At 45.9% G+C, this 230,686-nt stretch carries 190 protein-coding genes, 3 tRNA genes, 1 other RNA gene, 3 pseudogenes and 1 CRISPR repeat array (2 of these 198 only partly in view); of the genes and pseudogenes, 120 read left to right on the forward strand and 77 right to left on the reverse strand.

Features of this window, described 5'->3' with window-relative positions; genetic code table 11:
* The 9 genes from frr to EYB58_RS13380 form a co-directional block, all read left to right on the forward strand.
* Positions 1-72, forward strand: the end of a protein-coding gene (gene frr, locus EYB58_RS13340) for a ribosome recycling factor (protein ID WP_111958809.1). It extends 486 nt beyond the left edge of the window; the window shows 72 of its 558 coding nt (coding positions 487-558); the start codon falls outside the window, past its left edge; its stop codon occupies positions 70-72.
* Positions 62-805 (forward strand): isoprenyl transferase, encoded by a 744-nt coding sequence (locus tag EYB58_RS13345; protein WP_242637355.1) that lies wholly within the window; start codon positions 62-64, stop codon positions 803-805. The genes frr and EYB58_RS13345 overlap by 11 nt, the downstream gene beginning before the upstream one ends.
* Positions 802-1,620, forward strand: a complete 819-nt coding sequence (locus tag EYB58_RS13350; RefSeq protein ID WP_242637356.1) for a phosphatidate cytidylyltransferase — start codon at positions 802-804, stop codon at positions 1,618-1,620. Before EYB58_RS13345 ends, EYB58_RS13350 begins: the two co-directional genes overlap by 4 nt.
* Positions 1,617-2,780 carry a 1-deoxy-D-xylulose-5-phosphate reductoisomerase gene (locus EYB58_RS13355; protein ID WP_111958813.1) on the forward strand — a complete coding sequence of 388 codons (1,164 nt, stop codon included), beginning with the start codon at positions 1,617-1,619 and terminating at the stop codon, positions 2,778-2,780. The genes EYB58_RS13350 and EYB58_RS13355 overlap by 4 nt, the downstream gene beginning before the upstream one ends.
* A gap of 100 nt (positions 2,781-2,880) precedes the next feature.
* Positions 2,881-3,963: an RIP metalloprotease RseP gene (gene rseP / locus EYB58_RS13360; RefSeq protein WP_111958815.1), complete on the forward strand. Its 1,083-nt coding sequence runs from the start codon at positions 2,881-2,883 to the stop codon at positions 3,961-3,963.
* Positions 3,960-6,962, forward strand: coding sequence for an AIR synthase-related protein (locus EYB58_RS13365; protein WP_111958817.1), 3,003 nt, complete (start codon positions 3,960-3,962; stop codon positions 6,960-6,962). The genes rseP and EYB58_RS13365 overlap by 4 nt, the downstream gene beginning before the upstream one ends.
* Complete coding sequence (locus EYB58_RS13370; protein ID WP_111958819.1) at positions 6,959-7,786, forward strand: phosphoribosylformylglycinamidine synthase subunit PurQ; 828 nt, start codon at positions 6,959-6,961, stop codon at positions 7,784-7,786. Before EYB58_RS13365 ends, EYB58_RS13370 begins: the two co-directional genes overlap by 4 nt.
* A gap of 10 nt (positions 7,787-7,796) precedes the next feature.
* Complete coding sequence (locus tag EYB58_RS13375) at positions 7,797-8,492, forward strand: DUF554 domain-containing protein (RefSeq protein ID WP_111958821.1); 696 nt, start codon at positions 7,797-7,799, stop codon at positions 8,490-8,492.
* Positions 8,493-8,496: 4 nt separating this feature from the next.
* The gene (locus tag EYB58_RS13380; RefSeq protein ID WP_111958823.1) at positions 8,497-9,159 is read left to right on the forward strand and encodes an endonuclease III domain-containing protein; all 663 of its coding nucleotides are present in this window, start codon (positions 8,497-8,499) and stop codon (positions 9,157-9,159) included.
* Between the two features lie 68 nt (positions 9,160-9,227).
* Here the strand turns inward: EYB58_RS13380 and EYB58_RS13385 are convergent, their stop codons facing one another.
* A complete protein-coding gene (locus tag EYB58_RS13385) occupies positions 9,228-10,139 on the reverse strand; it encodes a proline dehydrogenase family protein (RefSeq protein ID WP_111958825.1) in 912 nt (303 codons plus the stop codon).
* 195 nt (positions 10,140-10,334) lie between these two features.
* On the opposite strand from EYB58_RS13385, the gene EYB58_RS13390 reads away from it, so the two are divergent.
* The 4 genes from EYB58_RS13390 to EYB58_RS13405 are packed head-to-tail and all read left to right on the forward strand — an operon-like array spanning position 10,335 to position 15,361.
* On the forward strand, positions 10,335-10,667 hold the full coding sequence (locus EYB58_RS13390; RefSeq protein WP_111958827.1) for a hypothetical protein: 333 nt from the start codon (positions 10,335-10,337) through the stop codon (positions 10,665-10,667).
* A gap of 19 nt (positions 10,668-10,686) precedes the next feature.
* Complete coding sequence (locus EYB58_RS13395; protein ID WP_111958829.1) at positions 10,687-12,339, forward strand: ribonuclease J; 1,653 nt, start codon at positions 10,687-10,689, stop codon at positions 12,337-12,339.
* Entirely contained in the window at positions 12,336-14,729 is a 2,394-nt protein-coding gene (locus tag EYB58_RS13400) for a DNA translocase FtsK (protein ID WP_111958831.1), read from the forward strand. The genes EYB58_RS13395 and EYB58_RS13400 overlap by 4 nt, the downstream gene beginning before the upstream one ends.
* Positions 14,726-15,361 carry a class I SAM-dependent methyltransferase gene (locus tag EYB58_RS13405; RefSeq protein WP_111958833.1) on the forward strand — a complete coding sequence of 212 codons (636 nt, stop codon included), beginning with the start codon at positions 14,726-14,728 and terminating at the stop codon, positions 15,359-15,361. The genes EYB58_RS13400 and EYB58_RS13405 overlap by 4 nt, the downstream gene beginning before the upstream one ends.
* On the opposite strand, the gene EYB58_RS13410 is transcribed toward EYB58_RS13405, so the two are convergent.
* The 4 genes from EYB58_RS13410 to EYB58_RS13425 form a co-directional block, all read right to left on the reverse strand.
* The gene (locus EYB58_RS13410) at positions 15,358-16,395 is read right to left on the reverse strand and encodes a ChaN family lipoprotein (RefSeq protein WP_242637357.1); all 1,038 of its coding nucleotides are present in this window, start codon (positions 16,393-16,395) and stop codon (positions 15,358-15,360) included. The genes EYB58_RS13405 and EYB58_RS13410 overlap by 4 nt on opposite strands.
* A 35-nt stretch (positions 16,396-16,430) precedes the next feature.
* Positions 16,431-17,219, reverse strand: coding sequence for a TIGR00266 family protein (locus EYB58_RS13415; protein WP_111958837.1), 789 nt, complete (start codon positions 17,217-17,219; stop codon positions 16,431-16,433).
* Between the two features lie 313 nt (positions 17,220-17,532).
* Positions 17,533-17,624, reverse strand: a tRNA-Ser gene (locus EYB58_RS13420).
* 13 nt (positions 17,625-17,637) lie between these two features.
* Positions 17,638-17,725 (reverse strand) — tRNA-Ser (locus EYB58_RS13425).
* Positions 17,726-17,875: 150 nt separating this feature from the next.
* On the opposite strand from EYB58_RS13425, the gene EYB58_RS13430 reads away from it, so the two are divergent.
* The 9 genes from EYB58_RS13430 to EYB58_RS13470 all read left to right on the forward strand — a co-directional run bounded on the left by EYB58_RS13430 (position 17,876) and on the right by EYB58_RS13470 (position 27,729).
* The gene (locus EYB58_RS13430; protein WP_111958839.1) at positions 17,876-18,328 is read left to right on the forward strand and encodes a hypothetical protein; all 453 of its coding nucleotides are present in this window, start codon (positions 17,876-17,878) and stop codon (positions 18,326-18,328) included.
* Positions 18,329-18,334: 6 nt separating this feature from the next.
* Positions 18,335-20,020, forward strand: coding sequence for an arginine--tRNA ligase (argS, locus tag EYB58_RS13435; RefSeq protein WP_111958841.1), 1,686 nt, complete (start codon positions 18,335-18,337; stop codon positions 20,018-20,020).
* A gap of 59 nt (positions 20,021-20,079) precedes the next feature.
* Positions 20,080-20,838 carry an SPOR domain-containing protein gene (locus EYB58_RS13440; protein WP_111958843.1) on the forward strand — a complete coding sequence of 253 codons (759 nt, stop codon included), beginning with the start codon at positions 20,080-20,082 and terminating at the stop codon, positions 20,836-20,838.
* A gap of 2 nt (positions 20,839-20,840) precedes the next feature.
* A complete protein-coding gene (gene gatC / locus EYB58_RS13445; RefSeq protein ID WP_111958845.1) occupies positions 20,841-21,128 on the forward strand; it encodes an Asp-tRNA(Asn)/Glu-tRNA(Gln) amidotransferase subunit GatC in 288 nt (95 codons plus the stop codon).
* A 30-nt stretch (positions 21,129-21,158) separates the two neighbouring features.
* A complete protein-coding gene (gatA, locus tag EYB58_RS13450) occupies positions 21,159-22,631 on the forward strand; it encodes an Asp-tRNA(Asn)/Glu-tRNA(Gln) amidotransferase subunit GatA (protein WP_111958847.1) in 1,473 nt (490 codons plus the stop codon).
* A 24-nt stretch (positions 22,632-22,655) separates the two neighbouring features.
* Positions 22,656-22,847 carry a hypothetical protein gene (locus tag EYB58_RS13455; RefSeq protein WP_111958849.1) on the forward strand — a complete coding sequence of 64 codons (192 nt, stop codon included), beginning with the start codon at positions 22,656-22,658 and terminating at the stop codon, positions 22,845-22,847.
* On the forward strand, positions 22,844-24,775 hold the full coding sequence (gene mutL, locus EYB58_RS13460) for a DNA mismatch repair endonuclease MutL (RefSeq protein ID WP_111958851.1): 1,932 nt from the start codon (positions 22,844-22,846) through the stop codon (positions 24,773-24,775). The genes EYB58_RS13455 and mutL overlap by 4 nt, the downstream gene beginning before the upstream one ends.
* A 72-nt stretch (positions 24,776-24,847) precedes the next feature.
* Positions 24,848-26,488: an FG-GAP-like repeat-containing protein gene (locus EYB58_RS13465; protein WP_111958853.1), complete on the forward strand. Its 1,641-nt coding sequence runs from the start codon at positions 24,848-24,850 to the stop codon at positions 26,486-26,488.
* A 137-nt stretch (positions 26,489-26,625) separates the two neighbouring features.
* Complete coding sequence (locus EYB58_RS13470; protein WP_111958855.1) at positions 26,626-27,729, forward strand: porin; 1,104 nt, start codon at positions 26,626-26,628, stop codon at positions 27,727-27,729.
* A 376-nt stretch (positions 27,730-28,105) separates the two neighbouring features.
* On the opposite strand, the pseudogene EYB58_RS13475 reads toward EYB58_RS13470, so the two are convergent.
* Positions 28,106-28,375, reverse strand: a pseudogene (locus EYB58_RS13475) (transposase domain-containing protein); the annotation flags it as partial.
* A gap of 124 nt (positions 28,376-28,499) precedes the next feature.
* Here EYB58_RS13475 and EYB58_RS24750 point away from each other — a divergent pair.
* Positions 28,500-28,629 (forward strand): annotated as a pseudogene (locus EYB58_RS24750) (IS1595 family transposase); the annotation flags it as partial.
* A 386-nt stretch (positions 28,630-29,015) separates the two neighbouring features.
* Here the strand turns inward: EYB58_RS24750 and EYB58_RS13480 are convergent.
* Positions 29,016-29,219 (reverse strand): flagellin, encoded by a 204-nt coding sequence (locus tag EYB58_RS13480; RefSeq protein ID WP_242637358.1) that lies wholly within the window; start codon positions 29,217-29,219, stop codon positions 29,016-29,018.
* 399 nt (positions 29,220-29,618) lie between these two features.
* Here EYB58_RS13480 and pseB point away from each other — a divergent pair, with 399 nt between their 5' ends.
* The 11 genes from pseB (at position 29,619) to EYB58_RS13535 (ending at position 41,111) form a co-directional block, all read left to right on the forward strand.
* The gene (gene pseB, locus EYB58_RS13485) at positions 29,619-30,632 is read left to right on the forward strand and encodes a UDP-N-acetylglucosamine 4,6-dehydratase (inverting) (protein ID WP_111958859.1); all 1,014 of its coding nucleotides are present in this window, start codon (positions 29,619-29,621) and stop codon (positions 30,630-30,632) included.
* Between the two features lie 3 nt (positions 30,633-30,635).
* Positions 30,636-31,796 (forward strand): UDP-4-amino-4,6-dideoxy-N-acetyl-beta-L-altrosamine transaminase, encoded by a 1,161-nt coding sequence (gene pseC / locus EYB58_RS13490; protein WP_111958861.1) that lies wholly within the window; start codon positions 30,636-30,638, stop codon positions 31,794-31,796.
* The gene (pseF, locus tag EYB58_RS13495; RefSeq protein WP_111958863.1) at positions 31,793-32,488 is read left to right on the forward strand and encodes a pseudaminic acid cytidylyltransferase; all 696 of its coding nucleotides are present in this window, start codon (positions 31,793-31,795) and stop codon (positions 32,486-32,488) included. The genes pseC and pseF overlap by 4 nt, the downstream gene beginning before the upstream one ends.
* 203 nt (positions 32,489-32,691) lie before the next feature.
* A complete protein-coding gene (locus EYB58_RS13500; RefSeq protein WP_111958865.1) occupies positions 32,692-33,318 on the forward strand; it encodes a pseudaminic acid biosynthesis-associated methylase in 627 nt (208 codons plus the stop codon).
* Positions 33,315-34,436: a UDP-2,4-diacetamido-2,4,6-trideoxy-beta-L-altropyranose hydrolase gene (gene pseG / locus EYB58_RS13505; RefSeq protein ID WP_111958867.1), complete on the forward strand. Its 1,122-nt coding sequence runs from the start codon at positions 33,315-33,317 to the stop codon at positions 34,434-34,436. Before EYB58_RS13500 ends, pseG begins: the two co-directional genes overlap by 4 nt.
* Positions 34,433-35,077, forward strand: a complete 645-nt coding sequence (locus tag EYB58_RS13510; protein WP_111958869.1) for a formyltransferase family protein — start codon at positions 34,433-34,435, stop codon at positions 35,075-35,077. The genes pseG and EYB58_RS13510 overlap by 4 nt, the downstream gene beginning before the upstream one ends.
* A 1-nt stretch (position 35,078) precedes the next feature.
* Positions 35,079-36,122 (forward strand): pseudaminic acid synthase, encoded by a 1,044-nt coding sequence (gene pseI, locus EYB58_RS13515; protein ID WP_111958871.1) that lies wholly within the window; start codon positions 35,079-35,081, stop codon positions 36,120-36,122.
* A 249-nt stretch (positions 36,123-36,371) separates the two neighbouring features.
* Positions 36,372-37,733: an IS1380 family transposase gene (locus EYB58_RS13520; protein WP_111960849.1), complete on the forward strand. Its 1,362-nt coding sequence runs from the start codon at positions 36,372-36,374 to the stop codon at positions 37,731-37,733.
* A 272-nt stretch (positions 37,734-38,005) separates the two neighbouring features.
* The gene (locus tag EYB58_RS13525; RefSeq protein ID WP_111956187.1) at positions 38,006-39,136 is read left to right on the forward strand and encodes a sulfotransferase family protein; all 1,131 of its coding nucleotides are present in this window, start codon (positions 38,006-38,008) and stop codon (positions 39,134-39,136) included.
* Positions 39,078-40,406, forward strand: a complete 1,329-nt coding sequence (locus tag EYB58_RS13530; RefSeq protein WP_111956189.1) for a DUF4910 domain-containing protein — start codon at positions 39,078-39,080, stop codon at positions 40,404-40,406. Before EYB58_RS13525 ends, EYB58_RS13530 begins: the two co-directional genes overlap by 59 nt.
* Before the next feature lie 30 nt (positions 40,407-40,436).
* Positions 40,437-41,111 carry an LbetaH domain-containing protein gene (locus EYB58_RS13535; protein WP_163354261.1) on the forward strand — a complete coding sequence of 225 codons (675 nt, stop codon included), beginning with the start codon at positions 40,437-40,439 and terminating at the stop codon, positions 41,109-41,111.
* Positions 41,112-41,300: 189 nt separating this feature from the next.
* Here the strand turns inward: EYB58_RS13535 and EYB58_RS13540 are convergent, their stop codons facing one another.
* The 6 genes from EYB58_RS13540 to tadA form a co-directional block, all read right to left on the reverse strand.
* On the reverse strand, positions 41,301-44,237 hold the full coding sequence (locus EYB58_RS13540) for a 6-hydroxymethylpterin diphosphokinase MptE-like protein (protein ID WP_163354263.1): 2,937 nt from the start codon (positions 44,235-44,237) through the stop codon (positions 41,301-41,303).
* A gap of 599 nt (positions 44,238-44,836) precedes the next feature.
* Entirely contained in the window at positions 44,837-47,245 is a 2,409-nt protein-coding gene (locus tag EYB58_RS13545; protein WP_111956195.1) for a flagellin N-terminal helical domain-containing protein, read from the reverse strand.
* A gap of 623 nt (positions 47,246-47,868) precedes the next feature.
* Positions 47,869-48,834 carry a helix-turn-helix domain-containing protein gene (locus EYB58_RS13550; RefSeq protein ID WP_111956197.1) on the reverse strand — a complete coding sequence of 322 codons (966 nt, stop codon included), beginning with the start codon at positions 48,832-48,834 and terminating at the stop codon, positions 47,869-47,871.
* Between the two features lie 71 nt (positions 48,835-48,905).
* Positions 48,906-48,982, reverse strand: a tRNA-Pro gene (locus EYB58_RS13555).
* Positions 48,983-49,028: 46 nt separating this feature from the next.
* Positions 49,029-50,315 (reverse strand): adenylosuccinate synthase, encoded by a 1,287-nt coding sequence (locus EYB58_RS13560; RefSeq protein WP_111956198.1) that lies wholly within the window; start codon positions 50,313-50,315, stop codon positions 49,029-49,031.
* Positions 50,278-50,769: a tRNA adenosine(34) deaminase TadA gene (tadA, locus tag EYB58_RS13565; protein ID WP_111956200.1), complete on the reverse strand. Its 492-nt coding sequence runs from the start codon at positions 50,767-50,769 to the stop codon at positions 50,278-50,280. The genes EYB58_RS13560 and tadA overlap by 38 nt, the downstream gene beginning before the upstream one ends.
* 181 nt (positions 50,770-50,950) lie before the next feature.
* Between tadA and hemL the strand changes: the two genes are divergently transcribed.
* From hemL to EYB58_RS23230, 13 genes are all read left to right on the forward strand, one after another.
* Entirely contained in the window at positions 50,951-52,237 is a 1,287-nt protein-coding gene (gene hemL, locus EYB58_RS13570; RefSeq protein WP_111956202.1) for a glutamate-1-semialdehyde 2,1-aminomutase, read from the forward strand.
* Positions 52,237-53,670, forward strand: coding sequence for a UDP-N-acetylmuramate:L-alanyl-gamma-D-glutamyl-meso-diaminopimelate ligase (mpl, locus tag EYB58_RS13575; RefSeq protein ID WP_111956204.1), 1,434 nt, complete (start codon positions 52,237-52,239; stop codon positions 53,668-53,670). Before hemL ends, mpl begins: the two co-directional genes overlap by 1 nt.
* The gene (locus EYB58_RS13580) at positions 53,667-53,867 is read left to right on the forward strand and encodes a hypothetical protein (protein ID WP_111956206.1); all 201 of its coding nucleotides are present in this window, start codon (positions 53,667-53,669) and stop codon (positions 53,865-53,867) included. The genes mpl and EYB58_RS13580 overlap by 4 nt, the downstream gene beginning before the upstream one ends.
* Before the next feature lie 3 nt (positions 53,868-53,870).
* The gene (locus EYB58_RS13585) at positions 53,871-54,302 is read left to right on the forward strand and encodes a bacteriohemerythrin (protein ID WP_111956208.1); all 432 of its coding nucleotides are present in this window, start codon (positions 53,871-53,873) and stop codon (positions 54,300-54,302) included.
* 136 nt (positions 54,303-54,438) lie between these two features.
* The gene (locus EYB58_RS13590; RefSeq protein ID WP_111956210.1) at positions 54,439-54,720 is read left to right on the forward strand and encodes a hypothetical protein; all 282 of its coding nucleotides are present in this window, start codon (positions 54,439-54,441) and stop codon (positions 54,718-54,720) included.
* A gap of 446 nt (positions 54,721-55,166) precedes the next feature.
* Positions 55,167-56,900, forward strand: a complete 1,734-nt coding sequence (gene recD / locus EYB58_RS13595) for an exodeoxyribonuclease V subunit alpha (RefSeq protein ID WP_111956212.1) — start codon at positions 55,167-55,169, stop codon at positions 56,898-56,900.
* Between the two features lie 139 nt (positions 56,901-57,039).
* Positions 57,040-58,410, forward strand: coding sequence for a cytochrome c biogenesis protein ResB (gene resB / locus EYB58_RS13600; protein ID WP_111956214.1), 1,371 nt, complete (start codon positions 57,040-57,042; stop codon positions 58,408-58,410).
* Positions 58,407-59,240, forward strand: coding sequence for a c-type cytochrome biogenesis protein CcsB (ccsB, locus tag EYB58_RS13605; RefSeq protein ID WP_111956216.1), 834 nt, complete (start codon positions 58,407-58,409; stop codon positions 59,238-59,240). The genes resB and ccsB overlap by 4 nt, the downstream gene beginning before the upstream one ends.
* 459 nt (positions 59,241-59,699) lie before the next feature.
* Positions 59,700-60,371: a menaquinone reductase multiheme cytochrome c subunit QrcA gene (gene qrcA / locus EYB58_RS13610; RefSeq protein ID WP_111956220.1), complete on the forward strand. Its 672-nt coding sequence runs from the start codon at positions 59,700-59,702 to the stop codon at positions 60,369-60,371.
* 44 nt (positions 60,372-60,415) lie between these two features.
* On the forward strand, positions 60,416-62,536 hold the full coding sequence (gene qrcB, locus EYB58_RS13615) for a menaquinone reductase molybdopterin-binding-like subunit QrcB (protein WP_111956222.1): 2,121 nt from the start codon (positions 60,416-60,418) through the stop codon (positions 62,534-62,536).
* 31 nt (positions 62,537-62,567) lie between these two features.
* Positions 62,568-63,425 (forward strand): menaquinone reductase iron-sulfur cluster-binding subunit QrcC, encoded by an 858-nt coding sequence (qrcC, locus tag EYB58_RS13620; RefSeq protein WP_111956224.1) that lies wholly within the window; start codon positions 62,568-62,570, stop codon positions 63,423-63,425.
* A gap of 31 nt (positions 63,426-63,456) precedes the next feature.
* On the forward strand, positions 63,457-64,713 hold the full coding sequence (gene qrcD, locus EYB58_RS13625) for a menaquinone reductase integral membrane subunit QrcD (RefSeq protein ID WP_111956226.1): 1,257 nt from the start codon (positions 63,457-63,459) through the stop codon (positions 64,711-64,713).
* A gap of 14 nt (positions 64,714-64,727) precedes the next feature.
* Positions 64,728-64,886 (forward strand): hypothetical protein, encoded by a 159-nt coding sequence (locus EYB58_RS23230; protein ID WP_165477771.1) that lies wholly within the window; start codon positions 64,728-64,730, stop codon positions 64,884-64,886.
* A gap of 129 nt (positions 64,887-65,015) precedes the next feature.
* On the opposite strand, the gene fliD is transcribed toward EYB58_RS23230, so the two are convergent.
* Positions 65,016-67,058 carry a flagellar filament capping protein FliD gene (fliD, locus tag EYB58_RS13630; RefSeq protein ID WP_111956228.1) on the reverse strand — a complete coding sequence of 681 codons (2,043 nt, stop codon included), beginning with the start codon at positions 67,056-67,058 and terminating at the stop codon, positions 65,016-65,018.
* Positions 67,059-67,657: 599 nt separating this feature from the next.
* Here fliD and EYB58_RS13635 point away from each other — a divergent pair.
* The 5 genes from EYB58_RS13635 (at position 67,658) to flgL (ending at position 77,916) form a co-directional block, all read left to right on the forward strand.
* Complete coding sequence (locus tag EYB58_RS13635; RefSeq protein ID WP_111956230.1) at positions 67,658-68,773, forward strand: FlgD immunoglobulin-like domain containing protein; 1,116 nt, start codon at positions 67,658-67,660, stop codon at positions 68,771-68,773.
* A gap of 72 nt (positions 68,774-68,845) precedes the next feature.
* Positions 68,846-71,641 (forward strand): flagellar hook-basal body complex protein, encoded by a 2,796-nt coding sequence (locus EYB58_RS13640; RefSeq protein ID WP_111956232.1) that lies wholly within the window; start codon positions 68,846-68,848, stop codon positions 71,639-71,641.
* A gap of 16 nt (positions 71,642-71,657) precedes the next feature.
* Entirely contained in the window at positions 71,658-72,134 is a 477-nt protein-coding gene (locus tag EYB58_RS13645; RefSeq protein ID WP_111956234.1) for a hypothetical protein, read from the forward strand.
* Positions 72,131-75,904, forward strand: a complete 3,774-nt coding sequence (flgK, locus tag EYB58_RS13650) for a flagellar hook-associated protein FlgK (protein ID WP_111956236.1) — start codon at positions 72,131-72,133, stop codon at positions 75,902-75,904. The genes EYB58_RS13645 and flgK overlap by 4 nt, the downstream gene beginning before the upstream one ends.
* Before the next feature lie 62 nt (positions 75,905-75,966).
* Entirely contained in the window at positions 75,967-77,916 is a 1,950-nt protein-coding gene (gene flgL / locus EYB58_RS13655) for a flagellar hook-associated protein FlgL (protein WP_111956238.1), read from the forward strand.
* Between the two features lie 5 nt (positions 77,917-77,921).
* Here flgL and EYB58_RS13660 read toward each other — a convergent pair whose 3' ends face one another.
* The gene (locus EYB58_RS13660; RefSeq protein WP_111956240.1) at positions 77,922-78,560 is read right to left on the reverse strand and encodes a hypothetical protein; all 639 of its coding nucleotides are present in this window, start codon (positions 78,558-78,560) and stop codon (positions 77,922-77,924) included.
* Positions 78,561-78,572: 12 nt separating this feature from the next.
* Complete coding sequence (gatB, locus tag EYB58_RS13665; RefSeq protein ID WP_111956343.1) at positions 78,573-79,997, reverse strand: Asp-tRNA(Asn)/Glu-tRNA(Gln) amidotransferase subunit GatB; 1,425 nt, start codon at positions 79,995-79,997, stop codon at positions 78,573-78,575.
* Between the two features lie 141 nt (positions 79,998-80,138).
* Between gatB and EYB58_RS13670 the strand changes: the two genes are divergently transcribed.
* The 6 genes from EYB58_RS13670 to amrB all read left to right on the forward strand — a co-directional run bounded on the left by EYB58_RS13670 (position 80,139) and on the right by amrB (position 84,643).
* Complete coding sequence (locus EYB58_RS13670; RefSeq protein WP_111956242.1) at positions 80,139-80,330, forward strand: DUF2065 domain-containing protein; 192 nt, start codon at positions 80,139-80,141, stop codon at positions 80,328-80,330.
* Positions 80,330-81,421: a tRNA preQ1(34) S-adenosylmethionine ribosyltransferase-isomerase QueA gene (gene queA, locus EYB58_RS13675; protein WP_111956244.1), complete on the forward strand. Its 1,092-nt coding sequence runs from the start codon at positions 80,330-80,332 to the stop codon at positions 81,419-81,421. Before EYB58_RS13670 ends, queA begins: the two co-directional genes overlap by 1 nt.
* A gap of 101 nt (positions 81,422-81,522) precedes the next feature.
* On the forward strand, positions 81,523-82,653 hold the full coding sequence (gene tgt / locus EYB58_RS13680) for a tRNA guanosine(34) transglycosylase Tgt (protein ID WP_111956246.1): 1,131 nt from the start codon (positions 81,523-81,525) through the stop codon (positions 82,651-82,653).
* 2 nt (positions 82,654-82,655) lie between these two features.
* Positions 82,656-83,006 carry a hydrogenase maturation nickel metallochaperone HypA gene (hypA, locus tag EYB58_RS13685; RefSeq protein WP_111956248.1) on the forward strand — a complete coding sequence of 117 codons (351 nt, stop codon included), beginning with the start codon at positions 82,656-82,658 and terminating at the stop codon, positions 83,004-83,006.
* Between the two features lie 37 nt (positions 83,007-83,043).
* Positions 83,044-83,709 (forward strand): hydrogenase nickel incorporation protein HypB, encoded by a 666-nt coding sequence (gene hypB, locus EYB58_RS13690; protein ID WP_111956250.1) that lies wholly within the window; start codon positions 83,044-83,046, stop codon positions 83,707-83,709.
* 49 nt (positions 83,710-83,758) lie between these two features.
* Positions 83,759-84,643 carry an AmmeMemoRadiSam system protein B gene (gene amrB / locus EYB58_RS13695; protein WP_111956252.1) on the forward strand — a complete coding sequence of 295 codons (885 nt, stop codon included), beginning with the start codon at positions 83,759-83,761 and terminating at the stop codon, positions 84,641-84,643.
* Between the two features lie 126 nt (positions 84,644-84,769).
* Here the strand turns inward: amrB and EYB58_RS13700 are convergent, their stop codons facing one another.
* From EYB58_RS13700 to EYB58_RS24455, 3 genes are all read right to left on the reverse strand, one after another.
* The gene (locus tag EYB58_RS13700; RefSeq protein ID WP_111956254.1) at positions 84,770-85,891 is read right to left on the reverse strand and encodes an NAD(P)/FAD-dependent oxidoreductase; all 1,122 of its coding nucleotides are present in this window, start codon (positions 85,889-85,891) and stop codon (positions 84,770-84,772) included.
* The gene (locus tag EYB58_RS13705) at positions 85,891-86,739 is read right to left on the reverse strand and encodes a rhodanese-like domain-containing protein (RefSeq protein ID WP_111956256.1); all 849 of its coding nucleotides are present in this window, start codon (positions 86,737-86,739) and stop codon (positions 85,891-85,893) included. The genes EYB58_RS13700 and EYB58_RS13705 overlap by 1 nt, the downstream gene beginning before the upstream one ends.
* A gap of 74 nt (positions 86,740-86,813) precedes the next feature.
* Entirely contained in the window at positions 86,814-86,912 is a 99-nt protein-coding gene (locus EYB58_RS24455) for a rubredoxin (protein ID WP_111956345.1), read from the reverse strand.
* A 221-nt stretch (positions 86,913-87,133) separates the two neighbouring features.
* Between EYB58_RS24455 and EYB58_RS13715 the strand changes: the two genes are divergently transcribed.
* Positions 87,134-87,901: a sugar phosphate isomerase/epimerase family protein gene (locus EYB58_RS13715; protein WP_111956258.1), complete on the forward strand. Its 768-nt coding sequence runs from the start codon at positions 87,134-87,136 to the stop codon at positions 87,899-87,901.
* Positions 87,902-88,237: 336 nt separating this feature from the next.
* Here the strand turns inward: EYB58_RS13715 and gltX are convergent, their stop codons facing one another.
* Positions 88,238-89,641, reverse strand: a complete 1,404-nt coding sequence (gene gltX, locus EYB58_RS13725; protein WP_111956262.1) for a glutamate--tRNA ligase — start codon at positions 89,639-89,641, stop codon at positions 88,238-88,240.
* Between the two features lie 371 nt (positions 89,642-90,012).
* On the opposite strand from gltX, the gene rpmF reads away from it, so the two are divergent.
* From rpmF to sat, 17 genes are all read left to right on the forward strand, one after another.
* On the forward strand, positions 90,013-90,201 hold the full coding sequence (gene rpmF, locus EYB58_RS13730; protein WP_111956264.1) for a 50S ribosomal protein L32: 189 nt from the start codon (positions 90,013-90,015) through the stop codon (positions 90,199-90,201).
* Between the two features lie 32 nt (positions 90,202-90,233).
* Entirely contained in the window at positions 90,234-90,467 is a 234-nt protein-coding gene (gene acpP / locus EYB58_RS13735; protein WP_111956266.1) for an acyl carrier protein, read from the forward strand.
* Between the two features lie 24 nt (positions 90,468-90,491).
* Complete coding sequence (rpiB, locus tag EYB58_RS13740; RefSeq protein ID WP_111956268.1) at positions 90,492-90,938, forward strand: ribose 5-phosphate isomerase B; 447 nt, start codon at positions 90,492-90,494, stop codon at positions 90,936-90,938.
* A gap of 149 nt (positions 90,939-91,087) precedes the next feature.
* Positions 91,088-92,335: a serine hydroxymethyltransferase gene (gene glyA / locus EYB58_RS13745; protein ID WP_111956269.1), complete on the forward strand. Its 1,248-nt coding sequence runs from the start codon at positions 91,088-91,090 to the stop codon at positions 92,333-92,335.
* Positions 92,335-92,817, forward strand: a complete 483-nt coding sequence (locus EYB58_RS13750; protein WP_111956271.1) for a deoxycytidylate deaminase — start codon at positions 92,335-92,337, stop codon at positions 92,815-92,817. Before glyA ends, EYB58_RS13750 begins: the two co-directional genes overlap by 1 nt.
* Positions 92,810-92,944, forward strand: coding sequence for a hypothetical protein (locus EYB58_RS24460; RefSeq protein WP_278186211.1), 135 nt, complete (start codon positions 92,810-92,812; stop codon positions 92,942-92,944). The genes EYB58_RS13750 and EYB58_RS24460 overlap by 8 nt, the downstream gene beginning before the upstream one ends.
* A gap of 68 nt (positions 92,945-93,012) precedes the next feature.
* Positions 93,013-93,522: a transcriptional regulator NrdR gene (gene nrdR, locus EYB58_RS13755; RefSeq protein ID WP_111956273.1), complete on the forward strand. Its 510-nt coding sequence runs from the start codon at positions 93,013-93,015 to the stop codon at positions 93,520-93,522.
* On the forward strand, positions 93,515-94,654 hold the full coding sequence (ribD, locus tag EYB58_RS13760) for a bifunctional diaminohydroxyphosphoribosylaminopyrimidine deaminase/5-amino-6-(5-phosphoribosylamino)uracil reductase RibD (protein WP_111956275.1): 1,140 nt from the start codon (positions 93,515-93,517) through the stop codon (positions 94,652-94,654). The genes nrdR and ribD overlap by 8 nt, the downstream gene beginning before the upstream one ends.
* 18 nt (positions 94,655-94,672) lie before the next feature.
* Positions 94,673-95,350 (forward strand): riboflavin synthase, encoded by a 678-nt coding sequence (locus tag EYB58_RS13765; RefSeq protein WP_111956277.1) that lies wholly within the window; start codon positions 94,673-94,675, stop codon positions 95,348-95,350.
* A gap of 11 nt (positions 95,351-95,361) precedes the next feature.
* Positions 95,362-96,567 (forward strand): bifunctional 3,4-dihydroxy-2-butanone-4-phosphate synthase/GTP cyclohydrolase II, encoded by a 1,206-nt coding sequence (locus tag EYB58_RS13770; RefSeq protein WP_111956279.1) that lies wholly within the window; start codon positions 95,362-95,364, stop codon positions 96,565-96,567.
* 11 nt (positions 96,568-96,578) lie between these two features.
* Entirely contained in the window at positions 96,579-97,046 is a 468-nt protein-coding gene (gene ribH, locus EYB58_RS13775; RefSeq protein ID WP_111956281.1) for a 6,7-dimethyl-8-ribityllumazine synthase, read from the forward strand.
* A 3-nt stretch (positions 97,047-97,049) separates the two neighbouring features.
* Positions 97,050-97,463: a transcription antitermination factor NusB gene (nusB, locus tag EYB58_RS13780; RefSeq protein ID WP_111956283.1), complete on the forward strand. Its 414-nt coding sequence runs from the start codon at positions 97,050-97,052 to the stop codon at positions 97,461-97,463.
* 202 nt (positions 97,464-97,665) lie between these two features.
* On the forward strand, positions 97,666-98,286 hold the full coding sequence (locus EYB58_RS13785) for an MBL fold metallo-hydrolase (protein WP_111956285.1): 621 nt from the start codon (positions 97,666-97,668) through the stop codon (positions 98,284-98,286).
* 318 nt (positions 98,287-98,604) lie between these two features.
* A complete protein-coding gene (locus EYB58_RS13790; RefSeq protein ID WP_163354265.1) occupies positions 98,605-98,769 on the forward strand; it encodes a chorismate-binding protein in 165 nt (54 codons plus the stop codon).
* Between the two features lie 182 nt (positions 98,770-98,951).
* Positions 98,952-99,656 carry a DUF1573 domain-containing protein gene (locus EYB58_RS24465; protein ID WP_268815256.1) on the forward strand — a complete coding sequence of 235 codons (705 nt, stop codon included), beginning with the start codon at positions 98,952-98,954 and terminating at the stop codon, positions 99,654-99,656.
* A 48-nt stretch (positions 99,657-99,704) separates the two neighbouring features.
* Complete coding sequence (locus tag EYB58_RS13800; protein WP_111956293.1) at positions 99,705-100,346, forward strand: HAD family hydrolase; 642 nt, start codon at positions 99,705-99,707, stop codon at positions 100,344-100,346.
* 120 nt (positions 100,347-100,466) lie between these two features.
* A complete protein-coding gene (sat, locus tag EYB58_RS13805) occupies positions 100,467-101,744 on the forward strand; it encodes a sulfate adenylyltransferase (RefSeq protein WP_111956295.1) in 1,278 nt (425 codons plus the stop codon).
* Between the two features lie 778 nt (positions 101,745-102,522).
* Here the strand turns inward: sat and EYB58_RS13810 are convergent.
* The 11 genes from EYB58_RS13810 to ffh form a co-directional block, all read right to left on the reverse strand.
* On the reverse strand, positions 102,523-104,799 hold the full coding sequence (locus EYB58_RS13810; protein ID WP_111956297.1) for an inorganic phosphate transporter: 2,277 nt from the start codon (positions 104,797-104,799) through the stop codon (positions 102,523-102,525).
* A gap of 225 nt (positions 104,800-105,024) precedes the next feature.
* Complete coding sequence (gene rsmI / locus EYB58_RS13815; protein WP_111956299.1) at positions 105,025-105,864, reverse strand: 16S rRNA (cytidine(1402)-2'-O)-methyltransferase; 840 nt, start codon at positions 105,862-105,864, stop codon at positions 105,025-105,027.
* A gap of 2 nt (positions 105,865-105,866) precedes the next feature.
* A complete protein-coding gene (locus tag EYB58_RS13820) occupies positions 105,867-106,241 on the reverse strand; it encodes a YraN family protein (protein WP_111956301.1) in 375 nt (124 codons plus the stop codon).
* A complete protein-coding gene (locus EYB58_RS13825; RefSeq protein WP_242637359.1) occupies positions 106,238-106,864 on the reverse strand; it encodes a ribonuclease HII in 627 nt (208 codons plus the stop codon). The genes EYB58_RS13820 and EYB58_RS13825 overlap by 4 nt, the downstream gene beginning before the upstream one ends.
* The gene (rplS, locus tag EYB58_RS13830; protein WP_111956303.1) at positions 106,857-107,210 is read right to left on the reverse strand and encodes a 50S ribosomal protein L19; all 354 of its coding nucleotides are present in this window, start codon (positions 107,208-107,210) and stop codon (positions 106,857-106,859) included. Before rplS ends, EYB58_RS13825 begins: the two co-directional genes overlap by 8 nt.
* A 116-nt stretch (positions 107,211-107,326) precedes the next feature.
* A complete protein-coding gene (locus EYB58_RS13835) occupies positions 107,327-107,965 on the reverse strand; it encodes an RNA methyltransferase (protein WP_111956305.1) in 639 nt (212 codons plus the stop codon).
* Positions 107,962-108,714, reverse strand: coding sequence for a tRNA (guanosine(37)-N1)-methyltransferase TrmD (gene trmD, locus EYB58_RS13840; RefSeq protein ID WP_111956349.1), 753 nt, complete (start codon positions 108,712-108,714; stop codon positions 107,962-107,964). Before trmD ends, EYB58_RS13835 begins: the two co-directional genes overlap by 4 nt.
* 8 nt (positions 108,715-108,722) lie before the next feature.
* On the reverse strand, positions 108,723-109,265 hold the full coding sequence (gene rimM, locus EYB58_RS13845) for a ribosome maturation factor RimM (protein WP_111956307.1): 543 nt from the start codon (positions 109,263-109,265) through the stop codon (positions 108,723-108,725).
* Between the two features lie 4 nt (positions 109,266-109,269).
* A complete protein-coding gene (locus EYB58_RS13850) occupies positions 109,270-109,500 on the reverse strand; it encodes a KH domain-containing protein (protein WP_020586850.1) in 231 nt (76 codons plus the stop codon).
* Positions 109,501-109,582: 82 nt separating this feature from the next.
* Positions 109,583-109,837, reverse strand: a complete 255-nt coding sequence (rpsP, locus tag EYB58_RS13855; protein ID WP_111956309.1) for a 30S ribosomal protein S16 — start codon at positions 109,835-109,837, stop codon at positions 109,583-109,585.
* A gap of 16 nt (positions 109,838-109,853) precedes the next feature.
* Positions 109,854-111,179, reverse strand: coding sequence for a signal recognition particle protein (gene ffh / locus EYB58_RS13860; RefSeq protein ID WP_111956311.1), 1,326 nt, complete (start codon positions 111,177-111,179; stop codon positions 109,854-109,856).
* Positions 111,180-111,280: 101 nt separating this feature from the next.
* On the opposite strand from ffh, the gene rlmN reads away from it, so the two are divergent.
* Positions 111,281-112,339 carry a dual-specificity RNA methyltransferase RlmN gene (gene rlmN / locus EYB58_RS13865; protein ID WP_111956313.1) on the forward strand — a complete coding sequence of 353 codons (1,059 nt, stop codon included), beginning with the start codon at positions 111,281-111,283 and terminating at the stop codon, positions 112,337-112,339.
* A 138-nt stretch (positions 112,340-112,477) separates the two neighbouring features.
* On the opposite strand, the gene EYB58_RS13870 is transcribed toward rlmN, so the two are convergent.
* Positions 112,478-113,488 (reverse strand): tRNA 4-thiouridine(8) synthase ThiI, encoded by a 1,011-nt coding sequence (locus EYB58_RS13870; RefSeq protein ID WP_111956315.1) that lies wholly within the window; start codon positions 113,486-113,488, stop codon positions 112,478-112,480.
* 37 nt (positions 113,489-113,525) lie between these two features.
* On the opposite strand from EYB58_RS13870, the gene nth reads away from it, so the two are divergent.
* Both nth and cfa read left to right on the forward strand, forming a co-directional pair.
* Positions 113,526-114,152: an endonuclease III gene (gene nth, locus EYB58_RS13875; protein WP_341273360.1), complete on the forward strand. Its 627-nt coding sequence runs from the start codon at positions 113,526-113,528 to the stop codon at positions 114,150-114,152.
* Positions 114,153-114,380: 228 nt separating this feature from the next.
* Complete coding sequence (gene cfa / locus EYB58_RS13880; RefSeq protein ID WP_111956319.1) at positions 114,381-115,523, forward strand: cyclopropane fatty acyl phospholipid synthase; 1,143 nt, start codon at positions 114,381-114,383, stop codon at positions 115,521-115,523.
* Between the two features lie 14 nt (positions 115,524-115,537).
* On the opposite strand, the gene EYB58_RS13885 is transcribed toward cfa, so the two are convergent.
* Genes EYB58_RS13885 through EYB58_RS13910 form a run of 6 tightly spaced genes read right to left on the reverse strand, consistent with a single transcriptional unit; the run spans position 115,538 to position 121,327 of the window.
* On the reverse strand, positions 115,538-116,785 hold the full coding sequence (locus EYB58_RS13885) for a phenylacetate--CoA ligase family protein (protein ID WP_111956321.1): 1,248 nt from the start codon (positions 116,783-116,785) through the stop codon (positions 115,538-115,540).
* Positions 116,785-117,531, reverse strand: a complete 747-nt coding sequence (locus tag EYB58_RS13890) for an ABC transporter ATP-binding protein (protein ID WP_111956323.1) — start codon at positions 117,529-117,531, stop codon at positions 116,785-116,787. The genes EYB58_RS13885 and EYB58_RS13890 overlap by 1 nt, the downstream gene beginning before the upstream one ends.
* An 11-nt stretch (positions 117,532-117,542) precedes the next feature.
* The gene (locus EYB58_RS13895) at positions 117,543-118,337 is read right to left on the reverse strand and encodes an ABC transporter ATP-binding protein (RefSeq protein WP_111956325.1); all 795 of its coding nucleotides are present in this window, start codon (positions 118,335-118,337) and stop codon (positions 117,543-117,545) included.
* Entirely contained in the window at positions 118,334-119,290 is a 957-nt protein-coding gene (locus EYB58_RS13900) for a branched-chain amino acid ABC transporter permease (protein WP_111956327.1), read from the reverse strand. Before EYB58_RS13900 ends, EYB58_RS13895 begins: the two co-directional genes overlap by 4 nt.
* A gap of 3 nt (positions 119,291-119,293) precedes the next feature.
* Positions 119,294-120,169 (reverse strand): branched-chain amino acid ABC transporter permease, encoded by an 876-nt coding sequence (locus EYB58_RS13905; protein WP_111956329.1) that lies wholly within the window; start codon positions 120,167-120,169, stop codon positions 119,294-119,296.
* 12 nt (positions 120,170-120,181) lie between these two features.
* Positions 120,182-121,327, reverse strand: coding sequence for an ABC transporter substrate-binding protein (locus tag EYB58_RS13910; protein WP_111956331.1), 1,146 nt, complete (start codon positions 121,325-121,327; stop codon positions 120,182-120,184).
* 718 nt (positions 121,328-122,045) lie between these two features.
* Here EYB58_RS13910 and EYB58_RS25005 point away from each other — a divergent pair.
* The 5 genes from EYB58_RS25005 to EYB58_RS13935 all read left to right on the forward strand — a co-directional run bounded on the left by EYB58_RS25005 (position 122,046) and on the right by EYB58_RS13935 (position 129,316).
* Positions 122,046-124,307 carry an NADP-dependent malic enzyme gene (locus EYB58_RS25005; protein ID WP_111956335.1) on the forward strand — a complete coding sequence of 754 codons (2,262 nt, stop codon included), beginning with the start codon at positions 122,046-122,048 and terminating at the stop codon, positions 124,305-124,307.
* Positions 124,308-125,065: 758 nt separating this feature from the next.
* Complete coding sequence (locus tag EYB58_RS13920; RefSeq protein WP_111956337.1) at positions 125,066-125,707, forward strand: succinate dehydrogenase cytochrome b subunit; 642 nt, start codon at positions 125,066-125,068, stop codon at positions 125,705-125,707.
* Between the two features lie 29 nt (positions 125,708-125,736).
* On the forward strand, positions 125,737-127,650 hold the full coding sequence (locus EYB58_RS13925) for a fumarate reductase/succinate dehydrogenase flavoprotein subunit (RefSeq protein WP_111956339.1): 1,914 nt from the start codon (positions 125,737-125,739) through the stop codon (positions 127,648-127,650).
* Entirely contained in the window at positions 127,650-128,417 is a 768-nt protein-coding gene (locus EYB58_RS13930; RefSeq protein ID WP_111956341.1) for a succinate dehydrogenase/fumarate reductase iron-sulfur subunit, read from the forward strand. Before EYB58_RS13925 ends, EYB58_RS13930 begins: the two co-directional genes overlap by 1 nt.
* A gap of 71 nt (positions 128,418-128,488) precedes the next feature.
* The gene (locus EYB58_RS13935) at positions 128,489-129,316 is read left to right on the forward strand and encodes a hypothetical protein (RefSeq protein WP_242637360.1); all 828 of its coding nucleotides are present in this window, start codon (positions 128,489-128,491) and stop codon (positions 129,314-129,316) included.
* Between the two features lie 33 nt (positions 129,317-129,349).
* On the opposite strand, the gene EYB58_RS13940 is transcribed toward EYB58_RS13935, so the two are convergent.
* Positions 129,350-131,239 (reverse strand): DUF294 nucleotidyltransferase-like domain-containing protein, encoded by a 1,890-nt coding sequence (locus tag EYB58_RS13940; RefSeq protein WP_131072071.1) that lies wholly within the window; start codon positions 131,237-131,239, stop codon positions 129,350-129,352.
* A 362-nt stretch (positions 131,240-131,601) separates the two neighbouring features.
* Between EYB58_RS13940 and EYB58_RS13945 the strand changes: the two genes are divergently transcribed.
* From EYB58_RS13945 to EYB58_RS13960, 4 genes are all read left to right on the forward strand, one after another.
* Positions 131,602-133,050: a dynamin family protein gene (locus EYB58_RS13945; RefSeq protein ID WP_111953425.1), complete on the forward strand. Its 1,449-nt coding sequence runs from the start codon at positions 131,602-131,604 to the stop codon at positions 133,048-133,050.
* A 279-nt stretch (positions 133,051-133,329) separates the two neighbouring features.
* Complete coding sequence (locus EYB58_RS24765) at positions 133,330-133,536, forward strand: SelB domain-containing protein (RefSeq protein WP_207309049.1); 207 nt, start codon at positions 133,330-133,332, stop codon at positions 133,534-133,536.
* Positions 133,494-134,699 (forward strand): DUF2333 family protein, encoded by a 1,206-nt coding sequence (locus tag EYB58_RS13955; protein ID WP_111953421.1) that lies wholly within the window; start codon positions 133,494-133,496, stop codon positions 134,697-134,699. The genes EYB58_RS24765 and EYB58_RS13955 overlap by 43 nt, the downstream gene beginning before the upstream one ends.
* 485 nt (positions 134,700-135,184) lie before the next feature.
* Complete coding sequence (locus EYB58_RS13960; RefSeq protein ID WP_111953419.1) at positions 135,185-137,677, forward strand: DUF294 nucleotidyltransferase-like domain-containing protein; 2,493 nt, start codon at positions 135,185-135,187, stop codon at positions 137,675-137,677.
* A 160-nt stretch (positions 137,678-137,837) separates the two neighbouring features.
* Here the strand turns inward: EYB58_RS13960 and EYB58_RS13965 are convergent, their stop codons facing one another.
* A complete protein-coding gene (locus EYB58_RS13965) occupies positions 137,838-140,426 on the reverse strand; it encodes a DUF294 nucleotidyltransferase-like domain-containing protein (protein ID WP_111953417.1) in 2,589 nt (862 codons plus the stop codon).
* Positions 140,427-140,799: 373 nt separating this feature from the next.
* Here EYB58_RS13965 and EYB58_RS13970 point away from each other — a divergent pair, with 373 nt between their 5' ends.
* The gene (locus tag EYB58_RS13970; protein WP_111953415.1) at positions 140,800-141,285 is read left to right on the forward strand and encodes a universal stress protein; all 486 of its coding nucleotides are present in this window, start codon (positions 140,800-140,802) and stop codon (positions 141,283-141,285) included.
* A gap of 290 nt (positions 141,286-141,575) precedes the next feature.
* Here EYB58_RS13970 and EYB58_RS13975 read toward each other — a convergent pair whose 3' ends face one another.
* Positions 141,576-143,030 carry a DUF3360 family protein gene (locus tag EYB58_RS13975; RefSeq protein WP_111953413.1) on the reverse strand — a complete coding sequence of 485 codons (1,455 nt, stop codon included), beginning with the start codon at positions 143,028-143,030 and terminating at the stop codon, positions 141,576-141,578.
* 530 nt (positions 143,031-143,560) lie between these two features.
* On the opposite strand from EYB58_RS13975, the gene EYB58_RS13980 reads away from it, so the two are divergent.
* The 4 genes from EYB58_RS13980 (at position 143,561) to satP (ending at position 150,225) form a co-directional block, all read left to right on the forward strand.
* The gene (locus EYB58_RS13980) at positions 143,561-146,056 is read left to right on the forward strand and encodes a DUF294 nucleotidyltransferase-like domain-containing protein (protein WP_111953411.1); all 2,496 of its coding nucleotides are present in this window, start codon (positions 143,561-143,563) and stop codon (positions 146,054-146,056) included.
* Positions 146,057-146,761: 705 nt separating this feature from the next.
* A complete protein-coding gene (locus EYB58_RS13985) occupies positions 146,762-146,980 on the forward strand; it encodes a hypothetical protein (protein ID WP_131072072.1) in 219 nt (72 codons plus the stop codon).
* A 405-nt stretch (positions 146,981-147,385) separates the two neighbouring features.
* Complete coding sequence (locus EYB58_RS13990) at positions 147,386-148,816, forward strand: sigma-54 interaction domain-containing protein (protein WP_111953437.1); 1,431 nt, start codon at positions 147,386-147,388, stop codon at positions 148,814-148,816.
* A gap of 851 nt (positions 148,817-149,667) precedes the next feature.
* Positions 149,668-150,225: an acetate uptake transporter gene (satP, locus tag EYB58_RS13995; protein WP_111953407.1), complete on the forward strand. Its 558-nt coding sequence runs from the start codon at positions 149,668-149,670 to the stop codon at positions 150,223-150,225.
* A 753-nt stretch (positions 150,226-150,978) separates the two neighbouring features.
* Here the strand turns inward: satP and EYB58_RS14000 are convergent.
* Together EYB58_RS14000 and EYB58_RS14005 are read right to left on the reverse strand one after the other, a co-directional pair.
* Positions 150,979-152,904, reverse strand: a complete 1,926-nt coding sequence (locus EYB58_RS14000; RefSeq protein WP_111953405.1) for a solute symporter family protein — start codon at positions 152,902-152,904, stop codon at positions 150,979-150,981.
* Entirely contained in the window at positions 152,901-153,185 is a 285-nt protein-coding gene (locus tag EYB58_RS14005) for a DUF485 domain-containing protein (RefSeq protein WP_111953403.1), read from the reverse strand. Before EYB58_RS14005 ends, EYB58_RS14000 begins: the two co-directional genes overlap by 4 nt.
* Positions 153,186-154,031: 846 nt before the next feature.
* Here EYB58_RS14005 and EYB58_RS14010 point away from each other — a divergent pair.
* The 5 genes from EYB58_RS14010 to EYB58_RS14030 all read left to right on the forward strand — a co-directional run bounded on the left by EYB58_RS14010 (position 154,032) and on the right by EYB58_RS14030 (position 158,383).
* Positions 154,032-154,388: a hypothetical protein gene (locus EYB58_RS14010; RefSeq protein ID WP_111953401.1), complete on the forward strand. Its 357-nt coding sequence runs from the start codon at positions 154,032-154,034 to the stop codon at positions 154,386-154,388.
* A 92-nt stretch (positions 154,389-154,480) separates the two neighbouring features.
* Entirely contained in the window at positions 154,481-155,389 is a 909-nt protein-coding gene (locus tag EYB58_RS14015; RefSeq protein WP_111953399.1) for an AEC family transporter, read from the forward strand.
* A gap of 7 nt (positions 155,390-155,396) precedes the next feature.
* Positions 155,397-155,582, forward strand: a complete 186-nt coding sequence (locus EYB58_RS14020; protein WP_111953397.1) for a TRAP transporter large permease subunit — start codon at positions 155,397-155,399, stop codon at positions 155,580-155,582.
* 141 nt (positions 155,583-155,723) lie between these two features.
* Positions 155,724-157,133: an FAD-binding oxidoreductase gene (locus EYB58_RS14025; RefSeq protein WP_111953395.1), complete on the forward strand. Its 1,410-nt coding sequence runs from the start codon at positions 155,724-155,726 to the stop codon at positions 157,131-157,133.
* A complete protein-coding gene (locus tag EYB58_RS14030; protein WP_111953393.1) occupies positions 157,130-158,383 on the forward strand; it encodes a (Fe-S)-binding protein in 1,254 nt (417 codons plus the stop codon). The genes EYB58_RS14025 and EYB58_RS14030 overlap by 4 nt, the downstream gene beginning before the upstream one ends.
* Before the next feature lie 95 nt (positions 158,384-158,478).
* Here EYB58_RS14030 and EYB58_RS14035 read toward each other — a convergent pair whose 3' ends face one another.
* The 4 genes from EYB58_RS14035 to betB form a co-directional block, all read right to left on the reverse strand.
* On the reverse strand, positions 158,479-159,435 hold the full coding sequence (locus EYB58_RS14035; RefSeq protein WP_111953391.1) for an ABC transporter substrate-binding protein: 957 nt from the start codon (positions 159,433-159,435) through the stop codon (positions 158,479-158,481).
* Positions 159,436-159,500: 65 nt separating this feature from the next.
* Positions 159,501-161,174 carry a choline dehydrogenase gene (betA, locus tag EYB58_RS14040; protein ID WP_111953389.1) on the reverse strand — a complete coding sequence of 558 codons (1,674 nt, stop codon included), beginning with the start codon at positions 161,172-161,174 and terminating at the stop codon, positions 159,501-159,503.
* Positions 161,175-161,177: 3 nt separating this feature from the next.
* Positions 161,178-161,978, reverse strand: a complete 801-nt coding sequence (locus EYB58_RS24480) for a FadR/GntR family transcriptional regulator (protein ID WP_111953387.1) — start codon at positions 161,976-161,978, stop codon at positions 161,178-161,180.
* Between the two features lie 448 nt (positions 161,979-162,426).
* Entirely contained in the window at positions 162,427-163,893 is a 1,467-nt protein-coding gene (gene betB, locus EYB58_RS14050; RefSeq protein ID WP_111953385.1) for a betaine-aldehyde dehydrogenase, read from the reverse strand.
* Positions 163,894-164,161: 268 nt separating this feature from the next.
* Between betB and EYB58_RS14055 the strand changes: the two genes are divergently transcribed.
* Entirely contained in the window at positions 164,162-166,621 is a 2,460-nt protein-coding gene (locus EYB58_RS14055) for a PAS domain S-box protein (RefSeq protein ID WP_111953383.1), read from the forward strand.
* A 267-nt stretch (positions 166,622-166,888) separates the two neighbouring features.
* A CRISPR array of direct repeats spans positions 166,889-167,514; the repeat unit is 33 nt; unit sequence GTTTCAATCCACGCCCCCGCATGGGGGGCGACA.
* 224 nt (positions 167,515-167,738) lie between these two features.
* On the opposite strand, the gene cas2 is transcribed toward EYB58_RS14055, so the two are convergent.
* Genes cas2 through EYB58_RS23515 form a run of 9 tightly spaced genes read right to left on the reverse strand, consistent with a single transcriptional unit; the run spans position 167,739 to position 176,565 of the window.
* On the reverse strand, positions 167,739-168,026 hold the full coding sequence (gene cas2, locus EYB58_RS14060; protein WP_111953381.1) for a CRISPR-associated endonuclease Cas2: 288 nt from the start codon (positions 168,024-168,026) through the stop codon (positions 167,739-167,741).
* Between the two features lie 14 nt (positions 168,027-168,040).
* Positions 168,041-169,072 (reverse strand): type I-C CRISPR-associated endonuclease Cas1c, encoded by a 1,032-nt coding sequence (cas1c, locus tag EYB58_RS14065; protein ID WP_111953379.1) that lies wholly within the window; start codon positions 169,070-169,072, stop codon positions 168,041-168,043.
* Complete coding sequence (gene cas4, locus EYB58_RS14070) at positions 169,069-169,719, reverse strand: CRISPR-associated protein Cas4 (protein ID WP_111953377.1); 651 nt, start codon at positions 169,717-169,719, stop codon at positions 169,069-169,071. Before cas4 ends, cas1c begins: the two co-directional genes overlap by 4 nt.
* On the reverse strand, positions 169,719-170,534 hold the full coding sequence (locus EYB58_RS14075) for a Fic family protein (RefSeq protein WP_111953435.1): 816 nt from the start codon (positions 170,532-170,534) through the stop codon (positions 169,719-169,721). Before EYB58_RS14075 ends, cas4 begins: the two co-directional genes overlap by 1 nt.
* A 16-nt stretch (positions 170,535-170,550) precedes the next feature.
* On the reverse strand, positions 170,551-171,402 hold the full coding sequence (gene cas7c / locus EYB58_RS14080; RefSeq protein WP_111953375.1) for a type I-C CRISPR-associated protein Cas7/Csd2: 852 nt from the start codon (positions 171,400-171,402) through the stop codon (positions 170,551-170,553).
* A gap of 14 nt (positions 171,403-171,416) precedes the next feature.
* On the reverse strand, positions 171,417-173,408 hold the full coding sequence (gene cas8c / locus EYB58_RS14085; protein WP_111953373.1) for a type I-C CRISPR-associated protein Cas8c/Csd1: 1,992 nt from the start codon (positions 173,406-173,408) through the stop codon (positions 171,417-171,419).
* Positions 173,405-174,109 carry a type I-C CRISPR-associated protein Cas5c gene (gene cas5c / locus EYB58_RS14090; RefSeq protein WP_111953371.1) on the reverse strand — a complete coding sequence of 235 codons (705 nt, stop codon included), beginning with the start codon at positions 174,107-174,109 and terminating at the stop codon, positions 173,405-173,407. The genes cas8c and cas5c overlap by 4 nt, the downstream gene beginning before the upstream one ends.
* A gap of 12 nt (positions 174,110-174,121) precedes the next feature.
* Positions 174,122-175,801 carry a CRISPR-associated helicase Cas3' gene (gene cas3, locus EYB58_RS14095; protein WP_242637361.1) on the reverse strand — a complete coding sequence of 560 codons (1,680 nt, stop codon included), beginning with the start codon at positions 175,799-175,801 and terminating at the stop codon, positions 174,122-174,124.
* 32 nt (positions 175,802-175,833) lie between these two features.
* The gene (locus EYB58_RS23515; protein ID WP_207309051.1) at positions 175,834-176,565 is read right to left on the reverse strand and encodes a CRISPR-associated endonuclease Cas3''; all 732 of its coding nucleotides are present in this window, start codon (positions 176,563-176,565) and stop codon (positions 175,834-175,836) included.
* Positions 176,566-177,480: 915 nt separating this feature from the next.
* Here EYB58_RS23515 and EYB58_RS14100 point away from each other — a divergent pair.
* From EYB58_RS14100 to EYB58_RS14125, 6 genes are all read left to right on the forward strand, one after another.
* A complete protein-coding gene (locus EYB58_RS14100) occupies positions 177,481-181,269 on the forward strand; it encodes a translocation/assembly module TamB domain-containing protein (RefSeq protein ID WP_111953367.1) in 3,789 nt (1,262 codons plus the stop codon).
* Positions 181,270-181,271: 2 nt separating this feature from the next.
* Positions 181,272-184,052 (forward strand): outer membrane protein assembly factor BamA, encoded by a 2,781-nt coding sequence (gene bamA / locus EYB58_RS14105; RefSeq protein WP_111953365.1) that lies wholly within the window; start codon positions 181,272-181,274, stop codon positions 184,050-184,052.
* A gap of 217 nt (positions 184,053-184,269) precedes the next feature.
* On the forward strand, positions 184,270-184,665 hold the full coding sequence (locus tag EYB58_RS14110; RefSeq protein ID WP_111953363.1) for a universal stress protein: 396 nt from the start codon (positions 184,270-184,272) through the stop codon (positions 184,663-184,665).
* A 51-nt stretch (positions 184,666-184,716) separates the two neighbouring features.
* On the forward strand, positions 184,717-185,652 hold the full coding sequence (locus EYB58_RS14115) for a glutamate--tRNA ligase family protein (RefSeq protein ID WP_111953361.1): 936 nt from the start codon (positions 184,717-184,719) through the stop codon (positions 185,650-185,652).
* A 160-nt stretch (positions 185,653-185,812) separates the two neighbouring features.
* Positions 185,813-186,241 carry a PilZ domain-containing protein gene (locus tag EYB58_RS14120; RefSeq protein ID WP_111953359.1) on the forward strand — a complete coding sequence of 143 codons (429 nt, stop codon included), beginning with the start codon at positions 185,813-185,815 and terminating at the stop codon, positions 186,239-186,241.
* A gap of 726 nt (positions 186,242-186,967) precedes the next feature.
* Positions 186,968-189,481 carry a heavy metal translocating P-type ATPase gene (locus EYB58_RS14125; protein WP_111953357.1) on the forward strand — a complete coding sequence of 838 codons (2,514 nt, stop codon included), beginning with the start codon at positions 186,968-186,970 and terminating at the stop codon, positions 189,479-189,481.
* Here EYB58_RS14125 and topA read toward each other — a convergent pair.
* From topA to parE, 11 genes are all read right to left on the reverse strand, one after another.
* A complete protein-coding gene (gene topA, locus EYB58_RS14130; protein ID WP_111953355.1) occupies positions 189,478-191,775 on the reverse strand; it encodes a type I DNA topoisomerase in 2,298 nt (765 codons plus the stop codon). The genes EYB58_RS14125 and topA overlap by 4 nt on opposite strands.
* A gap of 2 nt (positions 191,776-191,777) precedes the next feature.
* Entirely contained in the window at positions 191,778-192,896 is a 1,119-nt protein-coding gene (dprA, locus tag EYB58_RS14135) for a DNA-processing protein DprA (RefSeq protein WP_111953353.1), read from the reverse strand.
* Positions 192,897-192,904: 8 nt separating this feature from the next.
* Positions 192,905-193,630 (reverse strand): tol-pal system protein YbgF, encoded by a 726-nt coding sequence (gene ybgF / locus EYB58_RS14140; RefSeq protein ID WP_170299727.1) that lies wholly within the window; start codon positions 193,628-193,630, stop codon positions 192,905-192,907.
* Between the two features lie 11 nt (positions 193,631-193,641).
* Positions 193,642-194,679, reverse strand: coding sequence for a protein translocase subunit SecF (gene secF / locus EYB58_RS14145; RefSeq protein WP_111953349.1), 1,038 nt, complete (start codon positions 194,677-194,679; stop codon positions 193,642-193,644).
* Positions 194,680-194,692: 13 nt separating this feature from the next.
* A complete protein-coding gene (secD, locus tag EYB58_RS14150; protein WP_111953347.1) occupies positions 194,693-196,264 on the reverse strand; it encodes a protein translocase subunit SecD in 1,572 nt (523 codons plus the stop codon).
* A gap of 24 nt (positions 196,265-196,288) precedes the next feature.
* Positions 196,289-196,636 (reverse strand): preprotein translocase subunit YajC, encoded by a 348-nt coding sequence (gene yajC / locus EYB58_RS14155; RefSeq protein WP_111953345.1) that lies wholly within the window; start codon positions 196,634-196,636, stop codon positions 196,289-196,291.
* Between the two features lie 189 nt (positions 196,637-196,825).
* Positions 196,826-197,629 carry a hypothetical protein gene (locus EYB58_RS14160; protein WP_111953343.1) on the reverse strand — a complete coding sequence of 268 codons (804 nt, stop codon included), beginning with the start codon at positions 197,627-197,629 and terminating at the stop codon, positions 196,826-196,828.
* Positions 197,630-197,713: 84 nt separating this feature from the next.
* Positions 197,714-199,171, reverse strand: a complete 1,458-nt coding sequence (locus tag EYB58_RS14165) for an Rne/Rng family ribonuclease (protein ID WP_111953341.1) — start codon at positions 199,169-199,171, stop codon at positions 197,714-197,716.
* A 117-nt stretch (positions 199,172-199,288) separates the two neighbouring features.
* Positions 199,289-200,680, reverse strand: coding sequence for a membrane-bound lytic murein transglycosylase MltF (mltF, locus tag EYB58_RS14170; protein WP_111953339.1), 1,392 nt, complete (start codon positions 200,678-200,680; stop codon positions 199,289-199,291).
* Positions 200,680-202,962 (reverse strand): DNA topoisomerase IV subunit A, encoded by a 2,283-nt coding sequence (gene parC, locus EYB58_RS14175; RefSeq protein WP_111953337.1) that lies wholly within the window; start codon positions 202,960-202,962, stop codon positions 200,680-200,682. Before parC ends, mltF begins: the two co-directional genes overlap by 1 nt.
* A gap of 5 nt (positions 202,963-202,967) precedes the next feature.
* Positions 202,968-205,007 (reverse strand): DNA topoisomerase IV subunit B, encoded by a 2,040-nt coding sequence (gene parE / locus EYB58_RS14180; RefSeq protein WP_111953335.1) that lies wholly within the window; start codon positions 205,005-205,007, stop codon positions 202,968-202,970.
* 159 nt (positions 205,008-205,166) lie between these two features.
* Here parE and EYB58_RS14185 point away from each other — a divergent pair, with 159 nt between their 5' ends.
* Positions 205,167-209,042, forward strand: coding sequence for a class I adenylate cyclase (locus EYB58_RS14185; RefSeq protein ID WP_111953333.1), 3,876 nt, complete (start codon positions 205,167-205,169; stop codon positions 209,040-209,042).
* Between the two features lie 178 nt (positions 209,043-209,220).
* Here EYB58_RS14185 and EYB58_RS14190 read toward each other — a convergent pair whose 3' ends face one another.
* A complete protein-coding gene (locus EYB58_RS14190; protein WP_111953331.1) occupies positions 209,221-209,886 on the reverse strand; it encodes an LOG family protein in 666 nt (221 codons plus the stop codon).
* A gap of 188 nt (positions 209,887-210,074) precedes the next feature.
* On the opposite strand from EYB58_RS14190, the gene EYB58_RS14195 reads away from it, so the two are divergent.
* The 4 genes from EYB58_RS14195 to ssrA all read left to right on the forward strand — a co-directional run bounded on the left by EYB58_RS14195 (position 210,075) and on the right by ssrA (position 213,016).
* Positions 210,075-210,365, forward strand: a complete 291-nt coding sequence (locus tag EYB58_RS14195) for an HPr family phosphocarrier protein (protein ID WP_242637363.1) — start codon at positions 210,075-210,077, stop codon at positions 210,363-210,365.
* Complete coding sequence (gene ptsP / locus EYB58_RS14200) at positions 210,352-212,127, forward strand: phosphoenolpyruvate--protein phosphotransferase (protein WP_111953327.1); 1,776 nt, start codon at positions 210,352-210,354, stop codon at positions 212,125-212,127. Before EYB58_RS14195 ends, ptsP begins: the two co-directional genes overlap by 14 nt.
* 3 nt (positions 212,128-212,130) lie before the next feature.
* Positions 212,131-212,592, forward strand: coding sequence for an SsrA-binding protein SmpB (smpB, locus tag EYB58_RS14205; protein WP_111953325.1), 462 nt, complete (start codon positions 212,131-212,133; stop codon positions 212,590-212,592).
* A gap of 69 nt (positions 212,593-212,661) precedes the next feature.
* Positions 212,662-213,016: a transfer-messenger RNA gene (gene ssrA, locus EYB58_RS14210) on the forward strand.
* Positions 213,017-213,221: 205 nt separating this feature from the next.
* Here the strand turns inward: ssrA and EYB58_RS24575 are convergent.
* Both EYB58_RS24575 and EYB58_RS24580 read right to left on the reverse strand, forming a co-directional pair.
* A complete protein-coding gene (locus EYB58_RS24575) occupies positions 213,222-213,563 on the reverse strand; it encodes a Uma2 family endonuclease (protein ID WP_341273394.1) in 342 nt (113 codons plus the stop codon).
* 75 nt (positions 213,564-213,638) lie between these two features.
* Positions 213,639-213,803: a hypothetical protein gene (locus EYB58_RS24580; protein WP_306464074.1), complete on the reverse strand. Its 165-nt coding sequence runs from the start codon at positions 213,801-213,803 to the stop codon at positions 213,639-213,641.
* Between the two features lie 381 nt (positions 213,804-214,184).
* Between EYB58_RS24580 and EYB58_RS24770 the strand changes: the two genes are divergently transcribed.
* Positions 214,185-214,310 (forward strand): PLDc N-terminal domain-containing protein, encoded by a 126-nt coding sequence (locus tag EYB58_RS24770; RefSeq protein WP_242637365.1) that lies wholly within the window; start codon positions 214,185-214,187, stop codon positions 214,308-214,310.
* 40 nt (positions 214,311-214,350) lie between these two features.
* Here EYB58_RS24770 and EYB58_RS14230 read toward each other — a convergent pair whose 3' ends face one another.
* The 5 genes and pseudogenes from EYB58_RS14230 to EYB58_RS25010 all read right to left on the reverse strand — a co-directional run bounded on the left by EYB58_RS14230 (position 214,351) and on the right by EYB58_RS25010 (position 218,086).
* Positions 214,351-215,556, reverse strand: a complete 1,206-nt coding sequence (locus EYB58_RS14230) for a YihY/virulence factor BrkB family protein (RefSeq protein WP_111953323.1) — start codon at positions 215,554-215,556, stop codon at positions 214,351-214,353.
* A 112-nt stretch (positions 215,557-215,668) separates the two neighbouring features.
* Positions 215,669-216,148: a DUF4112 domain-containing protein gene (locus EYB58_RS14235; protein ID WP_111953321.1), complete on the reverse strand. Its 480-nt coding sequence runs from the start codon at positions 216,146-216,148 to the stop codon at positions 215,669-215,671.
* 55 nt (positions 216,149-216,203) lie between these two features.
* Entirely contained in the window at positions 216,204-216,614 is a 411-nt protein-coding gene (locus tag EYB58_RS14240) for a sll1863 family stress response protein (RefSeq protein ID WP_131072073.1), read from the reverse strand.
* Positions 216,615-216,967: 353 nt separating this feature from the next.
* Positions 216,968-217,255, reverse strand: a complete 288-nt coding sequence (locus EYB58_RS14245) for a sll1863 family stress response protein (RefSeq protein WP_111953317.1) — start codon at positions 217,253-217,255, stop codon at positions 216,968-216,970.
* Positions 217,252-218,086 (reverse strand): annotated as a pseudogene (locus EYB58_RS25010) (P-type ATPase actuator domain-containing protein). Before EYB58_RS25010 ends, EYB58_RS14245 begins: the two are co-directional and overlap by 4 nt.
* A 240-nt stretch (positions 218,087-218,326) precedes the next feature.
* Between EYB58_RS25010 and EYB58_RS14260 the strand changes: the two are divergent.
* The 8 genes from EYB58_RS14260 (at position 218,327) to EYB58_RS23240 (ending at position 226,484) form a co-directional block, all read left to right on the forward strand.
* Complete coding sequence (locus EYB58_RS14260; RefSeq protein ID WP_163354269.1) at positions 218,327-218,629, forward strand: trehalose-phosphatase; 303 nt, start codon at positions 218,327-218,329, stop codon at positions 218,627-218,629.
* 355 nt (positions 218,630-218,984) lie between these two features.
* On the forward strand, positions 218,985-219,293 hold the full coding sequence (locus tag EYB58_RS23235) for a hypothetical protein (protein ID WP_163354271.1): 309 nt from the start codon (positions 218,985-218,987) through the stop codon (positions 219,291-219,293).
* 430 nt (positions 219,294-219,723) lie between these two features.
* Complete coding sequence (locus tag EYB58_RS14270) at positions 219,724-221,376, forward strand: ABC1 kinase family protein (protein WP_111953307.1); 1,653 nt, start codon at positions 219,724-219,726, stop codon at positions 221,374-221,376.
* A gap of 76 nt (positions 221,377-221,452) precedes the next feature.
* The gene (locus EYB58_RS14275; RefSeq protein ID WP_242637367.1) at positions 221,453-222,907 is read left to right on the forward strand and encodes a dihydrolipoyl dehydrogenase family protein; all 1,455 of its coding nucleotides are present in this window, start codon (positions 221,453-221,455) and stop codon (positions 222,905-222,907) included.
* Positions 222,908-223,059: 152 nt separating this feature from the next.
* Entirely contained in the window at positions 223,060-223,506 is a 447-nt protein-coding gene (locus EYB58_RS14280) for an MgtC/SapB family protein (protein ID WP_111953305.1), read from the forward strand.
* A 59-nt stretch (positions 223,507-223,565) separates the two neighbouring features.
* Positions 223,566-224,249 carry a hypothetical protein gene (locus tag EYB58_RS24485; protein ID WP_207309052.1) on the forward strand — a complete coding sequence of 228 codons (684 nt, stop codon included), beginning with the start codon at positions 223,566-223,568 and terminating at the stop codon, positions 224,247-224,249.
* Positions 224,242-225,906 (forward strand): amino acid permease, encoded by a 1,665-nt coding sequence (locus EYB58_RS14285; protein ID WP_207309053.1) that lies wholly within the window; start codon positions 224,242-224,244, stop codon positions 225,904-225,906. Before EYB58_RS24485 ends, EYB58_RS14285 begins: the two co-directional genes overlap by 8 nt.
* Positions 225,907-226,334: 428 nt before the next feature.
* Complete coding sequence (locus EYB58_RS23240; RefSeq protein WP_163354273.1) at positions 226,335-226,484, forward strand: hypothetical protein; 150 nt, start codon at positions 226,335-226,337, stop codon at positions 226,482-226,484.
* Between the two features lie 46 nt (positions 226,485-226,530).
* Here the strand turns inward: EYB58_RS23240 and EYB58_RS14290 are convergent, their stop codons facing one another.
* Both EYB58_RS14290 and EYB58_RS24775 read right to left on the reverse strand, forming a co-directional pair.
* Complete coding sequence (locus EYB58_RS14290) at positions 226,531-227,793, reverse strand: DUF2254 domain-containing protein (protein WP_111953301.1); 1,263 nt, start codon at positions 227,791-227,793, stop codon at positions 226,531-226,533.
* A gap of 255 nt (positions 227,794-228,048) precedes the next feature.
* The gene (locus EYB58_RS24775; RefSeq protein ID WP_111953299.1) at positions 228,049-228,219 is read right to left on the reverse strand and encodes a transposase family protein; all 171 of its coding nucleotides are present in this window, start codon (positions 228,217-228,219) and stop codon (positions 228,049-228,051) included.
* Positions 228,220-228,944: 725 nt separating this feature from the next.
* Here EYB58_RS24775 and EYB58_RS14300 point away from each other — a divergent pair.
* Positions 228,945-230,686: the 5' portion of a PAS domain S-box protein gene (locus tag EYB58_RS14300; RefSeq protein ID WP_163354275.1), read on the forward strand. It continues 1,045 nt past the right edge of the window; only the first 1,742 of its 2,787 coding nucleotides appear in the window; the start codon lies at positions 228,945-228,947; its stop codon lies beyond the right edge, outside the window.

The raw sequence follows: 230,686 nt of genomic DNA on the forward strand, positions 1-230,686 counted from the left end.
TTCACCGACGATTCCATCAAGAAACTGGATGACATTTTTGCCGCCAAGGAAAAAGAGATCCTTGAAGTCTGATCCTAAAATTCAGATGCCTGACGGACTGAATTTTGACCTGCTTCCCGCCCATGTGGCATTCATCATGGACGGGAACGGCCGCTGGGCAAAGAAACGGCTGATGAACCGGGTTAAAGGTCATGAACAGGGGGCGCAAACCGTTGAAGAAGTTGTCATGGCTTGCAGGGAACTGGGTATTGATGTGCTCACCTTGTATGCATTTTCCACAGAAAATTGGGCAAGGCCTAAGGAAGAAGTCAAAGCCTTGATGCATCTGCTTAAACGTTTTCTTAAGAACAAAACCGAAGAACTCCGAAGAAAGAATATTCGGCTAAATATTCTGGGTCAGATTGAACGGCTTCCCGACGATGTACGAAAGCAAGCCGAGCAGGCCATGGCCGCCACAGAAAAGAATTCAGCCATGATTCTTAATCTGGCCTTAAGCTACGGAGCACGTGAAGAAATTACCATGGCGGTTCAACGGATTGCCGCCAAAGTGAGGTCTGGAGCTCTTGAGCTCGAAGGCATTACGGATAAAACGGTTTCTGATCACCTCTATACTGCCGGCATGCCGGATCCGGACCTGATTGTCCGTACGTCTGCAGAGTTTAGGCTTTCCAATTTTTTGATGTGGCAGGCCGCATATTCCGAACTGGTTTTTACACCAACGCTCTGGCCTGATTTTACGAAGCAGGAGTTTTATCGGATTTTAATTGATTACCAGCAACGGGATCGGCGTTTCGGAAAGGTATGATGCAGCATTTCAAACGATGGCTCACGGCGTTAATTCTTATCCCATTTTTGCTCTGGGCCATTATCAAAGGGTCTATACTGTTGTTTGCCGTCCTGGTATCCATAGTTTCTATTTTTGCCATACATGAATATTTTGATATCATCTGTGCCAACGATACCGGACCAATCTCCCAAACCACTCGGGTCATCACCTATGCGGCCTGTATGGTATTGGTCATGGGGGCATGCCTTGGGTCCTGGCCGGTTCTTTTTTTTATTCTTGCCCTTGATATGATGGCCCTTTGCGTGTTTGTATTGGCTCGTTTTTCTGCCCTCCCCCATATCTTTGACCTGGTGGCCCGACAAGTACTCGGCGTTGTCTATATCCCTTTGTCTCTGGCTCTTTTGGTTTTTATTCGGAACACGGAAGGCGGGGCTTTGTGGGTGATTTGGTTGCTCATTGTTTGTTTTGCCAACGATACCGGTGCGCTATATGTGGGAACGTTTAAGGGGGAACATAAACTTGCGCCTAACATCAGTCCCAACAAAACCATTGAAGGGGCTGTGGGGGGGCTGGTGATATCTGTGACGGCCGGGCTTGTGTTTAATCTGGTTTTTTTCCAGGATGTATCCCTTGCTTTACTTTGTATCCCCTGCGCTTTGTGCGTTGCCGTTGCAGGGCAGATCGGTGACCTTTTTGAGTCTGCCATGAAACGGGTTGGGCACATCAAAGATTCGGGAAAAATTTTGCCGGGGCACGGCGGCATGCTGGATCGAATTGACGGTGTGCTTCTGGCTATCCCGGTATTTTATTTTTTTACGGTATTTGTTCTGTGAAATCGCTCACCATACTGGGCGCCACAGGTTCCATCGGCACATCAGCCCTTAGGGTGGTGGGCATGCACCCGGATAAGTTCAGCATCAAATGTCTGACCTGTGCCTCGAACATTGATCTTCTGGCAGCGCAGATAAAACAGTTTAAGCCGGCGATGGTAGCAGTGCTGGACGAACAGGGCGCCGACCGTTTGGCAAAAATGCTTTCAGGCCGGTTCTGCCCCGAAATCCTGTGGGGTGAATCCGGTTTTATTGCCGCAGCCCAATGGGCCGATTCGGATATGGTGCTTGCCGCCATGGTGGGTGCCGCAGGCCTTGCCCCGGCCCTTGCCGCCATTGACGCCGGTAAGCAACTGGCCCTTGCCAACAAGGAAACCCTGGTCATGGCCGGTGACATCGTTATGGCACGGGCACGTGAAAAAGGGGTGGACATTCTGCCTGTGGATTCCGAGCACTGCGCCATTTTTCAATGTCTACAGGGTAACCGGAACCGCGATCTTAAAAAGATTTTCCTTACGGCCTCGGGGGGGCCTTTCAGGAATCTGTCCCATGACCGGTTTAAGCTGATTACACCCGCCCAGGCTCTGGATCATCCCACCTGGAACATGGGTGCTAAAATATCTATTGATTCGGCGACCCTCATGAACAAGGCCTTGGAGGTCATTGAAGCGGTCCGGCTTTTTGATGTCAGTGTTGAGCAGATCCAGGTGTTAATTCACCCCCAGAGCATTGTTCATTCCATGGTGGGGTTCAAAGACGGCGGTGTTATGGCGCAATTGGGAGAACCGGACATGATGCATGCCATTGCCTATGCCTTTTCCTATCCGGAGCGCATGGATATTAATTTGAATTTTCCTGATTTTAGTGCCATGGAAGGGCTAACCTTTGATGCCCCAGATACAAACCGTTTCCCATCCCTTGGGTTTGCCTGTGAAGCCTGTCGCAGGGGCGGGACCCTGCCGGCTGTTATGAATGCGGCCAACGAAATTGCCGTTGATGCCTTTCTTAAAGAACGCATCGGCTTTCCGGATATTTTCACCTTGGTCCGTGAGATCATGGGTGCCCATACCTGCATTGACAATCCTGAGCTTTCAGGTATTATTGAAGCCGATCGTTGGGCCAGGGAGAAGGCACAATTCCTGATCCAAAATCTTAGTGTTTGAACGCAAAGTCACCCCATCTGCGCCTTGCATATGGGCAACTTTTTGTCCAAACATAGGGTTTCAGTCAGGCACTATGTAAAAAAAAATTAGGAAAATCGATATGGGATATTCCCTTTTTGCATTTATCATTGTTATTGGCGTATTGGTTTTTGTCCATGAACTGGGTCATTTTCTCGTCGCCCGGGCCTGCGGTGTGGGGGTTGAGGTCTTTTCCCTGGGGTTTGGGCCAAAAATTTTTAAAATTAAACGGGGAATGACCGACTATTGTATCTCCGCCATTCCTTTGGGCGGATACGTTAAAATGACCGGAGAGGAACCTGGCGCTGCCCAGGCCCTGGATGAAAAAGATCGTCATCTCTCCTTTACCCACAAAAGCGTGGGACAAAGGGCGCTGATCGCCGCTGCCGGTCCGGCATTTAATTTTTTTCTGGCCATTGTAATTTTTTACCTTTTATATCAAACCAGCGGCGTGTACATGGGATTGCCCCAAGTGGGCCAGGTGGTGGATGATTCTGCGGCCATGGCTGCAGGCATTAAAAACGGGGATGTCATCAAGGAGATTGACAGCACTCCTGTTCAGTCTTTTGAAGACATTTCCCGGATTGTGTCAAAAAGTGACGGCAAGCCCCTGGCCATTCTTGTGGAACGAGAAGGTGAGGTGCATTCCTTTACAATTACACCCCGGACCCAAGAGGGGAAGAACCTGTTCGGGGAGACCGTGAATCGGTTCGTGATTGGTATTATCGGCACCGGCGAAACCTTTAACCATCCTTTAAACCCAGTTGAAGCCGCGATCCGTGCTGTATTCGATACCTATGGGATGGTAAAATTGACGATTTTGTCCGTGGTGAAAATGTTCACCGGGGCCGTGTCTGCCGACAATCTGGGCGGTCCTATCATGATTGCCAAGATGGCCGGGGACCAAGCCAAAGCCGGTTTTGAAAATTTTGTATGGTTTATCGCGCTCATCTCTGTAAATCTTGGAATCATCAATTTGTTCCCCATTCCGGTTCTAGATGGGGGGCATCTTTTGTTTTTAAGCATTGAGGCGGTTAAAGGTAGCCCTGTCAGTACCCGGGTGCGCGAGAAAATGGTTCAGTTCGGGGCAGCTGTGCTGATGACTTTAATGATTTTTGTCTTTTATAATGACATAGTCAAATTATTCAACGGTGGATTACAATGATTTCCAACATCGAAATCACGTTAAAGCAGGATTTAAGGGATGCCGAAGGCCAGGCCCTGGTGAAAAAGGCCAATGCCTATTTCGGTATTAAAATGGATGATGCCCGCTGCATCAATATTGTGACCGTGGAGTCTGATTTGGGTCAAAACGAACTGGAAACCATACGCCGGGAGGTGTTTACCAACCCTGTTATTCAGGACTCCAGTCTTTCCCCTATAGATATTGATTTTCATTTCTGCATCTGGGTGGGATTTCGGCCTGGGGTAAAGGACAATGCCGGGGCCACCGCTGTGGAAGCGGTCAGGGATCTTCTTAAAAAAGATTTTTTGCCCGGTGAAAATATTTATACATCGAAACGGTACTGCCTCATCGGAGCTGATTTGACCCGGGAAGATGCTGAAAAGGTCGCCGGGCGGATTTTGTCCAATGGTATTATTCAGCAGTACAAAGTATTTGGCAAAGAGGAATGGGACAAAAAGATTGGGGCGGATGTAAAGCCGGCCAAGGTTATTTTAAATCATACGCCCGGCTTTGACACCATGGATATTGATACCGATGAGGTCCTTGCCAAAATTTCCGATCAGCGCAGTCTGGCACTCAATCCCAGGGATATTCCTGTGATCCGGGAGTATTTTTTGGATACAACGGTCCTGGCCGAGCGGGCGCAAATGGGGTTGTCAAAGCCCACGGATGTGGAACTTGAATATATTTCCCAATCCCGGTCCGACCATTGCTGCCACAACACCTTTAACGGCATTTTCCGGTATACGGACACGCAAACCGGTGAAACCAAGGTGGAAGATTCGCTTTTTCAAACCTATATTAAAGCACCCACCCTCGCTCTGAAAGAGACCAAAGACTGGGTAGTCTCCGTGTTGTGGGACAATGCCGGTGTGGGGTCTTTTGATGATGAGAATAACTATGTTATCACCGGGGAAACCCATAACTCGCCTTCCAACATGGAAGCCTACGGCGGTTCCATCACAGGGATTGTGGGCGTTTATCGTGATCCCATGGGTACAGGCCTTGGTTCCAAGCTGTTCATGGGCAGTTTTGGATTCTGCGTGGGTGATATCAATTATAACGGTCCGTTAAAGCCCCCTCTTCACCCCCGGCGTCTGCTTGATGGGGTTATTGAAGGTGTCAAGGACGGGGGGAATAAAAGCGGGGTGCCGACGACCTTTGGCCAGACCCTGTTTGATCCGGGTTACATGGGCAAATCCCTGGTTTTTGTAACCGCTTTGGGGATTATGCCCAAAACCGTGAATGGTAAGCCAAGCCATGAAAAAACCACCTCCCCGGGCGAGCTGATCATCATGAGCGGCGGCCGTGTGGGCAAAGACGGTATCCACGGGGTAACGGCCTCTTCCAAAAGTTTTTCCGAGAATACCCCGGCCGGACATGTCCAGATCGGCGATCCCTATACCCAGAAAAAAATGCATGATTTTTTGCTGATATGCCGGGATGAAGGCTTGATCACCTTTATTACGGATAATGGTGGCGGTGGATTATCCTCTTCCGTGGGCGAATCGGCCATGCTTTCCAACGGGTGTGAGGTCTGGCTGGATAAGGTACCCTTGAAATACGAGGGCCTGGACATGTGGGAAATCTGGATTTCCGAATCCCAGGAGCGCATGACCATTGCCGTCAAGCCTGAAAATTTGGATCGGTTCATGGCGTTGTCTGATCTCCATGAGGTGGAATCCACGGTCATCGGCAAATATACGGATTCGGGCAAACTGCATATCAAGTACAAAGACCGGACCTGTGCGTATGTGGATATGGATCTTCTTGACAAAGGGTTTCCGGCCTGGGAATTTGACGCGGTCTGGATGCCACCGGCCGGACGCGGATTGACAGAGCCGGTGATTTCCACACCAACCAATTTTAATGATCTGCTTGAACAGATGCTGGCCAGGCCCAATATCTGTGGCAAAGAATGGATCATCCGCCAGTACGACCACGAGGTCCAGGGCGGATCCGTGATCAAACCCCTGGTGGGAATTCACCGAAACATCCCTACGGATGCATCGGTGACCCGGCCTGTGCTTACCAGTGAACGCGGGCTTGCCTTTTCCCAGAGTATTCTGCCCTGGTACTCAAAAATTGATGCGTATCATATGATGGCTTGCACCATTGATGAGGCAGTTCGTCGTCTCATTGCCGTGGGTGGTTCTTTGGACCACATCGGCGGCGTGGACAATTTCTGCTGGCCGGATATCGGATATGACAACCTGTCCAATCCGGACGGAAAATTCAAGGCAGCCCAGCTTGTCCGGGCCTGCCGGGCCTTGAAAGATGCCTGCATGGCCTATGGGATTCCATTGCTCTCCGGCAAGGACTCCATGTATGTGGACGGCCATCTGGAAGGGGCATTTGGTGAGCGTATCAAAGTGTCAGCCCTGGAGACGGTTCAGTTCTCCGCCGTATCCCTGGTTTCCGATGTCAGCCGGTGTGTGACCCTGGAATCCAAAACCGCAGGTGATTCTTTATATGTGGTGGGCAGTACCGGGGATGAATTGGGTGCATCGGAGTATTACGATATGTTTGATAAAACCGGTCTCAATGTGCCCCAGGTTGAGTTTTCAAAGTTTAAAACCTTGTACAAGGCCATTGAAAAAGCCATTAACACTGAACTGGTTGCTTCCTGCCATGCCGTGGGACGCGGAGGGTTGGGCATTCACCTTAGCCTTGTGGCAATGGCCGGCGGACTTGGGCTTGACATTGATCTGGCTGGGTTGCCCCTGACAGATGATCTGCCGCTTTCCAGTGAAAAAGCCTTATTTTCCGAGTCTGCTGGTCGGTTTATCGTCACCGTGGATCCGGATAAAAAACAAACCTTTGAAAAATTGTGTAAGGGACTGCCCTGTGCGTGTCTGGGCATGGTCACCGATAGTCATGACCGGCTAAAGATTGCATCAGACGGTAACTCTGTGGCAGATTTGCCGATTGTAACCCTTGATTCAGCATTCAACAAGACCTTTGGAGATAAAATATGAGCGGCGCAAGCGCTGTAAACGCGCTGATACTGACGGGATTTGGCCTGAATTGTGATAATGAAACCGCCTTTGCCTTTGAACAGGCAGGAGCCTGTGCACACCGGGTGCATATTAACTCTCTGATCCGCGGCGATGTCCGATTGGCGGATTTTCAGATTCTTGCATTTGGTGGCGGCTTTTCCTGGGGGGACGACCATGGGGCCGGGGTGATCCAGGCTCTGAAATTGAAGAATAATATCGGCAAAGACCTACTGGCTTTCGTGGATGCCGGCAAACTGGTCATCGGTATCTGCAACGGGTTCCAGGCCCTTGTGAATTTAGGCCTTTTGCCCGGACTGGACCGGGATTATACTCGCAGGTCCGTGGCCATTACTTATAATGATTGCGGCAATTTCAGGGATCAGTGGGTCCGGCTTGTGCCCGATGCAGACAGCCCCTGTGTGTTCACAAAAGGGTTAGGAGTCTCGGACTATCCGGTACGCCATGGCGAAGGAAAGGTGGTTGCCGACCCTGAAGTAATTGAACGCCTTGTTGCCAACCGCCAGGTGGTGTTCCGGTATGCAGATGCAAATGGCGCGCCTGCAAACGGCGTCTTTCCGGCCAATCCCAATGGGGCCGTGGATGATATCGCAGGGATCTGTGATCCCACAGGCCGAATATTCGGTTTGATGCCCCATCCCGAAGGCTACAATCATTTTGCTAACCATCCGGATTGGCCCAGGCAGAAAGCTGCAGCAAGGCGCCAGGGAAAATCTATAGAAGAGACCATCACTACCGGGATCCGGCTGTTTGAGAACGGCGTGAATTATATCAAAAGCCTTTAATATCTTAATTATGCTGGGAACTATTGTAAATACCCTTGCCATTCTGGTGGGTACAACCATTGGCATGCTGTGTCGAAACGGTATTCCTGAAAAGTACAATATCACCGTTCTCCAGGCCATTGCCCTGTCCGTCATTCTCATCGGACTGAAAAGTGCCTTGGGCTGCCCGGATATTCTGGTGATCATCATCAGCCTTGCCGTTGGTGCCATTATCGGTGAGTTTTTAGCCATTGAAGCGCATCTGAAAAACCTTGGGGATTTTCTGGAAAAAAAACTCACGGATCCAAACACCTCAACCCCTTCCATGTCCACGGCCTTTGTTACGGCGTCCCTTTTATTCTGCGTTGGCTCCATGGCCATTGTGGGCTCCCTTGAAAGCGGGCTTGCAGGCAACCATGACACCTTGTTTGCCAAATCCTTTTTAGATGGTGTCACTTCTATTATCCTGACCGCATCTTTAGGGATCGGGGTGGGGCTTTCCGCCGGGGCTGTTCTGGTTTACCAGGGCGCCATAACCCTTGCCGCGGGATTCATAAAACCCTATCTGATTCCTTCGGTGGTCAGCCAGATGTCCGGGGCAGGGGGGCTGCTCATCGCAGCCATTGGATTGAACATGCTCCGGGAAAAAAAGATTGCCGTGGGTAACATGCTGCCGGCCATATTTCTTCCGTTGATCTATTATTTTGCCACAACCCTGGTCAAGTAATGTTATGGCCATTGATATTGCCTTTTTTCTTGGGACGCTAAGTCAGGAAGTTGAAACCTATCAGGTGCCGGTGGTGGATCTGATTGCCGTCCAGACCCGGTCTGCCTTTAAAGTGCTTGTGGCCACGATTTTGTCCGCAAGAACCAAGGATGAGGTGACGGCGGTTGCCGCACAGCGGCTGCTGGAATTGGCCCCGGACCCTGAAGCATTGCGGGCGCTTTCCACTTCTCAGATTCAGAAACTGATTTTTCCCGTGGGATTTTATAAATCCAAAGCCCGATATTTATCAAAATTGCCCGAAGCTCTGGACACCTTCCAGGGACAAGTACCCGATGAGATTGACGCCCTGGTAACGCTTCCGGGGGTAGGGCGTAAAACCGCCAATCTGGTCAGGGCGGTGGCTTTTGACAAGGATGCCATCTGTGTGGACACCCATGTACACCGGATTATGAATATCTGGGGGTATGTGAAAACAAAAACCCCCCTTGATACGGAAAAAGCATTAAGAAAAAAGTTGCCAAAAAAATTCTGGAAAGAAGTGAACCGAATTCTGGTTACCTTTGGCCAGGGCACCTGTCGTCCGGTTGGGCCCCATTGTTACCGATGCGTGCTTGAAGAATACTGTCTTAAAAAAGGGGTGAAGCCGGCAAAACCGCCTAAAAATTAATGAAACCACAATCTGATGGCCCTGCAGGTAAAAAAGAGCCGGTAAGGGCGAGCTTGGCCGGACAGTAGTTATTCCTTATAAAATAACGCCTTAATAATGTGCTTGACCATGGCTGGATTCTCTTTGAGCCTGCGGGTTGAATAACCAAACCATTGTTCTCCAAACGGTACGTAAACCCGCATCCTGTGGCCGTTTTTTACAAGCTCCCGCCGTTTTTTGGGCGTTACGCCGTAGAGCATCTGAAATTCATAGTGTTCTTTTGGTACCTGATATTTGTCGATCAGGTGAAGTGCTCCCTGTATCAGAGGCGTGTCATGGGTTGCAATGGCTGCATCTATCTTGTTTTTCAACATGAATTCAAGGTCTTTAAGAAAGTGGTCATTAATTTCATGGTAATCCTTATATGCAATGTCTGCCGGTTCCACATAGATTCCCTTGACCAGTCTGAAGTTCAACGCTGCATCATCACGACGCAAATCCAGCATGGATTCAAGATCGTTTAGGGTGCGTTTCAGATAAGCCTGGAGCACCAGGCCTATGTTTTGGGGAAATTCCCGTTTGAGCCTGCGGAAAATATCAATGGAATCATCCACACAGGGAGAGTTTTCCATGTCAATGCGGATAAAATTGCCATGGGATGCCGCCTCGGCCGTAAGTTCCCGTATGTATTCAAAACAGATTTTTTTATCGATCAAAAGACCGAACATGGTAGGTTTCAGGGAGTAGTTGGCGTTAATTCCTGCCGCTTCAATGGTGCGGATAAGGGTAAGGTACGCATACCGGTTTTTTGCTGCCTGGGACATGGTTTTGATAAATTCGCCAAGAATGTCCAGGGTCACCATAATATTCTCCCGGTTGAGGGCCTTTGACGCGTTTATGGCGTCCTGACTGGTTTCGCCTGCGATATAGCTTTTTGAAAACTGCCAGATTAATTTGGGCGGGAAATAGGGCAGGGTTCGGCTGATTATTTTATGTAACATATTGTTCTCCTGCTATTTTATTTATGGTTTAACCATTAAACTTTATTCATAGTTCGTTTTGCAACCATTTTAAGGAAAAAGAATGGAACGGGAACATCATTATTTAGGCCCGGGAACCTGCCTGAAAATTAGGCCTTGCCCAAGGCGTTAAGTTCAGGTTGCATAGTTCAAGGCTTTTGTGTTAATTTATTGGGCATGAAACAGTATGTTATAGACGGCTTTACGCTTAAGGATTATACAGCTTTAAAACAGTATTTTGACACGTATCTTGAGGCTGCCACCGTGGGCGGGATTTATTGGCTTGAGCTGGATCCCGATATTTTGACAAAAATCCAGGCAGCTCATAAGGCCTGCGGTCCCCACGTGTTTGCCCTGATGCTGGAAGAGAATGCCTTGTCCTGTGAGTTGTTGGTAAGAATTAAAACCAATATCCGGTGTGATTGTATGGGCTATGCCACGGTTGAGCAGCGTAACTGGCTGGTTGACTGGGCAGACGCCGTTCTTGAAAAGCTGTCCATTTGTATTTGATCGAGTCAGGATAATCTAAATGCTTAAACTCATACCCCTTGGGGGACTTGGCGAAATAGGCCTGAATATGATGGTGGTGGAGTATGATAACGTCATTTTTATTATTGACGCGGGCATCATGTTCCCTGAAGACCATATGCTGGGCGTTGATATTGTTATTCCGGCCATGGATTATCTTCGGGAAAATGTGGATAAAATTCAAGCTATTATTCTAACCCATGCCCATGAAGACCACATTGGGGCCTTGCCCTATCTGTTGCGCGAAATCCGCCTGCCGGTATACGGCACCGCCTTTACTCTGGAGATTGTGCGCAACAAGCTCATTGAATTTGATCTTAATACCCATGTTGATCTCAATCTGGTCAACCCGGGGGAGGTGCTGACCATTGAACCCTTTGACATAGAGTTTATACGAGTCAGCCATTCTACCATTGACGGTGTGGGTATGGCCATCACAACGCCTGAAGGAGTGGTGGTTCACACCGGGGATTTTCGAATCAGCCACTCCGCCGACATCATGAAGAATACCGATATCTCAAGTTTTGCCCGGTTTGGAGAAAAGGGCGTGATGGCACTGCTTTCCGATTCCACCAATGTGGAAGTAGAGGGCTATGCCATGTCTGAACAGGAGGTTGCAAAAAATTTGGGAGAACTGGTTGAAGCCTCTCCCGGACGGGTGATTGTTGCACTTTTTGCTTCCAATGTATTTCGTATCCAGCAAATAATTGATATTGCCAGACACAACAACCGCCGGGTCATATTCAATGGCCGCAGCATGGAGCAGATTACGGATGTGGCCATGCGTTTAGGCTATCTTGAGTGTCCTACGGGGTTGGTGGTGGATATTAAACAGATTCATAAGTTTGAAGACCATGAAGTGGTGATTATCACCACGGGTAGCCAGGGTGAGCCCATGTCTGCCCTGACCCGCATGGCTTCAGGCGTTCACAAGCACATCAATGTCCGCAAAGGGGATACCGTACTTTTATCAAGTAAGCATATCCCGGGTAATGAAAAAGCTATTGCCAGCATTATTAATAAGCTTTACCGAAGGGGCGCTGAAGTGGTCTATTCCAAGATCGCCCGCATTCATGCGTCTGGCCATGCCCACCAGGAAGAGCTTAAGATGATGATCAATCTGACAAAACCTGAATATTTTATCCCTATACATGGTGAATACCGGCATCTTGTGGTGCATGCAAGGCTTGCCGAAAAACTGGGTATGCCCCGCAGTAACGTGATAGTGGCTGAAAACGGACAGGTCATTGCCTTTGACGGGGAAAACGGGGGCAGGATTGAGGAACGAGTACAGACCGGCCGGATTCTTGTGGACGGAAAAGGCATCGGCGATGTGGGCCGTTCCGTGCTCAAAGAACGCCGCGAACTGTCCGAAGGCGGCCTTGTGGTGGTGACCATGATCATTGATGAGGAGACAGGGGTGGTGCTGTACGGACCGGAATTGATTTCCAAAGGGTTTGTATTTGATTCCGCCACAGGCTACCTTGTGGATGATGCCCAGTGTGTAATCCTGGAGATTGTTGAAGAGATTGAAGCCGGGATTGATTCGAGGGTAGAACTGATTCGAAAAAAATTGCAGCGGGCGCTTAAACAGTATTTTGCCTTTGCCATAAACCGCAGACCTTTGATTGTACCCATTATTATTGAAGTATGAAAAAAGAACTGTTCGGCATCTTTTTAATCTTTCTGATTATTCTGACATCGGTAAGCCTTTTTTCATACCATGCTGTCGATCCATGTGTGGGCAATCATTTTTTTACTTTTCCTGACCAAGTGAACAATTTATTCGGCCTGATCGGTGCACATGTTGCCGGACTGTTTATATTTTTGTTCGGTATTGGTGCCCTGTGGGTGCCGTTGATTCTTTGTCTTTTTGGTCTTTGGCTGATCAGAAAAAAACCCCGGAGCGTCATCTGGTTGACCATGGCAGGCGGATTGATCCTGATGATCACCACGGGTAGTTTTTTTTTCCTGTTCAATGAAACCTATGCGTTTTCCGACACCACGATTGTCGCCGGCGGAAAAATAGGGGGCTGGCTTGCAGGGGTTTTGCTTAAATATGCCAATATCACCGGTTGTGTCATCTTCTTATGTTTTTTTGTGCTGCTGGGTATTATGCTGGTTACCGGCATCTCCTTAAACGCGATGCTTAAGGTCGTCTGGGCCTGGCTGGTCCGGTTTTCCCGGATAATTGCACAGGATATGTCCGAGGGTGCAGGATTTTTAAAACAGACCCTGGAAAACAAAAGGCAGGAGAAAAAAGCAGCCGGGCTTGCCCGGGTTGATAAGCTAAAAGCCTTGATCGTCCTGCCAAGGTTCAATGGAAAAAATAATGGGGATGATGTTGAACCGGATATGGGCACGCCCGATTTTTCTTCTGCGCTGGAAACAACCGGGACTGTGATCAAAGAAAATATTGATGACCCCCGACCCCGACCCCGGAATGTCTCTTTTTCTAAAAAAAAATCCGAGCCCGAAAAATCAATGGGTCCCACCATTGTCGCGGTTGAAACCGATGATAAAGAGTATGTGGCAGATCCCATAATAAAAGATATCCGGGAAACGCCCGATTTTGTTCTGCCCGGTTTGTCTTTTCTGGACGAGAAACAAAAAGTCCGCAAGCAAATCGACACGAATGAACTCCAGAACAAGGCAAGTATCTTGAAAAAAAAGTTGGAGGATTTCAATGTCAAGGGGGAGGTGGTGGAAATTCTTCCCGGGCCTGTTATCACCACATTTGAGTATCGTCCGGCGCCCGGCATCAAATTGTCAAAGATCGTAGGACTCTCCGATGACCTTGCCCTTGCCCTTGCCGCTATTTCAATTCGTATTGTGGCGCCTATTCCAGGTCGGGATGTGGTGGGTATTGAGATTCCCAATGAAGAGCGAGAACTTGTAAATTTACGGGAAATGATTGGGTCCAAGGAGTTTGTCCAGTCCAAATCTTTACTGACGCTTGGTCTTGGAAAAGATCTTCTTGGTCAGCCCGTGGCCACAAAAATGGATAAAATGCCCCATCTGCTCATTGCCGGTGCCACAGGGACGGGTAAAAGTGTGGGCTTAAATTCCATGATCATCAGTTTATTGTACAAGGCCACCCCTGATGAGGTCAAGCTGATCATGATTGACCCCAAACGTATTGAACTCTCCGTGTATAATGATATCCCCCATCTAATTACCCCTGTGGTCACGGATATGAAAAAAGCCACCAATGCGCTTTTCTGGGCTGTTCGGGAAATGGAGCGCCGGTACGAGCTGCTGGAATTGTCTGGCCTGAGAAATATCGCACAGTTCAATGAGATGGTTGACGAACGGCTCCGGGATCTTGCACCGGACACCTCGCCCGAGGATATTGTGCTTCCCGGTGGGCTGCCCCTGGAGCGCCTGCCTTTTATTGTGGTGATTGTGGACGAACTCGGGGATCTGATGATGGTGGCCTCCAAGGACGTGGAATATGCTTTGACACGCCTGGCCCAGATGGCCCGGGCCGCGGGTATCCATTTAATCATCGCCACCCAGCGTCCGTCCGCTGACGTGCTCACCGGCACAATTAAAGCGAATTTTCCCACCCGGTTATCTTTTCAGACCTCTTCAAAAATTGACGGCAGGATTATCATTGACCAGGGGGGACCAGAGAGCCTGCTTGGCAACGGAGACATGCTGTTTTGCCCGCCCGGCACAGGAAAGCTCATGCGTATTCAGGGCGCCTTTATTTCCGAAAAAGAGATTTCCCGGATCACCTCTTTTCTTAAAGATCAGCGTCAGCCCAATTACAATGAAGAGGTGACCCAGGGAGACGACGACGGCCAGGAAAAAGTGTTTGACGAATCTGAATATGATGAAAAATATGATGAGGCCGTGGCTCTGATTACCAAAGACCGTCAGGCCTCCATCTCCTATGTCCAGCGTCGGTTGCGAATCGGTTACAACCGGGCTGCCCGGCTCATAGAGATGATGGAACATGAGGGCATTGTCGGACCCCAGATCGGTTCCAAACCCCGGGAAATATTTGTGAAAAGTTATGATGAGGAAAAGATCTCATGACCCAGCCGCTTGATTTTGAATTTTTAAATACCATCAAGGGGTTTATGGATGATGATGAGGCCCTTCGTTTATATGATCTTTCCCTGACTGCCTCCAGGATCGGTCCGGTGCTTGAAATCGGCTCTTATTGCGGGCGGTCCGCTGCTATTATCGGGCCTGCCTGTAAACAGAACGGCGGCATTTTATTTTCCGTAGATCATCATGCTGGCTCCGAAGAACAGCAGCCGGGTGAAGAATATTTTGACCCGGACCTCTACGATGAGAAAACTTCAAGCGTCAATACCTTTCCGTTGTTTCGTTTAACGCTTTCCCGGGCAGGTTTAGAAAACACGGTGGTGCCCATCGTTTGTACCTCAAAAACAGCAGGCCGCATGTGGAAGACACCGCTTTCCATGGTGTTCATTGACGGCGGGCACTCCTTTGAAGCGGCACATACGGATTTTTTGACCTGGGCGCCCCATATTATTCCAGGGGGCTTTTTGGTCATCCATGATATATTTTTTAATCCCGAAGAAGGGGGGCAGCCCCCGCGTCAGATCTACGAAGAGGCCCTGGCAACCGGGAATTATGAAGCGCTTGAGATAACCAAAACATTAGGCGTATTGCGGGTGAAAGATTTAAAGAGTCCCTAAAGTAAATCTGATGGCTTTACCTTTTTTTTGCGGGTTTTCATTTTTTTTAATACCGCTTTAAATTTTTCACACGGGTCGTCATAGGATACCCGCTGGGTGAACCACAGGAAATCTGCAGGGGGAACCGGATCAAATCCTTCAAGGGACAGAGGGGCTAAATAATGCGACAGGTCCGCGGGTTCTCTTTCTATTTCCGTTATGGCCAGATTTGTCTGGGTGACGTTCGGTTTCAGATGATGTACCCGGTCCAAGACACCTAACCCATACTCGGTATGTCCTGTCCCTATTATGATAACAACAGGTCCTGTTTTTCGATCTGCTTTATCACGGTCTTGGGTTTGCACGGCATTGAACAGTTCAACCACGGACAGAGCCATCCGGTCATTGCGCGCCATCCAGGTGTCATATAATCGCTCTGTCATCCGGCCATGATCCATGCCGCAATGGACCGAGACAAAAACCGATTTCATGTACGATTCATAGGCTGTATTTGAAAGTTTTGTGGAAAACAGCTGCTGCAATTCAATGGGGGACAGACCGTCAAGGCCTTTGCGGGTAATCCGGCGCTTCTGGGTGGCGGACAGATCAAGACCTGCGGCAGGAAAGTCATTATCCGCCGCAAGCCTTATAAGATTCCAGTAATAGCCCCACATGGTGTCGGATTGGTTTTCCCAGCCCAGTTTTTCCCTGATTCGTTGCTCAACGGCTTTTTCCATCTTGGGTGAATGCGCTTTTTTCCCGGCATCCACCAGGTTGAGCAGCAATGGGGTATCCTGGTATGAAAAAAATTCAAACCCAAGGATTGGCGCGTACCCCCGGTCAATGAGGGCCTGGATAACCCGGTGCTGGATGGCATGGTGCATGGGATTATCATGCTTTTCGGATAGATAAATTATATCGCTGTGGATAAGCGTATCCATAAGGCCGGCGAAGTGGATGGGTTTCCCGGTGTCCCCTTTGACCAGGGTTCCGATTAACGGATCATCGCGCATGATAATTTTGGACGTTGTGGCACAACCGATAGATAAGCACACTACGCACCCTATTAAAAAATAAATCAGACGTTGCATTAATTTCCGTCCAGCAGGCGTCCAATGCCGCCTAAAACAGATCCTTCACCTTTAGATGAGCCCCCGGCACTTGGCGCATGGCTGATGATGCGGTCTGCCAGACGGGAGAACGGCAGACTTTGCAGATAAACGCTGCCTTGCCCTTCCAGTGTAGCCAGAAATAAACCTTCGCCGCCGAAAAACATGGATTTAAGGCCGCCTGCCCGCTGTATGTCATATTTGATTCCTTGGGAAAAGGCCACAATGCAACCGGTATCCACCATCAGCCTTTCGCCGTTCAGTTCTTTTTTAACGATGGTGCCGCCGGCATGAACAAACGCCATACCGTCACCTTCCAGGCGCTGGAGAATAAAACCTTCGCCACCGAAAAAACCGGCCCCAAGTTTTTGGTTAAAGGTGATGGAAACTTTTGTGCCAAGGGCTGCGCATAAAAATGCATCTTTCTGGCAGATCAGTTGTCCGCCGATGGCGGCCATGTTAATAGGAATAATTTTTCCGGGATAGGGTGCGGAAAAGGCCACTCTTTTTTTGTCATGGGCCTGGTTGGTAAAATGGGTGAGAAACAGGCCTTCACCGGTGATCGCCCGTTTGCCTGCACTAAAGAGCTTACCCATAAGCCCTTTGTCTGCTTCAGAGCCGTCCCCCATTTTTGCCTCAAATTCGATGCCCTGCTCCATCCAGTTCATGGCCCCGGCCTCGGCAATCACGGTTTCGCCAGGATCCAGTTCCACCTCAACAGCCTGCATGTCATCCCCGAAAATTTCGTAATCCACTTCATGGCATTGCATCGTTTACCCCCTTTGACATATTTTGTTGTGGGCACGCTGACGAACGTTCAAGGCGGCCCATGGCCGTTTTATATGAAAGTTCCAATAAGCTACTGAATTACTTTCATGCTTTGTTGTGGGTTGAGCCTCGGTATTGATAGACCACGTCAGCCCATGGCTGTTATAATGAAAAATTCACCTTTTTGGGCGGACATATCAAAATTTTTAATATACAGCGCAGTATATCAGATTTTTTATATGTTTTTCCATTAAAAAGTCATCTAAAAATAAATGGGGTCACAGTAAAATTTAATTTTACTGTGACCCCATTTATTGGCGGAGAAGGAGAGATTCGAACTCTCGGTACAAGTTTCCCCATACACTCGCTTAGCAGGCGAGCACCTTCAGCCACTCGGTCACTTCTCCACAAATTGTTTTTTGGCGGAGGAGGTAGGATTCGAACCCACGAGGCTTTGACACCTAACGGTTTTCAAGACCGCCGCCTTCAGCCGCTCGGCCACTCCTCCGAAATCAACCCGAGTAATATAACATCCCATCGCGGGTGGGTCAATTAAAAAAATATGTTTAATGCCGGGACAGATTTAAATTATTGACACGGGAATTGGTTGGGCTATATTAAGAAGTTTCAAGTTAATGGATGATAACAGGAGAATCCAATGAAACAGAAAATCAGGTTTGAAAAAAATATCAAGGACAATATACTGACTGTTCTTGAATCTGCCGAGGTGGATCCCGGTGTAGTTTTGCTTTTGCATGAAGAAGACTATGACCTTGACGCCATCAGTGCAGCGTGCAAAGAGGGGCTTGATGCATTTCTTGCCGTATTTCGCCGTCGCAGTTTTTTCCCTACCCGGGATTTGTCCGAAAAATTATTTGAAAATGCCGTTGGATTTTTTGCCGATCCTGAATCGGATAAAATGGTGATCGATTTTAATGATATTGACACATTGCCCGGGGAAGAGGATTTTACCCTTGAAGATGATGATGTAGAACTGGATAAACTATTAGATGAAGATGGGGACACCAAGGAAGACGAGATGAAAGAAATTGATTCCGAGGACGATACCCCTAAATTCACCCCTGAAGATACCTCTGAACACGAGAATTAATTTTTTATGAAAACAAAAATTAGAACCATGGTCCTGGATGCAGCCCGTACTTCCTTCGAAAAGGGTTTACTGCCTTCGAACCAGGTGCCGGAATTTGAGGTTGAAACCCCTAAACATGAAGGCCAGGGCGATTTTTCAGCCAATTTTGCCATGGTGTCGGCAAAATTGCAGAAGATGGCCCCGGCAAAAATTGCCAAAAGTCTTGTTGAGGTCATGTCCGATAGTGCCCACACCCCTTTGGGTTCGGTACTGGAAAAAATAGAGGTGGCAGGACCCGGATTCATCAATTTCTTTTTATCCCCCGGGGCCTGGCACCCAGTGGTGGACCAAGTGCTGAACCAGGACACAACCTTTGGCGCTTCAGACATGGGCCGTGGGGCACGTGTCCAAGTTGAATTTGTATCGGCCAATCCCACGGGTCCCCTTCACGTGGGGCACGGCCGGGGGGCTGCTGTGGGGGATGCCGTCGGCAATATCCTCTCCTTTGCAGGCTTTGAGGTCCAAAAGGAATATTATATCAATGACTCCGGCCGCCAGATCAGAACCCTTGGCACATCGGTGTGGCTGCGCCTGCAACAGATGCAGGGAAAAACTGTGGATTTTCCCCAGGACTGCTACCAGGGCGATTATATCCGCGACATTGCCCAAGAGGTGCTTGATGCCCAGGGAAAAGACCTTGCTGATACCGATGAAAAACAGGGTATTGAGATCTGTGCACGATTTGCCGCCGGTAAAATTTTAGCCGGTATCCGGTCTGATTTAGATGATTTCGGTGTCCGGTTTGACAATTGGTTCAGCGAGCAAAGCCTTTATGACTCAGGCCGGGTCCAGGCAGCCATTGAAACCTTTAAAGAAAAAGATCTGATTTACCAAAAAGACGGAGCCCTTTGGTTTCGCACGGAAAAATTTGGGGATGAAAAGGACCGGGTGGTGGTGCGCAACAACGGACTGACCACTTATTTTGCATCGGACATCGCCTACCATGATGAAAAATACGAGCGCGGGTTTGACCGTGTCATTGATGTCTGGGGGGCGGATCACCATGGCTATATCAAGCGTATTGATGCGGCAGTGGTGGCCACGGGACGAAAGAGCGAACAATTTGATGTGATTCTGGTTCAGCTGGTCAATTTACTGCGGGATGGGAAACCCGTGCAGATGTCCACCCGGGCAGGAGAGTTTGTGACGCTTAAGGATATTGTGGACGAGGTGGGCAAGGATGCCGCGCGGTTCATGTTTTTAAGCCGCAGTTATGATTCAGGTCTTGAGTTTGATCTTGAACTGGCTAAAAAGAAGAGTGCTGATAATCCTGTCTATTATGTGCAGTACGTGCATGCCCGGATTACCGGGATTTTAAACAAGGCAAAGGATGAAGGCCTCATTGACCAGACAGATTTCAAAGTCGGTATGAATCTTGAAAAACTTGTGACCGAAGAGGAACTCAATCTGATCAAGCAGGTTGCAGGTTTCCGGGAACAGGTGGAAAAAAGTGCGGCAGCCCTTCACCCCCATGTTATTTTTACCTATTTGATGACCCTTGCATCGGCTTTTCATGCCTATTACAATCAGCATAAGGTTATCATGGACGACAAGCCGCTTTGCCTGGCCAGGCTTTCCCTGGTTCTGGCGGTTAAAAAAGTGATCCGTAACGGGTTGGGGCTTTTAGGGGTGTCTGCCCCTGAAAGAATGTAGGAGGGTTTAATATTCGTGGTGTTGGGACATATGGCCGGTATTTTTTAATCGGAATCTGGATGTTTGGTCTTGGACTGTTTGTGGGCAGAGGATCAAGCCCGGTACTGTTTGAAACCCGGCCTTTCCAGGAGTACCTTGGTCGAATGCTCAGTGAACTTTCTGCCAAATTTCCTGAAAAGGGAAAAGTAGATCTTAAATTTTATGATGTCCTTGATGAACCGGTGTACTCTCCGGTTAAAGGAACAGCAGATGATTCCGGGGAAATTACCCCGGGGCCGGAAACCGGGGAAAAAACTTCGATGAATCCGGCACCGTACAATTCCCAGGCTGAAGATATCCCTGTCAAGCGCAGTAGAAAACTGGCCACCTGGAATAAGGCTGGTCAGGGTTATGACAATGCTACTGCCCCGGCACCGCCAGCTAAAAAGAGTGCTTCGGTAAAAACATATAAAAAAGCCGCTGAAAAACAAACCGTGACCCAATCTGCCCCCAAGGTTTTAAAGTCAAAAACCCAAGCAGGTAAAAAAACAGATGCGGTACCCCAAAAAACTAAACCGGATACCGGGAAAGCACCGGCACCTGCCCATGGTGGATACACCATTCAGGTTGCGTCATATAAAAATTTAAATGATGCTCTGGCCCAGATGGTTCTTTTAAATAAAAAGGGGATTACCGCCTATCGGGCCAGTGTGAAGATCGACGGAAAGACCTGGTACCGGGTCCGAACCGGCTCTTTTGCCAATTATGAAGCGGCCAGGACCGGTCTGGTAAAGCTTGCCGGTTCAGGTGTTAACGGCATGGTCATCAAAAAGGAATAAAAATGAAAATATCACAGCAGGAAGTGGAAAAAATGGCCCATCTGGCCCGGCTGGATGTGGATGATGAACTTAAGAAAACCCTGGCAGGACAGCTCAGTGATATACTTGATTATATTGATGCCCTCAAGGACGTGGATGTTGAGGGGGTGATACCGGCATCCGGGGCGGCATTTATGAACAATGTGCTCAGGGAAGACGAGGAAAAACCGTCCCCGGGTCCGGATGTAACCTTGGCGAATGCACCGGAACGTGACCAGGACTTCTATGTGGTGCCAAGAGTGGTGAAGTAGTTCAAATAGACAAGAGCGTAAGGAAATAAAATGAATCTGCATACCCTGACCATTGCCCAGGCCCAGGCCCTTCTGGCCAAAAAGGAAATATCTTCTGTTGAACTGACAAGGGCTTTTCTTGACCGTATTGAAAAATATGACAACACTATTTCAGCTTTTATTACTGTTGACCCAGAACTTGCCCTGGAACAGGCTGAACAGGCGGACCGGATTATTGCCAAAGGGGAGAACCAGGCATTTACCGGGATTCCCGTGGCCCTGAAAGATGTTTTATGTACAAAGGGGGTGAAAACCACCTGTGCATCTAAAATTCTTGAAAATTTTGTGCCCCAATACGATGCCACGGTGGTGGAGAAGTTTAAAGCACAGGATGCCGTGCTCATCGGCAAGACCAATATGGATGAATTCGCCATGGGCTCTTCCACCGAGAATTCAGCTTTTTTTGCCACCCGAAATCCCTGGAACACCGACCATGTACCCGGCGGCTCATCCGGCGGATCTGCCGCTGCCGTAGCGGCTCGGTTCTGCGCCGGGGCCGTGGGCACGGACACCGGCGGTTCCATCCGTCAACCCGCCTCCCATTGCGGCGTGGTGGGTCTGAAACCCACCTATGGCCGGGTGTCACGGTTTGGTGTGGTGGCCTATGCGTCATCCCTGGACCAGGTGGGGCCCATTACCCGGGACGTGGCCGACGCGGCCATGATGCTCAATCTCATGGGCGGTCATGATCCCAAAGATTCCACCAGTGCACCTGAACAGATGCCCGATTTTACAAAGGGTATTGACATGTTTAAAGAGCAGGGTCTTTCCGGAATGACCGCAGGCATCCCCAAGGAATTTTTAACGCTTGAAGGCATTGATCCCGAAGTCAAAACAATGTTCGAAAGTGCTCGCAAAACCCTGGAAGGGATAGGCGTTACAATTAAAGAGATCTCACTGCCCCATACCAATTATGTGGTGGCTGCCTACTATATCATTGCCCCCTGTGAAGCCAGTGCCAACCTGGCCCGGTTCGACGGGGTAAGATACGGGGTCAGGGATATGGAATCCGACGATCTCATTGAGATGTACAAGAGAACCAAGTCCAAAGGATTTGGACTCGAAGTCCAGCGCCGGATTATTATCGGCACGTATTCTTTGTCTTCGGGGTATTATGATGCCTATTATGGCCGTGCCTCCCAGGTGCGGGCCCTGATCATGGATGACTTTAAACGGGCCTTTGAAGAATGCGACATTATTTTGTCTCCTGTGGCACCGACGCCTGCCTTTAAAATTGGTGAGAAGGTGGCAGATCCCTTGACCATGTATTTAAGCGATATTTTTACCCTGTCCTGTAATATGGCAGGTATCCCCGGGATTTCAGTGCCTGCAGGTATTTCTTCCACCGGGCTCCCCATGGGGCTTCAGATGATGTCCCGGCATTTTGATGAAATATCCCTGATCCGGGCGGGATATGGATTTGAACAGGCTGTTGGCAAAGATATTGAATTGCCCGAATTGTAAATTAATTATATAAGGAAGGTTAACATGTCCACTGTCATCCCCCAGGGCAATGCCCTGAAAAACGCCATCGCGTGGGTGTCTGAAAAAAGAAAAGCCCAGCCGGACCTGAATGTGAAAAAACTGGCGAATGAAGCCTGTCTGCAGTTTGATTTAAGTCCTAAAGACAGCGAATTTCTGCTGCGGTTTGTAAAGGAAAACTCGAATACGCCTTTATGAGCAGAATACGCATTCTTCCTGATCTCCTGTCCAACCAGATCGCGGCCGGTGAAGTGGTACAGCGGCCGGTTTCCGTGGTTAAGGAACTGGTGGAAAACGCCATGGATGCCGGGGCTGACAGGATTATTGTGGAGATTGAAAACGGCGGGAAAACCTTAATCCGTGTTTCGGACAACGGGTGCGGGCTTTCCCGGGATGAGGCGGTGCTGGCACTGGAGCGGTATGCCACATCCAAGATCTACACAAAGGAAGACCTGTTTTCCATTTCAACGTTTGGGTTCAGAGGCGAGGCCCTACCATCCATTGCATCTGTATCAAAATTCAGTTTTGTGTCCCGTACAGCGGATAACGCCATCGGTACCCGGGTGGATATGAATGGCGGCAAGCTTTCCGGTGTAACTGATACCGGCGCGCCTGTGGGCACTATGGTGGAAGTCAGGCGGTTGTTTTTCAACACCCCAGCTCGAAGAAAATTTTTAAAAAGCGAAAATACGGAGGCTGGACATATTGCCGATGCCTTAGCCGGTCTTGCCATGGGAAATCCCGGAGTGGGATTTCGCCTTGTGGTCAACCGCAGATCCGTCAAGAGCTATCCGCCAGGTCAGAGCCTTTTTCAGCGGGCCCAGATGGTGTTGGGTAAAGAGGTGGCGGATCAACTGTACGAAATGCAGTGGCCAAAAATGGATGAAGACGGTGACAGCGGCCTGCCGGAATTATGTATCCGCGGGGTGTGTGCTAATCCCGGTGTTACCCGCAGTACAGCCAACCGGATTTTTCTGTTCGTTAACCGGCGCCTTGTGTATGACAGAGGGTTGGTTGCTGCCATGTTCCAGGGGTACCGGGGCCGGATCATGAAGGGGCGGTATCCTGTGGGGGCGGTGTGTGTGGAGCTGCCTTGTGACCAGGTGGACGTAAACGTGCATCCGACTAAACGCGAAATTAAATTTATTACCCCCGGCCCCGTATACCAAGCCTTATCCATTGCCGTGGCAAACGCCTTGTCCCGTGGTCAGGATGATAAACTATCCTATGCCAGAGCCGTTATGCCTCAGAAGAAGGATTCCCCAATGCCCGTCCAGGCTGCACTGAAATCCGCATCCCTATCAGAACAAAGATTGACGCCAGACTTGTTTGAAAGCGCTTCTACCCTGCAGTCGTCAACTGTGTATGACTCTTTTGATTCACCTGCTGAATCCTTTCAGGCGGCTGAAGCCCGTGAAAAGTCCTGGACCCCGGTACCGGAAACAAAACTGTCCGACCAGGCCCCTGTGGCTGGCCATGAACCTCAAACGTCAGATCAGGGTATTACAGCGCCCCTTTCGGAGCCTGAACCTTTTCAGGCAACTCAGTCAGGATTTAGGGTGGTCGGTCAGGTGCTCAATATTTATATTGTGGTGGAAAAGCAGAACCATCTGATACTGGTGGACCAGCATGCCGCCCATGAGCGCATTGTCTTTGAGCAGCTTTTAAACCGCTATAAGCATATGGATGTCCAGAGCCAGTCCCTGGTGGTTCCCGAGGTTCTGGAACTGAGCCATAAGGAGGCGTTGGTCCTTGACTCAATTATGGCGGATTTGGCCGACTTGGGTATTAAAGTTGAACCCTTTGGCGGGACATCATTTGTAATAAAAGCCGTGCCTGTGCTGGTGGAGGAAAAGCAGGTGGGGCCCATGGTGGTGGAAATGGTGGAGAAAATCAGCCATGCCAATGGCACGGGCCTTAAAAATGACTGGCTTGAAGATGCCCTGGCCACGATGGCCTGCCACCGGTCTGTGCGGGGCGGACAGTCCATGTCTCTAAAGGAAATGACAGCGCTTGTGGCACAGTTGTTTACCTGTGAAAATCCCATGCACTGCCCCCATGGCCGTCCGGTCTTTGTGTCCTTTGATGCCCGCAGTCTTGAAAAGCTGTTCAAAAGACTTGTATGAGACCGGGGGATGGGATATAAAAATTAAAAATTTGGGTTTAGTTTAATCTGATTAGAAATATAAGGAAAATACATGCGAAAATCCATACAAACATTTTTTACTTTCAAAACAGTGGTTGCTGTTTTGACCTTTTTTGCGTTCTGGGCAACAGCCGGTACGGGGTTGTGCAGTGACGCAAAAACCGTGGCGGTCTTCCCCTTTGAAATGAATGCGTCCCAGGATCTTGGTTTCCTGCAGAATGGATTGTTTTCAATGCTTTCCTCAAGGCTTTCTGATGCCGGGAAAGTAGATGTTCTGGACCGGGAAACCGTTGACAAAGTCCTGGCCGGGGCAAAGGCAAGCGGGCTTGTTAAAGGCGCTTTCAATGAGGGGGTTGCCCGGGATTTAGGTGCGCAGATGGGTGTGGATTACGTCCTTTTTGGCAGCCTTACCCATTATGGGGAAAGCATCAGTTTGGATGCGGCCATGGTGGATGTTTCAGGGAAAAAAGAGACCCTTGCTTTTTTCGAGCAAAGTAATGCCATGGGCGATGTTATTCCCTTGGTGAACTCCTTTGCCGGTGATATCAACATGAAGGTGTTCAACCGCAATATAGATAACAAAATGTATGCCCGGCCCCAGCAACAGAATCCGACCCTTGGGGGGCTGCAGTCCGCCGGCGGTACCGGCCTCTACGGTGGCGGCATGATGGCCATGCAGGCAAGTCAGGGATTTACTACCCATCTTAAGATGGATGACGTGATCCGGGCCATGGCCACCGGTGACCTGAATAAAGACGACCGTCTTCAGGTTGTTACGGCAACGGATTCTTCACTTCAGATATACCATCTTGAGGGTAATATGCTCACTGAAGAAACCCACCTGGATTACCCATCCTATTTAAGAATTATCGGGCTGGATGTGGCGGATATTAACGGCAACGGATATCCGGAGATTTTTGTCACGGCCATGACCATAAACAGGGAAACCCTTTCTTCTTTTGTGGTGGAATATAACGGCTCATCCTATACAACGCTCCAGGACGGCCTGTCTTACTATTTCCGTGTGATTGATTCTCTGGATGGCAATCCCGTGCTTTATGCCCAGGATAAAGGCCGGGGCCCATATGCCGGAAAAATTTACATCATGACTCCGGCCAATGATACTTACCAGGAGGAAAAAGCCATCCGTGTGCCCAAAGGCACATCTTTGCTTGCCCTGAACAGGGGACCGGTCCGGGAGGACAGTGGTATTGAATTTTTAAGCATCAATCAGCATCATCACCTGGTGCTCATCAATGATGCCGGCTCAAATGAATGGGAGAGTACGGAAAAATACGGGAAGACCAACAATTATTGGCTTACAGGGGCCCGGGGCGCGGACAACACTTTCCGGGATCGGGAATACTTTAATCCCAGAATTAAATTTCACCCCGCGGGAGAGGATCAAAAAGAAAAAGTTTTTCTGATCACAAATAATGAAATTGGCGGCGGAACCCTGGGCCGGATTAAACGGTTCAAGGAGGGGCGTGTTGAAGTCATGTCCTGGAACGGTATCGCCCTTGCACCGGTATTTCAGACCGTGCCTTTGCAGGGTTGGGTCTCTGATTTTGATATTGCCGATATAGATAATGACGGGATAGAAGAACTGGTTATTTCCGTTGTGACCCGGTCCAAAATAGCCATCCTTGCCAAGGATAGAACCTCGAACATTATTTCTTATAAATTGAAATAATGCATGGAATTTAAAAAAAAACAATTGACAAACGCATTAAAAGAGCATTAAAAGTAGAAACTAATTTGGTATTCTGTTTTTAAAAGGAAGGCAGGATACTAATATTCAGGCAGTAAATAAATTAAAAGGAGAAAAAGATGAAAAAAATTATCGTAGCTATTGCAGCGCTTGCGCTGATGGCAAGTTCTGCGTATGCAGCAGAATGGAATTTTTACGGGGAAGCCATGGTTTATACAGGCTGGGTCGACTCTGATCCTGTTGATGACAGTACCGTAGGCGAAACAATCGGTAATTTCATTGATGACTTCGGCGATGACCTCCAGTATGATGAAGGTCTATATACTATTGCAAAGATTGGCGCCTATGTTAAAGTTTCTGATGAACTATCCGGTCGTTTTGAGTATCAGGTAAAAGACGGAGATGTAGTTCTTGAACATCTCTATGGTGCGTGGAATTTTGGTTCCGGTATCCTGACAGTTGGTCACACTGATACCCCTATCAATGTTGCGTATTCTGAGCAGCTTACCAGCAATGGGACTTATGAGGATCTTGGCCTCGGCGGATTCGGTGATTTCGATAACGGTCAAAATGCTGAAATCATGCTGACCTTCGGTGGGTTCTCCATTGCTGTTATTAATCCTGAAAGATCTGCCTGGACCTGGAATACAGACGAAACTTCCTATGAGGTAGAAGATGGTGACTATACCAATACCCAAGCTGTCATTCCCATGATTGCTGCTTGTTACAAAGCAACTTTTGATATGGGTGAAGCTCAAATTGCTGGCGGTTATAACACCTTTGAAATTGATGATAGTGAAGATATTGATGCCTATGGTGTTGCCCTTGGTGCACAGTTGAACTTTGGTGCATTGGGTATGTTTGTGACTGGTGTATGGGGCCAGAATATTGCTAATCTGGGTACTGAAACTGCTAGTCAATACACCGGCTACGCTATTTATGACGGTGTGGATGTTAACGATTGTGAATCCATGGGTGGTACCATTGGTGTAACTTATGCCGTTAATGACATGCTCGCCCTTGAAGCCGGTTATGGTTATATCCATGGCGAATTTGATGAAGGTGACCTTTCTAGTAGTATTGCTCAGTCCTACTACCTGCAGGCCGCCATTACCCTGGCTCCGGGTGTCACAGTTACTCCTGAAGTCGGCATGGTTGACCATAGAGAAGCAGGTACGACCGAAGATCTTTACTTCGGCGCTGCCTGGGCAATCGCATTCTAAGTTAAACAGACGTAATACATATAAAACTGCCTGAATTATAACGGGTTGCAGATTTCAAAATCTGCAACCCGTTTTTTTGTTTGTAAGAAACGGGTCGAACTCATTCCTGAAATAAAAATAAAGCATCAGTCCCTGGGATTTCCCATTTCGACCAAATTATTTTATGGTATTCCTGCCTCTATAAATGTTGAGATAGGTAATCTGTCCATCCAAAGGGCCAGGCTAAGGGAATCGGGATGGGGCTGTCTGTCGATCATGGCAGACAACACCCGACAACCAAGCGGGAACAACACAGTGACAACCGCTCAGATATCAAGGACCGTAGAGTAAATAAGTTGGGCAGAAATAAGGTAAGCGGTGTATGAACCACACCTTTTTAAGCCTGGCGGGGAGTTGTATAGTTGGATTCCAGCAAACTTTTATCCACGTTTTGTGGCATCAAAGCTTTAAATTCGTTTTTCGTCATGGCTTCCGGTAAATATTCAAAAATAAATTTGAGGTACCAATAAGGTTCAAGTCCATTGGCCTTGGCGGTTTCAATTAGGCTGTAAATGCAGGCACTGACCCTGGCGCCTTCGGATGTACACGAAAAGACCCCATTTTTCTTACCGACCACAAAGGGTCTTATGGCATTTTCAACCACATTCGGATTGGAGTCGATCAAGCTAAATATCAAGTTCTTGATAGATGATGTACAATGCTATGAAACAGTTCGTGAGCTAGGTTGGGCAAAAATACGTGAGTGTCCGTTTTGTTATTCCATACTCTGAAACTGGATTCGCCCACATCGGGGCATCTCACAGGAGAAACTTCCTTTTTTACCTCGGATTTTTCGAGTTCGTTCATAATGTTGGTAAACGAGGGAGATTTCTGCTTCATTCACTTAGGACCGCAGATTAAGGAATGGGAGCGAAATAATTTAACCTGGGAGCGCGGGCGTCTCGCCCGCATTGTTACTGCAGGCGGGACGCCTGCGCTCCCGGATATAACAAAATGGGTAAGTTATTTAAAACCCATTCCTAAATAACTTGAACGAAACAACTTGCCTTTTGGCCCATCTACTTCGTTGCATCAAAGGCCCAATAGGCATGCTATTCGACCTTTAATGCGCCTTGTAAATGAACCAAAATTCGGCGTTATTTCTGCCCAACTTATTTAATCTGCGGTCCTTATTGAAGTGATGATCAAGTAAACCCCAAAACGCGGCATGAGCCAAAAGAAAAAAGATCTGCCGGCAAAGGTGCTTTTCCTTTGCCGGCAGATCTATGCTTATGCTGCTTTTAAAATTACTGGAGCAGACTGGTCAGGTTTGAAGATGCGGCATTTGCCTGGCTCAGGGCATAGGAACCTGTCTGGGCCAGCAGAGACAGTTTTGCAAAATTAGCTGTTTCCTCTGCAAAATCGACATCTCGGATGGTAGATTCGGAGGCCGTTACATTGGTTTTGGTCACCGAAAGGTTAGAGATGGTGGATGTCAGCTGGTTCTCCACGAAATCCAGCGAACTTCTTGTGGCATCCAGGTCCGCCAGCGTTGCGTCTGCAATGGCGATGGCAATTTTGCATCCTCCTGTGTCATGACATTGAGATTTGCCAGGGTCAGGCCATTCCGGTCAGACAGTGCTATGGTAAGGGTTTGCGATTTGTGATATTTGGAGTATTATCAATAATTTTAGAATAGTATGAATAATCATAAAAATAAGACCCCAAAATGCGACAAGAGCTTTAAAATAATAACCTGATTGTGTGTGGGGGGCTCTAATATTTCATTACGATTACGGAGTCAAAAAGGTGTTTCTTTTTTAATTTATGATTTCTTGCTGAACAGCCGAATAGTATAATATGAACTGATAAAACCAATGAAAATTTGTAAATTTAGATGGGAAAATATAGTGTTTAACGACAAATCGATTTTAATTACAGGCGGGACAGGATCCTTTGGCAAATCATTTGTTAAAACCATCCTGACCCATTATCCGAATGTTAAACGACTGGTCGTCTACTCGCGGGATGAGCTTAAGCAATTTGAAATGTCCCAGATGTTTTCAAGCGACCAATATCCCAGTATCCGTTATTTCATCGGCGATATCAGGGATAGAGACCGGTTACGCCGGGGCCTGGAGGGCATCGACACCGTGATTCATGCTGCTGCCCTCAAACAGGTGCCGGCTGCGGAATACAATCCGTTTGAGTGCATCAAAACAAATATTCTCGGTGCACAGAATCTGATTGAAGCCTGCCTGGATACAAACAGTATCCGCAACGTGATCGCCCTTTCGACAGATAAAGCTGCTGCGCCCATCAATCTTTACGGGGCAACCAAACTGTGTTCGGACAAATTGTTTGTGGCAGCCAACAATATAAAAGGACAACGGGACATTCGGTTTTCAGTCGTCCGGTATGGCAATGTCATGGGTTCCCGGGGGTCTGTGGTTCCTTTTTTTCTTAAAAAACGTCCCACCGGTATTCTGCCCATCACTGACCCGCACATGACCCGCTTTAACATCAGTTTGCAGGATGGGGTCGATATGGTGATGTGGACCATCAAAAATTCCCGGGGCGGAGAAGTCTTTGTTCCTAAGATTGCTTCCTATAAAATCACCGATCTTGCCATGGCGATCGGCCCGGAATGCGAACACCCAATCGTGGGCATCCGGCCCGGAGAAAAAATTCATGAAGAGATGATCACGGACAGTGACAGTTTCAACACAGTGGACCTGGGCAGATATTATGCCATCCTGCCCACCACGGGCAAACAGAATGCCCAGCATTATTGTGATCATAACGGCTGCAAACTGGTGCCCCCGGGATTTGCCTACAACAGCGGCACCAATCCGGATTTCTTAACAGTGGAACAGCTGCGGGAGTTGATCCGGCAGGATGTGGATCCTAATTTTGAGGTGTAGGCAATGATCCCTTATGGCAGGCAGCATATCACCCAGGCGGACATTGACGCGGTTGTCGATGTCCTGCAATCTGATTTTCTCACCCAGGGTCCGAAAGTACCGGCATTTGAGCGGGCCGTTGCGGACAGGATTGGGGCAAAATATGCAGTGGCTGTTAATGCTGGAACCAGTGCCCTGCATGTGGCATGCCTGGCCCTGGGGCTCGGCCCGGGGGACATTTTGTGGACTTCACCCATCACCTTTGTGGCCTCTGCCAATTGCGCCCTTTACTGCGGTGCCAGAGTGGACTTTGTGGACATTGATCCACACACCTACACTATGTGCCCCAAAGCCCTTGAAAAAAAGCTGGAGCAGGCAAAAAAGGAAAACCGCCTTCCCAAAATCGTTGTCCCGGTGCATCTGTGCGGACAGTCCTGCAACATGAAAGCCATCTTTGATCTGTCCCAAAAATATGGATTTAAAATTATTGAAGATGCCTGCCATGCCCTGGGCGCTGAATACAAAGGATCGCCCGTCGGCAATTGCCGATACAGCGACATCACAGTATTCAGCTTTCACCCTGTGAAAATCATCACCACCGGCGAAGGGGGTATGAATACCACCAACGATGCAGATCTGGCCTCGCACATGAGCCGGCTGTGCAGTCACGGCATTACCCGGGACCCGGATCTTATGACCCACCCACCGGACGGCTCCTGGTATTATCAGCAGATTGATCTCGGGTTTAACTATCGCATGACCGATATCCAGGCAGCGTTAGGACTTAGTCAACTTGAAAAACTAGATAAATTTATCGCCAGACGCCGAGCAATAGCCAAACGATATAACCAGCTTTTGGAAAAATTTCCGGTAATCACGCCCTGGCAGGACCCGGATGGGGTTTCTGCCTGGCATCTTTATGTAATCCGCCTGCAGCTGGACAAAATACGTCAAACCCATCAACAGGTGTTTGTGGCTTTAAGAGAAAAAGGAATCGGTGTTAATCTGCATTATATTCCTGTTTATCAGCAACCTTATTATAAACAAATGAATTTTCATTCTGGCCTTTGTCCACAGGCAGAGCAATATTATTCAGAAGCCATAAGTATCCCCATATATCCAGATCTAACTGAGATGCAACAAAATAAAATTGTAACAGAATTGCAACAAACGTTAAAATTATGAATATAGCTATTATTCCGGCCAGAGGCGGTTCAAAGCGAATCCCCCATAAAAATATTAGAATGTTTTGCGGACGACCAATGATTGCATATGCTATTACAGCAGCAAAAGAATCCGGCCTTTTTAAACACGTTGTCGTTTCTACAGATAATGAGAAAATTGCACGAATTGCCAGAGAATGGGGCGCAGTAATACCTTTTGTCCGACCGTCCGAACTGGCAAACGACTATACACCGACAGCTCCGGTTATCGTTCATGCAATTGAAGCTTGCAGAATTATGGGATGGTCCTTTGAAAATGTTTGCTGTATCTATCCAGGAGTGCCGTTTATTTGTAATGATGATTTGAAAGATGCATTAAATCTTCTGTTAAAAAGTGAATCGGAGTTCTGTTTTCCCGTTACTGAATTCCCATCTGCTGTCCAAAGAGCGCTCATCCGCTTGGAAGATGGGAAAATGAAGCCTCTTTACCCTCAATTTGAAACCACAAGGACTCAAGATCTTCAACCGGCCTATCATGATGCAGGGCAATTCTATTGGGGGAATACAGAAGCTTGGGAAAAAAACATAAAAATACATAGCAATGGTATCGGATATGTAATTCCAAACTGGCGTGTTATAGACATTGACACACCAGCAGATTGGAAGCGAGCTGAGATGCTTTTTAATAGCTGTTATCAGTCTGATTTAGGTTAAATATTTGTAAACGGGTGCAATCCAATAGTTTAGATTTGATATTTTTTGGCAACATAACAGACAAACCATAAAATCCAGGTTCTATAAAATCAGGAGGTTATGAATGTCACATTTTGACTTTTTATGCAGAATACCCGTGATTAGGCCAAAATCTAAACTATTTGATTGCACCCTTTGTAAACTTTTAAATGATGGAGCATCAAATGTCTTTTAAAACTGAACAAGAAAAATCTTGGGCAGGGGAGTTCGGCACACAGTATATTAAAAGTCATGCATTGCTCTCGTCCAATCTATATTTTTTTCCAGGGCGTTACCGTTCAGCACACGGTGTGAAAACATGTATAAAATTCGGTGCCAACATTGGTATGAATCTTAAGGCGTTAAAGTTATTGTTTCCTGAACAGGAAAAATATGGCATTGAAATAAATTCAGATGCGGTAGGTGAATTGGTTAAAAATATCCCGCCCAATCATGTGTGTCACAGTTCAATACTGGATTTCCCGCCTCCCAACACACATAAAATGATATGGGATTTGGCGCTGATAAAGGGTGTGTTGATACATATCAATCCAGACGAATTGAATTTAGTGTATGACAAATTGGTAACTGCGTGTGAAAAATACCTGCTCGTGGCAGAATATTTCAACCCGACACCTGTCGCTATTCCTTATCGTGGTCATGTGGATCGTCTTTTTAAACGTGAATTTGCTGGTGAAATTATGGATCGTTATCCGTGTATGAAACTCCTGGACTATGGTTTTGTCTACCGAAGAGATCCTCATTTTCCACAAGATGATATCAGTTGGTTTCTCATGGAGAAGCGTTTATGAGCCATGCTGTAAAAATAGTCTTCCGTACTGACGCATCCCTTCAGATCGGCACTGGTCATGTCATGCGTTGCCTGACGCTGGCAGAAGCCTTGAAGAAGGAAGGTGCTCAATGCCATTTTATCAGCCGGGAACATCCGGGAAATCTGTTTGATCAAATTAAACAACAAGGATTCATTGTAAAAGCTCTTCCGGCCACTACCAAAGAGATGTTTTTTGATGATTCAAATAACGCGGTTCATTCTGAATATGCTTCGTGGCTTGGCACATCCTGGACAACCGATGCAGAACAGACAAAAAGCAGTATAGGAAATACAGTTTATGATTGGCTGATTGTTGACCACTATGCGTTGGATGAAAAATGGGAAAAGGAACTGCGACCAAAGTGCCGCAATATAATGGTAATCGATGATCTGGCTGACAGGTCCCATGACTGTGATTTGTTGCTCGATCAAAATTTAGGCCGTGATCAAAATCATTATAACCAGATTGTACCTAAAAACTGCACTGTTTTGACTGGCCCCCATTATGCACTGTTGCGCCCTGAATTTGCCGCACTTCGCGATTATAGTTTGCGTCGTCGTGTCAACCCGAAATTTAAACATCTGATGATTTCAATGGGGGGTGTAGATCAGATCAACGCCACAGGGAAGATTCTTGAAGCAATAAAAGAGTGTGAACTCCCCAATTATTTGCGTATCACTGTTGTGATGGGACTCAATGCGCCCTGGCTGTTACAGGTCAAATCCCTTGCAGAGCAGCTGCCGCAGTCTACGGAAGTTATGGTCAACGTACAGAACATGGCGCAGCTGATGACTGACAGCGATCTGGCCATAGGAGCTGCCGGTAGTACCTCCTGGGAAAGGTGCTGTTTGGGTTTGCCTTCAATCATCGTTATTTTAGCCGAGAATCAACAGTTTATTGCAAACAGTTTACAGTCAGCCGGGGCCGCAAAAACATTTTCTATCAATGATGATGTAAATGCTTTAGGCAAAATAATAAAAAAAATGATTGGCAATACTAATGAGGCTCCCAAAATGAGTGCGGTAGCTGCTTCAATTACCGATGGCAATGGTATCAATAAAATTACTACAAAATTACAGGCTATGACACATATATGAAAATTTCTTTACTTTGCAGTGATCCAAATCATCCGGTAAATGCTTATCTGTTACGATGGATTGAACGTAATGAAGCAACTCATGCCATAAGTCTTGTCCGATCAAAAAAATATCTATCGGGGGGTGATATACTTTTTTTAGTTTCGTGTTCGGAAATCATTGGTCCCATAGAGAGAAAAAAATATCGGTCTACTCTGGTTTTGCATGCTAGCAAATTACCACATGGACGCGGTTGGAGTCCACATATATGGCAAATAATTGGTGGCGCAAAAGAAATTACACTGAGTCTTTTAGAAGCTGAAAATGCTGTTGATACCGGACGAATATGGCATCAGGTAACACTTTCTGTCCCCAAACATGCGCTATGGGATGAAATAAACGAGCAGCTTTTTAATGCAGAAATTTCCTCAATAGACTTTGCTGTTAAACATTTCGAAAAGATAAATCCTGTTGAGCAAAATAAAAATATTGAACCATCATACTTTCCAAAACGAAAACCTATTGACAGTAAAATCGATCCTAAAAAGAGTATATTAAGTCAGTTTGATCTTATCCGAGTTTGTGATCCAAATAGATTTCCAGCATATTTTGAACTTCACGGGCACAAATATAAACTTCAATTGGAAAAAATCAGAGATTAAAATGATCACCATTAACAATCGAAAAATAGGACCTTCCGAAAAACCCTTTATCATCGCTGAAATGTCCGGCAACCACAACCAATCCCTTGATCGGGCACTTGAAATTGTAGAGGCGGCAGCCAAGGCCGGAGTCCATGGGCTGAAAATCCAGACATACACGCCGGACACCATGACGTTGGATCTGAATGAGGGAGAGTTTCTCATCAGTGATTCCGACAGTCTGTGGGCAGGGAAATCCTTATATGAGCTGTATGGCGAGGCCTATACCCCCTGGGAATGGCACAAGCCCATTTTCGACCGTACCCGGGAATTGGGCATTATCCCATTCAGCACACCGTTTGATGACACGGCCGTCGATTTTCTGGAAGACCTGAATGTGCCATGCTACAAAATCGCCTCGTTTGAAAATACGGATCTGCCGCTGATCCGGCGCGTTGCCGCAACCGGTAACCCATTGATCATTTCCACAGGCATGGCCACCATAGCGGAACTCGATGAAACGGTCCGTTCCGCCCGTGAGGCCGGCTGCAAGGATCTGATTCTGCTCAAATGTACCAGCACCTACCCGGCCACGGCCGACAATACCAACATTCTGACCATTCCCCATATGCGGGAACTGTTCGACTGTGAAGTAGGATTGTCCGATCATACCATGGGTGTCGGGGTATCCGTCGCAAGCATTGCTATGGGTGCTTCTGTTATCGAAAAACACTTTACCCTCAATCGGGCTGATGGCGGTGTAGACAGCGCTTTTTCAATGGAACCCCAAGAAATGGCCCAGTTGGTAACTGAAACCGAACGTGCCTGGCAGGCTCTGGGAAAGATAACTTACGGCACTACGCAGGCCGAAGAAAAATCACGGATTTTTCGCCGCTCTCTTTATATAACACAGGATATGAAGGCCGGAAATATTTTGACAAGAGAAAATGTCCGTGCCATCCGGCCAGGGCATGGATTGCCTCCAAAGTATCTGGATGTGGTGGTGGGGAAGCGAGTGTGCCGGAATGTTAAACGAGGAACACCGGTAAGTTGGGGATTGTTTTGATTGAAGAGGCACCATGTTTTTCCAAAGATATTAAGACAAGAAATGGACTGAAAACTTTCCTTTTCATGTCTACATTCTTACGTTTCCCCCCTTATGTTAAGATATTTATCGCCTCAAAGAAACACTTGTATTAATATAAACCTGAGTTAGCGGCATAAAGATTGCTTTTTTGAATATAACACATTGAAATTTTAATATAAAATTAATATAATGGCATTAAAAAAACATTCACTTCGGAGGTGAAGACCGATGCCGACCACTATCAATGTAAAACATGGAAATGAAAACCTTGTCAGTCAAAGCGGATTGCTCCCTGTAGGTGCATTGCTTAAGTCCATTAATTTTGCTGAGCGCTTCAAAAATTTACCGGATGTACATTGTGTTGATCCTAATATTTCTCATGGAGAGATCCTTTCGTCCATGTTAGGACTTATTTGTGTTGGTAAGCCAGACTACATCGCTATTGAAATTTTCAGGCAGGATCCATTTTTTTTTACCCAAGCTATGGGAATCAGCAATTGTCCTTCCCAATCAACCTTGCGTGAACGTATTGACCTGATCGGGGAATCTGCCAATGAACTTATCAAGGAAGCTTCAGTTGAAATGATTCGAGGCAAAGCACCCGCCATTTCACCAGTTCAGACGAGTGTCGGCAATTATATTCCCTTAGACCTGGATGTCAGCCCCTTTGACAATTCAAAAACGAAAAAAGAGGGGGTTTCCAGGACATACAAAGGTTGTGATGGATATGCACCGATGTTCGGATATCTGGGAACTGAAGGATATTTAATCAATGTGGAGCTTAGAAAAGGCAGTCAGCATTGTCAAAAAAACACCCCGGCATTCATTCAAGAAATATTGAAATTAACCAGGCAGATCACCCAAGAACCTCTTCTTATGCGTCTTGATTCAGGAAATGACAGTCAGGATAATTTTGAAATAATAAAAAAATACGAAGGTGTTGATGTCTTGGTTAAGCGCAATTTACGTAAAGAATCTTTGGATGGCTGGTTTATCCTGGCTCAGAATACTGAAAACGTTAAATTGATTCGCTGTAAACACAAAAGTGTGTGGGTCGGGCAAACAACTGTTGACCCCAAAGGGCATGCATTGCCACGTCCGATTGTCTTCAAAGTGACTGAACGATATGAAGAAAAAGGAGAACCCCTGCTTTTTCCCAAAATCGAAGTAGAGACCTATTGGATTACCATAACCGGGCTGAGCCCCCAAGAGGTCATTAATTTATACCATGATCATGGAACCAGTGAACAATTTCACTCAGAAATTAAAAGTGATATTGGGTTAGAACGGTTCCCCAGCTGCCATTTTAGCAGCAACAGCCTGATTCTCCATCTCGCTCTTTTGGCGTACAACACCCTTAGAATCATAGGCCAAATTAGTCTTGAGGAACAGGATGAGAACAATCTTCCGGTCAACCGTAGAAAAACAGTCTCACGAAGGAGGTTAAGAACAGTCATGCAGGACTTAATGTATATGGCCGGCCGTTTAATTTATAGTGGCAGGCGGTGGAGCATTTCATTTGGTAAGATTAACCCATTCGCCCAATTGGCTGAGAACGTATTGCACCGATTACGTTGTTCTCCCGGATAAGCGCATTATTGGGTGAAAACTTGGGCTGGAAAAGTTATGCGCAGAGCGCTAATGGTGAACTATTCCTATCTGGCGTGATTTGAGCATGGGAATTGAGTATAGTTCAGTAAAAAAACGGATTAGCTAGGATTGCCAGCCAATAAACCATCAAATATGATCTTAGGTCAGGGTTTGCAGAGGCCAAACCTCAGCAGATTTTTATGTATCAGAGGGCAAAGGCTGATTAGGCAAATTTTATGCCGGGAATTCAGGATAAATTTAAAGGCTGATTTATGGAAAACTATTGTTTTATTTCATCAATGTTTCGTTCCGGAAGCACAATGCTTGCGAGAATGCTTAATACGCATAAAAATGTGGCCTGTGCAAGTGATCCGATGCGCCCTATTTTCAATAGCTTTCGATATGATTTAGCTAAAAATAATTATAAAAATGCACATAAAAGATTTGATCCTTTAGATGATTATTTTTTACAATCCTTTGATTTATTCCAGCAAATACTGAAGGGTACATTTGATGTTAAACCAGGCATTGATCATAGAAGATTATTTGAGGTAATACAAAATAGGGCAATGGCATTTTCAGGCAACTGGGCAGAGCAGATAGAGGTGAATGATTTCAATTCATACAGTGAGTATATTAAATATTTTACAAACCAGATAGATAAAATTTATGGCGAAAATAAAAATAATTCTTACGTAATATTTAAAGAAGTTTGGGCATTAGAATTTTTTCCGGCTCTGAAAAAACTTTTCCCAAATATAAAATGTATTGCAATGGTAAGAGACCCTCGAGATATAGTTGCATCAAAAAATGCAACGGGATTGTCTTATCCCTATTTTTTTATGGGTAGGCAGTGGAGAAAACTAGCATTTTTATCATCCTATCTGAATCATTTATACAAAGATGATTTTTATGTTATTAAATATGAAGATTTGGTCAGTCAGTCAGATCAATACGTAAAAAATCTATGTGCTTTTTTAGGAATTGAATTCGAACAGAACCTTTTGGACACAACTCAATATAAGGATGGCTCAGGTAATCCATGGTTCCAGAACACATCTTATGGTACAAATGTTCCTCAATATATAAATTCCAAATCAATTGGCAAATGGAAAAGTCAACTTAATGATTTAGATGTTAGATCTATTGAACTCATTTGTAATGATTGGATGCAGCATTTTGACTATCAATTATCCAACAGCCGAAATGATTTATTATCTATGGGGGTAGACGATTTTCGAATTTTTAATAACAATGAGTTGGCAACGTGGATTCGGCCTTTTGCTTTTGACCGTGATAGGGAATGGCTTTCCAATCAAATGCTAATAGAAAAAATGAGATCTTATGAAAAACGGTGTTTTTCTGATGATGAAAATTTCCGTTTGCAAATTAAGTGGTGGTAAAATGAGCTTAGCCTATACAATAATATCCGATCTTTGGCGTTTACCAAGACATTTTGCATCTAGTGGGTATGATGAAGCTGTGGCCTATTTAAAAAAGATACTACCATTCCGTGAAATTAAATTTACTTCAGAGGATGAATGTAACGGCTGGATCATCCCGCCTAAATGGGAGGTCTTACAAGCTCTCATAATTAAAGATAACAAAATTATCTTAGATGGGATGAAACACCCTTTATCTGTTGTGAGTCATTCTCTTTCTTTTGAAGGAAACGTTGATCTTAAGACATTAAAACAACATCTGCACTACGATAACCGTTATAATGATGCCATCCCTTATCACTTCCGCTATTCATATCGTCCATGGGATAGAGATTGGGGTTTTTGTGTAACTAAAAACTTTTATGAAAGCCTGGAAGATGGAATCTATTCAATAAAAATCAAAACACTTGAAGATGAGCCTGAATTAAAAATAATTGATTATAGAATTCAAGGTGAATCAGATTATGAATTTTTGTTTGTAGCTCATTTAGATCATCCAGGAATGGCGAATGATGACTTAAGTGGATGTGCTGTAGGCTGTGAATTGATGAATGAACTTTCAAAACAAAAAACAAAATTTTCATATAGACTTATTTTAGTGCAAGAGATTATAGGCTCCCAATTATACTTGGAAAAAATTTTTAAAAACAATATTATTGGTGGTGTATTTCTTGAAATGCTTGGAGTAAATATTAATTTATCGATGCAAAGTTCATATGCTGAGACTTCGAGCATGGACTATTTTTTGAAAAAAGCATTAAAAGAATATAATTGTGAGAATATTTTGGAATTTAAAAGTATTATCGGAAATGATGAACTCGTATTTGAATCTTATGGCATCCCAATGCCTTCTCTTATCAGATTCCCATACCCTGAATATCACTGCGACAAAGACAATATTGATATTATCGAGCAAAGCAAATTATCAGAAGCAATAGCAATTTTACTAAAGATGGTAGAATTTATTGAAGATGATATAGTTATAAATAAAAAGTTCAAAGGTGTTATGTGCCTGTCAAATCCGAATTGTAATTTATATGTTGATTCCGGGCAACCAGCATTTGGGAAAAATGACGACAACATACAAATGAGAAGGGTTATGGATTATCTTTCAATTATGCCTGAAACTGAATTTTTATCTATCCTTTGTCATAAATTTAAAATAAATAAAAATGTTGTTTATGAATATCTTAAAAAGTGGGCAGACCATCATTTAATAGAAATGATTTAATCGCTAACATTAGAAATGGATCATAAGACTATGATACTGGATCTAAATGAAAAAGAGTTGACGGATTTGATGGTCAAACAACTTCGAGCATTATTGTGTTTCAATGAATCTACGGAACTAATGGATTTAAAGAAGGCAATTCAACTAGCAATAGATAAAATAGCGTATTTGATACCAAGGTGTAAAAATAAGTACTATTTTAAAAATGGTGCTCCATACTTTACACCATTTCATTCGGGGCAAAATACAATTTTTTGTTACTTTGTATCGCATATCCTTTATGTTAATTTAGGGAATGAAAATTTAGCAGAAAGAATTTTCTACTTAAACAAAATCCTTAATGGGATTAACATATATTATACGACAAAACTCCCTGATATTTTTTATTTGGACCATGCCGTTGGAACTGTCATAGGTAAGGCCGATTTTTCAGATTATTTTCAATTCAGGCAAAACGTCACTGTTGGAAATAATTTTAACAAATATCCTCGATTTGGAAGGAATGTTCATCTTTGGTCGGGTGCTACAGTTATCGGAGATTGTAATATCGGCAACAATGTTATTATTTCTGCCAGAACATACCTTAAAGATCAGGACATACCTGATAATAGTATTGTATTTGGAAAGTATCCTGAAATTACTATTAAAGGAAAAGATGAAGATTATTTTTTAAATAATAATTATTTTAATATGGATATAAAGTAAATTGAATGAGTCGATTTCATGAACTCCATGAGAATACACGAAAGACTTCTGGTCTCTTTTAAAAAACTGATTTCGTTCATATCAGGGTATCTCACAAAAAACATTTAACGGGTAAATACATGTGGACAGAATAAATAGCATAGCCAAACAACATGATTCAATCGTTATTTTCAAACGGTTGCCCTGACTTTAACCGGCAGCCAGTTTTTTAAACTGCCTATATGCTTCAAGGGCAGCCTCAAGATTATCAAGATTTTTATAGCAGTCACCGATTTTTTTTAGAGCTCCAACCTGTTCAGGCAAAGCCAGAAAATATCGTTCATACGCCATGATGGCACCATTGTAATCTTTTTGAGCCTGAAGAATATCGCCGATATTATCCCAGTACACGGCATAATTCTTATCTAAATCCACCGCTTTTTTCAGGGTTTCCAGACCGGAGTTAAAATCACCAAGGGCAAAATAGGTATCGGTTATAGAAATATATAGACCTGGCTCGTCAGGCAAATCGGTTAGAGCTTTTTGAAAACTATCCAACGCTTTTTGATACTCTTTCTCCTCTATTAAAAGATCGCCGTAGACGTGATAAAAATTTGCGACAGCAAATTTGTCCATGGAATTTTGGAACTCTTTTTCATTGATTTCGGTTCCAACCAGGTTCTCAAAAATTTGCCTGTTTGTTTCTATTTTTTCTTTATCCTGGGTCTCAAGGCTTTGCCTTGCTGTCTGCATATCATATTCAACCACCTTTCTAAAAAATGCCTTAAGATTTTTATGATATGAACAACATTTCAAGCCCCTTAATAAAAGATTTCTCATTCTGTTCGAATAAGCATCTGAAGGAATAGTTTTGCCCTCTGGAACAGCTTTCTTAAAATAGAAATCAGCTATTTCATAACCTTTATCAAAAATCCTCTCTTTATAAGAGCTATCCAAGGTTAATGCTGACTTAAAATAATTATTAGCCTTTTCATATTCACTACGAAACAATGCGATAACACCCAGGTAAAAATTTATTTCCGCAAATTCATCCAGACCAGAGCTATACCTAACCAATAATTTTTCTAAAAGCACATAATCTTCTGACTGATAATAAATTCTTGTCAATTCAAGAATATCCTGCACCTCAGCCTTTATGGGGGCCTCTAACTGGGGGTTCACCGGAAAAGGATTTTTATTGTTCGTTTTGGCAGCTGCCCCTGTTTTGCCCTGGCTGTTTGGGTTGTTTCGTTCTATTTTGGCCAATAGAGCCTTTTCATTGTTGTGATAAACTATCAGTTCATTCAGCTGTTTTTTAAACTTGGTTAGATTCTTTATTCTAAGTTTATTTACCCTGTCAGTTCTGACCACGCTCTTTGAGAGCCATTCCAAATATTTTTCAGGCTCTTTTTCAAGGGTTTCAATTTCTTTTTTTTCCCTCTCATCCTCTCTCATGCCATCCATGGTCATATCATCAAAAATCGACCATAGCTGGTTTTTATCAGCTCGATTGTGACACGAATCCAGATCAACTATTTTTTTTTGCAGTTTCAAGGGAAGCTTTGATAGGGAGGTCAATCGTTTCCCATTGCCTTTTAATTTATCCACATCCCTTAGAACTGATACGGATAGCCGGTCTGCCTTGTCTATTATTTTTTCAAGATTTTTTAATTTGTTAAGGGTGGTTCGCATGGATTTTTCAAGATTAGTTTTCTTTGGCTTAACCTCTTCATCAACAACCACAGGATTTTTGCAGAACCTTTCTATGGCAGAGGCAAGCGTAATGTTTTCAGTACCCTCTATAACCGCACCGCCTTCCGTGGCATTTATGAATTTACCTTTTGCCCCTTCAATCATCTCCTCAAAGGCAAGCTTATAAGAAAAAAATACCCTTGTCGTGGGGACATCAGGACCATTTACCCCCTTTACCCACAAAATATTCCGCCCATCCTTGAGCATGGTATCCATGGATTCTTTATTTGTTAATACCACATTTGAGGAGTGATCCTTGTTTTCAGAAAATGCCAGGTCCTGCCCTACAAAGATGACAGGATCACACCCCATGACCTTTGCAGATATAAAATTCAGGTGGGCAACTGTTCCGGCTGCCCCCACTGCCAGTTCCCCTCCTAGGGAAGTGTTGATCCAGCTTTCAAGAGCATGGTGACCAAATGCCCAGAAGATGTTTTTTGCTGGAAAAACTTTGGGTACAACCGGGGTAACCCAGGAGGTGCAGATAAGATTGATATCTCTGCTCAGGGGATTAGCTGCCACGCCTGCAATTTTTTCATATGTAAGCTCCTGATAGTCAATGGCGGTTACAAAATCAGGCTTTATTCCCCGGGCAAGGAGAGACGGCAGCGCAGCGTCCACAGATATGATGACAGCTTTACCCACAGCCCTGGAGATCTCATCGATATTCTTGTCAAGGGATGGGCCGGCCGCAACTATCAAGGCAGGAATCCCCTTGAATTTATAGGAAAGCTCCTCCAGCAGGTTATCATGGTGAATCGATGTCAGATGTTTTATTCTGTTTTCGAAAAATTGCTGGCCGTGTATCGTCTTGGTTGAACCCTCCATGTTGCAATCGCTGGCATAATTAAAAACAGAGGCGGCTAATTGTTCATAGGCGTTGTTTGCCTGGAAACAGGCGGTAAGTTTGTAGGTGTGAATATCTTCAAGCATTAACCCCCGGTTTGCGGGTTTGAGTATATCCGACACATCACCCGGATCACCAAGGGAGAGAATAACACGATTGTCGGTAAGAAGGTCTGAGAGGTCCAGATGATTCAAGCCGCAAAGAAAGAATTCGATATTCAGCTCAAATATAATAATGTGCTTGATCTTTTTCAGCCTTCGTACGATTTCAAGGGCTGAATATCCAAGCCCTAATCCCAGAATTATCATAACCCCTGTTGATTCCTCTCCAATCCTGGAAAGAAAAGAATCACACTCTCTGCCCGGCTTATCTGCATCATGGAAATATATGGATAGATTTTCAGACAAGTTTAATTTTAAATTAGGCTTGTCACTGTTTTTAAAAACAAGCTCTGCCTGATTTGGCATATCTTGGGCCCCGGAAATTTTTTCCCATTCACCAGGATGCTTTTTTTTCAAAAAGGCCATATTGCTTTCAAAAATTTCCATTAATCCAATCTCCATATGATTTAATCTATATAAAAGTCACGGGGTAACCTGGTTTATCCATACATAGGCCCGACTCACAACGAAACATGGCGGTAATTCAAGAGCTTATTGGGACTTTTGTATAAATGAAATTTTTGCCCACAGAAGGCTTGCATAATTAACGCTTTTGCTATTCGTATCGACACAAGAGGATGTTATCTAAAGCATGAAACTTGATACTCAATGATCAAGTTTTTGTTAATTTGCCCAATTTCCGCCTTGAATTTGAACAAATTTTCTAAAAACTTGATGATCGAGTGATAAAAAATTCAGCCTCCAAAAGAACATAACCACATTTATGCAAAAACAGGCCCAACAACTTGATCATTGAGTATCCTTAATTTAGGAACAGGTCTTAAAGAACTTGCCCCTTTTGTTATATCCGGGAGCGCGGGCGTCCCGCCCGCATGTCCGCAAGTATTGTAAAGATGCAGGCGAGACGCCCGCGCTCCCAGGTTAAGTTATTTCGGACTCATTCCTTAATATTCCATGGATAAAAAAATCTGCCGACAAAGGAATTTTTCCTTTGCCGGCAGGTTAGGTTATGCTGCTTTCAGAAATTACTGGAGCAGGCTGGTTAGGTTTGAAGATGCGGCGTTTGCCTGGCTCAGGGCATAGGAGCCTGTCTGGGCCAGCAGAGACAGCTTGGCAAAATTGGCTGTTTCCTCTGCAAAATCGACATCTCGAATGGTGGACTCGGAGGCCGTCACATTGGTTTTGGTCACCGAAAGGTTAGAGATGGTGGATGACAGCTGGTTTTCCACGGAACCCAGGGAACTTCTTGTGGCATCCAGGTCCGCCAGCGCAGCCTCGGCAATGGTTATGGCAATTTCAGCATCCTCCTGGGTCAATACGCTGATGTCAGCCAGGGTCAGACTTTCTTGGTCGGATAGGGATATCGCCTCGCTGATGCTTTCTCCGCCGAATATTACCTCACTTCCCGCTTCAAGCGTACTTCCTTCTCCAATCGTTAATTTTTCTGTAAGCTCAAAATCGTCGCCGGTGGCAAATGTCAGGGCTTCTGTAATGGTCGTTCCTGCTTTTATTTCCGTACCTGCGATTTTCATATCCTGGTTAATTGTGGTCCCTGCGGCAAGGATTGTACCGCTTGCAACTATACTTCCGGCTTCCAGGGTCAGGGATTCCCCTGCCGATACAACCGTCTGGACAGTTTCTATGGCAGTGCTGCCTAAATCAGACCCCTCAGCAATTATACTTGCTGCCTCCAAGGTTGAATTTGCACCTAAAAGTGTTTCTTCCGCGGTGGACCCAATAGCGTTGGTTGTTGTGAAGTCGCCTATGGTTGATCCTGCTGTAAGGATAGACGTATCTGCGATAGTGGACCCGGCCTTCAGGGTCATGTCTTGCTCAACTGTGAAGCCTGATATGAGAATGTGGTCTGTCACTAATTCGGTGCCTCTAGATAGTGTTGAGCCTCCTGCAAGCGTTGATTCGGCTGAAAGCGTCATATCTGTGTTAAGCGTCAGACCACCAGAGTCAACTATAACGTTGTATTCTAACGCTTCGCCAGCCTGAAAGGTTTCTGACCCCACCGTCGTCGTGTTATTGAAGACAGTTCCTTGCCCAAGGATTGTCCCTGCCAAAAGTGTTGACCCTGAACCAATTTTCATGTCATCATCTATTGTTACATCGGTTGTATCGAGGGTTATATCTCCGCCAATAACTGTCCCGGCTGCTAAGATCGAACCACTTATCAGTTTAGAATCAACAGTAAGCTCATAGTCATTTGAAGTGTTTGAGATACCACTGGACACTGTCAAGTCACCACCAATAACGGTTCCTGCAGAAAGTATGGAGCCTGATGCAATCGTTGACCCTGCTGCCAAAGTGACATCTTCATTATTGCTGTACGTAGCACCAGAATTGACTGTAATGTCCATGTCCAGACCCGCTACACTGGTTCCTGTAATATTGAACTGACTGGAACCTTCCTGGGTCAGGGTAATGTAGCCAATGGTAGACAAATCATCCGCTGTCACATTTTTGCCGAAAACGCCGTTCAGCTCCCCGGTAACATCGAGAACACGACCGTCATCAGACGTTATGGTAATGGCCCCGTTGTCATTAATGGCGGCGGAAACCCCTGTCTGGGTAGTCTTATCATTAATGGCCGTGACAAGAGAGGCATCAGCGTCATTGGCTTTGACATTGATGGCACCGATCGTTACGCCGTTGATGGCAAAGTCGGAATTGGTTGTGCCTTCCTGAATAGCTCCCTCAGTGGTGGTTTCTACAACAGCATTGGCAGATACGCCGGTAAGGGAAGACGCACTGTTAATTTCATCAGCCAGAGCGCCAAGTCCGTTTTCTTCCTGGTTATTGGCTTCAATGGTAAGGCTTTCCAGTTGAATATCTTCGCCAGTGATGGCTGAATTGATGGTTAACTGAATTTCGCCGCCGTCTTCATCATCCATTTCAAAAGTGGCCGTGGAAATATGACCAATGGAATCGGATTCCGTATCTCCGATATTGATGGAAGCGGTTTCATTGGCAGAGGCACCGGTATGGATGATCTTGTTGGTGTAACTGCCGTTGAGAAGCTGTATGCCGTTGTAGGATGTTGTGGTGGCAATGCTGTCCAGCTCTTCCATCAGTTTATCAATATCTTGCTGGATGGCTGTCCGGGTTGTCGAGGTCTGGGTGTCGGATGCCGCCTGGATGGCTTTGGTTTTAATGGTATTAACGATGCTCACAGACTCTTCAAGGGCGCCGTCTGCGGTCTGTACAATGGAAACACCGTCATTGGCGTTCCGGATGCCTTGGCCAATACCGTCTGCCTGTGCCGATAGAGAATCGGCAATGGTCAGACCGGATGCATCGTCCGCCGCTGAGTTGATTCTCAAACCTGTGGAAAGACGGGTCAGGGATGTTGTCATGTTATTGTCGTTGGCAACCATGTTTCTGTGCGCGGTGAGTGCGGCAACGTTGGTATTAATACTTAAACTCATGTTATTTCCTCCGTGAATTTGGGTATGTAAGTGCCGGCGTCATTGCCGGTCACTTGGGGCATTCGTCAGATCCGTCTGATGAATGGTTAAAAGGTTTGTGGCGGGAGCCAGCCGCCTGGATTAATCCGTTGTTCTGGTATGTTATCGTGATAAAAAAAGGAAAACTTTAATCTACAACGATAACGGAACATGGGAAGTGATGAAGGTATTACATGGTTAAAAATATATATCCTATTGATTTGTTAGAAAATATTTAATTATTTTTGGAACTAATCAATTGATATTTTTATAGTGATAAAGCTTTAATACTAAGGAATGAGTCCGAAATAACTTAACCTGGGAGCGCGGTCGTCTCGCCTGCATCTTTACAATACTTGCGGACATGCAGGCGGGACGCCCGCGCTCCCGGAGACAGCAAAATGGGCAAGTTATTTAAGACCCGTTCCTAAGCTGAACCACGGAAAACACGGAAGGACACGGAAATGAGTTTGATCTTTGAATAAGAGAGTTCTGTGATTCGTAGTGCTGGCTGCGGGCTCCTGGAAGCAGTTTATGCAGTCACCTAAAAGTACAGATTGAGCGCTTTGCGCTCTAACTTTCAGTGCTTTCCGTGTCTTCCGTGGTTATAAACAGGAGGTATTGACCGATGCCATGGGCTGATGGTTGAAACTGTTTGGAAAATGGGTGTAATGCGCTTCCATGGCCTGGTAGGGTGTCTTCTGTTTTAAAAAGCTAAGGGGTAATTCAAAGTTGTAATGGTGTATCTGTTTTTCCAGTGCTTCGTTCGTTCCCCAGGTGGTTGCATCTTTTTTAAGATCAGATTGGTAGACGATTTTTTCCATCTGCAGGTTTAATTCGCTTATGATATCCGTAACTAGATTATCCATGTGAAAGAATGAAAGGCCACATGTTTTGCATAACTGTTCAATGGTTCTGTCAGGGGCGCTACCGGAATTTTTTATGTCTATATCTTTTAACTCTGTGTTTTCGGTACAAAGCCTTACCGGATCATTATAAATAACGCCTAAAACCTTTAAAGGAAAACTCTGGATATGATCTGAAAGAAATGTGTTCGCCATGGTGGTGTACTGGGCATGAAAGGTCCTGAACGAGCAGTCAAGAAGAGTTTGCAGCACCACTGGCGGTTCATTTTTCTGAAAAGACGGTAGATGAAAACAATTGTAATATAAATAGGTGCCTGTGTAATCTTTAAGGTTAAATGGAACAGATCGCTTAAGTTTTGTCATTCTGGATATTTGATATCGCCTGAGGCATCTGTTGAGGCCTGCCCTGGAACATTTGATCTTAAAAAAAGAGTCGGAAATTTGAAGCAGATCATCCAGGCCTGCCCTGAATGCCATCCGGCAGATAACGATTTTAATCTCTTCAATGGGCGATAGAACGGTTTTTATCCGCTTAGGTGTATGCGACCGGTCATGTACATCCGTGCGGTTTTGCCACCTGCGTATCGTGGTTTTACTGACGCCGATTTTTTTTGCTAAACTGGCAACGGACAATTGGGGATTGTTTTGGATATATGCACGCTGGGCAGGCGTCGTTGTGGCATTTTTATGAAGACGTATTTTCATGGAAATACTTCAATAGCTTTTTTGAGGATCGAAATTTGTAAAAAAAGCTTTTATTCGGCTTGTCTTTTGTATGGTCGGGATGAGAGGAATTGAACCTCCGACCCCCTCGTCCCGAACGAGGTGCTCTACCAGGCTGAGCCACATCCCGACGCATAAGACGTCATTTAATAAACCAGAATTAAGAGAATGTCAATTTAGAAAATATTTTCTTTGATAATGGTGGCCTCACGTCCCGGTCCTACGGACACAATTTTAATTTTGACTTCTGACAATTCTTCGATCCGTGCAAGGTAGGCCTTGGCTTTTTCAGGCAGAGCCTCAAACTTGGTTATGCCAGATGTCGGCGCTTTCCAGCCGGGGTGTGTTTCATAAACAGGCGTACATTTTGTCAGAACATCAATTTGGGCAGGGAAATCTGCCATGACATTGCCCGAATATTCATATCCTGTACATATTTTAATCTCATCCAGGTCATCCAGAACATCAAGCTTGGTGATGGCCAGGCCGGTCAGGCTGTTCAAGCGGGCGGCATTTTTTAATACGACCATATCCAGCCATCCACAGCGCCGTTTGCGCCCGGTGGTGGCGCCAAATTCAGCCCCGGTTTTTTGGATTTTCTCACCCGTTTCATCAAACAGTTCCGTTGGAAAGGGGCCTGCGCCCACCCGGGTGGTGTATGCCTTCACAATGCCGATGATTTCATTGAGCTGACCAGGTCCAACGCCACTGCCGCTTGCCGCGTTGGCTGAAACCGTTGTGGAAGAGGTCACAAATGGGTAGGTGCCGTGCTCAATGTCAAGGTGCGTGCCCTGGGCGCCTTCAAATAAAATTTGCACACCCTTCCGGATGCCCTGGTCAAGGGATACGGAAACATCACAAATATAGGGGAGAAGCCGGGCCCGGATCGTTTCAAACTGATCAATAACAAGGGCCGGGTCCATGGGATCGGTTTTGAAATAGTGTTTCAGGTAAAAATTTTTTTCCGCCATGACAGTTTGAACTTTTTCCTTGAATAGATCAAAGTCAAGAAGATCACAGAATCGGATACCCACGCGGGTTGCCTTATCTTCATAGCAGGGGCCGATCCCGCGACCGGTGGTGCCGATTTTGTCCTTTCCTTTTTTTACTTCCCGGGCTTTGTCGATCTCCTGGTGATAGGGCATGATGAGATGGGCACGGTTACTGATTCCCAGCATGTTTGGGGATACATCAATATTATTGCTCGCCAGATAATCAAGTTCATCCAGCAATACAAACGGGTCAACCACCACACCGTTACCGATAAAGCATTTTTTCTGCTGCAGTATGCCGGATGGGATCAGGTGGCTGATAATTTCTTTTCCATCGACCACCATGGTGTGCCCTGCATTGTTCCCACCCTGAAATCTGACCACATAATCAGCGTGTTCGCTGAGCAGATCGACAATCTTTCCTTTTCCTTCATCACCCCACTGGGTTCCCACAACAACTGTGTTTGTCACGGTTTCTCCTTTTAGACTCAAAAAAGCTTTTAATAATCCGTCTTGTCTGTTTTTCACATATTCCCTGAATAATTTCAGGGTGATGGTTTAATCGTAAATCCGACCCCATTTGATAAAGGGAGACCGCAGCCCCCCATTTGGGATCCAGCGCACCAAAGACGATCCGCTGGATTCTGGCATGGATTATTGCCCCCATGCACATGATGCATGGTTCTATGGTTACATAAAGTGTTGTCTTGGGCAGGCGATAGTTATTCATGAACCTGCAGGCCGAACGAATGGCCTTGATTTCAGCATGGCTTGTGGGGTCGTTTTCAGATATCGGACAGTTATATCCCTGTCCGATTACCGTACCGGTCGGGTCCACCACAATGGCCCCAACGGGTACCTCGTCATGTTTTTGGGCTTTTTTTGCCTCATCCAAGGCAAGCATCATGTAATATTCATCGTCCATAATCCAACCCTGACTTATATAAGTCTTTTTCCATCAGGTCAAATGTTATGGACACTATTTTATATGCCGGGCAAAAATCAAAGCGGTTGACCCCTTTCAACTCAGTTTGGTATATTCCATTTTTTAAGATTAATTAATGGTAACTGTGAGACTTCCTGTAAATATATAATAAGGATTCAATATGGAACGTACTAAATCAGCCGCTTTATTTTCATCGGCCAGAAATTTGATACCGGGCGGGGTTAATTCTCCGGTAAGGGCCTGCGGTTCGGTGGGCGGAGAACCCATTTTCATTGAAAAAGGAGACGGCGCCAGGATTTTTGATGCTGACGGCAACGCTTATATCGATTATGTCCTGTCCTGGGGGCCGCTAATTCTTGGTCACCGCCCAACGCCTGTGATCGACGCTTTGAAAAAAGTATTGGATTCAGGCACAAGTTTTGGTGCGCCGACAGCACGTGAAAATGAACTGGCCCAGCTTGTTGTGGATTCAGTGGCGTCCGTGGATATGATCAGAATGGTTAACTCCGGCACCGAAGCAACCATGAGTGCCATCCGTCTGGCAAGGGGCGTGACGGGCCGGGACCTTATTGTCAAGTTTGACGGATGTTACCATGGTCATGCAGATACCCTGCTTGTGGCTGCGGGGTCCGGTGTTGCCACCCTAAACATCCCGGGAAGCCCGGGGGTCCCTGCTGATGTGATCCGCAATACATTATCTTTGCCATACAACGACATTGAAGGTTTTGAGCGGCTTATGGCTGAAAAAGGCAAGGAGATCGCCTGTGTGATTGTTGAGCCTGTGGCAGGCAATATGGGCATGGTAGCTCCTGATCCGCTGTTTTTAAAGGCAGTCCGCCGGGAGACTGCAACCCATGGAACCCTGCTGATTTTTGATGAAGTCATGACCGGATTCCGGGTTGGGGGAAGGGCGTGCGCCCAGGGTTATTTTGATATTGATCCGGATTTGACTTGTTTTGGTAAAGTTATCGGTGGCGGACTGCCCGTGGGTGCATATGGCGGAAAACGTGAAATAATGGCGCAGATTGCCCCTGGAGGATCTATTTACCAGGCCGGGACTTTGTCAGGCAATCCCCTGGCCATGGCCGCAGGGGTCGCTACTTTAAAAGAGTTAGAAAATGATCAGCTTTACGCTGACATGAACCGGCGGGCAGATATGCTGATCAACGGTCTCCAGGCCGCCGCCGATGACGCAGGGATTCCTTTTTCTGCCGGGCATTTCGGCTCTATGGCCGGGTTCTTTTTTACCGGTAAAAAGGTGCGCAATTTCAATGATGCCAAAACCTGTGATCTGGACCGGTTTGCAAAATTTTACCGGGGCATGCTGGCCAAAGGTATCTATTTTGCGCCATCGCAGTTTGAGGCTTGTTTTATCTCTGCTGCTCACACGGACGAAGATATCGAAATCACCCTGGACGCCGCACGGCAGGTCATGGCAGAGATTTAATGGCTGACTCGATTAAGCGGATTCATCTGGTCGCAGCCTGTGGTACCGGCATGGGCACGTTGGCCTGTATTCTTAAAGAAATGGGTTATATTGTCACTGGATCAGACCGGAATGTCTATCCGCCCATGAGCGATTTTCTTGAAGATAACGGGATTACGCTATTTTCCGGATTCTCTCCAACCAATATCAGTGACGATCCAAACCGGGCTCCGGACCTTGTGATTATCGGCAATGCCGTGACACGGGATAACCCGGAAGCGGTTGCCGTAATGGAAAGGGGGCTTGACTATATGTCCATGCCCCAGGCTGTGAACCGTTTCATTGCCAATGACAAGAAGATTATTCTTGTTACCGGTACCCACGGTAAAACAACCACCTCTGCCATCATGGCCCATTTGTTGGAAACAGCAGGGCTTTGCCCCTCATTTATGATCGGAGGGATTTTAAAGGATTATAACTCCTCATTTAAAATAGGTGACGGAGAATACATGGTGATAGAGGGGGATGAGTATGATACGGCTTTCTTTGATAAGGGGCCAAAATTCATGCATTATGATCCTTTTATAACCATTATGACGGGTATTGAATTTGACCATGCAGATATTTTTGACGACCTGGATCATATTTGCCGGACTTTTGATGCCCTGGTTTCAAAGATCAAAGATCAGAGCCGTATTATTGCCTGCAAGGAAAACGGTAATCTGATGCAGGTACTCAAACAGGCGGATGTTGTAGACCTTCAGACTTACGGCAGCAACGCCATATGGCAGGTGCATGATCATCGTCTGAGCAGTGAGTCGGATCCCGGCACGGGGCGTTTGCACACCCTTGCCCGCATCACAGGACCTGGTACGGATATTAATATACAAACGGATCTGCCTGGACGGCACAATCTTCTCAATGCAACGGCCTGTATTGCCACAGCCCGCAGTCTGGGGATTAAGGCGGCTGATATTGTCCGTGGGCTTTCAACCTTTAGCGGTGTTAAAAGACGTCAGGAAATAAGGGGGCAGGTTGCCGGTATCACGGTGATGGATGATTTTGCCCATCATCCGACAGCTGTTAAGGAGACCATTGCCGCAGTCAAACCGTTTTATCCCCAGGGTCGTCTGGTCGCCGTGTTTGAGCCAAGAACCAATACCAGCATGAGAAATATTTTTCAAGAGACCTATCCTGCATGTTTTGATCTGGCAGATATTACGTGTATCTGCTCTCCCGGGGTTAAAAAGAATATTCCTGAAAAAGAGCGGTTTTCACCTGAACGTCTGACCGAAGATATCTGTAAAAGGGGCAGGTCTGCCCACCATTTCCGTGACCCTGGCCAGGTGATTGACTTTCTTGCCTTGGAACTTAGACCCAACGATGTTGTTCTCGTCATGTCCAATGGCGGGTTTGAAAATATTCATCAGCGGATTTTGGAGCGGTTGGGGTGACAAACATTGCAATCAGAATTGTTGGCATCGGACTGCTGCACTCATTTTTGTACGGCTATCTGGTGCCTTTTGTCATTTACCCGCGGTTCGGCCGGCATGGAATTACCTTTGCCGTAGTAGTTGCCATACTGATATCCATCGGTATCATGGCCACCTTGTGGCTGGGGAAAAATAAAAAAGAGAACAAAGGAGAGTGACCCATGACTAATATTATTGAATGGGACGAAAAATATAGTGTGAATGTGCCTGAACTGGATGAATGCCGCAAACAGCTTATGGATATGTTTAATACCCTCATTGAAATGAAAGCAAATAAGGGCGACGCAAAGAATGTGGCTAATTTGGTTACCGAGATCAATGACTTCAGCAAGATTTTTTTTTCAAAGGAGGAAAAAATTCTTGGCCGGAACGGGTACCCGGATCTTGTCACACATTCAAAGGCCCATCGTCGGTTTATCAAAAATGCCATCGGCCTTCGTCGTGAAATCGCAGAAGATGTTGATAATCTATCAATTGAGGATATTGTGGAATTGCGAGGCTTGCTTGTCACACATTTTGAATCCGTAGACACACTGTTTATTCCGTTTTTGAGAATCCACAAATATGTGGATGAATGTGAAAATAAAAAATAAGCCGTAGAAGCCAAATACGGGGGCTTTGGTTAGGCACTGATTATATCCTATTAAAGAAATATAAATTCGTTGCCGATATCTGTATTTGAGTAGTTAGGAATGATTTTAAAAAGAAAAATAAAAAGATAGATAAGTTATGAATGCAGAAAATAAAATACTACCGGTTACAAATAAGATTATAAATACTGGAGACAGATCAGGAGGCTTTGGCGGTGGATACCGGCCCAATGTTTCAAATCGCAAAAAAGACAGGCGCAAGACGCCGTATGACCGCAGGAAAAGCGTCAGAGACGGTGTGATTGTCACGTTGTCCTTTAAAAAGGATCGAAGGAAAGCCCATGATCGCCGTCTTTCGGCATCGGTCAGGTCCGTACCCAAGGATGATTCCAAAGGATCCATTCATGATATCATTGCGTAATTGAGTCCGAAGTTTTATAACAGCCATGGGCCGACTTGGTCTATCAGCATCCAGGCTCAGCCCACAACGAAACAAGAAAGTAATTCAAGAATTTATTGAGGCTTTCTTATAAAATAATTTTAAAATTTTTTATAAATCCGCTTCTTACGGGGCGGATTTTATATTATACCAACAAAGATATGTCATTGAATTTAGGCCATGATCGGAATAAAACATTCCAAAATATGGTTTAGAATTTCCGTTCGTATTCAAGACGTGGCAATGGGAGCATATTAAATATATGTACCCATTGACACAACGAAGAAGACGGATGAAAGGCAAACCATATGGAAGGTTTTATTTTGAACTTGGGCCCTTACCTGACAGTCATAATAATACCGTCAAAGAGACAGAGAGGCCGGCGACCTCTCACATACTTTTTTGATCCCCCTTGGTAAAATAAGCGTATGAGTGATTTTTCCTTCAAGGATCTTGACGTTCTCCATGAATCGGGGATTTTTTCCCATCTGGACTACTATTTTTCCACAACCATGGCTAATATCTTTAAAGATTCAGGACCGTTGGAAATTATTTCCGCAGCATTGACCTGCAGGGCACTTTCCAAAGGCTGCATCTGTCTGAATCTTACAAGTGTGGCCGGGACCGTTCTGAAATCGTCCGAGGGCAAAGAACTTATCCAGCTTCCGGAACTCGAATGCTGGTGCAATATCCTTGAAAATTCTGCCATGGTGGGCACGCAAGTTTCAAATTGCGGGAAAAAAGAAAATGATATGGCGTCCTGCATTGGTAACTATCCCTTGATCCTTGACCGTGACAACGATCTTTATCTTTCCAGGTACTACGATTTTCAATGCCGGCTCTCAGAAAACATCAGGGCACGGATTAAACGGCAGATTCCCGGACCTGATGATGCGTTTGTGGCGCATAGGCCGGCGTCTTATTTTGACAGCCAGGATACCAACAAAACTTTTGGGCAGCTGCAGGCCGTCAAAAAGGCCCTTTGTTCCGGTTTTATAGTGGTGTCCGGTGGACCGGGTACCGGAAAAACTTATATTACGGATATAATACAGACACTTTTGAGTACCTGGGCCAATGAAAATGACCTGGCGCCTCCTACAGTGATGTGTCTTGCACCCACGGGCAAGGCCGCCGCCAGATTGAAAAACGGGGCGACCATTCACAGTGCGCTTAAACCGGTGAAAAACGGAACAGGGTTCAGGTACAATGAAGCCAATCCCCTGGCCGCAGACCTGGTGATTGTTGATGAAGCATCCATGATTGACATGGCGCTTATGACAAGACTTCTTGAAGCCATCCGCCCTGATGCACGCATTGTCATGCTTGGTGATATGAATCAACTTTCTCCTGTTCAGGCCGGTGCCGTGTTTTTTGACCTGTGTCATGCAGATGTTTTATCCGATTTTCGGGTTTTTCTGGATGTTAATTTCAGGTCCGGGGGAAAAGTTGGCATTGAAAAGCTTGCAAAGGCCGTTAATGTCAGTGATGCGGATACTGTGGCAGATATCCTTAAGGCAGACTATCCTGATCTTGTCTTTGTGGATACCGCCGAAGAAAAGGAGGGATATCAGGCTCGCCTTGAATCCAGTATCCTGGAAGGGTACAAGTCGCTTTGGGATGCAGTATCTATAGAGCAGGCAATGGCTGCCATTGATGACTTTCGTGTGCTGTGCGCCCACAATTTAGGACACAGTGGAACATTACAAATTAATCATCTATGTGAAAAAATATTACGATCTAAAGAGAAAGATGGTATAAATCGGCCTGTTTTTAAAATGCTTTTGATGGTCCGGCGCAATGATTACAAAAGGTTGCTGTTTAACGGTGATACCTGTGTGGTCATTGAAGAAAATGGGATGTCCACGGCCTGGTTTGACGAAAAACAATCAGGTACCAGGCATTTCAGGTTATCTGATCTGCCCGAATGTGAACCCGGGTTTGCCGTGACCGTCCATAAAAGCCAGGGATCGGAATTTGACACTGTGTTGATTATTATCCCTGAACAGATATCACCGGTTGTTACCCGGCAGTTGCTTTATACGGGTATCACACGGTCCCGGAAAAAAGTGATTATTTTCGGCAGCATGCCCATGATCCGGCAGGCCGTACAGACCTCGGTTGAACGTAGATCCAACCTGCAGGCCTTACTGGATGGGGAATAGACCTGGAATAACGGTGGGTCGATATGTTGACTGATATGGGTCGGTCTGGGAAGTGCGCCGGGTATGGCATACAACATAACATGAAAGCAGCTTGAAGCAGCCTTGGGGCTTTCGTATAAATTTTAGTGAAAGAATTGTTTTGAAACAAAAAGACAGCTTTGCCGATCAGATATGGATGTTTTTTGCCTCGGTGAAACTCACTGTTTATACCCTGGTGCTTTTAGCCGGAACCTCCATTATTGGGACTGTGATTTTGCAGAACGCACGTCCCGAAGCCTATATCAGGCTTTACGGCCAAGGGGTGTACAATATGATCCAGGTGCTTGATTTGGACAGGATGTATCAGGCCTGGTGGTTCCTGCTGCTCATGGTGGTATTATGCGTTAATATTGTTGTCTGTTCCATTGACCGGCTTTCGGCGACCTGGAAAATCATTTTCCCTAAAAATATTTCAGTCAATCCCAGGCGGTTTGAAAAAGCTAAAAATAGGCAGCAGTTTGACAGTCACCTTTCAATGGACCGCGTTGCGCGCCAGGCCAGACAGGTACTTGCCGGCCGGGCCGGCAAAGTGATTGAAAAGACAGAGGACGCGGGTCTGCTTTTGTATGCGGAAAAAGGCCGGTGGTCCCGTCTTGGGGTTTACGTGGTTCATGCAAGTGTGCTGATGCTGCTTGCTGGTGCCCTGATCGGGTCTGCCTTGGGATTTAAGGCCAACTTGCGTCTGGACGAGGGGCAAACTGCAGATACCGTGTTTGATAGCCATACACGGTTGCCCATAAAGCTGCCGTTCACGGTCCGGTGCAATGATTTTCAGGTTAAATTTTACGATACGGGGGCGCCGGATGAATTTAAATCCAGTTTGACCATCCTCGAAAACAACCAGGAAAGTTTTACGGAAAATATTTTGGTCAACCATCCGTTAAGGTATAAGGGTATCAATATCTTCCAGGCTTCCTACGGTGCAACCGCACCTGATGAAGCCGTGTTTGAAATCATTGACAGTGAAATCGGGGCAATTGAGACACACACCATAAAAAACGGCGGAGTTGTGTCACTGCCGGCTGGTGCCGGTAATTTTACATTTGAGGGGTTTGTGCCCCATTATGACTTCAACGGTCATGACCTTGGTGAGGCGTTTATCGGGCGCCTTGATACAACCGATGGCCGGAATGTTCAAATTGTTTTGCCCACCAAGTTTCCCACTTTTGATAAAATGCGTAAGGGCAGATTCACAATTGAGGTCAAATCCTGGGACCAGGCCTATTATACCGGACTTCAGGTAACAAAGGACCCGGGTGTTCCCTTTGTGTACACAGGCTTTCTTCTTATGATCATCGGCTGCTGGGTCACTTTTTTTGTTTCCCATCAGTCCGTGTGTATCGGCCTTGAACAAGCTGGATCCGGCAGTACCCGGGTGTGGGTCGCCGGCCGGGCCAACCGTAATGTCCAGAGTACCAATTTGACCGTCAAAAAACTTGTAAAGGAATTAAAGGACGTATCAGGCAAATGAATTCATCCCTGCTTTTATCGGCTGCAACATTTATCTATGCATTGGCATCGGTATTTTATATCGGATCTTTTTCGTTTAAAAAACAAGCGGTTGCCCGGTTTGGATTCTGGGTAATTGTTATCGGGCTCGTGGCCAATACCGGCGGGATTTTACTGCGCTGGATGGAGTCCTACCATATGGGATACGGGCATGCACCCTTTTCCAATATGTATGAGTCCCTGGTTTTTTTTTCATGGACTGCCGCGGCCCTCTATGTGTTTGTGGAATTTAAATACAAGGAAAGCATCATCGGCGTATTTGTCTCTCCCTTGATCTTTCTGGGTATTGCCTATGCCAGTTTTGATCCGTCTATCACGTCAAAAATCATGCCGTTGATCCCCGCACTTAAGTCCAACTGGCTGATTGCCCATGTAATTACCTGTTTTCTAGGGTATGCAGGCTTTGCCCTTGCCTTTGGGTTCAGTTTTATGTATTTCATCAAACCCAAAGATCCCGGGACAAAACGTTTGTTTGCAAAACTGCCGGACTGGGATACCATTGATGAACTGACCTACCAGATGATTGTTTTCGGGTTTCTTTTTCTGACCATCGGTATCATCACAGGTTCTGTCTGGGCCAATTCCGCCTGGGGCAAATACTGGTCCTGGGATCCTAAAGAAACCTGGTCTTTGATTACCTGGTTTATTTACGCCATTTTCCTGCATCTGCGGCTGATACGCGGGTGGTACGGGAAAAATCTTGCCCTTGTTTCCATCATCGGATTTATAGGGGTTTTGTTCACCTATTTCGGCGTAAATTTCCTTTTATCCGGGCTTCATAGTTACGGCTAAGGGATTCGGAAAAAATAGTTATCATAGATTTTGCGCTGAATTTTTATTCGTATTCAAAGCATAGCTCCGGACGCATACTCAAATATGTGTCCGGAGTTTTTTTTTAAAATTTTTACTATAGAAAATTACTCTATCTGCCTCCATCAAAATTTTTACGAAAAATTACATTTTGTCCGGTTATTCTTTTTAACGCCTTATATGATTGTATAAAAGATGCAAATAACCAAAGAAAATAATTTTGAATCCGTTTTTGTTCAGGCCGTTCCGGGGCAAGGGTTTCCCAATTAAACTTGACAAGGGAAACATATATTAATATAGAATGACCGAATTTGTATTTTCCGGACGTATTGCAGAAAATTGGCATGGCAAATGCTGTTCTGCGCAAAATATTGGCCTGGGGTTTATCCTCTGGCCGCAAAGGTATGGTAACATCAACATTTTAACATTGATGGAGTTTTCATGAGTGAACTAGAAAACAAAGCAAACGATGATCCTGGGGGGGGTGCTCACCACGGCATCAACAATGGTCCAGAAGATGACAAGGGGTTAGGCCTTGGCGTCATCTTTTTTATGGGGGCATTTCTGGTATGCTTCCTGTCGGGCTGGCTGCTGTTTCCAAAATTGCTTTATTCAAAAAAGGAGCAGCCTTTTAATTTCGATCACAGCCTTCATGTCGAAGAAATAGGTGATTGTGAAACTTGCCATTTTCTCAGAGAAGACGGTACATTCTCCGGAATTCCGGGCCTGGAATCCTGTATGGAATGCCATACGGATGAACCCATGGGAGAAACCGACGACGAAGCCGTGTTTGCAGAGGAGTATGTGGCCCAAGGAAAAGAAGTGCCCTGGCTGATTTATGCCAAACAGCCTGATTGCGTGTATTTTTCCCATGCAGCTCATATCGTTGCAGGCGGCATGGATTGTAAAACCTGTCATGGTCACATTGGAGAGACCTCATCTTCGCGGCCCTATGAGGAAAATAGAATTACCGGCTACAGCCGTGATATTTGGGGCAAAAATATCTGGGGGATCAAAAAGAATTCCTGGGATCGTATGAAGATGGATGACTGTGCGGATTGCCACCTGGAAGAAATGGGTCATAAAGGCTACTGCTTCCAGTGCCACAAGTAAGATACCTCAAGGACAAAAATTTCAAAGTTTATAAAGGATGACTTATGAAAATTGACAGACGAAGCTTCTTGGGATTGGGACTTGGCGCGGCGGCCGGCATCGCGCTTTCCCCTGTGGGTGTCAAGCTGACAGATGATTCTTCCATCTGGACCCAGAATTGGCCCTGGACCCCTGTCCCTGAAGACGGAGAAATAACCTATGACCGGTCCGTGTGCAGCCTGTGTCCAGGTGCCTGCGGTATCAGCGTCAGAAAAATAAACGGACGGCCTGTTAAAATTGAAGGCCTTGACGATCACCCCATTAATAACGGTGGTGCCTGTCTACACGGCATTGCCGGTCTGCAGTATCTTTATGATCCTGCGAGGATAAAAACCCCGTTAAAGAAAAACGGGAATAAATTTGAAAAAATTTCCTGGGATGAGGCCATCTCACTTGTGGCCGGGAAATTGGGTGAAATCCGTGAAAGCGGTACACCTGAATCCCTGGGGCTGATTTCCGGTGCCGACAACGGTTCCATGGCCCAGCTTTTTAGGCGGTTTATGGATGCGTTCGGCTCTCCCAATACGTATACCATGCCAAGCCTCGAATCCAATCTGGCGCTGACCGCTGCCGCCCTTCACAGCGCAGATCGAAGCCTTGGATTTGATATTGATCATTCCGATTTCATTTTAAGTTTCGGTGCGGCAATTATTGAGGGCTGGGGGTCACCTGTTGCCTGTATCCAGGCCAATGCGTCAAGGCATGAGCGCAAGGCCAAGCTTGTACAGGTTGATTACAGACTGTCCAATACGGCCAATGCCGCCGATAAAATCATTGCCGTGAAACCCGGCACTGAAGCAGATCTGGCCTTGGGTCTTTGTGCGGTACTGCTTGCAAAGACTAAGATTGCAAAGGATTCGCTTTCCGGGGACGTAAACAAGTTGGCTTTCTCTGCTATGTTGGAGAAAGAGTATACATCGGACAAGGTAGAGGCGATCACCGGTGTCAAAGCTGCGGATGTTGAGGCCCTTGCCATGGCGTTCATCAAGGCCAAAGCACCTGTGGCCGTGCCGGGAAAGGGCAGGGGAGATGTGGGGCAAAGCCTTCGTGAATTCGCCGCAGTCCAGGCCCTTAATGCCCTGGCAGGACGTCTGAATAAAGAAGGTGGTGTGTTTGTCATGTGGCCGGCCGGTTATTTAAAATTTCCCGAAAATGTAATGGACGATACTGCTGAACAGGGCGCAGGAAAGGCTAAACTTGCCGGTTCCGTTACTGAGTTGGTTGACAAGCTTGAAAAGGATGGCGGCCTTTCGGCCCTGTTTATTTATAATGCCAATCCCTGTTATGCTTTGAACAATACTGAAAAAGTCAAGGCCGCCATGGATAAGGTTGGATTCAAGGTCAGCTTCAGTTCTTTCATGGATGAAACAGCCCTTAAGTCTGATGTGATTTTGCCTGCATCCATTTTCCTTGAACGCCTCGAAGATGTCGTTTCCGGTGCCGGCCTTGCCAAAACAGTCGTGGGACTGTGTCGGCCCATGGTTAAGCCCGTATTTGACACTAAACATCCTGGCGATACACTGATCCTTCTTGCCCAGGCTATGGGCGACAGCATTGCTGAAGGTTTTTCCTGGGACTCCTATGAGGCGTGCCTTGAAGAAGTGACGGGCGACATTTGGGATACCCTGTCCGACGACGGGTATGTCGTCATTGATGACAAGCCGCCTGTGGGGACCCCTGTAACGGATTTTACTTTCCTTTCCTCCGCTCCCAAAATTGACGTTCCCATGGGTGAAGGCGATTTCACCCTGGTACCTGTTGATAAGATGCGGCTTGCCGGCGGTTCAATGATTTCTTCTCCTTTTGCTGTTAAAACCGTTTCCGATACGGTTCTTTCAGGCAAATACAGTGTTGTTGAAATTAATCCGGCCACTGCAGGCGCCTTGAAAGACGGTGATGTTGCTGTCCTTAAAACCGCCATGGGAACGGTAAAGGTGAAAATCGGCCTTAATGAAGGTATTATGGCCGGCGTGATCGGTATGCCAAGGGGACTTGGACATACCTTCAACAATCCTTACGTGGCCGGTAAAGGTGTCAATGTCAATGATCTGATCGGCCCGGTCATCGAGCCTGGTTCAGGACTGGATGCTGCCTTTGGAATTAAAGCCACCCTTTCCAAGGCGTAAACTGTTTACGAAATCATTTTAAGAGGTTCTGATGATAGAAAATAAAAAAGTCCATAAGTTCGGAATGGTTATTGATCTGGACAAATGCACGGGATGCGGTGCCTGCATGGTCTCGTGCATGTCCGAGAATAACGTTCCGTTTAAGGAGGATGAATCCAACAAAAAGGACAGCATCACCTGGATGCGGGTGTACAAACTGACCAATGGAAAGTCCTTCCCGGAAACTGAGATAGTTTACCTGCCCCGTCCCTGCCAGCACTGCGGCGGAATCGGTGACCATGGTCATTCTCCCTGCGTATCCGTATGCCCTGCCACTGCAACCGACTACGGTTATGATACAGGTATTGTCAGCCAGATTTATACCCGTTGCTTTGGCTGCCGGTACTGCATGGGGGCATGCCCGTACCATGCCAGATACTTTAACTGGTGGGATCCAAAATGGCCCGAGGGAATGGAAAAATACTTAAGCCCTAATGTGTCTCCGCGTATGCGCGGGGTGGTTGAAAAATGCTCCTTTTGCTACCACAGGTATCAGTTGGCCCGGGAACAGGCCATTGTCGAAGACCGTGAAATAGAAGAGATGGAGTATCAGACCGCCTGCACCACCGCGTGCCCGGCAGGCGCCATTGTGTTTGGTGACCTGAATAACCCGGCTCACAAGGTCCATCAGATCGTTAAACCCGATCCCCATCCTGACCCCATGAATCACAAGGTTGTGGGTAAATCCAGAAACCCGAAAGTTTTCAGGCTGCTTGAACGTCTTGGCACTAACCCCAAGGTGTATTACATGTCTGAGCGGGAATGGGTCAGAAAGGCCGGGGACAACTACCTTAAAGGTGAGTGGGAAAATGTTAAAACCCATCATGGGGCGTCTTCATCCCATGGTTAACTTGCATAAAACTATTTAGGAGTAATTAGATATGGATGATGCATTAATACCCGAAGGCGCCAAACGGTGTGCATTCCCGATATTCATGATTGGCATTATCATCGTGGGTGCTGTACTGCTTTGGGGCGTTTATGCCATGTTTCTGTGCTGGTTTAAAGGCCTGAATCAGACCAACATGAACGATTACTACGGATTTGCCCTGTGGATCTGGGCTGATCTGGCTGTCATTGCGGTTGGTGGCGGTGCTTTTTTCACAGGTCTTTTGAAATATATTTTCAAGGTTGATGATCTGAAAAATATTATCAACTTTGCCGTGATCATTGGCTTTATCTGCTACAGCTCAGCCTTGCTGATCCTGGCCATTGATATTGGGCAGCCGCTGCGCGGCTGGTTTATTTTCTGGCATGCCAATGTGCATTCCATGCTTACAGAGGTGGCCTTTTGTCTGTCCTGCTATTTTGCAGTACTGACCATTGAATTTATTCCCAATATCCTGGAAAATCGCCAGGTCAACAAAGTGCCGTTTTTTCACCACCTGGCGCACAACATGCACGGGGTGATGGCCGTATTTGCCGCCACCGGCGCTTTTTTAAGTTTTTTCCACCAGGGGTCCCTGGGTGGTGTGGCCGGCGTTATGTTTGGCCGTCCTTTTGCCTACCGCGAAGGCCTTTTAATCTGGCCCTGGACCTTTTTCCTGTTTACCTGGTCTGCCGCAGCATTTGGTCCCTGCTTCACCTTGCTGGTGACCAAGATTACGGAAATGATCACCGGTAAAAAGTTGGTGGGAGATAAAACCGTCAATCTGCTGGCAAAAATTTCCGGGTGGATGATTACCACCTATATTATTGCCAAGATCATTGATACCATTTACTGGGCGTTCGTAACCGCACCTTCCATGGGCTTTAAACTGGGCCATTTTTACAGCAACAACGGGTTCTACGGATACTGGATTCTTATTACCGAAGTGATTCTGTGCGGTGTTGTTCCGGGGCTGCTTTTGATTAATAAAAGCACCCGGGAAAATCCTGCCACCCGAACCATTGCCATCATTCTGGGCGTGATTGGTGTATGTCTGAACCGGTGGGTTATGGTGCTTCAGATCATGGCTGTGCCTGTGCTGTCCTTTGACACCTGGGCATTGTATATACCAAGCTGGCAGGAAGTGGCGACCACCATTTTACCTGTTGCTTACGGAATTATCCTGATCGCCGTTGCATACCGGTATCTGCCGGTATTTCCCCAGGAATTGGAACTTAACGAATCTGCCGACACGGCAGCTCAAAACTAATAAAGGAGGTTATAATGTTTCCCTTTTGTTTTGAATGGGCCTGGGACATCGGCCATTCAATTTTCTTTGGTGGATTCTGGTATGCCATTTCCATTTTAGGGGTAGGCATGACCTATTGCTTTCTTAAGGCGGCCTATGACACGGTCAATGATAAAGGTGATTCCCATCACTGAATAGGTTAATTAAGCAGAAACTTAAAAAGGCGGACTTTTAACTTAATTTAAAGATAAAAAGTCCGCCTTTTTTATGGGTTCAGCGGGGTGTTGATAGAATAGTCAGCCGATGGCCATTAAAGCCGATTTTTATTCATCACTTGTGGACATCATGGTGTCAATGTAGCTTTGTATATTGGCAATTTCTGAAAGATAAGAGTCCAGTTCCGTGTATTCTAATGCCATCCTTTCATATTTTTTTTCAATACGTTCCATATCCTCTTGATAATCTTCTCCCAGCCGACTCACCTTATCTTCAATGGTATCCATTTCATCTTGAAGATATCCACCGGACAAGGCATAGCTGCCAAAGGAGTCATTGAGTATATCCCCCAGTCCTTCTTCATCATCCGTACCCCTAAGCAAAGCAACGACCTCATCATAACTGTTGCTTAATATTTCATTCAGGGCGTCTTCGTCCAGGGTAAGGCTGCCGTCATTACTAATTTCAATACCAATGTCCAATAGGTTGGTGATAGATCCATTTGTATCCACAGTGCTTGTAATCAGATCCTGAAGGGTCTGCTCTAGCGTTCTAACGGTAGAGCTTTGGGCCAGAGTGCCCCAGCTTTCTTCCTCTTCGTTGTAATCATCATTCTCATCAATTTCAGTCAGCAGCGTGTTGTAGGTGTCAACAAGGGACGTTAATTCAGTTACAATGTCTTCGGTGTCATTTTCTACGGTAATGGTAGATGAACCCGTGGAGTAAAGTTTCAGGGCCACGCCATCGATAATGTCATTAATTCCTGTATTATCCTGGCGCTGGTAAGTGATGCCGTCAACGGTGAGCATGGCATTGAGCGAGGCATCCATTGGTGTTATAGTTTGGGACTCTGTGAATCCCAGGATGGCAGTTGCTGTACTGTTTGCATTTTCCCAGTCAAGGGTCACACTTTCAAGGGTTCCGGCCTCGGAAATTGACATTAAGCCTGTATCAGAGTCAATTTCCACCCGGTAATCTGAATTGTTTCCATCCTCTTTGGATGCATTTTCCAATGCTTTTTCAACCGCTTCGGCAAGTTCTTCTGGGGTTCCGTAATCCCCTGCATCAATATCTGCAGTTAATGAAACGGCTTCTCCGTCTTCATTCACCTCTTCAAAAGCAATGGTATTATTGGTGTCATCTATGGTTACGGCCGTTTCAAAGGAAATGGCGTTATCCCCGATCATGGCGTACCCTTCACCATTTGATTCGCTTAGACCTAAGCCATTCGGCTGATTCAAAATGGTGATTCTGCTGTCTTCTCCGGTATCATCGGCTTCCAAAACCAGCTGATAGGGGTTGTCTCCTGTGCCGGTATAAATGACCGTTGCCGTTACGCCGGGATTGTCTTCAGCTTCGTTAATACGTTCTGCTAAGTTTTCAAGGGAGATTTCTGCCGGTACTGAGAGGGTAAAAATTTCACCATCACCTACGGTGAATGAGAGCTCTTCTTTGGGTGCCGTGAATGAGGTAACCCCGTCCGATCCTTCGACGTTCACACGGCCATCTTCTCCTGTAACGCTGGTAGCGGAATCAATTTGAAGATGTATGCCGTCTTCATCTTCGTAGGTACTAGCTGTTACATATTGACTTATGGTTGCGTCATCATTGATGGCGGAAAGCAGACCCTCAACACTCATGCCCCCTGCGGTGCCGGTGATGGTAAATGTTAGCGGATCATCTTCGTTCCCGTAACTGATCGTCAGTGTCTCACCCTCTTCAAGAACCGTATTCGTCACGGTGCTGTAACTATCGCTGGATTGCTGGGTGGTGGGCACATAGACGGTGGCCGATTCAGATGCAAACCCATCTGACATGTATGAACTGGCAGATGCAAGACGGGAGGTGGCAACGTTGTGACTGCCGGTCTGTGTTCCGTCAAGTACCGTCGCCGTTGCTATGTCATCGTTAGATGAAGTTACGCTTCGGTAAAGATAGGTGGAAGATAAGGAGAGGTTCAACGCACTGGACTTCATGGACAGAAGCTCACTTTGAACTGAAGACAGAGCTTCCTCTTCAGCCTGCAGTTCTTCGATCTCATCCAGCGTCATTCCTGCAATGGTTTCATCCGCTTCCCGCTGGGTGTCTAACAGGCTTTGAAGATCAAGGTCAGACCCAAGTCCAAGTGAGGTGATGGTACCGGTTGCCATGATTTTTCTCCTTAAAAATATTATCAGCCATTGACAGGCAAATTCTTCCGCGTATTGAATCTCGTATCGCCCTTAGCGTATATATCCTTTAGATAACAAAATATCGTTTTAAATATATATCATACAATTAATTTTATATAATTATCTGTTTTTATTAATAATATTATCTTTTTTTTAGTACTAATAATATGATATTTTTTTAGTAAAATATTATCTGACTATTCGCTGTGCCCTTGTTCGTCATCTGAATTAGACTATTGGGATAGGTAAAAAATGCCACGTGTAAAATACAGAATGCAAACGGTTTAATATTTTCTGTGGGGATAAATATAAATTTTTATATCATTAGATTGTTTTCGAATATTGCTGTTATTTATCTTGTATCGTTTATTTAAAGTTAATTATTTAAGAACTAATCATATGAGTTATTTTAATATATCCGGCTGTATTTTTTAAGCGTAGGCCTTTTAGGCACTTTTCTTGGTTTAGTTAAGATCAAGGACAAGACCAGAGAAAGATCAGGATAAGTGACTTTAGCACTTTAAAACACCGAATCCATCATTAAAAGAATTTAATAATAACAGCCAGAGGAGGCAGTCATGTCTGATAGTTCGATACTTTCATCAATGGTTAACAGCTATGAGGCTTATGATGCTGAGACGACCTCAACAAGTGACACCGGTTCGGCAACTTCATTGGGCAACGAAGAATTTTTAACGCTTTTAGTGGCCCAGCTTGAAAATCAAAATCCCCTCGATCCGGCAGATACGGAACAGTTCACAGATCAGTTGGCCCAGTTTTCTCAGGTTGAACAGTTGATTAATATTAATGACAAACTTGATGAAATGGCAGGGGATGTTGAGGATTCCGAAAACGATATTGATGCCAATTCATTTGTAGGACTGACAGTAACCGCGACCGTGACTTCAATGACCATTGATAGCGGATCTGTAACTCCCGGTTTTTACGAGGTTGATGAACCTGCTGAGGTCATGGTGTATGTGTATGACTCCGATGGTACCAAGGTGGCCACGCTGTCCCAGGGTGAAGTTGAGGCCGGATCCTATCTCATCTCCTGGGATGGCACGGATGATGCTGGTAACAGTCTGGATGACGGTGAATATTCTTACGTGGTTATGGCCAATTCCGGGGACGGCTACAAAGAGGTAAAATCCTATCTGTCCGGAAACGTGGATGCGGTATCATACCAGGACGGTAAAGGATACCTGGTGATCAACGGCGTACTGGTGGATCCGGATGATGTTACCACCGTAACGCCTTCTTCGGCTTCGCCTTCCGGTGATTCGACTTCCGTTCTTGAATATCTTGGCACCACGGTCTCTTCCAGTTATCCAATTGTTCAGGTGGAAAACGGCGAGGTCCAGGGAGATGCACTAGGCTTTAGTCTGACAGCCGCATCCGATGTCAGAGTGACAATTTATAATGCTGATGATGAAGAAGTTGAGACCATTGAAATCTCAGCTGATGATACAACCACCGGAGAAAATGAGGTCACCTGGGACGGGCTGACAAGCAGCGGTCACGTGAGCTCCGACGGACTTTATTACTACAAGGTTACAGCGGATACAGGAAGAACCTCCATCGCTATTTCCGGAGATGTGAGTGCTATCACTTCCGTGGACGGTACCCAATACCTTGAAATTGGAGATACCGGACGTCTGGTATCTGTATCAAGCATAACCGCTGTTGAATAAAAACAGGCAGACGTACAAATTTTACCGGATCTACTCAATGAATAAAACTTTATCCATGCTAAGGAGGCCCCCATGTCATTAACCAGTTCCCTTTATGCCGGCACCAGCGGGTTAGGCAACACAGGCAATGCACTTCAGGTCACAAGTAATAATATATCAAATATCAATACACTTGGATTTAAAAAAGGAACCGCTACCTTTGCCGATACCCTTTACCAGACCATCGGCACCAATGCCGGTGCTTCCCAGGTGGGGCTTGGTATGAACGTTGACAATGTTGCCCAGGTGTTTACCGATGGCTCCCTTGAAACCACAAGTAATGCAACGGACCTTGCCATTGGCGGGGATGGTTTCTTTGTTGTTTCCGAATTAGGATCTGAGGAAACTTTTTATACAAGGGCCGGTAATTTCTCATTTGATCAAGACGGCGCGCTTGTCACTTCCGAAGGGTATATTGTCCAGGGGTGGTATGTTGAAGGCGATACTGGAGAGGAATACGGGGCCGTTACCGACCTGATATTGACCGAGTTTACAAGCCCGCCGGATGATACGGAGGAAATTACGGTAATTACCAATCTGGATTCCGATGCCGAGTCTATGGCCACGGTTTTGTCCAATCTGTTTGAATATGATGAGGAAGACGGCACTACGGTGGATTCGGATGGTTATGAATACCAGACTGTGGTCACGGTTTATGATTCCCTGGGTTCTTCCCATGAAGTTACTATTTACTACGATAAGAAATCCGATACCGATTGGGAATACATTATTGCCACGGATCCCGATGAAGATAATCGTGCCCTTGTGGCAGATACGGACGCTGCAGGACTTCTGGCAAGGGGCACCATTTCCTTTTCCGAAAGTTCTGGTGAAATCGTTACCATGACCATGGAAGAACTCACCGGGTTGATTGGCAACGTGGTCTCATCTGGAAACAATGCCGTGGACGACGTGCATTTTGAAATTGAAGATTCCGAGGTCATTCAGTTGGATGGTTACGGCATTTCAATGACATATGACGGTGAAAACTGGGTCCTTGATGAAACTAACTTGCCGACCGCATATGAAGACGCAGAGATTATCTATTCTGATGCGAATACCGTTTATTTGGTGCTTGATCCTGAATCCAGCGGTGGAGACGAAGAGGCGGATGTAAAAATTTCCCTGGATGAATATGCCATGTCCGGGGATACTCTCACCTTTGATGTTAATGATCCCACGGAACTGCATGTTCAGGATATTGAAAATGCAGTTTACGTGGGCGATGTCTACAACAATACTACGGTGTCCATTAACGACCCCAGTGTGATGACAACAGATGCTGAAGACCTTTCCATTATCTGGAACCCGTACACTGAAACCTGGTCCTGGAATAATCCGGACGGTGCTACAGCCGATCCCGATCCGACACTGATCTCTGAAGTGAGCTTTGAATTGGACTCGGCTATAATAGATACGGAGACTTTAGTTGACAAGGGAATCTCTTACTCGGAGAAGGATGTAAGTGCGATGTCCATGGTGGCCGATGTCAGTTTGTATTGGGACGGGTCGGCATGGGACTGGAACGAGGACTTAAAAGAGACTGATCTTCAAGATGGGCTATCCTACGATGAGGAGTACTTCGGTAGTTTGGAAGTGAGCGACATAACATCCGGTAGTGAGGGTGCCGGAATCCTGGCTACCGTCTATACCGTTACATATGATCCTACGGCTACTCCTACCTGGACCGGTGAATCGGATTCCACTTCCACTCAAAGCATAGACGTCGAGGAGTCGACTGATGGTTCGGTGCTGACGCTAACCATCTACGATGATCCTTCAAGCGATCCATCTACCATAGAAATTACCTTGGATGACGATACAACACTGTCCACTACAGACTCTGAATCTTTCAGCTTTACTATTGTTCCAACACCCCCTGCCGAATATGCAAATGCGAAAATTTCCACTCCCACCACCAGTACTTACAATATTGAGATTAACTTCAACGAGGAGGACGATTTCGACGATGCCGAAGTTACCATAGACGTAGACGCCCATCTCGCATCAGGAGTCCTGGTAGACGGTGATAAGCTTACTTTTAAGGTGGACCCTGATACCCCGCCGTCAGAATACAGCGATGCAACCCTTTCAGGCGACGCCACATATTGTTCCATCGACCTTGATGGGTCCGGCAATGAGGATGATAAGGAAGACATTGTCTTCACGTTTGACGAAGAGCTTAAATCCGGCACAGACACCGATCCTTTGGAAGACAGAAGTGTTATTACCTTTGATATTGAAGGCTCCACTTCATGGCGCACAGTGACATCCGACGAGGCGGAAGATACAGGATATCTCCAGTTTACGGCTGATTTTCTCGGCGGCGAGTTCGGCGCAACAGAAATGGACATCTCATTTAATATCGGGTCAAAATTTGACGGCAACAACTGGGTTAATGATTCATTATCCTCCACCCAGTACGCCACTTCTTCTTCCACCACATACCAGGATGCAGACGGTTATGCATCAGGGGATCTCACCGGGATTGGAGTGGAATCCGACGGCCTTGTCTCCGGTAGCTATTCAAATGGCCAGGAGATCGCCTTGTTCAAAGTTGCGTTGGCAGACTTTAACAATGTAAACGGCCTTGAAAATGAGGGTGGCAATCTTTATTCAGCCACAACGGAAAGCGGGGCAGCCATCACCAATAAACCCGGGGAAAACGGCCTTGGCACCTTGTCATCCTATGCTCTTGAGATGTCCAACGTGGATATTTCCGAGGAATTTGTTGACATGATTACCCTGCAGACTGCTTATGAAGCCAATGCTAAAATTATTACTACCGTGGATGAGATGATGACCACGGTCATAGGCATGAAACGATAGCAAAGAGGGTGGCATCATGATACTTCCCCGGGTTAAGGCAGACGTGGAAACCGATTCTGTGGCGGTTCTTGAACGGAAAATGGTCAGGATCAGGGCTTTGCATAAGCAATTGAGTCACATCCTGGAGACTGAATATGTGTCCGGTATGGCCTATGATTCGAAATCTTTGAAAAAGCTTATTTTAAGAAAACGTAACTGTGTTAACCGGTTTGAGCATCTTGTACGTGCCATGGGGGAGCAACTGGGCATGATGACAGGGCGGGAAATGTCTTCCACCATGTCAAGAAGCCTTGTCGATCGGGTAAAAATGATTCAGGGGTTAACCCCAAAGCAGGAAGAGGTATTGTTTGGGCTTGCAAATGATCTGGAACAAAGACATCGGGAATTGATGAAGGCCGCCTCCCGCAATGGTTTATTGTTTAAAAGCGTGCTGGGTCGGCTGTCTGTTACATCCAAGTATGTTAACCACAGGAATATGGGGAGGACCCCATGAGTAGCCTTAATGCCATACTAAACACTGCGTCCAATGCCGTCACGGCTTATCAGGCGGCCATCAGTGTGACGGGCCAGAATATTGCTAACGCGGATAATGATGATTACAGCATTCAGTCTGTAGAGTTATCCACCACATCCACGGTGAATTCGCGTGGAAATATTTATGGTACAGGGGTGACTGTTGCTTCGGTCACCCGGTCCGTAAACCAGCTTCTTGAAAATACGTTGACTTCTGAATTATCCAACCAGGCTGCCCTGGAAGAAGCACAGGTTTATATGTCTTCCATTGAAGATCTGTTTTCCGAAGACAGTGATGATAGTCTGAATACCCTTTTGGATGCCTACTGGTCTGCCTGGGAGGATTTGAGTAACAATCCGTCCGGTGAAACCGAACAAAACGCCGTATATGATGCCGGCCTTGCACTTACCGACCGTATCAATGCCATTGAAGATGCCCTGTCTGATTTGACCGGCGACTTGAACGGGGAAATATCTTCCGCCGTTACCGAAGTGAACAGCATTTCCGAGCAGATAGCAGCGTTAAATCTGGCCATCGTCACCGCCGAAAGTACGGGCGGGAATGCCAATGACCTTGCGGATGAACGAAACGCCCTGGTGGACGATCTTGGAAAACGCATTGATATTGATATCACCGTGAAAGAGGACGGCTCCTACCTGATCCTCACCAACGGCTTGCCGCTGGCGGAGGATGGCATTTCATATGATTTAAGCATAAAACAGGGAAGTGTATACTGGACCGGTAAATCCGGAAATGCCTATGACATTACCGATGATATCTCCGGCGGTGCCATTGCCGGATGGCTTGAGGTCAGGGATGTGGTGATTCCGGAAACCCAGGCGGAATTTGATGAACTTGCCACCAACCTGATCTGGACCCTGAACTATCAGCATTCCCAGGGGGCAGGGCAGACCTATTTCTCCGGCTCCCTTGAAGGGACTTACGAGGCTGGCAAGAGTGGAACATTTGATAGTCTGTACTATGGAGATGAAATTGACTACACCAAGGATTTTTCCATGGTGATCCAGGATGCCACGGACACTACCTCAGAATATCAGACCGCGACCGTTGATATGGCTATTTCTACATCTGAGATTTCAAATATTACCGGGACCGGAGAGGATGACAGCACCTATGAGCTCACGGTTATTGATGAGGGAATCTTAGGGGATAAAACCGTGGTACAGTCCAGCGGATTGTCTCTGGGCGGTGCTTCATCCAGTGCATCAGGCATTGACGATGCCCTGGATGCGGCATTGGCTGAACAGACCCTGACCATTACCAATGGTTCCGATACCCAGACCCTGGAAATTTCAGACAGAGGGGTCGATGCCACCCGGTCTGCCGCCGACATTGCCAAAGAGCTTTCAAATATAGATGGCATAGCTGCCTATGCATCTACGACATCTGCCTATTTTAACTTTGCTGTTATGTCGGCAGGCGACGGGGATGTCGTTGAATTTACACTGTCTGTTGACGGGGTGATAGCGGATGTCAGTTTTAGTCGGGATGTTTCTGAAGATATTAACGAACAGCTTGAAGATGCACTTAAAGTTGCGGTGGAAACCATCAATGAGGTCAACCAGAACACGGATCTGGCTGTGGACGGCACGTCTATTGAAAGTGCGTCCGGTGCTACCATCGGGATCTACGAATTTAATGCTAATACCGGAGATCGACTATCCGTTTCTCTGGATTCCAGTGATTCGGAAATTCAATTTTTGACTGACAACCCTGCAACAGATGATGCCGTGGTAATAACCGGTTCCGTAACCATTGTCATGGATCCGAGTATGGAAATATCTTCCGATTCCAAGGATCCCGATACCGGTCTTTTCGGCGACAGCGGAGAGTCAGGCTCTGGTTTCAGTATGATTACCTTGGGTGGCACCGACGGATATACAGGATTTGATGATACGGAAAAAATTGAATTTGAACTGGACGGTTACCCTATTTTATGTACTGTTGATGACTCGTTGGGCACCTCGGATGCCGATAGAGCTCTGCAGTTATACACGTCACTTTCTTCTGGTTTGTCCCCGGATAAATATACGGTCATCAAAAACGGTACCTCTGTGACCATAGTGAAAATAGATGAAAATGATCAAGATGCCATTGAAATTACAAATTTCAGGGAGAATGGAGACGAAAATGCGGTATTGAGCGTGTCCACAGGTACCGGATTCGGCAGTGAATCGCCTGAAAATGACACGCTAATTTCCGACTCCGATCCAACAAATACAAGAAAATCAACGACAGCTGCCACGTTTGGTAGTCCTGCCACCATTTACTGGGAAATTTTGGACAGCAGTGGCAATTCCACCGGCGAGGACGGATATGTTGAAATTGATGAATCCGGCGTGGTGGAGATAACCGAAGACGGGAAGACAACGTTAAGTTTTGATATTTCCCAGGGCAGTCTTGTTGCCGGAAATACCCTGCGGATCAATACCGATGCCGATGGTCAAGCTGATATTCTCCGGGGTTCGGTTACAGGAAAGGCTGCAAGTGTCGATGATACTTATGAGTTTACCGTGATTTCCGGCGGTACCCTGCCGGACAACGAAGAGGGTCTTGTGATCGAATGGAAGTCTGAAACCGATTCAGGCACCATTGAACTGGAAGGCAATGAGGATGAAAAATCCCAGATCATTGTGGAAGTGGACGGCATGACCATAGCCTTTGACAGCGGCACCCTTGTGAACGGCGATGTCTTTTATGTCACCACGGATGATAATGGAAAAGCTGTGGCCGATGCCGACGGCAATACCCTGCAGACCCTTTCGGACTGGCACTGGACCCTTGACTCCTTTGCCGATGAGTTTAACCGCAGCGCAGGCGGTGTGACCGCTTCGGTCACTAAAAATGATACGATTTTATTTGATACCACTGATAACTATTGCGCCATTGAAAATGTAACCTGTTCGGGCAGTAACAACATTGACGAAGCAAATTTCGAAATCACGGTGTTAAACTACAGCGCTTTGGAAATTGAGGCTGCAGGCCTTGAATTTGTGCGTGATTCGAGCGGCACCTGGAGTATTGACAACGACCCCACCGGTATCACCACTATTATTCCGGAAGGCGGCGATGATGACGGGTTTCAGATTGATCTGGATGGAGACGGTATCGGAGATATTGAAATTACTTTTGACCAGTCTGTTTCAGGTGAAGGGTATATCCGCATGGATTTGGAATCCAAGGACGCAGAGGATCTGTCCTACGCCTTTGCAGGCAATGAAGACGGGGACAGCGGTTTTGCTGCGGCTCTTGGGTTGAATACTTTTTTTACCGGTACGGGCGCATCAAACATCAGTGTCAATGGCGTGGTGTCCTACACTGACCTGCTGGCATCAGGCATCGTGGATACCCAAACCGGAGCGCTTGCCTCCAGCGACAATACCAATGCCCTGGCCATGGCTGACACCCGCTACGACAGTGTTGATATGAAAGCGTATACATATACCAGGGGAGAGGGTGTTACGGTCACGGTAGCCACCACCTCGCTGGATGATTACCAGGCCTCCCTGGTCTCGACCATCGGGTCCACAGCGTCCGGTATTAATTCTGCTTTAGAGTATTCCGAAACCCTGGTGTACCAGCTTACCGAGCATCGGGATTCAACATCAGCCGTGTCCCTGGATGAAGAGATGATTAATTTGACAGCCCAGCAGCAGGCCTATCTTGCAGCAGCTAAATTGCTGACAATGGTGCAGGAAATGTTTGATGCTTTGCTTGCAACACGTTGATTTTTGAAAGATTTAATATTTGAGGATCAATTTAATAACACCGATCCTATAGGAGGTCTGCCATGAGAGTCTCAACCATAAGTATATACAAACAGGCCACATATCAGCTTGGACGGCTTACCTCTGATTTGAACGAGGCCAATGAGGTCGTATCCACCAATCTGAAAATTAGTTCCGCATCCGATGATCCATCGGGTATGAAACAAGTGCTGACTATCAATTCCGACCTGGCGGCATTGGACCAGTATCAGGTCAATGTGGATCAGGCCCAGAATATACTTACCACGGCGGAAACCGCCCTTGACGCCATGGCTGATCAGTTGTCTGAAATGAAGCTTTTGGCCTCGTCTTTGGCCAATGCCTCGGCCTCTTACCAGGAGCGCTCTGACGCTGCAGATAGCATGCAGGTTTACCTTGATAGCCTTATGGACCTTGCCAATACAGACGCCTATGGCGGATATGTGTTCGGCGGAGATGATAACCAGACAACGCCTTTTACCTATGATGATGACGACAATCCCACCCGAGTAACTTACAACGGCAGCAGTGACGCTGTAAACATCAGTATTTCTCAGAATACCACCGTCTCTTTGGACTGTTGCGGCAGTGATATGTTTTATGAAGATGAGATCATCGTGGATACCACGAACAACCAGATCGTCTTTACAGAAGATGTCGATAAGGGAGAAGATAATATTCTCACCATTGAAACGACAATTACCAGCGGTACCTACAGCAAAGAAGAACTTGCCGGTGTTGTGGCGCAGACATTGAGCAAAGCGTCCGAAGAATATGGATACGGTGTTGTTTATGAAGTGGAATATGATGAAGATAGCAACGCCTTTTCCATTGGGACAGACGGCGCTGATACCACCACCACTGCAACCTTTCAGAATATTGAGACCGAAACCGTCAGAGTTGCCAACTTTGAATCCCTGAGCCAGGATTTCGATGACGTTGAAATTCAAATTATAAACGATTCCGCCCTGACCGAATATACGCCGGATGATGGCTTGGAACCCTTGACGTTGACCTATACCGGAGACGGCACCTGGAAGGTCTCCAATGACCCCGGTTACGGACTTAATGCGGAAATTGGGGCAACCGACGATACCATAGAAATTGATGTGAATGATGACGGTGAGTCTGATATTATTATTGATCTGAATGAGTTCCCGGAAGAAGGCACCAGCATCTCCTTTGACATTACCGAAGGGTATGAAAATACAAGTATCCTGACGGATCTTGGGTTTGATGCTCAAACCGTAACGCTTTCACCGGTATCCAGTGATACGCCTGTGGCCGGGGCAGTTACGGTGGCGCCAGGGGAAAACAATACCATTGATTTTACAGAAACCACAGTGGATAAAGAGATCAGCGTACAGCTGACAGCCACCATCGACGCCGGTCCTTACGCAGATTCTGAATCCTATGCCGAGGCCGTGGAAGAGGCGCTTGAAACCGCATCAGCTGAAAACGGAAACCGGGTTAACTACTCGGTTGAATATGATGAAAACAACAAAAAATTTACCATCAGCGAGGATATTGATACCGGTCGCCGGCTTGAATCCTTTACATTGCTTTTCTCATCCGGTACCAATACCGATTCCAGTGCCTCATTTAATCTTGGTTTTGGAGATCAAGATGTTTCATCCGGACCTGTGGAAGGAAAAGAGGCGACCTGGAGTATCTGGGATACGGTTTTGGATTTCAAAGAAGCACTGGATAGTGATGATGTGGACGGCATTCAGCGGGCAATGACCCGGCTGGAAAATCATTATGAAAGTCTCACCTCAAGCATGTCAACTGTGGGCTCAATTTACAACAGTACCACCATCACCGAAGCCACTATTTCGGATTCGGATTTAACATTGGTCTCCCAGCGCTCCACGGTCCGGGATGCAGATACCGTGGAGGCCATTATGAATCTTAAATCTGCCCAGACTGTTTATGAAGCGGCTTTGAGTTCGACATCTTCTGTCATGGGGCTAAGTCTGGTGGATTACATGTAACCGTTTTAGAACAGATATTTCCAGACTTTCCAGCCAACCTTTTCTTCGCGTTGCCATCCCGTCGGCATCTGCATGAGTTTCTCCGGATTCTGATTTTTTAACGCATTAAGTTGTTTCTGCTTTTCTTGTTCCATCTGTTCCCAGGTGACGGTTGTACGATGAAACACCTTATGGTTTATGGCAGCGGCAATGCGGTCCATTTTTTTGATCAGGTCGTCACTGTTCTTGGATTGTTCAAAAAAAGCCATGTACTGTTTTTCAGTGGTGTCAAAGACCTTGGCATCAATGCTGAAAGCATCTGCAAGGCTGGTAATGGTGCCGTAGAGCACATATCTTGATCCGGTTTTTGCGGCAACCGCATGGATCAGTTTACTACCGGAAAATTCTTTTAATCCGGCCTCAAGGGCCGCTATTTTTTTGGGCGGCACAACAACGACTTTTTCAGGCCAGGTGAGCCTGGAATAGAGCATGGTTGAGATGCCTTTTTTAAGGTAATTCAGATTCTTATTCTTATCGGCATTAATGGCAAAGGAAAGAACTGCAAGGGTTTCAGGTGGATTGGCAAAGGCCATATATGGAAAGATCAATCCGCCGAGGATGAAAACGGACAAAATCGCTTTAATAAACGTATGCGGTTTCTTCATTTGTTTTTCCCTTTACAGTTTTGATTTGAGCATGGGCGTGACCACTTTGGGGTCTGCCTTTCCCCGGGTCTTTTTCATGACCTGCCCCATGAAAAAGCTGAATAGCTTGGTTTTTCCATCACCATAGGCTTTAGCCTCTTCGGGGTTTTCCTTAATAATTTCATCCACCATTGCTTCAAGTTCGCCTTGGTCGGATACCTGTTCAAGACCTTTTTCTTTGACTATGGATTCGGGATCTTTGTTGGTTTCAACCATCTCCTCGAAAACCGTTTTGGCGGCATTGGCATTAATTCGGGAGGATTCCAGAAGTCCAAGAAGTTTTGAAAAACCATGGGCGCTAACAGGTGATTCACTGATTTCAATGCCCTTGGTATTGAGCATGCCCATGAGCGTGGTCATGGTCCAGTTAGCGGCCTGCTTGATGTTTTTAAGCGGCTTAATGGTCTCCTCAAAAAAATTGGCCATGTCCAGGCTGGCTGTTAAAACACCTGCATCATATTCAGACAGGCTGTATTCCTGGATAAACCGCTGCTTTTTTGCATCGGGCAGTTCCGGCATGGTGCTGCTGACTTCCTCGATCCAGGCATCGTCCACAATCAGCGGTACAAGGTCGGGATCCGGGAAATATCTGTAATCGTGGGCTTCTTCCTTGCCCCGCATGGATGCGCTACGGTTTTTGGTAGGATCCCACAGACGGGTTTGCTGGATGACCTGTCCACCCTCTTCAAGTACATAGGTCTGACGCTGGATTTCGTACAGGATGGCTTTTTCCACATTTTTAAAAGAGTTCAGATTTTTAAGCTCGGTGCGGGTGCCGAATTCTTTCTGCCCCACGGGTCGCAGGGAGACGTTGGCGTCACATCTGAATGAGCCTTGTTCCATGTTTCCGTCGCACACATCAATGTACTTTAAAATGGCGTGCAGTTTTCTCAGGTATGCACCTGCTTGGGCTGCCGTGCGAAGGTCAGGTTCACTGACAATTTCAATAAGGGGAATCCCTGTTCGGTTGAGGTCCACCATGCTTTTTCCCCGCAAGGGATCGTGGATCAGCTTTCCGGCATCTTCCTCCATGTGAATGCGGGTGATGCCGACGCGTATTTCCTTTTCATCGGCTTCAATATCCAGAAAACCGTGTTCGGCAATGGGTTTGGCAAACTGGGAGATCTGGTACCCCTTGGGAAGATCCGGGTAGAAATAGTTTTTTCTGTCAAATCGGCTTTCCCTGTTGATGGTGCAGTTGGTGGCAAGGGCGGCCTTGATTGCAAAGGTAACGGCTTTTTTATTCAGTACCGGTAAAACCCCTGGCATGCCTGTGCATACCGGGCAGGTATTGGCGTTGGGGGCCTTGCCAAAGGCGGTTGAGCAGTTGCAGAAAATTTTAGTCTTAGTTTTGAGCTGGGCGTGGACCTCTAGTCCGATAACAGGTTCAAATGCCATGTGATGTTCGCTTCCTTTGGGTGCCCGGCGCATGAAGGCACCCATGCCCGGGGTTGAGTTCTTACCAGCCTTCCTTTATAACCTTGATATTTTTAATTATCAAGGGTACTCCTAATAAAAGGGGAAAAGGAAATTATTTCAATGAAATTTTTTTTCTGTGTGATGGGCATGGTCATGATTGTGGAAGGGCTGCCCTATTTCATCTCGCCGCATAAAATGCGGGAGATGGTAATGATGATCCTGCAAATACCCGAAGGCACCTTGAGGCGGTTTGGCTTCTTTATGATGCTGGCGGGCCTGGCGTTGGTATACCTTGCCATGGAGATCGGCTGATGTACAATTTGTCTGATTACTGCTATAATTTGCCCGATTCCTTGATTGCCCAAGCACCCTGTGAACACAGAAGTTTGTCCCGGCTCATGTACCTGGATCGGAAGAACCACGGCATCAGCCATCGCAGGTTTTTTGATATTGCGGATTTGCTGCGCCCCGGAGACCTGCTGGTGGTCAATGACACCCGGGTGGTGCCGGCGCGGCTTTTAGGGCATAAGCCTACGGGGGGGCGCGTAGAGGTCCTCATTATTGATTATGCTGCCGGCATGAAACATCTGGCCGAGACAGGTTCGTTTCAGTGTGATTGTCTGATCAGGGCCTCACGCAGACCGGAACCGGGCACGGTGCTTGATCTGGGTCAGGATATCAAGGCCACTGTGATGGAACATCGGGACCGAATTTCTGTGGTCTCTTTTGGCGGAGGTCATCATTTTTTATCCCAATTGAAAAAAACAGGTAAAATGCCCCTGCCGCCCTATATAAAACGGAATCAGAATCCGGGACCGGGGGAAGGCATACCGGCGCATATGGATGAGCACAGAGACCGGCACGATTACCAAACGGTTTATGCAAACGCCGAGGGTGCTGTGGCTGCGCCCACGGCCGGGCTTCATTTTACAAAAGAGCTGCTTGCAACCCTTTCTGAAAAGGGCGTGGACGTGGCCCGGATTACCCTGCATGTGGGGTATGGCACCTTTGTACCGGTGCGGGTAAAGGATATCCGGGACCATCAGATTCATTCGGAATATTTTATTATAGATGACCAGACTGCTGAAACGATTAACCGGGCCCGTAGCGATGGGCGCAGGGTTATTGCCGTGGGCACCACGTCCGTGCGGACCCTGGAGTTTTGTACAAACGAGAGGGGCCGTATTTCGGCCGGTCAGGGCCGGTGCGATCTGTTTATCTATCCAGGCTACCGGTTCAAATGCGTGGATGCCATGATTACCAATTTCCATCTGCCTGAATCCACCCTGCTCATGCTGATTTCCGCCTTTTATGACCGGGAACGGATTCTGGATGCCTACAAGGTTGCCGTGGCTGAGAAGTATCGGTTTTTCAGTTATGGTGATGCCATGTTTATTGAGTGACAGCCACGGGCTGACCTGGTTTCGCTGTGGTTCAGTTCACAACAAAAGTAGAAAGATCTGTGTAGGTTACACAGATCTTCATTATAGAGAAAATAGTAAAGATGCTTACATTCGACCTGATAAAAGATAATAGTAAAAGCGGTAACGGCCGGGACCGCTCCCGCCTGGGGCGGATCACCACGGATCACGGGATTATTGAAACACCCATTTTCATGCCCGTGGGTACAGTGGGATCGGTGAAGGCCGTGTCAAAGGAAGATCTGGAACATTGCGGGGCTCAGATTATTCTTGGTAATACCTATCATTTATACTTAAGACCCGGCTGCGAAGTTATTGAAGCCATGAAAGGGCTTCATGCCTTTACAGCCTGGGATAAGCCCATGCTCACCGACTCCGGGGGGTTCCAGTTTTTCTCTTTGGCAAAACTGGCCAAGTTCACCGATGAGGGGGTGCATTTTCAATCCCATATTGACGGTTCCAGGCACTTTTTTTCCCCGGAACGGGCCGTTGAAATCCAGATGATTTTAGGATCGGATATCATGATGTCCCTGGACTGGTGCCAGGGGCATCCGGCTACGGATCAGCAGGTGGCTGAGGCCTTGAATAAGACCACGGCCTGGGCGAAAAGAGGGTTTGATTTCTGGCAGGAAAACGGCGCGGTTAATAACCTGTTTGGCATTGTCCAGGGCGGAATGATTAAAGAACTTCGCTCTTTATCCGCCGAACAGCTGACTGCCATTAATTTTCCCGGCTTTGCCATTGGCGGTCTTTCCGTGGGAGAACCCACCGAAGTGATGTATGAGATGGCCGACCACACCCTGCCGCTTCTGCCGTCACAAAAGCCACGGTACATTATGGGGGTGGGCACGCCTGAGAACCTTGTGACCCTGGTGGGCATGGGGTGCGATATGTTCGACTGCGTGATGCCCTCCAGAAATGCCAGAAACGGCCAGCTTTTTACCCATACCGGTACCGTTAATATTCCCAATGCCAAATATAAAACAGACGAGCGCCCCATTGATGAAACCTGCGGGTGTTATACTTGTCGCAATTACTCCCGGGCCTATCTGCGCCATCTCTATAAATCCCGGGAACTTTTGTCCTATCGTCTGAACACCATTCATAATCTTTATTATTATCTTGATCTTATGGCTAAAATGCGTCATGCAATAAAGGAAGACAGATTCCCCGAATTTCAACAGCAATTTTTTAAAATGAGGCAGGATCAGTAAGTATGCATGAGATGGGTATTGCCCAGCAACTGGTAACCATCGCCCTGGATGCCATCCCCGATGACATTGAAAATCCCAGGGTGGAAAAATTGAATTTAAGGATCGGCAAACTGGCTGCCGTGGTGGAGCACAGCCTCTCCTTTTGCCTGGAGGTCATCTCTAAGGACACCCCTCTTGAAGGCGCTGAACTGGTCATCGACGCGGTGCCGGTATGCCTGCGTTGTGAAAGCTGTGAACATGAATGGCAGACCGACACCCCTGCCTTTGGGTGCCCTGCGTGCAAAGATGGCCAGGTGACCATGATTTCCGGACGGGAGATTGAGATCTCATCCATAGAACTGGCCGACGATTAGACGATTGAGAAACAATAAAAAAATTGAGAGATAGTTTATGGAGATAAATATACAAAAACGGGTACTGGAAAAAAACGAATCGGATGCAGATCGGAACAGAGCCTTTTTTAAAGAGAAACAGGTGTTTGTTCTGAACATGATGTCCTCGCCGGGATCCGGCAAGACCGAAACCCTGTGCCGGACCCTGGAACAGCTGATGCCCGATATCCGGGTGGGGGTGATCGTGGGCGATATCTGCACCACCAATGATGCGGACCGACTTTCCGTAACAGGTGCCAAAGTGACCCAGATCAACACGGACCAGTTCGGGGGAGACTGCCATCTGGCAGCCCACCTCATTGAATCATCGGCCAGATCCCTGGGATGTGATGACTTGGATCTGCTCATCGTGGAAAACATCGGCAACCTGGTGTGCCCTGCGGAATTCGATATTGGCGAGGATGCAAGGGCTGTGGTTTTAAGTGTCACCGAAGGCGAGGACAAGCCCTTAAAATACCCGCTCATGTTCCAGGTGGCGGATGCTGCCATTTTAAATAAAATAGATCTGTTGCCCTATCTGGATTTTGATGCGGCCCTGGCTGTGGAAAATATGGGTAAGGTGCATCCGGGCATGCCGGTATTTGAACTTTCCGCCAAGACCCGGGAAGGCATGGAACCATGGCTTTCATGGCTGCGCACCAAGGTTAAGGAAAAACTGGGATAATTGTGCCGGTTAATCCGGTAGGATGGTTTTTTAAAGTTTGGAGGTAATTATGGGGGTAAAGAAAATGGCCCTTGCCGGCTCCTGGTACCCGGGATCCGCTGACCAGTGTCGATCTGCCATTAAACGGTTTAGTGATGATCTAGAAATCGAAGAGAATACAAAAATTCTGAATAATCCTGTGGGGGGGATTGTGCCCCATGCCGGCTGGGTTTATTCCGGGAAACTGGCCTGCCGGGTCTTTTCAGCGCTGGCCCATGGCAACCGGGTTGTGGATACCATTATTCTTTTCGGGGTTCACATGCATGCCACGTCCCCGGCCCTTGTTCTGGATTGTACCGCCGTTGATACCCCTTTGGGAACCATTGAGATTGACCGGGAACTTACAGATGCCCTGGTGCGGCGGGCCGGGACGGAAGGTGTCAACCTGGAACAATTAGGGCCCAACCGCTTCCCTGAAGAAAATACCCTGGAACTGCAATATCCATTTATTAAATATTTTTTCCCCCACGCCCGGATTGTGGTGTGCGCCGTTCCGCCCTCGGATGCGGCGCACGCATTGGGCGTGGCCGCAGTTGAGGCCGCAAAAAAGCTGGGTCGCTCCCTGGCTGTGGTAGGGTCCACAGACATGACCCATTACGGCCCGCGGTTCGGATTTGAAGCGGCAGGTTCAGGTAAAGTTGCATTTGATTGGGTGTCAAAGGAGAATGATGCGGCTGCAATTGAAGCGTTAACAGCCATGGATGAAAATCAGATTATTTACCAGGGATTGACACACCATAACATGTGCTGTGCCGGGGCGGCCTGTGCGGCTGCCGCTGCTGCAAAAACAATGGGCGCAGTCAAAGGTGTCTGCCTTGACTACGCCTCAAGCTTTGATCCGTTACAGCCCACTGCCGATTTTGTGGGGTATTGCAGCATGATTTTTTGCCGTTAGAGCCTTGGGAAACATTTTTGTAAACGGCATTTGATTATCAGACCCCCAAGACGTCGTCACGCTTATTTTTTATGTTTTTAATAAAAGCCCCTTGCAGAAATGTTTTATCTGCAAGAGCCTTCCACTTTAAAGAATTTTTTCTATGGCCTGAAATTTTTTCATGAATTTTTTGTCAATATAGTTTTTGATCCAGAATGCCGGTTGCCCACTGAATACGAGCCCTCTTTTTTTCAAAACACCTTGGTTTCCACCCAGGTTAAAAATTAACAGGTACTCCGGTCCTGGATCAAACATCTGCAGCGGATTTCCTTCAAGCCGGGCCAACAGGTTGTTCAGCAGCACCGGGTTTTGCCGGACCGCATATACGCCCACCTTGTCTAACGGTTGATCTTCAAAATAGATACAGTCCCCGCCACCGAAGATATCCAGATACTTCACGCTTTGCAGATATCTGTTTACCAGCAGGCCATTATCCGGACCAACCGGCAGGCCGGATGTTTCAAACAATTTTGACGGTTTCACGCCGGAGGCAAGAAAAGTAAAATCAGTGGAGCGCAATTCGCCTGAATTCATGAGAATGGATTCGGTCGTTACTTTTTTTACATACCCGTTTTCAAAAATCCGGATCCCCCTTTTTCCAAGAATACGGGTTACACGGCCCCGGATACGTTCAGGAAACCTGGCCATAAACCGGTTGCCGGCAAGGATATTTATTTGAGGCATATTCTGCTTTGTCCGGTTCGCCAATTGCCATATGTTCCCTGCCACTTCTGCCGAGGAAGGGCCGCCGCCGACTATGGTCACCACCGCCTTTTTACGTTCAAAAAGGAGCTTGAGCTTTTCTGCCGCTTCCATAAGCTTTTCGATGGGCTTGACCGGATAAATATTTTCCGCATTTTCAGGTACATCCTGCATAGAGACATAGGATCCTGCATTCACGGAAAGCACATCATAGGCCAAACTGTTGCCACCGGCGGTATGAACCGTTTTTGCCGCCGGATCAATCCGGGTCGCATAATCCTTTACGAAAAGACCGCCCTGTTTGCAGACAACATCGCGGGTGGCGAAACGAATGTCCGAAGGGGTGTACGTCCCGCCCAGCATGCCCGGTCCCATGCCGGAATAATAGTGGTGGAAAGACGGACCGATCACAGAAACCGTATATCCCTTTTCAACAAATCCGGCGATGTTCTCAAGTGCCGTCATGTGGGCATGTCCGCCGCCGATTAGAACCAGGTTCTTTTTCATTAATCTGTTCCCTTTAACGTATCCAATAATTTACCCAGGCTTTCCAGGTGGGCTTTTTCTTCATTGGCTATTTTTTGAACAATCTGTCTTGAGTCAGGGTTGTCTATTCTCAATGTGACACGCTGGTAAAGATCCAGAGCCTGTGCTTCAATGGACATGGCAAGCGAGATCACATCCGTTTCTACCTCCAGGTCCGGGCTGAACAGTTCAAGATACTGTTCCGTCGAAAGACCGCCCTCCAGGGATTTTACTTCCACCATGGCTTGAAAGTCTTCCTGGGATATCTTATTCTTTTCCCCACTGATATCCAGATACGCCTGAAAAATGGACTTTTGATGATTCAACTCGATTTCAGCAAGTTTTGCAAACAGGTTTTTCACCTTTTTGTTGGTTGTCTGCCGGCCCAGGGTCAGATAAAATTCTCTCAAGCCCTGTTCCAGGGAGTAGGCAACCTTGAGCACTTCTGCCGGTTCTTCTTTTCCAGAGAAGAGTTCTACTCCCAGATCCTGAGGCCCTACGGCGATTTCCGACTCCCATGACTTTATACCGCCGGAAACATTAATTACCTTTTTAAAGTCCTCGCCCGCCAGCATCTGGGCAGCAATCCGGCTGCGCCCGCCTACCGCACAGTACACCAGGGTTGGCTTGTCCGGGTCGAGTTCCCCCAGCCGGTCTGAAAGTTCGGGCAGAGGGATCAGGACTGCTCCCGGAATATGGCTCCTCTCATATTCAGCGGGTTGACGGACATCAAGGATGGTGGCTTCCTCGCTCGGATGTGTAGAAAGGAACGCCTTTGTCTGCGCGGTATCCATTGATTTGGCGGGCGTAAAAAACTGCAGCCATTTCATTTGTGAACCTCCTGAATTACTATTTATTGAACCAGATTTTCAGCCAAGCAGCCTGGGGACCGCAGATTTTTTGTTTACTCCGATAGCGGACACCGCCAGTGATCAGGAAGACCCCTAAACTTTGTCCCTTTGGGGCTTTTTCCTTTCCGGTTTCCCTTATCCGGATTGTAAATATATTCTCAATTATTACATATCCAGTTCACCATAGTAAGGCCTCTTTGTCTGAACAGGTTAATTTTTAATTTTAAGATATCGCAATTTACCCATACAACAGGCATGAACATCCCAGGCCAATCTGCTTGCACAGGGACGCAAAATCCGTTAACCTTCATGAATACTTGTGGTAGGACGTAAAGCTGTCAGACGGCAACCATCTCAATGCAAGGATGTCACCATGAAGATCGGTGTAATGAACAACCCGTCAAAATCGGTTTACGAAGAAGCCGAGCAATGCGGCAAAGCCGGTTTTGAGTTCCTGGATCTAACCCTCGAAGGCCCCAAGGCCTCAGATGTGGATACCCAACGACTTAAAGCCATTCTGGATACCCACGAACTTGGTATCACCGGGCATACCGATCCCTGCCTTCCCTATGCATACCCAGTGCCTGGGATCAGGGATGCCTGCTTAAAGGAACTTGAGCGGTGCGCACGGATATTTTCCCGTTTAGGTGCAAAGGTGATGAACATCCACCCCTGCTATGTTTGCCCGCCTGCCATGAGAGATCAATTGGTCTCATTCCAGATAGAGGCGTTGCAGCCCATTGTTGAAATGGCCGCATCCTATGGGCTTACCCTGGTGTTTGAAAACTATAAAGCGCCCTTTGACCGGGTGTCTATTTTTAAAGAACTGATCTCCCGGGTACCTGGCCTAAAGCTGCATCTGGACTTTGGACATACCAACTTCGGCAAGGATGGCCATGAGATCTTCTGCAAAGAGCTCGGGGAGCACCTTGTGCATGTCCATTTTTCCGACAACCGGTCAAGAAACGACGACCACCTGCCGTTAGGCGTAGGCACCGTAGACTGGCAACAGGCGGTGGATTCGTTAAAATCGATTTCATACGACAATACCATCACCCTGGAAATTTTCTGCAATGACCCACAGATGCAGGTCACCTATCTGGACCTGAGCCGAAATATGGTACGCAGATTGTGGGATTAATCTTCCAACTGGCATCCATGGTGGATTTGTTCTGATGTAATTCATGTCCAGAAAAACGTTATTCTTCAAAAAAGGTAGGGGGTGATCAGAGATTTAAAGTCATATTTTGAATTTGTGCCAAAGGTATTTAAAATCGTGGAGATCACTTTGCTTTTCCAAGGAACCTCTTTCATGCCTGGATTATGGCATGCCAATGTGGCTTGAACGGTTGCGGCTGCGGCAAAAAAGGGCGCAGTCAAAGGCATCTGCTTTGACTACGCCTCAAGTGTTGATCCGTTACAGTCCACTGCCGATTTTGTGGGGTATTGCAGCTTGATTTTCAGCGCTTAGTTTTTATTAGCCCTGGGCTGCACAAAATTGTGCCGCCTTTCTGATGCGCTGGATGGTTTTTTCTTTTCCAAGGGCGATAAACATTTCAAATATGCCGGGGCTCACTGTTGTACCGGTGACCGCCACCCGCAGGGGCTGGGCAATTTTTCCAAATCCGAGTCCTGTTTCTTCCATGATCTGTTTAAATACCCCTTCCTGGGATCCCTGGCTAAAGTCCCCAAGACCTTCAAAGGCATCGGCGCATTTGTTTAAAAGCTCCGCTGTTTCGGGCTTAAGAAATTTGTTGGCCGCCTTTTTTTCAAACTCGATTTTTTCTTTGTAATAAAAAGCCGCGCCCTGGGCCATCTCCACAAGGGTTTTGCTTCTGGGTTGAAGCGTTTCAATCACCCCCTGGGTAAAGGCATCATTTTGGGCGTCAATGCCAAGGTCCGCCAGGTGGGGCACAAGGTCGTCCCCTAATTCTTCGGGTTTCTTTTTCTGGATGTGTTTGGCGTTCAGGGCATACAGCTTATCCATGTCAAACATGCCTGCAGAGCGGCCAAGATGTTTGAGATCAAATTTTTCAATAAGCTCGTGACGTTCAAAAAACTCCTGGTCACCATGGGACCATCCCAGTCTGACCAGGTAGTTGAGCAGCGCATCGGCCAGAAATCCCATCTTTCTATATTCACCCACGGACATGGCACCATGACGCTTGCTCAGCCGCGCCTTATCTGACCCCAGCACCATGGGAACATGGCCGAATACCGGTAAGGGCGCACCTAATGCCTGGTAAATCAGAATCTGTTTGGGGGTGTTCACCAGATGGTCATCCCCCCGAATAATGGTGTTGATGCCCATGGTGATGTCATCCACCACCACCGCAAGGTTGTACATGGCCACACCTGAACTCCTCTGGATGATAAAATCATCAATTTCAGCATTCTGGAAGGCGGTGCTGCCCTTGACGATGTCGTCCACGATGGTGACGCCTGTATCCGGGGTTTTTAACCGCACCACGGTGTTATTCGCTTTTTTAAGCCCGCGGTTCCGACATTTGCCATTATACATGGGTTTAAGCCCCTTGGCCTTGGCCTCTTCGCGCATGGCATTAACTTCTTCGGGTGTGCAGTCGCAATAGTAGGCATGTCCCTGTTCAACCAGGCGGTCAATGTGTTCATTATACATATCATAACGCTGGGTCTGAAAATAGGGACCGTCATCCCAATCAATTCCCAGCCATTTCATGGATTCGAGAATAGCGTCCACAGACTCCTTTGTGGACCGGGCTTCATCAGTGTCTTCTATGCGTAGCACAAACTGCCCTGCGTTTTTTCTGGCCCAGAGCCAGTTGAAAAGTGCAGTCCTGGCACCTCCGATATGCAGGTAACCGGTAGGTGAGGGCGGAAAGCGTGTAATTATTGTATCCATTTTGATCTCCAAAAGTTAAACTTCACGAACAACAGGCGGTACAGATTTTTTTTGGCCTGTACCGCCCGAATTCGTATAACAGCCATGGGCTGATTTCGGCTATCAACACCTATATTCAACCCACAACAAAACATGAAAGCAACTTAACAACTTAATTGAAACTTTCATATAAAATCGACGATTTATCTATCATAATTGCGGGGTCTAAAGCAATACGACCGGTCTACAAAATCCGATTTGATTCATTTCGTGTATTCTTTCAAAGGATTCTGTGGTTGACTTCAAATAAAAAATAGGGTAGTTAGATATGTTTTAAATTTTGGCAGGTATTAAATAAAAACCAAATAAAATAATGTAGTTAGGAGATAGTCATGGCCGTACCTAAACAGAAGAGTTCCAAAGCAAGAGGAAGAAAAAGACGTACCCATTATAAGACCAGTGCCCCCACTATAACGATATGCCCCGAGTGTCAGGAGCCCAAACTGCCCCATACTGCATGTCCTGAATGTGGAACCTACAAAGGTAGGGATGTAAAACCGGACATGGAGGTAGATGAATAGCTTTGCCGGAAAACACTTCAAGGAGTCAGAACATGACCATTGAAACCAAAGTAAGAAAAATTATTGCTGAAAAGATTCCCGGCATTGATGTTGAGGATGTGGTTCCCCAGGCTTCTCTCATCGAAGACCTTGGTGCAGATTCTCTGACCATCGTAGAGCTTATCATGTCAATGGAAGAGGTTTTTGAAATTGAAATTGATGATGATCAGGCTGAAAAATTGTCGACCGTCCAGGATATTTATGATTTCATTGCATCAAAATCATAAACAAATATAAGGGTCCGGGTAGATATGGATAAGGATAAACGAATCATCATCGGCAGTGACCATGCCGCGTTTGAATTAAAGGAAAAGATCAAGGATCTGCTCGTTGGCCTTGACTATGAGGTTGAGGATGCGGGCACCTACAGCACGACTTCGGTAAATTATGCCGATTTTGGCAAAAAGGTTGCCAAGGCAGTTTCCGACGGTACATTCGACCGAGGTATCCTTTTATGCGGTACCGGTATTGGTATGTCCATGCAGGCCAACCGATTCAAAGGCGTACGGGCTGCCCTATGTTCGGATATTTTTTCCGTAAGGATGAGCCGGCAGCACAATGATGCCAATATTTTGGTCATGGGTGGTCGTGTGATCGGTGACATTCTTGCCTTTGAACTGGTCAGGGAGTGGCTTGACACTCCCTTTGAAGGCGGTCGCCATCTGGACCGTATCCTTTCCCTGGATGAAGTTGGGTAAAATCGGTTAAGAATAGATGAGAATATCGGCCGACATATTTTAAACAGGTTGCATCATGCTTGTTATTTCCCCTTTAATAAAAGTCTAATTACTTGAAATAGAAATAAAAAGGGCTGTGTTGTCAAACTATGCCAACGCGCGATTGAATTATGCAAAATATACAATTTATCAAATCTTGTGATCCTGAAATTGCCTCAGTTATTGATAGTGAATACAGTCGGCAGGAGTACGGGCTGAATCTCATCGCTTCGGAAAATACGGTGAGCCGGGCAGTCATGGAAGCCCAAGGCTCCATCATGACCAATAAATATGCTGAAGGATATCCGGGAAAACGTTATTATGGCGGGTGCCAGTACATGGATCAGGCGGAAAATCTGGCTATTGAACGGGTAAAAAAGCTGTTTGGTGTGGAATTTGCTAATGTTCAGCCCCATTCCGGATCCCAGGCGAATATGGCGGCTTACCTTGCCGTGCTCTCGCCAGGGGACGGGATCCTGGCCATGGATCTTTCCCATGGCGGTCATTTAACCCACGGCGCAGGGGTGAGCTTTTCCGGTCGTTTGTTCAATTTTTCCCATTATGGTTTAAATCCGGAAACCGAGACCATTGATTTGAATCAGGTTGAAGACTTGGCCCGGGCAAATAAGCCTAAAATGATTGTGGCAGGAGCTTCCGCCTACCCTAGAACCATTGATTTTAAGGGCTTTTCTGAAATTGCCAAAGCTTGCGGCGCGCTTTTTTTGGTGGATATGGCCCATATTGCAGGACTTGTCGCTGCAGGTGTACATCCCACGCCTGTGGGATACGCAGATATTATCACCTCCACCACCCATAAAACCCTTCGCGGTCCCAGGGGCGGACTGATTCTCTCCAGCGCCGAGCTGGGCAAAAAAATCAATTCCCAGATTTTTCCCGGTATCCAGGGCGGTCCTTTGATGCATGTTATTACGGCCAAGGCCGTGGCCTTTAAAGAGGCATTGTTGCCCGAGTTTACTGAATATCAGAAACAGGTGATAAAAAATGCCGCCGTTCTGGCAAAGGTACTCATGGAAAGGGGCTACAAACTGGTGTCCAATGGTACGGACAATCACATGGTCCTGGTGGACTTTTCCGGGCGGGATATCACCGGAAAAGATGCTGAAGATCGTTTGGGCAGGGCGAATATTACAGTGAATAAAAATACCGTACCCAATGAAAAACGAAGCCCCTTTGTTACCTCTGGTGTGCGGATTGGCGTGCCGTTGATCACTTCCCGGGGAATGAATGAGGATGCCGTGGGCGCTGTAGCCGGATTTATTTGCGATGTGCTGGATGACGAGGCCAATGTTCCTAGTGTTGCCGTCAAGGTTAAAGAACTGTGCACCCAGTATCCTTTATATGAAAATGCTGCCAGCTGATGGACCCTGTTCCCCCAGATTCCGTAAATGCCGTTGGTGATGGCCGTCCCTCTTGGAACGAATATTTCATGGCCATCACAGACCTTGTGGCCTCCAGGGCCACCTGTCTTCGGCGAAAAGTGGGTGCCGTGCTGGTTAAGGATAAACGCATTTTATGCTCGGGTTATAACGGCGCGCCTTCCCAAATTCCCCATTGCATTCAAACCGGTTGCCTGCGGGAACAGCTCAAGGTACCTTCCGGGGAAAAACACGAGCTTTGCCGGGGCGTTCATGCTGAACAGAATGTGATCATCCAGGCGGCCTACCACGGAATAGCTGTTGCCGGTGCCACACTTTACTGCACCACCCAGCCTTGTTCCATTTGCGCCAAGATGATTATTAACGCCGGGATTAAAAAAGTATATTTCAAGGAGGGATACGACGATCCCCTCTCTTTGGAAATGTTTGCCCAGGCCGGGGTGGAATTGATCCAACTTGATTGATAAAAGAAAAGAACGGTTTTCCATCGTTCATACAATAGTGCCTGCACAAAAAATTGTGTTTGGACGTAAAGTTGCCCAGGTGCAAGGCGCAGAAAAATTTGTAACCGGAGCAACCTTATGGTTGTGAGGATTGCAAATCTTTTTTGCAACGTCGCAGATGGGTCACTTTACGTTCAAACACCATAAGAGGCTGATATGAAGTGCCCTTATTGTGGTAACCCAAATACCCGAGTGGTGGATTCACGGCCGGGCAAAATTGAGTTCGAGGTCCGGCGCAGAAGAGAGTGCCAGGCGTGTGACCAGCGTTTCACCACCTATGAACGCGTGGAACAGGTCCCTGTCATGATCGTTAAAAAAGACAATCGCCGAGAGGAGTTTGACAGGGAAAAAGTGATGCGTGGCATTCAAAAAGCCTGTGAAAAACGGGCCATCAGCGTCAACCAGATTGAGCAGATTGTGGATGAGATTGAACGGGACCTGCAGGAAGGCCGGGACCGGGAAGTGTCTGCCAAAGCGGTGGGCGAGAAAATTATCAATGCACTCAAGGATCTGGATGATGTGGCTTATGTCCGGTTCGCTTCCGTGTATCGGGAGTTCAAGGATGTGACGGATTTTATCCAGGAACTTGAAAGTCTGATTCATAAGGAGCATCGATCCACAGATGCCGAGCCGGGTATGGAAGGCCCTGTCAAGACTGATGAGTGACTCGGATTATATGGCAAGGGCTTTGGAGCTTGCAGCCCGGGGCAAAGGATATACCTCTCCCAATCCCTGTGTCGGTGCCGTGGTGGTGAAAAACGGTCAGATTATTGGCCAGGGTTTTCATCCCAAAGCAGGAGGTCCCCATGCAGAGGTGGTGGCCATTGATGATGCCGCAGTAAGAAATCCTGAAAAGTTAGTCGATTCCACCATCTACGTAACCCTTGAACCTTGCAACCATTTTGGAAAAACCCCCCCATGCACCCATAAAATTCTTAAGGCAGGTATTTCACGAGTTGTGGTGGCCTGCGAAGATCCCAATCCCAATGTTGCGGGGGGCGGAATTGACTTTTTGAGGGAAAAAGGCCTTGAGGTTGTATCAGGGCTTATGGAACAAGAGGCCTTGACCTTGATCGAAGACTTTGTCTGGAATGTTCAGAACGACAAAACGCCCTTTGTCACCTTGAAATGTGCTGCCACCCTTGATGGATATATTGCCACCAGGACTGGGGATTCCCAGTGGATCACCTCTCGCGCATCCCGAAAATTCGGCCACGTATTGCGTCATCAAAATGATGCTATTCTTATCGGTTCCGGCACCCTGCATGGGGATGACCCGTCCTTAACCGCCAGAATTGATGAGAAACAGGCTCTCGATCCTGCCCGGATAATTCTGGATACCCGTTTGAGTATTCAAGAAAATGCCAAGGTTGTGGTTCAAGAATCAAGCGCCCCTACCATCATTGTTACCGGTCCAGGCTGTGATCCAGGAAAAATTCAGCGCTTCAAAGACAAGGGTGTACAGGTTCTTGAATGCCGAGTCGTGGAAAATTTGCTTGATTTAAATGACCTGATGATTAAGTTGAGAAAACTGTCCATCACAAGTCTTCTCATTGAAGGCGGGGGGCGTGTGGCAGCATCGGCTCTGGCCGCAGGGATTGTTAACAAGATCTGCTATTTTCTTGCCCCCAAGATTATGGGCGGAAATGACGGCATCCCAGTGTTCAACGGATCGGGGCCTGAAAAGATAAAGGACGTGTTTGAACTGGTCCGGGTCACTACCCGGCAGTTCGGCTCAGATACCTTGGTTACAGGCTATATTGAACCCCGGAATAGGCCGGTTAGTAATGGAATATAATTTGGTGGGAGATGACTTTTGTTTACTGGGATCATAGAAAGTCTGGGCACCATTCGGCGCATTGAAACCCATGGAGAAGGCAAGATTTTGGTGATTGCCTGTGACCTGGATCTTTCCGGTACGGGGATAGGGGATTCCATTGCCGTAAATGGGGCCTGCCTGACCGCAGTAAGCCTTGGCAAAGGTCAGTTCAAGGTGGACATGGCACCGGAAACTGTGTATCGCACCACATTTGGTTCCGTTGGACCCGGCGCCCGGGTCAATATTGAACGGGCGCTGAAGTTGTCTGACCGCATAGATGGGCATCTGGTATCGGGCCACATAGACGGTACAGGTGTGATTTCAAAAATTGAGACCCGGAGCAATGCCATCATATATGATATCCAGGTGCCGGAAAACCTTGCCGATGAGATGATAGAAAAAGGCTCAGTGGCCATTGACGGGATCAGTCTAACCATCAACCAATGCCGGCAAAACGGTTTTTCGGTAAGTATCATTCCCCATACCGCAAAAATTACAACAATAGGGTTTAAAAACGTAGGGGACCAAGTCAATATTGAGACGGATATGCTGGGAAAATATGTGAAAAAATTTTTATCAGGGCAGGGGAAAAGCACCAAGAGTGCTAACGACGCCGGCGCTGATGCCGACTTGGACATCAGTATGTCACTTCTTGCCCGGAACGGATTCTTGTAAAGGATAATAAAATGCCGCATTTGACAATTAAACAGGCGATCGAAGATATAAAAAAGGGAAAAATGGTCATCCTGGTGGATGACGAGGACAGGGAGAACGAAGGCGATCTGACCATGGCGGCCGAGGCCGTAACCCCTGAAACCATCAATTTTATGGCTACTTATGGCCGCGGGCTGATATGTCTGTCCCTTGATTCAAGTATTGCAGATAAGCTTGACCTTCCCATGATGGTTGAGCACAACACTTCTCAGTACGGTACGGGGTTTACGGTTTCCATTGAGGCCAAACAAGGTGTGACCACAGGCATTTCAGCCGCAGATCGGGCCACCACTATTTTGACAGCAGTGGATGATGAGACCGGACCCCAGGATATTGCAAGACCTGGCCATATTTTTCCTTTGCGGGCCCGGGACGGCGGGGTTATGGCGCGCATCGGCCAGACGGAAGGCTCTGTGGATCTGGCACGCCTGGCAGGGCTCAAGCCCGCTGGCGTCATCTGTGAAATCATGGATGATGACGGAACCATGGCCCGGATGCCTTCCCTTGAAAAATTTGCTAAAAAGCACGGCATCGGCATCTGCACGGTGGCGGATCTTGTTACATACCGTTTAAAAACAGAAAGTTTTGTGAAACGGGCAGCCGAAACCGTTATTCCCACCCGGGTGGGCGGTGAATTCAAAATCATTGCCTATGAGAATGATCTGGACAATCTTACCCACATTGCCCTGGTTAAGGGTGAAATTGATCCGGAAAAGGAGATTCTGGTGCGGGTGCATTCCGAATGCATGACCGGTGATATTTTTTCTTCTTTGCGTTGTGACTGCCAGGATCAGCTCCGCAAGGCAATGGAAATGGTGGATGAAGAAGGGTCCGGCGTTATTCTATATTTGCGCCAGGAGGGACGGGGTATCGGCCTTGTTAATAAATTAAAAGCCTATGAATACCAACGCCAGGGATTGGATACGGTCCAGGCCAATGAAAAACTTGGATTTTCGGCTGACCTGCGTGATTATGGTGTTGGGGCCCAGATGCTGGTGGATCTGGGCGTGCGTAAAATGCGTCTGCTGACCAACAATCCGAAAAAGATGGTGGGGCTTCAAGGCTACGGCCTAAGCGTTGTGGAGCAGGTGCCCATTGAAGTGGCGCCTAATCCCTATAACAAGGGGTATTTGAAGTGTAAGCAGGCCAAGATGGGTCATCTACTACATATAAAATAAGGAAAATAAATATGCCTCAGATAATTGAAGCCAATTTGAATGCCAAGGGCAAAACATTTGGTATTATTGCCGCAAGATTTAATGATTTTATTGTAGATAAGCTTGTGTCAGGCGCTTTGGATTGTCTTATCAGAAGCGGTGCACAGGATCAGGATATTACCATTGTCAAGGTCCCTGGTGCCTTTGAAATCCCTTTGGCAGCAGCCAAAATGGCTGCCTTTAAAAAATATGACGCCATTATCTGTTTAGGTGCCGTGATCCGCGGGGCCACAACCCATTATGACTATGTGTGTGCCGAAGTATCCAAGGGAATTGCTTCCGTCAGCCTTGAGGCTAAAGTGCCGGTGATGTTTGGTATTCTTACCACTGAAACCATTGAGCAGGCCATTGAACGTGCCGGTACAAAATCTGGAAACAAGGGCTTTGATGTGGCCTTGGGCGCCGTTGAAATGGCAAACTTATGCAAAAATATGGAATAGAGCATGGGTGACAGGCGCAAATCCCGGGAATTGGCTCTGCAGGCCCTGTTTGCTTTGGATCTTAATAAATTTGATACCCGATTGCAAATGGATGATTTCCTTGAACAGCACGGGGAAGATTTAAGTGAGTCCACACGTCTTTTTTTTCAAACGCTTGTGGATGGAGTGCTGGGGAACCGAGAAAAAATAGATACGCTTTTGGATCAATGGGCGAAGAATTGGAAGATTTCCCGTATGCCGGCAGTGGACAGAAATATTATGCGTATTGCCGTATTTGAGATGCTTAATTTGTCGGATATCCCGTCATCGGTATCCATTAATGAGGCGGTGGAAATCGGTAAAAAATTCGGCACCCGGGATTCCGGGCCGTTCATCAACGGTGTACTGGACAGGATTCGAGTTCAGTATGAGTCCTAAGGACCTCAGATTAAATAACTTGAACGAAATAGCTTGCCTTTTAGCCCATCTACTTCGTTGCATCAAAGGCCAAATCCAAATAGGCCTGCCTGCTATTCAACCTTTAATGCGCCTTGTAGATGAACCAAAATTAGGCGTTATTTCTGCCCAACTTATTTAAGTTGCGGTCCTAAGCTATGATGTGAAGAACAAGGAGGATGTTTTGATTATACATAAACTTGAAGTCGGTCCTATCATGGCAAACTGCTATATTGTAGGGTGTGAAGATACAAAGCAGGCCGCTGTCATTGATCCGGGCGATGATGCAGACCGGATACTCATGACCCTTGCCAAGGCTGAATTGAAGGTAAAATATTTGATCAACACCCATGGTCATTTTGATCATGTTGGGGCAAACAAGAGAATGAAGGATGCCACCGCTGCTCAAATTGCCATTCATCCAGAAGATGAACCCATGCTCTTGGACCTGGCTAATCATGCTGCCATGTTCGGTCTTGGGGCAGAAAATTCTCCGCCTGCCGATATTTATCTCAAGGACGGCGATACAATTACCTTTGGCAATATTACCTTTGAAGTGATTCACACCCCGGGGCATTCACCTGGGGGCATCTGTCTTTATACGCCTGGTCATCTGTTTGTCGGAGATACACTTTTTATGGGCTCAATCGGCCGTACCGACCTTCCCGGGGGCGATTATGACACTCTGATTTCCTCCATAAAGACCAAATTGCTGAATTTGGACGAAAAGACCATTGTCTATCCCGGACATGGCCCTGATAGCACCATTGGCAATGAAAAGCGGATGAACCCCTTTCTCAGATAATATCTGAAACTTTTTTTGTCCCGGATCACCGATATTGTGATCCGGGGTTTAAATTTTGATCTGTCATTTGAGCATGCTACTGCCTGATTTTCCAGCAGGAGGGTTAGGTGGTGCTTTTGTCCGGATTTGATCCGGACTGTGCCCGATATCATATCCTTACCACCGATTCCTGATTGATAATAAAAACAACCCGGAATACCTGTCAGCCGTTTCATAAATTATTGAGCATTCCAGACAAGGGTGTATTTACCAGGCCAATCTGTCACAGCGTTTTGAAACCGGTTTCAGCGGCGCAAGGCCTATTCTCTGTTTTTAAAGTTGTTCAAAAAGAATCCAACCCCCTTTGTCTCATTTGTCCAGGGTGGGAACTGCCAGAGGGGCTCCACTTCGTCCGAGCGCTTTTTCAAAGTTGAAAATCAGACTGTTGAAATACGGCTCATCAAGGGAACCATTGCCCGGGGATCCTGTCACCGGTTGCCCTAAGATCCGATCTATGTACATTATTGAAGCGCCCGAACCTGTAAGCGGCATGTGTATACCGATTCCATCTTTATTCTCACCTATGTACCCTGATTTCTGTCTACTATATCATGGGCAGCCTTGAATTTAAGTGTTGAATAGGCTATTTTTTCTACTCGTTGCTAAAATATAAATGGATTCAAAAAATGAAATACATTAAGTTTATAATAATTTTTGTATGTCTGTTTTTTTTTGCAGAGCCGGTTTATGTATGTGCGGGGCCGATTGCTCTGCCTATGGCCCCCGCATTTGAGTTTGAGCCTGTGTTAGAAGGAGAGCGTTTAACTCATGATTTTATAATAAAAAATCAGGGAGATGCCCCCCTGAATATTACCGGGGTTCGTCCTCCTTGAGGCTGTGACAAAAAAGCCTATGACAGGCAGATTCCCCCGGGCGGGGAAGGAAAAATCACCATTGGCGTTAACACCGCAGGGTATGGCGGACGTGAGTTGATTAAAAACATTTTGGTCAAAACTGATGATCCTAAAAATAAGAAATTTTATTTGAAAATTGCCGGCAAAGTTCAAGAGATCATCAAGGTCAGTCCCAGCACCGTGAACCTGAGCGGAACTCCCGGCCGGACTTTAAGTGCAGTGGTCACAATCGAACCGGTGCAGAAGGATGAATTAAAGATCCTTGGCATGACGCTTAAGTATAATAAGCAGATAAAGGCTGAGCTGATTAAGCCAGGCCAGGGGAAAAAGAACTGGCAGGTCCGGGTTTCCTGTTATTCTGACCGTTCTGCCGATATTTATGATTTTATTACACTGACAACAGACAATCCCAATAAATCGCATTTGAGAATTAGGATATATGCCCTTTTTGAAGAGGCAGAGCCTATTAACGAATGATTCAAGGATATATCGAAATTAATAAATAGCTCCAAGGAATTTAACAGAATGGATACAGCAGGAATTAAGGCCGTTGTGTTTGACTGCGACGGTGTCATGTTTGATACGGCCCAGGCCAACCGTAAATTTTACAACGAGATTTTGGCTAATTTTAACAAACCATCCCTTGACGATGAGCAGTTTGAAAACATTCATATGATGACGGTAAAGGCTGCTGTTGAATATCTTTTTCCGGAAATGGATGAACACCGGCCGGTATACGAGATGATTACAACTATCGGCTATGCCTCCGTGATCCCCTTGATGCTGATGGAACCGGGCCTGATAGAGTTGCTTGACGCCATAAAGCTGGCCGGTTGGGTGCGCGGTGTGGCTACAAACCGAACAAATACCATGGGAAGTGTACTTATTGAACATAAACTGAAAAAATCATTTGATATTATTGTCACGGCATCTGATGTGGCCAATCCCAAACCCTTTCCCGATCAACTGGAAAAAATTATGGGTGCCTATGCACTGCTGCCTCGGCAGATTGTGTTCATCGGGGATTCCATATTCGATAAAAAAGCGGCTGAAGCGGCCGGAACCTGGTTCATTGCGTTTAAACAGCCCGGGCTTAAAGCCCATGCCCATGCAGTATCCATGGGTGAGGTAGGAGAACTATTAAAGTTACGCAAATATAATTCTTGACAAATCATCGAATCATCATTAAATCTTACAAGATTTTTAAATAAAATTGAAGTCAGGTGCCGGGTCAAGGCATTTGACACCTATAATGGAAGTTAACCATAGATAAGGAGACTGACGTATATGTCTAAATTAGTTGCACCCCATGGCGGGAAAGGTCTTGTATGCTGCAAGCTTGAAGGCGCAGAACTGGAAGCTGAACTGAAAAAAGCTGCTGGTCTGAAAAAAATTGAAATTTCTTCCCAGGTTAAAGGCGACTTGATCATGCTGGGTATCGGCGGTTTCTCTCCGCTGAACGGTTTTATGACCAAGGCTGACTGGAAAGGCGTTTGCGAAGACTTCCTGCTGGCTGACGGTACTTTCTGGCCGGTTCCCGTTATGCTCGACGCTGCTGCCGATGCTGCCGCAGACATCAATGTTGGCGATGAAATCACCCTGGAAAGAAATGGTGAAATTTTTGCCACAATGAAGATCGAAGAAAAATTCGAAATGACCGAAGACGATAAAAAATGGGAATGTGAGAAAGTCTACAAAGGTCATGGCGAAGAGTCTCAAGATGATGTATTCTGGAAAATTGCCATGGAAGATCATCCCGGCGTTCAGATGGTTATGGCTAGAAAAGAATTCTGCCTGGCAGGTCCTGTAAAAGTTCTTTCCGAAGGTGAATTCCCCGAAAAATTTAAAGGTGTTTACCTGACACCTAAAGAAACCCGGGCTATCATGGATGAAAAAGGCTGGGCCAACGTTGCCTCCATGCAGCTGAGAAACCCCATGCACAGGTCCCATGAGCATCTGTGCAAGATCGCCCTTGACGTATGCGACGGCGTCCTAATTCATTCCCTGATCGGTAACCTGAAACCCGGTGACATCCCCGCAGACGTACGTATCAAATGCATTGATACTCTGATCAAGGGTTATTTTGTTCCCGAGCATGTTATTAACGCTGGATATCCCTTGGACATGAGATATGCCGGCCCCCGTGAAGCCCTGCTGCATGCCACCTTCCGTCAGAACTACGGTGTTAACAAAATGATCATCGGTCGTGACCATGCCGGCGTTGGTGACTTCTACACCCTGTTCGAAGCACAGGAAATCTTTGATACCATCCCCATGCCTGAAGATGACGGAAAACGCCTGCTGTGCGAACCGCTGAAGATTGACTGGACTTTCTACTGCTACAAATGCGACGGCATGGCTTCCATGAGAACCTGCCCCCATGGCAAGGATGATCGTGTTATCCTCTCCGGCACCAAACTGCGTCACGCCCTGTCCAACAACCAGCCTGTTGTTGATCACTTTGGCCGTGAAGAAGTTCTCGTTATCCTTAGAGAATACTATGCCAGCCTGACCGAAAAGGTTGAAGTAAAACTGCAGAGCCATGCAGAAGGTACCAAGATGTAAGTGAAGGTTTTTCCTTAGCTGACATCCGTTTTATGATGTAAATTAAAGCGGCCCTTTCCTGATTATAGGAACGGGCCGCTTTTGCGTTTATCAATTGCCAACGCCCTTGAATTTTGACCTTAAAAAGGTAAGGACTATATATTTGGAAGCTCTAACAGGGTGTTAAGTTACTTTTATTCTTTGTTGTGGGGTGAGTCTGGGTGTCGATAAACCAGGTCAATCCGTGGCTGTATATAGAAGATTGTTTATCATCCCTTCTCCTTAAGGACCGCATATTAAATAACTTGAACGAAATAGTTTGCCTTTTGGCCCATCTACTTCGTTGGATCAACGGCCCAATAGACATGCTATTCAACCTTTAATGCGCCTTGGCGATGGCTTTGATACTTTTGATAACTCTGCGGTTACTCAGTTGGAGAAGACCCTCTTAATGGTCTGAACCTGATCAGACGCCTTTGGCAAGGGGACAAACCTTTCAAAAAAAATCTTCAGCAAAAAAAAATTGCCTCGTCTGGTACCGCTCAATTATTTAAAGATACCCGGATTGGTAAAAATATGAATCAGTATCGACAGCGTTTGATTCGCAATTTTCGGTGTGAATACCATTTATATGTCATGAAGTGGAATGTGACATCTCAAGCCGTTCCATGAACAATTTTTTAGGCGGGCGGGCTTGCCATCGGATTTTGTTCCGATGCTGAAAAAACAGTAGCCTTAATCCGGTTTAAGTTCGATTTATAAAAGATTTACCTCATCCTGATTCACTGAAAAAAAAGAATCAATCTAAGTGCAAGTTTCTGCAGGCATTGGTACCGTCTTTTGAAGGTAGCGCCTCATTAAATATTTCAAGTAGCTTAACGGTTTGTTTGGCCATCATGACGCAATTGCCGGAAATAGCATAGTACATGATGCTCAGACGGGTTTTTGAGGATTCTTCCCTGATTCTGGCAATCTGATTGGCATTGTATTCATCCACAAGATCCCTTAGATAGTGGAACCTTGCAGCAATGTGGTTACAGTCCACAATATCCTTTTTATTGAATGCGATTTCCACCTGCTCAAGAATGTAAAGAATTTCAGTTTTGATCTCCTTGAGTTCCTCAATCTGGGCAGGTAAAAGTCCTTTGTGCCGATTGGCCACATGCATGGTGGATCTGATTACTATATCTCTGTACCCGTCGTTAAGTTTTTGGAGACGCCGGATAATTTGGTAATAGTTGAACGAACCTTTGTGATCCCCACGCTGCAGGAGCCGTAACACTTTAAAAATATTGGCAATGATTATATTGCTACGCACCTGGAATTGCTTGACCTTTCTGCGATGTTCCCTTAAGGTGTCCAAATCTTCTTGAAACAGCGCATCAAACGCGGTTCCTAAAGAGACTCTCATGTCTTGAAGATGAAGGGCAATGTGGTCAAACGTTGCTGAAACAGAAGACTGGAAATCTTCCACCTTTTCAAGGTGGTAAATGGTGATCTCCTCTTTGGTTTTTTCAGTGCCTTCGTGGTGCTTTTTGTTTCTGCGGATCATGAAAAATACAAAAATCATCAGACAGACCACGCCGGGCATTTTAAAATAATAGATGATATTGGCGCTGATAAAAGAGGCCACAAAGGCAATCAGCGCGGTCATAAACCAGCCGCCTATAACTGTTAAAACGCCGGTGACACGGTATACGGCGCTTTCTCTGCCCCAGGCCTGGTCTGAAAAGGAGGACCCCATGGCGACCATAAACGTCACATAGGTGGTGGACAAAGGCAGTTTTAAGGATGTGGCCATGGAGACCACGGCAGATGCCACCATTAGATTCACAGACGCACGCAGCAGATCAAAGGAGGGCTTTTTCCTGCCCTCAAAATGACAGTCTTCGGGGGTCGGGCAGATTCTTCTGGCCACAACTCTGCCGATGACGGGCGGTACGATGGCTTTGACAGAAGTGAAAAGGCTGTGGAACAGATTGACAATACGCCTGGACAGCCAAACAGATTCAAACCGCTCCATACCTTCATCCTGCTGGCCCAGGCTGATTTCTGTTTCAGACACAGTCCTTGCCTTGCGTGATACCCACAGGGTTGTCACCATGATGGCGCCTGCAATGAGCATGACACCGGTCTGGGTGTGAACTTTTCCCCCCAGTGCGGCCATGGTGATGTTCATGGGATCAGATGAGGCCAGCGCTGTTTTAAAGGCATTCAAGCCAGCTAAGGGCACACCGATAAAATTGACAAGATCGTTGGCTGCAAAGGCCATGGCCAAAGCAAACGTACCCACAAGGACAATGGGTTTAAGAATATTTACTTTGAATACGCTGATGAGAATTTGAAGGATGATGGCTGATATTACGAAAATACCGCCCATGATAATAAAAGAGTGGCTCTTTACCCATGTCACCATATGTGGATCCATGAATGTGACCCCTTTGGCCCCTTTTACAAGGATGAAAAAGGTAATCACGGTAAGAGCCAGACCACCCCATAGCGCGCCGTAATACTTCAGCCTCTTTTCATAATTAAAGGTGAAAATAAGTCTGGATATAAATTGAACTATTGCACCCGAAGCAAATGCTACGATAATGGATAATAATATCCCAAATACGATTGTGATGGCTTTGCTCGAGTTAATATAGTCCAAGAGCCCAAGCCCCGAATCGGCATGGGCTGCAAGTTTTATTATGGACAGGGCCACGGCAGACCCGAGCAGCTCAAATACAATGGATACCGTTGTGGAGGTGGGCAGGCCATATGTGTTGAAAAGATCTAAAAGCAGGACGTCCGTAATCATCACAGCCAGAAATATTGTCAGAAGTTCGGGCATGGTAAAAAATTCGGGATGAAAAATACCTTTCCGGGCAACTTCCATCATACCTGCAGAAAAAGTAACGCCGGTCAGAATCCCGACACTGGCAATAATCATAATTATTTTAAAGGGTGCTGCCTTTGATCCGATGGAGGAGTTTAAAAAATTAACCGCATCATTGGTAACCCCAACAATCAGATCAAAAATTGCAAACAGGAGCAGCATCGCTACAATGACATAGCATATTTCAATGCTCATGATAGTTTTATTTCCTTTGTGAAAATTGGATATATACGGGCCGGAGTACGCCAGTTCATGTTATCAAAATTGTAACCTTAACATTATTCTCATGTTTTGTTAATATTTTGCTTCTTTATAAGGCTTTTGACCCTGATTTGGCAAGGGGTTTATCAACCTGCAAAGAGGCGTATCTGTTTTGTGTCTTGTCTATGGTGGTTTAAGGCAGGTGGATGGTAACGATGCTTAAGAACGGTTTTTCAGAGCTAAAATCATGTCGTAAACCCTTGGCTTAGGGCAGTTTGCCAATCCGGCTATTTTTTTTGCAAGTTCACTGGTCCGCTTATTCTGATTCAGACCTTCTATGATCATGGTTTGCATCTGTTCTGCAGATAAACCGATAGGTTGTTCGTCCTCTCCTTTAATAAACAGGACGCATTCGCCTTTGATGGTTTCCCTACTTTCAAGGGTAGATAGAAGAACGGATAAAGGACCACGGATAAACTCCTCATACTGTTTTGTCAATTCCCTGGCAAGACAGGCCTGGCGGTCACCAAATGCGTCTATGGCCGAAGATATCAGCCGAATAACGCGCCGGGGAGATTCATAAAATATCAGGGTGGCCTTATGATGGGCGGTATCATTGAGAAAGGTGTTCAGTCGGCCCTGTTTTCTAGGCGGAAAGCCCAAGAAGACAAACGTGTCGGTGGGCAGACCGGATGCACTCAATCCGGTAATCGCAGCATTGCATCCGGGAACCGGAACAATGGGAATACCCTTTTCTCCGGCCTGGGAAACCAGGCGGTAACCGGGGTCTGAAATTAAAGGCGTGCCTGCATCGCTGATTAAGGCGATGGTGGCTCCCTTCTCAAGCCGCTGGATCAGGTCATGGGCTTTTACGGCTTCATTGTGCTCATGGCAGGCGATTGTGGGGGTTGTGATGCCGTAATGACCCAGTAATTTTTTGGAATGACGAGTGTCCTCGGCTGCAATCAGGTCCACTTCCTTTAGGATGCGTACCGCCCGGAATGTCATATCCTCAAGGTTGCCTAAAGGCGTTGCTACAATATAAAGCGTGCCGACCATTGTTAACATCCTTGAAAGGCATTGGGTATCACAGTGATATCACAGGCCGTGTGTGAACTATCCTTGTATAGCACTTCTACCACATCAAATCGCAGCCGGGTGTTGGTTATTTTATTCAGGCTCAGATAGTACTGGGCACCCATGATAATTTTTTTCTGCTTGGCTATTGTAACACCTTCCCGGGGCAAACCTTTCTTAACGCCTGTCCGGGTTTTTACTTCAATAAAGCACAAGGTCTCGTTGTCATTTGCAATGATATCGATTTCAAACAGTGGGGTTGAATAATTGGATTCCAATACTTTATAGCCCCGGGACAAAAGGAACTGCCGGGCAGCTATTTCTCCCTTTTTGCCGAGCTGTTTTCCGCTAAGGCTCATATATCTTTTACACCCTTGAAACTTTTACGATGAACAGGGCAGGGACCATGGGTCAGGATCGCCTCTTTATGGGCTTTGGTTGGATATCCTTTATGGCGCTTAAGGCCGTATTCGGGATATTGTAAATCAAGCTCTGCCATGATCCGGTCCCGTGTAACCTTGGCTATAATAGAGGCCGCTGCAATGGACAGACTTAACGCGTCTCCTTTTATAACGGACCGCTGGTCAATGGTGCTGTTTATTGTAAATTTGCCGTCAATGAGCAGATAATCCGGTCTAACCTGCAGGTCTTCAACCGCCCGTTTCATGGAGAGCAGAGATGCCTGCAAAATATTAATTCGGTCAATTTCCTCATGGTCGGCCATGCCTATACCAAAGGCAATGGCATGGTTTTGGATCACTGGAAAAAGTGTCTCTCTTTTTTTTTCGGAAAGCTTTTTAGAATCATTGATGCCCGGAACATCAAAACTATCAGGCAGCACCACCGCCGCAGATACGACGGGGCCGGCAAGGGGTCCCCTGCCGGCCTCATCAACACCTGCAATTACTTTATATCCGCTCAACATAGCCTGTTTTTCAAAGGCCAGCATGTCGGCTGAAAAGCTGCCTCGGATATCAGGCAAAGCGTTTTTCTTTGATTCTTGCAGCTTTGCCGCGCAGATTTCTCAAATAGTAAAGTTTGGATCGTCTTATCCGTCCCCGGGTGACCACTTCAACTTTGTCAATGGCCGGAGAAAACAGAGGGAAAATTCTTTCAACGCCGACGCCACCTGAAATTTTTCTAACGGTGAACCGGGCGCTGGAAAGGCCTTTGGTCTTTTTGATAACCACGCCCTGGAAAACCTGGATACGTTCCTTTTCACCTTCTCTGATTTTTACATGAACCTTTACGGTATCCCCGGAATCGAAATTCGGAATGTCAAGGCGCATCTGTTCTTTCTCAATCTTTTGGATTAGGTTTACTGTCATGTTTTGTTCCTTCTATTTTTTATATGAAAGTCACAATAAATTTTTGAATTGTTGTTGTTTCTTTGCTGTGGGTTGCCTCTGGCTGGTGATAGGCCAGATTCGCCCATGCTGTTCTTTCAGCCATTTATTAATCTGTCTAAATATATGGACGCTGCAGACCTGACGCTTAAGTGATTATATGATCCTGACCCCTGTATGGGTTCAAGGATATGGTCACACTGCTTGATCACTTCCGGTGCCAGCCCCCATGCCGTGCCAAAAACAAGCACATGGGGGGCATGAGCCTTCAATTCCTGCCCAAGCTTTCTGCAACTGCGTGTGACGCCATCGCTGTTGGCGCTGGTAGCAACTTTTACCACGGCCTGCCCCTGTTCATTTTCTATATCAGTGCAGACGGCTTTAAATGTATCCGCTACCCTCACCCGTTCAAGGGCAGATTTTCGTGCCGGATTAACCCTTCCTCCATGGCCATGGGTCCAGTGGTCCATAATCTGGAAGGCCAGGGTTCTCTGGTCTTCATAGGGGGTGACCACATAATAGGCCTTTACCCCAAATGTCCGGCCTGCCCTGGCAATGTCATGCAGATCCATGTTGGTCAGAGCTGATCCTATGATCTGCCCATTTTTATTGACCACTGGGTAGTGGATTAGTGCCAGGTAAAGATTTAGTGCCACGGGATCCTTGCTTAAATTCAGATCTTTGGTGTTGCGTTGATCATTTTGTTCATCGCTTGAACTCGCTATAGGTGAACTCATTTATGGATCAACGCCTCAAGTTCCCGGCACCACTGCCGCAAAATTTCTTTTTCTTCATTATCCGGCGTCCGGGTTTCAAACAGGTCCGGGCGCTTGATAAAGGTTCGTTCCAGAGCAGAGCGCCTGCGCCACTGCCGTATCTTTTCATGGTTCCCGGACAAGAGCAGCCCGGGCACGGTCATGTCCTCATATACCTCGGGCCGGGTGTACTGGGCATATTCCAGGCGGTTGTCCATAAACGATTCACACTGGGATGATTCATTGCTCCCAAGAACCCCGGGGATCATTCTGGCAACAGCATCAATCACTGCCATGGCAGCAATTTCTCCGCCGGTCATCACAAAATCCCCCACGCAGATCTCTTCATCGACCTGGCGGGTATATACCCGCTCGTCAATCCCCTCGTATCGGCCACAGATCAGAATAAGGTCCTGCCTGGATGTGGCGAGTTCACAGGCCCGGGCCTGGGTAAAGGGCCTGCCCTGGGGGCTTAAACACACCACCCGAGGACTGCTGGACATCAGCCTGGCAGAATCAATTGCCTTTTCCAACGGCCCCGGCATCATTACCATGCCGCTTCCCCCGCCGTAGGGGCGATCATCCACGCTGTTATGCCGATCGGAAGCAAAATCCCGGATATTGATGCTGTCCGCGCTGATAACCTCCCGCTTCAAAGCCCTGGCCATGATGCCGTTCGTAAAAAAAGCCTCCATAAATTCCGGAAACAGTGTCAGTACGGTAAACTTCATGGGCAAAATCAGTCCGTGATAAACCCTTCGGGCAACTCGGTTGTAATCACACCGGTGTCAAGGTTTACATCTTTGACAAATGCTGCATTCATAGGGATTAACACTTCCTGTTTTCCCTGGGGCGTTTTATCCGTAACAACCAGGATATCATCTGCGCCTGTGGGAAAAAGCTGGGCTACTTTTCCAAGTTTCCCTTCACAGGTATCCACAACCGTCAATCCGATCAGATCCTGCCAGTACCAGGTATCTTCATCCAGGTCCGGCAGGTTGGTTTTATCAACCAGGACAAGTTTTCCCACAAGGCCTTCCGAGGCTTCCCGGGTACTGACCCCTTCAAGAGTTAACAGCACTCCCTTTTTATACCTGCCGGTTTTAATTATTATATATTCCCGACCAAGGTCCTGGGGATCCCCCTCATTTTTGAGCACCACGGCAAGCCCTTGGGTAAACGTGTCAGGCGACTGAGCCCAAGACCACACTTTTAGATTTCCCCCAAGGCCGTGAACGCCCGTGATCTTGCCGATGGTCAGCCAGGTGTCCGAACATTCCATGGAACTACTCGATGATTTCCAGTACCGTGCGTTTTTTCATCTTTGTGGCCGCGGCACTTAGGATTGTTCTCATGGCCCTGGCTGATCTGCCCTGTTTACCGATAACCTTGCCGAGGTCTTCCTTTGCCACCTTGAGTTCAAGCACGGAAGTCTGGTCACCTGTTACTTCAGATACCTGAACCTCATCGGGATTGTCTACCAATGCCTTTGCTAAATACTCAATCAGCTCTTTCATAAAAACGTCTCCTAATCAATGACATAAGGGCCCGGCTGTTTTCAAGGCGTATCCAGCGGTTTTATCCTTATTAAGGGTGTCCTTAGGCAGAAACGCTTTGCGCGCTCTGTTTTTTAAGGATACTTTTTACTGTTGTAGTGGGTATTGCACCCTGTTCCAGCCAGAACTGAACCCGGTCTTGTTTCAGATTGATAACGGCAGGATCCTGCATGGGGTCATAGGTGCCGACGGCTTCAAGAAACTTGCCGTCCCTGGGTGCCTCAATATCAGCGGCAACGATTCTATAAAAGGGTTTCTTTTTGGTGCCTTTACGGGTAAGTCTGAGTTTTACAGCCATAGTCTTTGTCGTCTCCTTAGAATGGAAGCATACTCCGAAGAGAATTCATGCCGCCTTTATTAAATTTTTTCATCATTTTCATGGACTGGGTGTAGCTTTTAAGCAGTTTATTCACATCCTGAATCGATGTTCCCGAACCAAGGGCAATCCGTCTTTTGCGGGACGCTTTTATGATTGCATGTTTGGTTCGTTCCTCCGGGGTCATGGAGTTAATAATTGCCTCTATTTTTATAAATTCTTTATCGTTAATGTTCAAATCTTTGAGCATCTTTTTATTTACCCCGGGCAGCATGCCTAAAAGATCCTTTATGGATCCCATTTTGCGAACCTGCTGCATTTGATTTTTAAAATCTTCCAGGGTAAATTGATTTTTTCTAAACTTCTTTTCAAGGGCCTTGGCCTCTTTTTGGTCAACCGCTTCAACTGCCTTTTCAATAAAAGACAGGGTGTCTCCCATGCCAAGAATCCTAGAAGACATGCGGTCCGGATGAAAGGGCTCAAGTGCCGTGTTTTTTTCACCCACACCGATGAATTTTAAGGGCTTGCCGGTCACCGCTTTGATGGACAGTGCCGCCCCGCCTCGTGCATCACCGTCCATTTTGGTCAGCACAAAACCGGAAATATCCAGCCGTTTGTCAAATTCACCGGCAATGTTCACCGCATCCTGGCCGGTCATGGCATCTGCCACCAGAAGTGTTTCTGCCGGGTTGATGCCCTTCTTGATATCTTCAAGCTCGGCCATGAGCGTATCATCCAGATGCAACCGCCCTGCAGTGTCAATGAGCAGGGTGTCGCAGCCAAGGTCTCTTGCGGCAAGCTTTGCATCCTGGCAAATCTTGAGCGGCTTCATGTCGGTTGTGGATGCAAATACCGGCACATCCATCTGTTTTCCCAGCTTGGTCAGCTGATCTATGGCGGCCGGGCGGTATACATCCACAGGCACAAGATAGGGCTTTCTGCCGATTTTACGCAGAAAATGCGCCAGCTTGCCTGCGGTGGTTGTCTTGCCGGAGCCCTGCAACCCCACCAGCATGATGGACGTTGCCCCGGTGGCGGCAAAGCTCAGTTCCTGGTGGGTGGAACCCATCATTTTTGTAAATTCTTCATTTACAATCTTGATGACCTGCTGGCCCGGGGTCAGGCTTTGCATAACCTCCTGCCCAAGGGCTCGGGCCTTTATATCTGAAATGACATTTTTTGCAACCTTATAATTGACATCGGCTTCCAGAAGTGCCAACCTGACCTGTTTTAAGCCGTCTTCAATGTTGTTCTCGGTAAGGGTCCCGTGTCCTTTAAGTTTTTTAAAAACAGAATCCAGCCGGTCGCTTAAATTGTCAAACATGTGCAAGATAACCTTTTTGTCAGTATCAAATCAAATCATTGAATTTAAAAAATAATCCGTGTAATGTCAAGAAAATAATATAAAATATGCAGGTGTGTAGAATGAAGGATATACTGGATTTTACCCGGCAGGATCTGGGTGAATGGTTTGAAAATAGGGAGATACGGCGTTTTAGGGCTGACCAGGTGTTCAAGTGGCTCTACCTGAAACTTGCAGGCAGTTTTGAAGAGATGACTGACTTGGGCAAGGCTCTGCGGGAGGAATTGGCCGAGCATTTTTGCCTTGGAACCCTAAAGCTGGAAAACATGGAAACTTCTGTTGATACCACGAAGAAGTTTTTGCACCGGATGGCAGACGGGGAGTATGTGGAAAGCGTACTCATACCCGAAAAAGACCATTATACCCTTTGTGTGTCTACCCAGGCCGGATGTGCCATGAACTGTAAGTTTTGCCTGACTGCCAAGACCGGGTTTAAAAGAAACCTGACCATGGGAGAGATTGTGGGCCAGATCAGGGATGCACGCCGTTATGTGGTCCAGCAGGGTATAGAGCCTTTGTCCCTTTCAAATATAGTGTTCATGGGGATGGGTGAGCCTTTGGCCAATTATGATAACCTTTTGCGCAGCCTTGGTGTGATTTTTGATACGGATTTCGGGATGAAATTTTCATCTCGAAAGGTAACGGTTTCCACCTCCGGCATTGCCCCTAAAATCGTTCAGCTGGGCCTTGATACCGAAGTCAATCTTGCCGTGTCGCTTAATGCCACGGACAATGACCTGCGTTCAAGCCTGATGCCGATAAACCATACCTGGCCCATTGAGGCATTGCTGGCGGCCTGCAAAAAATTTGAAATGAAGCCCAGGAACAAAATTACCTTTGAGTATATTCTGATGAGCGGAGTCAATGACAGTGATGGTCATGCACATGACCTGGCCCGCCTGCTTGCCCCCATTCGCGCAAAAGTGAATCTTATTCCGTTTAACGAGCATGCCAAAGCACCCTTTAAAAGGCCTTCACGGGAGCGGATCGATGCTTTTTTGACCATTCTTTTAGACCGGAATATGACCGCCATTGTCAGGAAAAGCAAGGGAGGGGATATTTCTGCGGCCTGCGGGCAGCTCAAGGCAGCCCGGATGAATGATATCTCATCGAACTCTTAATCGTGCCCCTGCTCGTTTTCTAAACAACAGAAGAAAATAGTTTCCATGATAGTCGGATTACTTAAAAAGAATATGCCGGACAGAATTTGTGAATCACAAGCAGACCATGAATTCGAGCAAGAAAAGGGGCAGGGGGGGTCAGGGTGTTTGTATTAACAGGTTATGAAATGCGTCTGATTCAGGCGTGACAACCTCTATCTGTCTTGTTTCCTGTTTTTGAAAAACACTAATAGTAGTCAACGTACCGGCAGATGCTTTGGTGTATCCGGATGTGATTGTGGCTGCCAGGTGCAGGGCGGTCTCGTCGGTCTGACCGAAAACCAGGGAGTCCGGGCCGGGCAGGTGGGTGCAGCGGAGTCGGATGTGGGTTTTGGGGTCATAGAGAGTGATGATCCGTTTGTTCTCTGCCTTATTTCTTCCCACCACAAGTTTGGATCTGCTGTCCAGGCGGAAGTGCCGACCGTGTTTGAGTAGGTGTAGCTGGGTTTTATCTTCTGTCTTCTGGATATATAAAAGATCTCTTAGCCGCTGGGAAAACCCCTTGTCCGTGAGTAGGCATCCCCCGGCCGGAGAGGGGTATTCCGTGATGCCGTATTTTTCAGCCAGGGCGGCCTGGGGCTTTCTGCTCCGGCCGCTGAAGGACAGAAGGCGACTTCTGTCCACCAGACCCTTTTGTTCGGCAATGGTCTCAGGCAGTAGCCCCGCACTTAGCGGACGAAGAATCAGGCCGTCAAAACCACAATGCTTTTCAACATAGCGCAGGGAACTTTTCGTTTGGGATTTTGGTCGCTGTCCGGCGACCTCACCTGAAAACAAAAAATCAGCCCCTGTTTGTGCCATCATGGCGCCTGCCTTGGCAAACATCAGTGTATGGCAGTCCATGCAGGGGTTCATATTTTTGCCGAAACCTGCTTTGGGGGCTTTTATCATTTGCATGTAGTCATCTGTGATGTCTTTTACAATCAAGGGAATCCCGGTCTGCTTCGAGGCTTTTTGGGCAGCCTTGGCATCAAAAAAGGGTGTTTCAAAACTGATCCAGGTCACATCAATGCCCTGGTCCTTGAGTATGAGGGCTGCCAGCATGCTGTCAAGCCCGCCTGAACAAAGGCCTAAAGCTTTGACCTGTCTTGTGGTTTTAATAGAGTTCATATATATCTTTTAAGTTATGGAACAGGTATCCAACTTTGTGTCGATTATTATTGAAAGGCTAAAAGCACACTATCCGGTTGTCAATACACAACTTGATCACACCAATCCCTTTGAGCTGCTCATTGCAACCATCCTGTCTGCCCAGTGCACGGATAATCAGGTGAACAAGGTGACAACAGTGTTGTTTGCACGCTACCCTGATCCAGATGCCCTTGCCGGCGCAAACCTTGATGACATAAAAAAAATAATTTTTTCCACCGGCTTTTACAATAATAAGGCGAAAAATATCAAGGCCTGTGCAAATAAAATTCAAAAAGAGTTCAATGGAAAGGTCCCCCGGGGTATCAATGCATTGACCAGTCTGCCCGGTGTGGGAAGAAAAACCGCCAATGTGGTCCGGTCCGTCTGTTTCAATATCCCGACCATTGTGGTGGATACCCATGTGCTGCGGGTGTCAAGGCGTCTGGGGCTTACCCGTGCGACGGATTCGGTCAAAGTGGAGTTTGAGCTGATGGATATTTTACCCAAGACGGTGTGGAACGATATCGGGCTGCAGTTTATTTATTTTGGCCGTCAAATCTGCCATGCAAGAAAGCCTGCGTGCAACCGGTGTTTTTTTAATGACTTGTGCCCGTTTGCTTTGACAGCCTTGCCTGATGCATGAAGATGATCGGGAGTGCACTTGGCCCAAGGAAAGCAGGCCGATATATAAGGGATTTTCTATTTTTGGTCGTTGAAATTGTTTTTTCTTTATGACAGAATAAATTGTCGTTAATTATAAAAGCTTGGCATCCGATCTGTAAAAATTCGGATGCTCATGTTTTTATTTTAGGTTTCGGTAACTTGTTTTTTTTATCAACGCGGAGAACAGGCCTGAAAAGGAAGGTGAATCGTGAAAGGAGAAAAAGCAAAACAATTTATTAACAACATTCTAACCCCTATGGATATCCGGATCAACGGAAACCGCCCATGGGACATTCAAATCAAAAATCCTAAGTTTTATCAGCGCGTGCTTTCCGGCGGCTCCCTGGCCTTGGGGGAAAGTTACATGGATGGCTGGTGGGACTGCAATGCCCTGGACGAATTTTTTAAACGGCTCTTGGAATACCGGATAGATAAAAAAGCCAAATCCCTGAAACCGACAATTCTCTGGGCGGTTTTTAAAGCCAGGTTTATGAACCTTCAAAGGGGTGCCCGGGCATTTATCATCGGCCGGCAGCATTATGATACCGGCAACGCGCTTTTTAAGGTTATGCTGGACAAGGGCCTGAACTATTCGTGCGGATATTGGCATAATGCCCGCAACCTTGATGAGGCCCAGACTCGGAAATTGGACCTGATATGCCGTAAAATTGGACTAAAGCAGGGTATGACTGTGCTGGATATTGGATGTGGGTGGGGCGGATTTGCAAAATACGCCGCTGAAACCTATGGGGTTAAAGTCAAAGGGGTTACCGTTTCAAATGAACAGGCCGGATATGCCAGAGAACGGTGCAAAAGCCTTGATGTAACCATCGAACTGGCAGACTACCGTGACTTAAATGAAAAATTCGACCGGATTGTTTCCATTGGCATGTTTGAGCATGTGGGATGGAAAAATTACAAAACCTTTATGGCTGTTGTTCACCGGTGTCTTAAAGATGACGGGCTTTTTCTGCTGCATACCATTGCCGGAAATACCCCATCCAGGGATACGGATCCATGGATCGGTACTTATATTTTTCCCAATTCCATGCTGCCGTCCGCCAGCCAGATTTCCCGGGCCGCCGAAGGGTTGTTCATATTGGAAGACCTGCACAGCCTGGGTCGGTACTATGACCGGACCCTTATGGCCTGGTATGACAACTTTACCCAGAATTGGGACCGGCTGAAAGATCAGTATGATATGCGGTTTTTCCGCATGTGGAGCTATTATCTGCTGTCCTGTGCCGCAAGTTTCAGATCCAGAAGAAACCAGCTGTGGCAGATTGTGTTTTCCAAACAGGGCATCGATCGGGTGTTTCGCAGTGAGGGTGAGCTTTTTATTCAACCATGACAGCTTGGGCGTTGTTAAACCCGTTGCTGTGTCAGCCGGATTTTTACTTTGATGCCGTTTTGTTCCGTCAGGGTCTCTTCGGCGTGGGCCATCAACTGCTGCAGATTTTTGATTTCATCTGAAAATAGTTGCTCGTCCATGATCAGTGATATCAATAGTATATCTGCACCGGATCGGCAGGATTTTTCCATGCTACAGCCGATGGTCGGCATCTTTAATGCGATTTTAAGGTTTTCCCTGACCTGGGCCTGGGACACCCGGATGCCTGATATGAGCATGTAATTGTCAGCCTGTTCAGCCAACCACTTTATCCGGGTGGAGGCTGCGCCGCAGGGACACGCCTGGGAAATGAATTGTGCCATGTCACCGGTACGAAAGCGGATCAGCGGGAATGCCCGTGCTGAAAGTGTGGTCAGGACCAGTTCTCCTTTTTCCCCTGCCGGAACAGGCCCGCCTGTGGCAGGATCAATAATTTCGGGCAGGATGTGGTCATCATTGATATGCAGTCCGTCATGATACCGGCACTCATAGGCAATGGCGGGGCCAGGGATCTCGCTTAGGCCGTAATTGAGCCAGACATCCACATGGAGGCTATCCCTCAGTTCGGAAATTGTGTGTCCGTCATCCGGCTCCCCCACAAGGATGATCTGTTTCAGGTTCAGTTCGTTGGGATGGCATTCCCGGTCAAACATGTGGGCTGTCAGATGTCGGGCAAAAACCGGGGTGGTTACAAGGGTGGTTACCTTGTAGTCCCTGAGCACCATAAGGGTCTTGGCCACGGACAGGGGGGAATTGGGGATCACGCCGGCGCCCACGGCCTCGCCCCCGTCTTTGTAATCCCTGGCCCAGTTGGCAAGGCCAGGCGGCAGATGGACCAGGAGAATATCCCTGTCCGTCACATTGGCTTGGGCATAGGCGCCTGCAATCATTTTTTTCCAGATCATCAGATCTGTCTTTGTATATCCGCTGATGGAGGGGCTGGTGCCGGATCCGGGAGCTGTGTGGATGCGCACAATATCCCGCAAAGGAACGGCAAAAAGTCCGTAGGGGTAGTGGGTGGCCAGATGAGTTCTGTCCATGAAGGGCAGCTTTTCAATATCTTCAAGTCCGGTTATGTCAGAGAGGCCTGCTTCCCGGATACGGTTGCGGTGGAAGGGGACATTCTTGCATGCCCGGTTCAATGTGGCCTGCAGCCGCTCAAGCTGACGCTGGGCCTTGTCGTTGTCATCCATATCTGCGGTCATATTTATCTGTTCGGACATTATTGATTCCTTTCGTCCAGAAAGTCTCCATAATCCTTGCCAAGGTAGGCTCGCTTTACATCGTCGTCCACTAAGAGTTCATCTGCACTACCCTGGAGTACCATTTTACCTGTTTCAAGCACATAGCCCCGATCTGAAATTTTCAAAGCGGCCCTGGCATTCTGCTCTACCAGAAGAATGGTCACCCCGCTTTGTGACAGATCCTGGATCGTGGAAAAAATCATCTCCACAATTTTGGGGGCAAGGCCCATGGAGGGCTCGTCGAGCACCAGCAGGGTAGGGTGCGCCATCAAAGCCCTGCCGATGGCAAGCATTTGTTGCTCGCCGCCGGACAGGGTGCCGGCCAGTTGGGCTGAGCGTTCCTTTAAAATAGGAAACATCTGAACCACCCTATCAAGATCTTGGGCCACACGGATTTTTCCCTCTCTCCGGAACCGGGTATATGCCCCCATTTTCAGATTGTCCATAACGCTTAGGGGCGAAAATATCTGCCGGCCTTCGGGCACCATGCTGATGCCCTGCCTGACAATAGCCGGGGCTGACATGCCCTTCAGGGCGTGGCCTTTAAATTCAATTTCCCCGGACCAGTTTTTTAACAGGCCGCACACCGCCGCTAAAAGGGTGCTTTTGCCTGCCCCATTGGCACCGATGATGGAGATCAGCTCCCCCTGTCTCACCGAAAGACTCACGGTGTGAACCACGGCAATATTTCCGTAACAGCATCTTAAATTTTTAATTTTCAGCATAACAAGATGTTCTATCCATTGCCTAGGTAAGCTGACATAACCGCCTCATTTCTCTGGATCTGGCGGGGTGTGCCTTCGGCCAGTTTTTTTCCCTGGTCCAGAACGACCACTTTATCAGATATCCCCATGACCAGGCTCATGTCATGTTCCACCAGCATCATGGTGATCCCGGATTGTTTAATTTTTTGGATCAGTTTGCCAAGGGCGTGGGTTTCAACCGGGTTCAACCCGGCTGCGGGTTCGTCAAGCAGCAATAGCAGGGGCTCCGAAGCCAGGGCCCGGGCAATCTGTGCCGTTTTCTGACGGCCTGCGGGTAGGTCGCCTGCCATTTTATGGGCATCGGCTGCAAGATCTGTGAATTCAAGCAGCTCTTCCGCCCGCCGGCGGGACTGCCGCTCTTCTTTTTTCATGGCCGGTATCCGGGTGACAGCGGCCCAGAAGCCTGCTTTGGTGCGCACATGCATGCCCACCATGATGTTTTCCAGCAAGGTCATGGAGGAAAAGAGCTCCACATGCTGGAAGGTCCTGGCCACTCCTGCTTTTACCAATCTGTGAACGGGCATTTTTCTGATATCTTTTCCATTGAAGACCACCTTACCGGCATCGGGCCGGTAAATGCCGGTGATCATGTTGAACAGCGTGGTTTTCCCGGCCCCGTTGGGACCGATCAGCCCGCATACGATGCCTTTTTCAATGGCGAAACTGATTTTGTCCTGGGCCTTGACTCCGCCGAACATCTTGGTCAAATCCTGGGCCTCAAGGATTTGTTCGGCGCGGATGCCAAGCGTTTGCTGCGACAGTATCATGCCTTGGCCCTCCGGGCTGTGCGGATCATATCCATGATCCCCTGGGTCAGCCCCTGGGGCATGAATATCATGACAAGCATTAAAATCAGTCCGAAAATGATCATTTCGTATTCGGCAAACCCGTGGAGCACTTCGGGCAGAAGGGTCAATACGGCTGCGCCGAGCAGCGCCCCCCATACGCTTGCCATGCCGCCGATCACTACCATGGTGACTATTTTTATGGAAAACATGAATCCAAATGACTCAGGACTGATAAAAAGGACAAAATGGGCGTACAAAAAACCTGCAACCGCGCCCAGCGCCGCTGAAAACATAAATATTTCAAGTTTGAGTAAATGCGTATTGATACCGATGGCAACAGCGGCGTTTTCTCCGTCATGGATGGCCCGAAGCGCACGTCCCGTTCGGGAGGCAAGAAGCCTGCGGCAAATAATCATGGCGGCAAGCACAATGCCCCAGACAAGGAAGTAGTAACTGGCCCCGGACATGAAGACTATGGAGCCTGCCTCCAGCACAGGGATTCCCACAAAACCGGACGCCCCGCCGGTTACATTGTCCCATTCCCGGATCACAATGTTAATAATCATGCCGAACCCGAGGGTGCCCATGGCAAGGTAATAGCCGGAGAGTCTCAGGGTAGGAAGCCCCACAACAAATGCAATGAGCACGGCGGCAGCTACGGCGCACACAAGGGCCAGCCAGGGGTTTAAGCCGTATGTGCCGGAGAGGATGGCCGTGGTGTAGGCGCCAATGCCGTAAAAAGCGGCATGACCTAAAGAGACCTGGCCGGTGTACCCCATGAGCATGTTAAGGCCTAATCCCAGCAGGGTATTAATCCCGATAAAGGTCATGATCTGCAGATAATAGGTGTTTTCCGTGACAAGTCCAAATGTCGACACCGCACAGGCAAAGATCAGGTATTCAATCCAGAGATATTTATTTTTATCCGTCATTATCTAAAACCGCTTGGCTTCTTTGGCCGCAAACAGTCCACCCGGCCGGATGTAAAGAATCAGAAGCAGGAGCACAAACGCTATGGCATCCTTCAGACCCGAGGAGATAAGGCCTGCGCCTAAAGATTCCAGAATACCCAAAAGCAACCCCCCTGCAAAGGCCCCCCACAGGCTGCCAAGCCCCCCGATCATGGCGGCACAGAAGCCTTTAAGCCCAAGGATGGTGCCCATGTCATAGGAACTCATGGTAATGGGGGCAATGAAAATGCCTGCCACCGCCCCGCAACCTGCGCTGATGCCGAAGGCCAGAACTCCCATTTTTTCAGATGGGATGCCTGACAGCCAGGCTGCTTTTTTGTTGACGGCACAGGCCACCATGGCTTTGCCGGTGATCGTCTTTTTTAAGAATAGATGGATGCCGCCTGCCAGCACCAGGGCGGCTGTAACGATCCAGATGCTCTGGGGCAGAAGGGCGGCACCAAAAATTTCAATGGATTCATGGCTGGAAAAGGAGGGCATGCTGAACGGATCTTTTCCCCAGACAATCATAGCTGCGCCTTTCAGGAAAATGCCTGCCCCCACCGTAATAATGATCAGGGTAATCGGTTCGGGATTTCTGGCTGTACGGATGGCAAACCGTTCAAACACCAGTCCCAACATACACCCGGCTGCGACAGCGCCTGCCACGGCAACGGGCAGCGGAAGCCCTAAACGGACCCACAGCGTCACCATGGCCAGCGCCCCGATCATGACAAATTCCCCGTGGGCAAAGTTGATCAGCTCCGTAGAGCTGTACAGCATGGACAGCCCCACGGCGATCACGGCATACACGGCGCCGGTGGTAATACCTGAAAACAGATATTGAACAATTTCCTGCATGAAAACCCCTTGTTATTTTAACAGCGTCCAGGTGCCGTTTTGGATTTCCACCATGACAAAGGCGGCCGGGGAGAGACCGTTATGGTCCTGGGTGGTGAAGTTGAATTCTCCTGTGGCACCCACGTAGTTTTTGGTGGCTTCCAGGTTATCCCTGATTTTTTCCTTGTCGCCACCGCTGCCCTTTAAAGCACCGGCCAGAAGGTTGACGGCATCAAAGGCATATCCGCCGAATCCTGATACGTTTCCAGAATATTTATTTTCATAGGCTTTTTGATAATCTTCAAGCACTTTTTTCTGGGGGTCGGAATCATCCAGAAGGCTGGTCACAAGAATCTTGCCGGTGGGCAGGATATTGCCGTTGGCTGCATCTTGGGCCAATTCAATGAATTTGGGTGATCCCACCCCGTGGCTCTGGTACAGAGGAATGTCGATTTTAAGCTGTTTTGCATTTTTTGCTACCACGGCCGGGCCCGGATTGGTTCCCCAGCACACAATGGCGTCTGGGCCGGCTGCCTTGATTTTCGCCAGCTGGGGCGTGGTGTCGGTATCTTTGGCGCCAAAGCTTTCATTTAAAATCACCTGGATGCCGAATTCTTCCGCCTGACTCAAAAGCTGTTTTTTCCCACTTTCACCATAGGCGTTTGACACCGTAAGAATGCCGATTTTTTTAATGCCGGCGGTTTTCATCTGCTGGTAAACGGCTGCCACGGCCAATAAATCACTCTGGGCGGTTTTGAATACCCAGGGATCCACCGGCGTGGTGATCTTGATGCCGGCAGCACAGCTGATCAAAGGCACTTTGGCCCGTTTGGTGAAATTGACAATGGCAAGGGTGGTGGGCGTGGTGGAAGGACCGATGATGGCGATGACTTGATCCTTGTGGATCAGCTTGTTTACAGCGGATACGGCTTTGGCCGGATCTCCTTCGGAATCATAAATCACCGCTTCAAGCATGTGTCCATCAATGCCGCCGGCTGCATTGATCTGTTCAACCATCATTTCCATGGTTTTCTTTTCGGGGTCTCCCAGAAACGAGGCCCTTCCGGTGACCGAAAAAATGCCCCCGATTTTGTAGACGTCTGCCGCCATGGCCCCTGATACCAGAAGCATCGACAGAATAGTGACTAGCATTGCAAGTACAAGGTGTTTTTGTTTCATGGTAACTCTTCCTTTATTAAATGGTGGTTGTTAAACTTTTGGCGTTCAGCAAAAAAAAACCATGGGCTTTCCGGTTTTTGGTCCGCCAATGGTTTAAGATCCTTTGTCCTCTCTTAAAAACGCTACATCAAGGCTCCCCGGACAGACGGTTTGAAAAAGACACGGCTGAAAAATATAAATATAAAACTAAAAAAACGGTAATTCCCGGTAATCCCTTAATGTTTTTTTATTTTGTGCATCTGGTCTCGGTTACATACCTAAATAAGCGGGCCGTTTGTGTCAAGCATTTTTAACTGGTTTGTTTTGAGATGGACTCTCGTTTAATTTGGTAATAAAATCAAAACTCCTGTTTTTATTCTGTGGAATAACCTCTTTTGTGTTAAAAGTTAATGAAATTCAATGACAAGCCTAAGATAAAAAATGCATACACCCTGTTTTTCGACCCAACTTCGACATTGGATGGCCTGTTGTGTCCATGGGGTTGAATTCCTGCAACGTTGGGATTCATAAGGATCAGAAATACAAGTCAAAACAGTGTTTGGTTCTTGACAAAATTTTAAAAATAGAGCTATTTATCTATATTAAATAAAGAAATTTATCGATGCGATAATGAATAATAGATCGTATCCGGATAAAGATGTAATCAGGTGCGCCTTTATATTTGGAACAGCATCTTGCAATCCCTTCACCTGCCTGATCATAATTAAAGGACGGAATAATGTCACAATTCACTGATGCTCTGGAATATCACCGGAGTGGTCGTAAAGGTAAAATTGAAGTCATCACTACCAAGCCATGCGAAACAAGCAGAGATTTGTCTCTTGCCTACAGTCCAGGTGTTGCACTACCCTGTCTGGCAATTGAAAAAGAACCGGGGATGGCCTATGAATATACAGCAAAGGGAAATCTTGTCGCCGTTGTTTCCAACGGGACGGCAGTACTTGGTCTTGGAAATATTGGTGCGCTTGCCAGTAAGCCGGTTATGGAGGGAAAGGGTGTTTTGTTCAAAAGTTTTGCCGATATCGATGTGTTTGATATTGAACTGAATACCAAAGATCCGGATGAATTGATCCGTACAGTGCAGCTGCTTGAGCCAACCTTTGGGGGTATCAACCTGGAAGATATCAAAGGGCCGGAGTGCTTTTACATTGAAGAAGAGCTGCAAAAAACTATGAATATTCCGGTGTTCCATGATGACCAGCATGGAACGGCGATTATTGCAGCCGCCGGCATGGTCAATGCCATAGAGATTGTCGAAAAAAAGATTGAGGACATGAAGGTTGTCTTTAATGGGGCCGGCGCCGCCGGTATTGCCTGCGCCAACCTGCTAATCTCCATGGGTGTCGACAAAAAAAATCTTATCCTTTGCGACTCCAAAGGTGTCATTTATAAAGGCCGCACTGTGGGTATGAACCCGTACAAAGAGCGCTTGGCGCTGGAAACGGATGCCCGTACGCTTGAAGATGCGATGAAAGGTGCGGATATTTTTTTCGGGGTTTCAGTCAAAGGGGCCCTCACCGCAGACATGCTGCGCACCATGGCCAAAGACCCCATTGTTTTTGCCATGGCTAATCCTGATCCTGAGATTACTCCAGACGATGCAAAATCGGTGCGCGGTGATGTTATTATTGGCACCGGGCGCTCCGACTACAATAACCAGGTAAACAATGTCCTGTGCTTCCCGTTCCTATTCCGTGGTGCTCTGGACACCCATGCCAGTGCCATTAATGAAGAAATGAAACTGGCGGCCGTTCATGCCCTTGCCCAACTGGCAAAAGAAGATGTCCCGGATTCGGTACGCCGGGCCTACCGCAACAGTGACATTGCATTCGGGCGGGAATATCTTCTCCCCAAACCTTTTGATCCGCGGGTTTTGTTACACATGGCGCCTGCCGTTGCCAAGGCCGCCATGGATTCCGGTGTCGCCCGCAGGCCCATCCCGGACATGGCGAAATACGTTGAACACCTGGAAGCGCTTCAGGGACGATCAAAAGAGATTATGCGTACCATGATCAACAAAGCTAAAGCCGCGCCTAAACGGGTGGTCTTTCCGGAAGGGAAAGAAGACAAAATTTTACGTTCGGTACAAGTCCTGCTGGACGAAAAAATTGCCACTCCGATTCTTATCGGCGACGATAAAGTTATCCGCGAAAAAGCCAAAGACCTTAATATTGATTTGCGTGACACGCAAATCATCACCCCCCGCAACAGTGAGAAACTCGAGGCATACACGGAAATACTTTTTAACAAACGTAAACGCAAGGGTATGACACGCTATGATGCCCGGCACCGTTTGCTGAAGAATGGAAATTATTTCGGCGCCATCATGGTGGAACAAGGAGATGCGGATGCCCTGCTTTCGGGCATCAACGCCAATTATCCTGAAGTCATCTCACCGGCTATAGAAGTGATCGGAAAAAAGGACGGTTTGTCCAAGGTGCATGGCCTATACATGATGGTCTTCAAGAAAAAGGTGATCTTCTGCGCTGATACGACCGTTACTATTGAGCCGACTGCAGAAGAACTGGCTGAAACTGCTATCCTGGCTTCTGAGCAGGCACGGTATTTTGATATAACACCACGCGTTGCCATGCTCTCCTTTTCCAACTTCGGCAGCGCCTATCACCCATTAACCCTGAAAGTGCAAAAAGCAACCGCCTTGGTCAAGAAATGGGCTCCGGAACTAACGGTAGACGGTGAAATTCAGGCGAATGTTGCCCTGGATCCCGACATCGTCAAAAATCAATATCCCTTCTCAAACCTCAAGGGAGATGCAAATGTTTTTATCTTCCCGGATCTACAATCGGGTAATATTACTTATAAAATGTTGGCTAAGCTAGGGAACGCGGTTGCTGTCGGCCCCATCCTCATGGGAATGAAAAAACCCATCCATGTGCTGCAGCGTGCAGATGATGTCTCAGACATTGTCAACATGGCGGCAGTGGCAGTCAACGACGCGCAAATGAACGAGATGGCATAATTCTCTTTCCCAGTCCGGATAAGTGGCGTACGTTAAAAGCAGGGGGTGCTGCAAGAACAGAAAAGCCGGCCTCCCTGCTTTTTGTTATGGAGAGTGTATACCTTTGTTGATTTTGTTTTTTTGTTAATAATTTTTCAGGTGTAAATCAAAATAGGTTATCACTACCCCGCTTTTACCCACAATAAAATATATAAGTAATTGAACGACTGATTAGGGCCTTGCATATAAACGTTGTGGGTAATATTTGACCAGATAAACCATCACTTTTTAACGATTTTCAGGTAAATCACCTCGTGTGATTGACGTAAAAAAGCAGATAAATGCTTATATGATCAGCACTGCCTCAGTCATGGTCTTGTCTGCCCATCAAACCAATCCATATTGTATAAGAATTGTATTAGAAAAACTCATTAAAAACAGTGTGTTGAAAGCCCCATGTTAAAAGTGAAGTCTTTGAAAATATTAGCAAAATGGTAGAAAGATAAATTGGAAATTTTATATTGACAATTCAATATGTATTGTTTATACATTTTAAGCTCCTTTAGTTCGTATGCATTCGACAGGGCTTGGCTTTTGATTGGTATTACAATTAGGTATATATATAACAATATTAAACAAAAAAGGAGGGATACAAGGAGGGAGATAAAAAATAGTGGCACTGTTTCGCTGAATACGATTTAGTATTTAATTTCATTAAAATTTAAGGCAATATTACATGAAACGCATGTAGTGTTGCTGAATTTAGAAAGGATTAAATTATGAACTGGCTGGTACGAACTTTTAGCTGCTCTGTAGCCAAGAAGCAGTTTATGGCAGTAACCGGTCTCGCTTTCTGCCTCTTCCTAACAAGCCACCTCATTGGCAACCTGTTTGTTTATGGCGGAAAAGATGCTTTTAATGCTTATGTTGAGCATCTTCATTCACTTGGGATTCTTATCCATATCGCGGAAGCGGGTTTGATTGTTTTTGCCCTGATTCATATCGGCATGGCACTTATTCTCTATTTTCAAAACCTTGCTGCAAGACCTGTTAAATACAAAAAAAAGAGTAACGCCGGCGGCCGGACATTGGCATCGGCCACTATGCCTTACACAGGTCTTTTTATATTGGTTTTTATAGCGATCCATCTTATTGGCCTTAAATTCGCTGATCATTCTACCCAAACGACATTTGATGTCACAGCTGGGGTTCTTTCTCAGCCTGTTTATCTTGTGTTTTATATTGTATCTTCGATTGTGGTGGCATTTCATGTGAATCACGGTTTTTGGAGTGCTTTTCAGTCCTTTGGCGCCAGTCATCCGAAGTATACGCCTATTGTTAGAGGGTTCGGCATACTTTTTAGTTTGGTGATCGGGGTGGGCTTTGGTTTTATTCCTATCGCTTTAAATATGGTTTCATAGCTATAACTATCAATTAATCAGGGGGATACATGCAATTAAATTCCAATGTTCCGTCCGGTCCTCTCGAGGGCAAATGGGATAGATATAAATTTGATTTAAAAAAAGTCAATCCTGCAAATAAAAGAAAATTTGAAGTCATCGTTGTGGGAACAGGTCTTGCTGGCGGTTCAGCCGCAGCAACTATGGCAGATCTTGGGTATCATGTAAAAAATTTCTGCATCCAGGATACTCCGCGAAGAGCGCACAGTATTGCTGCTCAGGGCGGCATCAACGCAGCAAAAAATTATCCCGGTGACGGAGATAGCGTATATAACCTTTTTTATGATACAATCAAGGGCGGCGATTACCGCGCAAGAGAAGCAAATGTCTACCGTCTTGCCCAGAATGCTAATGCCATTATTGACCATTGTGTTGCCACAGGTGTTCCCTTTGCAAGAGAATACGGTGGGCTTCATGCCAACCGGTCATTCGGCGGTGCCCAGGTTTCACGTACCTTCTATGCTAGAGGGCAGACGGGACAGCAGTTGCTTCTGGGTGTTTATGGGCAGCTAAGCCGTCAGATCGGTCTTGGGGGTGTGGAGATGTACTCCAGGCGTGATATTCTTGATATCGTGGTTGTAGACGGTTGCGCCAGAGGTGTTGTCTGCCGTAATCTGGTAACCGGAGAAATTGAGAGTCATTCAGCCCATGCCGTAGTTCTTGCCACAGGCGGATACGACAATGTATACTTTTTGACCACCAGTGGTATGCATTCCAATGTCTCTGCATGCTGGGCAGCTTATAAAAAAGGCGCTGCCTTTGCCAATCCCTGCTATACCCAGATCCATCCCACATGTATTACTGTGCATGGAGACTATCAGTCTAAACTGACGCTTATGAGTGAAAGTCTTAGAAATGATGGTAGAATTTGGGTTCCAAAGAAAGCTGGAGATAACCGCAGTCCGGATCAGATCCCTGAAAACGAAAGGGATTACTACCTGGAACGTAAATATCCAAGTTTCGGTAACCTTGTTCCTCGCGATGTTGCTTCACGTAATGCAAAAATGGCGTGCGATGAAGGAAGAGGCGTTGGAAACACAGGCCTTGCCGTATATCTGGATTTTAGCGAGGCAATCAAACGTGATGGAGAAGATGTCATCAGAGCAAAATACGGCAACCTTTTCCAGATGTACGATAAGATTCAGGATGAAAATCCGTATAAAGTGCCCATGAAGATTTATCCTGCCATTCATTATGTTATGGGCGGTACCTGGGTTGATTATAACCTTATGACAACCCGTGACGGACTTTTCTGTCTGGGTGGCGCCAACTTCTCTGACCACGGCGCAAACCGTCTTGGTGCAAGTGCGCTGATGCAGGGCCTTTCAGACGGATATTTTGTTCTTCCTTATACCATCGGTGGATACCTTGCAACCCAGTCTCTGGCGGATGTAGACACTTCTCACCAGGCGTTTAAAGATTCAGAAAAACAGCTTAATGAGAAATTGAACAAGCTTATGAATATTAACGGTAAGAGAACTGTCGATGATATTCACAAAGAGCTTGGGCATTATATGTGGGAATATTGTGGCATGGCCCGTAATGAGGCAGGGCTGAAAACAGCGCTTCAAAAAATTCCTGCACTTCGTGAAGAATTCTGGCAGAATGTTAATGTTACAGGAAGCAGCAAAGATTTTAACCAGACTCTGGAAAAAGCCTACAGACTTGCGGATTATCTTGAATTCGGGGAACTTCTGGCTCGTGATGCGTTGACCCGTGAAGAATCCTGTGGTGGCCATTTCAGGGAAGAGTCCCAGACAGAAGAAAACGAAGCCAAGAGAGATGATGAAAATTTCTGCCATGCAGCTGCCTGGGAATATGCCGGTGAAGGCAAAGATCCTATATTAAATAAAGAGCCACTTGTTTTTGAGAGTGTGAAATTAACGCAAAGGAGCTACAAGTGATGGAAGAAAAATTTATCAATCTAACACTAAAGGTCTGGCGCCAGAAACAGGGTGAGAAAAAAGGCAAAATTGAGACCTATCAAGCCAAACATATATCCACTGATGCCTCTTTTCTGGAAATGCTTGATATCGTAAATGAAGATCTTACAATTAAGGGCATAGAGCCCATTGCCTTTGATCATGACTGCCGCGAGGGGATTTGCGGAATGTGTGGCCAAGTTGTAAACGGGTACGCTCACGGTGAAGAGAAAGGAACTACCCTTTGTCAGCTTCACATGAGACGTTTCAAAGATGGCGACACCGTATTTATTGAACCCTTCAGGGCAAAAGCGTTTAAGGTCGTAAAAGATCTTGTTGTTGATAGAAGCGCCTTTGATAAAATTATCCAGGCCGGTGGGTATATCACTGCTAAAGCCGGTGGTGCTCCCGACGCAAATACTTTCCCGGTTACCTATGAAACATGTGAACTTGCTATGAATGGAGCAGAATGTATTGGTTGCGGCGCATGTGTTGCTGCATGTCCGAATGCTTCTGCAATGCTCTTTGTCAGCGCTAAGATTTCCCATCTTGCTCTGCTTCCCCAGGGTAGACCTGAAGCAGCTAAACGCGCATTGGCTATGGTAAGAGCTATGGATAGCTGTGGTTTCGGCAACTGCTCAAACGAAAGAGAATGCGAAGCGTCATGTCCTAAAAATATTGAAATCACCAATATTGCTCGTTTGAACAGAGAGTTCCTGTCAGCAGGAGTTTGTTCTACAGCGATGTAAGATCAAAGTAAGAAAACATTACAGGGTGGGACTGTATTTGTCCCACCTTTTTAATTTAAAGAAGTAATGCCGTGAAATCATCTCCAATCAGCAAGCTATTGCAGGAACATAAAGCCCTTTTCACTATCATTGTTGTGGGGCTTTTTTTGCTTGAACTCGAAATTTTTGCCTTGGCAGTCATGCAGTCAGGCAAACAATCCGTCCTTCAGGTGCTCGATAACCAGGGCGATGTCATACACGAAACCAGTGGAAGTAATCTAAGCGATTTTAACAGGACTAACTTCGAGAAGGTATTCGGTTCCCTTGATCAGTACACGGTGCGACTCCATAAGCACGATGCACCGTTTCCATTTCGGGCCTGGTTCGTGGCGGCTATCTGCATTCCCATTGGGGCCATGATGCTATTTGCGTTTGTCGTCAAAGCTTATCTGGTGATCTTTCATGGAGAGAAGGTAGATAAGATGGCAGCCGGGGATTCCGGTTCTGTAAATGAACCAGACGTTGAAAGTAAGCTGGAGTCGACATTGAACCGTATTGGCCGTATGAATATTTTCAATATTGGCTTTTTGGTATTCATTGGGGTGATTTCATACTGGATCATTCCCAACATGTTCACCTACCTGGGACAAGTCGGGTTTGATTTTTTTATTCAGTACGAATGGGTTTTTTTCGTGTTGATAGGAATCGTTGTCTGCGTATGTCTTTGGATTGTTTATCTGCGTTACCTGCTTGCCAAAAAAAGCATCCAAAGCCATACCGAATTGCAAAAGCATCGCATCAGTCTGGAGTATCATGCCGGTTCCAATCAGCCGCTTCAGCTTGAAGGGCCATCTGATACAAATCAGGACATCATTGATTATAAACCCGAAAAAACAGAAGAGACAACACCCCCGTCCTGAAAAATTGGCGTGATATAAAAAGAATTTTCCCAATCACATGACTACTAAAAACTCCTGTTGGAGATTTACTCTCTTTTCTATTTTTTTAAATATTTCTTTTAACGTCTGCTGCTCTATTCTTGATAGCTTTTTAGGATTAATATTGTTATTCGGGTCCTTACCTTCATTGATGATGCCATGTATTTGATTTATAAATCTTAAATTCATCATATAACTATAAGAATGGCTTATATCATTATAATCAGATTCACTTATTACATTTTTTTTATATAGCAACTCTAATCGTTCCATAGTATTTGTAGCAGATATTTTATGTTGAAGCGCATATATTCTTGCAAAATCCACCACAAGCATCATAGGTCTTTTAATATCAAACGTATTTTTAAAGTTACCTTTAGATTCAACAATAAAATTACCAAAAAAACCTATTGGCACTCTAAAGTGAGATGTGTTTTCAGCCATATACCTGAAAAAAACTTTCCGGTCACCCAAAAAATCAAAAAGAGACGCTCTAAGTTCATTAACTAAACTAATATCTCCATATCCAAAACGAAAGTCAAAAAAAATGCTTGTCTGGAGAAGTGTCTCAGGACTGGCATTATAAATCCATTCTTTAAAATACTTTTTCCATATTGAAACAGGCTGACACCATTCTGGATTTTTTGCCATTATATTACCTTTACAAAAATCATATCCTGTCTTATCAAGCATATTACATACGTGTTCGCCTAACTTTAAAAAATATGCGTTTACCGATTCCAATTTTTGCTCATTTACATCCTCAAAAATAATAGCATTGTCTTGGTCTGTTTTAAGCGTCTGTTCTTTTCTGCCTTCACTTCCCATAACCATAAAAGCAAACTTGACAGGAGGCTGTCCTATTTCCTCTATAGCAAACTTTATCAGCTTTTCTAAAATTGCATCTGTTATTGCAGTAACAAAGTTATTTATATTTTGAGCTTTTGCGCCCTCATTTATTAAAGTATATATGCTTTTGGGAAGCTGTTTTTGTTTTTTTGATATTTCTTCATAAGATTCAGCCTTATTTATTTCTTTTATAAATAAAAAAGGAAGCTTGCCTTGCGCATTTATAAGATCGCTATTTGAAATCACTCCGATTGCATCATTTTCATTGTTTATCACTGCTAAATGTTTTATGCCTGTTTTCATTATTTTTATGAAAGCTTCAAAGACACTTGAATGCTCTGGTATGCTTATTAAAGGATAAGACATTATATCAGAAATAGGAGTTGAAATTTTTAAATCGGCAGCCACAACTTTATTTCTAAAATCCTGATCTGTCGTTATGCCTATGAATCTGCCGTCCTGTTTTATTAGAATTGAACTGCATCGGTGCTGTTTCATTAAAATTGCAGCATCTTTTATAGAATTGTTTGCACCGCAGAAAAGTACATTGCGTTTTATTACGCTTGATATAGAATTACTAAAAAACTGTAGAGACTCGTCTTTATCACTTCTTTTTTGTACAATCAGACTTGAATATGTTTTATCAAGCATTCTTTTCCCGAACGTATTAGTAAAATGATATTTAAAATCTTCATATTCATCACATAAAGATATAAAAACGTTTTTAGGCAATGTATAAAAAGAAGTATTCTTCTGTATTTCCAAAGACCTGATAGCTACAGATTCATTCAAAAGAATTGATATTCCACCAAAAACTTCACCTTTATGTAAAGCAACGGTCACTAATTTCTTATATATATCTTCATGAAAACGATCTGCTGTACCATCTTTTAATATATATATTTTTTTTAATTTGGACATTCCCTGACGAAACAATATTTTTTTTTCATTATATGATTCAACTTGAATCAAATCTGCTATATTTCTAATCTCTTTTTCAGGTAAAAAAGAAAAAGGCTCAATATTCGATAAAAATAGAAAATAGTCCTGACTCATATTTTATCCTTTAAAAAAATATTGTTGAAAGTTTTGAACGCCGTTATTTTAAAACGGTATGGTAGACTGAATATAGAGAACGCATTTTAGTAGTACATAAACCTAAATTTTGAGCATTAATATAATATAATAAAAATACAGTATTTTATATCAAAATATTCAAGGCAACTTACTTGCAGCAAAATTTATGATTGAGGCAGCGTGGGGGATTTTTATTGAAACAGCAGGCCGGTAGAATAAATCAAATTGACACCCTTGTGCTGTTTTTCTATACTCGACTCGCTGACTTAATGACAATATCCGTCGCCTGATGTCCTTTTTGAGCGGCACATTTTAATCTGAACATTATTTTGGAGAAATCCATGCATCGTGAAAATTATATGAATGCCCTTCGGGAAGATATCGTGGAGACCATCACCAAGCACCTGACACCGGTGGCCCAGCGCTATGGTTACAGCGATATGCCTCTGGAGACCAATATAAAATGGCGTCCAATGGTGTTGGTCATCGGCAATTATTCATCCGGTAAATCTTCCTTGATCAATGAATTTTTAGGCGCAAAGATTCAGGACACAGGTCAGGCCCCCACAGATGATTCATTTACCGTACTGACCTACGATGATTCCGTGCCGGAAACAGAAGGGATACAGGTGGTGGAACAGCGAGACGGCAAGGCTCTGCTGAATGATCCTGAATATCCCTTTTCCACCCTTCGCAAACACGGCCAGCGTTTTGCAGCCCATTTTCAACTGAAAAAAATCAACTCGCCTTTTTTGAAAAATCTGGCCATCATTGATACCCCCGGCATGCTTGACAGCATTTCCGAGCGGGACCGGGGATATGATTATCAGGAGGTCCTCGGTGATTTGGCCCAAAAGGCCGGGCTAGTGCTGGTTTTGTTTGACGCCCACAAGGCTGGAACCGTGCGGGAGGCCTATAAAAGCATTCGGGAGACCCTGACCGCCCATACCTCTGAAGACCGGATCATTTTTGTGCTTAATCGTATTGATGAATGCACCACTTTTAATGATCTGTTGCGTGTTTATGGAACCCTGTGCTGGAATCTATCCCAGATTACAGGACGAAAGGATATCCCCATGATCCGGATGACCTATTCGTCCAATGCAGCAACAATCAGCAAAGATCCTGCATTTGCGCCCCCGTTTCTCCCCCTTCTTGAAAATCAGCGGGAGGATTTGAAGCAGACGATTTTACAGACTCCCTTGCGCAGGCTGGATCATCTGGCCACTTATTTGGAGATTCACGGGGAGCGTCTGGGCCATTATATAGAAGCGCTTCAGGCCTTTGCTTTGCAATTCCAAAGTTTCCGCATAAAAAAAATGTCTATCGGATTTTTGATCAGCCTTCTGGGGGGAAGCCTGATTGCCGGTAGCATTATGTTACTGGGCTTAATGGCCGATCCCACTGTTTTGTTGACTGTGGGCGGTGTCTGTGCCGGTCTTCTTATGATTTTATGGCTGGCCGTATTCCAGAAAAAGCTGGAACAAAAATTTCGCACCACTCGGCTGGAAGATCTTGATAGCCTCACCCCTGTTGCCGACCAGACACGCAAAGACAGCTGGAAAGCTATCCGGGATCTGGTGTATCAGCATCTGAAAGAAAACAAAGGTGATTATACCCTTTATGACCTCAAATTGGATCGGTTTGACATCAAGAAGGTCAATGATGACGCCACCCACGAAATTCGGGAAGCATTGAGCGGGTTCCGGCGCATGTCTGAGGATGAATTGGAAGAATGGGGGACAGCGAGTTTGGCCCGTGAAGCTGATAAAAAGGGTTTGTCCCATTAAGCGCCTTGTCTGGCGGACTCATGCCTTCTCCTCTGGCCCTATGCATCATGTTTACAGGCTCCTGGCTGGTATGGTTTTCAAAAAGGCAGCGAGCCGGGCAGTTTTGCCCCTTATATTCCCGGTCGGTATGAATATACGGCGGGGTCTTCTCGCTGCTTTTTGAAGCAATCCCATTGGAGGCGTGCCTGGCTGGAGCTGTATTTCAAGCTCTTGATAATCTTTTTTTTCTTTGTTATACCTTGCTAATCACTAAACAAGAAAAAGGAGGTTCTTAATCCTTTGTCAACGTCACAGTTTAAGGAGATTATGGGGGTGTCCCTGAAATATTTGATCCCCCGGCTGGAATATTTTGATGCCCGGAACGTGGCGATCCGGATTGGCGAGATACGTAAGCTCAGGGGAGTTTCAACCCATAAACTTTTTTTATTGGCAAGGAGGAAAATATGGCAGAGGTTAAGAATGCCGACAACGGCGGAGATGCAGTAAAGAAAAAGAGTTTTTTAAAAAATATACTTCTACCCAAATGGTTTATTCTCACGGTGCTGATCCTGGGTGTTTCCGGGTATGCCACATGTTGGAGCATGGGTTCGTGGAAGGATTTTACGGCAAAAAGGGGCGGGCAAACCCCTGGGACGCAAGCTGCCCTGGAAACAGACGTGACCCATGACACTTTCAGCGCGGTAATGGACGCCACACATGGTATCCAGACCACGCATCAGCCTGCCGCTCAAAAACAGGATTTCCACGTAATCGCCCAGCCTGCACCTGAAGCCCAAAAGGATACAGCTCCTCTCACGACTCTTAGTAATAAGACCGTCAATGAAAAGAAAGCAACCAGTCATGTGGTTGCAACACCGGCAGACGGACATGGGACGACGGCGCATGCCGCGCCGGTACGCACAGGCCCCCGGGGAGTGGCCTTTGTGGAAGCTTGCATCAAGCCCCTTGACTATGAATTAAACCATAGGTTTTTGGGATGGCGGCCCAATGACATCATTAGGATTGCCGATAATATTAAGAATTTGCAATTGGGCATTTTGGAAGTGACCCGCAGGACGGCTGTGGCCTTGGCCGAAAATTTGTCACGGACCGGGAGCAACGACGCCTATGTTCCCAGTCTGGAATACGCCATGAATTCATTCATGATTAAGCCCTCCGAATATATGTTTCCCTCGGCTGAAGGCAAATATCAGGAGGGGTTGGACGAGTGGCAAAACTATCAGCACATGCTGGAAAGAGGTGAGGAACGATTTTACCGACGGGTGGACAACCTGGTTCCTTTGCTCAAGGCATATGAGAGCATCCTGGGGAGTTGCGATGAGAATTTAGTCAAGGACTTGGGAAATATCAGTACTTTTAAGGCTGATGATGTCTTTTACTACACAAAAGGCGTGGCGACTGCTATGGGCACCATCCTTGAGGCGCTCGCCCTGGATTTTGACGATACCATTGGATCTGTTCAGGGCATGGATGTGCTTCATCACACGATTGAAGCCCTTCATCATGCCTCGCACATGGATCCCTGGATGGTTATAGAAGGCAACCCGGACGGCATATTCGCTAACCATCGGGCTAACACAGCAGCTTCCATCAGCCATGCACGCTTCTATCTTGACCTGCTGTCCAGATCACTGACAGGCAACCTGTAGCGCCTTTTTTTTATTATTACGGTTTTTGGGGGGAGGGTCTTGATACCTCCCAACAAAGCCAATATATGAAAGATAGCCGGTTAGCCTATTTTCAGTGAGTTGGATTCTATTTTGGTGCAGTTTTCTCTTCGAGGTTGTTTTTATCCCCACGACCGTGCCCGGCCGGGCCATATTTCAGACTATTGATAATGATTTAAGCCTTTGTTATGCTTTGCTTGAGAAAAGGATGTTCCTATCCTTTCCTTAAATGCACCTCTATGGTATGTAAAATAGATTGTCTTAAAGATTACGAATGAAATTGAAAAAACAATACTTATTTGGTCGGAAGACGAAATAAACCAAAGTCATAAAGTATGAAACTTAAATTTTCAGGAATCTGCTTATGACTTCCGTCTTCGGTTTTTGCGCATATTTAACTATATGGAAACTAAAATATCTGCAATAAATTGCGGTATTTTCACCTTTAACTAAATAAGAAACACGCCATGGCAAATAAAGTCATACGAAAATTTTTTTTCTCTATTATCGTCCCGTCCATACTTACTATTTTGCTTTTTATCACTTCGATGTATGTGATCCTGATACCATCATTTGAAAAAAACATGATGGACAATAAAAAGGAAATGATCAGGGAAGTGACCAACACTGCATGGAGTTTAATCAAAGAGTATGATGATGAATACAAGGATTCTTCGATTACTCTTGAGGAAGCACAAGACCTTGCGTCAAAGAAAATCGAAAAAATGCGATATGGTGCCGAGGGAAAAGACTATTTTTGGATTGCGGATATGAAATCAGTTATGATTATGCATCCTTATCGTCCCGAACTGAATAATTTAATGCTGGATGACTATAAAGACCCCAATGGCGTTCGGTTGTTTGTTGAGGCAAGCAACGTTGTAGAAACAATGGGTGAAGGGTTTATCAACTACATGTGGCAATGGAAAGACGATGCCACCCAAATTGTTCCAAAGTTATCATACGTAAAAGGATTTGAAAACTGGGGATGGATCATCGGAACCGGTATTTATCTGGATGATGTGCAAGCTGAGATAGGCGCTTTAAAAGGAAGGTTGACACGGATTTCATTATTAATATCAACGATAATTATACTTATCCTTGTATTTATAATCAGACAAAGCCTTAAAATTGAAGATAGGCGAAAAAAGGCCGAAGATGACCTTTTACACTCAAAGCAAAAATACAAAACCCTTGTGGAAGCTTCATCAGAGGGAACAATAATGATCAAAGACAGCAGGATCATTTTTTCCAATCATATGTTTGAACAGTTAACCGGAAAAACACATGAAGAACTTGCTGCGTCTAAATTTGAGGAGCTTTTCAGTATTAGCTGGGAAGAAATTTTACGGTCTTTCGAAAAACCCAACAAATCCACTTCCATTGAAACCCAGGTAAAGCAAGGTGAGGCTGAATTTCATGATGTTGTGATCTCAGTCGCAAAGATTTTTTTTGAAGAACAGGAAGCATATGTTGTGGTCACAAAAGATATATCACGAAAAAAACAAACAGAAAAAATCGTTCAGAATTTAAGCAGTGAACTTCAAAGCTCGCTATTATTAATGAATCAGCCAATTTCACAATTTGCAAAGCCAATTGTGAAAAGCAACCTGCAAACAACCGTAACTGAAGCTGCTTCATTAATGGAGCGGAAAAAGATGAACCTCATTTTTATTGCAGATAATGATAAAATGCTTGGTGTTGTTAATGATAGTGACCTGCGTAAAAGAGTTTTGGCAAAAGGCAAAGATGGCAAGTCCCCGGTTGTGGAGGTGATGACCTCCCCAATTATTTGCATTTCAAATGCAGCCTTGCTTTATGAAGTCGTTTTGGAATTCAGAAAACAAAACGTCAGCCATCTGGCTATAAAAAACGATGAAAATGAAATTATCGGTGTCCTTAGCCGTGAAGACATACTTGAAATTCAGCATAATTCATTAAGCTATATCCTCAGGGAAATTGAATATGCCGAAAATGTTAATGAACTTAAAAAGATCTATGACAAAATACCCGTCCTGGTTAATGCATTAATGGAAAGTGGTAATAAAACTGAATTGATAACCCATATTATTACATCCGTATCCGATGCAATTACAAATCGTATCGTCACTTTTGCTTTGGAAGACCACGGAGAACCGCCATGCAGGTTCGCTTTTGTTGCATTGGGCAGTGAAGGAAGAAAAGAACAAACCATTGCCACTGACCAGGACAATGCCATTATTTTTGAAGATGTTGGGGAAAACAATGCCCAAAAAATTAAAAACTATTTTTTGAAATTTGCCGAAACGGTTAACAATCACCTGGCCCATGTCGGATATGAATTATGTATCGGTGAAATAATGGCCAAAAATCCCAAATACACTTTAAGCTTATCTGATTGGAAAAAGCAATTTACAAGCTGGATTAACACACCCAAACCTCAAAACATATTAGACACCACCGTTTTTTTCGATTTCAGGTGTATTTATGGCGATAATTTTTTCACAGACGAACTAAGAAAACATATCAACCTGCTTATTGATAAAAAAGCCGTTTTTGTTTATCTGCTTGCCCAAACGGTTATTCGGTACAAGTCCCCGTTAAACATGTTTGGAAATATTGCCGGTGGTGATAATGAAACATTCGATATTAAAAAAATACTTCTTCCGATTGTTACGTTTATTAAGGTTTTCTCACTGCAAGGCAAAATTGCAGAAACCAATACGTTACGACGACTTGAACAATTATTAAATCAAAACGTGGTTCAAAAACCCATGTATGAGGAATTAACACAAGCATACAATTTTTTAATGGGATTACGTTTTCAAACCCAAACTAATGCATTAAAAGAATTCAGAAAACCTGATAATATCATCAATGTTGAAAACTTAACTGAAATTGAGAAATCAACTCTAAAAAAAGTGTTTTCATTAATTTCTGAAATGCAGACAAAATTAAATTTGGAATTTAAAGAAAGGTAGTCAAACAAAGGCCAACGGATCGGCACTTCCCAAATATAGCCTTCTATGAGCTATGTGTCAGATTCAGGGTCATACACAACACTCGTAACCCAAAACTTACCCGGAAGAGCTTTCATTTTTTATTTGAATGATGAAGCAGACCCCGGCCGTCCGAAACAAGTTAGGGTTTAATCTCTGCCGCAACGCTTTCGATGAAATCAAGACTGATTTTTCTTCTAAGCATTGAGAGCTTGGAAATAACTTGCTTTAGATGTTCAACTTCGAAATCATTGAGTTCTTCAATTTCTAAATCATCATTCACTTTGCGCAAACCGTTGTGTGCAAAAATCTGATTAAAGAATCTTAACTGCCATATATGATTAAACATATAGATTGCTTCTTTGTAAAATTCTTCGTCAATTTCTTCCTTTTCTCTAATTTTATTCAATCTTTTAATGGTATTTGCATCATCAATTCCATGCTTTAAGGCATAAAGTCTTGAAAAAATTTCAATGGGACGCAGTGCACCTTTAAGATTCAAGGTTTTTGCGCCATCTTGTCGTTCAGTTTTCAAGCCGCCCAAAACATTAAGAGGCGGTTTATATATCAACGCATTTTTTGCGTAACTATTGATAAACTCAGGGTACTGATGCATTAATAATTGAATTTTTGAATGTATAGAGTTCGCTAAATTAACATTGCCATAAGTACATTTCAAATCGAAGAATACATTAAACTCCAGAAACCCGTCAGGCGTTGGGGCCTTCATGATATGTTTCAACTTTTTATGCCATTCTTTTTCAGAAAGACACCATTTGGGGTGTAAAGCCATAATTCCCGCCGGACAGAAATGATAACCGGAAGCATTGAGCTTGCTACAAACCTTATCTCCAAGCTTCAGGAAATATGCCCTGATCGTGTCAGGCGCTGCTTGTGTGGTATCTTCAAAAATTATTGCATTATCCTGGTCTGAGAACATGGTCATCTCATGCCTTGCATTGCTGCCAAGAGAAAGGAATGCAAAGGCAACCGGTGGCTGACCAGTTTCATCTATTGACAACTCGATACAACGAACGATAACTTCATCATACGTTGTGCCAATCACCATACACAACGCTTTGGGTTTAGCACCTGTATCAATCATTTCTTGAATAATTGTCGGCAGTTTATTCATATTTTGGACAACATGCCCGATTCTGTTACTCTCCCTGATCTCTTTGATAAGAGAAGAATGCATTGGTTTATAATCAATAGGAAGACTTGTGGCGGAGCCAACACCAATATAGCTTTGACGAACAATAGGGCGTAAAGAAATAACATGCCCGTGTTTTTCAGATAGAAATATACGAGATGTAGTAACAATAACATCAATATGATTTCCAACAGAATCAGCAGCCACCGCTTCAAACTCTCCGGAATCAGCGTCGTTTTTGAATACATTGCTCAGGTGTTCTTTTAGCCTGCTGTTATTTTCCACATCGGGAAATATAATATTCCAGATATCGGTTTGATGAAGTTCAGTGTCCGTAAAACCTAATATTTGTTGTAACTTGAAATTTGAGTATACAATTCGGCCTTCCATGGACAAAAGGTAACCCTCATTTGAGGATTCGACCAACGCCCGATAGCGGTCTTTAACTTCTTTTAGACCTGCTTCAGCCCTTTTTCGGTCGTTTTCAATGCGTCTGCTTTGTAGAAGAAAATAGGCCAACAGCATAAATAGTCCGTCAACAGTAATTCCGACGATTTGAAAAATATGCAGCTGCAAAGCCTCTTTTTCTTCTGCAATATCATTGATATATATACCCGTACCAACAATCCAGCCTCTTTCGGGTATTCCTTTTACATACGATAGCTTCTCAGCAGTTTTTTCTGGGTTATCTTTCCATTGCCAATGATATCTTAAATATCCCTCTCCTTCGGATTTTACAATACGAACGAATTCAACGAACAGTTTTTTGCCGCTTTTGTTTTCTTCATCCGTATAGTCACTCAAGTCCTTGCCTGTCAACTCCGGACGATAGGGATGCAGTATCATTTTAGGGGCCATATCAATGATAAAAAAGTAATTTTTATTCTGGCTGTCATAGCGCATCGTTTTTATTTCATCTATGGTCCGCTGTCTGGCCTCTTCAGGGGAAAGCTGCCCCTTTTCTTCTAACACCTGATAGTGTGTAATTACGCTTGCCGCTGTTGCTGTCAGTTCTTTTACCATCAGCTTTTTTTGGCTTAACATGTTATTTTCAAAGAGAGGAACTACGTAAAAGAATATATAACTGATAAAGAGTATGATCGCCAATATAGTCGGCAAAATAATGCGACTACCGAAGCTATCAAAAAATTTTTCGCTTTTCTCCTTTTGATAATTGTAGGATTTGCCCTGGAAATAATCGGTGAGTTCTTCAAAACTCAATATTTTTTTATCTTCAGTTTCCGCAGCATCGTGATATTTCTCTGTGAACGTACCGTTCTCAAAGTCTTCTCTTTTGGGAAGGTAACCCCTATAATCATCTTTGACGTGGGTTTCAAATACATTTTTGATTTCTTCACGAGAATACTTACCCTCAAATTTCTCATAAGCCTCTTCCAACCCCTCAATGCAATGACGAAATTTTCTATGGGAATACGGGTCATAATTAGCCGGACTTTGCCCTGCAAGCAGTCTTTCAAATGAGTTTGTATCAAAAAAACCATCAAGCCATTGGTGTATGTCTTTTCCTGGTACACCAAAAACTTCTTCGGTGTGCTTTACATGTTCTTCAAGTTTCATTGCAGTATCCTTGAGCTGTTTTCAACGAGAAATAATTAACATATAAATGACTGTTTTTCAAAGTTTACTGGAACAAAAATCACTTTTTCAGGGACAGATGCTTTTTGCGGCAGTGGGGGAGTGCTTATGCCATATCTAAATGTTGTGGGTGCAGTTGTTGCAAATTTATGGAAGTTAGGGCCAGATATTAAAATATAGGGTGTCCCTTCGGCGCAAAATCTGTTGCATTTATTTTTTTGAGTCCATAGTCTGAATTGCGCCTTTTTATATCTGATATAGATTGCCAATCTCGAACTATGTATACTACAATCAGATTTTATAAAAAGCGACAATTATTAAAATGAATCTTAAATCCCAAAGACAAGGAGCACTTATGAAAGATATTAAACGTATTGTAGCCCCTATAGATTTTTCAGATAATACAGAAACGGTTGTCAGTGCGGCTGCGTGTATTGCTGGCAAGTTTTCAGCATATCTTGACTTGATTTTTGTTGTTCAAAAATTTGAGGATTATACATCATTCTTTACTCCTCCGGCGAATCTACCTGCGATGAGAGACGATTTGCTTAATGCTGCTAAAGAACGGATGAACGCCTTTGTAGAAGCACATAAGGAAGAGTTCAAAGCGTTGGGTATATCTACTGTTAACGGACAAGTTATCTCTGGAGATATTGCAGAGGCAATTGTGAATTATGCTGAATGGGCAAACGCACAACTTATTATCATGGGTACTCATGGATATAAAGGTTTTAATCGAATAGTGTTTGGCAGCGTAGCAGAAAAGGTTGTTAAAACAGCATGTTGTCCGGTTATGACCGTCAATCCTTATCGCGAGGAATGTGAAAAGAATTCGGAATAGCGCTAAGCGCAACTCAATGACTTCACTTAACGGAGCGGCTGATATTCATAATGAAGGGGGCTTAGGCCCATGATCGGAATAAAACATTCCAAAATATGGTTTAGAATTTTCGTTCGTATTCAAGGCGTGGCAATGGGAGCATATTAAATATATGTACCCATTGACACAACGAAGAAGACGGATGAAAGTCAAACCATATGGAAGGTTTTATTCCGAATATAGAAAGCCCGCCGATCCAAGGTATCGACGGGCTTTTCAAATGGCAGCCGCGGACCGGGCGGCAGTAAGTTTTAGAAGATGCCGGGTATCCCGGGAAGCTGACCCACCAGCCCAAGGGAAACCACACAGACGATAAACATGATACCTGGGATGATCAGTTTCTCATTCCAGTTGAGTGTTTTGGCACGGTCAGTATCGCCGATGAGCCCCAGGTTGTCCAGGAGCATGGCAGCGGACCAGCCAAACACCGGGTTTACAAATGCGCAGGCAAAAATACAGGTTCCGGCGCTCTGGGAATCCTTATGGTTGCTTACCATTTGCATCCCCGCTTCAAGGAGTGGCAGGAATACGCCAACAATAAGTGCCACTCGCAAAACAGGTTCCCACATGGCAAGGTCCATGGGGTAGCCGAGTATTCCGGCCACCACGCAGAAAATGCCGGTGAGAACCGCACCGCCGGGTATGGGGCGCTTGGCAATGGCTGCGGGAATCATGTATGTCCCCCAAGAGGAGGCGATATTGCCGCCGCCAAGGCAGGAACCGATGGCTTGGCGAATAGATGCCACCATCATGGTATCGTCAACGTCCATAAGTACGGCTTTGGCCTCTTTCGGGTAGTTGAGTTCCTGGAATACCCGGTGTCCAAGGTAATCCGGCGACCACATGGCAACGGCCAGAATGGCGAACGGAATAACGGCGATGAAATGGCCGAGATTCGGAAGTCCCATTTTCCATCCTGTATTAGTACCCCACCACCACATGGGATCAAAATGGGGAAGTCCCGGCGGGGTAGAAAAGCTGAAATCAGCGCCCATTGTAAATGCGATGATGCCTGCGATGGCGGAACAAAGAGGGATGGCCAACCAGCGCTTCTGGATACGCGCCAGGTAGGCATAAACAAGCACGGTGACGCTGATGACCACGAAGGAAACCGTGCTGACGCCACCTGCTGTCGCCCATTTTCCAAGTTTGCCGATCTGTCCTATAAGCCCAACGGCACCCAGATAGATCAGAAGTCCTCCCCGAACTCCGATTCCGGTCAGATTCATCAGCTTGGAACCGCCTTTTGTGATGGCGAGAATAAGGCCGAATAAGCCTATCAGAATGCCCAGAGCCAGAGGATGTCCGCCAGCCGCAGCAACAATCGGGATAAGGGGAATCATCGGGCCGTGGGTGCCCGCAAGGTTTGAGTTCGGATTAAGGAATGCCGAAAAAAGCATAACAAAGACAGCACCTGCGATCAGCATCTCTAACCTGACGTTCTCTGCAATGAATGCGGGGGTAAGAGCGTACTGGTCTGCAAAGGCGGCTACCATGGCAGTTACCATTACAACCTTTCCAATGGTGGCGGCAAGTGCCGGTACAACGTCCTCGATCTCTATTCCGTAATCCCGGAAGGGCAGGTTGACCCGCCAGCGACGGAATTTCATAATAGTCAGTTCATGGTCAAGATATTCAGCTCGAGTCTTAAACTCACTTGCTTTCTTACGTTTTTCGCCATATGACTTCTCTTTGTGCGCTACCATCTTTTAATCTCCTTCTCCTTTCCTACCCCACGATCTTCTGTTGGATCTCCGCGTGCACTTTTCAGTGCGCTTAGGTATAAATAAAGTGCTTGGTTAGAAAAATGGCCCACTGCCTGAACAATTCCAAACTGAGAATCTCTACCCTTTTCCCTTAATGAATGCAAGAACTATTTATTAGAACTTGCTTTTTTAAATCAGAATGGTAATATCCTAATTCAAAACAGGGGTTTGCTTTTTGTCAATCAAAATATAAGACATAAACAGAAGCTGAAAAAATGGCCCCGCCAAAACGAGAAGTACCAAGCTTGTGGCAAAAGACCAGCCCGCATGGGAAAATATCGATTGGTACTTTCAGGAAAGGATCATAGACAGCCAGGCTGGGGAACATAGACGGCGGAGCCATTCTTGTAGGATGTGTCTGCTATCTATAAATTAGTGGGTCAGCCAGAGGCACAGCCCAACCAGTAAAATAAAGTTTGATGCCTTGAAACGCAACTCTTCATGACTTCTGTAACGATGGGGTTAATTTAATGACATTGACATACAACAACATGAAAGAAGAAAGTGGTGAAAAATTTACATCGGGGATAGTGATATCAACGGTGTTGGCTGTAGTAAGTATAATAATGTTTATTGTTTCATTTTACGCAATTATTATTCCAATGTTTGAGCGTAGTGTAATGGATAGAAAAAAGGAAATGATTCATGAATTAACTAATACTGCCTGGAGTGTTTTGGCCGAATATGATGAGGAATACAAAAGCGGCCGGATAACACTGGCTGAAGCTAAAGTTTTGGCTACTGAAGAAGTAGGCAGGATGAGGTATGGAAATGAGCACAAAAATTATTTCTGGATTACTACCACTGATCCTGTAATGATTAATCATCCATATCGTTCGGACTTAAACGGGAAAGACCTGGGTGATTTTGCAGACGAACATGGGAATAAGTTATTTGCCGATGCCGCTAACCTAGTAAATGAGAAAGGCGAGGGGATAATTCAATACTATTGGAAAAGGAAAGAAAATGCTTCGCATGAAGTTCCGAAATTATCGTATGTAAAAGCTTTCCAGGAGTGGAACTGGATAATTGGTACCGGGATATATCTTGAAGATGTAAAGCGTGAAATAAAAAGGTTGCGGGATCAGTTGTTACGAATGTCAATTCTTATTATTGGAATTATTATTGTAATTCTTGTTTATGTATTAAAGCAAACCAGAATAATTGAAGAAAAACGTAAAGATGCCGTAAATAAATTAAGGTTGTCTAACCAGAGATATAAAAGCCTGGTGGGTGCATCAACCGAAGGCACCTTGATGGTCGTTGATCGGAAGGTTGTATTTGCTAATAGCAAATTTATTAGTTTGCTTGATAATGGTGCAGAGTCCCTGGTTGGCGCCGATTTTTCAGAACTGTTTAAATTAAGCTGGGATGAAATGGTTTCAGGAATTAAAAATCCCAATAAAACATATGCTTTTGAAACCGAGCTTTTGAAATATAAAGCAGGTTATCATCATATTGTAGCTTATGTGACACAGGTTGAACAGTCGGATAATGCAGCATACATATCGGATAGCACAGCATATATAGTCGTTATAAAAAATATTACCGAAAAGTATAGACTCAGGCTTGATACCCAGAAATTGTCTGAGGATGTTCAGCTTTCGCTTCAATTAATGAATCAGCCGGTTAAGAATCTGGTAAGCGAAAATATTTATTGCGATATTAACATGCCGATAGGTAAGGTTATTGAGTTAATGAATCATAAGCGCAGCGAAATTATAAGTGTAAGAAGCAGCGATGAAACAGTCGGTATTGTCACCGATAAAGACCTCCGAAATCGTTTAATGAACGATGGAATTACTATGGATAGCCCGGTCGTTAAATTAATGACATCGCCGGTAATTAGTATAAATCAGGGGGCGTTACTGTATGAAGCCGTACTCTTATTCCGGGAGCATGGTATCTCGCACCTTATGGTTATCAATAATAACAATAGAATTTATGGCTACATCAGTTATCTTAAATGCCTTGAAATGCAAAATAACTCACTGATGTTTTTATTACAGGAGATACAAAATTGTGATGTTATAAGTGATATGCGCAATATTTATAATAAAGTACCTGTATTAATACAGGCAATATTCACTAGTACGGATAATATCAGCAGTGTATCGCGTATCATTACTTCAATCGCTGACGCTATAAATAAGCGGGTGATAGAAATGGCAATAGCTGAAGTCGGTCAGCCTCCTTGTGAGTTCGCCTTTATAGCCATGGGAAGCGAAGGGCGGGGAGAGCAAACACTTAAAACCGACCAGGATAATGCTATAATTTTTGCAGAGCAGTCTGATGATAATAAAAAATACTTTTTAAACCTGTCGGTGATAATAAATGAAAACCTGCATAAGATCGGTTATGCACGTTGCGAAGGTGATCTAATGGCAGGTAATCCTGAGTGGTGCAACCATATTGATGAATGGAAGCAAATATTTTCAAACTGGATTAATAACCCTGTTACGTTAAATGTTCTCGATGGTTCTTTATTTTTTGACATGCGTTTGGTTTTTGGAAGTATGTCTCTATCATCAGAACTGATTGATTTTGTATATGAAGAATTAGAAGGTAAAAATGAATTCTTTAGCAAGTTGGTTCAAACAGTAGCGTCCAGTAAGCCGGTCTTCGATAGAAAACACGTTGATATTAAAAAGTTTCAGCTGCCGATTGTCGGGTATTTAAGAGCCAAGGCATTGTTTCATTCTATAAAACAAACCAATAGTATGTTGCGGTTAGATTATTTGATGGCATATGATTTAATTTCTGAAAGAAAGGCCCAAGAAATTGAAAAAATGTATAATTTTCTTATGCATCTGCGAATAAAATGGCAGGTAAGCCTCATACTTGACAATGACTGGCCATCCAACACCGTTTGGTTAAGTAATCTTACGGCAATAGAGCAGGAGACGCTTAGAAATATAATTAAAGAGGTGGTAAAATTACAGGAAGAACTGCAATCGATGGTTTAAGGGTCAATGGAAATAATAAAATTTACCACATGGCTTGTCTTTTTACCCGTCTTCTTCGTTGTATTAATGGCCACATATCTCATAAGCTCCTTGAGTTGCGCCTCTAATATGAAGAAAAATTCGGCGCAAAATTTGTAGCATTTCTTTTTTACCAGCGCTTGGTAATATATTGGTTGACAAAAAGAAAGTTTCTATCATATATTTAATATTACATCGGAGTTTAAGGGAAAATAAACAGAACTTATCCGAAGATATAACTGATATACTAATAGCGTAAGCAAGCAAGTACGAAAAGACAAAAAGAGATTAAACGAAGTTGCCGGCATTTGGGAAAACCGGTTAGAACGCCCTGATTTTATGGTAACTCATTCTGAGTGGGGCGGGAAAAGTTAGCTCAATCGTTTCTTTCCGGTTATTGATGTTATTTTGCCGCTTCTTATAATTTAAAAAAGGACAATTGAAAACGCTAAACAGCAAATATTATCCAATGATTTAATATTTTAGGACCAGCCTATATAAAGACTTAGGCCGACAAAATGCTGCGGTCAATCCGGGGGGATAGCAGCTTTTTGAACGCCCTTGGTTTTTAAATAGATTTGGCTTTAACAAGTGCGATGGCACTTTGCCCCCCGGTTGGCTGAACTTGTAGTTAATCCTTCAGGACTGTTTAACCAGAATGTTCAACAAAAACAGGAGGGTGTTCTAATGTCTACCGAAAAAATCATGAATCGTTGGTTTGTCCTCGTTGGCACGAGTTTTATTTGGATCGCATATGGTGCTGCATATGCATGGTTCGCTTTTAACAAAGTTTTGTCTGATCCAGACGGTGCCTGTCAATTCACTGTAATCCAAACCGCACGAATTTTCTCAGCAGCCCTTTTTTTTGTTTCGCTGATAATGATCTTTTCTTCGTTGCGCTGGTGAAGGTCTTTAACTTCGTTGCGCCGGCAGAATTGGAATTCAGGGTCAGGTCTTGAATTGTTATTTTCATATAAATTCAAGACCTGACCCATAACGCTTTATTACAGGTGTTGTCTGCCTTGTGGGTGCTATCTCTCTTAATTACTTATTGCCTCTCACCGCGAAAAGCGCAATCGAAACGAACTAATCCAGTATCCCTTTTTTTATCAATTTTTTTTTGTAATCTTTATTCGGGATGTGTGAGTATAGTGTTCAAAAATTTGTAAAATTAACTTTTTATATTCCGCATAGAATGTTATGAATGCAACCTGTTAGGCTTTTGGGCCTTAAGTTGATAAACCTAAAAGATGCCAGGGAGAATGTTGAGCGTCATAGAAAGAATAGCTATTTTCGGGGTTGGGTTTAATTGTGCTTAAATATACGCCGATTGCCCAGTTTGCCATAGGGCTCGACCACAGGGTAAAGGTCTGGAACAGAGCCTGTGAAGTTCTTACCGGCGTATCCGCTGAAGATATTATTGGCACAGATCACCAGTGGAAGATTTTTTATCCCAGAAAACGGCCTATTCTGGCCGATCTTGTCGTTGAGCAGGACTATAATAAATTCCTTGAAATATACGGCACAAAAAATCCAGCAGAATCCAACATTGTACCCAATGCCTGGGAAGCAACAGACTATTTTGAAAATTTTAATGGAAAACCAAGATATCTATATTTTCTAGCGGCTCCTGTTTTTGACCATGAAGGCAACATTACAGGCGCAGTCACAACACTTCAGGATGTTACGCTTCGCAAAATGCAGGAAGAGGCCATGAAGCGTGAATCCGAACAGCTCCAGCAACAGTATTCCCTGTTGAGGTCCTCGATGGGTGAGCGCTTCAAGTTCTGCAATATCATCGGAAAAAGCCAAAAAATGCAGGAGGTCTATGACGTAATTGTACGGGCGGCAGCCTGTGCTGATAGTGTTGTTATCCACGGTGAATCAGGGGTAGGAAAAGAGCTGGTTGCAAGGGCTATACACGATTCCAGCGAAAGAAAAAACGCACCGTTTCTTCCTGTCAATTGTGGTGCCATTTCTGAATCTCTCCTGGAAAATGAGTTTTTTGGTCATGTAAAAGGCGCTTTTACCGGTGCTTATAATGACAAAGAAGGCTTTCTTTCCCATGTACAGGGCGGCACCCTGTTTCTTGATGAAGTTGGAGAACTTTCCTTGAACATGCAGGTCAAGCTCCTGCGGGCTATAGAAGGGGGAGGGTATTCCCCGGTAGGGAGCAATGAGGTGCTTTATTCCGATTTCAGGATTGTTGCCGCAAGCAACCTGAATCTATGGGATGAGGTTACAAAAGGCCGACTCCGCAGCGATTTTTTTTACCGCTTATATGTGATACCGGTAGATATTCCGCCCCTTCGTGAACGCAAAGAAGACCTTGCCCTCCTTGCCGATCATTTTTTCAGCCATATGGAATCACCTCTCCACTTCGATATCTTACCTGGAAAAGACATAAAAGCGCTATACAATTACCACTGGCCCGGAAATGTCAGGGAGCTCCAGAATGTTCTCCGCAGGTATATTGCCCTTAACAGCCTGGATTTTATGACTCTCCCGGAGAACGCCCCCCCTGAGATCCCACCTGAAATCCTTTCAGGAATCATTGACGGTCGCGATTCAGCTACAGACCTTCCGCTGACAGATGCCGTTGGCCGGTTTGAGAAACAGCTTATTCTTTCTGTCCTTCATATCACCCGTTGGCACAGAGAAACAGCCGCTACAAAACTGGGGATTTCTCGCAGGACTCTCTATCGTAAAATGATGGCCCATGGGCTCATAAGTACGTTATAATCTCAATACCCCATCGACTCGCAACGTGGATAGTGGATCACCCTTTAAGATGATAAGAACAAGCTTGCGGATACTTCCTCTCTCGCATAATGGGCTGTCCTAGGCAAGGTCCGGTTAATTAAGGACCGCAGATTAAATAACTTGAACGAAATAGCTTGCCTTTTGGCGCATCTACTCCGTTGCATTTAAATCCCAATAGGCCTGTTATTCAACCTTTAATGCACCTTTTAGATGAACCAAAAGTCGGCGTTATTTCTGCCCAATTTATTTAATCTGCGGCACTAAACGCCTCTCCCTCGTGGGATACTTAATTACAAAATGATGGCTTACGGGTTCTATATATCTCAAAATGGGACAAAATCGCCCATTTATTTATTTGTATATATTTCAATATATTATCCGTTGCATCATCTTTTTCGGGTCATATACGCCCAAAATTTCTTCTTTCCCATTTAAAGCCTTCTCCTCCATACTTCTTTTTTCAATAAAATTAAAATATACTGATTATTAACAATGATAATAGGTGGATGGCAGATTATTCACGGTAATAAATAGACTCAAAAAAGCCCGAAAAAAGATTATGGTACAATGATTGCTACTAATAAAAGTGCTTGCTAATAATTAAGACTGTCTTTATTGCCTGTTTACCCCGGACTGAGGTGAATAGAGACTAAAAAAAGAATTACAGATGCTTTGAAATCCCCTGTCAACCGCTTAACTGGTTGACCACCTGACAGATTGAAAACCCCTGGATGTCAGTGTGGAATCTCATGGTCAGGTTGACAGTGGAATGTTTTTAAGAGGAGTGTTTTTACCGTTTTTTTTTAATCATTTGGAGACAGGAGTAGAAAATGAAAGACGAAACGTTGGCTAATCCGGGACCTCTCGGATTGATGGGCTTTGGAATGACGACTGTGCTTTTGAACATTCATAATGCCGGTTTTTTTGAAATCAGTTCCATGATTCTTGCTATGGGGCTTTTTTACGGAGGTGCAGCCCAGATTATTGCCGGTATTCTTGAATTTAAAAAAGGTAATACTTTTGGAGTTACGGCATTCATATCCTATGGCCACTTCTGGTTGACTCTGGTGGCGCTTATCCTGTTACCAAAGCTTGGCTGGGCCGACCCGACGCCCGCAAAATTCATGGCCTGCTATCTGTTCATGTGGGGAATTTTTACACTGTTTATGTTTTTTGGGACATTAAAAGCGAACAGGGGCCTTCAGTTTGTTTTTGCATCGCTGACGGTATTGTTTTTTCTTCTTGCCATCAAAGACTGGACAGGTTCACAGCTTATCGGCGTAATTGCTGGTTTTGAAGGCATCATATGCGGAATGAGCGCTATCTATCTTGCCATGGCGGAAGTTCTCAACGAACAATACAATAGATCAATCCTTCCGGTGGGATAGCCCCTACTAAGCAAAACAGCCCCTTTTTCAGAAAACTGAAAAAAGAAGGGGCTGTTAAAAAAATTACGATTGCCCTCTACTTAAAAAAATTTGTCCTGTTTCCGGAGCCTGGGGCATTGCAAATTCGGGGGTTAAAACCGTCACCATTGGATGATGCACCAGAGATCGTGATATGGATGCCACTAAATGGACAATGTAGTTGTTCAATAAAATACAGCCCAGTACCCCCCTCCCATTGGATAAATATCGATCCCCAATAAAATCCAACGTTGTAAATTTTCCAAACCAGGTCTTACCTGAGAAGCATTAGAACAATAAGGCTCTCAGATTAAATAACTTGAACGAAATTGCTTGCCTTTTGGACCATCTATTTCGTTGCATCAAAGGCTCAATATACATGCTACTTAACCTTTAATGCGCCTTGTCTGATTAACCAAACGTCTGCATTATTTCTGCCCAACTTATTTAATCTGCGGTCCTAAGCATTACATAGCCACCTGTCCAAAAACATAGGATGCCCATGTTTAAACGCTAACTTACATAATCGAAGCCTTCCTTCAGAATGTCGCGCTTAAACTTTTGTTGCTTATCGGTTCAAATGGTTATGAGAAAAAAAGTCATGAAAGGGTGGGTAACCAGATGATATTATTCAATTCAATTGTTATTTTTGATTATTAAAATACAAATAAAAAAGGAGAGTGTGTTTTACACACTCTCCTTTTTAGTTTAATACTTTCTTTTTAACTGTGTCGCTTATGCTTGTTGTCCTTTGCCCTCCCAGTCGTGTTCGTTTTTCTTTGTCATTAAAGACACAACAACCAGGGTTATAAAGCTAAGCGGTATTGAAATTATACCGGGATTATTCATGGGAATAGGAGCGCTTGCAGCGGGAAGCCCATACACCTCAAAAGTCTTGGGCGAAAGTAAAATGATTGTTAAGGCGCTTATTATACCCACTACGATGGATGCGGAAATACCCTTTGCATTCGTCCTTTTCCAGAACAGCATCATTATAATCGCGGGCAGGTTTGCTGATGCCGCAACCGCAAAAGCCAGCCCTACAAGAAATGATACATTTACCCCTTTGAACGCTATCCCCAAGAATATAGCGATTATCCCGACCACGACTGCCGCAATTTTACCCGCTTTTACCTGACCCCTATCGGTCAGATTAATCCCCATATAATTGGAAATCAGGTCATGGGCAACAGCACCAGATGCTGCCACAATAAGCCCGGATACTGTCCCGAGAACCGTTGCAAAGGCAATGGCACATATTATAGAGAATATTGCAACACCAAAAAATTTAGCCAGGAGAGGGCCGGCCATGTTACTGCTCTGAACATCCAGTACGCCAGTCGTCATTGCCCCCAGTCCCATGAAAAGGGTAAGTATATAAAAGAACCCTATGGATGTTATAGCAACGATAGTTGACTTACGCGCTGCCTTTGCGCTTGATACTGTATAATATCTGATCAAAATATGAGGCAGTGCAGAGGTGCCAAAAAACAATGCTATCATAAGGGAGACAAAATCAAGCTTGGACATAAAGGTTGAACCCTTATCTACTTTGAATCTTAATCCGGGTCTCATGATCTCCTGACCTGGTGTCGGCGTCTGATACCAGAGCGACACTTTGTCACCATTATCCATGAATATTACTTTGGTGAAACGGACGATAGTGCTCTCTTCTATTGTTGTCAGGAATTTAAATGGGCTAACGCTGCCTGTTTCCGTAACCTCTTTTCCATCAACGACGAGCTTGCTTACGTGGCCTACTTGGTAGAATTTCTCGGCCTCCTTTGGCTCGCCATTATAAAGTTCTGTGCCATCTTTGCCTTTTACAACTGTAAGCGTCTCCTCAAGGTAGGCATTTCCATCTTTTTCGATCAAATTCCACCATGTATTTACGCCCGCTTTGTTTAATTTTACAAAATGGCCATCGGCATTTTTATTTGTCCCGACTATTTGATACTCATCGCTTTCAATTGCTGTAAGATTTTCATTTATTACAGTGGCATTTATTGTTTGAAATTTATGATAATCTTCTGAGGGCGGATTTTTAATACCATGCACAAATATGCAAATTGAAAGAATTGTTGAGAAAATGATTAACAGGCCGCCTTTTAAGAATTGAACGTAAGTGGTTGATGCCATCCCTGCTGTTGCTACAATAAAAATAACGATAGCGCCGACAAGGATAACCCCCACGTAATGCGGCATGCCAAGCAGAGGCGTCACAAGGCTTCCGGCGCCTACCATTTGAGGTATAAGATAACATATAGAGACAATCAGCGTGCTGATAGCCGCTGTGAGGTGAATGCCTCTTGAATTGTATTTAAAATTAAGTGCATCTGTGAATGTGTATTTACCATAGCGCTTCAGCGGCTCGGCCACAATAAACAGGGCAACGACCCATCCAGCAAGATACCCGATTGAATATAAAAATCCGTCGTATCCGCTGAATGCGATCATCCCGCATATCCCAAGGAAGGAGGCGGCTGAAAGATAATCGCCTGCGAAGGCAATACCATTTACACCCCAGTGTATATCTCCTCCAGCAGCATAGTAACCTTGTGATGTCTGTGTTTTTTTTGCGAAAAAAGATGACAACCAGAGAACACCAAGTACAAAAGCAACAAATATTGCGACAGCAAACGGAGATGCATTATATATCATTTGTCAGAACCCTCCACATTCAGTTCTTCTTCTTTTTTGGTGCAAAGATAGTCGTAAATGATGCCCATTACGAAGGCCAAAGCAATCAGGCCAAAGCCGTACACAACTGCCAGATTTTGACCGGCAAAAACTATCATCGCCATTGTTTTCGGACTGGAAACGTTGATCCAGATAAATCCGATATAGACTAAAACGTAAATAATAAACAGCCACAAACCAAATTTTGTTTTATAGGCAATCGCTTTGTCCTCACCCCATTGAGTCGCAGGTCCGTGTGACATAGATTTTTCTCCTTATCAAAAAAAGTATAATTTAATTTCGGATATACCTGTTTATAAACAGTATATCCTAAGTTCCGACGTCTTTTTTCAATCGCCTTCAACAGGAGATGAAGGCCTAACACAGTTACAGCCCAACTGGTAATACTGCGAATTTAATGATACGAACGTTGTCTTTGAGAAAAGCGGTTTGAGGTTTAAATAAATTGATCTGGTAATTACTACGACTACTAGTTGTACTTCCCATTTCCCCCTCCTTATAACTTTTTGGTTTAGACTCTCGTACTATGTTGCTTTATTGAACAATATTTATACCCACCAAATTTCGGTGGCATCATTGTTTTACTATAAAGTAGAGAAAATCTTACACTAACATTAAAGTCGGGTTTTAAAAGCCATTGATATACCGTAACTCAAATAAATTTAAGTTTATTTACGGCTTTTGCCTTCCGGCAAAAAACAGCCTTGTTTTTCTTTTTATTAACACATCCGGACTCCTCTCTATGAGGATCAAGCCCCGAATATATATCATTATGAAGATTTAAAAACCGCCTGCCTAACCGTCTTTTGGTAAAATCTTCAAGCTTCTAAAAAAAAATAATAAAAACTAATCTATATTTATAAGAAACCTATATTATGAATAGGCGGGCTGTCAAGCATAAAAATTTCAGACTTATAACTATTCTAAATGCGTGCAGTTAAATTCTTTGGATATCCATTTGAATTTATTGTGATTATCAAGCGCGAAAGCTGTGATGCTGTTGCGAATTGTTTTTAAATAAGTAGGGATCGTACGCATGTTTTTGTTAAGTTGTCTCATTTTTTGAGCGATACAGCCTTGGTGATTAAATGAAAGCTTCGAATGATATGATTGATAAGCTTTTTGGCGTTTCGTGGATAGAATGTCTATCGGATGTTAGGAATTTTTTTATCGTATATTGGGAACTTTTTTTTCGTAGAGTAGGAACTTTTTTTCGTAGGATAGGAACCGCTTTTTTATTAACCAGTCAATCCGTATATGGAAAAATAGAATACGAAAAAGATGGCTTCGTCAGGGAAAAAAGACGTACCAAAATTGAAACCCAAAAAAACAGTCTTCATGGATCATCATATTTTTCTGATAGTATGGTGAGCCTCATGTCATGCAACGTGACGCAGTCGTTAAAGACTTTTTACGACGCCATCAAAGTTGCCGCTGCGGCTTGACCCCAGTGGGGCATTTATAGTACAAGGCTTTCCTTTTGACCGGCAGCAGGAAAAGATAGCTCCGGTTGCGGTGATAACCTTTCGGAGCTTCTATGTTTTCCCAATTTTTTTCCATTTTTTTTAATGTTGTTACCCCGGTATTTGTCCTGATACTGACAGCCTATTTTTTCGGGAACAGGCTTGGAATTCATAGCCGGTCTCTTTCCCGAACAAGCTATTATCTGCTTGTGCCAGCCTTTGTTTTCAATGTGCTCAGTCAAGTTAAAATTGATGCGGTAACCGCATTTAGAATGATGGTCGGTATTGGACTGGTCTATATGATCACAGGACTCCTTGGTTGGATCCTGGCAAGGGGCATGGGGCGCAGCAAAGAGATATCCACAGCATTTTTGATGACCTGTATATTTGGAAATGTGGGCAATTACGGTTTGGCTCTGACAAAATTTTGCTTGGGTCCTGACGCCATGGAAAGTGCAACCATTTACATGCTCACGGCCAATACTTTTTCTTTTTTTTGCTGTGTTATGGCCGCCGGATGGTTGAAAGGCGGCGGCACAGGCGCATTTAAAGATCTTATTAAAACACCGGGGATTACGATTGTGCCATTGGCCCTGATCTTCCCCGTGGCAGGTATCGCACCGCCAATCATGGTTCAGCGTATTGCAGGGTTGCTTGGTGACGCCATGATTCCAGTGCTGCTATTGGCGTTAGGACTGCAATTAAAAGAGGCAGGAAAACTGAACTTTGGCATAGATGTTTTTCTGGCAAGTCTGATTCGCCTGATTGCAGGACCTGCCATTGCCTTTGCCATGATCCCCCTGGTGGGCATCTCCGGCATTGAAGCCTCTGCCGGTATTCTTCAGGCGGCCATGCCGTCGGCCGTGCTTACGGCCATAATTGCCATGGAAAATGATGTGGCGCCAACTTTTGTTACTTCTGTGATCTGTGTTTCCACCTTACTCAGCCTTGTTACGTTGACCGTGGTTATGTCTTTACTTTAAATAGTAAATTTTATTTCTTTTTATTGGATCGTTACTGGACACGCCTGCAGCCATAGTTATTATATTTTTCATACTGGAACCTCTTGCAGTGAATCTGGGCATTGATGCCATTCACCTGGGGGCCGTGATTGTAGTGAACGTTGTCATCGGTTTTATTACCGCGCCGTTTGGTTGCAACCTGTTTGTGGCCTAAACCATTACCGGACGAAGGCTGGGGCTGGTGAGTAAGTCGGTGACGCCCTTTTTACTGGTTTGCCTGCTGGGGTTGATGATGGTGACTTATACCCCAGATTACCCTGGTCCTGCCGGCAATGTTCAACTAGGAAGCTGATTTATGATATCTGAAAAAGTGATCCAGGAACTCAAAGAGATCTGCGGTTCCAAATTTGTAAGCTGTGAAAAGACCGATCGTGTGTTGTACAGCTATGATGCCACGCGTAAACAATTTCTTCCGGATGTCGTGGTGCATCCGGCGGATGCCCAGGCCGTATCCCGGATCATGACCCTTGCCCACCACCACCGTATTCCGGTTTATCCCAGGGGTTCCGGTACCGGATTCACCGGTGGTGCCCTGCCGGTTCACGGGGGAATGGTTATGGGAATGAGCCGGATGAACCGAATCCTGGATATTGATCAGGAAAATCTTGTGGCCGTGGTGGAACCTGGTGTGGTGACCGGGGATTTTCAAAAGGCCGTGGAGGCGTTGGGTCTGTTTTATCCCCCGGATCCGGCGTCCCTGAAAGTCTCCAGCCTGGGGGGAAACGTGGCCGAATGCGCAGGCGGTCCCCGGTGTGTCAAGTATGGCGTGACTAAGGATTATGTCATCGGCCTGGAGGTCGTGACGCCCACAGGCGACCGCATTGAAACCGGTGGCACCACCATGAAAGGCGTGGTGGGCTACGATCTGACCAAGCTTTTCTGTGGCTCCGAAGGCACCCTGGCCGTTATCACCAAAATTATTTTAAAATTGCTTCCCAAACCCCAGGCCAAGAAGACCATGCTGGTGGTGTTTGATGCCATTGACGGTGCGGCCAAGGCCGTATCCGCCATTATCCGTGAAAAGATCATTCCCGCGACCCTGGAATTCATGGACGGTCGGACATTGGACTGCCTCAGGCAGACCGCAGGGCTGTCTATGCCGGAAGCCGCCGGAGCGGCCCTGATTATAGAGGTGGACGGGGACAGGGAGTTTCTGGACAAACAGACCCAAAGAATACTGACGGTGATCGAATCCCTGGGCGTTTTGGAGAACCGGGTGGCCAATACGTTTGAGGAAAGCGAAGAGATCTGGAAGATCCGCAGAGCGATTTCTCCTTCATTAAAAAAGCTTGGACTGGAAAAGTTCAACGAAGATATTTGTGTGCCCAGGTCCAGGCTGCCGGAGATGATCCGTCGGATCGAAAAAATTTCCGACCAATATAACCTGCCCATAGTCAACTTCGGTCATGCCGGCGACGGAAATATCCACGTCAACATCATGGCGGATAAAGCCGATGCAAAACAAATGGCCAATGCCGAGCATGCTGTTGAGGCACTGTTCCGGGCCACACTGGCGTTGGGCGGAACCATGAGCGGAGAACACGGCGTTGGTATTATGAAGGCCCCCTACCTTTCCCTGGAGCTGTCAAGCCAGTCGATCCTTTACATGAAAACGCTTAAAAAAGCGCTGGATCCGCATAATATTCTTAATCCGGGCAAAATTTTTCCAGACGATGACGCCCCGCTTCCCGGAGAGATGAAATGAAAGATCTGGAACAATACCGACAGTGGTGCCAGGCCTGTGTCAAGTGCGGTGCCTGTCGGGCCACATGCCCGGTGTTTAAGGCTGAGAACCTGGAAGGCGGTGTCGCCCGGGGGAAAATCACCCTTGTCCAGGCCATGATGGATGGGCAACTCTTTGCCGAAGACAGGCTGGTCCATGATCTGTCCCAGTGCCTGCTGTGCGGCAGCTGCACCAATCTATGTCCCAACCAGGTGCCCACCGCGCAGATCGTGGCGGCGGCTCGCAGGGAAGTGGCTCAGCAAAAGGGGCTGTCCGGATTTGGTAAAGGCGTGGCCACCTTGCTGACGCATAAAACGGCCATGGACTGGATGAGTAAAAGTGGAGATTTGGCTTCCCGGCTTCTGTGCCGGCAGATTCCTGAAACAAGCGGCTTAAGACTGCGGTTTCCTGTGCCGGGCATCCCCCGGGAACGCACCTTGCCCAAGCCGTCATTCAAACCCTTTTTGAAGCGGGATATCCGTCAGACGGTTTCCCCATCAGCAAGTCCCAGGGTACTTTTTTTCGTAGGCTGCGGTATCAATTACCTATACCCAGAAATTGGTGAGTGTCTAGTTCGTATTCTCAACTTCATGGGGGTTCATGTGACCCTCACCGATGAACAGGGCTGCTGCGGGCTTCCCGCCTTGTCCGCCGGTGCGGGAGATGCGGTAAAAATTCTTGCCCAAAGAAATTTGAAGGCTTTGAAACTTCACGCCTTTGACTATGTACTCACAGCCTGTGCTTCCTGCCACGGCACTCTGGCCGGGATTTATCCCACGCTTGGGGCCGACTACCAGCCCTTTGCCGAAAAGACCCGGGACGTCATGGATTTTTTGATGGATATGGACCTGGCCGGCCGACTGGCATCTTTGCCCCGGTCAGAGGAGCGGATTAAGGTCACCTACCACGATCCCTGCCACCTGCGAAATCACGGCTTGACCCGGGCTCCCAGGCTGCTGCTTTCCGCATTGCCCCAGGTCGACTATGTTGAGATGGTGGATGCGGCAACCTGTTGCGGTCTGGGCGGGACCTTCTCCATACACCATTACGAAACCAGCCAAAAGATCGGCAACCAAAAGGCAAACCATGTTGCCCAGAGCGGGGCTGAAATTGTTGCAACGGCTTGTCCGGGATGCATGATTCAGCTTCAGGACAGTCTTAATCGCCAAAATATTTCTGCCAGGGCAGTTCATCTTCTGGAACTTGTATGCCAGGCACTGCCAGTCAAATAACACAGTTTTTTTGTTCAGGCCCTACTTTACGCCAACTATCAGCAAAGGGGCCGTCCAACTGGACGGCTCCTTTGACATGCGAAAATCAGTGAAACTTATTCTCCGACATTTTCAAGGGCGATTGCAAAGACCGGGGCCGCAGGTTTACCATCTGTGGCGGTCACGTTTTTAAGCCAACCCCGGTAGGTATCGGGGTGCTGTTTGAGCCACAGCAGGCCCGCATCCCGGGGGGATAGACCTTTCTGGGTGTGCAACGAGGTCATAATCTGGTTGATCATAGCGATGGGAAAGGTGAAGTTTTTCAGGAAAGTTGCCACATTGGGCATATCTTTGTCAAAACCTTTGCGGGTGTTGGTCCAGACCGTGGCGGTTCCGTCGTCTCCGCCAAAGGTTTCTGAGGTGCTGCCGGTCAGATAACTCATATCAATGCGTTCGTTCATGCTGTGGGGTGCCCATCCCAGGAATACAATGGGTTTGTTTTGCTGAGCAAATGACTGAACTTGGGCCAGCATGGCCATTTCGCTGGAGGCAACCAGTTTGAATTTGCCCAGGCCGAACATATTTTTGTCGATCATGCTCTGGATGACCTGGTTGCCGTCGTTGCCGGCTTCAATGCCGTAGATTCTCCAGTCAAGCTCATCGCCGAACTTCACAATGTCTTTGAAATCCTTAAGCCCCTGGGCCATGCAGAAGGAGGGAACGGCCAGCGTGTATTTAGCGCCGGGCATATTGGCCGTATACTGGATCACGCTGCCATTTTCAAAATATTTGTTCGCGATGTTGGCCATGGTCGGCATCCAGTTGCCAAGGAAAAAATCTACATCCCCTTTGGACAGGGCCATGTAGGTGATGGGCACTGACATGGTCAGGTTTTGTGCGTCATACCCGATGCTGTCAAGAACGGCCACTGCCAGCTCTGTTTTAATGGTCACTCCGGTCCAGCCCACGCTGGCGATTTTTATTTTGGGCGACTTGTCGGCAAAGGCCGTTCCCCAGGTAAGAACTGCTGCAATGAATACGGTGATTATGATTCGGCTTGTCTTGCGTAACATAAACTCTCCTTATATTTATTTTTAAAACGATGGCCGGGCTGCTGATAAGGGCCGGGCCATGGTGGCTACTTTTTCTCGGCGCTTACCGCTCCGGCGCCGTGCTTGTAATAGTCGGCAAATTCCGGCTGAAGCAACGTGTTGCCAAGAATTAGATCCGCAGCTTTTTCAGCGATCATCATGACCGGTGAATAAATGTTGCCGTTGGTGATATAGGGCATAACGGATGCATCAACAGCGTAAAGACCTTCGGTGCCGTGAACCTGCATGGTATCCGGGTCAACCACAGACCTCTTGTCTTTGCCCATTTTACAGGTGCACGAGGGATGAAGTGCCGTTTCTCCGTCAGCCGCTACCCAGTCAAGAATCTGTTCATCGGTCTCCACCGAAGGCCCCGGCGACAGTTCGCCTTTGTTGAAGCGATCAAACGCCGGCCGGCTCATGATTTGACGGGCGGTCCTAACAGCCTCCACCCACTCTTTGCGGTCCTGTTGTGTTGACAGGTAGTTGAACCGCATGGACGGATGCCGGAATGGATTCTTTGACTTGATTTTGATCTCTCCTCTGGCATCAGAGTACATTGGGCCGATGTGGACCTGGTATCCATGGTCCGTGCTCGGGGAGGAGCCGTCGTACCGGATGGCCACGGGCAGAAAATGGAACTGGATATTGGGGTAGGCCACTGTCTCGTTGCTGCGGATAAATCCGCCGGCCTCAAAATGGTTGGAGGCTGCAGCTCCTTTTTTGTGGAAAAGCCACTGATAACCAATTCGCGGTTTGTTGTACCATTTCAGGGCCGGGGCCATTGATACGGGTTCTTTGCACCCATACTGGACGTACACTTCCAGATGATCCTGGAGATTTTGGCCTACGCCGGGCAGGTCGTGAACTACGGGGATGTTAAGATCCTTGAGCAGCCCGGCGTCTGCAATGCCGGAAAGCTGAAGCAGCTGGGGCGTGTTAATGGCCCCGCCGCAGCAAATGATATGACGTGCGTATGCGGTTTCGCTTCGATTTTTCCCCCGTGAAAAGGTGACCCCTTCGGCCCGTTTACCGTTAAACAGGATACGGGTGGCCATGGCACGCATGATCAGTTTAAGATTTTTGCGATGCTTGACCGGATGGTAGTAGGCCCGGGCCGCACTCCAGCGCTTACCTTGTTTGATGTTCCGGTCAAAGGGGGCAAACCCTTCCTGGCAAAATCCGTTCACGTCCTTGGTCAATGGAAAACCCGCCTCCTGAACCGCCTTGAAAAATGCCTGGAACAACGGATTGGTACACGGACCGATCTCCAGGTTCAAGGGCCCCTGTTTGCCGTGGTACTTGTCCGGCCTGGCCATTCTGTCTTCCAGTCGTTTGAAATAGGGCAGGCAATGGGCATAGTCCCAGTTTTCCATGCCTTTATCCTTTGACCACCGCTGGTAATCCAGGGCATTGCCCCGGATATAAATCATACCGTTAATGGAGCTCGATCCGCCAAGCACCTTTCCCCGGCCATGGAAAATCCGCCGGTTGTTCATGAAAGGTTCCGGGTCGGATTCATAGCACCAGTCATACCATTTATTGCCCAGGGGGACGGTGAGTCCTGCGGGCATGTGGATAAACAGATCCCATATATAGTCCGGACGTCCGGCATCCAGCACCAGTACCCGGTTGTCAGGAGACGCGCTCAGTCTGTTGGCCAGGGCACAACCGGCTGATCCGCCTCCGATGATAATATAATCATATTGTTTTTTTGTCATAAATTAACTGCTCCTTATGTTGCTTTTTGTATCGGATGCACAGGGCTGTACTGTTTTGTGCTGGAACACCGTATCTCCGAATTGCTTGCGAAGACATTGCTCCAGTAACACATACCAATGGCCGTACAGTCTGGTGCCCCTTTGAAAATCCCTCTCCCTGACGGCCAGGACTACATTTTTCCAGTTCTGGGCAATGGCATTACGCACGGATGGTGTCTGGTAGACGACAAATTCATAGGACCGGAAGGTGAGCTGAACAGATCGCATCATCCATTCAAAAAAGGGATTTTCAGTCATTTTTACCATGAGTAGGTTCAGATTTTTGTCAATGGCGGAAATCTGCTCATAATCTGGGGTTTGGGTCCGGCACAACAAGACCAGTTCATCGGCCAGTGCGTCCAAACGGTCAATATCAGACGGCTTCCCATTGGTCACGGCTGCGGCCAAAACCGCCTGGTCCATGGCATATTGGAATTCCAGCAGTTTTGCCAGGGGCATCTGCTGGTGTTTGATCATTACAGCCAGCTGGTCAATGGTATCATTGATGTCCATCTCCCGGATGTAGTAACCGCCCCGGGCTCCTTTTCTGGCCTCTAAAAGCCCTTTTTGTTTCAACGCCCCCAATGCTTCCCGCACTGATCCCCGGCTGGTTTTAAACGCATCCTGCAGTTCTCGCTCGCTGGGAAGCCGGTCTCCGGGCAGGAAAATATTGTCCAGAATAGCCGCCTCAATCTGAAGCCGGATGGCTTCGGATTTATTGGTACTCGTGACCGGTTGGAAATTGATGCGATGGTTTGTGTTCATTAATGTCCTACCATTAAAGTGATTTGATGCGTTATATTTGTTTGGTTAAAATAATCATATAGATGTTTTTAATTGAAATAATATTTATTATTAGTTAGTTAAATTTTATTGTTTATTCTTGTTTTAATTTCTTTTGGTTCGACCTTAATGAGGGTATAGATGTGTTAAGATGAAGTCAAGTCCTTTTTTGGCCCGTGTGTGCAGGCAAAAAACAGCTTAAGGCAGACTGATGCGTGGGCTAGTTGATCTGGATAAAAAAAGCCGTGGTGCAATATTATATGCGTCACGGCTGTCATGCTTAGGAAAGATTCCGAAAGAACTTAACCTGGGAGCGCGGGCGTCCCGCCCGCATCTTTATAAGACTTGCAGGCGGGACGTCCGCGCTCCCGTATAGCAAAATGGGTAAGTTATTTAATCTGCGCTCCTTAATGAGCTGTGTGAAAAAAAGTTAGAAAGGGGATTCGATGGGCCCCATGCCCATGTACACAGACTTCACCTGGGTATAGTGACGGATGGTTTCAGTGCCGTTTTCCCGGCCAATGCCCGAGTGTTTGTATCCGCCCACAGCCATCTGGGCCGGAGAGTTGCCATAGGCATTGATCCAGCAGATGCCTGCTTCAAGCTGGTGGATCACCCGGTGGGCCCGCTGAATATCTTTGGTAAATACCCCGGCTGCCAGACCAAAGTGTGTGGCATTGGCCCGTTGAATCACTGTCTCTTCGTTGTCAAACCCAAGTACCGCCATCACCGGGCCGAAGATCTCTTCTTTGACAATGGTCATCTCATCGGTACAGTCGGAAAATACCACGGGGGGGACAAAATAACCGTTGCGGATATGTTCGGGCAGATCGGGCAGGGTGTCTCCGCATAACTGGGTTGCACCCTGTTGCCGTGCAGATTCAATAAAGGCAAGCACCTTGTCCCGGTGGTCCTTGGATATCAGGGCGCCAAAGTTGGTTGAAAGGTCCATGGGGTCGCCCATTTTAATGTTGGCCCGGATCCGTGACAAAAGCCTTTCCAAGAACAAGGGTTTTATTTTTTCATGGACAAAGACCCGGGTACAGTTGGTGCAGATTTCTCCCTGGGTGTAGAAGTTTCCTAACATGGCCGCACTGACAGCATCGTCTATGTTCGCATCCTCAAATACGATTAACGGGGATTTGCCCCCAAGTTCCATGGTCACATCTTTAAGGGTTGTGGCCGCACTGGTCATCACCTTTTTTCCTGTACCCACCTCGCCGGTAAACGAAACCTTTTCAATGCCTGGGCATCCTGTGAGCCACTGCCCCACACCTGCAGCCCCTTGGACAACGTTGAATACCCCGTCGGGTACACCGGCCTCGGTGTACACCCGGGCCAGTTCCAGCGCGCCTCTGGGTGTCTCTTCAGAGGGTTTGAAAATCATGCTGTTGCCGCAGGCAAGGGCAGGTCCTGATTTCCAGCAGGCAATCTGGATGGGATAATTCCAGGCGCCGATGCCGGCACACACCCCCAAAGGTTCCCTGCGGGTATAGTAAAAATCCCGGCCAAGGTCCTGCTGACAGCCTTCAATGCCCGGTGCGATACCTGCAAAAAACTCAATGACCTCGGCTCCGGTGACCACGTCTACCTCGGCAGCCTCCTGCAGGGGTTTTCCAGTGTCCAAAACTTCAATCCGGGCCAGTTCATCATTTTTTCCCTGCAGAATGGACACAGCTTTCATGAGAATCCGGCTGCGCTGTACAGCATCCATGGCCGACCAGATTTGAAATCCTTTTTTTGCACTTTCCACAGCGACATTCAGCACAGATTCGTCTGCCACTTCCATCTGGTAGATCTCTTCTCCTGTGGCAGGATTGAGCACGGGAAAACGTTCTCCGGTTTTGTTATCCATAAACCTGCCGTGAACGTAATTTTTATATAAACGATCTGACATTCGATATCATCCTTTCATTTGTTTGGGTTGGGACAAACCATACTAGGATCGATTTTTTTTGTCAAAAAGCCCTGGCCGGACATCTTTTATGCCACAAGTCCTTGGTTTTGATTTACTTCATTTTATTGGAATGATATTCTCTAATTGTCAATTCATGGGGCGTAAACAAAAAAGAGTTTCAATGATATCCGGCGATAAATCGTCGGGGAAGTAATCTGTCCATCTGCAAATTGTTTTCAGCACGCAGCAGGCCATACTGGAGTCTTTTATGAATTTCAATGATCCGGATCGCATTTTATTTGCCATAGAAGAAATCGAAGCGATAATCAATATACAATCCGATGCTGATGACGTCTTAGATCAAATTCTTAAAAAATTGCTTGAACTCTTTTCATGCGATCGGGCCTGGTTGTTCTATCCTTGTAATCCTAATCTGTCGACATTTAAAGTGGCACATGAGAGAACAACACCCTTGTTTCCTGGTGCTAAGACTTTGAATGCAACCGTACCGATGACCCGTGATATGGCAGAATACTGCAAGCGGGCACTCTCAAATAGTGGGTGTCCGGAAATTGATCCACCCTCAGGTCAGAAAATGAGCAATGATATTGCGCTGAAATTCGATGTTAAATCCCTGATATTCATGGCATTGAAATTCCAAAATGATGACGCTTGGATGTTTGGCATGCATCATTGCGAAATCAACCATCACTGGGATGATAATGAGATGTCACTTTTTAAAATAATCGGGCAGAGAATTACAAAATTAATTGAAACTGTAATTCTCATTAAACAAATAACAGAGAGTGAAAAAAAGTATCGCCAATTATTTGATACCGTTTCTGATGCCATCTATCTAATATCTGACACAGGGAGGATTATTGATGCCAATCAAGGTGCATGTACTTGTTTGGATAAGAAGAAAGAAGAAATACTTGAGCTGTATATAGATGATGTGGATCAAAATTTTTCAGTGGAGGACTTTTTATCTTTTTGGGATAAGGAGCCGTTTAATACGCCTAAAAAAATTGAATCCATTCATAAAATAAAAAATGGTGATTTAATATCGGTCGAAGTTATAAGCCAAAAAATCAGATTCGAGAATAAAACATGTTATTATGGTATCGCAAAGGATATTACAGCGCGTCAGAAAACGGAGAAGTCCTTGAAAGAAAGTGAAAAAAGATTTCGAAACTTGATGGAGAATGTAGATACTGTCGCTGTCCAGGGATATGGGTTTGATGGTACTACTCAGTACTGGAACAAAGCATCGGAGAGGCTTTATGGATATACACGGCAAGAGGCTATTGGTTGCAGTCTTCTTGATTTGATTATCCCACCTGAAATGAGGCATGGCGTCGCTGAAGCGATGCGTCAAATGGCGGAGTCAGGCCGGCCCATCCCTTCGGGAGAACTGTTGCTGATGCATAAAGATGGTTCACGCGTACCGGTTATCTCCCATCATACCATTGTCAAGGTACCGGGGCGTGAACAGGAACTCTTTTGCCTTGATATTGATATCACCGAACGTAAGCAGGCCGATGCAGAACGGGAGAAACTTCAGAAACAGCTCAACCAGGCTCAGAAAATGGAAGCCGTTGGGCGACTGGCCGGGGGGGTGGCCCATGACTTTAATAATATGCTGGGGGTGATACTGGGATATGTGGAATTGGCCTTTGAGAAAATAGATCCTAATCAGGCGCTGTATTCCGATCTCAAAGAAATACAAAACGCTGCCGAACGGTCTGCTGATCTGACAAAACAATTGTTGACCTTTGCCCGAAAACAGATTATTGCCCCGGAAGTGCTTGACTTGAACGATGCTGTAGATAATATGCTCAAAATGCTGCGCAGGCTCATTGGTGAGGATATTGATCTGTCATGGTTACCTGCCGATCCGTTGTGGTCGGTCAAAATAGATCCAAGCCAGCTCAATCAAATCCTGGCCAATCTGTGTGTCAATGCACGGCATGCCATTGCCGATGTCGGGAAACTCACCATTGAAACTCAAATGAAGACTTTTGATCAGATTTATTGTTCAGGCCATGCAGGATTTATAACCGGAGACTATGTGATGCTGGCGGTGACGGATAATGGCTGCGGCATGAACAAAGAGACGTTGAACAATTTGTTTGAACCGTTTTTTACCACTAAAAATATGGATGAAGGCACTGGGCTTGGCCTTGCCATAATTTACGGTATCGTTAAACAGAATAACGGCTTTATCAATGTCTACAGCGAACCGGGGCAGGGAACCTCTTTCAAAATATATCTGCCCCGGTTTCACGCGTCTGAGGAAGTTCAGGAAGAAATCCTTCCGGAAAAACCGGTCCCGACAGGAAATGAAACCATTCTGCTGGTAGAGGATGAACCCGCCATTCTTAGAATGACAAGGATGATGCTTGAACGTAAGGGATATTCGGTCTTGCCGGCCGGCATCCCTGCTGATGCGATAAGCATAGCCAATGCGTATGTCGGTAAAATACACCTTCTTATGACCGACGTGGTCATGCCTGAAATGAACGGCCGGGATCTGGCAGAAAAAATTACAGTGATGTGTCCTGAAATCAAGTTATTATTCATGTCCGGATATGCAGCCAATGTAATTACCCACCAGGGGGTGCTGGATGACGGGGTTGCCTTTATGCAGAAACCGTTTGCAACTAATGAACTTGCTAAAAAAATTCGGGACGTACTGGATGAACCGCCAAGCATAAATCAAATATAATTATTTTACTGATTGAGGCTTGTATACAATTTTTCATTATCCGGGCCACCGCAAACAATATCTACGATAATTTGCATCAGGCCAGACAGGAAATCAGATCGTTTACTTTTTCAAAAGAGATGAGAAATACCCAAGCTGCCCATGAATAATGTCATTAAATTAATCAGAGAGAGCGATTCTGGACTTACACCTTGAAGCACAGGTTGATGGGTTGCGGATCGCTGGGGGGCGACAATCACGCAATATATGGAAAAATGGGCCTTGGCCGTTTCAATCCACGCCCCCGCATGGGGGGCGACAATGGTTGCCTGCCTCAAAGAGCACGTTCCCGATGTTTCAATCCACGCCCCCGCATGGGGGGCGACATAAATGATGGCCCCTGCACAATTCCCAGTCAATGTTTCAATCCACGCCCCCGCATGGGGGGCGACACCACCAATTAGACTTGATCCAATGCCAGACCCTGTTTCAATCCACGCCCCCGCATGGGGGGCGACTTCTCCTTTTGTGGTGGTTTAAAGAGTTTTTGCTGTTTCAATCCACGCCCCCGCATGGGGGGCGACCAGCTTTAAAATCAAAGGCGAAGTCATGATTATTGTTTCAATCCACGCCCCCGCATGGGGGGCGACCTTCTGCCCTCATCATTAGCACACCCCTTTTTTGTTTCAATCCACGCCCCCGCATGGGGGGCGACAAAATGCAATGGGGTATTTTTTGACACATCAGACGTTTCAATCCACGCCCCCGCATGGGGGGCGACATGTGTCATCAGCGAGCATAAAAGCAGAGGGTGGGTTTCAATCCACGCCCCCGCATGGGGGGCGACCTTGATTGCCCAGGACACTATCAAGCGCCAGTCGGTTTCAATCCACGCCCCCGCATGGGGGGCGACTGTTACTATGTTAACCTGCTATAATTTAACAAAAAGAAATTGTCAAAGAGCGATCCTTCCGAAAATATATGATTTTTAAAATAAATGTGAATTATTAAAGAAAAAAACAATATGATTTCAAAGGGTTTTAAAAATGCGACCCTATGAATATAAAATCCTGCAAAATCCATATATAATTACCTGATTGGGCTTTTGATGAAATTCGAACTTAGGGTTCGCACTTTTTCACAGGATCAGTGGTTCATCAAAATCAATCGACTTTTTGGCCCCGACATGTTCAACCCGCCTTTTCCAGTTTGATCCGAGAAAATAAAATCTTAAACTGTCTATTTCAGGATTTATTTCATCAATCAGGTTTTGCCTTAAAACCGTCCACTGTGCAGGATCGACCACACACTCAAACACAGAGTATTGAACTCTTTGACCATAGTTCTGACATGCTTTTGCAACGCGCCGTAAACGCTTTGCGCCGTTTTCCTCTATGGAGACGTCATAGCTTACCAATACCAGCACAATAACTCCTTGATCTATTTCCAGATAAAAGGCGGGTATCCATCAAGATCCCCACGGATAAACCTTGCCAGAAGCAGGGCCTGGATGAAAAATAAGGTTCCGATCTGGATTTTTTCGTTTAAAAATGGATGAACCAGGCTTTCCTGTTTTCTTTTCTGATACGTCGTCAGAACAGTTTTACGGGTATCATCATCCATATGAACTGCGCCTGACTCTTTTATGGTAAACCCGTCAGGCCTGACCTGGCTCCTGTTGATCATTGACAGTACAAGCCTGTCGGCAAGAAACGGCCTGAACTCCTCCATCATATCCAGGGCAAGACCCGGTCTGCCCGGACGGTCCCGGTGAAGAAAGCCCACTGACGTGTCCAGTCCCACTGACTCCAGGGCTGATCTGATATCATGAACCAGCAGTGTATAAACAAAAGAGAGTAGACAATTCACCCTGTCAGTTGGCGGTCTTCTGTTCCGTCCGGAAAAACCAAAAGCGTCTTTTTGCTGAAAGATCAATTCGTCAAAAACACTGAAATATTGATGGGCAGCGTCTCCCTCAATCCCCCGGAGACTGTCGAGATTGTCTTTCTGCAACTCTTTTCGAATATACATTGACAGCCTGTTGGATACTTTTTTAACAGAGGACTGGTCCATTTTTTCCGAATGATCCCGCAGGCTACGTTCAAGCACAGTTCGGCAGTTTGCAATTTTTCCGGTCAGGACAAAACCTGCCACCTGTGCTGAAACCCCCGGCTTGTCCGCCATCCGGAACTGCTTTCTTCGCAACAGAACATTGCCTGAAACCGGCCCTTTGACCATGGCCAAAAATTTTCCGTATTCGGTCAAAAAGCTTATTGCCACGTCTTTTTCCGCGCAAAATCCCATCAGGTATGGGCTGCACCCGACGGCGCCGAAACAGACAATGCCGTCAAGGGTGTGGATGGGTATCCGCAATACGGTTTTTTGTTCGATTTTAACGGCAACGGTTTCCCCGTCTTTGCCCAGATATGCCCCCTGGGTGGTGACAAACAGCGTATTCAGATGTTTTTTCATTCAATAATATCTTTCCGAACCATTCTTTTTAACCAGGAAGAAACAGTCCGTTTTTTTTCTATGGCCTTTGGCATGCACAATGAAAAAAATGAGCAGGCATCACATTTTTTAGCATACTCAGGCGGTGGGGTTATTCCGGATTCGATCATTGCATGAAGCTGCTTTGCCGCCTCCATGGTCTTATGTCGCAATTTTTCATCAAAAGCCACTTCCAGACGGCGCCTTGTTTTACCATAAAAAAGTGCGCCGGACAGAATGTCGGTATTAAGCATCTCTTCAAGGCAAATGGCCTGGGCACAGAGTTGAAGCTTATCGGACAGATCTTTTTTGGGTTTTCCGCGCTTGTACTCCACAGGGAAGGGGACCCATTTTTGAATGGAAGAATCCGTCCGGTGAAATTCAACCACATCCGCCTTGCCGGTTACGCCCAGACGTGCTGATTTCAGGGGCAGCCCGTATTCCATTTTGATTTTACCCCTGTCTGTCTGATCGCCTCTGTCCACTCTTTCGTGCATGACCCGCCCCTGGGCCGTGAACAGGTTTTCTTCCCACAATTGCTCCACATGAATCAGGGCACACTGCCGCCGGCAGAAAAGAATATGCTGCAGGCCGGATAAAGGCAGATACTCCTTTTCAGGATACACCATTATTGCTCCTTCCCGGCACGTATCTGCTGCTTTTTATGAATCTCATCCACTATGTCCATGGAGGCATTCCAAGCCTGCTTACAAAAAGCAGCAAAGGGTTTTAATGCCTCCGGTTCCGGCAGCAGTTCTTTTCCCTTTTCAATTTGTCCTACGGCATAATGGTATTGGGACAGGGCATCAATATAAGCATTGCGCTGTTCCTTTGGCACAATGACAGGTGGCAGACCGGCCTTTAACACCGGCAGATTTGCAACCAGTCTTGCCATTCTGCCGTTTCCGTCAAAAAAGGGATGGATGCGGACAAAAGACACATGAAGTGAAACATAAGCCTGCAAAGCCGTTTCTTTGTCCCCGGGAACAACAGACACCATAAGCTCATGATACAGCTTAAACCATTGTTCCATAAGTGACGGCACATCTTTGGGTGCCGCATACTCAAAAACCACCTGTTTTTCATTAACCACCCCAACCGTTGAATTGGGCTCTTTTTTCCAGCCTCCCACAGGTTTGTATATGTCAACAATCACATGGGTTTGAACTGCTTTATGGAGGTTGAACAGTGCCTCTTCATTAAAAGGTGTTCCCTGGCCCAACAGACCATAGACCAGCTCAATGGCCCTGGCATGTCCCACCACTTCCTCATGGTCTTTAAGTGGCTTACCCGAAACGGTTAAGCCCTCTTCAAGAACAAAAGCGGTTTCCCCCAGGGTCAGGGTATTGCCCTCAATGGCCGTGGAGGTGTGAGTCCATAGGTTGCGCAGTTGGGTTATCAGGGCTTTTTGGAGGTCTTTGTCCAGGTTTTTTAAAAAATCCATGAAGCGTGGGTCCAATTTAAAATCCATTAATGATTTCAGGTGTTAAACCGTCAAGCGCGCTTTTTAGTTCGTTCTCATCAAAAGAACCATCGGAATTGACCTGCAAGGTGCGATGAACTTTTGCAGAAGAATATTGACCGGATTTATTGTTGTGTTTCCACCAGATGACCTTTTCAACATTCATGCTGCCTTCCGGGCGTGCCGAAGATGCGTCACCTTCAAATAATCTGGGTAAAACATTTTTAATCGTTTCGGCATCTTCATCATTGAATTCGGTTCTTTCTGCAAGTTGGGGGCTCATGGCACCATAGGTCACATAAACAGCTTTGTCCACCCTGTGTTTCATGCCCATGGTATCGGAACTTTTCTTGGTTCCGTCTCCCTCACCGCTCACACTTTTGGTGATTTGGGTACTTGTCACACTGACAGGTTCCACACTGAAAGCGGAATGAAGAGTAACAGGTCCGCGAATTGGTATGGAAACGCCATCATTCTTAGACCCGCTGAAAGCAAAAAGCTGTCCAAAACTTCTTACATCAAGCCATTTCTGACAAGCAAGCTTTGCAGTTTCTTCCGGCTTTGTTTTTTTACTATTGAACGCATCTTTGCCAAGGCCGAACTCTTTTGATTCAGCCCGGTTTCTCAAACTTGTGGAATCATCTTTTTTATTGTCATCGGATTGAACAAATATGGATTGGCCGTCTGCCAGCAGACGATTGCGTATTTTCCTTTTCAGGCAGACATCTGATATTTCGCCAAAACCTTCATAGTCAACCCTTGGCCTGTTACCGTTTAAAGGATCTCCATTGGGGTTTGCATTTTTCACGCTGAAAATTACCGCAAAATCAATTTTGTGTTCAAGACTCATGGTTAGGCTCCTTTTTATTCGTTCTCTTTGTTTTGATTTGATTTATTTTGCCACGCCTGTTTCTGGCAGTGATATCCAAGAAGGAACTCTCCGGACAATGGCTTTTCGCTGGTGAAGTCATCTGGGGAAAATGCCTCAAAGATTGAATCCAGTTCTTTTGTCCTGTTAACTAAAAATCCGGCTCTGTTGGATTTGAGCCTCTGCATATAAGGCTGGAGTGCGAGTTCAATATTACGCCAGGTCGAAAACGGGTGGTCCGCAAACCGTTGCATAAGCCTTGCAGCTGTTGTCGGCCTGTTCTCTCCACCCACATAAAGAGCGGTTTCTTCGATTTTTTCTGCAATAGCCAACAATCGTCCATAAAGATAATCCCTGGTTGTCCTTTCTTCTTCTAAAGCCATTTTGTATTCTCTCCTTTTATTTTGTTGGGGGTGTCGAAGATAAAAACCTTTGTAAAGGGCACAGGTAATCCCAAGATTTCTTTCCCATTCCCATTTTTCACAATTATGCCGGTTACAGGTTCTGCGAACCGAAGAAAGAACAAGATCATGGGGGAAGTGCCTTCCGTCCACAATGCAGGGCAAAATTCGTTCAATGACACCTTTTTTAAGTTTTTCATTGCTTTTGAGAATATTGCCGTAAGCGGCTTCGGCAATGTTTCTGGGAGGCGGGCTGGAAACTGACCAGACAGTTTTTTTTGCGTTTTTCTTTTTACTTTCCGGGGTTGGGACAGTGAAACGCTGGGGCCAGGCAAATTCATAGTGCCATTTTTTCATTCGTTCAAGAAATTCGCTGGCCAGCAGTTCACGATAGTATATGATTCCCATTCGCCCTGGTGTGGCGGAATCAAGGCCCATGATGATAATCTGTTCATTGGGATCTAATTTTGCGCGATAACCCGCCATGTATTTATTAAGCAGATTTGAAAAAGACTCCCCTACGTCTATGGAATAATCCAGAGCAGAATTTTCTTTCTCCTCAGTTTTTTCTTGAAAAACAGGGTCTATATTGAGAAGGTTCCATGTACTTTCAAGCGGTTCTGGAGTCGTTTTGCCGGAAATCGCCCATGACACGAAAACCTGATCCCCATTCCGGAATCCTTGGCGGGAAATCAGCCAGCGTAGTGCATTATGGGCTTTCTGAGTTACCTCATAACTGATACTGGTCGCCTGCCTTCCATTTGGATCAGTAAAACGTCCCCGGAATGTGAACCCGGAAGAGTCATTTGCAGAGACCAGTTTGGCTTTATCCCCGGTGTGGCGGAGTTTGGCTGGGTGGTTAACTGCAATGGGGCTTGAATTTCCAGTTATAAAACAAAAGTCCGAAATATCTCCAGTCCGGGAATTATAGGCAATCCAGCTTTGCTGTAGCCTCTCATCTCGCCAGGTATTGCTTTCTGGTTCCCCTTCTTTTTCAACTGACCAGCAAACCAGAGCATCGCCAGGTTCAATCTCGACCTTGTCTTTATTTTGTCTTTTGTTTTTCGGTATTGCCGGAAGGACTTTAAATATCAGGGGTGGATTCTTATCTTCTTCACCAGGCCAGTATGTCATTAGTTGATTGTTTTCATCAACGTACAATATTTTTGAGGCAATAAGGTCGGCCACCACTTGACCTTTTTTAATATATTTATAAACTGCAACAGCTTTTGGATGACTTTGTTCTGAAGAACACCATGCATTAAGCTGTTTTTCATAGTCTCCAAAAAAACAGCTTTTTCTTCCGCCGTAGCCTGAATAGTCTTTAGCAACGTATTGAATCTTATCTGCCAAAGGATGTGGAGGCGGCAACTTTCCAGAACGCCCTGCAGATTTTTCAGTTGCAGGGAGAATGATTTGGGTACCTTCAAGGACAAGGGCTCTCTTAAAACAACCATCGTCATCAATCACAATATTGATGTGCGCATTTTGCAACGTGTGGCTAATGGGCATTAGTTTATTCTCATCGGATAAGTCTAAACCCGTGCCACTCTCATAGGTGTCGTAAAGTTTGGCCATCCAACTCATAACACGGCCTCCTCTTCATCCACGGGTAAAACATTGTCCCCGAGTCCAAATGGTTTAGGTTCCATTTTGCGGATAAATCGTTTTTTGTCGCAGGTCTCCGGTCGGGGAAAATACAGAACCCCCTTTTTCATGACAGCCTGCCAGAATCGGGTACATAATTCTTTTTTGCCTGTTTCATCAGGATAATCAAAACTATGGAACATCAGTCCGAAGTTTAGTTCATCAATATTATCATAGGCCCCGTCTCCCTCACCAAAAAGGCAGGGCTCCACATATCCCTGACAGTCCCGGGTGCCCAGAAAAATATCCTGGCGCCCGCCTTTTTCAAGCATTCTTTTGGCGATATTGAAATGTTTGCCTTCAATCTGATCCTTTTTCAATTCCGGGCGGAATTCATTCCATTCAAAATGGGCATGAACCTGATATTCTACCTTATGCAGAAAGGTATAAATGGCCAGGGTATTTCCGCCGCCCCAGACCAGGGGCTTTGTCCCTTTGGTTTGGGTTTGAATGGACTTGATGACCCTTATTTTATCCACATACCAGATAATTGTGGGTTTCCAGTAAATGGACTTTAAAACGCCTTTGATCGCTTCATAGGTGGGGATATGGTAACTGCATTTTTCTCCGCCGGTTTTGGTCACCGGGTCGGTGAATAATGCATATCTTCCCCACAGCCTGAAGCTGATGTCATTTCTCATTTATGAGCCTCCTCAAATAATAGGTGTTTCCATTTCATTGACAACTTCAGTGGATACGCCAAATTTCGGATTGTAATGCTGCTCGTCCAGGTAATAGATCTCTTCTCCCTTTTGAACAGGGTGTACGGCCTGGGCTTTGACTAACTTATTCCAGACATTGGGAAACAGGTTGACACTGTATTTTTGTGCTTTTTTCAATAACTCATATGTTTTGGCAGGCTCATATGCTGCACACAGATCTGCCACAATGCTTTTCCCTTCTTTATTATATTGAACAATTACAGCCTGGGTTGGGGCGTCAATGGATTTAAAGATCCTGCCGGCTGTTTTAAAAGACTGCTGCAAACTGAAAGTGGCCTTTTGAGCATCTTTTTCCCGACCGACATTGAGCGGGTTATCACTTAGCAGGTTCAGCAATGTGTCCTGTCTTCCGGCCTGTTTTGCTGTCAAGGGGTACGTCATCTGATCAGCCCGTTCATAAAAATAATAAGAGAAATATCTATCCATGGACATAGGGCTTAAAAAATCTTCATGTCCTTTTTCTTCCAGAACCCGTTTGGCCTTATCCCTGCCTGTTTTTATATCTGTCAGCAAATCAATGGATTCATTGTCAGGGTTGACTACATACACCTGGGAAATGTCATTGTTTCCATTCCGGTTGCAGCGGCCTGCTGCCTGGGCAATGGAGTCGAGACCTGCCAGAAACCGGATCACAGAATTAAAATCAACATCAACGCCTGCTTCAATAAGCTGTGTTGAGATACAAAGTAGCGGAAGTTTGTTATCCAGGCGTTGTCTAATCTCATCCAGAATTTCAGTCCGGTGCGCGGGACAAAGGCTGGTACTTAAATGGAAAACAATATTTCCATCATCCCCTTGGTTCATTAGATCGGCACACATCTCATACAGTTGCCTTGCCCAATCCTTGGTATTTACGATTACAAGGCAATTGCCTTTTTCCTGAACCTGGGCGACCGCCAGATCTGCAATTTGTTCTTTGGTCCAGCCACCCGGCCGGGTTCTGTTTTCAATGTCTACTCTTTTTAGTTCTCTAAATAGGTCAGCTGTATCTCCCGCCAATTCATTTTCTGCAGGAATCTCAAGCGCACCATATTTTTTGTTGACACAGTTAAGCACCGGCTGGGTGGCGGTACAAAGCACCGCAGTGGTTCCGGCATGATCTGTTAAAAATTTAAGTCCGTTGCAAAACAGGTGAATACAGTTAATGGGAAGGCATTGAATTTCATCAAAGATGATAACGGCGTTCGCCAGGTTGTGCATCCGTCTGGGTCCTCTGGTGCCGCCGCCGAATAAAGCCTCAAGAAATTGGACCATCGTGGTGAAAATGACAGGTGCGTCCCAGTTCTCAGAAGATAGTTTGGACTGCCAGGTCTGCTTTTCCGGTTCAAGATTGGAGTGGTGTTCAAGTACCCAGGGATTTTCATCTCCAGCCTGCTCCAACACGTTCCTGATTTCCCGGGCATTCTGGTCAATGATCGACGTATAGGGAATGACATAAATAATGTGATCCAGTTCATGCTTTTGGGCGTGATGAAGGGCATAACGCATGGAAGCAAATGTTTTTCCGCCTCCGGTTGGAACCGTTAACAAATATAGGCCTTGTTGTTTAATCGCGGCTTTCAGGCAATCTTTTGAAATTTTATTTCGTAATTCATCAACCCGGTTGCGCACATTAAAACCAGCCAGCTTTTCTTCCAGCCGGTTTATGGCAATTTGCCAGTCAATTTTTTTTTATTTCGAAATCCCTTATTTTCGGGGCATTCAAAATCTGCGCTGTCAATACGGTCTGCATCAATAAGACAACTGAACAGAAAACGGGTGAAAAATCCAAGCCTGAAATGCTTTAGACGGTCAGGCTCTTTTTTCCCCGGAGAAACAATACCAGCAACTTGCTTTAAAATTTGTTTTAAAAAATTTTCTGTTGCAATGTGTTCAATGCACTCTTTTATTTTCAGATCTGCTGCGTCAAGGCTTGTTTGAAGATGAGTTAATTCATCATTTTTTTGGATTCTTTTCAGAAAACCATTTTTACCTTCTATGCGCAGACAATCAATCATACCTCCGTGATGGGAAGCCAGACATACCGCAAGAATCTGTCCAACTAAATTGCCCTGAGGACCATAACGGTTAAAGCGCTGCCATATCCATTGAGCGCCTGCTGTCGAATGGTCAATTTTGCCTTTAAGATTTTTGGTGTCATTATTTGTATCATCAATATCAGGGTTGAGAAGACCTGTTTCTGTTTTTATATAATTTTGGAAATTAGTGCTGTATTTGCCTAAATCATGGAGCAGGCCAAGCAATTCTCCTGCTTTAGGTAATCCAATTTTCGATGTAAGTTGTTTACAGATATTTGCCACACCCGTTAAATGTTCGTATACTGTTTGTATCTCATCATCGTGGCTGCGGTGGTGGGCAACAAAGTTACTTTTCATGGTGACCCTTTTTTGTTTCAAGAAATAATCTGTTTAAAGTTTCTACGGGATACTTCTGCTTTTTTTAAGATACGCTTGCGCATATATTTCCTTTTTATGAATTAGATTTTCACAAGTTTTAATTCCTGGGCAATGGCATGACTCTGTGTTTGATGCGCAGGACAAGATTATAGCTCCAACTGTTAGGGATGATGTCCAAGTGGCCCACGGTGGTTCGTATTGTGGTGGCAAGCATGAAAAAGGTGGCGGTAAAATGTTTGGTAGCCCGTCTGGGGTTCATGGGCCAGCGCTCGGATGCTGGGGCGGTTTCCGGAAAATCGTGTCTTTTTGAATTTTTATTTGATTGGAAATCAGGATTTTGCCCAATTCTGTTTAAAGCTAACCGTGGCCGATAAGAGTTTGCCGGCCAGCTCAATGCGGTCAGACGGCCCTTTTGGGATACCGATTTTTGAGGCCAATTGTGTCAGAGTCCAGCTGCCTGACCGGCGAAATACGCGGATATTTTCCTCGATAGAGTTTAAGTCTTTGAGCATAAAGTTATAGAAACCATATCGTCTCTTTTGTGTCAATTAATAAAATAGATTTATAGATGTTAACCCTGTTTAATTTTTCACATGATCGACAAACAGGCTGGATTATGAAATAGCATTGTAGTGTTGCAGGGTCGACAAACGGGCAGCGTTGCCCACCATAGTCCCTAACAGTGGCCACAAAAAGCGTGCCCACCCTACCGAACTTTATTTTTCAGATTGCGATATGAATTGATTTTTACCGGTAGTTAAGGTCAAGAAAAATAAACTTTAAGTTGCTTTGAAGATTTTTCCATATTTAGAATTGATAGTCTGTCTTGACATGGCTGGGCTCATGGCCTAAAAATTAAAAACCTTTAGATAAACCCTAACCCGTACAGGCAATATGACAGCCCCTACAGATTTTCAAATCGCTTCCAAGACTACCCACAGTCCCGGCAAATTTTACCAAAGACGCTGGTTTCGGGTTGTTCTTTTTACATGTTTACTGGGCGTTTGCCTTGTGGCAGGGCTGGTTGTGGCCGGTCTTTTTTTTATTGAGACCAAGTCTGCCCAGGACTTTATCCAAAATCAGGTCAACAAGGCGATTCCCGGCACCTTGTCATGGGAACAGTTTCGTTTGGATCTTAGGGCGGGCAGGGTTCAAATTTCCGGCGTTCATCTTAAGGGCGTTTCCGGCAAAGAATTGGCCGGTATCTCTTTGGTGTCGGCCAAGGTTGACTGGTCTGCACTGACCCGGCAGAAAATTGAATTGACCCAAGTCCTGATTGACAAGCCTGTCCTTGACATCAGCATGTCGGAGCAGGGGGATATTGACATTTTATCGGCCCTGGTTTCGGATACCGGGTCGCCGGCGGATGCCGAATCTTTAGAGCCTGATAAATCCCCGGGCATTGATTTTTGGGTCCGTGAATTCAAGGTGCATCAGGCTCGGATAAAAGTTACGGCTCCGCAATTTAATACGGATCTGCCCGGATTGTCGGTTGAGGTGAACGGGTTTAAATTGGCCGACCTTTCTGCGTCGGCTAAATTGGCCTTGACCGGCGGTCATCTGGGATTAGGGGACATGGATTTTATCCTTGAATCCTTTGATGTCCAGGCGCGCATTGATAAGGATAAAATTTCAGATATTGGTATCAATCTTAGGATGCCGGGCATTGGATTCAATGCCAAAGGGTCTGTTGCAGGACTTTTGGGGACGCTGGCGCCGGACATCACTGCTACCATTGATGTGCAAACACCTTTGGCCACAACGGCCTTGGGCCTGCCCGAGGATCTGGTCCAGGGAAACGGCCGGATCAATTTAACCATTAAAGGCGATATCGATAATCCCGTTGCCGGGATTCAGTTTGAGTTTGGTCAGGGTAGTATAAACAACACTGCCATATCAGGCATAAATATTTATGCCGGGCTTGAGGACCGGCATTTGAGTCTTAAAGAGTGCCGGATAGATCTGCCGGCCGGGACCATACCTTTCGGCGGCAATGTGGATCTGTCAAAAACCTTTCCTGATGGGTTTACCAGTTCCATGGCCGGCCTGGAAACCCTGGCCTATACCTTTTTTCTTAATCCAGGCGATCTGGCCCTGGATGCCCTTGAATTGGGAGAAAATACGCCGGAGGGGAAAGTTGCCGCCCAGGTTCGGGTTCGGGGTCAGGGGGTGATACCCGGCCAGATGTCTGCCCATGCAGACCTGGATATTACGGCCCATGACCTGATCTTGCCCCGGATGTCGGAACCGGCAAAGGTGCAGTTCAAGGCTGGTGCCGAACTGAAAAAAGAGCATTTGACGCTGACCGGCATGACCCTGGACGGACCCGGCATGACCGGTACAGGCGCTTTTCGGCTGGATATGCCGGGGTTTGATCCCCAGGCCATGACAATGGCCGGAAATTTGGACCTGGATGTGGCGGACATATCTATTCCTTTAAGCCTCGTGGGCCAAAAGGCTTCGGGCAGTGCCGGTGTGCATGTGGCTGTTCAGGGTGCTTTACCGGCACCGGATCTGACCCTGGATATCACCGCCGGCAATCTATCTTCTAACAGGTTCCAGGCCGATGAATTGCTTTGCAAGGCCCGGATGGACAAGGGGTTGCTTCAGGTTCAGGAGCTAACGCTTAGACGCAATCAGGGGGTGCTTCATGCCGGAGGAACCCTGGCGCTGGGTGGGAAAAAGGGGCAGGTGCATGCCCTGGACTTAACTGTGGATTTTCATCAGCTTGAGTTGGCTGAACTGGCCCCGGACCTGGGTGCCAGGGGGGCTTTTTCAGGTAAAATAACCGGGTCCGGGTCTCTGGATAAGCCGAATATTCAGGTTTCATTTTCAGGACAGAATCCGGGCTTTGAAGCATATGCCCTGGACAACATCCAGGCACAGCTTAGGTTTGTCAACAATATTCTGACCTTTGAGCAGGCTCGCATCCAGAAGAATAACGCGAACCTGGATATTACCGGGCAGGTCAATATGGCGGATAAGACCCTTGATCTCCGGGCCGTGATTCCGGAAACCGACCTTAAGGGGTTTGACCCGGCTGCGGATGCTGCCTTTGCCTCGGGGCGGCTGGGCCTGGACATTTCCGCCAGGGGCAGTCTGCTTGCCCCGGATATTTCAGGGCGCATTAAGGCTGTGGATCTGGGTCTTCCCAATGCCCCGGACATGGTGGCTGATGCCAGTGCCGCCATAGAGGTGCACGGGCCTTTGGATAACCCTGAAGCGATGCAGGTATCTGTTAATATCTCCCGGCTGGCACTGGCCCGGCAGGACCAGATGTTGATTCGCATTGAAAATGCCGTCGTTTTGCTCAAAGATGGCCGGTTCACGCTTGATTCGGTGCCGGTTCGGATTATGGACAAGGGACAGCTTGCCCTGTCGGCCAGCGGCGATATTAAAGGCGATTTGGCTGCACAGGCCTCCGGCAGCTTGCCTGTGTCCATACTGGCTCCCCTGACAGACGGGATTAATTTCGCAGACGGGGATATTCTGGTTTCGCTGCGTGCCACGGGCAAATCCGCCTCTCCTGATCTCAACGGCAGTGTCGAATTTTCAAACATGACCCTGGAACTCCAGGCTTTGGAAACGCCTTTGCAGAAAATTTCCGGCCGCATTGTACTGACCCCTGATGCGCTTGATATCCAGGATGTCACAGCCAATCTTGGCGATGGTAAAATTACGCTGACCGGAAATGCCGAATTGAAAAACGGTATGCCGGATAAGTTTAAACTAAACCTTGATGCCGAACAGGTTCCCGTGGATGTACCTGACACCCTGGAGATGACGTTGAACAGTCAACTGACCTGGGCCGGCACCATGCATAAATCGGCGATCACCGGTAGGATAGATATCTTTGAAGGCACCTATTATAAGGATGTGGATTTAAGCCTGGTGAGTATAGCCGCCCAGACAACCAAAAAATCCCGTCCCAAAGTACGGGAACCCGGGCCTGATTTTCTAAAAACCATTGGGCTCAATATTTATGTCACCCGCAGGGAAGCCATTGCCGTGGACAACAACCTGGCATCCATGACCATCAGTCCTAATATCAGTGTCAGAGGCACCGCCTATGCGCCGTCCCTGGATGGCCGGGCCGTGGTGGATGAGGGCACTATTACTTTTCAGAAGGCCGAATTTGAAATTACCGAAGGATCCATTGATTTTATCAACCCGTATAAAATCGAACCCGAGATTAAACTGATCGGTGAAACCACGATCTCATCCTATACCATTACCCTGTCCGTGACCGGCACGCCCGATGACCTGTCGCTTAAATTCTCTTCAGATCTTGATGCTACGGATGCGGATATTCTTTCCCTGATTGCATTTGGCAAAACCACGGATGAAATGAGTGGAGACAGTGGCGGTGGTTCAATGTCGGCAGCGGCCATTGCCAAGATGATGTTAGATTCTTTAAGTGAAAAAATTAAGGATACCACCGGGTTAAGCGAAGTCAGCTTCAGTATGGATCACCAGGGTGATGAAACCAGTGTACATGTCGGTTTAGGCGCAGATCTTTCCCGCCGGCTCAGTGTCTCCTACGGTATAGATATCAGTGACGGAGAGACCGTGCAGAAGGTTACTACTTATTATAAACTTTTGGAGCGCCTGCTGTTAAGCAGTTTTCAGGACACCAGCGGTAAGTTGGGCGGTGAACTTAAATATAGGCTGGAATTTAGATAAAGATGCGATTTATAAATTTCCGTCCATTCATTATTTCTGTTGTTTTTGCGGCCTGTGTGCTTTTGGGTGTGGCTGTACCTGTGTCTGCGGCAGATGCCGTCAAGGTGACGGATATCAATATCTTGGTTAACTGTCCTCCTGAAAAACAGGCGTTTTGGCACTCCATTGCTTCAAGCTTTATCCCCGTAAATGTCGGGGATGATTATTCCATCGAGGTTATGGCTTCGGCTATAAAGGCATTAACACAGGCCCAGCTTTTTGAATTTATCAATGTACCGGATCCTGAAAAGACAGAGCACGGTATGGTCCTCGCCTTTGAATTGACCCCGTTTTCCAGGATAAAGGATATTCATATTAAAAACGCATTTCCCGTGTTTGAACAGGAAGTGCTGAATGCAATGACCATCAAGACCGGGGAGGTTTATCAGGCACAGAAAATGGCCGACGAGGTCCAGCGGGTGGAAACACTTTTTAAGCGCCATGGGTTTTATGCGCCAAAGGTGAATTTATCTGCCGTGAAGCAGGGTGATTGCTACGTTATTGATGTAGATATTGACAAGGGTCCTTTTCACAATATTCGCAAGGTTGAGTTTAAAGGCAATGATGATATCGGCCAGGTCCGTCTTCAATTGATGACCGGGGTCTGGCGTAAATCCCTTTTGCCGTGGCATGGCAACCGGTTTACAGACAAACAGATGACGGATGATATCAAGAAAGTCATTCAACTCTATCGGAAAAATGGGTATGCCGATGTTCAGGTGACGGCAAAAACGTTACCGGTTAAAGGCAGTGATGCCCTGGATGTTATTTTCACAATTGATGAAGGCCCGCTGTATAAAATTGATATTCAGGGCAATGAGGCCTTTTACAACTGGTCTTTGAAAAAAGAGTTTTTGCTTAAAGAGAGCGGGAATAAAAATGATTTTGCCCTGAAAAAAAGCATACGCAATATCAGGACGCGGTATGAAGCCAAAGGCTTTAGAGATGCAAAAGTTAAAGACGAGAAAGATGATTCTCAACGCCTGGGTGTACGGCAGGTCAATATCGTTATCGACGAAGGCTTAAAGCACAGGGTGTCTGAACTTAAAATCAGTGGTGCAGACACCTTGCCTTTCAAGGAGCTTCAAAAAAATATTTTGACTCGAAAAAAGGGCGTTTTCAGCCAAACAGAACTGAGAGATGATCTCAAAGCGGTTAAGGCATTGTATTTTAGCAAAGGGTTTACAAAAACCAAGGTGAATAAAAAAGTTAAGATCAGTGATACACCAGATAAGAACGAAAAGCAGGTTGCCGTTGAGATCATCATAAAGGAAGGTCCCAGAACAAAGGTAGAACAGGTGGAAATCCAGGGGCTTTCCGTCATTGCTTTGGATGAGGTCCGTGATGCCATGGTCATGAAAGCGGGGCGTTGGTATGACAGAGCCCTGATCGAGGCTGATATTTCAGCTCTGCAGCAGAAGGTATCAGAAAAAGGCTACCCCCATGCCCAGGTAACAGCGGATTCCGAATTTTCCAAGGACAGAACCCGGATCCGGATCACCTATCATGTGGACCAGGGCCCCAAGGTGGTGGTGGGCAAGATTTTTTATGCCGGGGCCCTGCGAATGAAACAGGAAGAGCTTGAAGATGAGATGGCAGTCGCTCCGGGAGATCCGTTTTCCATGCTCAAGATTGTGGACTCTCGCAGGAACATCCAGGACCTTAATGCCGTGGATACTGTCAGAATCAGAGTTGCAGGTCTTAAAAACCGGCAGAGCGAGGCTGACCTGATTGTGGAGATATCCGAGAAAAAACCCTATTATGTGGAATTGGCCGTCGGATATGATACCTCCCGGCATTTGTACATGGAAACCGGCATTGGAGATAAGAATTTTCTGGGTCATAACCTGAATGCTCAAGCCGGTCTTGAGTTGAGCCAGGTGGGTTACGGTATGGAAGTTTTTTTAACTGAACCCAGGTTTCTTTCTACCCGTTTCACCTCCACAAGCAAGGTCTATACAAAAGAAAACGAGGCATTCAATAAAGACTACGGCATCCGAACCTATGGCCTGTCCCAAACGTTTCTGCGCAATTTTAGCAATAAGAAGATCAACCTTTTCTTAGGCGGGGGCTATGAATACCGGGATCAGTATTTAAGGGTGGATCGCGAGCTTGATGATGATGAAAAGGACGATTATGGTTTTCGCAATATCGGCCAAATTAATACAGGTATTAGCTGGCGTACCACGGATTCCCTTGTCCACCCCCGAAAAGGGTTGTTTGCATCGACAACCTTTGATGTGTTCAAAGGCATTGATTCCAGTCTTAATGACTTTTACAAATACGGCCTGGAGCTGCGGTATTATTTGCCGGTCACCGATGATCTGGTTATTGCCATGCGTGGCCGCTACGGATACATGGACACTTACGGGGGCAATACCAATATTTCCGATGGCCAGCTCTATTATCTGGGTGGTGCGTCAACCGTAAGAGGGTTTGATGAAAATATGCTGCAGTATGATGATGATGACAACGCCGTGGGAGGCCGGTCCATGATGCTCGGCTCTGTGGAAGCCCGATACGGTCTGAGTTTAAATTATGAGTTTGCCCTGTTTTTTGACACCGGCGCCTTAACCGAAACCCAGGACTCGGTCATCTCGGAATCATTCAGAAGTAGTGTTGGCATTGGTCTGCGCCGTCAGACACCGGTGGGGCCCATCAGTGTGCTGTACGGCTGGAAATTGGATCCCCAAGCCGGTGAAAGCAAAGGGTGTTTTTATTTTTCCATGGGGTATACTTTTTAATCTTAGGTCATTAGATTCCCTAAAGTCAATTGGAGGTAGCTGGGGAAGGACAGTTTTTCTTGTTTTGTTTTCGAAAATATTTTATAAAATCCGGTTTTAAGGTTATGGAGCGGTATGGCAAGAGGCATAAATGGTTTTTATCCTTGCGGCCGGGGGCAAAATCATCTTAGGATAGACCATTTAGACATTTAAAAATGCACAAATTAAGGAATGGTAGATGAAACTTATCGTGGGCTACAAACGTGGCACAAACCAGGCGGAAAATCTTCTTGAACTTGCATTGAAACGGGCGCAATTTTTTAATGCAACAGTATTGATCGTTACCGTAATGCCCGAGGGTATGGAAAAGGATCAGGCGCTGATCAATGAGACTGAAGCCGGTATGGAAAAGGCCAAAACCCATTTTGACAGGAAAAAGATTCCCTGTGAAACCCATTTATTGATTCGCGGCATTGATTCCGGGGATGATCTGATTAATTTTGCCAAGGAAACCCAGGCAGACGAAATCATTATCGGTGTGAAAAACAGAACCAAGGTGGGAAAACTGCTGCTGGGTTCCACAGCCCAGGCCGTGGTTCTCAATGCTCCTTGCCCGGTGGTTACCATGAAATAGGCTTTGGTCTTTTATAAACCTGTAAAAATTTAGAAGACAAGGTAAAAGCCATTGCAGGGAACATCCCTCTTTTTTGAAAACAGTTCACCTCTGTGCCTTTCCAATTTGCCGATCAATCCGGTTTCACGCCTTGCGCCCACCCCCAGCGGTTTTTTGCACCTGGGAAATGCCGTAAATTTTCTGGTGACCTGGGCTATTATTAGAAGCCGAAAAGGACGCCTTCATCTGCGCATTGATGATATGGACGGTATGCGTTTCAGGCCAGATGTGCTAGACGATATTTTTACCAGCCTTGATTGGCTGGGACTGGACTGGGATACCGGGCCGGTCGGGCCGGATGATTTTTATCAAAATTTTTCTTTGCACAAAAAAAAAGAGTATTACCGGGACAGATTGCAGGCCCTATATAAAACAGGCGAAACAGGGCAGAATACCTTTGTGTGTCGGTGCAGCCGGGCATCCATAAAAAAAATATCTTCCAATGGACTGTATCCAGGCACATGCCGGAATGCTGGTCTTGTATTTGAACCCGGTCTTCATGCTGTCCGGTTAAGGGTGAAAAATGATACCTGCATCCAGGTAAACAATCAGTCCATTGATCTTGCCAAGACATTTGGTGATTTTGTCCTCTGGCGTAAGGATGATCAACCCAGTTATCATCTGGCAAGCCTCTTGGAAGATGAAGACGGCGGTATCAATCTTATAGTCCGGGGTGGGGACCTTCTCTTGTCCACTGCCGCCCAGATTTATCTTGCGCAATGTTTTGGTTTTTCTTCATTTCCGGCATGTCGGTTTATTCATCACGGACTTGTTTTGGGCGATAATGGTGAAAAGTTGTCAAAATCAAGGGGGGCGCATGCCCTCAAAGACTTGAGGCAGGCAGGGGGCTCTTTTGCCGGCGCCGTAAAAACAGCTGCCCGGATTTTAGGGCTTAAACACAATACGATTTTTACCGCACAGGATCTGAAACAAGCATTGAATTCATGATCTGATGCCTTTTGAAATCATCGTAAAAACAGTTTTGTGTCGTGAATCATGGCCGTTATATTGCTTGAATCCCGGATAAAAATCGCTTATATATCTTCATATACTACGTTAAATAATTTGTGATTAAACGTTGAACCTTTGGAAAACAAGGAGTTAAAAGGTGACGGTTACATTTTCAAAAGACGATGCGCTCCTGAATGAGATAATGTCGGAAGTCCGTTTCCTGACCGAGGATCTTCAAAAGGATATTCTTGCGTATATTCGCAATATTAAGGAACCCAGATCCTATACCCGGGTGAATAAACCCATTGAAATGGATGTGCTGATCGGTGATAAAGTAATACAGTCTAATGCCGGAAATCTGAGTGCGACAGGGGTTTTGGTCAAATCCAGGATGAATCCGGAGATCGGGGTGCCGGCAAAGGTCGTTTTCTCCCTGCCCGGTCAGGCCCGGCCTTTTAAGCTTACCGGCATTGTGGTTAGAACAGACTCGGGTGGGATCGGAATATATTTTTCCGAGATGACACCCTATGCGCGGGAACACCTGGATAATCTGCTCAAAGGGGAACGGGGTTCAGATCTTGAATGACTCTTCCGAGTTCCTTAGAGCCTATTTGAGCATTTATCAAACAAACGAGGTTCTTATCGATAATATTCCCAGTAGAGGATAACATTGTCCCATGCGATGGGGCTTATGTGTTTAACCGATTGAATATCAATCTAATTTCCTGCCAGATCGCAATTTAAAATGACCTGATTTATCTCTTTCGTTTGCCAATAGACAATACAGCCCCAAATAAAGGTCAGACAGCTACAAGAATCAGGCCTATTGGGCCTTTAATGCAACGAAGTAGATGGGCCAAAAGGCAAGTTATTTCGTTCAAGTTATTTAATCTGCGGTCCTTAGGAACGGGGCTTAAATAACTTGCCCATTTGCTATATCCGGGAGCGCGGGCGTCTCGCCTGCAGTATGGATGCAGGCGAGACGCCCGCGTTCCCAGATTAAGTTATTTCGGATTCATTCCTTAATCAATTCAGCCCTCTGATTCAATGAGACACCATTCATAGATATGATACTGGATGACTTGATTGATATATAAGCTATAATTGAAGATCACCATAGAAAGCTAATGAGAACCTACAAAGAATACATGGGAAATTGCCGACCTTGATATATACCCTACCACGATGTAGTATATAGCATGGCATACGAATTATAAAGGAGACACATGAACCTCAAATGAAAACGATATTTGAGAAAAAAATGAAGAATTAATGCAGCGGTTAAGCAAGCGAATATAAAAAGGGGGTCATTATGACTATTAATACCCAAATATTTGATATCAAAGGAATGACCTGCGCAGCATGTGTAAAAAGAGTAGAAGATGCCATTGCCGATGTGAAGGGGATAAAATCGGCAACAGTTAATTTAGCAACTGAAAGAGTCCGTATAACTTTTTCAAATAATGAACTGGATCTTTCTGATCTTTTCCACGTGGTTGAAACAGCAGGTTACAAACTTGTGGAAGCCGGTAAAAAAGAGTCTCAAGATAATAAAAACATAGAACTTAAACAGCAATTTTTCAGCCTTGCTGTTTCCATAGGTTTTGCGATTCCATTGGTTCTTATTGCTATGCTTGAGATGATTGGAATTGCTCTTCCGGACTTCATCAGTCCGATGCACAGTCCGAAAACTTTTGCTGTGAGTCAACTATTGCTTACAATTCCCATAATTTTCTGCGGTCTCCATTTTTATGTTAAGGGGTTTCCTGCGCTTTTCAGGGGACATCCCAATATGGATTCTCTGATCGCCATAGGTACAACCTCAGCTATCGTTTACAGTGCTTTTAATACTGTCTTGATACTGACAGGCAGGACCGATCTTGTGATGAACCTGTATTATGAAACTGCCGGGGTGATCATCGCATTAATCAAGGTTGGAAAATATATGGAGGCTGTCAGCAAAGGTAAAACATCAGGCGCAATAAAAAAACTGATGGGATTGCAGCCTAAAACAGCTATCCTTGTGAAAGGGGGTAAGGAATCCATTGTCCCGATTGAGCAAGTTGTTTCAGGTGATGTGCTCCTGGCAAAGCCTGGAGAAAAAATAGCTGTGGACGGCACTGTCCTTGAGGGACGCACATCGGTCGATGAATCCATGTTGACAGGGGAAAGTATCCCGGTTGACAAAACAGCTGGAGATACAGTTACAGGTGCCAGCATGAATCAGACCGGAACTATTCGTTATCGCGCAGATCGAGTCGGCAAAGAAACAGCGCTTGCCCAAATCATTCAGCTAGTTGAGGAGGCCCAGGGTAGTAAGGCACCTATTGCAAGAATGGCTGATACCATTGCCGGCTATTTTGTTCCGATTGTTATGGGTATCGCCCTGATTTCCAGTGGTGCCTGGTTTATCGGTGGTGCAGAAATAACCTTTGCATTGAAAATTTTTATTGCAGTACTCGTGATTGCCTGCCCCTGCGCTCTGGGACTTGCGACGCCGACGGCAATTATGGTCGGTACAGGACGGGGGGCTTCTCTGGGTATTTTGATCAAGGGTGGTCAACCTTTGGAAATCGCCAGCCGGGTTAAAACCATTGTGTTTGATAAAACCGGCACCATCACAGAGGGTAAACCAAAGGTGACCGATGTTATCGCATTTAACGGTTTTGGAAAAAATGAAGTTTTACAGTTTTCAGCATCAGCAGAAAAAGGATCTGAACATTCGTTAGGTACCGCCATTGTAAAAGAATATGAAAAGCTGGATATGCCCTTTCATCAGCTGAACGATTTTACCGCAGTGGCAGGAAGGGGTATTCGGGCAAAAGTAAATGATAGAAACCTGATGCTTGGTAATATTGAATTCATGACTGAAAACAATATTTCTGTAAACGATATCCCGCAAGTCGACATCTTATCTATGGACGGTAAAACAGTTATGTATTTGGCATTTGATGAAAAATTAGCCGGTATCATTGCGGTTGCAGATATCGTAAAATCCGATTCAGCGGATGCCATTGCAAAACTTCATAAGATGGGCATTAAAACTGTAATGCTGACTGGCGACAATAAACTAACGGCTGCTGCCATAGCAAAACAGGTGAAAATAGATGAAGTCGTATCCCAGGTTATGCCTGGCGAAAAAGCGGAGCAAGTTAAACAACTTCAAGCTGATGGCTCGTTTGTGGCTATGGTTGGAGATGGTATAAACGACGCCCCTGCATTGGCTCAATCAGATATTGGATTCGCAATTGGATCCGGAACCGATGTGGCTATGGAATCCGCAGGTATTGTTTTAATGCGCAATAGCCTGAGTGGTGTTGTGACAGCAATAGAACTGAGTCGGGCTACCTTACGAAATATAAAACAGAATTTGTTTTGGGCATTTGCCTACAATACTGCGGGGATTCCCTTGGCAGCAGGCGTTTTCTATTTATTTGGAGGACCGGTGTTGAACCCGATGTTTGCTGCCGCAGCCATGGCAATGAGTTCTGTATCAGTTGTAACCAATGCGTTGAGATTAAGATATTTTAAATCTGATGAAGGAATACAGTATCCTGATCAAAATATAAAATCTGAAAAAAAGGGGACGGAAATGAAAACAAAAATCAACATTGATGGTATGAGCTGTATGCATTGTGTAAAAAACGTAACAGAAAAACTTAATGGTGTTGAGGGCATTTTTTCAACAACGGTTAATCTTGAAGAAAAGCATGCGATTGTGGACTCAAATTCTCCCTTGGACGAGGCGCTTGTCACCCAGGTGATAACTGATGCGGGTTACAAAGTCATGGGAATTGAAGCACAACCGTCTGATTCTAATTCTTAAACAGGCTCTTCTTTTTCCGGAATAGGCAAAACACTTTTTTTAAACCCGCATGAACGGTCCGGGCATTTGTGTATTTTACCATCCCGCTTTGTCTCTTTTTCCAGTAGATAGGGGCTGCCGCAATCCGGACAGCTCTCGTTGACCGGTTTGTCCCAGGTGGCAAAGGTACAATCCGGATATTTGGAACACCCGTAGAATATTTTTCCCCGTTTTGAGTGCTTTTCCACGATTGTGCCGTCACATCCTTTTTCCGGGCAGGGTACGCCTGTATCTTTACTTGAGTTTTCCTGGGCAACCGATTCCGTGTGTTTGCATTCGGGATATCCGGTACAGGCGATGAACAATCCAAATCGACCATCTTTTTGTACCATGGGTTTGCCGCATTTAGGACAGTCCTTTACCGGTTCGCTATCCTGGATTTTTTCAACAATTTCAATATTGCCTTTTTCATCCCTTGTGTAGTTACTGGTAAAGCTGCACTCGGGATATCCCGTACAGGCCAGAAAATGTCCGTTTCTGCCGATTTTGATATTAACGGGTTTTCCGCATAAAGGACATTTAATATCGGTTTCAATGCCTACGCCTTTGACGGAAACCATATCGTCCTTGGCGTTATCCAGGGTGGTTTTAAAATCGGAATAAAATGCTTTTAACAGGTCAACTTCGTTGAGTTTTCCCTGTTCCACATCATCAAGATTGGTCTCCATCTGGGCCGTGAATGAAATGTCTAAAAGGTCGGGAAATGCACGGACTAGAAGATCATTGACAATAAAGCCAAGCTCGCTGGGGGTGAAATACCGTTTGATCAGATCCACATATCCTTTATCCTGGATCACGGCTATGATGGATGCATAGGTGGATGGCCTGCCGATGCCGTTTTTTTCAAGCTCTTTGACAAGGGATGCTTCGGAAAATCTGGGTGGGGGCTTGGTAAAATGCTGGTCTGGATTGATTTTACGAGTTGCCAGCTGTTCCTTGGGTTCCACCGGCGGCAGGGACTGTATATCTTTTTCACTGCTTTTTTCCTGGGTTGCATACAACCGCATGAATCCGTCAAAACGGGTCGTAGATCCGGAAACGGAAAACAGGTATTTTTCTGTTGCCTCAATTAGGATGGATTTCTGGTCGATCAGGGCCTGATTCATCTGGGAGGCCACAAATCGTTTCCATATCAGATCATAGAGTTTGAACTGGTCGGGTGACAGAAAGGATTTAAGGTTTTCAGGAGTATTGTAAACCGATGTGGGACGGATGGCTTCATGGGCATCCTGGGCCTTGTTTTTGTTTTTAAAAAATCTGGGCGCATCCAGAGCATATTCGTCTCCATAGGATTTGCGGATCAGGCCTAAAGCCTCCTCGGCCGCTTCCGGAGCAATACGGGTGGAATCGGTACGCATGTAAGTGATCAGACCGTCTGGTCCACCGCTGCCAATCTCAATGCCTTCATATAGCTGCTGGGCAACAACCATGGTTTTTTTTGCGGAAAAGCGAAGCCGGTTAATGGCATCCTGCTGGAGTTTACTGGTGATAAAAGGCGGTAACGGATTGCGCTTGATGGTTTTGTTTTTGATTTCCCGAACGATGAAATTGGCCTTTTCAAGGTCTGCCACAATGGCATGGGCCTGTTCCGCATTGGTGACCTTGGTTTTTTTGCCGGATATTTTTATCAATGCCGCATTGAAAATCGGCGGATTTGCCGCCTCAAGATCCGCGGTAATCGTCCAGTATTCTTCCGGCTTAAACACCCGGATTTCCCGCTCCCTGTCACAGATGATTTTAACGGCCACGGACTGAACTCGACCGGCACTGAGTCCTCTTTGGACCTTTTGCCATAAAAGCGGTGATATCTGGTAGCCCACTAGCCGGTCCAGTTTTCTTCTGGCCTGTTGGGCGTCATACTTGTCCACATCCGGTTGTGTTGGATGGGAAAGGGCATCGGCAATACCTTTTTTTGTTAATTCATGGATAAGAACCCGGTGGAATTTGCGATCCTTTTTTTTCAGAATATCCATGATATGAAAGGCAATGGCTTCCCCTTCACGATCCGGGTCAGGGGCAAGGAATATTTCATCCGTGTCACCGGCAGTTTTTTTCAGATTGGAAATGACCTTGGATTTATCTTTTATATTGACATATTTGGCCTTAAAATTGTCGTCCACATCAATCCCCAGGTTTTTTACCGGAAGGTCGCGGATGTGGCCGGCACTGGCCGCCACATTATAGTCCTTTCCGATATATTTTTTCAGGGTTTTGATTTTGGTTGGCGATTCGACAATGATAAGCGGCTTTGCCAATTTTATTCCTCCAAGATTGAAAATTTATTGCCTGGATGACGAACAATCAGCCCTGATAATTCCAAGTCAAGTAGGGCTGCAGAAACCTGGGCACTCGTCAGACCGCTTGATGCGGTGATATGATCAATATGTTCGGGGTAAAGATCGAGGTGTTTATATACCATGGTCTGGATTTTGTCCATGGTTGGTTTATTTTTTGTCGGTTCAAATGAGGGTGTTTCATATGCGGCATGAACAAACTGGGACAGTTCATCAATGATGTCCATCTCATTTTCTATGAGGTGCGCACCCTGTTTGATCAGATGGTGAGTCCCCCGGCTTTTGGAGGATTTGATGCTGCCCGGAACGGCAAATACCTCGCGGTTGTATTCACCGGCTAAGCGTGCAGTAATCAGAGACCCGCTTTTCTGGGCGGCTTCCACCACAACCGTACCGCAGGACAAACCAGCAATGATCCTGTTGCGCCGGGGAAAATTGCCGGGCAACGGAGCCGTGTCCGGAAAAAATTCGGAGATGACGGCCCCCTGTTTTCTGATCCGGCAGTACAAGGGTCGGTTGTGTCTAGGATAGATATGATCAAGGCCTGATCCAAGAACTGCCAATGTCTGCCCGGTTTTATTTTCAAGTGCGCCTTTGTGGGCAGCAGTATCAATTCCCAGGGCCATACCGGACACAATGGTAAAACCAAATGCCGTAAGGCGTTGTGCAAGGTAATAGGCAGTATCTATGCCGTACCGGGTTGCATTTCGTGATCCCACAATGGAGATACAGGGCGCATTAATATCGAATGTACCGTCATAAAATAAAAGGGCGGGGGGATCGGGAATTTCTTTTAGCAGGGCAGGGTATTCAGGTTCGGTTAACACCACAACCCGGTATCCGGATTCCTGGGCCTGGATAAGGCGTTTTTCGGCACTCGATTCAAATCCTTTGTGTCCAAGAAGACTTTTTATGGATCTGGAAGATATATCCGGTACAGATAACAGTTGTGTCTTAGATGCCGTTAAAATGGCTTCGGGTGTTTTAAAATGTTGAATCAGATTTTTGATTACACGGGGGCTTAGACCCGGCAGTTCCGTTAAAAGAAACCAGGGTAAATATGTGTCCGGACAGGGTACCATTTAAATAACTACTGGGTTTGGGAAAGTTTTTGTTGGGCTTTGTCTGCTGCCGGTGAAAAGGGATAGCGGGTAATGACTTGCTTGAAGTAGTCATTGGCCTGGTTGACATTGTCTAAGGACATATATGAATAACCTGTTTTAAGCAGTGCGTCCGGGACTTTTTGACCCTTGGGATAGGTCTGGATAAGCGTTTTAAAAATTTTTGCAGCCATTTCATAATCACCTGTGGTGTAGCTGCATTCCCCAAGCCAGTAAAGAGCGTTGTCTGCCAGATCATGATCTGGAAATTTTTTAACAAAATCTGAAAAAAGTGCCTGGGCCATAGGAATATTACGTTCGCGCAGCAACAGGACCCGACCTTTTTTGTAAAGCTTGACAGGATCTAATTTTCCGGGTTTTTCAGGAGATGCCGGTCGATCCTGATTGGGAGGGGACGCTGGGTACGCCTGTTTTGGGGGCGGCGATGGTTGAGTTTGTGCCCCGACCTTTTTTTCCAGCAGTGCCAACCGGTTTTCGATTCCGGTAATTTTTTCTTCCAGATGGCTGGTGCGGATATCCTGGCCAAGTGATGTATCTATCGGCACTGATGTGGCGTCAGGCACAGTCACATTGGTGGTCTGTGCCTGATCGGCAGTCGTCAGTTTATAAGTTTTCAGCGACCCGCAGGAGACGGTCAAAAATGGAATAAGAAAAAGCAGCGCAATCCTTGAAATAGGTTGTCTGGATGCGAGCATAATCGTTATCCTTACTTTTTTCTATGGGCCATAAAAACAAGGGGAGATGCAATGAAAATGGATGAATAGGTACCCACCACCACCCCGATGATCATGGCAAAGGCAAAGTTGTGAATGATTTCTCCGCCGAGCAGGAAAAGTGCCAGCAAGACAACCAATGTGGTCAACGATGTCAATATGGTCCGTGACAGGGTTTCATTGATACTCCGGTTAAACAGGTCCGCTACCATGGTATGGTCTGAATTCCCCTTGATATTTTCCCGGATTCGGTCAAAAACGATAATGGTGTCGTTCAGTGAATAACCGATGATGGTCAAAAGGGCTGCAATGATCTGCAGGGAAAAATCAAGGTTAAGCAGGGAAAATACCCCCACGGTAATAGTCACATCGTGAATCAGGGCCACAATGGCGCCAATGGCGTACTGAAGTTGCAGATACCAGAATAGCACCAGAGAGACAATTAGGGCGGCTGCAATCAAAACAGGCATGGACAGGTTGAAGACGGATAAAAAGTAGACCGCCGCCATCAATGCGCCTGCGGTGATTCCGGCAATGGTCCATTTTTGTTCAAAACGACCCGATATGTAAATCGTGATAAAGAGCAGGGAATAAAAAATAGCCAGAAGCGCATTCTTTTTTAAATCTTTTCCCACCTGGGGGCCGACCATTTCCACACGCCGGATATCAGGCTCAAGGGATGTGGCTTCTTTTAGTCCTTTTGAAACGGTGTCAGACAGCTGATCGCCCAAGGCGTCGGTGTCACTGGAGGTGCGGATCAGGTATTCATTTGCCTCCTGCTCACCAAATCCCTGGACAGATACATCTTTAAGGCCAATCTCGTCCAATCCTTTACGGATGTCGGAAACATCAACCTTCTGGGGGAATTTTACCTGTACCAGGGTGCCGCCGGCAAAATCAATGCCGTAATTGGGACCATTATGAATAATCAGGGAGACAATACCTGCCAGAATCAGGATCAGGGAAAACACAAATCCGATTTTGCGTTTTCCCATAAAATCGATATTGGTACCAGGCTTGATAAACTGCATGATGATAAGTTCCTTATATGCTCAATGTGTCGGATTGTTTGTTTGCAAGAATCATATCGTAGATGCTCTTGGACAGGATCAGGGCAGTAAACAGACTGGCCACGATACCAAGACCCAGGGTTACGGCAAATCCCTTGATGGGACCTGTGCCGAACTGAAACAGAACAGCGGCTGCGATTAACGTGGTAACATTAGCGTCCATGACGGTCAACGTAGCACGGTCATACCCGGCATTCACCGCTGCCCTGGGAGACCGGCCGGCTCGAAGCTCCTCCCGGATTCGTTCAAAGATAATAACATTGGCATCCACTGCCATGCCAATGGTCAGGATGATACCGGCAATACCCGGCAAGGTCAAAGTAGCACCGAAAAAAGCCAGTCCACCACCGATCAGAAAAATATTCACAACCAGGGCAATGTCGGCGATCAGACCTGCCCCCCTGTAATAAATGACCATGAAAAGAACAACCAGGGCACCGCCTACCAGCATAGACATCAGGCCTGTGCGAACGGAGTCTGCACCCAGGGTGGGGCCAACGGTTCGTTCCTCAATGATTTTAACCGGCGCCGGCAAAGAACCGGCCCGCAAGGCAATGGCAAGGTCCGTGGCTTCTTCAAGAGTAAAATGCCCAGTGATTACAGCCTTACCGCCGGAAATGCGGTCCTGGATATTGGGCGCGGAGTATACATTCTTATCCAGTACAATGGCCAGCCGTTTGTTAATATTGGCACCGGTGATCCGTTCAAAGGTTCTGGCACCTTTACGACTGAATTCAATGCCCACCTGGGGCTGCTGGAACTGGTCAAACTCCACCCGGGCATTGGTTAATTGGCTGCCGTCAAGCTCCACATGCTTTTTGATCAGAAACGGCGTTCTGGCCTGATTGCCTGTTCCGGCATTTTTTCTCAGCTGGTAAAGAATTTCATCTCCAACAGGCGGCTTGCCGCGTAAAGCGGCATTGACATCGCCTTGTTCATCCACAAGCTGGAATGTAAGTTGAGCGGTTTTTCCAATCAGGCCTTTGGCCCGTTCAGGATCACTGATACCCGGCAGCTGCAGAAGGATTCTGTTGCCGCTCTGGATTCTGATATCCGGTTCACTGACGCCAAATTCATCAATACGGTTTCGAATCGTTTCCAGGGCCTGTTCCGTAGCCATTTTTTTGATGGAATCCGATTCCTTGTCAGGCAGGCGCAGAGTAAAGGAAATTCCGCCGCTAATATTTTTTACCGAAGGAATCTCAAGGCCTGCATATTCATCCGACAACAGTTTTTCCACACCTGATTTGTTGTCTGCACCTGATATTTTGGCTATTATTTTATGATCAGAGGCCTTGTCAATGCCCATATGCTGTATCTTTTCATTTTTTAGATCCAGTTTAAGCTGGCTGATGGTACGGTCAAGCTCGGCGTTAACCGCTTCTTCGCTTTGTACCTCAAGGATTAAGTGCATGCCGCCCTGCAGGTCAAGGCCAAGGTTGATTTTTTTATGGGGCCAGGTATTGGTAAACGTGGGAAGCAGGCATACGACTGCAGCAACAATGACCCCCAGAATCAATACGCGCTTTATGGTAAAAAATTTCAATCTCATCACTCCTGAAGGATTTGGTTAATTTTTTTCTTTGGATTTTGTTTGGGCTTCATTATCGGAGATCAGGCCGCCAATGTTTCCTCTTGAAACCTTAATTTTAACTTTTTCGGCAATTTCAAGACCAATGGTGGTGTCATCTATGGAGACAATGGTGCCGAAAATACCGCCGGACGTTACAACCCGGTTGCCTTTTTTAAGATTGTCGATCATTGCCTTATGTTCTTTGGCTTTTTTCTGCTGGGGTCTGATGAGCAGGAAATAAAAAATGGCGAACAGAATAATAATGGGTAAAAAACCGGCTATTCCTCCGCCTTGTCCGGCCTGTCCACCAGTGGCGCCCATGGCGTATGCATTGCTAATAAACATGTTCCTCCTCCTTCTTCAATAGGGTAAGTTTTTTTTAACTTTTTTAGTGTCCGTCCAGAAATAAGACTTTTTGTTCAAGTTCAAAGCGGATAAAAATTTTAACCACAGGCATATATTGAATATTCCGAGGATAAAAATTTTCATCCAACGCGGAAATTGGGCAAAAAGCTATTTATGGATGGGCACAGATTAATGTACAGGTATCCAGATATTACTTCCATCAAACCGGAGTCTGTCCACATGATTAATGTCAATTTGTTCAAGCAGGGCAAATATCTCATCCATATTGTAGATGACCACCTTGCTTAAAGGGTCTATGATGTTTACATCCGCGGTCACCTTTTTTTCTTTTAGATTATAAATAATCACCATGGCTTCCGAGAATTTTAAAATTTTTCCGATACCCGAACTCATGCCTGAGCTTTCGGGTTCATCAGCGGTTTCCCCTAAGCGAATACCTTTCCGGGTATAATACTCTTTGAGCATCCTGAAGTGGACGTTCCAAATATTGTCTTTTGGCTGGACCACATAAACCCCGTAGGTGGTTAACGCCCCGGGCTTTTGGGCCCCGGATTCGTCAAGTTCCTTTTCAAGCACCTTGCCCTTATCGGCAAATGCCTGCTCAATCACCTTTTCCATGGAAACCGTATTACCTCCCACGGTAAAGGTTTCATCGGATTTGACAATCAGATCCACACTATTATTGAGACCTAAGTCTTTTTTTCGGGCCGTCATCAGATCCTTCATAATGCTTTCTTTTGCAAGTTCATTATAGTCAATGGCCGCGGGTTTGCTTATCTGTTTGACCACAGCACCAGGCAAAGAATCTATTTTTGGGGCCCCGGATTTATCCTGGGTGACGTCCGTATTTTGCTCTTCTGTTCGCATCGTGTTGCCGGGTAGCCTCTCCATGACAATCCAGACCACTATAAGGGCTGCTGCAATTACCACGGCAAGGGCGATGATAGGCATTTTTTGCTTGTAAGTACTCAAAGCCTCTCCTTTCTAAACGCACCTAAGGTCGTTTCAGATACAATAAAAAATTAGACATTGTCAAGTAGACCTTACTTACAACTATTAATTAACGCTGTTCTGGCCGGAAACCATGCTTCTGTCTATTTCAATATTTATGCGGACTTGACGTTTTGTTTCAAGCTCAAGAAGTTCTTCCCTTTTGGAATTAAGCATGTAATAGGCGACGTCTTCTGGTACCCGGCAGATAAATTTTTGATCAGGTTCTGCTTTCAGGGTTTTTAGCGCCAATATTCGAAGCAGTGCAAGTGCCTGTATTTCAACAGACGGTGTCAGACCCCGGCCATTGCAATGTCTGCAGATTTCATAGGACCCGTAAGTGATGGAATGGCGGATTCTTTGCCTGGACATTTCAAGAAGTCCGAAGGCGGTAATTCCTCCTACCTTAGTTCTGGCCTTATCGGATTTTAAATGTTTTTTCATAGTCTTGGTGATATCTGCCTTGTGGCGGCGTTCCTTCATGTCAATGAAATCCACCACAATAAGCCCGCCCATATCCCGCAGTCTCAACTGCCGTGCCACTTCTTCAGCCGCTTCGAGGTTGGTGTGATAGGCTGTCTCCTCAATGCTGTTTTTTTTTGTGGACTTGCCGGAGTTGACATCAATGGAAACCAGGGCTTCGGTTTGTTCAATAACCAGAAAACCACCGGATTTAAGAGCCACATCTCTTTTGTAAATGGAAGATATCTGCTCCTCAAGCTGGTATTTTGTAAAAATGGGTTTTTCACTTTTGAACAGCCGGACGATTTTTTTCTGTTTGGGTGCAATCATCCCGATGAAGTCCAGAACTTCTTTGTAGGTGTCTGGATTGTCAATGAGGATCTCTTTGATATCTGTTGTAAAATAGTCCCTTAAAGAACGAACGGCCAGGCTTTGTTCCTTGTAAAGCAGACAGGGGGCCTGGTTTTCCAAAGCCAGTTTGTCGATGTTTTTCCATACGCGCATCAAATACCGAAGATCTGATGTCAGCAAGGTTTTGGTGGCGCCCTTGCCTGCGGTTCTGACAATCATTCCGAAGCCTTCGGCAATTGTCATGCCCTTGAGAATTCCAACCAGCCGTTTTCGTTCATCGTCCTCAACAATTTTGCGGGAAACCCCCCGGGTATTGTTACCCGGCATAAGTACGCCAAAACGACCGGGAAGGGATATATAGGTGGTGAGCATGGCCCCTTTGAGATTAATCGGGTCTTTGGCGACCTGGACAATCATTTCTTGGCCTTTTTTAATTAAGTTGAACAGGGATCTGTTATTTTTTTCGATTTCCTGGAAATAATCCGGGTGTATTTCGTTTTTTTGCAAAAATCCGTTTTTCTCGGCGCCGTAATCCACGAACACGGCCTGCAGACTGGGTTCCACCCGGGTGACAATCCCTTTATATATATTACCTTTAGTTGCCGCTTTAGCGGCTGTTTCAATGTGAAATTGATCCAGTTTGTTGTCAAAAACCATGGCTATACGGTTTTCTTCCGGATCCACTGCATTAATTAGAATTTTTCTAGTCATTCATGATCTCATTTTCGTTTTAATCGTTTAAATTGGGTATGTATCTGCATGCACTTAAATGAAATATTTTTAACGCACTGCAGATTTATATGTCTTAAAGCTTGCCACAACTTTTTGTTACCCGGCCATGGCGGCTTTTTTCTGTTTGAGAATGTCGAAATATGTCTGAATACGCTCTACATACTGAACCGGTTCCCAGCCCCGGGCATATCCGTATTTTGTCTGATTATAATATTTTGCCTTGGATAACAGAGGAAGTGTCGCCTTGATCCCTTTCCAGGTATTGGGATCGTGCCCTTCCTCCTTTGCCAGATTTATGGCATCTTTGACGTGTCCGTATCCGATATTATAACTTGCAAGGGCAAACAACAGTCGCTGGGATTCATCTTTTATATAATTAAACCGTTTGTACATCAATGCCAGATATTTTATCCCTGCGCGGATGCTTTGTTGAGGGTCCAAGCGGTTTTTAATGCCCATTTCCTTGGCGGTTATTTCAGTGACCTGCATCAATCCGAGAACATTGCTAAAACTTTTTGCTTCCGGATCAAAGTGGGATTCCTGGTACACAATGGCCGCGATCAGACGCCAGTCAAATCCGTGTTTGGCAGACTCTGCTTTAATTACGTTTTTGTATTTGGGCAACTGGGTCTTTATGCGGTTATGGAATTTTTTCAGTTCATAGGCGTCAAAATTGTCGATATTGCCATAATATCTGGTTGTGATGCGTTTCAGGATGCCGGTGTTGGTTGCATAAAGAAAGAATTTGTTGACCTGCTTGAGCATCTCACTATCATTTCTCCGGACCGCCCAAGCCAGGGATTCACGTTCCTGGATGGGAATTCCAATGCGTATATCCGGAAAAAAACGCCGGCTGAGCAGGGCGATATTAGAATTGGCTATGGTGAACTTAATCTCCCTGTCATGAACCATGCCGATGAGTTCTTCGGTGGGGATGTTGTTATGCAGCACATACTCCAGAGGTAGACCCGAAGCCTTCATATCTGCCAGCCTGTAATGATAGGATGTCCCTCGCCTGACATGAAAAACTTTAAATTTCATGTTTTTGATGTCCTTGGGACTAAAGATGAGGTTATGGTGAATAATACGCTGCTGTATAGTCATGTAGGGAATCGAAAAATCTACATATTCCAGGCGTGGGGCAGTAATGGGAATCCCTGCGGCAATAAAATCGCCTTTACCCTGCTTGAGATACGCGAACATGTTATTCCAGCCCGGTGTTATGACATCAAGTTCCACATTCATGAATTTGGCAAACTCCCGGGCCAGATCATACTCAAAACCCGTGGGTTTGTTATTGTATTGATAATAGGTGTTAATGGCCTTGCTGGTGATCAGGCGCAGTTTGCCGTTTTTGCGTATTTTTTCAACGGTATTCAGGGTGCTGCCGATTTCCTGGTGGTGAATCAGCACACAAAATCGTACAACCCCTAAGGTCGCAATAATAAGGAATAAAAATATAAAATGTTTAGTTAAAAATAATTTCATTAATCCGTATCATCTCTCGCCGGCTGGGGGGAGATAATTTCAAGGTGATCTACGTTTCTGTATCCACGGGGAAGCAATTTCCCCCGTCGCCCCCTTGTACTTGTGTAGTCCTGCTGGTTGCCTGGTGTCAGCCGCAAGAAATGTTTGCCCGAATATATAACAAGATTCGAACTTAGAGGCAATATTTTTAGAAACTTAAGCTTTTCAGGACTATTTTGGCTTTTGCCGGATGCCGGAATGTGAATTATTTTATTGCCCTTGCCTTTTTTCAGGCGCGGCAGTTGGTTGACCGGGAAGATCAGCATCCTGCCGCTGGTGGTGATTGCGGCAATGCTGTCGGAATTGACGTCTGGTATGGGAAGCGGCGCCATGGGCACATCATTTTGGGATAAAGTGATCACTGCCTTTCCGTTTTTAAAATTGGTTAAAAAATCACTGAACTTGATGATATATCCATAACCATTGTCAGCACCGTTGAGAAACAGGTCGTCATCTTCGGCGGCTATCATGGTGTAGATGGTGGTATCCGGGGCAAGGGTCAGATGCCCTGTGACAGGTTCCCCGTTTCCTCTGGCCGAGGGAAGGACATGGGCGAACAGGGTATATGCCCGGCCCGAGGTATCAATGAGCACAATGGGTTTGTCGGATCGGATGCGCAGGTGGCACAGTAGTTGGTCCCCGGTTTTAAATTTTACATTTGCAGGATCTATATCATGGCCCTTTGCTGTCCGTATCCATCCATTGGCTGACAGGATAATGGTGACAGGCTCCACCTCAATAACATCCGTAACCGAGAATGCTTCGGCATCTTTGCGTGTTTTGATGGGGGATCTGCGCTTATCTCCAAAGTTTTTGGCGTCTTCTTCAATTTCTTTGATTATAAACGTCTTAAATGCTTTAGGAGAGTTCAAAAGTTTATCAAGGCGCGCCTTTTCTTTGGAAAGCGCGGCCATCTCCTCGGTGATTTTGATCTCTTCCATTCGGGCAAGCTGGCGCAACCGGATTTCCAGGACCGCCTTAACCTGGATTTCGGACAGGCCAAAGGTGTCCATGAGTTCTTTGGCCGGATCATCTGTCCTGCGTATGATTTCGATTACCTGATCAAGGTTCAGGTAAACGGTTTTAAATCCTTCCAGAATATGCAGCCGGCTGACAATTTTTTCCAGATGAAACCGGAATTTTTTTTCAATGGTTGCTCTTCGGAAATTCAGCCATTCGTTCAGGATCGTTTTTAAACTTTTTACCCTTGGCCGACCGTCAAGACCGATCATGTTCATGTTGATTGAAAAGGATTTTTCAAGATCCGTGGTGGCAAAAAGATGGTCTGCCAGAATATTAAGATCCACGCGGTTTGACCGTGGCATTACCACCAACCGTGTGGGGGCCTCGTGGTCGGATTCATCCCGCAGATCCGACACCATGGGCAGTTTTTTTGCACTGATCTGGGCTGCGATCTGCTCGTAAATTTTTTCAGAGGATGCATGATAGGGAAGGGCTGTGAATACCAGTTCTCCGTCTTCTATGATATACTGGGCCCGCATTTTTACACGCCCCTTGCCTTTCTCATAGATGTCGCCAATTTCGTTTGCCGGGGTTATGATTTCAGCTTGTGTGGGAAAATCAGGACCTTTAATAAATTTACACAAGTCTTTTGCATCGGCATTTTCATTTTCAATAAGGAAAATTAAGGCTTTTGCCACCTCTCTTAGATTATGGGGCGGGATGGAGGTGGCCATGCCCACGGCGATGCCGGTGGTGCCGTTGAGCAGAATATTAGGCAGACGGGCCGGCATCAGGGACGGTTCTTCCAAAGTGCCATCGAAATTGGGAACCCACCCCACCGTACCCTGTTCCAGTTCGTCCAAAAGGATTTTTGCATACCTGGACAGTCTTGATTCAGTATACCGCATGGCTGCAAAGGATTTGGGATCATTGGGGTCACCCCAGTTGCCCTGTCCGTCCACCAGCGGATATCTTAAGGAAAACGGCTGGGCCATCAGAACCATGGCTTCATAGCAGGCTGCATCGCCGTGGGGGTGAAATTTACCCAGAACATCGCCCACGGTTCTGGCCGATTTCTTGAACTTGGCCGTGGAAGAGAGCCCCAACTGGCTCATGGAGTATATGATTCTGCGCTGGACAGGTTTGAGCCCGTCCCCGATATGGGGCAGAGCCCGATCCAGAATGACATACATGGAATAGTTTAGGTACGCGTTTTGGGTAAACTCTTTGAAGGGTAGGCGTTCAAATTCTTCAACACTGGAACTTGGGATCTGGGTCATTCGTATTAAATCTCTTTGATTACTCCATGGGTTTCAATCCAGCGTTTCCGGTCCCGGGCCCTTTTTTTGCTCAAAAGCATATCCATGACCTGGAATACATCATCCTTTTCTGACGTTCGGACATTATCTGTTGCCGGGGAGTCAGGGGGACATTTGTTTTCAGATAAGGCTGATGACAATTCTTCGTTTTCCCGTGCCGTGCCGGTGTTTTGTTCGCCGGCGTCTGGTTCGTCCGTAATTGTTAACTGGACTAGGCGCCGGGAGTCCGGGGCAATGGTGGTCTCCCGTAGCTGGGATGGGTTCATCTCCCCTAAGCCCTTGAAACGTTGGACATTGATTTTGGATGGCTTTTTTCTGCGGCTCAATCGCTTGATGATGGCGTTTTTTTCTGAATCATCGAGGGCATAAAATACCTCTTTTCCCTTGTCAACCCGGTAAAGGGGGGGCATGGCAACAAATACATGGCCCTGCCGCACCACTTCCGGGAAGTGTTTTAGAAAAAGTGCACACAAGAGGGTCGCAATATGCAGACCATCGGAGTCTGCATCAGCCAAAATACATAATTTGTTGTAGCGCAGTTTGGAAATATCCTTTGATCCCGGGACTACACCTAATACCTGGGAAATATCACGGATTTCCTTGGATTCAAGTATGGCTGAAGAACTTAAATCCCAGGTATTTAAAATTTTTCCCCGCAAGGGCATGATGGCCTGGAAGCGTCTGTCTCTGGCCTGCTTGGCCGAACCGCCGGCAGAGTCTCCCTCCACAAAAAAAAGCTCCCGCTGTCTTTGGTCATCACTGGTGCAGTCTGACAATTTGGCCGGTAAAGAGGCTCCGCTGGTCCGGGTTTTCAGCGTCACTTTTTTGCGTTTTCTTTCACGACGTCTGGCATTTTCAATGGCTGCCAGGGCAAGGGCTTCGCCTAACGCCACATTTTGGTTCAGCCATAAACTAAAAGCGTCCCGGACTTGAATATTAACCAGGCTTGCACAGTGCCGTGAGGAGAGACGTTCTTTGGTCTGGCCTGAAAACTGGGCTTCCACAAGTTTTACGGACAGTACATATCCCACATTTTGCCAGATATCCTCAGGGGTAAGAAACACACCTTTAGGCAGAAGGTTTCGAAATTTGCAGAACTCTTTAACAGATTCCAGCAAGCCGGACCTGAAACCGTTGACATGGGTACCCCCAAGTTTTGTGGGAATAAGGTTGACATAGCTCTCCTCAATGTCAAGAGCATCTTCCAGCCCCCAGTTCACCGCCCATACAGCCTTTAAATCATCATTGTCAGCAGATCCTGTGAACGGTTCCGGAAAAATAGTCTTGGAGCTGCTGATCATTTCTTGAAAATATTGATCCAGGCCCTGGTCGTAATGCCAGGAGTCGGTTTCTCCGGTTTGTTCAACGGTAAAGGTGGTGGTCAGCCCCTGGCACAGAACCGCCTTGGATTTAAGCGCTGCCCGGATGGCGACCACATTGAATTGATCTGTATCAAAATAGGCCGAATCCGGTTTAAAATTCAGCGTAGTTCCCGTATTGGCGGCTTTTCCGACCTCTTCCAGGTCTTTTGTTTTAGCGCCGTTTTGAAATTCAATTGTGTACCGTTTTTTGTCCCGGCAAATATCAATGCACAGATGAATAGACAGGGCATTGACCACCGAAACACCTACCCCATGAAGCCCGCCGGAAAAAGCATAATCCTTGTTTGAGAATTTGGCGCCTGCATGCAGCTTGGTCATGATCAGTTCGACACCGGAAATACCTTCCTCGGGGTGAATGTCCACGGGCATTCCCCGGCCGTTGTCCGATACAATGATTCTGTTGTCCTGTGTCAGGGTGACATCAATGCGTGTGGCAAAACCTGCAATGGCCTCATCGACACTGTTGTCAATAACTTCAAAGGCCAGATGGTCCGGGCTTGATGTGTCCGTGTACATGCCAGGTCTGCGCTTGACCGGATCAAGGCCCTTGAGCACCTCGATGGACCGGGCATCATACCCTTGGTCTGCGGTCTTGTCCTGTATTCTGCCATCAAATAAGTTCATAAAATAGTTCTGGTATGATATACAATATTAAAGCACTATTGAAGATTGTATCGAAATTTTAAATTAAACTTAAATCATATACCAAATTTGAATTAAAATATAGCCCGGCATGACATAAAATTTTAAAACCACCTGGACTATGGGAGTTGACACAGCAGTATGGATGACTCTAATCCTGGATTTGATCGTCAAACCTTTGATGGTTATTGGAAGAACCTTGATGAACAACAGCGTAAGGACCTGGTCCTTCATGCGCCACAATTACCAGTTTACCTTGGTCTTCTGCCAATTTTAAGCAGTGTTTTTTCAACCCATTACCCTTTAAGGGAAGTGGGAAAAAAAAGTTTAACCTCAATGACTTTTGTTATTCGGAAGAATATTGAAACACCGCTGGAAAATAAACCGTTGAAACAGGCACAGGCCGAAGCATTTCAGGGGGCAGCCCTGATTTACCGCAAGATCTTTATGCAAATGGCATTTTCAGATAAAAGCGTCCTTATCCAGGCGCTTATGAATATTGGGAATGTCGGCGCTTTTTTTGCCTTCAAAGCCATTTACCTGGAACGGGTGTCACAGGATGTGATAAAAAATTGTATCAAGAATCTGGATGACCGGCTTCGTTTGACTTTTGCCGATCAATATCTGCAGGCAAATCCTGCTGTCCGTCTGCGTTTTGCCGGCTTGTTTCGCTATGTGCTTGCCGGCGTTAAGCAGCGTCAGGCCGTGACCTGGTACTATGCAGGTCTGTTTGACCGGGGCCGGGATGTTGACCCTTATTTGAATAATATTGACGCATCGTTGCGAAACCCTTTACTCATAGAAGAGAATGAGCTGTTGTCCCCGGATTATCAAGATAGGATTGCCGGCCTTAAAGCCATCTCAATGATGCGATCAAAGGTGCCTTTACGAGTTTTTAAAAAAGCGTTGGCCCAAGAAACCGTAAAAAAGATCAGGATGGCTGTATACGGTCTGATTGAAAATTCATCCTTTGGGCTGTACCCGGAACTGTTCGAGCCCGTGCTTCAGCGGCTTCAGCACGCCAAAACCAATGAGGCCGTCAGCGCGTTTAAAGCCCTTGTTGTGACCGGCAGACATCCTTTTCACAAGGTCATGGAGATAGTTCGAAATACGAACGCTTCCATTATTCCCATCATCCACATGGAAATTTCGGCGCTGTCCAGACTCTCCTTTTTTGCGCTCCAGGACATTGCCCTGAATAAGGATGCCTATCAGGGTGAAAATTATGATATCAACCTGGCATGTATTTTCGGGATGATAAAAAAACGTCCGGAACGGGTGGTCAGGATTTTAAAAGAGAACGTAGGTCTTTGCGGCTCGGACCGGATCAGGAAAGAAGTGGACAGGCTCATGGTAAAAACCCAAAGTCTGCTGCTCAAGGAACGCAAAAGTATTGCCGCTCCTTTTAAGGACATCCAGACACAAATGCCCGAAAAAAAATCCATGGTCACCTTTTTCAAATCCATATTCAAGGATCCGGTCCAAAAAAAACTGGATGATTTAAAGCAGCGGATTATTCCCCAGGATCTGGATCTCGAGAAAGCAGTTATTCGGGACCTGGATCTGTCCGGGCTGGATTTAACCCGATCCGTTCTTAATCTGACCCATGCACAGATTGTTAATACGTTGATGACAGGCATTCATGTGTCAGGCGGTATATGCCGCAATACCCTGTTTTACAATATGAATCTGAATGGGGCTGTGTTTGATTTGACCTGTTTTGATAATGCTGTTTTTGTCAATGTATCTGCCCAAAATACAAAATTCAGTCAGTGCAGTTTTCAAAACGCCTCTTTTTATAATTGTAATTTCAATGGGGCAGACATGAGCGATGCTCTGTTCATTGAGGCAATCATGGCAAAATCTTCTTTTAACGAAACAAATTTGACCTGTGCTGTTTTTGCACATGCGCGACTATCAGGCCTTTCCTTTGCTAATGCCTGGCTTCATATGGCGGATTTCACTAATGCGAGGGCCCGGTTTTGCCGGTTTGCATCGCATGCGGCCATGGATCTGCGTACCCGGGATCTAAATTATAATGACAGGGAATACCAACTCAGCTTCAATGACCTGCCAAGAATTGATCCCAGGGTAGTTAATGAAATCAACATGCTCATTTTCTGTGAGTTTATTCATTTCGGACAGGCAAAATTTCTCAAACAGAATAAATTGAGTCTTCTGGCTGCCTTTGATATCTTTAAGCCGGAACAGGCGGATTTTTTTCAACTTCTTCCTTTATTGCTCCATGAAAATATTGCGATGCCGGAAACCAGCAACGTTCCGTCGTCAACGCCTTGTGGCGTGGCAGATTATTTGCCTTCAAGGGAGGTCGAACGGGTTGGCCGGCAATATCTGGGAGGCGCCAATGTTCTCATCCGCCGGCATCCGGATCCTTGCATTCTTGCGATATATTCCATGGGAAGTGTTGGGTCTGTTGCCCAGACTGCCGAGTCCGACATTGATTATTGGATTTGTATAGATGAAAAACGGTTGGGTGGCCAGGCAATCGATCTTTTGCGCCGGAAATTTGATGCCCTGGAAGGCATGGCTCTGGATCGGTTTAAAATTCAGGTCACCTTTTTTCTTGTGGATATTTTCAAAGCTCGTGATAATGACTTTGGCGGTTCCTCCCAGGAAAGTTCAGGCTCTGCCCAGGCCCGGTTGCTCAAGGAGGAGTTTTACCGGACCATGATCCATGTGGCAGGCAGGCTACCATTGTGGACGGCGCTTCCAACCAGCATCAGTATCAATTACTATAATCTGATTTTTGACTGCATCAATCGTCTGCCCGGTACTAAACGGTATATTGACCTGGGTGATATTCATGCCGTACCACGAAATGAATATTTTGGCGCGTCTATCTGGCAGATGTTTAAGTGGCTGAAAAGCCCTTTTAAATCAGTTATTAAAATGGCTTTGCTGGAAAAATACATAAATACCTATGGCCGGGAACCCATGCTGTGCAATGAGTATAAAAATGAATGGATGAATTCAGGGACCCATCTGAAGCCGGGGCAGAACGATTCCTATATTATTTTGCTCAATACCATGATTCAGTTTTATATGAAGTCGGGAGATACTCGTTCCATCAAGCTTTTGCTCACCTGTTTTTTTCTTAAATTGGGAATTACAAAACAATCGGAGTTGGATTCCAGTGTTTTTGGCCTGCGACGCATCCTTTTGGGAAGGTGCCTGCGGGAATGGGAGTGGACCCAGGAGAAGGTGTTTGAGATCGGCCGGTTTAAATCCTGGCCTTATGCCGCCATTCACCGCCTTTCCTTGACCATAGAACAGTATATGATAACACGGTACACGGACCTTAAAAGCCGGTTCAGGGATGATGCCGAGCTGGCGATTTCCGAGCAGGATCGTATGGTCCTTGAGCGCAAGGTGGACATTCAGTTCCAGGATAAGCCGGGTAAAATTAAAAAACTGCTTTTAATTTCAAGTGGAGATCGTCATTTTTCAAAGCTTTATCTGAGATACCTGGTTCCGTCCGGAAAAAGATACGGCCAGTGGGAATTGATCCATAAACCCTCTATCCAGACCGGGATGGATGAAGAATCTATACTCACGGCAAATTCGGTGGAAGAGATTGGAGCCTGGCTGATTCACAATCATCTTTATACGGACCACACTTTTTTGACCATGGCGCCTAATCCCACTGAAGTTTCCCACGACAGCATTGAAAAACTTTACAGGGCCATGTATGATTTTTTTACTCCTGAATTAGCAAAATCGTTTAGTTTTGATGCATTAAAAAAAAGGTCATTCATTACAAGTCTTTTTATTTCCGTCAATTTCTATGCGGAAAGACCCAGCGGCAGAATTTCAGATTTTACATTGATTTACCTGAACTCCTGGGAAGAGATGTTTTTGCGCACCACTATACTTAAAATACCGGTGGCGGATCTTGAACCGGTTAAAAAACATATCTGCACAGGGCTTGGTTTAAAGCAGTTGCCCGAAAACACCGTTTTTCATGTCCCAAGAAGGGGGGCTTCAATGATGATTTGATTTTAGCAAAATACTAAGAGCCTGTTTAAAAATAGATGAATCGGCTGCAATCACATGAGAATGGCCCCAATCTCCCCCAAATGTTCGGCCAATAGTCCGGCTATTAACAGAAAATTTGAGAACATTGGTTCTCCTTCTCATGAGATTTCGCTTCGATTCTCTAATCTTTAAGCAGGCTCTAAGTTCGTTTGTAAAAGTTATCGACTATTTCAAGTGCCTGTTCCGGGGTATCAACTAATGAAAACAGGTCCATATCTTCGGGCGAGATTAATCCGTTTCCGGTAAGTGTTTTTTTGATCCACGCCAGAAGTCCTGCCCAGAATTCCTTATTCATTAAAATGACAGGCATTTTTCGGATACGCTGGGTCTGGACCAGCGTCAGCGTTTCAAACATTTCGTCCATGGTGCCAAGTCCTCCCGGCATAATAATATAGGCTTGGGCGTATTTTACAAACATGACCTTGCGGATAAAAAAATAATTAAAGTCCAAAGACCGGGTCATATATGCATTGCCCTTTTCTTCAAAGGGCAGGGCGATTTTTAAACCTACGGACTCCCCGTTTTGCTCTGATGCGCCTAGGTTTGCTGCTTCCATTATACCCGGACCGCCACCCGTAATGACCGCATAACCGCCGGCTGCAAAACAGGCTGCTGTCTTTCTTGCCGTTTCATAATCAGGGTGATCCTTGGCCGTTCTCGCGGAACCGAAAATAGATATGGCAGGTCCCAGGTCATGAAGTTCGTCTATACCGTCAACAAATTCACCCATAATTTTAAACAGGCGCCATGACTCGCCGGATTTGAAATCATCAATGGGATACTGAATGGTCTTGGGTGTTCTCATGTTCAACTCCTCTTGGAACGGTTCAGGCTTCAGGTTCAGGGCAGTTAACCCAACTGGCTAAAATATATTAAATGTGGTATATACTATCCAATTTGTGGTAACTGATCAAGTTGGTCGGTTAACACTTTCAATTTATTATTTTTTGGTGACAGAAAAAAAATCAAAAATCATTTGGAATGACTATAAACTTGGATTTTCAATATTCAGTATTGCGGCAGGTAACTGTTGTCAATGACTTAGGAATGCATGCGCGGCCTGCAGCAGTAATTGCCGGAATGGCCCAGGACGCCGGTGGCGGCATCTGGTTGTCTAATGGACAAAGCATTGTGGATGCCGCAAGTATTATCGAAATTTTATCCCTGTGTGCGGTTAAAGGAACAAAGGTGACTATTTTTACGGAAAAAGAAGAAGATACTAACCTGGCAGATAAGATAAAAGATTTCTTTGATATCGGATTTGGGGAAAATGAAAATGAATAGAACCGTTACGGATCAAATCACTCTCCGGGGTCTCAGCGGCTCTCCCGGTATCTGTATTGGAAAGGCTTATCTTGTTGACCGGGAGGGTGTTAACCTTATTAAACGCTATCCTGTAAGCCCGGATATGGTTCCTAATGAAATAGACCGGTTTAAAAATGCAGTGGATAAAGCCAAAAAAGACCATGCCAGGGCTATTGATTCTCTTGGGGATGATTTAAGTGAGAATCTGAATATCCTTGAAACCCATATGGTTTTGTTCAAGGATAAGATGCTTTACGGAAAAACCATTGATACCATTACCAGTGATCATGTTAATGCTGAGTGGGCGCTTCGCCGGGTTTCCAGGCGTATCAGCCGGATGTTTGATCAAATCAATGATCCGTATCTTCGGGCCAGGGGTGATGATATCATTCAGGTTTCAGACAAGATAATGACTTATCTGGTGGGTGAAGCTGAAATTCGGATTAGCGAAATCAACAAACGCGTCATCATAGTCGCCCATGACCTTTCCCCCGCAGATACCAGCCAGATCCAGCTTGAGCATATCAAGGGATTCATAACGGACAGGGGCGGTAAGGACTCCCATACAAGCATCGTGGCAAAATCCCTTAAAATTCCTTCGGTGTTGGGACTTGGCAATGCCACGGCAAATATCAATAATGATGCTATCCTCATTGTAGATGGTTCCGCCGGAATTGTTATCATTAATCCGGATGAAGATACCCTGTTTCGATATGAAGATAAGATGGCGCGGTTTGCAGCCTACCGGGCTGATATTGAACGGGATAGCCATCTGCCTGCAATCACTGCCGACGGGATACCCATTAATCTTCTTGCCAATATAGAACTTGTGGAAGAGGTGGTGTCTGCCAAGGACAATAAAGCGGCTGGTATCGGATTATTCAGAACGGAATTTTTATGTCTGGATTTAAACCGGTTACCCACCGAGGACCAAATGCTGCAAAAATATGGGGAGCTTGCGGAACTAATGCACCCGGCGCCGGTGACCATCCGGACCCTGGATATCAACGGGGATAAATTTAATCCATATATAGATCCGGTGAAAGAGGCCAATCCTGCATTAGGTTTGAGGGCCGTCAGGTTTTGTCTGGAGAATGAAGGCGTTTTTATCGCCCAGATCAAAGCCATTTTACGGGCTGCGGCTTTTGGTAATATCAATCTTCTTATCCCTATGATTTCTTGTGTTGAGGAAATTATTGGCGTAAAGTCATGTATTGACAAGGCCGTTATTGAGCTTGAGTCCGAAGACAAAATATTTAATAAAGATATTCCTTTGGGAATTATGATTGAGGTGCCTTCCGCCGTGATGATGGCCCGGGAACTTGCCGAATACGTTGATTTTTTTAGTATCGGCACCAATGATTTGATTCAGTACTCCATGGCCATTGACCGGCGTAATCGCAGGGTGGCGCATCTTTACCAGGCATTAAACCCTGCGGTACTGAAAATGATCCGCCTCATCGTGGATGCGGCAGCCGAAAAAAATATTGAAGTGTTTATGTGCGGTGAAATGGCAGGAGACGCCATTAATATCCCTGTGCTTCTTGGTTTGGGACTGACCAATTTGTCAATGAACGCCGGTGCCATCCCTGTCATAAAAAAAATGATCCGGTCCATGAATGTTTCAAAAGCACGTAAAGATGTTCAGACGATCTTTGGCTTTCAAACGGTTCAGAAAATTGTTGATTATATCCAAACGGAATACAGGGACCTTCTGCCTTACAAGGATAACGAGGAATAAACCATGAACGCACAGTACACCAAACTGATTGCCAACAATAAAAAAGCTCGGCACAATTACCACATTGATGATGAATATGAAGCCGGTATTGTACTGGTGGGCTCAGAGGTTAAAGCCATTAGGGAGGGCAGGGTCAGTTTCAAGGATTCTTACGCAGATATTAAGCGCGGAGAAGTTTTTTTGCGTCGGCTCCACATTTCTCCTTATGAGTTCGCATATAATGCCAATCATGAATCCCTGCGCACCCGGAAGCTTTTGTTGCATAGTCATGAAATTAAAAAACTTGTCGGCAAAATAAAAGAACAGGGGTATACCCTGGTACCGTTAAAAATTTATTTTAAAAATGACAAAATAAAGATACTCTTGGGCCTTGGTAAAGGCAAAAAGCTTTACGACAAAAGGGAATCCATTAAGCAGCGGGATGTTAAACGGGATATGGATCGTGAAAGGAAAAAATATTCTTGATGATAAAATCCTTGACTTCAACCTTTATGGTATTATATTAGTTAAGGTTCTTTTGATCTTTTACAATTTGGGGGCGTAATGGTTTCGACGGAGATTTTGATGTCCATGGTAGCATGTCGAGTGTTTGTCAACTCGTAAACTTGGCAAGTTTTAAACATAATCGCAGACGATTATAACTACGCTGTAGCTGCTTAAGGCGGCTTCCGTCCTCCTGACATCCTTCTTGCAGATTCAGGTCAGGGCGTCGACTTTGCAAGACCGCTTTTGGAATTTCCTGAGTTCTAAAAGTTAAATTTTTCAGGATACACCGGTTTGTATCCCTCCTGAAGGAGACTTCCCGGCCAATTTTAAAGTTCAGGATAAGCATGTAGAAGCTTGGGTTGATTGTTTTCGGACGCGGGTTCAACTCCCGCCGCCTCCACCAATATAGGGCCAGAAATACCAATTATTTCTGGCTTTTTTGCTCCCTTCCAGTTGCCGTTCCTTAATCAGGGATTGTTCAAATTCGGTCACGGCTACCATGATCTGAAACATAAGTATGGATATGGGGGGGCCTCTCCTTTTTGTCCAGATGATGATACCTTTATATATCCCACTTCAGCCATCATTTGCTCATAGAGGGCTGCCGCTTATTTTGATTCAAATTCAATATCCCAATAAATTTCATACAATGGCAATTCGCAATTAACGGATTCCATCTTTAAAACCTGGTTTGCACCTTCGTAAGAATGATATTCCCACTTGCCCTCATCGCTGCGTATATATTGTTCAACATGATATTCATCTTGAGAAACAAGGATATCTTCTCGAAGTGTCGGGATTGTCCGGTAATAAGTAAACTTTTTCCCTCTATCAAATGCTCCTGTTGAATCTGAAAGAATTTCCATGATGACAACCGGGTTTATCAGCGTATCAAATTCACTATCTTCAAACTTTGCATCACCACAATGAATGAATATCAGGGTAAATATAGTTGTCTGAAATTTTCATACGCATATCATTAGAAACTGCTTTACAGGTGGAGTTATCAGCTTTGAATTTATTTCTTAGTTCCCCTGTAAGGCTGGCATTAATATAGATGTGATTTTTTTTTTTGCTCCAACCATGTCAAATAGCTCACCGTCAAAAAATTTATGCTTAATATCCAAAGAACTTCTTTCAAGGGCAAGATATTCTGTCGGTGTTATTTTTTTTTGTGGTTGTGCGGTCATTTTCCCCCACCCTTTTCTGTCTCGAAAGTCCATAAATAAATATATTATATCATGTAACAGAAGAATACTAGATCATCGAGTAATAGTGTATTAGAAAAATCCATCGAGATAAATGAGGCTTTTACCTCATTTTAACCGTTTCAGCATGCACCTGGCCTTTACAGCTTTATTTCATCCGAGACACAAGTTTTTACCGATTCATTTATAGGCCTGGGAAGACTATCCTTTCTATATACCAAATTTTTTATTTGACCTGATTGATCTGGATGGAAATATAAAAAAGGTGAATACCACTGGGAACCCAAGTCACACATACAAGGAGGATAACATGGGAATGGAAGTAGGCGGTCTTTTCGGGCTGATTATTTTAATCGCAGATATATGGGCTATCGTAAAGACAATCGAAAGCTCCGTATCAACAGGGAAAAAGTATTCTGGACCCTTCTGATACTTTTTCTCCCCGTATTGGGGTTTCTTCTTTGGATTGTTGGTGGACCACGAAAGTGATGGAAGATATGCTCTGCTAGCCGCTGAAAGGTGTCATCAATCAGATATCTTTGAGGAGGCGCTCCCCGGAAGACTGCTTGGCAGCTGCCGCAAAAGTTTCCAGGCTCTGCTCCAGCGCTGTCAACTCCAGTGTGTCTCCCAGATACAGATCATCTTTTCCCATATTTTCAAAGGCTGTAACAACATCCATGACAGTCATGCATTCAATGTCCCGGGCCGGGGTAAAGCCGGGTTCAGGGGCACTCACTTTGAACAGAATGCGGCTGTGGACCAGTTTTTTCATAAAAACCGATGTAATGTTCACAGACAGGTGGAGATGATCGGCAACGGATAAGGATGTCACCGGCGCTCTGCCCTGGGCAAACCGTTTCACACAAAAAACCGCTATTCTGAGGAGGATCAATTTTTTCATCCGCACACTGATGTGCTCATATTCCGGGTCTTCTGTCTGAAGCACATCAAAATGTTCCCAGACAAAGGATATTTCAGCGCCGAACAGCACAATGGTCCAGGACGCATTTAACCAGAACAAAAACAACGGTATGGCTGCAAAACTGCCGTAAATGGCATTATAGGTGGAGACCCCCACCTGGAATTTCAGATAGGTTATCTGGGCCAGCTGAAAAATGGTGCCGGCAATTACACCTCCGGCCAGAGCGGCTCGGATATTCACATTTTTATTGGGAATAAACATATAAAAAAAGGTAAATACGATCCAGACAGTCAAAAATGGAATTATATTCAAACCAAAAGAAAGCAGACGGCCCAAGCTGACTGGAAGATCAAGGATTACCATGAATTTTTCCAGATAACCGGTGACAAAAATGGTGGCACTGCCGGAAAAAATCACCAGCAGCCCGGCAGCCATGGCAATGGAAATATAATCAGTAATTTTGCGGATCAGAAGGCGGCTTCCCCTGACCCGCCAGATCCGGTTGAATATATCTTCCATGTGGCCCATCATCTTTATCAGCGCATACATCAAAAAGATGATGCCCAGCACGGCCATGAGCCCGCCTTTGGTTCTCTCCAGCAGATTGACGGAAAAAGTCAGAACATTCTGGATGATCTGTTCCTGGCCGGCAAACAAAGACAGTATCCGGGTTTCAAGATATTTCTGGAAACCAAAACCCTTGGCAATGCCGAATGCCATGGCCATAACCGGTACAATGGACAACAGGGTATACAGGGTTAAGGCAGATGCCTGCAGGCTGCACCGGTCCCGGACAAATTCCTTGAACGACATCTGGAAAATACCATATCCTAATTGCCAGTATTTGTTCAGGACGTTTTTGATATTTTTCCTCCTTATATTGCGTTCTGCTGAGATTTCGAAAGGAACATCTATTCTCAAAGCATCAGACCACACCAACAAACACGTTCAAAAAAGCACGAACCAGAAAAAATCCAAGCATACCGACAAAAATCACCAATCCTATTAGTACCGCACCAAGCCCCCAGACAAACAGTCGACTGGTGACAACGGTTTCCCGGGGATTGGCAAGATAGCTGTCGAGCAGATGGACGTTGCGCTGGTTTGCCTTCCAGACAAAATCGAAAAGGTCTCCCAGCACCGGCACAGTGCCTGCAAGTGCATCAAGGGCAATATTCAAGGCCATTTTCAGAAGCAGAACCTTTGGTGCGCCCAAACGGGCTGCTTCTGAAATGACCACACTGGAAATGAGCGCTCCGATCGTATCGCCAAACCCGGGAATAAGGCCAATCAATCCGTCAAGACCAAACCGCGCATTGAATCCTGGCACCTTGATTAAACTGTCGAGATAATGGGCCAGACGTTCCAGTTTCTTCCTGGATTTTTCCTTGTCGGTCTTCTGCATTCAAGATTTACCTATTTATGTTTAAAATCCAAACAGGCGTTTTGATGAAGTAACGCTACTTGTTGTCAGTATCAAATTCGCTTTTGGCTTTTTCCCAGGAGTCGCTCATCGCCTGGTAGGCGTCTGAGAATCCCTTTTTCATCTGTCCCCATGCACCTTGAGAACTGTTTTTGAAGCTTCCATACCACTCGGCAAGCTCATTTCTCTGTCGGCGCAGCGTTTTCAGATTGGCCCTGGCTTTTTCACGGGCTGTCTGGGTCATCTGGTCCCACTCATTGTCAACGCGGCTTTCCAGTGCGTCAATTCGTGCGTCGACCTTTTTGATTGCCTGATTGGCCTCCTTGACTGCCTGGTCCCGTTGGTCAACGGTGTATTGCTGAAGGGTGTTGATCAGCTGCTTTGTTTCTTTTTTAACATCCTGGGCAGTGACGGTGTCATTGCCGGATTGCGCTTGTACAGTTGGCATAAAGCATAACACCATCACTACAATCATGCTTAGAATCAACCTCTTTTTTCTCATAGTTTATCTCCTTAACTCCCCATTCGCTTATTTTTTTTAGTGTTTTGTTAATTTTTACACACAATATATTGTGTTATAATACTCTTGCTCAGAAAAATTATGTCATATTTGGAATGCAAAATCATAATTTTTATATGCAAAAAACAAACCATATAAGAATTAAAAACTAAAATTATTCAGGATTGTCTTTTTTTAGGCAAATAATGACTCCCCATGATTATAAATTGGCTTTTCTGATTTCAAAATAAGCGAATGGGGAGCCTTAATATAAAATTATGAATAATTTTGTTTTGTCCTTATCAACTGAAACGTGATGTAGCCGATTTGATGGAACTGCTGAGAGAATCCCAGGCCCTGTCGATGCCGGCTTTGAGATCTTCCCAGGCGTCATCACTGGCTCCCTTGAGTTCATCAAGCTTTTTACCGGCCTCATCCTGCATGGCCCGCAGCTCTTCAATCTGTTTGTTATATTCCAGCTGCGCATCTGCTTCGACTGAATCAGCCTTGGCTTTAAGCTTGTCAATTTCTGCATTCCATTCATCCAATTTGCTCTGCAGTTTCTTTTCGTAGGCTTCTTGCATACTCATATCTTATCTCCTTTGTTGTGTTGTGTCTCCCCATTTGGGAGTGCAATTCCGGTCAACCGATTGCAGGTCTTCGACCAGCCTGGGAGAACCGGCATACTTAAATTAGCCCTAATATCAAACCGTTCGATTATACCCCGCTCGTAAATGCGCAACATCATTTGATCATAGAACGATATGCATGTTATTTTTTTTCCCCTTTGCCGGACAACCGTTTTGTTATCCATATATTTCCTGCAATCATCACAATTGCCAGGGCTGCCGCAATGAGTCCATTCACCCAGCGGTGTCAAAACTTCTTCCTGCGCGCCCTCGGCCAGCCGGAAAATATGCCCCAGCTGGGTGGACATACCGGTGGCTACCACCACGCCTTTGCCTAATCCATGGGTCAGAGCGGTGCCGTTGAAAAGCATGTTTTTCCGCTCTGCAAGGAGGGTGTCTTCGGCCAGCGCCGCCACATCCTTGTCCACCGGCATAGACTCTCCGGTCAAGACGGATTCATCGGCTTTAATCCAGTTGGCCTCGATCAGCCGGAACCATATCCCCGCCTTCCAGAACCAGAATGTCTATGGGAACCAGTTTGGCGGCATCAATTTTCTGGATTTTTGATTGGCGCAGCATCTTGGCATGCCTTCTGGTCATCTGCTGTAATGCTTCCATGGAGCGTGCGGCCCGCAACTCAGTGCCGAACCCGATGACCACATTGATGATCAAAGCCACCAGTATGGCGATCCCTTCCAGGAACTGCCCGAGAATGAAAGACACCCTGCAGCCATAGCCAGAAGCAATACAATGAGATTCTTGATCTGGGCAGTCAATATCTGCCAGATGCATGTTACTGGGTATCTTTACATGTTTGATTTGCCCCTTTTCCTTTTATTATCAGATATTATCCAGTAAGCTGCCATTTTTTGTAACCATACCAGACTCTGAAAATTGATCATATGGTGAAAAACCACCATTTTCTTATTGTCCCGGTATGCAGTTCGGTTAAATTTACTTTTTTCACCTGGCTGTCATGGGATCAAAAATTCATAAATAGAAAAATTATCCCAATATGAGGGTTATTATGTATTGCATAACAGGCAAAAAAAAAATGTATCGTTATTCTATGTTAAAAACAGCTCAAATCGATATCAGGCAAAAAGTACTCTGACACCTATTTTCAATGATCCAGACAAGGCGTTCCTGGACGAAAATATCCGGCAGACACTGGAAAAAGTGGCCGGGAAATGGGTGGTGGCCGTCATCAGCGGCAGGGACCTTGTCAGGGCGTACCACAATGCCACGCGGACCGTAAACGGCCTGGCGCGGAAAAAGAGTTTGACTCCGGTAAAAATAAATAAAAGCAGATGGACCTTGAGAAGATACAGATAAAAGCCCAAGCAGAAGGCGTTTGCGTTGACAATTGATCTTGGCAGCCACCGGCTAAAACCATGATTCAGGAATGAACCCCTATGCAGTCACTATCTTACAGCGTTCGGTTTTCAGTCGTTTTGAAATACTTCGGCCATCTCAATCTTGTTCTGGCCGTCCTGGTCCTGGTTCCCCTAACGACTTCCCTGTTTTTGGGAGACTATGCCATCAGCGTGAGATACCTATTGGTTCTTGTTGTTTTTCTCGCGATAGGCAGTGGATTTTCACGGTTGAGGACAAACCCGCCACGTTTTTGTTTGCCCGTGCATGGATGCAATAGTATGGGGGCTTGGGTATTGCCGTGTTGGCGTTGGCCGTGTTGATAAAGCCGGGCCAGACTGCCAGGCGGTTGGGCGATCTGGCGGATTATAATGACGATCTTGTCGGCACCACCCGCTCACATGTCAAACATGTTCTTCTGGTGTACGGGGTTCTGACCCTGGTCAGCATTCTTGTGCTGGCGGCCCTTGGGACCGGCTGGTGGGATGCTGTACTGTATATCTTCGCTGCCGTTTCCACGGGCGGTTTTGCCCCTTATGACAATAGCTTGGCTGCCATGGGGGGGGGGGCTGGCCCCAGGAGGCGGTCCTGCCAACCATCCGTCGGAAACACAATTTTTTCATAAAATCGTCATTGATTCCCACATCTGCCAGCGCACCGTTCACTGCACTAACGGCTGCCCTCACAACCGCCTCCAGAAAAAGGTCACTCATCTTTTTTTTTGTCCTCACAGGTTGGGGTTGATATTCGGTTTCAGCATACATCTGCATTTTCAGGAAAGATATACGCAGGTAATATCATATTGCTCCGGGAAAGTTCTGTAACGACGGTCCGGGCGCTGCAGTAGGCCGCGAGCATAATACATGAATTCGTATTCTTAATTACAGGTATTGCTGGATTTAAAAAACAAGCTGAATCGTTAAACTGGTAGTTACAGGATCAGATGTTGATTGAGAGCTGTGCTGGAAAAAGACCGTTTCTGACGGACAATCCTGGCCGGAAAGGGCCGCAATGGACGGTAGCGGGTCCGCAATCGCCGCATTAGGAGAGGGTTTATGCAGATAAATGATTTGAGAAAACTTGGCCGGTTCAAGGATATTGTTGCCATTTTAGCGAAATACGGCTTTGATGATATTGTTCTGCGTCTGGATGTGCCGGGATCGGATCTGCTTCGAAAGATGCATCCCGTGGAGACCGGCAAAAGCGGTTATGAGCGGTTTCGAGCCGCCATTGAAGATCTCGGTCCCACCTGTATAAAATTCGGACAGATCATGAGCCTGCGTCCCGACCTGCTTCCCCAGGAAGTTCTGGCGGAACTGGAAAAGCTTCAGGATGACGTTCCGGCTGCTGAATATCCGGACATTGAGTCGGTGGTCCGGGAAAATTTGGGGGTGCCGATCAGGGACGTGTTTTCCCGTTTTGACAGGGAACCGATTGCCGCCGCTTCCCTGTCCCAGGTACACCAGGCGGTTCTTCGCCGGGAGAAAACATTTGTCGCCGTAAAAGTGCAGCGTCCGGACATTGAAAAAACAATAAAACTCGATCTGGACATACTCGAGGGCATCGCCGGATTTCTGGATCAGCAGTTTGAAGACCTGCAGGTTTATGATTTGCCTGAACTGGTTCGCGTGACCCGCCGGAACATGATCAAAGAACTTGATTTTACACAGGAGCGGAACAATATGGAAATTGCGCGCTCCTATGTTTCCGAGGAAAGCTATATTATTCCCGTTACCTATGAACAATACTCCAATGACAAGGTGTTGGTCATGGAATTGATCCGGGGCAAAAATTTCAAAGGACTGTGTTCGGCGTCGGGATGGGACCGGGAGCGGATTGCGTTAAAAGGGCTGAAGGTGTTGGTCAAACAGATACTTGATGACGGCTTTTTTCACGCCGATCCTCATCCCGGCAATCTGCTGATTACCGAAGATATGAACCTGTGTGTCATTGACTGGGGATTGGTGGGCAGGCTTACCGAAAAAGATCGGTTTCAGCTGATTTCGCTGCTCAAGGCGTTTGTGGAAAAGGACAGCGAAGCGTTGGTGCATATTTTTTTGAGAATCTGCCATACCGGCGGTCGTAACGTTGATGCCGGAAGAATTGAACGGGAACTCATGGAAATTCTGGACAATTACCATGCCGTGCCCATCAAGGATATCAACGTGGGCCAGTTTTTGATGAGCATGACCGCTTTGATGAGAGCGCATCATTTAGGCATGCCGTCCAATCTGAGCCTAATGGTCAAAGCCCTGGTGACGGCCGAGGGCTCGGCCCGGCTCGTCTATCCTGAACTCGATATTGTTTCCGAAATCAGCGATTATGTCCACGGCCTGGTAAAAAAACGGTATAGGCCGGAGGTGATATGGCGGAGCGTACGCAATTCATTGGCGTCCCTCTGGTATTCACAGCGGCAGATACCTGAACAGTTAGGCCGGGTGGTCGGCAGACTCGAGCAGGGCAGACTGGGATTCAGGTTTCGCCTGGAAAAGCTTGAACAACTGGTCGACAGCCTGGAGAGTGCCTCAAACCGCTTGACGGCGGGTATCATCACCGGGGCCATCATCATGGGATCATCCATGATCATCACCACCGGGGTCGGTCCGTTTCTTTTCGGTTTTCCCGCACTCGGGGTCATCGGTTATATCGTATCCGTGGTGCTGGGGCTGTGGCTGATTTACACCATACTCAAAACCAGACCACATTAGATTGGAGAGAATATATTATTGCCACGCGCCACCCCTGAACACCTTAAAAGACAATATTCGGGGGAGGACCTGAACGATGACGAACATCAAACGACCGTGTAAGAGCTTTGTGGATAAAAAGAATGATGATGATCAGAAAGGAAGCATTATGCCTGAATATGATGTGATGATAATCGGCTCTGGAACTGCCGGACAGACCGCTGCGTACCGGCTGAGGGATGCGGGTTTTAAAATAGGGCTGGTGGAACACAGCCCGCAACCTGGTGGAACATGTGCCCTGCGGGGATGTCAAGCAAAAAAATATTTCTACGAAGGCGCTGAGACCGTTGCCCGGTCCAGACATATGGAAAATATTGGTATAAAAACGCCTGCACAGGGGGATTGGGGTCAGCTTCTCAATGCCAAAAATAAATTTACGCAAAAAGTCCCTGAAAATACCGTTACCAGGCTTGAAGAGAAAGGGATTGATTTCATCAGAGGGCATGCGCGGTTCACCGGAGAGAAAAGTCTGTCCGTGGAGGGTACCAATTATACGATGACCAACGCCATTGTGGCTGCCGGTGCTGCACCTGCATCTTTACCCATTCCAGGTATGGAACTGGCATTGGACAGCCAGAGCTTTTTGGAACTGGAAAAGCTGCCCCGCAGAATTCTTTTTGTGGGAGGCGGTTTTATTTCTTTTGAATTTGCTCATTTTGCAGCCCGCCTTGGCCCATCAGGCAGCAGCTGCGTTATATTGGAAGCAGGTCCCCGGCCCCTTGGCCCATTTGATGAAGAGATGGTCGCCTTGTTAACCGAGGCATCGGCCCCGGAAAATATTACAGTCCATTGTCAGGTGGAAGTTACCGGCATTGAAAAAATAGGTTCGGAAAAAATGCGGGTTCACACTGCGGATAACGGTGTTTTTGACACCGATATTGTGGTTCATGGTGCCGGCCGTTCTCCGGCGATTGATGATCTCGATCTTGAAAATGCTGACGTTACATATTCAAAAAAAGGAATTTCAGTTGACCGTTTCATGACCACCAGCAACCCCCGAATTTATGCCGTAGGAGATTGTGCGGATACGATTCAGCTGGCCCGGGTGGCCGATGCCGAAGCTGGTGCGGCTGCTCAAAATATCCAAAAACGGCGCAGCGGGATGGCGGCAAGTGCCACTGTGGCATATTCATCAGTCCCATCACTTCTGTTTACCTATCCCCAGTACGGTATGGTGGGCGAAACTGAAAACAAACTGGAAGAAAAGGCAATCTCATACAGGAAAAACCAGAACATGAGGCTGGAATGGCCCACATACAAACGGGTGGGATTAACATCCGCCGCCTACAAAATACTGGTCGGGGATCAGGGACAGATTCTGGGGGCACATATTCTTTCAGACAACGCATCAGGTATGATCCAAACCTTTTCACTGGCAATGAAAAACAATATATCTGTTCATAAGCTTCATGAACAATGTATCCTTGCACCATACCCTTCCCGGGAAAGTGATCTGACCTATATGCTGAACTCCTTTGTTCCTGGCAATTAAGTTATGTTGCGGTGAAAAAATATTTATGCATATGAACCAATTGATGTTCCGGCAATTGAGTGCTGAAAGACTCGTAAAAAAATACTGATTAACTCGTCGATATTTATAGTAGAACGAATTTTTAGCAGGGACTCTCTAAGGAGACAATAGTTATGGAAAATTTTCAAATTGAATGGCAGCTGGTCTATGATCATTCGCTCCATTTGGTTTTTGCCTATTTACTGGCCTTACCAATCGGTTGGGATCGTGAGCGCAGTAGTCGTAATTTTGGTTTGCGCACTTTTCCTTTAGTGGCTGTTGTTACCTGCGGTTATATGCTTGTCGGAATATCCGTAATTGACAGCACGGGTGGAGAGGCACGGGTAATCCAGGGGATACTTACAGGTATCGGATTTATTGGTGGGGGAGCTATTTTAACCGACCGGGACAAGGTTAGTGGCACTGCTTCAGCTGCGAGTATTTGGAATACAGGTGCAATCGGAGTAGCTGTTGTAGTTAACCGATATGAAATCGCTGTCATGCTTTCTTTTTTAAATGTTATAACATTGTTCTTTTTCAGTAAATTAAAGGACGAGATGCGGTCTGATGAGAACACCTGAGATTACAAAATAATATGGTAATCATGTACAAATACCTAAAAACTTAAAAAGGGGTTTGTATGGATAAAGAAAAATTAAGTTCTTTAGAAAACGACACCGAAGGCAATGAAATCCAAGCAGGGAATTCGTTGACAGAAAAATCGAATGTTGAACAATTCGAAAGCGCAGGGGGGGAGGAAGCAAAGGATGTTCAGCAACAGACAGAGGAACATGAAGCCAGACAGTCGACAAAATATGGTACGTTCGGCGGAGTGTTCACTCCCACTCTGCTCACAATTCTTGGTGTTATTCTTTTTCTCAGGGAAGGTTGGGTTGTTGGTAATGCCGGACTGGCGGGTGCCTGGCTGATCATCGGCTTATCTTTTGCTATTACCGGATGCACCGGTCTTTCCATGTCATCATTTGTGACTAACATCAGAGTCGGACCCGGTGGCGCATTTTCCATGATTTCACAATCCCTGGGCCTGGAAGTGGGTGGAGCCATTGGTGTGCCGCTCTATTTTTCACAAGCTCTCGCAGTGGTAATGTACATTTTCGGTTTCCGTGCCGGGTGGGAGTGGGCTGCGAGTTCCATGGGATTTCCGTCATTTTCACCGCTTGTTATAGACCTGGCTGCCTTCGCATTAATTTTTGGAATTACTCTGATCAGTACCAGTCTTGCGTTCAAAGTTCAGTACCTTATCCTGGCTGTGGTTATCATATCTCTCTGTAGGAGTCGCCGCCATACGGGGGCCTATGGCTAATCCGATCGAATGGTGGGGAAAATTTCCCGGATCGCCGGAAAATAACTTTTCAGGTATAACCTTCTGGGCTGTTTTTGCCGTATTTTTTCCTGCATCTACTGGTATTATGGCCGGGGCAAATATGTCCGGAGATCTCAAGGATCCAAGAAAATCCATTCCGCTGGGTACAATGGCCGCTATAGCTTTGAGTCTCTTTGTATACCTGGGAATTGCGTATTGGCTTATGCGCGTTGCAACGGTTGAGGAACTGACCGGCAATTATACAATAATGATTGATCGTGCCTTCTGGGGGCCTGCCGTCTTGGCCGGCTTGCTGGCCGCAACATTTTCATCTGCTCTGGCGTCATTTGTTGGTGCACCTCGTATTCTCCAGGCACTCGGCAGTCACAGCATCGTCCCTGCAAGTCGCTGGACAGCCAAGCGCACTAAAAAAGGAGAGCCGCGAAACGCAATGTTTATTACAACCATTATAGTGCTGGCGGCTATTATGTTGCGCGAACTGAATGCGATTGCCCCACTCATCACGATGATTTTTCTACTTACCTATGCGACTATAAATCTTGTTGTATTAGTTGAACAAAGTTTACGTTTGTTGAGCTTTCGTCCTCTTTTACGCATTCCGAAGATGGTGCCGTTCATAGGGTTGACAGGTTGCTTGTTTTCAATGTTTATTATTAACCCTGTCTTCAGTTTGGTCTCAATAATTCTGGTGACGGCTCTCTACTTCGTTCTCATGCGGCGTAAACTCACTTCTCCTTTTGGTGATGTACGAAGCGGTATGTTTACGGCAGTCGCGGAATGGGGAGCCAAGCAGGTCAAGATGATTCAAGGAACATCCGAGAGGGCGTGGAAACCGAACATACTCATTGCACTTGAAGACCCACAACGTCTTCGCGGTGCCTTCGAACTTATTAACCATCTTGCATATCCCATGGGATCAATAAAACTATTAGGTGTTTCCAGGGCTGGTGAAGTTGATTCATTACAAAAAAGACTTCTCGATTCCCAACAGGCATTTGTGGATAACGGCATTTTCACTTCTGCAACAATATTGGAATCAGACGACTATCCTGCAGCGGTCAAAGTCGGTTTACAGGCCCTTGGAGGATCATTTTTCCGTCCGAATCTGCTGTTAATGAATCTTCCTAAAGATAAAAACACTCACGAATCACTCACCGATCTCATTGCGGAAGCCAAACGTCAGAAAATGGGTGTTGCCGTATTCGTTCAACATGATGATGCCGGTCTTGGCCGTCGTAACCGTGTCAATTTATGGATTCCTGATATGGGTCCTCATTGGGAGTTGGAAATGGAATTTGTTAATCTCGATCTAGCTATCCTGCTTGCTTACCGGATGATGGACAGTTGGGACGCCGATCTCACTGTGATCGGTGCGGTAAGCAACGCAGCAGAGAAACAAAAGGCTGAAAAGTTTCTTGCCAGGCTTGTCGGTCTTGCCAGGTTACCGGCTCATACGGCTGCCCATGTCGCTGACGGAGATTTTGGTCGTTATGCCAGTTCAGCGCCGGAAGCTGATTTAAATGTCTTTCCTCTTCCTGAGAAGTTTGATGCTGAATTTTTATGGAGCCTAAGAGATGCTACAGGTTCCTCCTGTCTCTTCACCCAGGATGGCGGTGACGAAAGTGCATTGGCTTAGATTCTGTTCCAAATTACTGCAAGATAAATTAACGCTGAAAAAGCCACCGGCCAACGGCTGCTTCAAGACGATACCAATACATGGGATTTTTTCCGAAACAGTGACCCAAACCCCAAAATGGAACGGCAAACTTACGCAAAAATAATGACTTTTCAACATTTTTTACAAATCCAGTCATATCGGGCATGGCAAAAGACGGCCTTATTGTGTAACTGATACCAGAAATGACTATTCTTCGGATTTTTAATTTCAGTTTTTTTGAGACTCTGATCTCCTTCACTTTTGTATCCGAAGGCGATTTCAGGCGGAAAAAGTTCAGGATGTTCCTTGACTCAAGGTTCGTGCCATACTGGTCCGGGAAGGACCCCAGACTTAGGTCTCTTTTCGACTGGCTTTTGATGCCCTCGATGAAATGATCCAGGCCGCCAATGAAGGAAAAAAATTGGAGGAATTCTAACTCCTTTATCCAAGGGCATCAACTCAAATGGGCCACCACTGTTCGGACCCAGGCCTTCATGCCCGGTCAGGAGCTTGTACTTGTTGATGATGGCCGGGAAAATGCGATGGGGTGCTGGTGAGGGCTCCTTTGTTGCCTTTGGTATTTTTGTCGGCTGATTGATTTTGTCAAAAGGTCCCGACAAGTTTGGTTGCTTTCCTTGCAATATCGAGATCTTCTGGGAGATTCAGTGATAGCTCAGCCCTGGCAAGTGCCAAGCGGGCTTGAAATATTGCCACCTCCCGAATTTTGGGGTCTCCGATTAATGCCAGCGCCTGAAAGGCCTTTTGTAATCTCACCACTACTTCAATGGCGCCAGCCCCTTCACGGGCAATGGCGTTGAAGGCATCATCAAACATGTCCCATAATGATATTTCCGGCACCATTACCCGATCATATTTAAAGTCTCGACTGTCATCATCTTCAACGGTTTTACTCCAATGCGTAAAAAGCCGCACAAGCGTCCCGATAACATCGATTGCGGTACCGGGATCATTGACGGCGGGCGACAATGCTCGAATGGCAATTTCTGAGAGAACGACGAGGCCAAATCGAGGATCTTCATCAAAGGTCCTGTCCCCACCGATCAAAAACGTTTTCGCTATCTGATCAGTGTCTTTTTCTGACAGAGCTCCCGAATCTGTGGTAACATAAGCAAGAACCCTGCCTGGCGCTACGAAGGTACCGGGTAAAGCATCCACCATAATCTGCAGCTGCAATCTTTCTGCAGTACCCTGTAAACCAGCCATCTCTATGCGCTGGACATATCCAATCGAATTTCCATAAACGGCCTGTCCCACAGGTTTAAGCTGCCCCGAAGGAACACCACCCAGGGTGGGTGCTAATCGTCTTCGCTGCAAAGCATCATCTGTTGCTTTTTCCACCTTATTGACGATTCTGCCGAGACGCCCAAGACGGGCAATACTGTCAACCCAGCGAACAAAAGTAACAATAACCGCACCAAGAACAATTAATGTCAAAGCAAATATCATAAAACGAGCTGATTTACCGTAATATCCATTTTTTAAAACCATAAGTGCGATGACGCTGAAAATGAATGTGCCGATAAAGGTAGAAAGTGCATTTTGGGATTCGTCATCGGAAATAATCAGCGGAAAAGAGCGCGGCGTTGCACTGCTGCCGGCTGAATTATAGGCGGAGACCATTGATCCGACAGCAAAGGTGGCAATTGCCAGCATACTTGAGGCGATAATGGAAAGCAACGTCTCTACCGAGTTTTTATTAATCTCGGGAACAAGCTGATCGATTTCGTAATAGTCCACTTGCTTTATCAGAAACACAATCATTATTGAGAGCACGCAGGTGATAAGTGGCTTAACCCAAAGTTTTTCGCCGATACGGTTATAAAGAAATCTCAATCGTTCAAACATTTTAAATCCCCTATTTAGTGTTCGGTTAGGTTTTCAGGCAAACATCCCCAATTGTACTGTTTATCAAGCACTTCAAGACATGATCTCTATATGCCTTTTGGGCCACCGATTTAAGCCGGGACACCCCGTAGAATAAGCATCTTCCGGGAGACCTTATTTTGAAGCTTATGTGCTATAAAAACTTTCATCAACCAGTTCAAACTGTCCCGCTTTAAGTTGCTAGCCGCCTTTTGTGTAAGATTTCCCGGGAATACGTCATGGGTATCGTTCTGTTGTTGTCGGTTCGTTATCGCATTCTAAGCATTGAGTGCGACGTTGCCGAATTTTTAAATACACTTTTCGTCCAAAAATCGGCAAGTGCCTAATCGTTATCCATTCATCATAGCCTATGAAGCGTTGAGTTTCTCTTCCCCATTTTCTGCAGATGCCCTTTTTTTCCTGCTCTGAAGTTCAATGACATAGTTTCCTTTGCTATCGCGGAAGACATTCAAAATTTTAACATCAGGCAACTCTAAATCTAATTCAATAGTATAGGAATTTGCATTTTAATAGTATAGGAATTTCCATTTTATCCCAATCTATAGTCAAAACTATGGACTTTAGTCCAAGACTTTTAGTGCATTATTGTTATAGGCATTAAGGAATCAAGCTATGGGCTTCGATCCTTGGTTCTCGTAGTCGTATAAAAATGATTCGCGCAGCGGCACACTTTACATCAGCGACTTTCAGTCGAAACGGGCTTTAGCCCGCCATTCTATAGACTTCCAGTCCATAGTGGTTGAAATTCTACACATGATATAGATGCGATCGAAAGAGTCGACCTCCGAAAAAAGGAGCCCGGGGTGATATTGATCATGCCAAAGCTGTCAAGAAGCAAAAACAGATTGATCCCGGGTTTCGCTTTATTCGCAACGGAATATCGTATCATTTAAAAATAATGGATTTTTTTATGTTAATGGTGTACTTAAAAAGTTCATAATTTAATTCGATATTTTAATGTGTTGTCCGTTCTTTTGATTTTAAGAGCATCGTTTCAATCTTTTGCTTTCGGCAACGAATCTAAAACAAGGGGGTCAACTCGTATGCCAAAATTGTTCATTTCAATGGTTGCAATATCTCTGTTTTGTTCTGTGCTGAATGATGTCCATTCTATGGAAAGAACTGATTCATCCCAAGTCGTTGCCATTGTTTTAGAGGACTGGCCTTTACAATACTCAATAGACAAAGAAACAGGCCAGCCAGAGGGATTTGCAATAGACATCCTGGACAAGGTCGCTGAATTGAGCGACATGGATATCCATTACATCAATGTTCAAACCTGGGCCGAAGCAAATAGACAGGCTGAAAAATTTGAAACCATCATTTTCCCCAATTGCGGTATATCTGATGAACGGTTAAAAAAATATGATTTTACAACACCGTATGAAACCGCTTCACTGGGTGTTTTTTTTCGTAAAACAACCCCTTGTGTCAATTCTATGGCCGGACTTTCAGGTAAAAAAATAGGGGCAGTTGAAACAAATATAGGTGTTGATTTCATTAAAAAAAAGATCAATGCTGATGTAACGCTTCAGGTGTATCCATCGTTGGAAGAAATGATTATGGCACTGCTGTCAGGTACGGTGGATGCTATTGTCTATCCGTCGGAGCATGTGTTGAATGTTGTCAGAAGATCAGGACTTGAAGGTAAAATTAAAAATTGTTTCGGCCCGATCATGGAAGTCAAGCGGGCAATAGCCATAACAAAGGGAAATCCAGTTTTGCTTGAAAAACTCGAGACGGGTTTACAGCAGTTAATGACGTCAGATGAGTTTAAAATAATTTACGAAAAATGGTTTGCAACCCCCGGCTCTTTTTGGACCGCCAAACGCTTTTTGACATTCGCAGGAATTTTCGCAGGCTTCGTTGTTTTGACGGGTTTATGGTGGCGACATAGGATGATCGTAAAATCAGATCAAGTCAAAACAGAAATCATTGCCCGGTTAAAGCAGGTTGAAAAGGCAAGAGCCCGATCTGAGGCCCTTCATCAAAATTTGATCGATACAATTCCCGATTTAATCTGGCTGAAAGATTTAAATGGTGTGTATTTGAGTTGCAATCAAATGTTTGAACAGTTTTTTGGCGCCAAAGAATCTGAAATTATCGGCAGGAAAGATTATGATTTTATAGATAAAGATTTGGCTGATTTTTTCCGCCACTATGATAACAAGGCCTTAAAACTTGAAAAACCCAGCAGGAACGAGGAAATACTGACATTTGCTTCAAACGGCGACACCGGTATCTTTGAGACGATCAGAGCCCCTATGTATGACAACGACGGTGACCTTATAGGTGTCTTTGGGATTGCCCGGGACATCTCCAAACGAAAAAAGGTGGAATATGGGCTGGAAAAAAATAAAAAAAGGCTGATGAGTGCTCAGCGGATCGGCCGTCTGGGCAATTGGGAATATGATATTTCAACAAATCGGATTTGGGCGTCAGAACAGGCAAAACGGATTTATGGATTTGACCCGGCATGTGATAATTTTACACTTGATGAAATCGAGGCCTGCATTATCGAATGGGAACGGGTTCATAAAGCACTTACTGACCTGATACAATATGATAAGCCGTATGATATCGAATTTGAAATCAATCCTGCTAACGGTGATCTGCCTGTCAGGACCATCAAGTCTACTGCAGAACTTCTCAGGGATGATAATGGTCAACCAAGAAAAGTTGTCGGCGTTATTCAGGACATTTCAAAATGGAAAAAGGCAGAAACTGAAAAAAATAAGCTAACCAACCAACTGCGGCAGGCTCAGAAAATGGAAGCGATCGGAACTTTAGCCGGCGGCATTGCCCATGATTTTAATAATATCCTTGCAGCCATTATCGGTTTTTGTGAATTGGC

This window comes from Desulfobacter hydrogenophilus, from assembly GCF_004319545.1.
GTDB lineage: Bacteria > Desulfobacterota > Desulfobacteria > Desulfobacterales > Desulfobacteraceae > Desulfobacter > Desulfobacter hydrogenophilus.

Excerpts from the sequence above, each read along its gene's own strand:
- EYB58_RS13350 (WP_242637356.1), top strand. The coding sequence starts at position 802 with ATGATGCAGCATTTCAAACGATGGCTCACGGCGTTAATTCTTATCCCA.
- rseP (WP_111958815.1), top strand. The coding sequence starts at position 2,881 with ATGGGATATTCCCTTTTTGCATTTATCATTGTTATTGGCGTATTGGTT.
- EYB58_RS13365 (WP_111958817.1), top strand. The coding sequence starts at position 3,960 with ATGATTTCCAACATCGAAATCACGTTAAAGCAGGATTTAAGGGATGCC.
- EYB58_RS13370 (WP_111958819.1), top strand. The coding sequence starts at position 6,959 with ATGAGCGGCGCAAGCGCTGTAAACGCGCTGATACTGACGGGATTTGGC.
- EYB58_RS13375 (WP_111958821.1), top strand. The coding sequence starts at position 7,797 with ATGCTGGGAACTATTGTAAATACCCTTGCCATTCTGGTGGGTACAACC.
- EYB58_RS13380 (WP_111958823.1), top strand. The coding sequence starts at position 8,497 with ATGGCCATTGATATTGCCTTTTTTCTTGGGACGCTAAGTCAGGAAGTT.
- EYB58_RS13385 (WP_111958825.1), bottom strand. The coding sequence starts at position 10,139 with ATGTTACATAAAATAATCAGCCGAACCCTGCCCTATTTCCCGCCCAAA.
- EYB58_RS13390 (WP_111958827.1), top strand. The coding sequence starts at position 10,335 with ATGAAACAGTATGTTATAGACGGCTTTACGCTTAAGGATTATACAGCT.
- EYB58_RS13395 (WP_111958829.1), top strand. The coding sequence starts at position 10,687 with ATGCTTAAACTCATACCCCTTGGGGGACTTGGCGAAATAGGCCTGAAT.
- EYB58_RS13400 (WP_111958831.1), top strand. The coding sequence starts at position 12,336 with ATGAAAAAAGAACTGTTCGGCATCTTTTTAATCTTTCTGATTATTCTG.
- EYB58_RS13405 (WP_111958833.1), top strand. The coding sequence starts at position 14,726 with ATGACCCAGCCGCTTGATTTTGAATTTTTAAATACCATCAAGGGGTTT.
- EYB58_RS13415 (WP_111958837.1), bottom strand. The coding sequence starts at position 17,219 with ATGCAATGCCATGAAGTGGATTACGAAATTTTCGGGGATGACATGCAG.
- EYB58_RS13430 (WP_111958839.1), top strand. The coding sequence starts at position 17,876 with ATGAAACAGAAAATCAGGTTTGAAAAAAATATCAAGGACAATATACTG.
- argS (WP_111958841.1), top strand. The coding sequence starts at position 18,335 with ATGAAAACAAAAATTAGAACCATGGTCCTGGATGCAGCCCGTACTTCC.
- EYB58_RS13440 (WP_111958843.1), top strand. The coding sequence starts at position 20,080 with ATGTTTGGTCTTGGACTGTTTGTGGGCAGAGGATCAAGCCCGGTACTG.
- gatC (WP_111958845.1), top strand. The coding sequence starts at position 20,841 with ATGAAAATATCACAGCAGGAAGTGGAAAAAATGGCCCATCTGGCCCGG.
- gatA (WP_111958847.1), top strand. The coding sequence starts at position 21,159 with ATGAATCTGCATACCCTGACCATTGCCCAGGCCCAGGCCCTTCTGGCC.
- EYB58_RS13455 (WP_111958849.1), top strand. The coding sequence starts at position 22,656 with ATGTCCACTGTCATCCCCCAGGGCAATGCCCTGAAAAACGCCATCGCG.
- mutL (WP_111958851.1), top strand. The coding sequence starts at position 22,844 with ATGAGCAGAATACGCATTCTTCCTGATCTCCTGTCCAACCAGATCGCG.
- EYB58_RS13465 (WP_111958853.1), top strand. The coding sequence starts at position 24,848 with ATGCGAAAATCCATACAAACATTTTTTACTTTCAAAACAGTGGTTGCT.
- EYB58_RS13470 (WP_111958855.1), top strand. The coding sequence starts at position 26,626 with ATGAAAAAAATTATCGTAGCTATTGCAGCGCTTGCGCTGATGGCAAGT.
- pseC (WP_111958861.1), top strand. The coding sequence starts at position 30,636 with ATGATCCCTTATGGCAGGCAGCATATCACCCAGGCGGACATTGACGCG.
- pseF (WP_111958863.1), top strand. The coding sequence starts at position 31,793 with ATGAATATAGCTATTATTCCGGCCAGAGGCGGTTCAAAGCGAATCCCC.
- EYB58_RS13500 (WP_111958865.1), top strand. The coding sequence starts at position 32,692 with ATGTCTTTTAAAACTGAACAAGAAAAATCTTGGGCAGGGGAGTTCGGC.
- pseG (WP_111958867.1), top strand. The coding sequence starts at position 33,315 with ATGAGCCATGCTGTAAAAATAGTCTTCCGTACTGACGCATCCCTTCAG.
- EYB58_RS13510 (WP_111958869.1), top strand. The coding sequence starts at position 34,433 with ATGAAAATTTCTTTACTTTGCAGTGATCCAAATCATCCGGTAAATGCT.
- pseI (WP_111958871.1), top strand. The coding sequence starts at position 35,079 with ATGATCACCATTAACAATCGAAAAATAGGACCTTCCGAAAAACCCTTT.
- EYB58_RS13520 (WP_111960849.1), top strand. The coding sequence starts at position 36,372 with ATGCCGACCACTATCAATGTAAAACATGGAAATGAAAACCTTGTCAGT.
- EYB58_RS13525 (WP_111956187.1), top strand. The coding sequence starts at position 38,006 with ATGGAAAACTATTGTTTTATTTCATCAATGTTTCGTTCCGGAAGCACA.
- EYB58_RS13530 (WP_111956189.1), top strand. The coding sequence starts at position 39,078 with ATGAAAAACGGTGTTTTTCTGATGATGAAAATTTCCGTTTGCAAATTA.
- EYB58_RS13535 (WP_163354261.1), top strand. The coding sequence starts at position 40,437 with ATGATACTGGATCTAAATGAAAAAGAGTTGACGGATTTGATGGTCAAA.
- EYB58_RS13540 (WP_163354263.1), bottom strand. The coding sequence starts at position 44,237 with ATGGAAATTTTTGAAAGCAATATGGCCTTTTTGAAAAAAAAGCATCCT.
- EYB58_RS13545 (WP_111956195.1), bottom strand. The coding sequence starts at position 47,245 with ATGAGTTTAAGTATTAATACCAACGTTGCCGCACTCACCGCGCACAGA.
- EYB58_RS13550 (WP_111956197.1), bottom strand. The coding sequence starts at position 48,834 with ATGAAAATACGTCTTCATAAAAATGCCACAACGACGCCTGCCCAGCGT.
- tadA (WP_111956200.1), bottom strand. The coding sequence starts at position 50,769 with ATGGACGATGAATATTACATGATGCTTGCCTTGGATGAGGCAAAAAAA.
- hemL (WP_111956202.1), top strand. The coding sequence starts at position 50,951 with ATGGAACGTACTAAATCAGCCGCTTTATTTTCATCGGCCAGAAATTTG.
- mpl (WP_111956204.1), top strand. The coding sequence starts at position 52,237 with ATGGCTGACTCGATTAAGCGGATTCATCTGGTCGCAGCCTGTGGTACC.
- EYB58_RS13585 (WP_111956208.1), top strand. The coding sequence starts at position 53,871 with ATGACTAATATTATTGAATGGGACGAAAAATATAGTGTGAATGTGCCT.
- EYB58_RS13590 (WP_111956210.1), top strand. The coding sequence starts at position 54,439 with ATGAATGCAGAAAATAAAATACTACCGGTTACAAATAAGATTATAAAT.
- recD (WP_111956212.1), top strand. The coding sequence starts at position 55,167 with ATGAGTGATTTTTCCTTCAAGGATCTTGACGTTCTCCATGAATCGGGG.
- ccsB (WP_111956216.1), top strand. The coding sequence starts at position 58,407 with ATGAATTCATCCCTGCTTTTATCGGCTGCAACATTTATCTATGCATTG.
- qrcA (WP_111956220.1), top strand. The coding sequence starts at position 59,700 with ATGAGTGAACTAGAAAACAAAGCAAACGATGATCCTGGGGGGGGTGCT.
- qrcB (WP_111956222.1), top strand. The coding sequence starts at position 60,416 with ATGAAAATTGACAGACGAAGCTTCTTGGGATTGGGACTTGGCGCGGCG.
- qrcC (WP_111956224.1), top strand. The coding sequence starts at position 62,568 with ATGATAGAAAATAAAAAAGTCCATAAGTTCGGAATGGTTATTGATCTG.
- qrcD (WP_111956226.1), top strand. The coding sequence starts at position 63,457 with ATGGATGATGCATTAATACCCGAAGGCGCCAAACGGTGTGCATTCCCG.
- EYB58_RS23230 (WP_165477771.1), top strand. The coding sequence starts at position 64,728 with ATGTTTCCCTTTTGTTTTGAATGGGCCTGGGACATCGGCCATTCAATT.
- fliD (WP_111956228.1), bottom strand. The coding sequence starts at position 67,058 with ATGGCAACCGGTACCATCACCTCACTTGGACTTGGGTCTGACCTTGAT.
- EYB58_RS13635 (WP_111956230.1), top strand. The coding sequence starts at position 67,658 with ATGTCTGATAGTTCGATACTTTCATCAATGGTTAACAGCTATGAGGCT.
- EYB58_RS13640 (WP_111956232.1), top strand. The coding sequence starts at position 68,846 with ATGTCATTAACCAGTTCCCTTTATGCCGGCACCAGCGGGTTAGGCAAC.
- EYB58_RS13645 (WP_111956234.1), top strand. The coding sequence starts at position 71,658 with ATGATACTTCCCCGGGTTAAGGCAGACGTGGAAACCGATTCTGTGGCG.
- flgK (WP_111956236.1), top strand. The coding sequence starts at position 72,131 with ATGAGTAGCCTTAATGCCATACTAAACACTGCGTCCAATGCCGTCACG.
- flgL (WP_111956238.1), top strand. The coding sequence starts at position 75,967 with ATGAGAGTCTCAACCATAAGTATATACAAACAGGCCACATATCAGCTT.
- EYB58_RS13660 (WP_111956240.1), bottom strand. The coding sequence starts at position 78,560 with ATGAAGAAACCGCATACGTTTATTAAAGCGATTTTGTCCGTTTTCATC.
- gatB (WP_111956343.1), bottom strand. The coding sequence starts at position 79,997 with ATGGCATTTGAACCTGTTATCGGACTAGAGGTCCACGCCCAGCTCAAA.
- EYB58_RS13670 (WP_111956242.1), top strand. The coding sequence starts at position 80,139 with ATGAAATTTTTTTTCTGTGTGATGGGCATGGTCATGATTGTGGAAGGG.
- queA (WP_111956244.1), top strand. The coding sequence starts at position 80,330 with ATGTACAATTTGTCTGATTACTGCTATAATTTGCCCGATTCCTTGATT.
- tgt (WP_111956246.1), top strand. The coding sequence starts at position 81,523 with ATGCTTACATTCGACCTGATAAAAGATAATAGTAAAAGCGGTAACGGC.
- hypA (WP_111956248.1), top strand. The coding sequence starts at position 82,656 with ATGCATGAGATGGGTATTGCCCAGCAACTGGTAACCATCGCCCTGGAT.
- hypB (WP_111956250.1), top strand. The coding sequence starts at position 83,044 with ATGGAGATAAATATACAAAAACGGGTACTGGAAAAAAACGAATCGGAT.
- amrB (WP_111956252.1), top strand. The coding sequence starts at position 83,759 with ATGGGGGTAAAGAAAATGGCCCTTGCCGGCTCCTGGTACCCGGGATCC.
- EYB58_RS13700 (WP_111956254.1), bottom strand. The coding sequence starts at position 85,891 with ATGAAAAAGAACCTGGTTCTAATCGGCGGCGGACATGCCCACATGACG.
- EYB58_RS13705 (WP_111956256.1), bottom strand. The coding sequence starts at position 86,739 with ATGAAATGGCTGCAGTTTTTTACGCCCGCCAAATCAATGGATACCGCG.
- EYB58_RS13715 (WP_111956258.1), top strand. The coding sequence starts at position 87,134 with ATGAAGATCGGTGTAATGAACAACCCGTCAAAATCGGTTTACGAAGAA.
- gltX (WP_111956262.1), bottom strand. The coding sequence starts at position 89,641 with ATGGATACAATAATTACACGCTTTCCGCCCTCACCTACCGGTTACCTG.
- rpmF (WP_111956264.1), top strand. The coding sequence starts at position 90,013 with ATGGCCGTACCTAAACAGAAGAGTTCCAAAGCAAGAGGAAGAAAAAGA.
- acpP (WP_111956266.1), top strand. The coding sequence starts at position 90,234 with ATGACCATTGAAACCAAAGTAAGAAAAATTATTGCTGAAAAGATTCCC.
- rpiB (WP_111956268.1), top strand. The coding sequence starts at position 90,492 with ATGGATAAGGATAAACGAATCATCATCGGCAGTGACCATGCCGCGTTT.
- glyA (WP_111956269.1), top strand. The coding sequence starts at position 91,088 with ATGCAAAATATACAATTTATCAAATCTTGTGATCCTGAAATTGCCTCA.
- EYB58_RS13750 (WP_111956271.1), top strand. The coding sequence starts at position 92,335 with ATGGACCCTGTTCCCCCAGATTCCGTAAATGCCGTTGGTGATGGCCGT.
- nrdR (WP_111956273.1), top strand. The coding sequence starts at position 93,013 with ATGAAGTGCCCTTATTGTGGTAACCCAAATACCCGAGTGGTGGATTCA.
- ribD (WP_111956275.1), top strand. The coding sequence starts at position 93,515 with ATGAGTGACTCGGATTATATGGCAAGGGCTTTGGAGCTTGCAGCCCGG.
- EYB58_RS13770 (WP_111956279.1), top strand. The coding sequence starts at position 95,362 with ATGCCGCATTTGACAATTAAACAGGCGATCGAAGATATAAAAAAGGGA.
- ribH (WP_111956281.1), top strand. The coding sequence starts at position 96,579 with ATGCCTCAGATAATTGAAGCCAATTTGAATGCCAAGGGCAAAACATTT.
- nusB (WP_111956283.1), top strand. The coding sequence starts at position 97,050 with ATGGGTGACAGGCGCAAATCCCGGGAATTGGCTCTGCAGGCCCTGTTT.
- EYB58_RS13800 (WP_111956293.1), top strand. The coding sequence starts at position 99,705 with ATGGATACAGCAGGAATTAAGGCCGTTGTGTTTGACTGCGACGGTGTC.
- sat (WP_111956295.1), top strand. The coding sequence starts at position 100,467 with ATGTCTAAATTAGTTGCACCCCATGGCGGGAAAGGTCTTGTATGCTGC.
- EYB58_RS13810 (WP_111956297.1), bottom strand. The coding sequence starts at position 104,799 with ATGAGCATTGAAATATGCTATGTCATTGTAGCGATGCTGCTCCTGTTT.
- rsmI (WP_111956299.1), bottom strand. The coding sequence starts at position 105,864 with ATGGTCGGCACGCTTTATATTGTAGCAACGCCTTTAGGCAACCTTGAG.
- EYB58_RS13820 (WP_111956301.1), bottom strand. The coding sequence starts at position 106,241 with ATGAGCCTTAGCGGAAAACAGCTCGGCAAAAAGGGAGAAATAGCTGCC.
- rplS (WP_111956303.1), bottom strand. The coding sequence starts at position 107,210 with ATGACAGTAAACCTAATCCAAAAGATTGAGAAAGAACAGATGCGCCTT.
- EYB58_RS13835 (WP_111956305.1), bottom strand. The coding sequence starts at position 107,965 with ATGAGTTCACCTATAGCGAGTTCAAGCGATGAACAAAATGATCAACGC.
- trmD (WP_111956349.1), bottom strand. The coding sequence starts at position 108,714 with ATGAAGTTTACCGTACTGACACTGTTTCCGGAATTTATGGAGGCTTTT.
- rimM (WP_111956307.1), bottom strand. The coding sequence starts at position 109,265 with ATGGAATGTTCGGACACCTGGCTGACCATCGGCAAGATCACGGGCGTT.
- EYB58_RS13850 (WP_020586850.1), bottom strand. The coding sequence starts at position 109,500 with ATGAAAGAGCTGATTGAGTATTTAGCAAAGGCATTGGTAGACAATCCC.
- rpsP (WP_111956309.1), bottom strand. The coding sequence starts at position 109,837 with ATGGCTGTAAAACTCAGACTTACCCGTAAAGGCACCAAAAAGAAACCC.
- ffh (WP_111956311.1), bottom strand. The coding sequence starts at position 111,179 with ATGTTTGACAATTTAAGCGACCGGCTGGATTCTGTTTTTAAAAAACTT.
- rlmN (WP_111956313.1), top strand. The coding sequence starts at position 111,281 with ATGAAGGATATACTGGATTTTACCCGGCAGGATCTGGGTGAATGGTTT.
- EYB58_RS13870 (WP_111956315.1), bottom strand. The coding sequence starts at position 113,488 with ATGAACTCTATTAAAACCACAAGACAGGTCAAAGCTTTAGGCCTTTGT.
- EYB58_RS13885 (WP_111956321.1), bottom strand. The coding sequence starts at position 116,785 with ATGTCCGAACAGATAAATATGACCGCAGATATGGATGACAACGACAAG.
- EYB58_RS13890 (WP_111956323.1), bottom strand. The coding sequence starts at position 117,531 with ATGCTGAAAATTAAAAATTTAAGATGCTGTTACGGAAATATTGCCGTG.
- EYB58_RS13895 (WP_111956325.1), bottom strand. The coding sequence starts at position 118,337 with ATGATACTGTCGCAGCAAACGCTTGGCATCCGCGCCGAACAAATCCTT.
- EYB58_RS13900 (WP_111956327.1), bottom strand. The coding sequence starts at position 119,290 with ATGACGGATAAAAATAAATATCTCTGGATTGAATACCTGATCTTTGCC.
- EYB58_RS13905 (WP_111956329.1), bottom strand. The coding sequence starts at position 120,169 with ATGCAGGAAATTGTTCAATATCTGTTTTCAGGTATTACCACCGGCGCC.
- EYB58_RS13910 (WP_111956331.1), bottom strand. The coding sequence starts at position 121,327 with ATGAAACAAAAACACCTTGTACTTGCAATGCTAGTCACTATTCTGTCG.
- EYB58_RS25005 (WP_111956335.1), top strand. The coding sequence starts at position 122,046 with ATGTCACAATTCACTGATGCTCTGGAATATCACCGGAGTGGTCGTAAA.
- EYB58_RS13920 (WP_111956337.1), top strand. The coding sequence starts at position 125,066 with ATGAACTGGCTGGTACGAACTTTTAGCTGCTCTGTAGCCAAGAAGCAG.
- EYB58_RS13925 (WP_111956339.1), top strand. The coding sequence starts at position 125,737 with ATGCAATTAAATTCCAATGTTCCGTCCGGTCCTCTCGAGGGCAAATGG.
- EYB58_RS13930 (WP_111956341.1), top strand. The coding sequence starts at position 127,650 with ATGGAAGAAAAATTTATCAATCTAACACTAAAGGTCTGGCGCCAGAAA.
- EYB58_RS13940 (WP_131072071.1), bottom strand. The coding sequence starts at position 131,239 with ATGAGTCAGGACTATTTTCTATTTTTATCGAATATTGAGCCTTTTTCT.
- EYB58_RS13945 (WP_111953425.1), top strand. The coding sequence starts at position 131,602 with ATGCATCGTGAAAATTATATGAATGCCCTTCGGGAAGATATCGTGGAG.
- EYB58_RS13955 (WP_111953421.1), top strand. The coding sequence starts at position 133,494 with ATGGCAGAGGTTAAGAATGCCGACAACGGCGGAGATGCAGTAAAGAAA.
- EYB58_RS13960 (WP_111953419.1), top strand. The coding sequence starts at position 135,185 with ATGGCAAATAAAGTCATACGAAAATTTTTTTTCTCTATTATCGTCCCG.
- EYB58_RS13965 (WP_111953417.1), bottom strand. The coding sequence starts at position 140,426 with ATGAAACTTGAAGAACATGTAAAGCACACCGAAGAAGTTTTTGGTGTA.
- EYB58_RS13970 (WP_111953415.1), top strand. The coding sequence starts at position 140,800 with ATGAAAGATATTAAACGTATTGTAGCCCCTATAGATTTTTCAGATAAT.
- EYB58_RS13975 (WP_111953413.1), bottom strand. The coding sequence starts at position 143,030 with ATGGTAGCGCACAAAGAGAAGTCATATGGCGAAAAACGTAAGAAAGCA.
- EYB58_RS13980 (WP_111953411.1), top strand. The coding sequence starts at position 143,561 with ATGACATTGACATACAACAACATGAAAGAAGAAAGTGGTGAAAAATTT.
- EYB58_RS13985 (WP_131072072.1), top strand. The coding sequence starts at position 146,762 with ATGTCTACCGAAAAAATCATGAATCGTTGGTTTGTCCTCGTTGGCACG.
- satP (WP_111953407.1), top strand. The coding sequence starts at position 149,668 with ATGAAAGACGAAACGTTGGCTAATCCGGGACCTCTCGGATTGATGGGC.
- EYB58_RS14000 (WP_111953405.1), bottom strand. The coding sequence starts at position 152,904 with ATGATATATAATGCATCTCCGTTTGCTGTCGCAATATTTGTTGCTTTT.
- EYB58_RS14005 (WP_111953403.1), bottom strand. The coding sequence starts at position 153,185 with ATGTCACACGGACCTGCGACTCAATGGGGTGAGGACAAAGCGATTGCC.
- EYB58_RS14010 (WP_111953401.1), top strand. The coding sequence starts at position 154,032 with ATGAAAGCTTCGAATGATATGATTGATAAGCTTTTTGGCGTTTCGTGG.
- EYB58_RS14015 (WP_111953399.1), top strand. The coding sequence starts at position 154,481 with ATGTTTTCCCAATTTTTTTCCATTTTTTTTAATGTTGTTACCCCGGTA.
- EYB58_RS14025 (WP_111953395.1), top strand. The coding sequence starts at position 155,724 with ATGATATCTGAAAAAGTGATCCAGGAACTCAAAGAGATCTGCGGTTCC.
- EYB58_RS14030 (WP_111953393.1), top strand. The coding sequence starts at position 157,130 with ATGAAAGATCTGGAACAATACCGACAGTGGTGCCAGGCCTGTGTCAAG.
- EYB58_RS14035 (WP_111953391.1), bottom strand. The coding sequence starts at position 159,435 with ATGTTACGCAAGACAAGCCGAATCATAATCACCGTATTCATTGCAGCA.
- betA (WP_111953389.1), bottom strand. The coding sequence starts at position 161,174 with ATGACAAAAAAACAATATGATTATATTATCATCGGAGGCGGATCAGCC.
- EYB58_RS24480 (WP_111953387.1), bottom strand. The coding sequence starts at position 161,978 with ATGAACACAAACCATCGCATCAATTTCCAACCGGTCACGAGTACCAAT.
- betB (WP_111953385.1), bottom strand. The coding sequence starts at position 163,893 with ATGTCAGATCGTTTATATAAAAATTACGTTCACGGCAGGTTTATGGAT.
- EYB58_RS14055 (WP_111953383.1), top strand. The coding sequence starts at position 164,162 with ATGAATTTCAATGATCCGGATCGCATTTTATTTGCCATAGAAGAAATC.
- cas1c (WP_111953379.1), bottom strand. The coding sequence starts at position 169,072 with ATGAAAAAACATCTGAATACGCTGTTTGTCACCACCCAGGGGGCATAT.
- cas4 (WP_111953377.1), bottom strand. The coding sequence starts at position 169,719 with ATGGTGTATCCTGAAAAGGAGTATCTGCCTTTATCCGGCCTGCAGCAT.
- EYB58_RS14075 (WP_111953435.1), bottom strand. The coding sequence starts at position 170,534 with ATGGATTTTTTAAAAAACCTGGACAAAGACCTCCAAAAAGCCCTGATA.
- cas7c (WP_111953375.1), bottom strand. The coding sequence starts at position 171,402 with ATGAGTCTTGAACACAAAATTGATTTTGCGGTAATTTTCAGCGTGAAA.
- cas8c (WP_111953373.1), bottom strand. The coding sequence starts at position 173,408 with ATGAGTTGGATGGCCAAACTTTACGACACCTATGAGAGTGGCACGGGT.
- cas5c (WP_111953371.1), bottom strand. The coding sequence starts at position 174,109 with ATGAGAAATGACATCAGCTTCAGGCTGTGGGGAAGATATGCATTATTC.
- EYB58_RS23515 (WP_207309051.1), bottom strand. The coding sequence starts at position 176,565 with ATGAAAAGTAACTTTGTTGCCCACCACCGCAGCCACGATGATGAGATA.
- EYB58_RS14100 (WP_111953367.1), top strand. The coding sequence starts at position 177,481 with ATGACAGCCCCTACAGATTTTCAAATCGCTTCCAAGACTACCCACAGT.
- bamA (WP_111953365.1), top strand. The coding sequence starts at position 181,272 with ATGCGATTTATAAATTTCCGTCCATTCATTATTTCTGTTGTTTTTGCG.
- EYB58_RS14110 (WP_111953363.1), top strand. The coding sequence starts at position 184,270 with ATGAAACTTATCGTGGGCTACAAACGTGGCACAAACCAGGCGGAAAAT.
- EYB58_RS14125 (WP_111953357.1), top strand. The coding sequence starts at position 186,968 with ATGACTATTAATACCCAAATATTTGATATCAAAGGAATGACCTGCGCA.
- dprA (WP_111953353.1), bottom strand. The coding sequence starts at position 192,896 with ATGGTACCCTGTCCGGACACATATTTACCCTGGTTTCTTTTAACGGAA.
- ybgF (WP_170299727.1), bottom strand. The coding sequence starts at position 193,630 with ATGCTCGCATCCAGACAACCTATTTCAAGGATTGCGCTGCTTTTTCTT.
- secF (WP_111953349.1), bottom strand. The coding sequence starts at position 194,679 with ATGCAGTTTATCAAGCCTGGTACCAATATCGATTTTATGGGAAAACGC.
- yajC (WP_111953345.1), bottom strand. The coding sequence starts at position 196,636 with ATGTTTATTAGCAATGCATACGCCATGGGCGCCACTGGTGGACAGGCC.
- EYB58_RS14165 (WP_111953341.1), bottom strand. The coding sequence starts at position 199,171 with ATGACTAGAAAAATTCTAATTAATGCAGTGGATCCGGAAGAAAACCGT.
- mltF (WP_111953339.1), bottom strand. The coding sequence starts at position 200,680 with ATGAAATTATTTTTAACTAAACATTTTATATTTTTATTCCTTATTATT.
- parC (WP_111953337.1), bottom strand. The coding sequence starts at position 202,962 with ATGACCCAGATCCCAAGTTCCAGTGTTGAAGAATTTGAACGCCTACCC.
- parE (WP_111953335.1), bottom strand. The coding sequence starts at position 205,007 with ATGAACTTATTTGATGGCAGAATACAGGACAAGACCGCAGACCAAGGG.
- EYB58_RS14185 (WP_111953333.1), top strand. The coding sequence starts at position 205,167 with ATGGATGACTCTAATCCTGGATTTGATCGTCAAACCTTTGATGGTTAT.
- EYB58_RS14190 (WP_111953331.1), bottom strand. The coding sequence starts at position 209,886 with ATGAGAACACCCAAGACCATTCAGTATCCCATTGATGATTTCAAATCC.
- ptsP (WP_111953327.1), top strand. The coding sequence starts at position 210,352 with ATGAAAATGAATAGAACCGTTACGGATCAAATCACTCTCCGGGGTCTC.
- smpB (WP_111953325.1), top strand. The coding sequence starts at position 212,131 with ATGAACGCACAGTACACCAAACTGATTGCCAACAATAAAAAAGCTCGG.
- EYB58_RS24580 (WP_306464074.1), bottom strand. The coding sequence starts at position 213,803 with ATGACCGCACAACCACAAAAAAAAATAACACCGACAGAATATCTTGCC.
- EYB58_RS24770 (WP_242637365.1), top strand. The coding sequence starts at position 214,185 with ATGGGCTATCGTAAAGACAATCGAAAGCTCCGTATCAACAGGGAAAAA.
- EYB58_RS14230 (WP_111953323.1), bottom strand. The coding sequence starts at position 215,556 with ATGTCGTTCAAGGAATTTGTCCGGGACCGGTGCAGCCTGCAGGCATCT.
- EYB58_RS14235 (WP_111953321.1), bottom strand. The coding sequence starts at position 216,148 with ATGCAGAAGACCGACAAGGAAAAATCCAGGAAGAAACTGGAACGTCTG.
- EYB58_RS14240 (WP_131072073.1), bottom strand. The coding sequence starts at position 216,614 with ATGCCAACTGTACAAGCGCAATCCGGCAATGACACCGTCACTGCCCAG.
- EYB58_RS14245 (WP_111953317.1), bottom strand. The coding sequence starts at position 217,255 with ATGAGTATGCAAGAAGCCTACGAAAAGAAACTGCAGAGCAAATTGGAT.
- EYB58_RS14270 (WP_111953307.1), top strand. The coding sequence starts at position 219,724 with ATGCAGATAAATGATTTGAGAAAACTTGGCCGGTTCAAGGATATTGTT.
- EYB58_RS14275 (WP_242637367.1), top strand. The coding sequence starts at position 221,453 with ATGACGAACATCAAACGACCGTGTAAGAGCTTTGTGGATAAAAAGAAT.
- EYB58_RS14280 (WP_111953305.1), top strand. The coding sequence starts at position 223,060 with ATGGAAAATTTTCAAATTGAATGGCAGCTGGTCTATGATCATTCGCTC.
- EYB58_RS24485 (WP_207309052.1), top strand. The coding sequence starts at position 223,566 with ATGGATAAAGAAAAATTAAGTTCTTTAGAAAACGACACCGAAGGCAAT.
- EYB58_RS14285 (WP_207309053.1), top strand. The coding sequence starts at position 224,242 with ATGGCTAATCCGATCGAATGGTGGGGAAAATTTCCCGGATCGCCGGAA.
- EYB58_RS23240 (WP_163354273.1), top strand. The coding sequence starts at position 226,335 with ATGAAGGAAAAAAATTGGAGGAATTCTAACTCCTTTATCCAAGGGCAT.
- EYB58_RS14290 (WP_111953301.1), bottom strand. The coding sequence starts at position 227,793 with ATGTTTGAACGATTGAGATTTCTTTATAACCGTATCGGCGAAAAACTT.